133 protein-coding genes, 4 pseudogenes and 1 riboswitch are annotated in these 162,688 nt (G+C 71.9%); of the genes and pseudogenes, 66 read left to right on the top strand and 71 right to left on the bottom strand.

The features are described 5' to 3' along the window. Positions 1-200 precede the first annotated feature (200 nt). Positions 201-1,751, bottom strand: a complete 1,551-nt coding sequence (locus ACZ6BB_RS00300; protein ID WP_471613094.1) for an MFS transporter — start codon at positions 1,749-1,751, stop codon at positions 201-203. Between the two features lie 171 nt (positions 1,752-1,922). Here ACZ6BB_RS00300 and ACZ6BB_RS00305 point away from each other — a divergent pair, with 171 nt between their 5' ends. From ACZ6BB_RS00305 to ACZ6BB_RS00315, 3 genes are all read left to right on the top strand, one after another. Further along, positions 1,923-2,546: a TetR/AcrR family transcriptional regulator gene (locus ACZ6BB_RS00305; RefSeq protein WP_471613095.1), complete on the top strand. Its 624-nt coding sequence runs from the start codon at positions 1,923-1,925 to the stop codon at positions 2,544-2,546. Positions 2,547-2,628: 82 nt separating this feature from the next. Continuing rightward, the gene (locus tag ACZ6BB_RS00310) at positions 2,629-3,330 is read left to right on the top strand and encodes a ribonuclease HII (protein ID WP_275455752.1); all 702 of its coding nucleotides are present in this window, start codon (positions 2,629-2,631) and stop codon (positions 3,328-3,330) included. Positions 3,331-3,398: 68 nt separating this feature from the next. Next, complete coding sequence (locus ACZ6BB_RS00315; protein WP_471613096.1) at positions 3,399-4,004, top strand: hypothetical protein; 606 nt, start codon at positions 3,399-3,401, stop codon at positions 4,002-4,004. A 457-nt stretch (positions 4,005-4,461) separates the two neighbouring features. Here the strand turns inward: ACZ6BB_RS00315 and ACZ6BB_RS00320 are convergent, their stop codons facing one another. Next, positions 4,462-5,088 carry a hypothetical protein gene (locus ACZ6BB_RS00320; protein WP_471613097.1) on the bottom strand — a complete coding sequence of 209 codons (627 nt, stop codon included), beginning with the start codon at positions 5,086-5,088 and terminating at the stop codon, positions 4,462-4,464. Between the two features lie 256 nt (positions 5,089-5,344). Further along, complete coding sequence (locus ACZ6BB_RS00325) at positions 5,345-7,525, bottom strand: RecQ family ATP-dependent DNA helicase (protein WP_471613098.1); 2,181 nt, start codon at positions 7,523-7,525, stop codon at positions 5,345-5,347. 133 nt (positions 7,526-7,658) lie between these two features. On the opposite strand from ACZ6BB_RS00325, the gene ACZ6BB_RS00330 reads away from it, so the two are divergent. From ACZ6BB_RS00330 to ACZ6BB_RS00360, 7 genes are all read left to right on the top strand, one after another. After that, positions 7,659-9,203 (top strand): DUF4192 domain-containing protein, encoded by a 1,545-nt coding sequence (locus tag ACZ6BB_RS00330; RefSeq protein WP_471613099.1) that lies wholly within the window; start codon positions 7,659-7,661, stop codon positions 9,201-9,203. Between the two features lie 545 nt (positions 9,204-9,748). Next, positions 9,749-11,980: a glycogen debranching N-terminal domain-containing protein gene (locus ACZ6BB_RS00335; protein ID WP_471613100.1), complete on the top strand. Its 2,232-nt coding sequence runs from the start codon at positions 9,749-9,751 to the stop codon at positions 11,978-11,980. A 151-nt stretch (positions 11,981-12,131) separates the two neighbouring features. After that, a complete protein-coding gene (locus ACZ6BB_RS00340; protein ID WP_471613101.1) occupies positions 12,132-12,890 on the top strand; it encodes an NUDIX hydrolase in 759 nt (252 codons plus the stop codon). A gap of 195 nt (positions 12,891-13,085) precedes the next feature. Then, positions 13,086-15,200 carry an ABC transporter ATP-binding protein gene (locus ACZ6BB_RS00345; protein ID WP_471613102.1) on the top strand — a complete coding sequence of 705 codons (2,115 nt, stop codon included), beginning with the start codon at positions 13,086-13,088 and terminating at the stop codon, positions 15,198-15,200. A gap of 185 nt (positions 15,201-15,385) precedes the next feature. Beyond that, a complete protein-coding gene (locus ACZ6BB_RS00350) occupies positions 15,386-16,273 on the top strand; it encodes a FadR/GntR family transcriptional regulator (RefSeq protein WP_471613103.1) in 888 nt (295 codons plus the stop codon). 842 nt (positions 16,274-17,115) lie between these two features. Then, the gene (locus tag ACZ6BB_RS00355; protein ID WP_471613104.1) at positions 17,116-18,660 is read left to right on the top strand and encodes an RNA polymerase sigma factor; all 1,545 of its coding nucleotides are present in this window, start codon (positions 17,116-17,118) and stop codon (positions 18,658-18,660) included. Between the two features lie 145 nt (positions 18,661-18,805). Beyond that, on the top strand, positions 18,806-19,621 hold the full coding sequence (locus ACZ6BB_RS00360; protein ID WP_471613105.1) for a serine protease: 816 nt from the start codon (positions 18,806-18,808) through the stop codon (positions 19,619-19,621). A 126-nt stretch (positions 19,622-19,747) separates the two neighbouring features. On the opposite strand, the gene ACZ6BB_RS00365 is transcribed toward ACZ6BB_RS00360, so the two are convergent. After that, a complete protein-coding gene (locus tag ACZ6BB_RS00365) occupies positions 19,748-19,978 on the bottom strand; it encodes a DUF7455 domain-containing protein (RefSeq protein WP_013000244.1) in 231 nt (76 codons plus the stop codon). 469 nt (positions 19,979-20,447) lie between these two features. Between ACZ6BB_RS00365 and ACZ6BB_RS00370 the strand changes: the two genes are divergently transcribed. The 3 genes from ACZ6BB_RS00370 to ACZ6BB_RS00380 all read left to right on the top strand — a co-directional run bounded on the left by ACZ6BB_RS00370 (position 20,448) and on the right by ACZ6BB_RS00380 (position 24,914). After that, positions 20,448-22,568, top strand: a complete 2,121-nt coding sequence (locus tag ACZ6BB_RS00370; protein ID WP_471613106.1) for a DNA gyrase/topoisomerase IV subunit B — start codon at positions 20,448-20,450, stop codon at positions 22,566-22,568. A 217-nt stretch (positions 22,569-22,785) separates the two neighbouring features. Then, positions 22,786-23,325: a DUF485 domain-containing protein gene (locus ACZ6BB_RS00375; RefSeq protein ID WP_471613107.1), complete on the top strand. Its 540-nt coding sequence runs from the start codon at positions 22,786-22,788 to the stop codon at positions 23,323-23,325. Beyond that, positions 23,322-24,914, top strand: coding sequence for a solute symporter family protein (locus ACZ6BB_RS00380; protein ID WP_471613108.1), 1,593 nt, complete (start codon positions 23,322-23,324; stop codon positions 24,912-24,914). The genes ACZ6BB_RS00375 and ACZ6BB_RS00380 overlap by 4 nt, the downstream gene beginning before the upstream one ends. Before the next feature lie 34 nt (positions 24,915-24,948). Here ACZ6BB_RS00380 and ACZ6BB_RS00385 read toward each other — a convergent pair whose 3' ends face one another. The 5 genes from ACZ6BB_RS00385 to ACZ6BB_RS00405 all read right to left on the bottom strand — a co-directional run bounded on the left by ACZ6BB_RS00385 (position 24,949) and on the right by ACZ6BB_RS00405 (position 29,714). Then, positions 24,949-25,629 carry a response regulator gene (locus tag ACZ6BB_RS00385; RefSeq protein ID WP_471613109.1) on the bottom strand — a complete coding sequence of 227 codons (681 nt, stop codon included), beginning with the start codon at positions 25,627-25,629 and terminating at the stop codon, positions 24,949-24,951. Next, positions 25,626-27,392, bottom strand: coding sequence for an ATP-binding protein (locus ACZ6BB_RS00390; protein ID WP_471613110.1), 1,767 nt, complete (start codon positions 27,390-27,392; stop codon positions 25,626-25,628). Before ACZ6BB_RS00390 ends, ACZ6BB_RS00385 begins: the two co-directional genes overlap by 4 nt. A gap of 110 nt (positions 27,393-27,502) precedes the next feature. After that, positions 27,503-28,441, bottom strand: a complete 939-nt coding sequence (locus ACZ6BB_RS00395) for a sucrase ferredoxin (protein WP_471613111.1) — start codon at positions 28,439-28,441, stop codon at positions 27,503-27,505. Between the two features lie 188 nt (positions 28,442-28,629). After that, positions 28,630-28,866, bottom strand: coding sequence for a hypothetical protein (locus ACZ6BB_RS00400; protein ID WP_037724008.1), 237 nt, complete (start codon positions 28,864-28,866; stop codon positions 28,630-28,632). 290 nt (positions 28,867-29,156) lie between these two features. After that, on the bottom strand, positions 29,157-29,714 hold the full coding sequence (locus ACZ6BB_RS00405) for a DUF6082 family protein (protein WP_471613112.1): 558 nt from the start codon (positions 29,712-29,714) through the stop codon (positions 29,157-29,159). A 598-nt stretch (positions 29,715-30,312) separates the two neighbouring features. On the opposite strand from ACZ6BB_RS00405, the gene ACZ6BB_RS00410 reads away from it, so the two are divergent. After that, entirely contained in the window at positions 30,313-31,515 is a 1,203-nt protein-coding gene (locus ACZ6BB_RS00410; protein WP_471614084.1) for a CobW family GTP-binding protein, read from the top strand. A gap of 10 nt (positions 31,516-31,525) precedes the next feature. On the opposite strand, the gene ACZ6BB_RS00415 is transcribed toward ACZ6BB_RS00410, so the two are convergent. Further along, the gene (locus ACZ6BB_RS00415) at positions 31,526-33,982 is read right to left on the bottom strand and encodes a DNA gyrase/topoisomerase IV subunit A (protein WP_471613113.1); all 2,457 of its coding nucleotides are present in this window, start codon (positions 33,980-33,982) and stop codon (positions 31,526-31,528) included. Between the two features lie 441 nt (positions 33,983-34,423). Here ACZ6BB_RS00415 and ACZ6BB_RS00420 point away from each other — a divergent pair, with 441 nt between their 5' ends. The 4 genes from ACZ6BB_RS00420 to ACZ6BB_RS00435 all read left to right on the top strand — a co-directional run bounded on the left by ACZ6BB_RS00420 (position 34,424) and on the right by ACZ6BB_RS00435 (position 39,221). Continuing rightward, a complete protein-coding gene (locus ACZ6BB_RS00420; RefSeq protein ID WP_471613114.1) occupies positions 34,424-35,755 on the top strand; it encodes a M16 family metallopeptidase in 1,332 nt (443 codons plus the stop codon). Further along, positions 35,752-37,140 carry a M16 family metallopeptidase gene (locus ACZ6BB_RS00425; RefSeq protein ID WP_471613115.1) on the top strand — a complete coding sequence of 463 codons (1,389 nt, stop codon included), beginning with the start codon at positions 35,752-35,754 and terminating at the stop codon, positions 37,138-37,140. The genes ACZ6BB_RS00420 and ACZ6BB_RS00425 overlap by 4 nt, the downstream gene beginning before the upstream one ends. Positions 37,141-37,342: 202 nt before the next feature. Then, a riboswitch (cyclic di-AMP (ydaO/yuaA leader) is annotated at positions 37,343-37,513 on the top strand. Between the two features lie 13 nt (positions 37,514-37,526). Then, positions 37,527-38,315: a M23 family metallopeptidase gene (locus ACZ6BB_RS00430; protein WP_471613116.1), complete on the top strand. Its 789-nt coding sequence runs from the start codon at positions 37,527-37,529 to the stop codon at positions 38,313-38,315. A gap of 201 nt (positions 38,316-38,516) precedes the next feature. Next, positions 38,517-39,221, top strand: a complete 705-nt coding sequence (locus tag ACZ6BB_RS00435) for a GntR family transcriptional regulator (protein ID WP_471613117.1) — start codon at positions 38,517-38,519, stop codon at positions 39,219-39,221. Between the two features lie 174 nt (positions 39,222-39,395). On the opposite strand, the gene ACZ6BB_RS00440 is transcribed toward ACZ6BB_RS00435, so the two are convergent. Next, entirely contained in the window at positions 39,396-39,677 is a 282-nt protein-coding gene (locus ACZ6BB_RS00440; RefSeq protein WP_019061039.1) for an HPr family phosphocarrier protein, read from the bottom strand. 190 nt (positions 39,678-39,867) lie between these two features. Here ACZ6BB_RS00440 and ACZ6BB_RS00445 point away from each other — a divergent pair, with 190 nt between their 5' ends. The 4 genes from ACZ6BB_RS00445 to ACZ6BB_RS00460 all read left to right on the top strand — a co-directional run bounded on the left by ACZ6BB_RS00445 (position 39,868) and on the right by ACZ6BB_RS00460 (position 45,431). Beyond that, positions 39,868-42,729: a bifunctional acetate--CoA ligase family protein/GNAT family N-acetyltransferase gene (locus ACZ6BB_RS00445; RefSeq protein ID WP_471613118.1), complete on the top strand. Its 2,862-nt coding sequence runs from the start codon at positions 39,868-39,870 to the stop codon at positions 42,727-42,729. 218 nt (positions 42,730-42,947) lie between these two features. Beyond that, positions 42,948-43,535 (top strand): DUF5998 family protein, encoded by a 588-nt coding sequence (locus ACZ6BB_RS00450; protein ID WP_086798746.1) that lies wholly within the window; start codon positions 42,948-42,950, stop codon positions 43,533-43,535. Next, complete coding sequence (locus ACZ6BB_RS00455) at positions 43,535-44,722, top strand: alkaline phosphatase family protein (protein ID WP_471613119.1); 1,188 nt, start codon at positions 43,535-43,537, stop codon at positions 44,720-44,722. The genes ACZ6BB_RS00450 and ACZ6BB_RS00455 overlap by 1 nt, the downstream gene beginning before the upstream one ends. A gap of 61 nt (positions 44,723-44,783) precedes the next feature. Next, positions 44,784-45,431: a thymidine kinase gene (locus ACZ6BB_RS00460; RefSeq protein ID WP_020114136.1), complete on the top strand. Its 648-nt coding sequence runs from the start codon at positions 44,784-44,786 to the stop codon at positions 45,429-45,431. Positions 45,432-45,489: 58 nt separating this feature from the next. Here ACZ6BB_RS00460 and ACZ6BB_RS00465 read toward each other — a convergent pair whose 3' ends face one another. Continuing rightward, positions 45,490-46,284 (bottom strand): VOC family protein, encoded by a 795-nt coding sequence (locus ACZ6BB_RS00465; protein WP_471613120.1) that lies wholly within the window; start codon positions 46,282-46,284, stop codon positions 45,490-45,492. Between the two features lie 322 nt (positions 46,285-46,606). Here ACZ6BB_RS00465 and ACZ6BB_RS00470 point away from each other — a divergent pair, with 322 nt between their 5' ends. Beyond that, on the top strand, positions 46,607-47,434 hold the full coding sequence (locus tag ACZ6BB_RS00470; protein ID WP_471613121.1) for a sulfurtransferase: 828 nt from the start codon (positions 46,607-46,609) through the stop codon (positions 47,432-47,434). 197 nt (positions 47,435-47,631) lie between these two features. Here ACZ6BB_RS00470 and sepH read toward each other — a convergent pair whose 3' ends face one another. The 3 genes from sepH to ACZ6BB_RS00485 form a co-directional block, all read right to left on the bottom strand. After that, positions 47,632-48,666, bottom strand: a complete 1,035-nt coding sequence (sepH, locus tag ACZ6BB_RS00475) for a septation protein SepH (RefSeq protein ID WP_471613122.1) — start codon at positions 48,664-48,666, stop codon at positions 47,632-47,634. A gap of 399 nt (positions 48,667-49,065) precedes the next feature. Then, positions 49,066-50,385, bottom strand: coding sequence for a D-arabinono-1,4-lactone oxidase (locus tag ACZ6BB_RS00480; RefSeq protein WP_471613123.1), 1,320 nt, complete (start codon positions 50,383-50,385; stop codon positions 49,066-49,068). Beyond that, positions 50,345-51,586, bottom strand: a complete 1,242-nt coding sequence (locus ACZ6BB_RS00485; protein ID WP_471613124.1) for an MFS transporter — start codon at positions 51,584-51,586, stop codon at positions 50,345-50,347. Before ACZ6BB_RS00485 ends, ACZ6BB_RS00480 begins: the two co-directional genes overlap by 41 nt. Positions 51,587-51,735: 149 nt before the next feature. Here ACZ6BB_RS00485 and ACZ6BB_RS00490 point away from each other — a divergent pair, with 149 nt between their 5' ends. Both ACZ6BB_RS00490 and ACZ6BB_RS00495 read left to right on the top strand, forming a co-directional pair. Then, positions 51,736-52,866 carry a ferrochelatase gene (locus ACZ6BB_RS00490; protein WP_471613125.1) on the top strand — a complete coding sequence of 377 codons (1,131 nt, stop codon included), beginning with the start codon at positions 51,736-51,738 and terminating at the stop codon, positions 52,864-52,866. 8 nt (positions 52,867-52,874) lie between these two features. Continuing rightward, the gene (locus tag ACZ6BB_RS00495; RefSeq protein WP_471613126.1) at positions 52,875-53,693 is read left to right on the top strand and encodes an inositol monophosphatase family protein; all 819 of its coding nucleotides are present in this window, start codon (positions 52,875-52,877) and stop codon (positions 53,691-53,693) included. 96 nt (positions 53,694-53,789) lie between these two features. Here ACZ6BB_RS00495 and ACZ6BB_RS00500 read toward each other — a convergent pair whose 3' ends face one another. Next, a complete protein-coding gene (locus ACZ6BB_RS00500) occupies positions 53,790-53,954 on the bottom strand; it encodes a hypothetical protein (protein WP_471613127.1) in 165 nt (54 codons plus the stop codon). Positions 53,955-54,370: 416 nt separating this feature from the next. On the opposite strand from ACZ6BB_RS00500, the gene ACZ6BB_RS00505 reads away from it, so the two are divergent. From ACZ6BB_RS00505 to ACZ6BB_RS00520, 4 genes are all read left to right on the top strand, one after another. After that, entirely contained in the window at positions 54,371-55,024 is a 654-nt protein-coding gene (locus tag ACZ6BB_RS00505; protein ID WP_327318353.1) for a response regulator transcription factor, read from the top strand. Positions 55,025-55,030: 6 nt separating this feature from the next. Then, positions 55,031-56,293, top strand: a complete 1,263-nt coding sequence (locus tag ACZ6BB_RS00510) for a sensor histidine kinase (protein ID WP_471613128.1) — start codon at positions 55,031-55,033, stop codon at positions 56,291-56,293. A 406-nt stretch (positions 56,294-56,699) separates the two neighbouring features. After that, a complete protein-coding gene (locus tag ACZ6BB_RS00515) occupies positions 56,700-56,996 on the top strand; it encodes a DUF4193 domain-containing protein (protein WP_005481602.1) in 297 nt (98 codons plus the stop codon). A gap of 13 nt (positions 56,997-57,009) precedes the next feature. Beyond that, a complete protein-coding gene (locus tag ACZ6BB_RS00520) occupies positions 57,010-57,960 on the top strand; it encodes a hypothetical protein (protein ID WP_471613129.1) in 951 nt (316 codons plus the stop codon). 125 nt (positions 57,961-58,085) lie between these two features. Here the strand turns inward: ACZ6BB_RS00520 and ACZ6BB_RS00525 are convergent, their stop codons facing one another. Then, a complete protein-coding gene (locus ACZ6BB_RS00525) occupies positions 58,086-58,547 on the bottom strand; it encodes a DUF3093 domain-containing protein (protein ID WP_471613130.1) in 462 nt (153 codons plus the stop codon). Between the two features lie 112 nt (positions 58,548-58,659). Between ACZ6BB_RS00525 and ACZ6BB_RS00530 the strand changes: the two genes are divergently transcribed. The 7 genes from ACZ6BB_RS00530 to ACZ6BB_RS00560 all read left to right on the top strand — a co-directional run bounded on the left by ACZ6BB_RS00530 (position 58,660) and on the right by ACZ6BB_RS00560 (position 65,680). Continuing rightward, positions 58,660-59,244 carry a PaaI family thioesterase gene (locus tag ACZ6BB_RS00530; RefSeq protein WP_471613131.1) on the top strand — a complete coding sequence of 195 codons (585 nt, stop codon included), beginning with the start codon at positions 58,660-58,662 and terminating at the stop codon, positions 59,242-59,244. Then, positions 59,241-59,774 (top strand): dUTP diphosphatase, encoded by a 534-nt coding sequence (dut, locus tag ACZ6BB_RS00535; protein WP_471613132.1) that lies wholly within the window; start codon positions 59,241-59,243, stop codon positions 59,772-59,774. Before ACZ6BB_RS00530 ends, dut begins: the two co-directional genes overlap by 4 nt. 1 nt (position 59,775) lies before the next feature. After that, a complete protein-coding gene (locus ACZ6BB_RS00540; RefSeq protein WP_471613133.1) occupies positions 59,776-60,555 on the top strand; it encodes a DUF3710 domain-containing protein in 780 nt (259 codons plus the stop codon). A gap of 211 nt (positions 60,556-60,766) precedes the next feature. After that, positions 60,767-63,796: a sensor histidine kinase gene (locus ACZ6BB_RS00545; protein ID WP_471613134.1), complete on the top strand. Its 3,030-nt coding sequence runs from the start codon at positions 60,767-60,769 to the stop codon at positions 63,794-63,796. Continuing rightward, positions 63,793-64,476 carry a response regulator gene (locus tag ACZ6BB_RS00550; protein WP_471613135.1) on the top strand — a complete coding sequence of 228 codons (684 nt, stop codon included), beginning with the start codon at positions 63,793-63,795 and terminating at the stop codon, positions 64,474-64,476. Before ACZ6BB_RS00545 ends, ACZ6BB_RS00550 begins: the two co-directional genes overlap by 4 nt. A 43-nt stretch (positions 64,477-64,519) precedes the next feature. Then, positions 64,520-64,918 carry an OB-fold nucleic acid binding domain-containing protein gene (locus tag ACZ6BB_RS00555; RefSeq protein WP_005481623.1) on the top strand — a complete coding sequence of 133 codons (399 nt, stop codon included), beginning with the start codon at positions 64,520-64,522 and terminating at the stop codon, positions 64,916-64,918. Positions 64,919-64,921: 3 nt separating this feature from the next. Further along, on the top strand, positions 64,922-65,680 hold the full coding sequence (locus ACZ6BB_RS00560; protein WP_471613136.1) for a DUF3159 domain-containing protein: 759 nt from the start codon (positions 64,922-64,924) through the stop codon (positions 65,678-65,680). A gap of 167 nt (positions 65,681-65,847) precedes the next feature. On the opposite strand, the gene ACZ6BB_RS00565 is transcribed toward ACZ6BB_RS00560, so the two are convergent. The 3 genes from ACZ6BB_RS00565 to ACZ6BB_RS00575 form a co-directional block, all read right to left on the bottom strand. After that, positions 65,848-66,525 (bottom strand): potassium channel family protein, encoded by a 678-nt coding sequence (locus tag ACZ6BB_RS00565; protein ID WP_275455716.1) that lies wholly within the window; start codon positions 66,523-66,525, stop codon positions 65,848-65,850. Continuing rightward, positions 66,525-67,196 (bottom strand): potassium channel family protein, encoded by a 672-nt coding sequence (locus ACZ6BB_RS00570; RefSeq protein WP_013000206.1) that lies wholly within the window; start codon positions 67,194-67,196, stop codon positions 66,525-66,527. The genes ACZ6BB_RS00565 and ACZ6BB_RS00570 overlap by 1 nt, the downstream gene beginning before the upstream one ends. Before the next feature lie 118 nt (positions 67,197-67,314). Further along, positions 67,315-67,530, bottom strand: a complete 216-nt coding sequence (locus tag ACZ6BB_RS00575) for a hypothetical protein (RefSeq protein WP_471613137.1) — start codon at positions 67,528-67,530, stop codon at positions 67,315-67,317. A 193-nt stretch (positions 67,531-67,723) separates the two neighbouring features. On the opposite strand from ACZ6BB_RS00575, the gene ACZ6BB_RS00580 reads away from it, so the two are divergent. Both ACZ6BB_RS00580 and ACZ6BB_RS00585 read left to right on the top strand, forming a co-directional pair. After that, a complete protein-coding gene (locus ACZ6BB_RS00580; protein WP_471613138.1) occupies positions 67,724-69,817 on the top strand; it encodes an APC family permease in 2,094 nt (697 codons plus the stop codon). A 109-nt stretch (positions 69,818-69,926) separates the two neighbouring features. Beyond that, positions 69,927-71,255: a class I SAM-dependent RNA methyltransferase gene (locus ACZ6BB_RS00585; RefSeq protein ID WP_471613139.1), complete on the top strand. Its 1,329-nt coding sequence runs from the start codon at positions 69,927-69,929 to the stop codon at positions 71,253-71,255. Positions 71,256-71,673: 418 nt separating this feature from the next. On the opposite strand, the gene ACZ6BB_RS00590 is transcribed toward ACZ6BB_RS00585, so the two are convergent. Both ACZ6BB_RS00590 and ACZ6BB_RS00595 read right to left on the bottom strand, forming a co-directional pair. Next, positions 71,674-73,347 (bottom strand): SpoIIE family protein phosphatase, encoded by a 1,674-nt coding sequence (locus ACZ6BB_RS00590; protein WP_471613140.1) that lies wholly within the window; start codon positions 73,345-73,347, stop codon positions 71,674-71,676. Next, entirely contained in the window at positions 73,344-73,874 is a 531-nt protein-coding gene (locus ACZ6BB_RS00595; RefSeq protein ID WP_471613141.1) for a methanogen output domain 1-containing protein, read from the bottom strand. Before ACZ6BB_RS00595 ends, ACZ6BB_RS00590 begins: the two co-directional genes overlap by 4 nt. Before the next feature lie 267 nt (positions 73,875-74,141). On the opposite strand from ACZ6BB_RS00595, the gene ACZ6BB_RS00600 reads away from it, so the two are divergent. The 4 genes from ACZ6BB_RS00600 to ACZ6BB_RS00615 all read left to right on the top strand — a co-directional run bounded on the left by ACZ6BB_RS00600 (position 74,142) and on the right by ACZ6BB_RS00615 (position 77,037). Further along, entirely contained in the window at positions 74,142-74,546 is a 405-nt protein-coding gene (locus ACZ6BB_RS00600) for an ATP-binding protein (protein ID WP_471613142.1), read from the top strand. Between the two features lie 227 nt (positions 74,547-74,773). Then, the gene (locus ACZ6BB_RS00605; protein WP_471613143.1) at positions 74,774-75,130 is read left to right on the top strand and encodes an STAS domain-containing protein; all 357 of its coding nucleotides are present in this window, start codon (positions 74,774-74,776) and stop codon (positions 75,128-75,130) included. Next, on the top strand, positions 75,127-76,062 hold the full coding sequence (locus ACZ6BB_RS00610) for an anti-sigma factor RsbA family regulatory protein (protein WP_471613144.1): 936 nt from the start codon (positions 75,127-75,129) through the stop codon (positions 76,060-76,062). Before ACZ6BB_RS00605 ends, ACZ6BB_RS00610 begins: the two co-directional genes overlap by 4 nt. A gap of 135 nt (positions 76,063-76,197) precedes the next feature. Continuing rightward, the gene (locus ACZ6BB_RS00615; protein WP_471613145.1) at positions 76,198-77,037 is read left to right on the top strand and encodes an RNA polymerase sigma factor SigF; all 840 of its coding nucleotides are present in this window, start codon (positions 76,198-76,200) and stop codon (positions 77,035-77,037) included. A gap of 315 nt (positions 77,038-77,352) precedes the next feature. On the opposite strand, the gene ACZ6BB_RS00620 is transcribed toward ACZ6BB_RS00615, so the two are convergent. The 3 genes from ACZ6BB_RS00620 to ACZ6BB_RS00630 all read right to left on the bottom strand — a co-directional run bounded on the left by ACZ6BB_RS00620 (position 77,353) and on the right by ACZ6BB_RS00630 (position 80,517). After that, positions 77,353-77,886 carry a TerD family protein gene (locus ACZ6BB_RS00620; RefSeq protein WP_471613146.1) on the bottom strand — a complete coding sequence of 178 codons (534 nt, stop codon included), beginning with the start codon at positions 77,884-77,886 and terminating at the stop codon, positions 77,353-77,355. Positions 77,887-77,937: 51 nt separating this feature from the next. Further along, positions 77,938-78,729, bottom strand: coding sequence for a spermidine synthase (locus ACZ6BB_RS00625; protein WP_471613147.1), 792 nt, complete (start codon positions 78,727-78,729; stop codon positions 77,938-77,940). 102 nt (positions 78,730-78,831) lie between these two features. Beyond that, a complete protein-coding gene (locus ACZ6BB_RS00630) occupies positions 78,832-80,517 on the bottom strand; it encodes a ribonuclease J (protein ID WP_471613148.1) in 1,686 nt (561 codons plus the stop codon). A gap of 477 nt (positions 80,518-80,994) precedes the next feature. On the opposite strand from ACZ6BB_RS00630, the gene ACZ6BB_RS00635 reads away from it, so the two are divergent. After that, positions 80,995-81,699 (top strand): phosphatase PAP2 family protein, encoded by a 705-nt coding sequence (locus tag ACZ6BB_RS00635; protein WP_471613149.1) that lies wholly within the window; start codon positions 80,995-80,997, stop codon positions 81,697-81,699. 37 nt (positions 81,700-81,736) lie between these two features. Here ACZ6BB_RS00635 and ACZ6BB_RS00640 read toward each other — a convergent pair whose 3' ends face one another. From ACZ6BB_RS00640 to ACZ6BB_RS00765, 26 genes are all read right to left on the bottom strand, one after another. Then, on the bottom strand, positions 81,737-83,062 hold the full coding sequence (locus ACZ6BB_RS00640) for a glutamate-1-semialdehyde 2,1-aminomutase (RefSeq protein ID WP_471613150.1): 1,326 nt from the start codon (positions 83,060-83,062) through the stop codon (positions 81,737-81,739). Positions 83,063-83,069: 7 nt separating this feature from the next. Next, a complete protein-coding gene (locus tag ACZ6BB_RS00645; protein ID WP_471613151.1) occupies positions 83,070-83,621 on the bottom strand; it encodes a dTDP-4-dehydrorhamnose 3,5-epimerase family protein in 552 nt (183 codons plus the stop codon). Next, the gene (locus tag ACZ6BB_RS00650) at positions 83,618-84,874 is read right to left on the bottom strand and encodes a polysaccharide pyruvyl transferase family protein (RefSeq protein WP_471613152.1); all 1,257 of its coding nucleotides are present in this window, start codon (positions 84,872-84,874) and stop codon (positions 83,618-83,620) included. The genes ACZ6BB_RS00645 and ACZ6BB_RS00650 overlap by 4 nt, the downstream gene beginning before the upstream one ends. Further along, positions 84,871-85,818 carry a glycosyltransferase family 2 protein gene (locus tag ACZ6BB_RS00655; protein WP_471613153.1) on the bottom strand — a complete coding sequence of 316 codons (948 nt, stop codon included), beginning with the start codon at positions 85,816-85,818 and terminating at the stop codon, positions 84,871-84,873. Before ACZ6BB_RS00655 ends, ACZ6BB_RS00650 begins: the two co-directional genes overlap by 4 nt. Next, the gene (locus tag ACZ6BB_RS00660) at positions 85,815-87,113 is read right to left on the bottom strand and encodes a hypothetical protein (RefSeq protein WP_471613154.1); all 1,299 of its coding nucleotides are present in this window, start codon (positions 87,111-87,113) and stop codon (positions 85,815-85,817) included. Before ACZ6BB_RS00660 ends, ACZ6BB_RS00655 begins: the two co-directional genes overlap by 4 nt. Further along, on the bottom strand, positions 87,110-88,381 hold the full coding sequence (locus tag ACZ6BB_RS00665; protein WP_471613155.1) for a DUF4910 domain-containing protein: 1,272 nt from the start codon (positions 88,379-88,381) through the stop codon (positions 87,110-87,112). Before ACZ6BB_RS00665 ends, ACZ6BB_RS00660 begins: the two co-directional genes overlap by 4 nt. Beyond that, complete coding sequence (locus ACZ6BB_RS00670; RefSeq protein ID WP_471613156.1) at positions 88,378-89,403, bottom strand: NAD-dependent epimerase/dehydratase family protein; 1,026 nt, start codon at positions 89,401-89,403, stop codon at positions 88,378-88,380. Before ACZ6BB_RS00670 ends, ACZ6BB_RS00665 begins: the two co-directional genes overlap by 4 nt. Positions 89,404-89,406: 3 nt before the next feature. Further along, positions 89,407-90,054: a PIG-L deacetylase family protein gene (locus ACZ6BB_RS00675; protein WP_471613157.1), complete on the bottom strand. Its 648-nt coding sequence runs from the start codon at positions 90,052-90,054 to the stop codon at positions 89,407-89,409. Beyond that, a complete protein-coding gene (locus tag ACZ6BB_RS00680) occupies positions 90,051-90,845 on the bottom strand; it encodes a sugar phosphate nucleotidyltransferase (RefSeq protein WP_471613158.1) in 795 nt (264 codons plus the stop codon). The genes ACZ6BB_RS00675 and ACZ6BB_RS00680 overlap by 4 nt, the downstream gene beginning before the upstream one ends. Further along, positions 90,842-92,077 (bottom strand): class I SAM-dependent methyltransferase, encoded by a 1,236-nt coding sequence (locus ACZ6BB_RS00685; protein WP_471613159.1) that lies wholly within the window; start codon positions 92,075-92,077, stop codon positions 90,842-90,844. Before ACZ6BB_RS00685 ends, ACZ6BB_RS00680 begins: the two co-directional genes overlap by 4 nt. After that, on the bottom strand, positions 92,074-93,348 hold the full coding sequence (locus ACZ6BB_RS00690) for a glycosyltransferase (protein ID WP_471613160.1): 1,275 nt from the start codon (positions 93,346-93,348) through the stop codon (positions 92,074-92,076). The genes ACZ6BB_RS00685 and ACZ6BB_RS00690 overlap by 4 nt, the downstream gene beginning before the upstream one ends. Positions 93,349-93,350: 2 nt before the next feature. Then, a complete protein-coding gene (locus tag ACZ6BB_RS00695) occupies positions 93,351-94,583 on the bottom strand; it encodes an O-antigen ligase domain-containing protein (RefSeq protein ID WP_471613161.1) in 1,233 nt (410 codons plus the stop codon). Position 94,584: 1 nt separating this feature from the next. Continuing rightward, positions 94,585-96,105, bottom strand: coding sequence for a right-handed parallel beta-helix repeat-containing protein (locus ACZ6BB_RS00700; protein ID WP_471613162.1), 1,521 nt, complete (start codon positions 96,103-96,105; stop codon positions 94,585-94,587). A 9-nt stretch (positions 96,106-96,114) separates the two neighbouring features. Further along, complete coding sequence (locus tag ACZ6BB_RS00705; RefSeq protein ID WP_471613163.1) at positions 96,115-98,028, bottom strand: heparinase II/III family protein; 1,914 nt, start codon at positions 98,026-98,028, stop codon at positions 96,115-96,117. 47 nt (positions 98,029-98,075) lie between these two features. After that, positions 98,076-100,274 (bottom strand): bi-domain-containing oxidoreductase, encoded by a 2,199-nt coding sequence (locus ACZ6BB_RS00710; RefSeq protein ID WP_471613164.1) that lies wholly within the window; start codon positions 100,272-100,274, stop codon positions 98,076-98,078. Between the two features lie 25 nt (positions 100,275-100,299). Beyond that, on the bottom strand, positions 100,300-102,225 hold the full coding sequence (gene asnB / locus ACZ6BB_RS00715; protein ID WP_471613165.1) for an asparagine synthase (glutamine-hydrolyzing): 1,926 nt from the start codon (positions 102,223-102,225) through the stop codon (positions 100,300-100,302). Positions 102,226-102,228: 3 nt separating this feature from the next. Continuing rightward, positions 102,229-103,749 carry a Wzz/FepE/Etk N-terminal domain-containing protein gene (locus tag ACZ6BB_RS00720; protein ID WP_471613166.1) on the bottom strand — a complete coding sequence of 507 codons (1,521 nt, stop codon included), beginning with the start codon at positions 103,747-103,749 and terminating at the stop codon, positions 102,229-102,231. Then, on the bottom strand, positions 103,746-105,113 hold the full coding sequence (locus ACZ6BB_RS00725; protein WP_471613167.1) for a Wzz/FepE/Etk N-terminal domain-containing protein: 1,368 nt from the start codon (positions 105,111-105,113) through the stop codon (positions 103,746-103,748). Before ACZ6BB_RS00725 ends, ACZ6BB_RS00720 begins: the two co-directional genes overlap by 4 nt. Next, the gene (locus ACZ6BB_RS00730; protein WP_471613168.1) at positions 105,110-106,417 is read right to left on the bottom strand and encodes a glycosyltransferase family 4 protein; all 1,308 of its coding nucleotides are present in this window, start codon (positions 106,415-106,417) and stop codon (positions 105,110-105,112) included. Before ACZ6BB_RS00730 ends, ACZ6BB_RS00725 begins: the two co-directional genes overlap by 4 nt. After that, positions 106,407-107,723, bottom strand: coding sequence for a nucleotide sugar dehydrogenase (locus ACZ6BB_RS00735; protein WP_471613169.1), 1,317 nt, complete (start codon positions 107,721-107,723; stop codon positions 106,407-106,409). Before ACZ6BB_RS00735 ends, ACZ6BB_RS00730 begins: the two co-directional genes overlap by 11 nt. Before the next feature lie 82 nt (positions 107,724-107,805). Next, positions 107,806-109,284: a sugar transferase gene (locus ACZ6BB_RS00740; RefSeq protein WP_471613170.1), complete on the bottom strand. Its 1,479-nt coding sequence runs from the start codon at positions 109,282-109,284 to the stop codon at positions 107,806-107,808. Between the two features lie 819 nt (positions 109,285-110,103). After that, positions 110,104-110,625: a hypothetical protein gene (locus ACZ6BB_RS00745; protein ID WP_471613171.1), complete on the bottom strand. Its 522-nt coding sequence runs from the start codon at positions 110,623-110,625 to the stop codon at positions 110,104-110,106. After that, entirely contained in the window at positions 110,609-111,109 is a 501-nt protein-coding gene (locus ACZ6BB_RS00750; protein ID WP_383885909.1) for an RNA polymerase sigma factor, read from the bottom strand. Before ACZ6BB_RS00750 ends, ACZ6BB_RS00745 begins: the two co-directional genes overlap by 17 nt. Positions 111,110-111,186: 77 nt before the next feature. Continuing rightward, on the bottom strand, positions 111,187-111,816 hold the full coding sequence (locus tag ACZ6BB_RS00755; protein WP_471613172.1) for a class F sortase: 630 nt from the start codon (positions 111,814-111,816) through the stop codon (positions 111,187-111,189). Then, positions 111,813-112,205 carry a sortase-dependent protein gene (locus tag ACZ6BB_RS00760; protein ID WP_471613173.1) on the bottom strand — a complete coding sequence of 131 codons (393 nt, stop codon included), beginning with the start codon at positions 112,203-112,205 and terminating at the stop codon, positions 111,813-111,815. The genes ACZ6BB_RS00755 and ACZ6BB_RS00760 overlap by 4 nt, the downstream gene beginning before the upstream one ends. A gap of 232 nt (positions 112,206-112,437) precedes the next feature. Beyond that, positions 112,438-116,625 carry a molybdopterin-dependent oxidoreductase gene (locus ACZ6BB_RS00765; RefSeq protein ID WP_471613174.1) on the bottom strand — a complete coding sequence of 1,396 codons (4,188 nt, stop codon included), beginning with the start codon at positions 116,623-116,625 and terminating at the stop codon, positions 112,438-112,440. A gap of 370 nt (positions 116,626-116,995) precedes the next feature. Between ACZ6BB_RS00765 and ACZ6BB_RS00770 the strand changes: the two genes are divergently transcribed. The 4 genes from ACZ6BB_RS00770 (at position 116,996) to ACZ6BB_RS00785 (ending at position 120,218) form a co-directional block, all read left to right on the top strand. After that, complete coding sequence (locus tag ACZ6BB_RS00770; RefSeq protein WP_037701140.1) at positions 116,996-117,385, top strand: cell division protein SepF; 390 nt, start codon at positions 116,996-116,998, stop codon at positions 117,383-117,385. Positions 117,386-118,005: 620 nt separating this feature from the next. After that, on the top strand, positions 118,006-119,181 hold the full coding sequence (locus ACZ6BB_RS00775) for an AAA family ATPase (protein ID WP_471613175.1): 1,176 nt from the start codon (positions 118,006-118,008) through the stop codon (positions 119,179-119,181). Then, positions 119,168-119,530 (top strand): nucleotide pyrophosphohydrolase, encoded by a 363-nt coding sequence (locus tag ACZ6BB_RS00780; protein ID WP_471613176.1) that lies wholly within the window; start codon positions 119,168-119,170, stop codon positions 119,528-119,530. The genes ACZ6BB_RS00775 and ACZ6BB_RS00780 overlap by 14 nt, the downstream gene beginning before the upstream one ends. 211 nt (positions 119,531-119,741) lie before the next feature. Then, positions 119,742-120,218 (top strand): DUF6099 family protein, encoded by a 477-nt coding sequence (locus ACZ6BB_RS00785; protein ID WP_471613177.1) that lies wholly within the window; start codon positions 119,742-119,744, stop codon positions 120,216-120,218. A 55-nt stretch (positions 120,219-120,273) separates the two neighbouring features. Here the strand turns inward: ACZ6BB_RS00785 and ACZ6BB_RS00790 are convergent, their stop codons facing one another. Beyond that, positions 120,274-120,441: a hypothetical protein gene (locus ACZ6BB_RS00790; protein ID WP_471613178.1), complete on the bottom strand. Its 168-nt coding sequence runs from the start codon at positions 120,439-120,441 to the stop codon at positions 120,274-120,276. 238 nt (positions 120,442-120,679) lie between these two features. On the opposite strand from ACZ6BB_RS00790, the gene ACZ6BB_RS00795 reads away from it, so the two are divergent. From ACZ6BB_RS00795 to uppS, 4 genes are all read left to right on the top strand, one after another. After that, positions 120,680-121,603: an LLM class F420-dependent oxidoreductase gene (locus ACZ6BB_RS00795; protein WP_471613179.1), complete on the top strand. Its 924-nt coding sequence runs from the start codon at positions 120,680-120,682 to the stop codon at positions 121,601-121,603. Positions 121,604-121,884: 281 nt separating this feature from the next. Beyond that, a complete protein-coding gene (locus tag ACZ6BB_RS00800; RefSeq protein WP_471613180.1) occupies positions 121,885-123,375 on the top strand; it encodes a 3' terminal RNA ribose 2'-O-methyltransferase Hen1 in 1,491 nt (496 codons plus the stop codon). Continuing rightward, positions 123,372-125,927: a polynucleotide kinase-phosphatase gene (locus tag ACZ6BB_RS00805; RefSeq protein ID WP_471613181.1), complete on the top strand. Its 2,556-nt coding sequence runs from the start codon at positions 123,372-123,374 to the stop codon at positions 125,925-125,927. The genes ACZ6BB_RS00800 and ACZ6BB_RS00805 overlap by 4 nt, the downstream gene beginning before the upstream one ends. A 273-nt stretch (positions 125,928-126,200) precedes the next feature. Then, positions 126,201-128,054, top strand: coding sequence for a polyprenyl diphosphate synthase (gene uppS / locus ACZ6BB_RS00810; RefSeq protein ID WP_471613182.1), 1,854 nt, complete (start codon positions 126,201-126,203; stop codon positions 128,052-128,054). Between the two features lie 48 nt (positions 128,055-128,102). On the opposite strand, the gene ACZ6BB_RS00815 is transcribed toward uppS, so the two are convergent. Both ACZ6BB_RS00815 and ACZ6BB_RS00820 read right to left on the bottom strand, forming a co-directional pair. Further along, positions 128,103-128,999 (bottom strand): hypothetical protein, encoded by an 897-nt coding sequence (locus ACZ6BB_RS00815; RefSeq protein WP_471613183.1) that lies wholly within the window; start codon positions 128,997-128,999, stop codon positions 128,103-128,105. Further along, positions 128,996-130,102 carry an SPFH domain-containing protein gene (locus ACZ6BB_RS00820; protein WP_471613184.1) on the bottom strand — a complete coding sequence of 369 codons (1,107 nt, stop codon included), beginning with the start codon at positions 130,100-130,102 and terminating at the stop codon, positions 128,996-128,998. Before ACZ6BB_RS00820 ends, ACZ6BB_RS00815 begins: the two co-directional genes overlap by 4 nt. A 154-nt stretch (positions 130,103-130,256) precedes the next feature. Here ACZ6BB_RS00820 and ACZ6BB_RS00825 point away from each other — a divergent pair, with 154 nt between their 5' ends. Beyond that, the gene (locus ACZ6BB_RS00825; protein ID WP_471613185.1) at positions 130,257-131,480 is read left to right on the top strand and encodes an arginine deiminase; all 1,224 of its coding nucleotides are present in this window, start codon (positions 130,257-130,259) and stop codon (positions 131,478-131,480) included. Between the two features lie 60 nt (positions 131,481-131,540). Next, the gene (gene argF / locus ACZ6BB_RS00830) at positions 131,541-132,548 is read left to right on the top strand and encodes an ornithine carbamoyltransferase (protein ID WP_471613186.1); all 1,008 of its coding nucleotides are present in this window, start codon (positions 131,541-131,543) and stop codon (positions 132,546-132,548) included. A 24-nt stretch (positions 132,549-132,572) separates the two neighbouring features. On the opposite strand, the gene ACZ6BB_RS00835 is transcribed toward argF, so the two are convergent. The 3 genes from ACZ6BB_RS00835 to ACZ6BB_RS00845 all read right to left on the bottom strand — a co-directional run bounded on the left by ACZ6BB_RS00835 (position 132,573) and on the right by ACZ6BB_RS00845 (position 134,639). Then, the gene (locus ACZ6BB_RS00835) at positions 132,573-133,037 is read right to left on the bottom strand and encodes an ATP-binding protein (protein WP_471613187.1); all 465 of its coding nucleotides are present in this window, start codon (positions 133,035-133,037) and stop codon (positions 132,573-132,575) included. A 462-nt stretch (positions 133,038-133,499) separates the two neighbouring features. Next, complete coding sequence (locus ACZ6BB_RS00840) at positions 133,500-134,369, bottom strand: PaaX family transcriptional regulator (RefSeq protein ID WP_471613188.1); 870 nt, start codon at positions 134,367-134,369, stop codon at positions 133,500-133,502. 66 nt (positions 134,370-134,435) lie between these two features. Continuing rightward, positions 134,436-134,639 carry a DUF5999 family protein gene (locus ACZ6BB_RS00845; protein WP_059079662.1) on the bottom strand — a complete coding sequence of 68 codons (204 nt, stop codon included), beginning with the start codon at positions 134,637-134,639 and terminating at the stop codon, positions 134,436-134,438. Positions 134,640-134,909: 270 nt separating this feature from the next. Between ACZ6BB_RS00845 and ACZ6BB_RS00850 the strand changes: the two genes are divergently transcribed. Then, positions 134,910-135,359, top strand: a complete 450-nt coding sequence (locus ACZ6BB_RS00850; protein ID WP_471613189.1) for a DUF6299 family protein — start codon at positions 134,910-134,912, stop codon at positions 135,357-135,359. An 83-nt stretch (positions 135,360-135,442) separates the two neighbouring features. On the opposite strand, the gene ACZ6BB_RS00855 is transcribed toward ACZ6BB_RS00850, so the two are convergent. The 6 genes from ACZ6BB_RS00855 to ACZ6BB_RS00880 all read right to left on the bottom strand — a co-directional run bounded on the left by ACZ6BB_RS00855 (position 135,443) and on the right by ACZ6BB_RS00880 (position 142,935). Then, on the bottom strand, positions 135,443-136,258 hold the full coding sequence (locus tag ACZ6BB_RS00855) for a carbonic anhydrase (RefSeq protein WP_471613190.1): 816 nt from the start codon (positions 136,256-136,258) through the stop codon (positions 135,443-135,445). A 192-nt stretch (positions 136,259-136,450) separates the two neighbouring features. After that, on the bottom strand, positions 136,451-137,131 hold the full coding sequence (locus ACZ6BB_RS00860) for a class F sortase (protein WP_471613191.1): 681 nt from the start codon (positions 137,129-137,131) through the stop codon (positions 136,451-136,453). 149 nt (positions 137,132-137,280) lie between these two features. Beyond that, entirely contained in the window at positions 137,281-137,811 is a 531-nt protein-coding gene (locus tag ACZ6BB_RS00865) for a hypothetical protein (RefSeq protein ID WP_471613192.1), read from the bottom strand. A gap of 146 nt (positions 137,812-137,957) precedes the next feature. Then, positions 137,958-138,947 carry a methylmalonyl Co-A mutase-associated GTPase MeaB gene (meaB, locus tag ACZ6BB_RS00870; RefSeq protein ID WP_471613193.1) on the bottom strand — a complete coding sequence of 330 codons (990 nt, stop codon included), beginning with the start codon at positions 138,945-138,947 and terminating at the stop codon, positions 137,958-137,960. After that, complete coding sequence (gene scpA, locus ACZ6BB_RS00875) at positions 138,944-141,127, bottom strand: methylmalonyl-CoA mutase (protein WP_471613194.1); 2,184 nt, start codon at positions 141,125-141,127, stop codon at positions 138,944-138,946. Before scpA ends, meaB begins: the two co-directional genes overlap by 4 nt. Then, positions 141,127-142,935, bottom strand: a complete 1,809-nt coding sequence (locus ACZ6BB_RS00880; RefSeq protein ID WP_471613195.1) for a methylmalonyl-CoA mutase family protein — start codon at positions 142,933-142,935, stop codon at positions 141,127-141,129. The genes scpA and ACZ6BB_RS00880 overlap by 1 nt, the downstream gene beginning before the upstream one ends. A gap of 201 nt (positions 142,936-143,136) precedes the next feature. Here ACZ6BB_RS00880 and ACZ6BB_RS00885 point away from each other — a divergent pair, with 201 nt between their 5' ends. The 3 genes and pseudogenes from ACZ6BB_RS00885 (at position 143,137) to ACZ6BB_RS00895 (ending at position 145,882) form a co-directional block, all read left to right on the top strand. Then, entirely contained in the window at positions 143,137-143,361 is a 225-nt protein-coding gene (locus ACZ6BB_RS00885; RefSeq protein WP_471613196.1) for a heavy-metal-associated domain-containing protein, read from the top strand. 18 nt (positions 143,362-143,379) lie between these two features. Then, positions 143,380-143,890, top strand: a pseudogene (locus ACZ6BB_RS00890) (hypothetical protein); the annotation flags it as partial. A gap of 555 nt (positions 143,891-144,445) precedes the next feature. Next, complete coding sequence (locus ACZ6BB_RS00895) at positions 144,446-145,882, top strand: non-reducing end alpha-L-arabinofuranosidase family hydrolase (RefSeq protein ID WP_471613197.1); 1,437 nt, start codon at positions 144,446-144,448, stop codon at positions 145,880-145,882. Positions 145,883-146,027: 145 nt separating this feature from the next. Here ACZ6BB_RS00895 and ACZ6BB_RS00900 read toward each other — a convergent pair. Beyond that, positions 146,028-146,216 (bottom strand): annotated as a pseudogene (locus ACZ6BB_RS00900) (IS5 family transposase); the annotation flags it as partial. Positions 146,217-146,378: 162 nt separating this feature from the next. After that, on the bottom strand, positions 146,379-147,608 hold the full coding sequence (locus tag ACZ6BB_RS00905) for a flavin-containing monooxygenase (protein WP_471613198.1): 1,230 nt from the start codon (positions 147,606-147,608) through the stop codon (positions 146,379-146,381). A 324-nt stretch (positions 147,609-147,932) separates the two neighbouring features. Here ACZ6BB_RS00905 and ACZ6BB_RS00910 point away from each other — a divergent pair, with 324 nt between their 5' ends. Beyond that, positions 147,933-148,571, top strand: a complete 639-nt coding sequence (locus ACZ6BB_RS00910) for an ABC transporter ATP-binding protein (protein ID WP_471613199.1) — start codon at positions 147,933-147,935, stop codon at positions 148,569-148,571. After that, positions 148,568-149,359 (top strand): hypothetical protein, encoded by a 792-nt coding sequence (locus ACZ6BB_RS00915; protein WP_471613200.1) that lies wholly within the window; start codon positions 148,568-148,570, stop codon positions 149,357-149,359. Before ACZ6BB_RS00910 ends, ACZ6BB_RS00915 begins: the two co-directional genes overlap by 4 nt. A gap of 369 nt (positions 149,360-149,728) precedes the next feature. Here the strand turns inward: ACZ6BB_RS00915 and ACZ6BB_RS00920 are convergent, their stop codons facing one another. Further along, entirely contained in the window at positions 149,729-152,224 is a 2,496-nt protein-coding gene (locus ACZ6BB_RS00920) for an AMP-binding protein (protein WP_471613201.1), read from the bottom strand. Positions 152,225-152,499: 275 nt separating this feature from the next. Between ACZ6BB_RS00920 and ACZ6BB_RS00925 the strand changes: the two genes are divergently transcribed. From ACZ6BB_RS00925 to ACZ6BB_RS00935, 3 genes are all read left to right on the top strand, one after another. Then, positions 152,500-153,546 carry an iron ABC transporter substrate-binding protein gene (locus tag ACZ6BB_RS00925; protein ID WP_471613202.1) on the top strand — a complete coding sequence of 349 codons (1,047 nt, stop codon included), beginning with the start codon at positions 152,500-152,502 and terminating at the stop codon, positions 153,544-153,546. A gap of 86 nt (positions 153,547-153,632) precedes the next feature. Beyond that, positions 153,633-155,174 (top strand): ABC transporter permease, encoded by a 1,542-nt coding sequence (locus ACZ6BB_RS00930; protein WP_471614085.1) that lies wholly within the window; start codon positions 153,633-153,635, stop codon positions 155,172-155,174. After that, entirely contained in the window at positions 155,171-156,214 is a 1,044-nt protein-coding gene (locus ACZ6BB_RS00935) for an ABC transporter ATP-binding protein (protein ID WP_471613203.1), read from the top strand. The genes ACZ6BB_RS00930 and ACZ6BB_RS00935 overlap by 4 nt, the downstream gene beginning before the upstream one ends. 180 nt (positions 156,215-156,394) lie before the next feature. On the opposite strand, the pseudogene ACZ6BB_RS00940 reads toward ACZ6BB_RS00935, so the two are convergent. Further along, a pseudogene (locus ACZ6BB_RS00940) lies at positions 156,395-156,661 on the bottom strand (transposase family protein); the annotation flags it as partial. 18 nt (positions 156,662-156,679) lie between these two features. Between ACZ6BB_RS00940 and ACZ6BB_RS00945 the strand changes: the two are divergent. The 4 genes and pseudogenes from ACZ6BB_RS00945 to ACZ6BB_RS00960 form a co-directional block, all read left to right on the top strand. Then, positions 156,680-157,021 (top strand): annotated as a pseudogene (locus ACZ6BB_RS00945) (transposase); the annotation flags it as partial. Positions 157,022-157,093: 72 nt separating this feature from the next. After that, a complete protein-coding gene (locus tag ACZ6BB_RS00950) occupies positions 157,094-157,711 on the top strand; it encodes an SMI1/KNR4 family protein (RefSeq protein ID WP_471613204.1) in 618 nt (205 codons plus the stop codon). 151 nt (positions 157,712-157,862) lie between these two features. Further along, entirely contained in the window at positions 157,863-158,501 is a 639-nt protein-coding gene (locus tag ACZ6BB_RS00955; RefSeq protein WP_471613205.1) for a hypothetical protein, read from the top strand. A gap of 59 nt (positions 158,502-158,560) precedes the next feature. Then, positions 158,561-159,538 (top strand): Vps62-related protein, encoded by a 978-nt coding sequence (locus ACZ6BB_RS00960; RefSeq protein ID WP_471613206.1) that lies wholly within the window; start codon positions 158,561-158,563, stop codon positions 159,536-159,538. 482 nt (positions 159,539-160,020) lie between these two features. On the opposite strand, the gene ACZ6BB_RS00965 is transcribed toward ACZ6BB_RS00960, so the two are convergent. From ACZ6BB_RS00965 to ACZ6BB_RS00980, 4 genes are all read right to left on the bottom strand, one after another. Then, positions 160,021-160,329, bottom strand: coding sequence for a hypothetical protein (locus ACZ6BB_RS00965; protein ID WP_471613207.1), 309 nt, complete (start codon positions 160,327-160,329; stop codon positions 160,021-160,023). Next, positions 160,326-160,997 carry a hypothetical protein gene (locus ACZ6BB_RS00970; protein ID WP_471613208.1) on the bottom strand — a complete coding sequence of 224 codons (672 nt, stop codon included), beginning with the start codon at positions 160,995-160,997 and terminating at the stop codon, positions 160,326-160,328. The genes ACZ6BB_RS00965 and ACZ6BB_RS00970 overlap by 4 nt, the downstream gene beginning before the upstream one ends. A 115-nt stretch (positions 160,998-161,112) precedes the next feature. After that, positions 161,113-161,355 carry a hypothetical protein gene (locus ACZ6BB_RS00975; RefSeq protein WP_471613209.1) on the bottom strand — a complete coding sequence of 81 codons (243 nt, stop codon included), beginning with the start codon at positions 161,353-161,355 and terminating at the stop codon, positions 161,113-161,115. A gap of 301 nt (positions 161,356-161,656) precedes the next feature. Next, positions 161,657-162,286, bottom strand: coding sequence for a DUF4360 domain-containing protein (locus tag ACZ6BB_RS00980; RefSeq protein WP_471613210.1), 630 nt, complete (start codon positions 162,284-162,286; stop codon positions 161,657-161,659). Positions 162,287-162,688 lie beyond the last annotated feature (402 nt).

A 162,688-nucleotide genomic window follows, 5' to 3' on the forward strand; every position in this document is an offset into this window, starting at 1 on the left:
TGGTGCACTCGCGCCCTTCGGTGCACTCGCGCCCTTCGGTGCACTCGCGCCCTTCGGTGCACTCGCGCCCTTCGGTGCACTCGCGCCCTTCGGTGCACTCGCGCCCTTCGGTGCGCTCGCGCCCGGCCGGGCCGGGCTGCCTGCCATCGGTCTGCCGGAGTGTGGTCCGGCGGACCGATGGCCGATCGTGCACCGCCCGGTCAGCCTCCGGCGGCGGGGCCGGCCGTGCCGGAGAGAGCCTCCAGGTCGCTCTTGCGGACCCTGATCACGAAGGTGGCGGTGACCAGGGCCAGTACGGCCATCGCGACAGCCGGGACGAACGCCGTCGAGATGCCCTGCGCGAGCACTTCGTGACTCCAGGGCGCGGGGAGCTGCTGGGTCCTGGCGAACTCGGCCTTCTGCTCGGCGGTGGCCTGCGCCATGAAGAGCTGCACCTGCTTCTCCGCCTCGTCGCGGCTGGCCGTACCGAAGACCGTGGTGAGGATGGAGAGGCCGAGTGAGCCGCCCACCTGCTGGGTGACGTTGAGCAGGCCGGAGGCGGCACCCGCCTCGTGCGGGGCGACCCCGGAGACCGCGGTCAGGGTGAGCGTCACGAAGTTCAGGCCCATGCCGAAGCCGAACACGACCATCGGGCCGAGCACCCCGCCGAGGTACGAGCTGTCGGGACTGATCAAGGTCTGCCAGCCCAGGCCGAGAACGACCATCGTCGAACCGGCCATCATGAACGGCTTGGGTCCGAGCACGGGGAGGAACCGCTGGGACAGTCCGGCGCCCGTGACGATCGCGACGGTCACCGGGAGGAAGGCCAGGCCGGCCTCGATCGGCGTGTACCGCAGTACGTTCTGCACGAACAGCACGATGAAGAAGAACATCCCGAACATCGCGGCCGCGAGGCTCAGCATGATCACGTAGGTGCCCGAGCGATTGCGGTCGGTGAACATCTTCAGCGGGGTGATCGGTTCCTTGGCCCGCCGCTCGATGAGGCCGAACACCAGCAGCAGGACCGCGGCCGCCGTGAAGGACCCGATGGACAGGCTGTCGCGCCAGCCTTCCTCCGCCGCGCGGATGAACCCGTAGACCAGCGAGGCCATACCGGCCGTCGAGGTGAGCGCGCCCGCGATGTCGAACCGTCCCGGGTGCCGCTCGGACTCGCTGATGTACATCGGGGCGAGGACGGCGATCAGCACGCCGATGGGCACGTTGACGAACAGCACCCATCGCCAGTCGAGCCACTCGGTGAGCATGCCGCCCGCGAGCAGACCGATGGCCCCGCCGCCTGCGGAGACCGCGGCGAAGACGCCGAACGCCCGGTTCCGCTCGGGGCCTTCGGGGAACGTCGTGGTGATGAGCGCCAGCGAGGTCGGTGACGCGATCGCCCCGCCGACGCCCTGGAGGGCGCGTGCCGCCAGCAGCTGCCAGGGCTCCTGGGCGAGTCCGCCGAGCAGTGAGGCGAGCGTGAAGACGAGGATTCCGGTCATGAACACACGGCGACGGCCGAGGATGTCACCGGCCCGGCCGCCGAGGAGCAGCAGACCACCGAAGGTCAGTGTGTAGGCGCTGACCACCCATGTCAGGTCGGTGGTGCTGAACTTGAGCGCTTCTTGAATGTGCGGGAGTGCGATGTTCACAATCGTCGCGTCGAGTACCACCATGAGTTGGCAGGCCGCGATGACGGTGAGCGCGATGCCGGGACGCCCCTCCCGGCGGGCGGCTCCCGGCTTCTGATCCTGAATCAACGGAGAGGTTGTCACTATGGGTCCCCCACAAGTGCCTTAGTGAACGCTTGCGTTCACTGACGCGTCCACGGTAGTGAGTCCCCCTTAGTGAACGCAAGCGTTCATTGAAGCCGCCGTCGTGGAATGCGCCGCCCCACTGTTTCCGCTCATCGCACCCCACCCCCTCGGCTCAACGGAGAAACACAGATGGTCACTTCGCGCTGGACGGCCGCTCCCGCTCAGACGGCCTCCCCGCGTCGGCGCGGCGCCGTACTGGAGCGCGCGATCCTCGATGCCGCGCTCGAACAGCTCAGCACCGTCGGCTGGAGCGGCCTCACCATGGAGGGGGTTGCCGCGGGTGCCCAGACGGGCAAGGCGGCGGTCTACCGGCGCTGGCCCTCCAAGGAGGACCTCGTGGCCGACGCGCTCCAGGCCGGGCTGCCCCGCTTCGAGCAGTCGCCGGACCTCGGGAGCGTGCGCGAGGACCTGCTGGAGCTGTGCCGTCAGGCGCGCGCGGCCATGTTCTCCCGGCCCGGGTTCGCCTTGCGTTCGGTGATTCACGAATGCGACACCATCCAGGCCGAGCGCTTCCATGGCGTCATCATCGGAGGCGTCGTGGAGCCGACGGTCAGGCTGTTGAGGGAGGTCGTCGAGCGGGGAATCCGGCGAGGTGAAGTGCGTTCCGACGCAGCGAACAGCTACGTCTTCGACGCGATTCCCGCCATGATGATGTATCGCTCGAAGATGTGCGGGAGCGAATGGAGCGAGCGGGACATCGAGGAGCTGATCGACCAGTTGATGGTGCCGCTGCTGCGGCGACGGGGCGCTTGAGCCGGGTCGCCGGCAGGGCTGAGGCGGCCCCGGGAAACCTGGGTGTCGGGGAGGGGCGCGGGCGGCGTAGGCTAAGGGCGCCATGCCGTACGAACCACCTACCCACACCGTCGAGCGCTCTCTGCGCGCCACGACCGGAGCGAAGATCGTTGCCGGTGTCGACGAGGTGGGGCGCGGAGCGTGGGCCGGCCCCGTCACCGTCTGCGCGGCGGTCACCGGACTGCGCCGACCGCCCGAGGGCCTCACCGACTCCAAGCTCCTGACGATCAAGCGGCGCGAGTCGCTCTCCGAGGAACTGCTGAAGTGGGTGACGTCGCACGCCCTCGGTCACGCCTCTCCGGAGGAGATCGACGACCTGGGCATGACGGCGGCTCTGCGGCTGGCGGCAGTGCGGGCCCTGGAGGCCCTTCCCGTACGGCCCGACGCGGTCATCCTCGACGGCAAGCACGACTACCTGGGCTCGCCCTGGCGGGTCCGCACGGTGATCAAGGGTGACCAGTCCTGCGTCGCCGTGGCGGCTGCCTCGGTGATCGCCAAGGTTCAGCGCGACAAAATGATGGCCGAACTGGGTGTCGACCATGCAGACTTCGGTTTCGCGGCCAACGCAGGGTATCCGTCGCCTGTCCACAAGGCCGCGCTGGCGGAGCGGGGGCCCACCCCGTACCACCGGTTGTCGTGGGCGTATCTTGATGCGCTGCCCCAGTGGCGGCACCTCAAGAAGGCCCGCAACTGGGCGGACGGAAACGTTCCGGAGATCGAGGGCCAGCTCGGCTTCGATTTCTGACGGATCCGTTCGTACTCATGTGCCACCCGCCGACGCGAATCGCATCGGCGTTTGATAAAAATCAGCTCATGCCTCTCCTTCCCGAGGAGCCTCAGATTCACGAGAGTGCCCAGGGCCCGCGTGCCACTCCGGCCAGCGGCCGGGTCGCACCGACCCCCCGTCCCGTACCCGGTCCCCGTCCCGCGGCTCCGCCGCGTCCCGGTCGTCCGGGTCCTGCCCGGCCGGTGCCGGCCCAGCGTGCGGCGCATGCCGCGCCCAGGCCCGGGCCGTCCGCTCCCGCCGCCACCCCGCAGATCCAGCTGATCCCGGCCTCGGCCGAGGGGGCGCTGGACGCCGCCGAGGAAGCCGTCGACCTGCTGTTGGAGTCGGGCCGTGCCCCCGGCGACGTGCTGGTGATCACCACCGGCGAGCCGCACCCGTGGGCCGCCCACGAACTCTCCTTCGGCGAGGCCGCCTACTGGGCGCAGCACGACGCGGGCGACGACGTCTTCTACGCCGATGCCTCGGCCACCGAGCGGGCCGCGTCGCGTCCCGTGGTCGTGGTCGCCGTCAACGGCGGGACCGATGCCGTCGCCGCGCACGCGCTGCCCAAGGCCCTCGGCCGGGCCCGGGCCCTGTTGATCGTGTGCGGCGACCCGCAGATGATCAACTCGGTCCTGGGCGCCGGAGTCTGAGCGACTGCGGAACCCGCCCCGGTCGGCCCTCAGGGGTCACCGGGGAGCCGTTTCGCGCCCGGACCACGGTTCGGGTGCCACGACGGTCACACCCCGCGACGGGGCGCTTCGGCGCGCCTGCGGGGTGTTTCGGCATGTCCGGGGACGCCTCGCGGGGTCCCGTCGGGCAGAGGGTAGGGGCGTCGGTGCGGTGTGGTGCCGCGCGAGTGCCACGTGGTGCCGCACGGTGGGCAGCGGTGGACACGGTGCGCAGCGGTGGCGCCGTCCGGGTCCGGGGCCGGCCGGCCTGGGCTGACCGGCGCGCGGTGCCGTCCGGCCCGGGGTGGGGTGGACGGCACGGGGGGTGAGGGTGCGCGGGCGATGATCGAGGTCGGGGTCGTTGCCGCACCGCCCCAGGCTCGGGCCTGGGTACCGGTCGGCCCACCCCCGTCACACCGGCGGCGGAACCCTCAGCGGCTCACCGTGCCGCGGCGCGGCGGAGCACCTCCGAGGCGACGCCGCCGGTGCGCGGTATGGGCGGCGGCGCCACGGCCGTGGCGAAAGGCTCGGCCGGCGAGTCCGCGTGGGGACGGCGACCGCCCCGGCCCTCACCGAGAACCTGCCAGCCGTCACGTGTCAGCGTGATGTACGAGCCGCAGCGCAGCCCGTGCAGCGTGCAGGCGTCCCGCAGGCCCCACATCCACGCCCCGTCCTCCTCCGTCCAACGCGCGTCACCGTCACGGCAGTAGAGCAGCACGGCCGTCCGGACCGGGGTCCGTCGACGCAGGTCGTGCGGAATCACCCGTCTCAGCTGGGCGAGGAGCGCGTTGCGGAACATCCAGCCGTCGGCCGGTGCCGGACGCCGGATGAACGAGGCACTCGCCCGCAACCGCTCGTCCGGATCCAGGACGGCGATGACCGCCGTCGCGGGCCGGGGCTGATGCCGTGCGTGCAGCCCATTGACGACCTCCCGGGGATTGCGCAACAGCGGAATCCCGGCGGCGGCCCATTCCGCGGGCTCGAGCATCCGGTTGGCGGAAGCGGCGGACAGGTCGGCAGACGTCGACACGGAGGCCGCCGAGGACGGAGCGAATCCGAAGGTCACGATCCTCCCTTCGGCTACGCGCCCACTCTGAGGGCGAGGGTCGGACTTGGGGGAGCGCACGCCGCAGCAGAAGCCCTGCCGATTCACGGTGAGGCCGTGCGGGGAGCGGACTCCAATTCTTCCTGGCGAACTTGGTTGCGGCAACGAGCAATTGGGGCCACTGGCAGTTTTGTGGTGATTCACAGCTTATATCCCTGCACAGAGGACTCGACCGCAACGCCCGGGCAGCACGACCCCCCGCCGGGAGACCCGTCGGTCACGCCCGGACGGCCAGAACGAGGGGCAACACCCCCTGTGCGCCCGCGCGCCGGAGCACGCGCGCGGCGACCGCGAGTGTCCAGCCGGTCTCCATGGCGTCGTCGACCAGGAGCACCGGCCCGCCCGCCTCCTGAAGGGCGGAGGCCAGCTCGGGCGGTACGGTCAGCGCCCCGTCGAGCGCCTTGAGCCGTTGTGCGCTGTTGCTACGGGTGACCTGGGAGACCGCGCCGGTGTACGCCACCGACCCCAGCAATGGCAGACGGCCGATCTCGGCGATCCGGGCGCCCAGGGAGCCGATCAACTGTGGCCGAGAACGGGAGGCCATGGTCACGACACCGACCGGACGGGGCGGCGCGTCGGCCTGCCCGGAGGCCCAACCGCCGGGACCTTTCGCCCAGTCGGCCAGCACGGCGACCACAGCCTTCGCCACATCGTCCGGAACCGGCCCGTCCGGGGACTGGGGAGCGAGCAGCGGCCGCAGGCGGTTGCCCCAACCGATGTCCGACAGCCGCCCCAGGGCCCGTCCAGGAGCGGCCTGCTCACCGGCCGGAATGCGCCCCTTCAGATTGACCCCCACGGCAGGCAGCCCCGTCGGCCACATCTTGCGGGGCTCGACCTCGACGCCCGCGCGCCCCAGCTCGCCGCGCGCCGCGTCCAGAGCCGCCGGGGAGACGGAGTCCGCGAATCTGGGCTTCGTGCAGGTGTCGCACCGCCCGCACGCGGCGGCTTCCTCGTCGTCCAACTGCCGCCGCAGGAACTCCATGCGGCAATCCTGTGTCGCCACGTAGTCACGCATGGCCTGCTGCTCGGCGGCGCGCTGCTTGGCTACCCAGGCATAGCGCTCGGTGTCGTACACCCAGGGGGCGCCGGTGGAGATCCAGCCACCCTGGACGCGTCGGACCGCGCCGTCCACGTCGAGGACCTTCAGCATGGTCTCCAGACGGGAGCGGCGCAGTTCCACCAGGGGTTCGAGGGCGGGGAGGGAGAGCGGTCGCTCCGCGTGCGCGAGGACGTCCAGGGTGCGGCGCACCTGCTCCTCCGGAGGAAAGGCGACCGAGGCGAAGTACTCCCAGATCGCCTGGTCCTCCTTGCCGGGCAGCAGCAGCACCTCCGCGTGCTCCACGCCACGGCCGGCGCGGCCCACCTGCTGGTAGTACGCGATGGGGGAGGACGGCGAGCCCAGGTGGACCACGAAGCCCAGGTCGGGTTTGTCGAAGCCCATGCCCAGCGCGGAGGTGGCGACCAGGGCCTTGACCCTGTTGGCGAGCAGGTCCTCCTCGGCCTGTTGCCGGTCCGCGTTCTCCGTCTTGCCCGTGTACGACGCCACCGTGTGCCCGCACTGGCGGAGGAAGGCGGTGACTTCCTCGGCCGCGGCCACGGTGAGTGTGTAGATGATCCCGGAGCCCGGCAACTCGTCCAGATGGTCGGCGAGCCAGGCCATGCGATGGGCGGCGTCGGGCAGTTCGAGCACCGCGAGGCTCAGGCTCTCGCGGTCCAGCGGCCCTCGCAGCACCAGCGCGTCGGTGCCGCCGCCGGTGCCCAGCTGCTCGGCCACATCGGCGGTCACGCGCGCGTTGGCCGTGGCGGTGGTGGCGAGCACCGGGACGCCGGGCGGGAGGTCGGCCAGCATGGTGCGCAGTCGGCGGTAGTCGGGGCGGAAGTCGTGGCCCCAGTCCGAGATGCAGTGTGCCTCGTCCACCACGAGGAGTCCGGTCGCGGCCGCCAGCTCGGGCAGGACCTGGTCACGGAAGTCCGGGTTGTTGAGCCGCTCGGGGCTGACCAGGAGCACGTCGACCGTGCCCGCGGTGACCTCCTGTCGGACCGTGTCCCACTCCTCCGTGTTCGAGGAGTTGATGGTCCGTGCCTTGATTCCGGCGCGGGCGGCCGCCTCCACCTGGTTGCGCATCAGCGCGAGGAGCGGCGAGACGATGACGGTGGGGCCCGCGCCCCGCTCGCGCAGCAGCGCGGTCGCGACGAAGTACACCGCGGACTTGCCCCAGCCCGTGCGCTGCACCACCAGGGCTCTGCGCTTGTCCGCGACCAGTGCCTCGATGGCGTGCCACTGGTCCTCGCGCAGTCTCGCGGCGCCGGCCGGGGCGCCGACGAGACGGGCGAGCACGGTATCGGCGGTCGTGCGCAGATCTTGGCGGTCCGTCGTGGGCCGGTCTTCGTCGCTCATGGCCCCATGCAACCCGATGCCTCGGACATCGCGCGAACGAGCGGGTCGAACTGTGGACAGCTTCTGACGTGATCATGTTCGGACTTATCCACAGGGCGAAGCGGAATTTCAAGATCCGCGAGATGGTCGCCGCATGACGAATCACAGCGAAGCAGCCGGGACCTCCGGCAACAGTGACATCAGCGGGCAGAACGGATGCGGTGGGAGCCGCGAGTCCTCCGTCCGCCCGGGACACGGCGCGGCCGCCGAAGGCTGCGGGGAACCGCAGGTGACGCTCCGCACACCCGCCGAACTAGCCGATGCCCTGCCCTACCTGCTGGGCTACCGCCCCGAGGACAGCATCGTCCTCGTCGCACTGCACGACCGGGACACCCGTGGCCGGTTCGGCGGCCGGGCACGGCTGGGCATCCCGGCGCAGACGGACGACTGGCCGTCCGTCGCCCAACAGCTGGCCCATGGCCTGGTCACCGGTAGCGAGCGCCGGGGAGCCAAACCGGAGAGCATGGTCGCCTTCCTCTGCCAGGACCCGGCGAGCGGTGAGTCACCACGTGACGTCATGGAACGCCTGCGGCCACTCGCCCAGCTGCTGCGCAGGGCCTGCGGCAGCATGGATGTGCCGGTGGTCGAGGCCCTGTGCATCTCCGACGGCCGTTTCTGGTCCTACTGCTGCCCCGGCAACGGATGCTGCGCGGCCGGCGGGGAGCCGATGGGACTCCCGGGCACCTCGGTCCTGGCTGCCGCCGCGACCTACGCCGGCCTTCAGGTCCGCGGCTCGCTGAGGGAACTGCGGGCCAGGCTCCTGCCGTGGGAGACCGCCGCCGCGCTCCAGCAGGAAGCCGCTCTCGACGCCGCGCAGTCCGCCCTCATCCCCAGGATCCTGGACGTGGACGGCCGGACGGAAGTGGCCGAGGAGACCCTCGCGGTGGCACGGCGCCTCATCGGGCGCATGGCGGACGTCCCACCCGGCACCGCCACGCTGGACGCGGACCTCCGCGACGACGAACTCGTCGGGCACGACGACGCGGCCACCATGATCCTCGGACTCCAGGACCGGGCCACCCGCGATCGAGCCGCCGAATGGATGGAAGGCGAGGAAGCGGGTCCTGCGCTCCGTCTCTGGCGCGCCCTCGCCCGCCGCTGCGTCGGCCCCTACGGCGAGCACGCCGCCGCCCCGCTCACGCTCGTCGGCTGGGTCGCCTGGTCCTCCGGAGACGAACTGGAGGCCCGTGAAGCCCTGGCCATGGCCTTGGCCGCCGACCCCGACTACCTCTTCGCCCGCCTCCTCCACCAGGCATGCAACGAAGGGCTCGACCCCGAGTCCATTCGCCGCTGTCTGCGCGCGGAACGCCGGGGACGCGACCTCGCGGCTGCCACCGAGGGCGCGGGCACCGGCAGCCCGACGAGCTCCCCCGCCCCGTCGCCCGACACGCTCCCGGCCTCGGACCGGCCCTGCGTCGTCACCGGCGCCCGCCGGCGACGCAGGCCCCGGGCGGAAGGAGGCATCGAGGACCGTGCCGTCCGGCGATCGCCCGGTGCCGCGCCCTCCGCCCGCCGCGTGCGCTCCGCCGACGGCAGCCCGGCGGTCGGCCGGAAGCCGGGGCGTACGGCGAACGGGCCGAGCGGTCGGGCACGGGTACGTCGCGGCTCCGGAGGTCAGTCCAAGGAGAGCGAGTCGTGAGCGCGCGGATCCGGTCGAGGCTTCCCACCCCTGTGCCGTGCTGGATCTGGACGTGCCTGAGCGTGACGCTCGCCTACCGGGATCGTGCGGGCCGAGCCCGTGGAGCCGGCGCGAGTGCCTCGCCCTCGCTCCCGCGGCACGTGGTCGCACTGTTCCGTGTCGCAATCCGCAGGGCTGTGCCGTTCCGGCCGCGGGGCCACACCGGGCCACCGTCCCAGCGCCGTACGCGCCCTCTGTCCCGCAGGGACGCGGCGGCGTGCCCAGGGCCCGCGTGCCGCCCTCGTGTCGCCCCACGGCTGCGCGCCGCCCCGAGGCCGCCCCGGTCCGGCGCTCGTTGCTTCCCGGCCCCCGTGGGCACGGCGGAACGAGGTGCTGGTTCGGAAGGCTTCCCCGGACGCGGGCGTGACCCGGAGCGCAGCCGCTCCGTTCACCTGTGTGGCGGTACCCATGGCCTGGTCCCGTCGCTCCGTCACCCCGTCCCTCTCCGGCTCCCCACCTGGTGCCGAGCGCACCCCGAGCGCGCCGAAGACAGAAGAAGCCGCCCCATGCCCCTCCCCTCGCTGCCCGACGCCCCAGACGACGTCCCGACCTTTCGCACGCCCGTCCAGCCCTCGCCCCGCACCCGTGGGGACGGCATCGACGCTCCCCGTCCGGACGTCCGCATCCCGGCCGCTCGCGCCCTGGCGGCCCACGGCCCAGCGGCTCGCGCCGCGGGCTCACGGCCAGGAAGCCCGGGCGGGCCCGGGTCCTCCGCGCCCGGCACCGAGGACCCTTCGGGACCCGCGCGTCCAGGTAGGGCGAGGGCTTCGGCCCCTGGCTCACGCGGTCCCAGGGAACTGCCCCCGGCCCACACCACGCTGATCTGTGTCGCCCTGCCGGGTCTCGCGATCTCGACGGACCAGGGCCAGCTGAACGGCAGCGGGCTGGAGGGTTTCTACCGCGCGGGGCGGCGCATGCTCTCCCGCTGCCAGGTGCGGGTGGCCGGACGCGAACCGCTCGCAGTGCAGGCCCGGATGGTGACCGCCGACCGAGCCCGGTTCGTGGCGACGCTGCGTCTGTCCGCGGATGCCGGACCGGATCCGGACGTCATGGTCGAGCGCATCCGGTACGCGGACGGCACCGAGCGGATCACCCTGCACAACACGGTCCTTCGGCCGCTGTGCCTGCCCGTAGAGGTGTCCCTGGGCACGGATCTCGCGGAGCTGGGGGCCGTCGCCGCCGGCGGCGCCGGCCCGGAACTGCCCGCGACCGTCCACGGCTCCGGCCTCCGCTGGTCCTGCGCGCAAGGACACTCCACGGTGTCCGCCCACCCTCCGCCCGCCGACGCCCTGGCCTCCGCGGGACTGCTGCGCTGGGAGCTGCACCTGCCGCCCGGCGGCAGCCGGAGCGTGGAACTGCGCGTGCGACCTGACGGCACAGGACCCATCAGACCGGTGGGGCGAGGCGCCACCAGCCCACTCGCCCAGGCCCGTGTCGCGGGAGACGACCCGGTGGCGCAGTCGCTGCTGCGCACCTGTCTGGAGGATCTGGAGGCGCTGCTGCTGCGCGACCCGAGAAACCCGGCCGACACCCATCTCGCGGCGGGCGCGCCCTGGCGCTGCGGACTGTCTCCGGCCGACGCGCTCGTCGCGGCCCGGATGACGCTGCCGCTCGGCACGCGCCTCGCTGCAGGCACCCTGCGCACCCTGGCCCGCACCCAACTCGCGGGAAGGGACGCCCGGTCCGGCATGATCCCGGGACCCCGGCGGGACGCGGGCCCGCATCTGCCACCGGGATGCACGGGTACCGAGGCGACCCTGCTCTTCCCCGTACTTCTTGCGGAGGCCCGGAGATGGGGACTCCCCGAGCAGGAGACGGAAGCATTGCTGCCCGCCGCCGAGCGCTGCCTGCGCTGGCTGCTGGACGCGGTCGGCAGCGGTGTCTATCTGCCCGATCCCTACCCCGGTGGACCGTTGCGCTGCGAGACCCAGGCCCAGGCCCACCGGGCCGCGCTGCTGGGCGCCGACCTTCTCGACGCGTACGGCCGGCCGGTCGGCACCGAGCTGCGGGACTGGGCCGGAGAGCTGCGGAACCGGTTCGGGGCGGACTTCTGGGTGGAGGACCGGGGCGGCGGCAGACCCGCGGCCGCCCGCACCCCGGACGGGCGTCCTGTGCCGCACCTGGGTGCCGGCGCCGCCCATCTTCTCGACACCGGGCTGCTCGGCGGGGGAGAGCAGGCCCCGGGACTCCTCGACAAGGTGCGGACCGAGCAGCTCGCCCGACTGCTCGCAGGGCCTGCGATGGACTCGGGGTGGGGGCTGCGGAGCCTGGGTGCGAAAGAGGCTGCGTACAACCCCTTCGGTCATCGCGGCGGTGCCGTGCGTGTCCGGGAGACGGCGGTCGCGGTCGCGGGGCTGGCGGCCGCCGGATACGAGAAGGAAGCGAGCGCCCTGCTGAGGGGTGTGCTGGCGGCGTCGGAGAGCTTCGGCCATCGACTGCCGGAGATGTACGCGGGGGAGCAGCGGACCGCCGGTGGCGCCCCGCTGCCGCACCCGGCCGCCTGCAGACCGGCCGCGACGGCGGCTGCCGCCGGGGTGCTGCTGCTCACCACCCTGGTCGGGGTCCGCCCCGACGCCCCCGCCCGGACGGTGACCCTGCGGCCGGTGCGCAGTGCGCCGCTGGGCGAGATCGGTATGACGGGCCTGCGCGTCGCGGGCGCCCCCTTCGCCGTACGCGTCAGCAGGCTGGGGCTCGCGATGGTGGAGGAGGCGGCCGACGGACTGCAGCTGGGAGTGTGACCTCGCGCGACACGGGACGGGACCACGGGCGGGGTCGGCTCTCCGAGCCCTGAGGGTGGCCTGCGGGAAAGGTGGCGGACCGAAGTGGATCAAGTGGGGAAGCGACCGCGAAGGGAGTGTTTATCGTCAGGCAGACGACTATGATCGCGGCATGCCCTACGACCCGTCGGACTATCCGCCCTTCGCCGTCACCGTGGACCTGGTCGTGCTGACCGTCCGTCGCCACGCGCTCTGCGCACTGACGGTACGGCGGGGCGAACAGCCTTTCCAGGGGCGATGGGCGTTGCCCGGTGGCTTCGTGCGGCCGGACGAGGACCTGTCGCAGGCCGCTGCCCGGGAGCTGGCCGAGGAGACGGGCCTGACCGCCCATGAACCGTCCGAGCCCGCTCAGGACAACGGCGCGCACCTGGAGCAGTTGGCGACCTACGGTGACCCGAAGCGCGACCCCCGGATGAGGGTCGTCAGCGTCGCCCATCTCGCCCTCGCCCCCGACCTGCCCGCGCCCCGGCCGGGAGGGGACGCCAACAGCGCACGCTGGGCGCCCGTGGAGGAGTTGCTGGAGCAGGGCGGCTTCGGGCGCGACAGTGAGCCGGTGGCGCCGTTGGCGTTCGACCACGCGCAGATCCTCGCGGACGGCGTCGAGCGTGCCCGCTCCAAGATCGAGTACTCGTCGCTGGCCACCGCCTTCTGCCCGCCGGAGTTCACGGTCGGCGAGTTGCGGCGTGTGTACGAGGCGGTGTGGGGTGTGGCGCTGGACCCGCGCAACTTCCATCGCAAGGTGACGGGAACGCCGGGATTCCTGGTGCCCACCGGCGGTACCACCACGCGTCAGGGGGGCCGCCCCGCCCAGCTCTTCCGCGCCGGCGGTGCCACCCTTCTCAACCCGCCGATGCTGCGCCCCGAGGTCTGACCCGGCGGAGAGTGAGCGTCCGCCGCCGGGTGCGGCGGACTCGCCCGTGGGCGGCCGTCGAGGGGTCCGACGGGAGGGAGGGCCGAGTTCGGGGCTCGTGAACCGTGCGTGGCTCGCCCGGTGCCTGCGAGGCCGTCCGCGAAGCACGTCGCAAGATACCCGGAAAAACGGACATATCGCGCTATCTTGCCTAGGGTGATCCAGGCCATCGGATTGACCAGCAATCCCCGCAAGGAGTCCCCGCCCGCCGTCGACGATGTGTCCTTCGAGGCGCACTCCGGCCGTGTCACCGCACTCCTCGGGGCTCCCGGTGCGGGCAAGTCGACGGTGCTGAGACTCGTCCTCGAACTGCAACACGGCCGTGGGGTGGCCTACTTCAGAGGCCGCCCCCTCCACCGCATCGCCCACCCCACACGCGAAGTGGGCGTCCTCCTCGGCGACGTGCCCGGCCACCCCGCCCGCACGGTCCGGGGCCATCTGCGCATGCTGTGCGCGGCCGCGGGGCTGCCCGGACGGCGTGCCGACGAAGTCCTGGAGGTCGTGGGGCTGGTCAGCCTCCGCGAGGCACGGCTGAACACGCTCTCGCGAGGCATGGACCGTCGGCTCGGCCTGGCCTGCGCCCTGCTGACCGACCCGCACACGCTCGTGCTGGACGGCCCCGCCGACGGGCTGGCGGTCCGCGAGGGCCGATGGCTGCACGGGATCATGCGGGCGCACGCCGACCAGGGCGGCACGGTCCTGTTCACCACCGGTGATCCGAAGGAGGCGGCGCGAACCGCCGATCGGGTACTCACCCTCGAACGGGGCAGGCTCGTCGCCGACCAGGAGGTCGCGGACTTCTCCCGCACCCGGCTCCGTCCCAGGGTTGCCGTTCGCACCCCGTACGCCGCCCGGCTCGAAGTGCTTCTCACGAAGGAGGCCCGGACCGCGCGACGTTCCGTGGAGGTCGTGCGGGAGGGCGGCAACCGGCTGTCGGTGTACGGCAGTACATGTGCCGAGATCGGCGAGACCGTTTTCCGGCACGGCATCCTCGTCCATCAACTCGCCGACGAGCTCGGGGACATGGGGCCCACGCCGTCGCCGTCGCCGTTGGCGTTGTCATCCGCATCATCCGCATCATCCGCGTCGTCCACGCCTTCGTCGGTCGTCGGTGAAAGCGTGGGGACGACCGAGACCACGCGAGGCCCTGGCCGGGAGGCCCAAGGGTCGGCAGGGGGGTGCCAGGGGCCCGCCGACGAACTCTGCGCACCCGAGGTCGGCGGCGCCTCCGCCGCGCCTGCCGACGCTCCTCGGGCGACCCCGGTCGAGCCGTGGGCCTGCGGTGACGGGGCGTCGGAGGTCAACCCGGCGCCTCTCGTCGACCTTGGATCCGCTACGCCCTCCGCACCGCACACGGATCCCGAATCGAGTGATCATTTCGGTCCACATCGTGATCCCGGACCTCACGACCACCTCGGGTTCCGCCCGGACCAAGGACCACGCGACGCGTCCGCCGCCGGACCGTTGCCGCCGCTGCCGCCACCCATCACCGTGCGTCCGGCGCCGAGCCCGCTGCGGCCCCTGCGCTACGAGCTGCGGCGGGCGGGCGGGGTCGGCACCGCATACATCACCACCGCGGCCGTACTCGTCACCTCCGCCCTCGTGGCGGTGCTCCTGGCCGGGATCGGGCACACCCCGCAGCCACGGCTGCTGGCGGCGTGGCCGCGGGAGCTGCCGCTGCCGCCCGCAGCCATCGGGGCGGGGCTGCTCGGGGCCATCGCCTTCGGCGACGAGTTCCGCCACCCCGCTCTTGCCGCGGACCGCGGCACCGTCCCTCGTCGGCTGGGGCTGCTCCTCGCGAAACTTTTCGTCGCGGCGGCCACCGCACTGCTGCTGGCCGTCCTCACCGTGGGCTGTGACCTCGAAGTGCTCTACCTCGTCTATGGACCGGAACTCGTCTCGGTTCCCGCCGGCTGGTTCCCGCTCGGCGCGAGCTGGTTCGGCCTCGTCGTGGGGTGCGCCTGGGCCGGGGTGCTCGCGGCGGGCGTCTTCCGGTCCACGTCCGCCGGGCTCGCGGCCGTGGTCGCCGTGCCCCTCGTCGTCGTACCCCTGGTGCAGAGGGCGCTGGAGGGGGCGACCGTGCGGAGCGCGGTCGGGTTTCCGGTGCGGCTGCGTGAACTTCTCCTGGTGCAGTGGCCGTTCGGGGGGGAGCGGTACCTGGAGGCCGTGGCCCGGGCGGCCTCCCAACCCGTGGGCGGGGCGCTGCTGTTGTCACTGACGGCGCTGCTGGGGGCCTACGTGTTCACCAACCTCCGCAGCCGGGTCAGGTGATGATCGTCCTCATCCTTTCGTGCTCACTGTCCGTGCCCTTCCGTTGGCGCAATGCGCACAACTCCTCGTAGAACGCCCATTTCTTTCCGATAAGGCGTCAATTGCGACGGGGTGAGCGATCACCCTTTCGTGTGCTTTTCACCAAAGACCTCAAGGGAGTTGGAAACGCAGCCGACAAAGGATGCGTGAGTACCCTTGCGCACACCATGATGACCGCCGCCCGCTCCGCCGACTCCGGCCTCGCAGGACCGGGCGAACTCGACCGCTACCCGTACGCCGAGCCCGCGAGCGTCGACCGCGTGGGCCTCCCCGCCTGGGACGGCGCGGACCCTGAGCTGGGCCGCGTGGGCCGCCGCGCCGCCGGGAGCCGCGGACGCGGACTGCACGGCCAACTCGTCCAGCAGCTCGGCCAGATGATCGTCTCCGGCGACCTGGGCGCGGACCGCCCCCTCGTGCCCGAGGAGATCGGCCAGCGCTTCGAGGTCTCCCGCACCGTCGTCCGTGAATCCCTGCGTGTCCTGGAGGCCAAGGGCCTGGTCAGCGCACGCCCGAACGTCGGCACGCGCGTCCGGCCGGTCAGCGACTGGAACCTGCTCGACCCCGACATCATCGAATGGCGGGCCTTCGGTCCGCAGCGCGACAACCAGCGGCGCGAGCTCAACGAGCTGAGGTGGACGATCGAACCGCTGGCCGCCCGCCTCGCCGCCGGCCACGGGCGCGACGACGTGCAGCAGCGCCTCGCCGACATGGTCGAGCTCATGGGCCACGCCATGGCCCAGGGCGACCCGCTGACCTTCTCGCGCGCGGACGCCGAGTTCCACTCGCTGCTCATCCAGCTCGCGGGCAACCGGATGCTGGAGCACCTCTCCGGGATCGTCTCCTCGGCCCTCCAGGTCTCCGGCGGCCCGGTCACCGGATGTGACCGACCGACCGAGTCGGCGCTCACGCATCACGCCCGGATCGTCGACGCCCTCGCGGCGGGCGACGGAGGGGCCGCCGAGGCGGCCATGCGGCAGCTGCTCACCGTCCACCCCGAGGTGGAGCGTGTGGTGCCGGCACCGCGCGAGCACTGAGGGCGCCGCGAGCGGAACGAGGCCGGCGCGGCCGCGGGGCCGACCCCCCGACGGCGTCACTCGCCCGGCGGACCCGTGCCGCCGGGCCCCAGCGAATCCTCCCAGGGATTCGGCGGGGCCCGGCGGCGCGACGGACGCAGGACGATTCAAGGCTCGCGCGGCACGGGGCTGTCCCGACCAGGCTGCGCGAAGCCCCCGACGGATCCCCCGACGAAGCGCCGGACCGGCCGCCGTGTGAATCGCCGGACCGGTCACCCCAACGGGGTCGACAGGGGCCAGGGGATCGACGAGAGTGGCGGGGGTCAACCGGAACGGCCGGGCCGACCGGAACCGCCGGGCCAACCGGAACGGCGGGATCGGCGGGTGTGCCGGGCCCGGCGAGAGCGCAGGGCCGGGTGAGGCGCCGGCACCGGCGAGCCGGAGAAGCGACGAGCTCACCGAGGCGACGGACCCGCCCGGCGGCGCCCGGCGGCTGCCCCGGACGGGCCGCCGCATCGTGGCGGGGACGGTGATCCGGACTAGGGAGTTCGTTCGGGAATCGTTCGGGTACCAGTCCTAACAGAACCGGTTGTGGCCTCGATCGATCGCCTCTGGCAGTGTCTGACCGCTTTTGCGCGCTTACGGGGTGTGACTCGGGCCACGCAGATTGGGCGTAACGCTCGTGGGAACAACGCGATGACCTAAGAGGCGACAGTCGCGGAGGGAATACGGACGCCGTTCATGGCGCTGTGCATCTCCCCGGCCCCCGCCCGCACCGTCGGCCCACTCCCAAGCCGGTGGTCGGCTCCGGTCCGCAGTGGACGGGGCCGGAAGCCGTTTTCCAACGTTCCGAGAGGTTGTTCGTGTCGGCCAGCACATCCCGTACGCTCCCGCCGGAGATCGCCGAGTCCGTCTCTGTCATGGCGCTCATTGAGCGGGGAAAGGCTGAGGGGCAGATCGCCGGCGACGATGTGCGTCGGGCCTTCGAAGCTGACCAGATTCCGGCCACTCAGTGGAAGAACGTACTGCGCAGCCTCAACCAGATCCTCGAGGAAGAGGGTGTGACGCTGATGGTCAGTGCCGCGGAGCCCAAGCGCACCCGAAAGAGCGTCGCAGCGAAGAGTCCGGCCAAGCGCACCGCCACCAAGACGGTCGCGGCGAAGACGGTGACCACCAAGAAGGCCACTGCCACAGCCGCGCCCGCGGAGCCCGCGGCCGACCCTGCCGGCGAGGACGTCGCACCCGCCAAGAAGGCCGCCGCCAAGAAGGCGGTCGCCAAGAAGGCGGCCCCCGCCAAGAAGACCGTCGCCGCCAAGAAGACGGCGGCGAAGAAGACCACCGCCAAGAAGGACGACGCCGAGCTCGCCGAGGAAGAGGTCCTCGAGGAGGCACCCGGCGGCAAGCCCGGGGACGAGCCCGAGGGCACCGAGAACGCCGGCTTCGTGCTGTCCGACGAGGACGAGGACGACGCGCCCGCCCAGCAGGTCGCCGCCGCCGGTGCCACCGCCGACCCGGTCAAGGACTACCTCAAGCAGATCGGCAAGGTCCCCCTGCTCAACGCCGAGCAGGAGGTCGAGCTCGCCAAGCGCATCGAGGCCGGTCTGTTCGCCGAGGACAAGCTGGCCAACGCCGACAAGCTCGCCCCCAAGCTCAAGCGCGAGCTGGAGATCATCGCCGAGGACGGCCGCCGCGCCAAGAACCACCTCCTGGAGGCCAACCTCCGTCTGGTGGTCTCCCTGGCCAAGCGCTACACCGGCCGCGGCATGCTCTTCCTGGACCTCATCCAGGAAGGCAACCTCGGTCTGATCCGCGCGGTCGAGAAGTTCGACTACACCAAGGGCTACAAGTTCTCCACGTACGCCACCTGGTGGATCCGTCAGGCGATCACCCGCGCCATGGCCGACCAGGCCCGCACCATCCGTATCCCGGTGCACATGGTCGAGGTCATCAACAAGCTCGCGCGCGTCCAGCGCCAGATGCTCCAGGACCTGGGCCGCGAGCCCACCCCGGAGGAGCTGGCCAAGGAACTCGACATGACCCCCGAGAAGGTCATCGAGGTCCAGAAGTACGGCCGCGAGCCCATCTCCCTGCACACCCCGCTGGGCGAGGACGGCGACAGCGAGTTCGGCGACCTCATCGAGGACTCCGAGGCCGTCGTCCCGGCCGACGCGGTCAGCTTCACGCTCCTGCAGGAGCAGCTGCACTCCGTCCTCGACACGCTCTCCGAGCGTGAGGCGGGCGTCGTCTCCATGCGGTTCGGTCTCACCGACGGTCAGCCGAAGACCCTCGACGAGATCGGCAAGGTGTACGGCGTCACGCGCGAGCGCATCCGCCAGATCGAGTCCAAGACGATGTCGAAGCTGCGGCACCCGTCCCGCTCGCAGGTGCTGCGCGACTACCTCGACTAGAGACGGCACGGCACCCGCCGACCCGTCGCCCCCGTAGGCCCGGTTCCCTCGAAGGAGCCGGGCCTACGGCGTGTGTGCGGCTGCGGAAGCCGATCCCGTGGATCACTCTGGGTGTGCCATCCCTGTCCCGGAGTGAGGAGCGCGCATGCCTCGATCGTTCGCCCGACTGCTGGCCGTCGCGGCCACCGCGGCCGTCATACCGCTGGCGTCTCCGCCGTCGGCGACGGCCGAGGTCGTCATCGGTGGCCATCCGGTCGAGATCTCCCAGGCGCCCTGGACGGTGGCACTGGCCAGCCGTGACCGGTTCGGAGGTACGCGGGCAGGGCAGTTCTGCGGCGGTGTCGTGATCGGCCGCTCGACCGTCCTGACGGCCGCCCACTGCCTCAGCGAGAGCGTGCTGGGAGGCCCTCCGGAGAGTGTCGGCGACCTGAAGGTCATCGCGGGTCGCGCCGAACTGCAGTCCGCCGAGGGCCAGGAGATCGCGGTGAGCGGCGCCTGGGTCGATCCGGCGTACGACCCCTATACGAACGCCGGGGACTTCGCGGTGGTGACGCTCGCCTCACCGCTGCCCGAGACCTCGGTCATCGGGCTGGCGGAGGCCGGTGACCCCGCGTACGGGCCCGGCACGCCGGCCGCGGTCTACGGCTGGGGGGACACCACCGGTGCCGGGGACTACGGCCGGAGCCTGCGGGCCGCGCCGGTGCAGGTGCTGGCCGACGAGGTCTGTGAGAGGGCCTACCCGGGCAGTGCGGACGGGCGATACCTGTCCGGCTCCATGGTGTGCGCCGGGGAGCCGGACGGCGGCCGGGACGCCTGCCAGGGGGACAGCGGAGGGCCGCTGGTCGCCCAGGGGAAGCTGATCGGCCTCGTGTCCTGGGGGAGCGGCTGTGGGCTCGCCGAGAGCCCGGGCGTCTACACCAGGGGCTCGTACATCGCCCGGGTGCTCACGGGAAGCCGCTGAGGCGCGGCTCACGGCCCTGCGGCGGGCAGGTACGGAACGAGAGCGGGCGGCCACCCCGTGGGTACGGGAGTGACCGCCCGGTCACCGGCCTCGAGCCGGTGGCGGCTCGTCGTCAGGTGCGAAGCGTCAGCGCTCGTCCTCTTCTGCGGTCGCGGGAGCGGCCGTGAGTCGCTCCGTCTCGTCCTGTATCTCCGCGGCGATCTTCTTGAGCTCCGGCTCGAACTTGCGACCGTGGTGGGCGCAGAACAGCAGCTCTCCACCGCTCAGCAGGACGACGCGCAGGTAGGCCTGGGCGCCGCAGCGGTCGCATCGGTCAGCGGCCGTCAGCGGGGTCGCGGGGGTCAGAACAGTAGTCACGTCGCCTCTTCTCTAGCTCGACGAGCTGTCGTACCAGGGTCAACATCCAACCAGGCCGAAAACGTTCCCGCTCGCGGCTTTAACTCGAAAAAATCTTTCCGGGCCGGCTGTCTGCTGCCGGTTGGCGGCGAATGAGCCGTAGTGCGTGTCTTCGTGTCGTACGGGCTTCGCGCTGTCTGTCGGTGGTTCTGGTGGTCGTTCTATCGGTTGTACGGTCCTCCCGGCTGGGTTGCCGGTTGTTCAAGAGGACGTGCCCGGAGCCTAAATGGTTCATGCCCCGAAGGGAACGTGATATGTACTTCACCCCATCGAGGGATCGAACGTGTATACGAGTCTGGACTACTCTGAGTTTCGCCACGAGGGTGGCGTTACAGCGGCTCTACCAGGGCTCGGTACCCTCGAACCGGCAACAGAGCCCGGCCCCTTACCCAAATGGGCCTCACCTGAAATTCAGCGAGGAGCGAACCGCGTGACCGCCGATACGTCCGTGCCGTCCACAGCGCTGCTGACCGGAGCAGACCGGGACGGTTCCAACTACACCGCGCGGCACCTGCTCGTCCTCGAGGGGCTCGAGGCCGTGCGGAAGCGCCCGGGCATGTACATCGGCTCGACCGACAGTCGAGGCCTGATGCACTGCCTGTGGGAGATCATCGACAACTCCGTGGACGAGGCCCTCGGGGGCTACTGCGACCACATCGAGGTGATCCTCCACGACGACGCCTCGGTCGAGGTGCGGGACAACGGCCGGGGCATCCCGGTCGACGTCGAGCCCAAGACCGGCCTGTCCGGTGTCGAGGTCGTGATGACCAAGCTGCACGCCGGCGGCAAGTTCGGCGGCGGCTCGTACGCCGCCTCCGGCGGTCTGCACGGTGTGGGCGCCTCCGTGGTGAACGCGCTCTCCGCACGCCTGGACGTCGAGGTGGACCGCAACGGCAGCACCCACGCCATCAGCTTCCGGCGCGGCGTGCCCGGCGGTTTCGCGGGCAACGGGCCGGACGCCAAGTTCGAGACCGGCGGCCTGCGCAAGGGCAAGCGGATCCCCAAGACGCGCACCGGCACGCGCGTGCGCTACTGGGCCGACCGCCAGATCTTCCTCAAGGACGCCAAGCTCTCGCTGGAGCACCTCCACCAGCGCGCCCGGCAGACCGCCTTCCTCGTTCCCGGGCTGACGATCGTCGTCCGGGACGAATTCGGCCTCGGTGAGGGCGGCAGCAAGGGCGAGGAGTCGTTCCGCTTCGACGGCGGCATCAGCGAGTTCTGCGAGTACCTGGCGTCCGACAAGCCTGTCTGCGATGTCCTCCGTTTCTCCGGACAGGGCACCTTCAAGGAGACCGTGCCGGTCCTCGACGAACACGGTCAGATGACCCCCACCCAGGTCACCCGAGAACTGGGCGTCGACGTCGCCATGCGCTGGGGCACCGGCTACGACACGACCCTCAAGTCGTTCGTGAACATCATCGCCACCCCCAAGGGCGGCACCCATGTCGCGGGCTTCGAGCAGGCCGTGGCCTCCACCATGAACGAGGTGCTGCGCGCCAAGAAGCTGCTGCGCGTCGCCGAGGACGACATCGTCAAGGACGACGCCCTCGAAGGTCTCACGGCCGTCGTCACCGTGCGTCTCGCCGAACCTCAGTTCGAGGGTCAGACCAAGGAGGTCCTCGGCACCTCCGCGGCCCGCCGTATCGTCGCGCAGGTGATCGCCAAGGAACTCAAGGCGTTCCTGACCTCCGCCAAGCGCGACGCCGCCGCTCAGGCGCGGGTCGTCATGGAGAAGGCGGTCGCCGCCGCGCGGACGCGGATCGCCGCACGTCAGCACAAGGACGCGCAGCGGCGGAAGACGGCGCTGGAGTCGTCGTCGCTGCCCGCCAAGCTCGCCGACTGCCGCAGCGACGACGTGGAGCGCAGCGAGCTGTTCATCGTCGAGGGCGACTCGGCGCTCGGTACGGCCAAGCTCGCGCGGAACTCCGAGTTCCAGGCGCTGCTGCCGATCCGCGGCAAGATCCTCAACGTCCAGAAGTCGTCCGTGACCGACATGCTTAAGAACGCCGAGTGCGGCGCGATCATCCAGGTCATAGGGGCAGGGTCCGGACGTACGTTCGATATCGACGCGGCGCGCTATGGCAAGATCATCATGATGACCGACGCCGATGTGGACGGCTCGCACATCCGGTGCCTGCTGCTGACCCTCTTCCAGCGGTACATGCGGCCGATGGTCGAGGCGGGACGGGTCTTCGCGGCCGTGCCGCCGCTGCACCGGATCGAGCTGGTCCAGCCGAAGAAGGGGCAGGACAAGTACGTCTACACGTACTCGGACCGTGAGCTGCGCGACCGGCTGCTGGAGTTCCAGAGCAAGGGCGTCCGGTACAAGGACTCCATCCAGCGCTACAAGGGCCTCGGCGAGATGGACGCGGACCAGCTGGCGGAGACGACGATGGATCCGCGTCACCGGACGCTGCGGCGGATCAACCTGTCGGACCTGGAGGCCGCGGAGCAGGTGTTCGACCTGCTGATGGGCAACGACGTCGCCCCGCGCAAGGAGTTCATCTCCAGCTCGGCGGCCACGTTGGACCGGTCGCGCATCGACGCGTAGCCGCCACGCCGGGCTTCGGCGGAGGGGCGTCCGGGCCGGTCCCGGGCGCCCTGCGCCGCTCGTGGGCCGGGTGCTCCGGAGGTGCTTCGTCCCTCCCGGATGCCACGGGTGGGGAAGCCCGTCCCGGGTGGGGGAGGCTGGCCGGTGTTTCACCTGATGGGGTGAAGAATCGCGCAGAGGCGCGCCGGGGGTCTTTCCGCTCTGTCCATGCTTGGGCATGCAGTCAAGCACCGGCCGTCCCCGCCGACGCGAGGGTGGTTCTGAGAGCCCGGTTGAGCAGCACGAGGGGCACGGCCTCGCCGACGAGGACGTGCGGTTCGACGATCCCTGGTACGACGCGCTGGCCTCCGGCTGGGGGGAGCTGGACGGCACGGGCGGGCCTGCCCCGGCCGTGGCCGAGGCGCCCGAGAGCCGGGCCGGGGGTGCGGCGGAGGTCTACCTCGAGGTCCAGCGGAGCGCCGCCTTCCAGGAGGTGCGCAGCCGATACCGCAGGTTCGTGGTCCCGGGCGTCGCCCTCTTCTTCAGCTGGTACGTGGCGTACGTGGTGACGGCGACCACGGCCCCGGGCCTGATGTCCCGGCCGGTGGCGGGCTCGGTGAACGTGGCGATGCTGGCGGGGCTCGGACAGTTCCTCACGACGTTCCTGTTCACCTGGGCGTACGCGCGGCACGCGAGGCTGCGCCGGGACCGGGCGGCGCTCGATCTGCGCTGGGACACCCAGGAGTTGACGCGTGGCCTCCGAGGGGACGTGCGATGACCGTCGACCATCAGATGCTGGCGCTGCTGCTGTTCAGCCTGTTCGTGGCGGTCACGTTGGGCATCACCACGTGGGTCAGCCGTCATCGGCACGGCTCGGCGGAGGAGTTCTACGCCGGGGGGCGGTTGTTCTCGCCCATGGAGAATGGTTTTGCCATCGCGGGCGACTACATGTCCGCCGCGTCCTTCCTCGGTATCTCGGGGCTCATCGCGCTCTTCGGGTACGACGGGCTGCTCTACTCGGTGGGCTTCCTGGTCGCCTGGCTCGTGGTGCTGTTCCTGGTGGCCGAACTGGTGCGCAACTGCGGGCGGTTCACGCTCGCCGACGTGGTCGCGGCACGGATGAGCGAGCGGCCGGTGCGGATCGCCGCGGGAACCTCCTCGGTGACCGTGTCCGTTCTGTATCTGGTGGCACAGATGGTGGGAGCGGGCACCCTCGTCGCGCTGTTGCTGGGGGGAGAGAGCGAGGCGGCGCAGGCATGGACGGTCATCGGGGTCGGCGCGCTGATGGTCGTGTACGTGTCGCTGGGAGGGATGCGGGCCACCACCTGGATCCAGATCGTGAAGGCGGTCCTGCTCATGGGCGGGGCGGTCGCGCTGACCGTGCTCGTCATGGTGCGGTTCCACGGCGACTTCGACCAGTTGCTGCGCACGGCCGCCGACCGCAGCGGACATGGCGACGCGTTCCTCGCGCCCGGACTGAAGTACGGCGGTGACTGGGTCGCGCGCTTCGACTTCATCAGCCTCGGACTCGCGCTGGTGCTGGGCACGGCCGGCCTGCCGCACATCCTGTCGCGCTTCTACACGGTGCCCACCGCACGGGCCGCGCGCCGCTCGGTGGTCTGGTCGATCGGCCTCATCGGCGGCTTCTATCTGATGACGATCGTGCTCGGCTTCGGCGCGGCAGCCGTGGTCGGCCCGGAGGCCGTGCGAAGTTCCAACGCGGCCGGCAACACGGCGGTGCCGTTGCTGGCCCTCGATCTGGGCGGTGGCACGGACTCCACCGGTGGAACGGTTCTGTTCGCGATCGTCGCCGCCATCGCCTTCGCCACGATCCTCGCGGTCGTCGCCGGCATCACCCTCGCGTCGTCGGCGTCCGTCGCCCACGACCTGTACGCCTCGCTGCGGCGCAGACGCTCGAAGCCGCGCAGCGAGGTCGCCGTGGCACGGACGGCCGCCGTCGGTATCGGCATCGTCGCCATCGGACTCGGGCTGCTCGCCAAGGATCTCAATGTGGCCTTCCTCGTGGGCCTCGCCTTCGCGGTCGCCGCCTCCGCCAACCTGCCCGTGCTGCTCTACTCGCTGTTCTGGCGCGGCTTCACCACACGCGGCGCGGTGTGGTCCGTGTACGGCGGACTGGTCCCCTCCCTGGTCCTCGTGCTGCTGTCGCCCGTCGTGTCGGGCAGCGCGGACTCGCTGTTCCCCGGCCTCGACTTCCAGGTCTTCCCCCTGCAGAACCCCGGCCTCGTCTCCATCCCGCTGGGCTTCCTCGCGGGCTGGCTCGGCACGGTCATGTCGGCCGAGCCGCCGGACGAGGCCAAGCACGCGGAGACGGAGGTGCGTTCGCTGACGGGCGCCGGGGCGGTGTGAGCGGTGGGCACGTCGTCCGGCGGTTGGCGGGTTCTCAGGGGCGGGTCGCCCACTCGTAACGGTGCTCCGGCCGGCCGGCGTCGCCGTACTTGAGGGTCAGCCGGGCCCGTCCCGTGCGTTCCAGGAGCTTGAGATAGCGCTGGGCGGTCTGCCGGCTCAGTCCGGTCCGCTCGGCGATCTCCTGGGCCGACAGCGGCCCCTCGGCGGTCATCAGGGCGCGGCGCACCAGCTCGGTGGTGGTGGCCGAGTGGCCCTTGGGCAGGTCCGGCTCGCCTCCCGCCGAGAGCGCGCCGAAGATCCGGTCCACCTCCGCCTGTTCGGCCTCTCCGCCGCCGTCCAGGGTGCGCCGCAGCTGCGCGTACGCCTCCAGCTTGGCCCGCAGCCCGGCGAACGCGAACGGCTTGACCAGGTACTGGAGCGCGCCCTGGCGCATCGCGGCCTGGACGGTCGAGACGTCGCGGGCCGCCGTCACCATGATCACGTCGCACTGGTGGCCCCGGCGCCGCATCTCCTGGACCACCACGAGCCCCGTGTCGTCCGGCAGATAGTGGTCCAGCAGGACCAGGTCGACGTGCGGCAGCGCCTCCAGGCGATGCAGCGCCTCGGCCGCGCTGTGGGCCACACCGGCGACGTGGAAACCTGCGACCTTCTCCACGTAGGCGGCGTTGACGCGGGCGACCCTGGTGTCGTCGTCCACGATCAGGACCTCGATCATCGCGGCTCCTTGTCGGCTGTACCGGCGGCTTCGGGCTCCCGCGCGGGGCCCGGCCGCCCGTCGTGGCCGGCGCTCGGCTCGTCCTGCCGCGCCGGTCCGTCCTCGGGTGCCGCAGGGGCGGGTGCCGCGGAGGGCACCGATGTCACCAGGCCGTGCTCCGCGAGCGCGTCGGGCAGGACGACGGTGAACTCCGCGCCGCCGCCCGCCGCCTCCGTGACCCGGGCGCTGCCCCCCTGCCGCTCGGCGAGCCGGCGCACCAGGGAGAGCCCGATGCCCCGTTCGCGATGGGCGGGCGGAGTCTTGGTGGACCAGCCCTCGGTGAAGATCAACTCCCTTTTGTCGGGAGGGACTCCGGGGCCCGTGTCGCGGACCCGGAGGACCGCCGTGCGCCCCTCGGTACGCAGATCGACCTCCACGCGCGCGTGCGGCGTGCCCGCGACGGCGTCCAGGGCGTTGTCGACCAGGTTGCCGACGACGGTGACGAGCCCTCGCGGGTCGATCAGCCGGTCCGGCAGCATCGTGCCGTCCGCGATCGACAGGGCCACCCCGCGCTCGGCGGCGACGGTGGCCTTGCCCACCAGCACCGCGGCGAGCAGCGGGTCGTGGATCTTCTCGGTGACCTGTTCGGCGGTGGCCCGGTGCTCGCCGACGACCTCGCCGACGAACTCGACCGCCTCGTCGTACATCTCCAGTTCGAGCAGGCCGAGGAGGGTGTGCATCCGGTTGGCGTGCTCGTGGTCCTGGGCGCGCAGGGCGTCCGTGAGGCCGCGCGTGGAGTCCAGTTCACGCCCCAGCTGCTCCAGCTCGGTGCGGTCGCGCAGGGTGGCGACGGCGCCCCCGTCGTCGGTGGGCATACGGTTGGCGACCAGCACGCGCTGGCCGCGCACGGTCAGCAGATCGGTGCCCGTGACCCGCCCCGCCAGCACGTCCGTCGTACGGCCTGGGCCGAGCGCGTCGTCGAGGGAGCTGCCGACCGCCTCGTCGCCTATCCCTAGCAGCCGACGCGCCTCGTCGTTCAAGAGGCGTACGCGCCCGGCGCGGTCCAGCGCGACCACGCCCTCCCGGATGCCGTGCAGCATCGCCTCGCGCTCCGCCAGCAGCCCCGCGATATCGGAGAAGGCCAGGTCACGGGTCTGACGGTGGACCCGCCGGGAGATCAGATACGCGGCCAGCGCCCCGACCGCCATGGCCCCGCCGGCGTACGCCAGGAGGCCGGGGATCGCGTGGATCAGCCGGGCGCGCACGCTGTCGTACTCGATGCCGACCGAGACGGCGCCCACGATCCTTCCGTCGGCGTCCCGCAGCGGCACCTTGCCCCGGGCGGAGCGGCCCAGGGTTCCCGAGTCGATCTCCATGACCTCTTTGCCGGCCAGGGCGCGGCGCGGGTCGGTCGAGACGAGCCCGCCGATCTCCGTCGGGTCGGGGTGCGACCAGCGCACGCCGCGCCCGTCCAGCACGACCACGTACTCGGCTCCGCTGGCCTTCCTGATCCGCTCGGCCTCGACCTGCACGGGGCCGGTCACGGACGGCCGCGTCGACACCAGGTCCCGCGCTATCTGCGGCTGGGCCGCCGTGGTCTGCGCGATCGCTAGGGCACGGCGCATCGCCTGGTCGTCCAGCTGCTGGCTGAGCGGCGCGAGGAACAGCCCGGTCGCGAGGACGGCGACACCGGCGGCGATCGCCACCTGCATCAGCAGGACCTGCGAGAACACCCGCCGCGGCATACCGAGCCGCAGGCGGCGCGCGAGGGGAGCGGGACTCATACCCATGACCGTACGTGGACGGACTGGGCCGGTCGTAGTGGGGTGTGGCGCGGATCTCAGTACGGGGGCGTTCGTACGGCGGCCACGGCGGGCACCGGGGGCGGACCCGCTTAGTGCCCGACCGCCGCGGGTGACAGTTCTCGTACGGCCAGGACGTCCATCCTGGCCGGGGAGCCCAGGGGGGAGCCGCAGCTCTCCGGGCGGGGCGGCTGGGCGGGGCCCTGGGAGACGGCGACGGTCCAGCGGCGGCCGTCGGTGTGGGAGACGGTCACGTCCCACTGGGGTGCCGTGCCGTCCGTGCGGAGGACGGTGAGCGCGTCGGCCGCGTCCTCGCCGGTCTCGGTGCGCACCGCCAGTTCGGCCGCCTGCCCGGGGCGCTCCCAGGCGGAGCTGCCACGGCATCCCTCGGTGACGACACGACCGTCCCGTACGCCCTGGAGGACCTCCTTGACGTGGTGGGCCTCCGCGCGGCCGTACACGTATCCGAACGGGAGCACGAGCACGGTGGGGGAGAAGCGGTGACCACCCAGATGGGTGACCTCCCAGGTGCCCTCGACCCCCGAGGCGGCCAGTTCGGCGGCGAGCGGTCGGCCGAGGAGGGCGCAGCAGCGGTCGCGCTTGCCGTTGGTGCAGACGAGCGCGAGCGGGTCGCCGGTGTGCGGCCGGCCCCGCAGGACCGTCCCGAAGGTCCGGTGGTCACCTCGGCCGAGGGCGGCGAGATCGAGGCCGAGCAGCTCACGGGGGTCGGACGTCGTGGCGGTGTGCAGCCAGACGTTGCCGGGGACGGTGTGGGCCACGTACACACGGCGCTCGCGGACCTCACGGCGGTCGGCGTGGCGGCCGGGGCGCCGGATGAGCGCCACGCGTACGCCGGTGCCCTTCGCCGCGGCTTCGAGGGCGCGGCCGAGCACGGGGTCCAGGTGGCTGGAGGTGAGCGCATCGACGCCCCAGGGGCCGGGCTGTTCCAGCAGCAGCCATGTCCTCGCCGTGGCGGCGGTCCCGGCGAGAGGCTCGCCGAGGAGTCGGGACGCGGATGTGCACGTACTCACAGAGGTGAGCCTAACCTGACTTGCGGCCGCGTGACGTCCGGACGGGCCGAAGGAGTGCCGACGGGGGTGCCGCGGGCGTGCTGCGGGAGGTGTCGCGGGCGGGCCGCGGACGTGCTGCAAGGGCTGTGCGACAGGAACGGCGGCGCGAGGGGCCCGCGCTGTAGTGCAGGCGAGCCCCCGTTTCAGGATCAGGCGTCGGGGATGTCCGACTTTGCCCGGATGAGAGTGTCGCGGCTGATGACCACGATCCTCTCGTAGTCAGCGCGCGAGGCGTCGGCAGGAAGCTCGGGGTCGAGTTTCTCTGTCCGGTCGGTCCCGATCACTGCGAAGTTGCCATCCTGCAGTTCGAAGATGTCTGGGCATGTCTGCCCCGCGGCACTGCCCCTCTCCCGAGGGGACGCACCGATGCGGCGCACGATTTTCAACGGGTTCGATCCTTGGGTCATGAGTAGTGACAGCGATGTTGAGCGGGCCAAACTTAGCTCTATGAGGCCGGTTGATGCGCCCGCGTCCCAGGGGGCGGGAGTGAAGGCTGAGGTGGGGGTCGCGCTGTGTGGAGCGAGCGCCGTGGGGGTGACCGACACGGGCGCGAGCGTCGCGGGGGATGCGGGGATGCGGGGATGCGGGGATGCGGGGATGCGGGGATGCGGGGACGCGGGGATGGGGAGTGCGGGGGATGCGGGCCTTGGAGGTGAGCGTCCAGGGCACGAGAGGCTTATTCCGCGGGCGGCTCGCCCACGACCCACCACTCGTCCGTGTTCGCCTCCTCCAGGTCGCTGATCAGGGCGTCGACCATCCGGCCGATCTCCGACTCCTCCGAACCCTCCTTCAGGCTCGACCGGTGATGACGCGTGGCGGCCCAGTAGTCGCGCATCAGGGCGCTCTGAAAGATGCCGCGCAGATGGCCGTACAGCTCCGCCCGGCTGAAGACACCCACCCGGTAGCCCTGGAGGACGTGGGTGTAGAGGAGGTTGGCGAAGAGGTACTGCCGTTGTCTGTCGGTGGACAGTTCCTCCTCGTAGGCGTTCAGGACGGGCAGCAGCGTCGGGTCCGCCGCCGCCTTCATGACCAGGTCGACGTTGTGCCGCTGGTAGGCGATCAGGGCGGCGTGCCGCTGGGCCTCCTGTTCCAGCCGTTCCAGCCGGTCCAGGCGTCGAAGCACGGCGCGGACGCGCCGCTCCACGGCGACCGCGCCGAGTGCTCCCACCGCGAAGGCGAGGCCCGCTGCTGCGGCGGGGCCGAGTCCCCGCGCCCCAAGGTTCTGTGTGGTCATGTCAACCCCCGGTTCAGGCGGCCGTCCGCCGGTCGTCGGTGCGGGGCGACGGGATGGGACCGGCGAGCGACGGGCGGCGCTTGCCGTCTCCCAGTGTCGCCGAGCGGCAGTGGTCGACTGGGAGGCGGAGAGGAGGCGCACGGAGGGATGTGCGGGTCGCGCGGGCCGGCGCCATGCCCAACGTGTGCCCCTCGGGCGCCGCTGACAAGCGCGCACTCCACGGGGCGTTCGGCCCCCCACTCGTATCCTGGGGCGGTCTGCAAGGAGGCACGGGAGCTGGGCCGTTCCGGTGGGAGCCGGTCCATGAGCCGGCCGCGTACGGTGGTCGGCCGCGAGCCGCCGCACGCAACGACGGGAGAGAGGGCGCGCGTTGAGTCAGTCGTCGAGCCAGGGGTCGCACACGCGACCGGAGCCGGATCCCGGAACGCGTCCTGAGCTGGCATTCCAGGCTGAACCGGGACTCGGGCCTGAGCCGGCCATCGAGCCCGAGCCGGTGCCAGCACTCGGGCCCGACCCGGCCATCGGGCCGGTGCCGGTGCCGGTGCCGGTGCCGAACCCGAGCCCGGAGCAGGGAGCGAGTCCGCAGGACTCGCGGGGCCTGGATCGCTGGGAGGGCTCGGACGGCTCGGACACCTCGCAGAGTCCGCCGCAGATCCCCGTCGTCGTCCTCGCCGGGTTCCTCGGCTCCGGGAAGACCACGCTGCTCAACCACCTCCTCCACCGCAGCGGCGGCAGCCGTATCGGCGCCGTCGTCAACGACTTCGGGGCGATCGAGATCGATGCCATGGCGGTGGCCGGCGCGCTCGGGGACTCCACCGTGTCGCTGGGCAACGGATGTCTGTGCTGTGCCGTCGACGTCGGTGAACTGGATGAGTACCTGGAACGGCTGGCCGCACCCGCCGCCGGGATCGATGTCATCGTCATCGAGGCGAGCGGGCTCGCCGAGCCGCAGGAACTGGTGCGGATGGTGCTCGCCAGCGAGAACCGCCGGGTGGTGTACGGCGGGCTCGTCGAAGTCGTGGACGCGGCCGAGTTCTTGGAGACCCGGCAGCGGCATCCCGAGATCGACCGGCACCTCGCCCTCGCCGACCTGGTCGTCGTGAACAAGCTCGACCGGGCCGAGGACGGGGAGCGGATCCTCTCGCTCGTCCGCTCCCTCGCCGACCGCGCCGCCGTGGTGCCCGCCACCTACGGGCGCGTCGACCCCGAGTTCCTCTTCGACTGCCGGCCCTCCGAGGAGCGCCTCGGCCAGCTCTCCTTCGACGACCTGTACCGGCACGACCACGACGACCACGACGACCACGACGGGTACGACGGGTACGACGGGCACGACGACCAGGGCGGGCACGCCGGGCATCTGCACACCGGCTACGACAGCCTCTCCTTCGTCTCCGACGTGCCGCTCGACCCCCGCCGGCTCATGGAGTTCCTGGACGGGCGTGCCGAAGGGCTCTACCGGATCAAGGGGTACGTCGACTTCGGCCCGTACGACCCGCGCAATCGCTACGGCGTGCATGCCGTCGGGCGGTTCCTGCGGTTCTACCCCGAGCCCTGGGCCGCCGGCGACAGCGGACTCGGCGACGGCCGACTCGGCGACGGCGGACCCGGTGAAAGCCACCGGCTCACGCAACTCGTGCTCATCGGCGCCGGCATCGACGCCCCCGCCCTGCGCAAGGAGTTGGAGGCGTGCAGGAGGGACGACGCCGCCCCGCACGCCGACGAGCACGGCATGTGGGGCGTCCTGCGCTACGTCCAGGAGCCCGAGGCCGAAGACCCCGAGACCCCCTACGACAATCTGTGAGGCACTGCGCTCACACCGGCCCCGCCACCGACGCCACCGTCTTGCCCAGGGACACGCCCGAGCCGTCGCGGCGCGGGTCCATCTCCGGGAGGTCGGCCGGGGTGCCGTTCTTCTGCGCGGCGCGGGCCGGGGCCGGTCCCGCCCAGGCGACCGAGAGGCAGTCCTCGCCCTTGAGGAACCGCTGGCAGCGGACGCCGCCCGTGGCGCGGCCCTTACGGGGGTACTGGTCGAACGGGGTGAGCTTGGCGGTGGTCTGGACGGAGTCGTCGAGGGTGCCGCGGGAGCCCGCCACCGTGAAGACGACCGCGTCGACGGCCGGGTCGACGGCGGTGAAGGAGATGACCTTCGCCCCCTCGGTGAGCTTGATGCCGGCCATACCGCCGGCCGGGCGGCCCTGCGGGCGGACCTGTGCGGCCTGGTAGCGCAGCAGTTGGGCGTCGTCCGTGATGAAGATCAGGTCCTCCTCGCCCGTGCGCAGCTCGACGGCACCGACGATCCGGTCGCCCTCCCTGAGCGTGATGACCTCCAGTTCCTCCTTGTTGGACGGGTAGTCGGGGACCACGCGCTTGACGACACCCTGCTCGGTGCCGATGGCCAGCCCGGGCGAGGACTCGTCGAGCGTCATCAGACAGATGACCGTCTCGCCGTCCTGGAGGGTGAGGAACTCCGCGAGCGGGGCGCCGCCCGACAGGTTGGGGGCCGCCGAGGTGTCCGGCAGCTGCGGCAGATCGACCACGTTCAGGCGCAGCAGGCGGCCGGTGGAGGTCACCGCGCCCACCTCGCCCCGGGCCGTCGCCGGGACCGCCGAGACGATGACGTCGTGCTTGGTCCGCTTGCCGTCCTCGTCCGCCGCGAAGGGCTCGGCGCTCGCCGTCCGGGCCAGCAGACCCGTCGACGACAGCAGCACCCGGCACGGGTCGTCCGCCACCTGCAGCGGGACCGCGGCCACCTGGGTGCCCGAGGACTCCAGCAGCACCGTACGGCGCTCGGTGCCGAACTTCTTCGCCACGGCGGCGAGTTCGCCGGAGACCAGCTTGCGCAGCTCCGCGTCCGACTCCAGGATGCGGGTCAGCTCGGCGATCTCGGTGTTGAGCTTCTCCTTCTCGGACTCCAGCTCGATGCGGTCGAACCGGGTGAGGCGGCGCAGCGGGGTGTCCAGGATGTACTGCGTCTGGATGTCCGACAGGGCGAAGCGCTCGATCAGGCGCTCCTTGGCCTGGGCGGAGTTGTCGCTGGAGCGGATCAGCCGGATGACCTCGTCGATGTCCACCAGCGCGGTGAGCAGGCCCTCGACCAGGTGCAGACGGTCGCGCCTCTTGCCGCGGCGGAACTCCGAGCGGCGCCGGACGACCTCGAAGCGGTGGTCGAGGTAGACCTCCAGCAGCTCCTTCAGGCCCAGGGTGAGGGGCTGGCCGTCGACCAGGGCCACGTTGTTGATGCCGAAGGACTCCTCCATCGGCGTCAGCTTGTAGAGCTGCTCCAGGACGGCCTCCGGCACGAAGCCGTTCTTGATCTCGATGACCAGGCGCAGGCCGTGGGCGCGGTCGGTGAGGTCCTTGACGTCGGCGATGCCCTGCAGCTTCTTCGCCCCGACCAGGTCCTTGATCTTGGCGATCACCTTCTCCGGGCCGACGGTGAACGGCAGTTCGGTGACGATCAGGCCCTTGCGGCGGGCCGTGACGTTGTCCACCGCCACCGTGGCGCGGATCTTGAAGGTGCCGCGGCCCGTCGCGTACGCGTCCCTGATGCCGGTGAGACCGACGATCCGGCCGCCGGTGGGCAGGTCGGGGCCGGGGACGTGCTTCATCAGCGTGTCGAGGTCGGCGTTCGGGTACCGGATGAGGTGGCGGGCGGCCGCGATGACCTCGCCCAGGTTGTGCGGCGGCATGTTGGTGGCCATACCGACGGCGATGCCGGACGCGCCGTTGACCAGCAGGTTGGGGAAGGCGGCGGGCAGGGCCACCGGCTCCTGCTCCTGGCCGTCGTAGTTCGGGGAGAAGTCGACCGTGTTCTCCTCGATCGACTCCGTCATCAGGCTGGTCGCGTCGGCCATACGGCACTCGGTGTACCGCATGGCGGCCGGCGGGTCGTCGTTGCCCAGCGAGCCGAAGTTGCCGTGGCCGTCGACCAGGGGGAGCCGCATGGAGAAGGGCTGGGCGAGGCGCACCAGGGCGTCGTAGATCGAGGAGTCGCCGTGCGGGTGCAACTTACCCATGACCTCGCCGACGACGCGGGCGCACTTCACATAGCCGCGGTCGGGGCGCAGGCCCATCTCGTTCATCTGGTAGACGATCCGGCGGTGCACCGGCTTCAGGCCGTCGCGGGCGTCGGGCAGGGCTCGGGAGTAGATGACCGAGTACGCGTACTCCAGGAAGGAGCCCTGCATCTCGTCGACGACGTCGATGTCGAGGATCCGCTCCTCGAACGCGTCGTCGGGCGGCGGGGTCTTCGTGCTGCGGCGGGCCATCGCTGCCGGCTCCTCTTTTTCTGGTCGCTCACCTACGGGGCGCTCACGTCTCCGGCTCACTCTCGGCGAGACGTGAACGGGATCTGACGCGCACCATTGTGGACTGCCGCACTGACAACCCCGACACGACCCGGCGCCGACCGCCGGGCACGGCCTCGGGGGACGGCCTCGGGGGACCGCCACGTCAACAGCGTGCGCCGACCTTAACCACAGACCGCGGGCCGCAACCCCGGTCTCGCTCTCGGCGTACGGCGCCCGGGAACTTCTCCGGGCGTCCGCGCGCTTGCATACAGTGGCGGGACCGGCAGGAAACAGCGGTTTCCGCGACGATTTCCACGACGGACACGACCGCGGATCCCGCGCACACAGCACAGCGATCGAAGGGACGTATCGCCCATGGGTCACACGGCCACAGCCGAGGCCGGCTCCGAAGGCCTGACAGTGAGGGAGCACCGCCTGGACAACGGCCTGCGCGTGGTGCTCTCCGAGGACCACCTGACCCCGGTCGCCGCGGTGTGCCTCTGGTACGACGTCGGTTCGCGCCACGAGGTCGCGGGCCGTACAGGCCTCGCCCACCTCTTCGAGCACCTGATGTTCCAGGGCTCGGGCCAGGTGAAGGACAACGGCCACTTCGAGCTGGTCCAGGGCGCGGGCGGTTCGCTGAACGGCACCACCAGCTGGGAGCGCACCAACTACTTCGAGACCATGCCCACCCACCAGCTGGAGCTGGCGCTGTGGCTGGAGGCGGACCGCATGGGCAGCCTGCTGCTCGCGCTCGACCAGAAGAACCTGGACAACCAGCGGGCGGTCGTCAAGAACGAGCGCCGCCAGCGGTACGACAACGTGCCCTACGGCACCGCCTTCGAGAAGATCTTCCGCCTGGCCTACCCCGAGGGACACCCCTACCGGCACACGCCGATCGGCTCGATGGACGACCTGGAGGCCGCGAGCCTGGAGGACGCCCAGCAGTTCTTCCGGACCTACTACGCGCCCAACAACGCCGTCCTGTCGATCGTCGGCGACATCGACCCGGAGCAGACCCTCGCCTGGGTGGAGAAGTACTTCGGCTCGATCCCCGCGTACGACGGCAAGCCCGCGCCCCGCGACGGCGCGCTGCCCGACGTCATGGGTGAGCAGCTGCGCGAGGTGGTCGAGGAGAACGTGCCCGCGCGCGCGTTGATGGCCGCCTACCGGCTGCCGGAGGACGGCACGCGCGCGTGCGACGCGGCCGACCTGGCCCTCACCATTCTCGGCGGCGGCGAGTCCTCCCGCCTCTACAACCGGCTCGTGCGCCGTGACCGTACGGCCGTGACGGCCGGGTTCGGCCTGCTGCGGCTGGCCGGCGCGCCCTCCATGGCGTGGATGGACGTCAAGACCTCCGGCGACGTCGAGGTGCCGGTCATCGAGGCGGCCGTCGACGAGGAGCTCGCCCGGTTCGCCGCGGAGGGCCCCACGGCGGAGGAGATGGAGCGCGCCCAGGCCCAGTTGGAGCGCGAGTGGCTGGACCGGCTCGGCACGGTCGCGGGCCGCGCCGACGAACTGTGCCGCTACGCGGTCCTGTTCGGCGACCCGAAGCTCGCCCTCACCGCCGTCGACCGGGTCCTGGAGGTGACGGCCGACGAGGTCCAGGAGGTCGCCAAGGCCCGCCTGAGGCCCGACAACCGCGCGGTGCTCGTGTACGAGCCCGTGGCCGGTGACGAGGCCGCCGAAGAGGAGGCCGCCGCGACGGAGGCCGCCGAGACCACCGACGAGAACGAGGAGTCGGCGAAGTGACCGAGCTCGCGAGCATGGACTTCCACCCGCAGCCCCAGGCCGGCGACGCCCGCCCCTGGGCGTTCCCGGCGCCCGAGCGCGGCACCCTGGCCAACGGCCTGACCGTGCTGCACTGCCACCGCCCCGGCCAGCAGGTCGTCGCCGTCGAGGTCGTCCTCGACGCGCCCCTGGACGCCGAGCCGGCCGGTCTCGACGGTGTCGCCACCATCATGACCAGGGCGTTCTCCGAGGGCACCGACAAGCACACGGCCGAGGAGTTCGCGGCCGAGCTGGAGCGCTGCGGCGCCACCCTCGACTCGCACGCCGACCACCCCGGCGTACGCCTGTCCCTGGAAGTGCCCGTGTCGCGGCTGGAGAAGGCCCTGGGGCTGCTCGCGGACGCCCTGCGGGCCCCCGCGTTCGACGACGGCGAGATCGAGCGTCTGGTGGCCAACCGGCTCGACGAGATCCCGCACGAGACGGCCAACCCGGGCCGGCGGGCCGCCAAGGAGCTCTCCCGGCAGCTGTTCCCGGCCACGTCACGCATGTCGCGGCCCCGCCAGGGCACCGAGGAGACCGTGGAGGGCATCGACTCCGCGGCCGTGCGGGCCTTCTACGAGCGGCACGTGCGCCCCGCGACGGCCACCGCCGTGGTCGTCGGCGACCTCACCGGGGTCGACCTCGGCACGCTGCTCGGGGAGACCCTGGGCGCCTGGACCGGCTCCCCGGCCAAGCCCAGCGTCGTACCGGCGGTGAGCGCCGACGACACCGGGCGCGTGATCATCGTGGACCGTCCCGGCTCCGTGCAGACCCAGTTGCTCATCGGCCGGGTGGGCGCCGACCGGCACGACCGGGTGTGGCCGGCCCAGGTGCTCGGCACCTACTGCCTCGGTGGCACCCTCACCTCCCGCCTGGACCGCGTCCTGCGGGAGGAGAAGGGCTACACCTACGGCGTGCGCGCGTTCGGCCAGGTGCTGCGCTCCGGCCCGGACGGCTCGGGCACGGCGATGCTGGCCATCAGCGGCTCCGTCGACACGCCCAACACCGGTCCGGCGCTCGACGACCTGTGGACGGTGCTGCGGACCCTCGCCGCCGAGGGGCTGACCGACGCCGAGCGCGATGTCGCCGTGCAGAACCTCGTCGGGGTCGCCCCCCTCAAGTTCGAGACGGCCGCCGCCGTGGCGGGCACGCTGGCCGACCAGGTCGAGCAGTACCTGCCGGACGACTACCAGTCGACGCTGTACCGCCAACTCGCCGCCACGGGCACGGTGGAGGCCACCGCGGCCGTCGTGAACGCCTTCCCGGTGGACCGCCTCGTGACCGTCCTCGTCGGGGACGCCGCGCAGATCGAGGCGCCGGTCAGGGCCCTCGGAATCGGCGAAGTCACCGTCGTACCGGCCGAGTAGGAAACGGGCAGAAGGACACGCACGAGTGAGGCCCTGGTGACGGAAGAGTCACCAGGGCCCACGTTTGTCCGTTTGATGGCGGAGGTTGCGTGTCTGACCTGTGGCGTAGCTAACAAATCCTGTGATCCGTTTGTTATTTCGAAGACGGCCCACTTAGCGTCAGTCCGGCTGTTCGTCAGATGTTCGCCGCAGCCGCGGCACCGGACAGTCATCGCCGAGTCCCCGAGGCGCGAGCCTGGGGAGCCGGGGACCCACCGAAGTCCCTGGGGTGAATCGGGTGCCCTTCGCGAGCGACGCGAAACGGGGGGCAGCCGTAGGAGACCTTCCTGCTCCGAACCCGTCAGCTAACCCGGTAGGCGAGAAGGAAGGAAAGGACCAGCCACTTCATGGCGTTCACCCGCGCCCCTGGGAAGCACCGCCGTCCCGGCCGTGTGCAGCGCACGACCACGAGGAACGTGGGCGTCGCCGCTCTCACCACCACCGGTGTCATCGGCACCCTGGCCGGCCCCGCGCTCGCCGCGGAGGAGCCCGCCGTCGAGCAGACCGGCCTGAACCAGGTCATCGTCCTCGGTGACACGGTCGCCGACCAGGTCGACGCACAGGCCGCCGCCCAGCAGCAGGCCGCCGAGGTGGCCGAGGTCAAGAAGAAGGCGCAGGAGGAGGCCCGCAAGGCCGCCGCCGAGAAGGCCGAGCAGGAACGTGCCGCCGCCAAGGAGCGCGAGGAGATCAAGGCCCGCGCCGCCCGCGCGGCCGAGCGCGAGCGCCTCAACACCTATGTCTCGCCCATCAGCGGCTCCTACATCTCCACCGGCTACAAAACCGGCGGCGCCGTCTGGTCCTCCGGCAGCCACACCGGCGTCGACTTCCACGCCGCCACCGGCACGGCCGTCCTGGCGGTCGGCTCCGGCACCGTCGTGGAGGCGGGCTGGGGCGGCGCGTACGGCAACAACATCGTCATCCGCATGACCGACGGCACGTACACCCAGTACGGCCACCTGTCGTCCATCGGCGTCTCCGTCGGCCAGACGGTCACCCCCGGCCAGCAGATCGGCCTCTCCGGGGCGACCGGCAACGTCACCGGCCCGCACCTGCACTTCGAGGCCCGCACGACGGCCGAGTACGGCTCGGACATCGACCCCGTCTCCTACCTGCGCTCGCACGGTGTGAACGTCTGACAGCTCGCTCCACGCTTCCGAAAGCCCCGGCTCATCGAGCCGGGGCTTTCCGCGTCGTGCGAACCTCTTGCGGCGCACCTCCTGTCCAAAAAATATCCCTGGATTCCGGCCCGCCATCGGAAATTCGGTCCCGCTGCAATAGAGTCACTGGAACACACGTCAATCATCGACGTTTCACGGGGATTAAGGCGGAGGTCGGTCATGCGTATTCCGGCGCATTCGGTATGCACGGCGATCCGAGACGACATCGTCGCGGGTGTCTACGAGCGCGGCGGCCGCCTCACCGAGGAACTGCTCGCCCGCCGGTACGGCGTCAGTCGGGTCCCCGTGCGCGAGGCGCTGCGCACGCTGGAGGCCGAGGGCTTCGTGGTGACCCGGCGCCACGCGGGCGCGTGCGTCGCCGAGCCGACCGAGCAGGAGGCCGCCGACCTGCTGGAGATGCGCATGCTGCTGGAGCCGCTGGGCGCCGCAAGGGCCGCCCAGCGACGCACGGAGGCGCACCTCAAGGTGTTGCGCGGCCTCGTCAGGCTGGGCCAGGAGCGGGCCAGGAGGGGCACCAGCGAGGATCTGCGCTCCCTGGGCGGCTGGTTCCACGAGACGCTCGCACAGGCGTCCGGCAGCCCCGCCCTGACCTCGACACTCGCCCAGCTGCGGCACAAGATCGCCTGGATGTACGCGGTCGAGGCGCCCGCCGACCCGGTGGAGTCCTGGGCGGAGCACGGCGGCATCGTGGACGCCGTCGCGCGCGGGGACAGCGACCGGGCTCGCACCATCACGTCACTGCACACCGAGCGGGCCACCGCCGCGCACCGGTTCCGATTTCCGGGCGGGGCCGGCGGGACCGATCGGCCGGACCGTGTGAGGACTTCGCAACACCCCGTAAACACGCCGAGCCTGCGGCATTAACACGGAAGCCGTATACAAAGGGACAGGAATTCTGCGGGGCATTATTTCTGCTGCCCGAGAACGGAAAAAGAACGAAAAGGCGAAGGGCCCGCCCGATAAATCGGACGAGCCCTCGACATGTGTACGGCCGGCCTTTCGGGCCTTTTCGTTCCCGTCGGCCGGTCACCCGGTGGTTCAGACCGTCTCGGGGAGTTCCTCCAGCCCCTCGGCCACGAGCTTCGCCAGACGGTCGAGCGCGGCGTCCGCGCCCTCGGCCTCGGAGGCGAGCACGATCTCCTCGCCGCCCTGGGCGCCGAGGCCCAGGACCGCCAGCATGGAGGCCGCGTTGACGGGGTTCCCGTCGGCCTTGGCGATCGTCACGGGGATACCGGAGGCCGTGGTGGCCCGGACGAAGATGGATGCGGGTCGGGCGTGGAGGCCCTCGGCCCAGCCGACGTTGACGCGGCGCTCAGCCATGTGATGCTGCCCTTCGGATGTCTCGGGTGGTGCAGAGTGGTCTAGACCGGGTTGTCTAGACCAGTTTCCCATATGGCGCGACGGAGCGGAACGGGCCCACGGCCTGGCCACGAACCGGCTCTCGCGCTTCTGTTGTGCTTCCCCAGACTGCCCCGCGCCGTAGCCGGACGCGAGCCGTACTCTGGGGCCCATGCAGACCTCGTCGGACCGGCACGAGTACCCCGCCCACTGGGAGGCCGACGTGGTGCTGCGCGACGGCGGCACCGCACGCATCAGGCCCATCACCGTCGATGACGCCGAGCGTCTGGTCAGCTTCTACGAGCAGGTCTCGGACGAGTCGAAGTACTACCGCTTCTTCGCGCCGTACCCTCGCCTGTCCGCCAAGGACGTCCACCGCTTCACTCACCACGACTTCGTGGACCGGGTGGGGCTCGCCGCCACGGTCGGCGGCGAGTTCATCGCCACCGTACGCTACGACCGCATCGGCGCCGACGGAATGCCCGCGTCCGCCCCCGCCGACGAGGCGGAGGTCGCCTTCCTCGTCCAGGACGCCCACCAGGGCCGCGGCGTCGCCTCCGCCCTCCTCGAACACATCGCCGCGGTCGCCCGCGAGCGCGGCATCAGACGTTTCGCCGCCGAGGTGCTTCCCGCCAACAGCAAGATGATCAAGGTGTTCACCGACGCCGGGTACCAGCAGAGGCGCAGCTTCGAGGACGGCGTCGTCCGCCTGGAGTTCGGTCTGGAGCCCACCGACCGCTCCCTCGCCGTGCAGCGCGCCCGGGAGCAGCGCGCCGAGGCCAGATCGGTCCAGCGCCTGCTCGCCCCCGGCTCGGTCGCCGTCATCGGCGCCGGGCGCACGCCGGGGGGAGTGGGCCGCAGCGTCCTCGCGAACCTCCGGGCCGCGGGTTTCACCGGGCGGCTGTACGCGGTGAACAGAGCCCTCGCCGAGGACGACAAGGACATCGACGGGGTGCCCGCCCACCGGTCCGTCACCGACATCGAGGGTCCCGTCGACCTCGCGGTCGTCGCCGTCCCCGCCGCACACGTCCCCGAGGTCGTCGCCGAGTGCGGTGAACACGGCGTGCAGGGGCTCGTCGTCCTCTCCGCCGGGTACGCCGAGAGCGGCCCCGACGGGCGCGAGCGCCAGCGCGAACTGGTGCGCCAGGCACGCACCTACGGCATGCGCATCATCGGACCCAACGCCTTCGGGATCATCAACACGGCCCCGGAAGTACGGCTCAACGCCTCGCTCGCCCCCGAGGCGCCGCGCTCCGGGCGCATCGGCCTCTTCGCCCAGTCCGGCGCCATCGGGATCGCGCTGCTGTCCCGGCTGCACCGGCGCGGGGGAGGGGTCACCGGTGTGACGGGCGTCTCCACGTTCGTGTCGTCCGGCAACCGCGCGGACGTCTCCGGGAACGACGTCCTGCAGTACTGGTACGAGGACCCGGACACCGATGTCGTCCTCATGTACCTGGAGTCCATCGGCAACCCGCGCAAGTTCACCCGTCTCGCCCGGCGCACGGCGGCGGTGAAGCCGCTCGTGGTGGTGCAGGGGGCACGCCACGGCTCCGCGCCCCAGGGACACGCCGTCCGCGCCACCGAACTGCCGCACACCACCGTGTCCGCGCTGCTGCGGCAGGCCGGGGTGATCCGGGTCGACACGATCACCGAACTGGTCGACGCGGGGCTGCTGCTGGCCCGGCAGCCGCTGCCGGCGGGGCCCCGGGTGGCGATCCTCGGGAACTCCGAGTCGCTGGCGATGCTCACGTACGACGCGTGCCTCTCCGAGGGCCTGCGGCCGCTCCCGCCGCTGGACCTGACGACCGGGGCCGGCGCACGGGACTTCCACGCGGCGCTGGCGCGGGCGCTCGCCGACGACGCGTGCGACGCGGTGGTGGTGACGGCGATACCGGCCCTGGGGGAGACGTCACCGGGGGACGCGGCCCTGGCCGAGGCGCTGCGCTCGGCCGCCGCCGGGAACCCCTCGAAGCCGGTGCTCGTCGTCCATGTCGAGCTGGGCGGGCTGGCCGAGGCATTGTCGGCCGCGGCCAGTACGGCACCGAAGGCCGGCGACCGGGTGCCCGGCACCGAGGGCCCCGCCCCCCTGCCGCGCGAGCTGCCGGCACCCGCCGAGCTCCGGGCGACGCCGGAGGTGGGTGGGACGACGGGCGCCGTGACCGAGCCTCCCTCCCGGCTCATCCCCGCCTACCCGGCCGCCGAGCGGGCCGTCCGCGCGCTCTCCGAGGCCGTCCACTACGCGCAGTGGCGGCGGGAGACGGCGGAGCCGGGACGGGTGCCCGCGTACGAGGACATCGACGAGAAGGGGGCGGCCGAGCGGATCGACGCGCTGCTGTCCACGGGCGAGGGGCTCACGCTCGGCGCCGAGGAGGCGGGCGCGCTGCTCGGGCGCTACGGCATCCGCCTGCGGCAGGCCCGGCCCGCCCCCACCCCCGACGAGGCGGCCCGGGCGGCGGCGGCCATCGGCTACCCCGTCGCGCTCAAGACGACCGCCCCGCACCTGCGGCACCGGGCCGACCTCGGCGGCGTCCGGCTCGACCTGGCGGACGAGGAGCAGCTGCGCCGGGCGTACACGGAGCTGACGGAGCTGTTCGGAAGCCCCGGGGAACTGCGTCCGGTCGTGCAGGGGATGGCCCCGCGCGGGGTCGACACGATCGTCCGGACGGTGGTGGACCCGGCGGCCGGCGCCGTGCTCTCGTTCGGGCTCGCGGGGCCCGCCTCGCAGCTGCTCGGCGACATGGCGCACCGCCTGATTCCGGCCACCGAGCGGGACGCGGCCTCACTGGTCCGGTCGATCAGGACGGCGCCGCTCCTCTTCGGCTGGCGGGGCTCCGCCCCCGTCGACACGGACGCGCTGGAGGAACTGCTGCTGCGCGTCTCGCGGCTGGTCGACGATCACCCCGAGGTCGTGGCGGTCTCCCTCGAACCCGTCGTCGTCGCCCCGCACGGCCTGAGCGTCCTCGGCGCCACCGTGCGCCTCGCCCGCCCGCCCCTGCGCGACGACCTCGGCCCGAGGACGCTGCCGGTCTACTGAGGGACGCGCGCCGCAGGCGCACCGGGGACGACCCACGCCCCGGCCCCTTGCACGACGCCCCGCGGCCCCATCCCGCGCGCGGGCACGCGGCTCACCGTTGCGACGGCGCGCGGACCGCGTACGGGCGGCGCGCGGCTGCCCGCATTGATCCGTCCACGACAGAACGGAGACGGCAGAGCGGTCCCTCGCAGTCAGTGCGCCACCGTAGGATGGACATCATGGCCAAGACCAGTACGACGACCCAGGGGCTGCGTGCGGCGATCGAGCGCAGCGGCTACTACCCGGCCCTCGTGGCCGAGGCGGTGGAGGCCGCTGTCGGCGGCGAGGCCATCAAGTCGTACCTGGTCCACCAGGAGACGACGTTCGACGCGAACGAGGTGCGGCGGCATGTCACCGTCCTCGTCCTCACGGCCAACCGCTTCATCGTGAGCCACACCGACGAGCAGGCCGCGGACACCACCTCACCGACCCCGTACGCCACGACCTCGACGGAGTCGGTGAAGATCGGCCGGATCTCGTCGGTCGTGCTCAGCCGCGTCGTCGCCAACCCCGAGTCGTACACGCCGGGCACCCTGCCCCGCGAGGTCGTCCTGACCATCGGCTGGGGTGCCGTCTCCCGCATCGACCTGGAGCCCGCCGCCTGCGGCGACCCCAACTGCGAGGCGGACCACGGCTACACGGGCAGCTCGACGGCGGACGACCTCAGCCTGCGGGTCAGCGAGGCCGGCGACGGCCCGGAGACCGTACGCCAGGCCCTCGCCTTCGCGCAGTCCCTCTCCGAGGCGACCGCGGACACCGCCCGCTGATGGCGCTGCCCACCTGGGACGACCCGGAACCCCTCGCCCTCGGCTCCGCCCCCGTCCCCGAGTACGGGGCCGGCTCGCTCGCCGATCTCCTGCCCACCCTGGCGGCGGGCATGGGGGTTCCCGGTACGACCGCGTCGATACCGGAGCTGACCGCGGCCGACCGGGTCTGTGTGTTCCTCGTCGACGGCCTGGGCTGGGAGCAGCTGAGGGCGCACCCCGACGAGGCGCCCTACATGACCGCGCTGCTGGCGTCCTCGCGCGGTGGCACCGGCCGCCCCCTCACCGCGGGATACCCCGCCACCACCGCGACCTCCCTCGCCTCCGTGGGCACCGGCCTGCCGCCGGGCGCGCACGGGCTGCCCGGCTACACGGTCCGCGACCCGCAGACCGACGGGCTGATGAACCAGCTCCGCTGGCAGCCGTGGACGGCGCCGAAGGTGTGGCAGCCGTACCCCACGGTCTTCCAGCTCGCCGACCGGGCGGGTGTGCACACCGCCCAGGTCACCTCCCCCGCCTTCCAGAACACCCCCCTCACCCAGATCGCGCTGAGCGGCGGAACCTTCCACGGCCGGCTCTCCGGCGACGACCGCATGGACGTGGCCGCGGAACAACTGGCCGCCGGGGACCGCGCGCTGATCTACACGTACTACTCCGAACTGGACGGCGCGGGACACCGCTTCGGCGTGGACTCGGACGCCTGGCGCGGCCAGCTCATGCACGTCGACCGGCTGGTCCAGCGCCTGGCCGAGCAGCTCCCGCCGCGCACCGCGCTGTACGTCACCGCCGACCACGGCATGCTCGACATCCCGTTCGACGAGCAGCACCGCATCGACTTCGACGAGGACTGGGAGCTGCGGGCCGGGGTCGCCCTGCTGGGCGGCGAGGGCCGGGCCCGCCATGTGTACGCCGTACCGGGGGCGGAGGCCGACGTCCTGACCTGCTGGCGCGAGGTGCTGGGCGAGCAGTTCTGGATCGCCTCGCGCGACGAGGCGATCGCGGCGGGCTGGTTCGGACCGCGGATCGACGACCGTGTGTACGCCCGCATCGGCGACGTGGTCGCGGCGGCACACGACGACGTCCTGATCACCGCCTCCGAACGGGAGCCCAAGGAGTCGGCGATGGTCGGCAACCACGGCTCGATGACCCCCGCGGAACAGCTGGTCCCGCTCCTCGAAGTACGCTCCTGACGCCCTGCCCGCCACCCGGCCCCGCCCGTCGCCGTCCATGCCGAAAGGTGCTCAACTCACCATGCCCGAGCTGGTGTTCTTCTCCGGAACCATGGACTGCGGGAAGTCGACGCTGGCCCTCCAGATAGAGCACAACCGTTCGGCGCGCGGCCTCCAGGGCATGATCTTCACGCGGGACGACCGTGCGGGCGAGGGCAAACTGTCGTCGCGGCTCGGCCTGGTCACCGACGCCGTGGAGGTCGAGGACGGGCAGGACCTCTACGCGTACCTCGTCGACCACCTCTCCCAGGGCCGTCGCGCGGACTACGTGATCGCGGACGAGGCCCAGTTCCTCGCCCCCGAGCAGATCGACCAACTCGCCCGCGTCGTGGACGACCTGAGCCTCGACGTGTACGCCTTCGGTATCACGACCGACTTCCGCTCCAAGCTCTTCCCCGGCTCCCAGCGCCTGGTGGAGCTGGCCGACCGCGTCGAGGTCCTCCAGGTGGAGGCCCTGTGCTGGTGCGGAGCCCGCGCGACCCACAACGCCCGCACCATAGGCGGTCAGATGGTCGTCGAGGGCGCCCAGGTGGTCGTCGGCGACGTCAACCAGCCCGACGACATCGGCTACGAGGTGCTCTGCCGCCGGCACCACCGCCGCCGGATGACGGCGGCCTCCGCGCACGCGAGCGCCCTCGCCCCGGACGTCCTCCCCGTCGAGACGGTCTGACGGGACCGGTGGGGGCCACCGCGGATCACCCGATCGGGCGACGGACGGAGCGGGCGGTTCAGCGCTGCGTGTGCACCACGGCGAACTTCGCGCCCTCCGGATCGGCCAGCGTGGCCACCGGACCGTGCGGGGTGTCGTGGGTGGGTTCGAGGACGCGCCCGCCGAGTTCGATGACACGGTTGGCGGCCTCGTCGGGGTCCGTCACCTCGAAGTAGGTCAGCCAGTGGGGACCCCGGTCCCGGGGGAGCGCGTCGCCGACACCGTGGATCCCGGCGACGGAGCGGCCCGCGACGCGCAGGGTGAGGTAGTCGTCGTCGGCCGAGACCACGGGCTCCTCCTCGTAACCGAACGTCGTCTCGTAGAACTTGGCGACCAGCGAGCTCTCGACGGTCAGCAGTTCGTCCCACGCCGGGGTGCCGGGGACTCCGCCGATGTCCGCGCCGAGGTGCTCCGCCGCCTGCCAGACGCCGAAGACGGCCCCCGCGGGATCGGAGGCGATCACCAGGCGGCCCGCCTCGCCGGCGTCCAGCGGACCCACGCCGACGGTGCCGCCGCAGTGCCGTACGGTCTCCGCGGTCCGGTCCGCGTCGTCCGAGGCGAAGTACGGCGTCCAGGCGACGGGGAGATGGCGGTCGGGCGGAAGCTGCCCGATGCCCGCCACCTGGCGCCCGTCGAGCAGGGCCCGCACGTACGGGCCGAGCTGCTGGGGACCGGGCTGGAACTCCCAGCCGAACAGCGCCCCGTAGAAGTCCTGGGTCGTGGCCATGCCGTGCACCATCAGGCTCACCCAGCAGGGCGTGCCCGGTGGATACGCGGCGCCGCTCAGGCCGGCCGACCCCCGTGCCTCGGTCATCGTCACTCTCTCCTCGGCCCCTCGCGGTGGCCGTGTCCGTCCGCCCTCGGTACGCGTGTACCGCGTCCGCGCGCGATCACGCCCCGTGCCGATGCTCGCACCACCCGTGGCGCCCCGGACCCGCGCCGCACCGCCGTGCGACGCGTACGTGCGCGAGGATGCCGGACGATCCGGTACCGGTCGCTGTCCGCGGCACGGCCGTGCGAGGTCCATCGGCTGTACGGCATGTGTCCGATCCCGTACACCCGGTGATCGGCATCGCCCGGCGGGCAGAGTAGCCGGACCCGGGCGACGCGGCCACCCCGTACGCGAGGATGGAGCCATGAACGCCATCATCTCCGCCGCCGACCTCGCCGGCGAACTGGCGGGCCCCCGTCCGCCGGTCCTCCTGGACGTCCGCTGGCAGTTGGGCGGCCCGAACCTGCGCCCCGAGTACGACAGGGCCCATATCCCGGGAGCCGTCTTCGTCGACCTGGACGCCGAGCTGGCCGGCCCGGCGGGCTCCGGCGGCCGGCACCCGCTCCCCGACACCGGCGCCTTCGGCGCGGCGATGCGGGCGGCCGGGGTCAGCGCCGACCGCCCCGTCGTCGTGTACGACGGCGGGCTCAACTGGGCCGCCGCGCGCGGGTGGTGGCTGCTCGGCTGGGCGGGGCACCCCTCGGTGCGGGTCCTGGACGGCGGTCTGGCGGCCTGGGAGGGCCCGCTGACGGCCGAGGTCCCGCGGCCCGCGCCCGGCACCTTCGAGCCCGTCCCCGGCGCGCTGCCGCTGCTCGACGCGGACGGTGCCGCCGAGCTGGCCCGCACCGGACTCCTCCTGGACGCCCGGGCCGCGGAGCGCTACCGCGGTGACGTGGAGCCCATCGACCCGGTCGGCGGCCACATCCCGGGTGCGGTGTCCGCCCCCACCTCGGAGAACGTGGCCGAGTCCGGCCGCTTCCGGTCCGCCGCCGAACTCGCCGACCGCTTCAAGGGACTCGGTGCGAGGCCCGACTCCGAGGTCGGCGTGTACTGCGGGTCCGGCGTCTCCGGGGCCCACGAGGTGCTGGCCCTGGCCGTCGCCGGCATCCCGGCGGCCCTGTACGTGGGCTCGTGGTCCGAGTGGTCCCGGGACGGGAGCCGGCCGGTCGCCACCGGCCCCGATCCCCGGTGAGCGGGCGCTGACGGAATGCCGAGGGGCCCGCGTCTGAACGACGCGGGCCCCTCACACGTATGAATAACCGATCCTGCATCAACAAAAAACACCATCGGACAGCGTCGGCGACGACGCGGACAGGACACCGCCGGAGACACAGACGAGGACACCGATCCGTGTGGACGACCGGGCTGCCCCCCACTGCCGTAGGCCCGCTACTCCTGCTTCTTGCGCCGCGTACCGAACACGATCTCGTCCCAGCTCGGCACCGCCGCGCGCCGGCCCGGGCGAACGCCGTCCGCCTCGGCCTGCCGGTCGGTGGCGCCGATGAGCCGGTCGCGGTGGCCGTTGACCGACCGCGGCATGAGGACGTCCGCGTACGCGGAACCGGCCGAGGCCGCGGGGGCCGCGGACTCCTCCTCCGCCACCTCCTCGACGGAAGAGACCTCCTCCTGCGGTTCGACGGAAGGCAGTTCGGGCACCACCAGGTCGCCCCGGTAGCTGGGGACGGCCTCCAGGATGCTGGTCAGCGAGTCGCGTTCGCTCACCAGCTCCTCGTCGGACTCGGGCGGCCCCGGCAGGGCGGGACGTTCCGCCTGGCGGTCCAGGGGGCGGTCACGGGGCAGCCGGGCGATCCTCGGCACGAACGGGAAGCTCGGCTCGGGCGTCCCGAGGTCGTCGGACTCGCCGATCAGCGAGCGCGCCTCGTCGTCGACGGCCTGGACGAGCCGTCTGGGCGGGTCGTACGTCCAGCTCGCCGAGTGCGGTTCGCCGGCGACGCAGTACACGAGCAGCACTTCCCAGGTGCCGTCGTCCCGGCGCCAGGAGTCCCACTGGACGGTGTCCTTCTCGGCGCCGCGCAGCAGCAGCCGCTCCTGGACGGCCTCGCCGAGCTGGGGTCCGGCCGCGTTCTCGCCGGGACGGCGGACCGGGGTCTTGCGGGCCCGCTCGGCCATGAAGGCGCGCTCGGCGAGGACCGGGCCCTCGAACCGACGCACCCGGTCGACGGGGATGCCGGCGAGCTGGGCGACCTCCTCGGCCGTGGCACCCGCGCGTATCCGCGCCTGGATGTCACGGGGGCGGAGATGGCTCTCCACCTCGATCTCGATCTGACCGAGGCGTGGACGGTCGCCGCGCACGGCGGCACGCAGCCGCTCGTCGATCGGCAGCGTGTACTCCGTGGAATCGGCAGCCTTCAGCACCAGCCGTGTGCCGTCATTGGAGACGGCCACGACACGCAGTTCGGGCATGGGGACCTCCCGGGTGGTGCCTGCCGACGTCACGTGCGTCGCTGCTTCCGCTAGTCGAGTGTGGCCTGCCCGGGTGCAGCCTGCCACAACCTTGCCGAGTTGCCCGGCGTGTCGGGCGTGGGCCCGGGACCGCCGTTATGGCACGGTTATCAATTCGCAACGCTAAGTGACGAACCTCATCACCCTGTGCAACGATCCCCCTCCCGGCGGTCCTTGGAGGCCCCGGACACCCTGGCGGGAGTCCGGACCCAGGGCTCGCAACAGTACTCCATTCGGGCCACTTGCGTGGATCGGCACGCCGCCCAACTTCTCATGGGTGACGTCAATCGGTCGTGGGAACAGACCTTTTCGTGACCTCGGGAGGGACGCGCTTCACACGATCACCGAAACCCCGACCGGCTAGGCGCCCAGCACCCGGCGCAAGTAGTCGTTCTGGAAGCGCCGTTCGGGGTCGAGCCGGTCACGCAGCGCGGTGAACTCGCCGAACCGGGGATAGACCTTGGCGAAGTAGTCCGTGTCGCGGGTGTGCACCTTGCCCCAGTGCGGGCGCCCCTCGTGCGCGGTGAAGATCCGCTCGGCGGCGGTGAAGTACGCCTGATAGGGCGTGCCCTTGAACATGTGGACGGCGACGTAGGCACTCTCCCGGCCGGAGGCGGTGGAGAGCGTGATGTCGTCGGCCGGGGCGGTACGCACCTCGACGGGGAAGCTGACGCGCAGCTTCGAACGGTCGACCATCGCCTTGAGTTCACGCAGCGTGTCCACCAGGGCCTCGCGCGGCACGGCGAACTCCATCTCCACGAACCGCACCCGGCGCGGGGAGGTGAAGACCTTGTAGGGGATGTCGGTGTAGGTCCGTGCGGACAGGGCGCGGCTGGAGATCTGCGCGATCGTCGGGATGGTGGCGGGGACCGCCTGGCCCACCCAGTTGGCCACCTGGAAGACGCCGTTGGAGAGGAACTCGTCCTCGAACCAGCTGTTCAACTGTGGTACGGGCTTCTCGGGGCCCGCGCTGCGGTTGTTGCGCTTGGTGTTGGTGTTGCCGGTGTGCGGGAACCAGTAGAACTCGAAGTGCTCGTTCTCGGCGTGCAGTTCGTCGAACTCGGCCAGCACCTTCTCGAACGGCATCGGCTCCTCGCGCGCCGTGAGCAGGAAGATCGGCTCCACGGCGAAGGTGATCGCGGTGACGATGCCGAGTGCGCCGATGCCGACACGGGCGGCGGCGAACACGTCGGGGTTCTCGGTCGGGGAGCAGGTGAGGACCGAGCCGTCCGCGGTGACCAGTTCGAGTCCCCGGATCTGGGCGGCGATCGAGGCCGAGTCCCGGCCCGTGCCGTGCGTTCCGGTGCTGGTCGCGCCGGAGACCGTCTGCTCCATGATGTCGCCCATGTTCGTGAGCGACAGCCCCTCGCGCGCGAGGGCCATGTTGAGCCGCTTGAGCGGGGTGCCGGCGGCGACCGTGACGGTCATGGCCTCACGGTCGATCTTCCGTATGCCCGTCAGCAGTTGGGGGCGGATCAGCACACCGTCGGTCGCGGCGGCGGCCGTGAACGAGTGGCCCGTGCCGACGGCCTTCACCCGCAGGTCGTCCTCGGCGGCCCGCCGTACGGCCGCGGAGAGTTCCTCGACCGTGGCGGGAGTGACCTCCCGCACGGGCCGGGCGGTGACGTTCCCCGCCCAGTTACGCCACGTGCCGCTCTTGCCGATCACTGTGGTGCTCATGGGGCCCTCCCCGCCTAGGAGCCGGCCTGCGCAGCCGGCGGTACCCGAGGAAACCCACCGCGACCGCGACGGCCCCGGACGCCGCCGGAACCACGTACCCCGCCTTCGCCCCGGCTGCGTCGATCACCCAGCCGGAGACCGAGGAGCCGAGCGCGACCCCGACCGCGAGCCCGGTGCCCACCCAGGTCATGCCCTCGGTCAGTTGCGTGCGTGGTACGTGCTCCTCGATCAGGGACATCGTCGTGATCATCGTGGGTGCGATGGACAGTCCGGCGACGAAGAGCGCCACGGCCAGGAACGGCAAGTTTCCGACCAGTAGGAGGGGGATCATACTCACGGCCATGGCGCACACGCCCAGCAGCCACCGTCGTTCCGCCGCCCCGCCGAAGCGCAACAGCCCGAAGACGATGCCCGCGGCGCAGGAACCGGCCGCGTACAGGGCCAGGACGACGCTCGCGGCGGCCTTGTGGCCCCGCTCCTCGGCGAAGGCCACGGTGACCACGTCGACCGCCCCGAAGATCGCTCCGGTGGCCACGAAGGTGGCCACCAGGACCTGCAGTCCGGGCGAGCGCAGCGCCGAACGGCCCTTGTCGTGCCGCTCGCGCGGATGCGGCGCCGGCTCGGTCGCCCGCTGGGCGGTGAGCCAGAAGACGCCGGTCGCGAGGAAGCAGGCGGCGAGCAGCGGTCCCGCCTCCGGGAACCACGCGGTGGACAGCCCGATGGAGATGATCGGCCCGAAGATGAAGCACACCTCGTCCACGACCGACTCGAAGGAGTAGGCGGTGTGCAGCTGCGGGGTGTCCCGGTACAGGGCCGCCCACCGCGCCCGGGTCATGGCGCCGAGGCTCGGCACACAGCCGATGCCGGCCGAGCAGACGTAGAGCACCCAGTCCGGCCAGGAGTAGTGCGCGGCGAACAGCAGCGCGGCCGACGCGGTCAGCGCGACGAGGGTCGCCGGGCGCAGCACCCGCCGCTGTCCGTACTGGTCCACCAGCCGCGAGATCTGCGGGCCGAGCACGGCGGCGGACAGCGCGATGGTCGCCGACAGTGCGCCGGCCAGGCCGTACCGTCCGGTGAGCTGGGAGATCATCGTGACCACGCCGATGCCCATCATGGACAGCGGCATCCGCCCGAGAAGACCCGCGGCGGTGAAGCCCTTGGTGCCGGGGGCGGCGAAAAGGGCGGTGTAGGGGCTGGGCACGGGGTCTCCGGTCGGTCCGGTAGGCGGAGGAGAGGCGTCCTCGTAAGGCGTGACTGCGGTTTATACAGCTTACGGGTGAGGTCCCCTAAGTCACTCCCGGGTGTGGGCCGGGATCCCGGCCGTCGGCGCCGGGTGGCAGGATCGAAGACATGCCACACGCGCACGACGCCACCCCCTACGACGCCCTGCTCCTGCTCTCGTTCGGCGGCCCGGAGGGCCCGGACGACGTGGTCCCGTTCCTGGAGAACGTGACACGGGGGCGCGGCATCCCCAAGGAACGCCTCAAGGAAGTCGGGCAGCACTACTTCCTGTTCGGCGGGGTCAGCCCCATCAACGACCAGAACCGCGCCCTGCTCGACGCCCTCCGCAAGGACTTCGCCGAGCACGGGCTTGACCTGCCGGTCTACTGGGGCAACCGCAACTGGGCGCCCTACCTGACCGACACGCTGCGTGAGATGGTCGCCGACGGCCGCCGCCGCGTCCTGGTCCTCACCACCAGCGCGTACGCCTCGTACTCGGGCTGCCGCCAGTACCGCGAGAACCTCGCCGACTCGCTCGCCGCCCTGGAGGCCGAGGGCCTTCAGCCGCCGAGGATCGACAAGATCCGGCACTACTTCAACCACCCGGGCTTCCTGGAGCCCATGATCGACGGCGTCCTGCGGTCGCTCGAAGACCTCCCCGAGGACGTGCGCGACGGCGCGCACCTCGCCTTCTGCACGCACTCCATCCCGAACGCCTCGGCGGACACCTCCGGCCCGGCCGAGGACCACGGGGACGGCGGTGCCTACGTCGCCGAGCACCTGGACGTCTCGCGGCTCGTCGTCGACGCCGTGCGCGAGCGGACCGGCGTGGAGCACCCCTGGCAGCTCGTCTACCAGTCCCGCTCCGGCGCCCCGCACATCCCGTGGCTGGAGCCCGACATCTGCGACCACCTGGAGGAGCGGCACGCGTCCGGGGCCCCGGCCGTCGTGATGGCACCCATCGGGTTCGTCTCGGACCACATGGAGGTCCTGTACGACCTCGACACCGAGGCCATGGCCAAGGGCGGGGAACTGGGGCTGCCGGTCCGCCGCTCCGCCACGGTGGGCGCCGATCCGCGGTTCGCCGCCGCGATCCGGGACCTCGTCCTGGAGCGGGCGGCGGTCGAGCGCGGCGAGGACGCGGTCACCCCCTGCGCCCTCGGCGCGCTCGGCGCGAGCCACAACCTGTGCCCGGTCGGCTGCTGCCCGGCCCGCGCCCCCAGGCCCGCAGCCGCGGGCGCCGACAGCCCGTACGCGTGAGGAGCACCGTGACCGACCAGTCAGAGCACCCCGACGGCCTGCGGGCCGAACTGCTGGAGACCGCCCTGGAGGCGGCCCGCCGCGCGGGAACCTTCCTGCGCGACGGCCGCCCCGCCGACCTGGGCGTCGCCGCCACCAAGTCCAGCGCGGTCGACGTCGTCACCGAGATGGACATCGCCTCCGAGAAGCTGATCACCGCCCTGCTGGCCGAGCGCAGGCCGCACGACGGCGTGCTCGGCGAGGAGGGCGCCAGCGTCGAGGGCACCAGCGGTGTCCAGTGGGTGATCGACCCCATCGACGGCACCGTCAACTACCTCTACGGGCTGCCCAGTTGGGCGGTGTCCATCGCGGCCCGGGTGGACGGCGAGACGGTCGTGGGCGTGGTCCACGCCCCGGAGCGCGGCGAGACCTTCCGGGCCGTCCTCGGTGCGGGCGCGTACCTGAACGACCGTCCCGTGCGCGTGCGCCCCGCCCCGGAACTGGGACTGGCCCTCCTCGGCACCGGCTTCGGCTACCGCGCCGAACGGCGGGCCCGGCAGGCCGACGTGCTGCGTGAGCTGATCCCGTACGTGCGGGACATCCGGCGCGGCGGGTCGGCCGCGATCGACCTGTGCGACGTGGCCGCGGGCCGCCTGGACGCCTACTACGAGCGCGGCCTCAACCCCTGGGACTACGCGGCGGGCGACCTCATCGCCCGGGAGGCGGGCGCCCTGACCGGTGGCCGCCCCTCAGAGCCCCTCTCACCCGAGCTGACCGTCGCCGCCCCACCCGGCCTCTTCGAGGTCCTCCAGACCCGCCTGGAGGACCTCGGCGCCTGGCACGACTGAGCGGACGCGCGAAAAAGCGGCGGGCCCCCGGCCTGGATCTGGCGGGGGCCCGCCGTGGTGCGTGTGGGCTGGGCAGTGGGCCGGGAGAACGGACGCCTAGGCGCCGACCTCCACGCCGTGATCGGCGGCGAGGCGGCGCAGGTCGTCGAGCTCGCCCTGCTCCACCTCGGCGAGGAAGTCGTCGCCCTCGTCGCGAGCCCTGGTCAGGTCGGACTCGGCCGTCCTTATGCGCTGCAGAAGTCCTGCGGTGAATGCGTCCATGCTGCGCCCCCTCGTCCTGGGTCGTGGGTCGGTGGCACGGGGGTGTGCCGTTCGGAAGGGGCGATCACATCTCCTGTGGGTGCCCGGCGCTGCCCTGGCCGGGCGGCGACGGTGCCGGACACACACGCCCGCTCTGCGGAGAAGCGGATTGCCGCGTACCGCATGGTGGTGCGGCACAAGCGGAGCGTGATCGCGGGGTGTAAAGCCGTCCTCCCCCCGGTCCCTCCGACGGAAACCTCAACCGAACGAAAAAATCCCGTCCTCCCGGCCGTCGGCCCGCGGCCTTCCTGCCCGGTGGGCGCCTTACCGCCGACTTACGGCTGAAAAAGGCAGGATGGAGTTCACACACCCGAGCACACCCCGCCCGTGGGCGCCTTCGGCGCGCTACGCGGGTGGACACAGGAAGGACAAGCGACGTGCGCGTACTCGTCGTCGAGGACGAGCAGCTGCTCGCCGATGCGGTGGCCACCGGACTGCGCCGGGAGGCCATGGCCGTCGACGTCGTGTACGACGGTGCGGCCGCCCTGGAACGCATCGGCGTCAACGACTACGACGTGGTCGTCCTCGACCGCGACCTCCCCCTCGTCCACGGCGACGACGTCTGCCGCAAGATCGTCGAGCTGGGCCTGCCCACGCGCGTGCTGATGCTGACCGCGTCCGGCGACGTCAGCGACCGCGTCGAGGGCCTGGAGATCGGCGCCGACGACTATCTGCCCAAGCCGTTCGCCTTCAGCGAGCTCATCGCACGCGTACGGGCCCTCGGCCGGCGGACGAGCGTGCCGCTGCCGCCGGTCCTGGAGCGGGCCGGGATCAAGCTGGACCCCAACCGCCGCGAGGTCTTCCGCGACGGCAAGGAGGTCCAGCTCGCACCGAAGGAGTTCGCGGTGCTGGAGGTGCTGATGCGCAGCGAGGGCGCCGTCGTCTCGGCCGAGCAGCTCCTGGAGAAGGCCTGGGACGAGAACACCGACCCGTTCACCAACGTCGTGCGCGTGACGGTCATGACGCTGCGCCGCAAGCTGGGCGAACCCCCGGTCATCGTCACCGTGCCCGGCTCCGGCTACCGGATCTGATCCGCCGTGGCCCCCACCCCCGCGCCGCCCCACGCGCCCCCGAAGCCCACCTGGGACCCCCGGCGGGCGCAGAATCCGCTGCCCTGGCTGCGCCCGACCATCCGGATACGGCTCACGCTGCTGTACGGCGGCATGTTCCTGATCGCCGGGATCCTGCTGCTGTCGATCATCTACCTGCTGGCCGCCCAGGCCGTGAGCACCGGCAACACCCCGGTGTTCAAGATCGAGGGCGGTACGAACATCAGCGTCTCCAGCGCCCTGTGTCCCACGGTCGACGCCAACACGGCCCCGACCAATCTCAAGCTCGACGACTTCAACGCGGCGATCTCCGCCTGCATCGACGACCAGCGCCAGAAGGCCCTGGACACCCTGCTCAGCCGTTCCCTGCTGGCCCTGCTCGGGCTCGCCGTGATCGCGTTCGCGTTCGGGTACGCGATGGCGGGCCGGGTGCTCGCGCCGCTCGGCCGGATCACCCGCACGGCGCGCGCGGTGGCCGGCTCGGACCTGTCCCGCCGTATCGAACTGGACGGTCCGGACGACGAGCTGAAGGAGCTGGCGGACACCTTCGACGAGATGCTGGACCGGCTCCAGCGGGCCTTCACCGCACAGCAGCGGTTCGTCGGGAACGCCTCGCACGAGCTGCGGACACCGCTCGCGATCAACCGCACCCTGCTGGAGGTGCACCTCTCCGATCCGGGCGCGCCGACCGAGCTGCAGCAACTGGGCAAGACGCTGCTGGCCACCAACGAGCGCAGCGAGCAGCTCGTCGAGGGTCTGCTGCTGCTCGCCCGCAGCGACAACCAGATCGTCGAGCGCAAGCCCGTGGACCTGGCCGAGGTCGCCTCCCGGGCCATCGACCAGGTGCGCTCCGAGGCGGACGCCAAGAAGGTCGAGATCCGCGGCGAGTGGGCACCCGCGGTCGTCCAGGGCAACGGCGTCCTGCTGGAGCGGATCGCCCTGAACCTCGTACAGAACGCCGTCCGGTACAACGTGCCGGGGCCGGGCGGCTGGGTCGAGGTCACCACGGAGCTGCAGCACGGGCAGGCGGTCCTGGTGGTCACGAACACCGGGCCCGTGGTCCCGGCGTACGAGATCGACAATCTTTTCGAGCCGTTCCGGCGGCTGCGTACGGAGCGCACGGGCAGTGACAAGGGCGTGGGCCTCGGCCTGTCGATCGTCCGGTCCGTGGCCCGCGCGCACGGCGGCCACATCGCCGCCCGGCCACGTGAGGGAGGCGGACTCGTGATGCGCGTGACCCTGCCCATCTGAGAAAATGACCCCGGTTTCCAGGACGTGTTCGCTTTACGCGGAATTTTCGGGGTACCTGATCGATTCGGTCGTGCACGACCGATGTGTGATCGATCACATGGGCGAATTTCCAGCCATCTACCGAGCGTGATCATGTGGCCTTCGGAAAGCCGGGATAATCCGGGTTTTCGGGGGTTGAGATCACGGGAAGTACATGCTGAAGCGCCTTTGATATGCAGCCTCAGGACCGTGTACGGTCCCGTTCGCCATCCAAGCCGATCACTCTTGAGGAGTTCGGTTGGGTGTCGATTGAGTAACAGACCTTGATGTGAGGCAAAATCTCCGCCTCAGGTCGGGCACAAGTCCGGCCTCTCACGCGTTACGTGCGCTGGAGACACCGCAGACACCCAGAGGGGGAGAGCGCGACATGGCAACGGATTACGACACCCCACGCAAGACCGACGACGACGTCGACTCGGACAGCCTGGAAGAACTCAAGGCTCGCCGGAACGACAAGTCGACGTCCGCCGTGGATGTAGATGAGTTCGAGGCGGCAGAAGGCCTGGAACTGCCCGGGGCCGACCTCTCGAACGAGGAGCTGGCCGTCCGGGTGCTGCCCAAGCAGCAGGACGAGTTCACCTGCATGAGCTGCTTCCTGGTGCACCACCGCAGCCAGCTGGCCCGCGAGAAGAACGGTCAGCCGATCTGCCGCGACTGCGACTGAGGCAGGGTCGGCCGTGACTGGCTCGACCCCTCCTTGGAAGCGCCGCTCCCGCAAGGGGGCGGACCCGGGGCCGTACGACGGCTCCGACGGCGTGCGTGACGACGAGCGGGGCTCCTCCGACCAGGGAGCGGCCTCGCTCGAACGTGCGTCCGACATGGCGTCGGGGGGCGCCACGGATGAGCAGGGACACCTGCCCGTGCCGGTGGACGCTCCGGCGCCGGTCGCCACCCGGCGCGCGGCCGTCGTCCGCCAAGGGCTGAAACAGGGCCTCAAGGTCGGGGCCCGCAAGAGCGGTGACCGGGCCAGAGCGGGGCTCGCGTACATCACCGACCGCATCATCGAGATCGCCCCGCGCATTCCGGTACGCGATCTCGCGACTCTGCGTGCCCAGTTCCCGGGGCTGGGGCCCGAGCAGATCGCCGACAAGCTCGTCGCGTGGGCCGCCGGCGCGACCTCCACCGTGGGCGCGGGCGTCGGGGCCGCCGCGATGCTGCCGGCGCCGCCCGCCATGCCCGCGGAGCTGGCCGCCGAGATCACCGGGGTCGCCGCGATCGAGCTGAAGCTCATCGCCGAACTGCACGAGGTGTACGGGGCGCGGCCGCCGGGGAATCTGCGGCAGCGCAGCACCGCCTATCTGAACTCCTGGTCCGGAGAGCGCGGCATCGACGTGACCAGACCCTCCACGATCAACTCCGCGCTCGGCGGACAGATGAAGCGGCAGCTGCGGCAGCAGATCATGAAGCGGATGGTGCGGGACCTGCCGAACCTGATGCCGTTCCTGGTCGGCGCGGCGGTCGGGGCGGTCATGAACCACCGGGACACCAGACGCCTCGCGGAGCGGATCCGCCAGGACCTGCGGCGCACACAGGTGCCGTGGGAGGCGCTGCCGGAACTTCCGCCGCTGGAGGAGCCCGCCGACCCCCTGACGGTGGGGGAGCTGCCGAAGGAACTGGGCGGCGGCTGAGCGGGTGCGGTCCGGCACCGCCGGGAACGTGCCGTCGTGGCCCGCGTCGCCACGGCGGCCGGATTCCGGGCGGCGGCCCCTTCCCGGCGGTAGGAGTTCGGCGAGAAAGCGCGCCGCCCGTCCCGCTACGCCGTCGTCCTCGCCGCCTCCAGGGCGGCCACCAGGCGCTCCGGTTCCCGCGTCGACAGGTACACGTACGGGGTCGGGTCGGCCGGGTCGGTGACCGGGACGCGCAGGGCGGTGGGAATGTAGGCGCGCAGGAGCATGAACGCGTAGGGGTTGGCCTTGTACGTGCGCCAGGCCTGGGCCTCCTCGCGGTCCAGGATCTCCGGCTCGCCCAGGGCGCTCACCGGGATCTTCGCCTCGCCCGCGATCAGGGAACCGCCGACGACGCGGATGCGGACCGAGCCGTAGGAACTGGCGACGACCGCCGCGACCGCCGTGCCCCCGGCGAGCCCGCCCAGGAGGGGGAGGGTGCCGAAGGGCAGCAGGATGAGGGCCATCGAGACGCCGACCAGGAAGCACACGAGCCACCAGGTGCGGGGCGCGGTGAGGCGTTCTTCGTACGGCGGGGCGGGGGGCTGCATGGCGTCTAGCTTGGCACGGGCGCCCTCGGGCCCGGGAAGAGGGGCTTGCGAGGGAAAACCCTGCCCGTAGGGACGATGGCCGGAGGCTGACGGGCGGGTAAGGTCTGCGCCTGTGAGAGGTACTTCCGCGGCCCTGCGACCCCCGGCGGACGCCAAGGCGCCCGTACGGCATCCCGAGGCGCCCGCCCCCGGTGAGTCGCTCGGCGCGCACTACGGGCAGTGTTTCGGCTGTGGCGGCGAGCAGCCCCACGGGCTGCATCTGGAGGCGACGGCCGGTGAGGGCGTCACCCTCACCGCCGAGTTCACGGTGCGGCCCGCGCACCAGGGGGCGCCCGGCCTCGCGCACGGCGGGGTCCTGGCCACCGCCCTGGACGAGACCCTCGGCTCCCTCACCTGGCTGCTGCGCACCATCGCGGTGACCGGGCGGCTGGAGACGGACTTCCTGCGGCCCGTCCCCGTCGGCACCGTGCTGCATCTGCGGGCCGAGGCGACGGCGGTGGCGGGACGGAAGATCTTCGCGACGGCGGAAGGGCGCATCGGCGGCCCCGACGGTCCCCTGGCCGTCCGCGCCGACGCGCTGTTCGTCGAGGTCAAGGTCGACCATTTCATCGACCACGGGCGGAACGAGGAGATCCAGGCGGCCATGAACGACCCGGACCAGGTCCGGCGGGCCCGCGCCTTCGAGGTGAACCCGTGAGTGACGGCCGTACCCCTCTGGACGTCCTGATCCGGCGCATCGACCCCGATGTGCCGTTGCCGGACTACGCGCGGCCCGGTGACGCGGGAGCCGACCTGCGCACCACGCAGAGCCGGGAGTTGAAGCCCGGCGAACGAGCCGTACTGCCCACGGGAGTTTCCATCGCACTCCCGGAGGGGTACGCGGCCTTCGTGCACCCACGGTCCGGCCTCGCGGCCCGCTGCGGCGTCGCCCTGGTGAATGCCCCGGGGACGGTTGATGCCGGGTACCGTGGGGAGATCAAGGTGATCGTGGTGAATCTCGACCCGCACGAAGCAGTGCGGTTCGAGCGCTTCGACCGGATTGCCCAACTGGTCGTCCAGCAGGTCGAGAAGGTGCGCTTCCGGGAGGTGGCGGAGCTTCCCGACTCGGCGCGGGCCGAGGGGGGCTTCGGGTCCACCGGCGGTCATGCCGCCGTGGACGGCACGACAAGCGGCACAACGGGTGGGAATCGATACGCTTCGGTCGTATCCGACCGGGAAGGACAGTGACGTGTTCGGACGTCGCAAGAAGAAGGGTTCCGCCGAGGACGCGGCGGACGCGGCGAGCGAGGCCGAGCAGGTCGACGGCGTCGCTGGGGACGTCGACACCGAGGCGGACGAGGTCGAGCGGGAGCGCGTGCGGCTCGAACCGGAGCCCCGCCCCGACGGGCCGTGGGACAGCACCGAGGTGCGCGAGCCCGGCGAGGGCCGGGTGGACCTCGGCGGCATCTTCGTGCCCGGAGTCGACGGCATGGAGCTGCGGGTCGAGGTCGCGGGCGACGCGATCGTCGCGGCGACCGTCGTGCTGCGCGACAGCGCGGTCCAGCTGCAGGCCTTCGCCGCGCCCAAGCGCGAGGGCATCTGGGGCGAGGTCCGCGAGGAGATCGCCTCCGGCATCACCCAGCAGGGCGGTGTCATCGACGAGGTCGAGGGGCCGCTCGGCTGGGAGCTGCGCGCCCAGGTGCCGGTCCAGCTGCCGGACGGCACCGGCGGCTTCCAGGTCGTCCGGTTCGTCGGTGTGGACGGGCCCCGCTGGTTCCTGCGCGGGGTCATCTCCGGCCGGGGTGCGGTGGAGCCGCAGACCGCCGGACTGCTGGAGCAGATCTTCCGGGACACGGTCGTCGTCCGCGGTGAGGGCCCCATGGCCCCGCGCGACCCGATCGTCCTGAAGCTCCCGAACGACGCGCAGATGGTCCCCGAGGGCGTCCAGCAGGACGAGCAGGCGGGTTCCCGCTTCGCCGGGGGCATGGGGCAGCTGCAGCGCGGACCGGAGATCACCGAGGTGCGCTGAGCGTTCGCCGCTGGGCGAGGCCGCTACGGGCTGTGGAGGGGCCGTACTCCCTGGTGGAGTGCGGCCCCTTCGTCGTGCGCGTCCCCCCGCCCGGGGCGCGTCAGGGTTGCGTCAAAGAGAGGCTCCGGCACGTCTCCCGTCCCCTTTGCCGTGATTATTGGCCGTAGGGTCGACGCTGCGTAGGCGGCGGTCACGGGAAGACAATGGGGACATGGGACGCGGAAAGCTCCGGATCTACCTGGGCGCGGCACCGGGCGTCGGCAAGACGTACGCGATGCTGTCCGAGGCGCACCGCCGGATCGAACGCGGCACCGACTGCGTGGTGGCCGTCGTGGAGCACCACGGCCGCCCCCGCACCGAGGTGATGCTGCACGGTCTCGAACAGATCCCGCGGCGGGAGCTGGCACACCGGGACGCGGTCTTCACCGAGATGGACGTGGACGCCGTCCTCGCCCGGCGGCCGCACGTCGCCCTCGTGGACGAGCTGGCCCACACCAACGTGCCCGGCTCCCGCAACGACCGGCGCTGGCAGGACGTCCAGGAACTGCTCGCGGCCGGCATCGACGTCGTGTCGACCGTCAACATCCAGCACCTGGAATCCCTCGGTGACGTCGTCGAGTCGATAACGGGCGTACGGCAGCGCGAGACCGTGCCCGACGAGGTGGTCCGGCGGGCCGACCAGATAGAGCTGGTCGACATGTCCCCGCAGGCGCTGCGGCGGCGGATGGCGCACGGCAACGTCTACCAGCCCGACAAGGTCGACGCGGCCCTGTCGAACTACTTCCGCCCGGGGAACCTGACCGCGCTGCGCGAGCTGGCGCTGCTGTGGGTGGCGGACCGGGTCGACGAGTACCTGAACGCCTACCGCAGCGAGCACCAGGTGTCGCGGATCTGGGGATCGCGCGAGCGGATCGTGGTCGGTCTGACGGGGGGCCGCGAGGGGCGGACCCTGATCCGGCGGGCCGCCCGGCTCGCCGAGAAGGGCGCGGGCGGCGAGGTCATGGCCGTCTACATCGCCCGCAGCGACGGGCTGACCTCCGCCTCGCCGAAGGAACTCGCCGCCCAGCGCACCCTCGTCGAGGACCTCGGCGGCACCTTCCACCACGTCGTCGGCGACGACATCCCCGCGGCGCTGCTGGCCTTCGCGCGCGGGGTCAACGCCACCCAGATCGTGCTCGGCGTCTCACGGCGCAAGAGCTGGCAGTACGTGTTCGGGCCGGGCGTCGGCGCGACCGTCGCCCGGAACTCCGGACCCGACCTGGACGTCCACCTCATCACCCATGACGAGGCGGGCAAGGGGCGCGGACTGCCCGTCGCCCGGGGCGCCCGGCTCGGCCGGGCCCGGATGATCTGGGGCTGGCTGGCCGGGACGGCCGGACCGCTGCTGCTCGCGCTGCTGCTCGTCGGTTCCTCGACCGACCTGGGGCTCGCCAACGGCATACTGCTCTTCCTGTCGCTGACGGTCGCCGCCGCCCTGCTGGGCGGTCTGCTGCCCGCCCTGGCCGCCGCCGTGCTGGGGTCGCTGCTGCTCAACTGGTTCTTCACGCCTCCCGTCCACACCCTGACGGTCGACGACCCCACGAACATCGTCGCCATCGTGGTCTTCATAGGGGTCGCGGTGGCGGTGGCGTCCGTGGTGGACCTCGCGGCCCGGCGTACCCATCAGGCGGCCCGGCTGCGCGCCGAGTCGGAGATCCTTTCCTTCCTGGCGGGCAGCGTGCTGCGCGGGGAGACCAGTCTGGAGGCGCTGCTCGAAAGGGTCCGGGAGACCTTCGGGATGGAGTCGGTGGCCCTGCTGGAGCGCGGGGGCGACGTGGAGCCGTGGACCTGTGCGGGCAGCGTGGGGCCCCGGCGGGTGGACCGCCCGGAGGCCGCGGACGTGGACATGCCGGTCGGCGACCACATGGCGCTCGCCCTCTCCGGGCGCGTCCTGCCCGCCGAGGACCGCCGGGTGCTGGCCGCGTTCGCCGCCCAGGCCGCCGTCGTACTGGACCGGCGCCGCCTGCAGCAGGAGGCCGGCCAGGCCAGAGAACTCGCCGAGGGCAACCGCATCCGCACCGCGCTGCTCGCCGCCGTCAGCCATGATCTGCGCACCCCGCTGGCCGGGATCAAGGCCGCCGTCTCGTCCCTGCGCTCCGACGACGTGGCCTGGTCGCAGGAGGACGAGGCCGAACTGCTCGCGGGGATCGAGGAGGGCGCCGACCGGCTCGACCATCTCGTGGGCAACCTCCTCGACATGTCCCGTCTGCAGACCGGCACGGTCAGCACGCTGATCCGCGAGATCGACCTCGACGAGGTGGTGCCGATGGCCCTGGGCGGGGTTCCCGAAGGCAGCGTCGCACTGGAGATCCCCGAGAGCCTGCCCATGGTCGCCGTCGACCCCGGCCTGCTGGAGCGGGCGGTCGCCAACATCGTCGAGAACGCCGTCAAGTACAGCCCGGCCGGCACGCCCGCCCAGGTCTCCGCCAGCGCCCTCGGCGGCCGCGTCGAGGTCCGGGTCACCGACCGGGGCCCCGGCGTCCCCGACGAGGCCAAGGAGCGCATCTTCGCCCCCTTCCAGCGCCACGGGGACGCTCCGCGCGGGACCGGCGTGGGACTGGGCCTGGCGGTCGCCCGCGGGTTCGCCGAGGCGATGGGCGGCACGCTGGACGCCGAGGACACGCCGGGCGGGGGACTGACCATGGTCCTCACGGTGCGGGCTGCGGAGCCCGTCGCGGGGGCTGCGCCGGGCGAGTCCGGGATGCCGGGCGGGGTGCCTGCGGCTTCGTCGGCAGGGGCAGGCCCCCGGCCGGTGGACGCGGTCCCGTCGGCGGGCACCGGCCGGAGCCCGGCGGGCACGCCTCCCTCGGCGGGGGAGCCCCGGTCGCCGGCCGGGGCGCCTGTGCCGGGTGCGGCTGGGAGGGGCGACGCGGCCTCCTCGGCGCGGCCAGGGCCGCAGACGGGCGCCAGGGGTGCGGCAGGGGGCGCCACGGGTGCGGTGGGGGGTGTGGACCTGTCCCACGGCTCCGGCAGGCCCCCGGCGTCCGGTGGGGCTGCTCCGGGGGAGACGGCCGGGCGGGCGGGGGCGCCCTCGTCGGGGGGCGCGGGACCGTCGTGGGACGGGGACTTTGCGGCACGTACGGCCGGCCGGGCGGACACCGGTGCGTCGGCCGGGTCGGGTTCGGCCTGGCCGGGAGCCGAGGGCTCGTCGGCGGGTGGGGTCGGCCGTGAGGACGGATCGGTGGAGAGGCGGGGCATATGATCCGGGTGCTCGTGGTCGACGACGAGCCGCAGATCGTGCGGGCGCTCGTGATCAACCTCAAGGCACGTGCGTACGAGGTGGACGCGGCCCACGACGGGGCGACCGCCCTCGAACTCGCCGCCGCGCGCCACCCCGACGTCGTGATCCTCGACCTGGGGCTGCCCGACATGGACGGCGTCGAGGTGATCAACGGACTGCGCGGCTGGACCCGGGTGCCGATCATCGTGCTCTCCGCCCGCCACACCTCCGACGAGAAGGTCGAGGCCCTGGACGCCGGAGCCGACGACTACGTCACCAAACCCTTCGGCATGGACGAACTGCTCGCCCGGCTGCGTGCCGCCGTCCGGCGTGCCGAGCCCGTCGGGGGCGAGGAGGGCGACGTGATCGTGGAGACCGACGACTTCACCGTGGACCTGGCCGCGAAGAAGGTGAACCGGGACGGCAGGGACGTCCGGCTCACCCCCACCGAGTGGCACCTCCTGGAGGTACTGGTCCGCAACACCGGGCGCCTGGTCAGCCAGAAGCAGCTGCTCCAGGAGGTCTGGGGGCCGTCGTACGGGACGGAGACCAACTACCTCCGGGTCTACATGGCCCAGCTGAGGCGCAAGCTGGAGGGCGATCCGTCGCGTCCGAGGCACTTCATCACCGAGGCGGGTATGGGGTACCGCTTCGAGAAGTAGCCGGGGGTACGGCTTCGTCGGCGGGCCCCGGTACGCTTTTGTCATGAGTGCTGTTCCTCGTTCCGAGAAGCCGGCGGGCCGTTTCCGGCGCATGCTCGACCGGCTCTCCTCGTCCCAGACTGACCTGGAGTCGGAGGAGCTGCGCGAGGACGCGGACACCGCGGGCTGCACCCGCATCTGTGACTGCCACGACCGACAGATCGTGACGGTTACTGGTACCTTGCGCACGGTCACGCTGCGCCCCCGGGCCGGTGTCCCCGCCCTGGAGGCCGAGCTGTTCGACGGATCCGCCGCGCTGGACGTGGTGTGGCTGGGCAGGCGCTCCATCGTCGGGATAGAGCCCGGGCGCAAGCTGATCGCATCCGGCCGGGTCTCGATGAGCCGGGGCCGCAGGGTGCTGTTCAACCCGAAGTACGAACTCAGACCCCTCGGACGGGAGTAGCCGGTGACGTCGCTCGACAAGCCGACGGAAGACGCCCAACGCGGCGTCCAGGACGCACAGGGCGGACAGGACGGCTCGCAGGACTCCAGGGCGGTGACGGAGGCCGCGCTGTTCGAGGCGTTCGGTGGCGTGCGCGGCATGGTCGAGACCGTGCTCCCGGGCCTGCTCTTCGTCTCCATCTTCACGATCAACAAGGACCTGCACTCCGCGGCCCTCGCGGCCCTCGGTGTCTCCGTCCTGCTGGTCGTGGTGCGGCTCGTCATGAAGGACACCGTCAAGCACGCCTTCAGCGGTGTCTTCGGGGTCGCCTTCGGCGTGGTCTTCGCGATGATGACCGGCAACGCCAAGGACTTCTATCTGCCGGGCATGCTCTACACGCTGGGCCTCGGGCTCGCGTACATCATCACCACGCTGGCCGGAGTGCCGCTGATCGGCCTGATGCTCGGCCCGGTCTTCAAGGAGAACCTGTCCTGGCGGACACGGAACCCCGGCCGCAAGAAGGCGTACGCCAAGGCGAGTTACGCGTGGGGGGCGATCCTGCTCGCCAAGTGCGCGATCCTCTTCCCGCTCTACTGGTGGGCCGACACCACCCAGCTGGGCTGGGTGCTCATCGCCCTGAAGATCCCACCGTTCCTGCTCGCGGTATGGCTGACCTGGATCTTCCTCGCGAAGGCGCCGGCGCCCATCGACGTGTTCGCGGAGATGGAGGCGGAGGAGCGGGCGGCGGAGGAGCGGAAGTCCGCGGCCCGGTCGGCCGAGTAGGCACCCCGAGCAGGCGCCCCGAGCGGGCACCACCTGCTCCGCCTGCACAACCCGCATCACCCGCATCACCCGCGCACCTCGGCCCGAGCCCGGGCACGAGCCTCGGCACCGACGACGAAGGGGCGTCCGGAAACCTCCGGGCGCCCCTTCGTCGTCGTCGACCCGCGTCAGCTCGTCGCGTCCTCGCGGCGTACCGACAACAGGTCCTCCAACTGCTCCTCACGGGCCTGGGCGGCCACGAACAGCAGTTCGTCACCTGCCTCCAGGGAGTCGTCCGCGGTGGGGGTGAGGACCCGGGTGCCCCGGATGATGGTGACCAGGGAGGTGTCCTCCGGCCACTCGACCTCGCCCACCTGCGTGCCGGCCAGGGCCGACTCGGGCGGCAGGGTCAGCTCGACCAGGTTGGCGTCGCCGTGGCTGAACCGCAGGAGCCGGACCAGGTCACCGACGCTGACCGCCTCCTCGACCAGGGCCGACATCAGACGCGGGGTCGACACGGCCACGTCCACGCCCCAGGACTCGTTGAACAGCCACTCGTTCTTGGGGTTGTTGACGCGGGCGACGACGCGGGGGACGCCGTACTCCGTCTTCGCCAGCAGCGAGACGACCAGGTTGACCTTGTCGTCGCCGGTCGCGGCGATGACGACGTTGCAGCGCTGGAGCGCCGCCTCGTCCAGGGACGTGATCTCGCAGGCGTCGGCCAGCAGCCACTCCGCCTGGGGGACGCGCTCGACCGAGATCGCGGTCGGCGCCTTGTCGACGAGAAGGACCTCGTGGCCGTTCTCCAGCAGTTCGCCCGCGATCGAGCGGCCGACCGCTCCGGCTCCGGCAATGGCGACCCTCATCAGTGACCGCCCTCCTCGTCGGGGCCCTCGGCGAAGGACGCCTCGACCTTCTCCACGTCGTCCGTCCGCATCATCACGTGCACGAGGTCGCCCTCCTGCAGCACCGTCTGGGAGGTCGGCAGAACCGCCTCGCCCAGGCGGGTGAGGAAGGCGACGCGGACGCCGGTCTCCTCCTGCATCTTGCTGATCTTGTGGCCCACCCAGGCCGACGAGGCGTGCACCTCGGCGAGCTGGACACCGCCGGTGGGGTCGCGCCACAGGGGCTCGGCCCCGGACGGCAGCAGCCGGCGGAGCATCTGGTCGGCGGTCCAGCGGACCGTGGCGACCGTCGGGATGCCCAGGCGCTGGTAGACCTCGGCGCGGCGCGGGTCGTAGATCCGCGCCGCCACGTTCTCGATGCCGAACATCTCGCGGGCGACGCGGGCGGCGATGATGTTCGAGTTGTCGCCGCTGGAGACGGCGGCGAACGCGCCCGCCTCCTCGATGCCCGCCTCGCGCAGGGTGTCGCGGTCGAAGCCGACCCCGGTGACGCGCCGGCCGCCGAAACCGGAGCCCAGACGACGGAAGGCCGTGGGGTCCTGGTCGATCACGGCGACCGTGTGCCCCTGTTGCTCCAGGGTCTGGGCGAGGGTGGAACCCACTCGCCCGCAGCCCATGATGACGATGTGCACGACCGTCCTTCCGGTGTCAATAGCTACTGTTCAGCCGAAACGTCGAAAACAGGGTCTCAGACCGTCGCCCAAGCTACACACGTGCGGTCCATCGGGGGCACCCCCGTGCAGACTCCGGTCACATCGTGGGACCACGCCGGCCGATCCGGCGGACGCTGATCCCCGTCAGGACGCCGAGCCCGAGTAGGGAGGCGAGAGCGCCGATCAGCTCCGCGGTCGCGGCCTGCATGGGATCTCCAGAGGGTGAGAGGGCGAGTACGTCACTGTGTTCGGCGGGGACGCGGACGCGGAACCGTCCGTACGGGATGCCCGTCTGCACGGGAACCGTCTCCATGGAACCCGTCTCCACGGCACGGCATTCGTCTCCACGACATTCGTCATATAGACGTGAGGACGTCGTCCATGAGACCGGAGGATGCGTGACGTGACGCACTTCGCAGTCGTCCCGGGACGGATTTCACCCCGGGGCCCGCCGGGATTTCACCCGGATGTGCCCAGAACCAGCCGGGGCGCTTACGATCCTCTGCGTGTCCAAACTGACCGACGTGCCCAAACGGATCCTGATCGGGCGGGCCCTGCGCAGCGACCGGCTGGGCGAAACGCTCCTGCCGAAGCGCATCGCACTCCCCGTCTTCGCCTCCGACCCGCTCTCGTCCGTGGCGTACGCACCCGGAGAGGTGCTGCTGGTCCTGTCCATCGCGGGCGTGTCGGCCTACCACTTCAGCCCCTGGATCGCCGTCGCGGTCGTCGTGCTGATGTTCACCGTCGTGGCGTCCTACCGGCAGAACGTGCACGCGTATCCGAGCGGCGGCGGCGACTACGAGGTGGCGAACACCAACCTCGGCCCCAGGGCCGGCCTCACCGTCGCCAGCGCGCTGCTCGTCGACTACGTCCTCACCGTCGCCGTGTCGATCTCCTCGGGCGTGGAGAACCTCGGTTCGGCCATCCCCTTCTTCGTCGAGCACAAGGTGCTGTGCGCGATCGGCATCATCGTGCTGCTCACGCTGATGAACCTGCGCGGGGTGAAGGAGTCCGGGAAGCTCTTCGCGATCCCGACCTACGTCTTCGTCGTCGGCGTCTTCCTGATGATCGCGTGGGGCGCGTACCGCGGGCTGGTCCTGGACGAGAACATGCGGGCGCCGACCGCCGACCTGGCGATCAAGCCCGAGCACCAGGGCCTCGCCGGGTTCGCGCTCGTCTTCCTGCTGCTGCGCGCGTTCTCCTCCGGCTGCGCCGCCCTCACCGGTGTCGAGGCCATCTCCAACGGCGTCCCCGCCTTCCGCAAGCCCAAGTCGAAGAACGCGGCCAGCACGCTCGCCGCGATGGGCCTGCTCGCGGTCACCATGTTCTGCGGCATCATCGGTCTCGCCATGGCCACCAAGGTGCGGATGGCGGAGAACCCGGCGCACGACCTGTTCCGCGACGGCGCCCCGGTCGGCGACTCCTACGTCCAGAACCCGGTGATCTCCCAGGTCGCCGCCGCCGTCTTCGGTGACGGCACGTTTCTGTTCGTCGTGCTGGCCGCCGCCACCGCCCTCGTGCTGTTCCTGGCCGCCAACACCGCCTACAACGGCTTCCCGCTGCTCGGCTCGATCCTCGCCCAGGACCGCTACCTCCCGCGTCAGCTGCACACCCGCGGCGACCGCCTCGCCTTCTCCAACGGCATCGTGCTCCTGGCGGGCGCCGCCGTGCTCCTGGTGTGGATCTACGGCGCCGACTCCACGCGCCTGATCCAGCTGTACATCGTCGGTGTGTTCGTCTCCTTCACGCTCAGCCAGACCGGCATGGTCCGGCACTGGAACCGCCATCTGCGCACCGAGAAGGACCCGGCCAAGCGGCGCCACATGATCCGCTCCCGCGCGATCAACACCTTCGGCGCCTTCTTCACCGGACTGGTCCTGATCGTCGTCCTCGGCACCAAGTTCACGCACGGCGCCTGGGTCGCCCTGCTCGGCATGGTGATCTTCTACGCGACGATGTCGGCCATCCGTAAGCACTACGACCGGGTGGCCGCGGAGATCGCCGCACCGGACGGCCCGAGCGACGACGTCGTACGGCCGTCGCGGGTCCACTCCGTGGTGCTGATCTCCCGGATCCACCGCCCCACCCTGCGCGCCCTCGCCTACGCCAAGCTGATGCGCTCGCACACCCTGGAGGCGCTCAGCGTCAACGTCGACCCGGCGGAGACCAAGGCGCTCCAGGAGGAGTGGACGCGGCGCGGCATCGACGTACCGCTGAAGGTCCTCGACTCGCCGTACCGCGAGGTCACCCGGCCGGTCATCGAGTACGTCAAGGGGCTGCGCAAGGAGTCCCCGCGGGACGCGGTGTCGGTGATCATCCCCGAATACGTGGTCGGTCACTGGTACGAGCACCTGCTGCACAACCAGAGCGCGCTCCGGCTCAAGGGCCGGCTGCTGTTCACGCCCGGTGTCATGGTCACCTCCGTGCCCTACCAGCTGGAGTCCTCCGAGGTCGCCAAGCGGCGGGCGCGCAAGCGGCAGGAGTGGAGCGCGCCGGGTTCGGTACGGCGTGGACCGGCGCACGAGCGGCCGAAGGAGTCCTCGGGCAAGGCGTCGAACAAGTCCTCGTCCTCGGGCAAGGGGTCGGCGAACAGCGGCTGACACGCGCCCGGGCCGCCGTTCGTGGTCAGCGGCCGGACGGCACCCACGTAGACTGGTGGGCTGTTGTCCGGCCGTTGTCGCGTTCCCCATCTTCTGGAGTCACCCCACCATGCAGGCAGAACCGAAGAAATCGCTGGTGGGAGAGGAGTACGAGGTCGAGGTCGGCCCCGTCGCCCACGGCGGCCACTGCATCGCGCGTACGTCCGAGGGCCAGGTCCTCTTCGTACGGCACACACTGCCCGGCGAGCGGGTCGTGGCGCGGGTGACCGACGGCGAGGAGGGCGCGCGTTTCCTGCGGGCGGACGCGGTCTCGGTCCTCACGGCCTCCAAGGACCGCGTCGAGGCCCCCTGCCCCTACGCCGGCCCCGGCCGCTGCGGCGGCTGCGACTGGCAGCACGCCAAGCCGGGCGCCCAGCGGCGCTTCAAGGGCGAGGTCATCGCCGAGCAGCTGCAGCGACTCGCGGGCCTCACGCCCGAGGAGGCGGGCTGGGACGGCACGGTCATGCCGGCCGAGGGTGACAAGGTCCCGGCGGGCGAGGTACCGGCGTGGCGCACGCGCGTGCAGTACGCCGTGGACGAGTCGGGACGCGCCGGTCTGCGCCGCCACCGTTCGCACGAGGTCGAGCCGATCGACCACTGCATGATCGCCGCGCCGGGCGTCTCCGAGCTGGGCATCGAGAAGCGCGACTGGGCGGGCATGGCCTCCATCGACGCGATCGCCGCCACCGGGTCGCAGGACCGCCAGGTGATCCTCGAACCCCGGCCGGGCGCGCGGCTGCCTCTGGTGGAACTCGACAGGCCGGTGTCGGTGATGCGGGTCGAGGAGAAGGACGGGGGCGTGCACCGCGTGCACGGCCGCCCCTTCGTGCGCGAGCGCGCCGACGACCGTACGTACCGGGTCGGCAGCGGCGGCTTCTGGCAGGTCCACCCCAAGGCCGCCGACACCCTCGTCAAGGCCGTCATGCAGGGCCTGCTGCCGCGCAAGGGCGACATGGCGCTGGACCTCTACTGCGGGGTGGGCCTGTTCGCCGGCGCCCTTGCCGACCGCGTCGGCGACAAGGGCGCCGTGCTCGGCATCGAGTCCGGCAAGCGCGCGGTCGAGGACGCGCGGCACAACCTCGCCGGCTTCGACCGGGTCCGCATCGAACAGGGCAAGGTCGAGGCGGTGCTGCCGCGCACGGGCATCGACGAGGTCGACCTCATCGTCCTGGACCCGCCGCGCGCCGGTGCCGGCCGGAAGACGGTCCAGCACATGGCGTCACTGGGCGCCCGCCGCATCGCGTACGTGGCCTGCGACCCGGCGGCGCTGGCCCGGGATCTCGGGTACTTCAAGGAGGGCGGGTACCGGGTGCGGATGCTGCGGGCGTTCGATCTGTTCCCGATGACGCATCATGTGGAGTGCGTGGCGATTCTGGAGCCTGCGAGCAAGGCCACCTGACCTGCGGTTATGTCCCGCGTGGTTCGTTCGGCCTGTTTCCCCAGCGAAGCGGGTCAAGCAGACAGCCTGACCAGTCCAAGTCGCTGACCTGCGGTTTCAGAGTACGGCGGCGGTCTGCCGACCACCGGTGCCGGACGCTATGCGTACCTCTTGACGCTCGAGTGACGCTCAGTTGGGAAGCCCGGCGCAGAGGCACGATTCTGTTGGCAGGTGGGATCGCCGGAGATCGAGCGATGGCTGCCGAGAGGACCGAGCCGACAGACGGTGGGTGCGTCGGGGCGCACCCAGTCGCTCACGTCGCCTTGAAGCAGGTCGACGTCGCGCACTGTGCCCGCCGCGCGCGGTGCGAGAAGGCGCAGGGGAGGGTGCCGCGTCATGACAGCACGTTGCTGCTGCTCGGCTGTCTCGTGCTTCCGCATCAAGACCCGCCTCGAACGGATGCAGAATCCGCACCACCTCCTTGGCGGCCTCGCCGCCAAGACCGGACTCGCCCCGAAGCCTCCGCCACCCCAGCCGCTGAAGACGGGAAGCGGGCGGCGAGCAGGGCGCGGTCGTCGGGGAACGCCGCTTCGGGCTGGTGGTGCAGGAACCGGTCGCACAGCTCGGTGATGCTCAGGCCGCTGGTGGTGTGGGCGAACTCGGTCAGCCGTTCCATTCCTATGGCGAGGTCCTCGCGACGGCGCTCGATCAGGCCGTCGGTGTACAGCAGCAGGGTGTCGGTCTCGGTCACGGTGGTGCCGGCCTGCCGGTAGCGGACGTTCCGGACGGGGCCGAGAGGCGGGGAGGTGGCGTGGCCGAGGTAGGCACTGGTGCCGTCGGAGTGGATGAGCAGTGGCGGCGGATGGCCTGCCCTGGCGTAGGTCAGGGTGCGTGTCCGGCGATCGAAGACCAGGTAGCAGGCGGTGGCCATGCGGTTCGGATGGTAGCGGCCCAGGAAGGTATTGAGCTCGTCCAGGACGGCGGCGGGGTCGGTGCCGCAGCGCGGCACGATGTTGCGCAGGGCGGCGGTGATCTGTGCCATGACGGTCGCTTCGTGCAGTCCGTGACCGGCGACGTCGCCGATGCTCAGGCCGATGTGATCGGAGTCCACGTCGTAGACGTCGTACCAGTCGCCGCCGACCGAGAGCAGGTCACTGCCCGGGGCGTAGCAGGTGGCCGACTCCAGGCCGGGCAGCTGTGGCAGCTGGGGCAGCAGACTGAGCTGCAGGCGTTCGGCGACCCGGTGCTCGTGCTCGTGCAGCCCGGCCCGGCGCAGAGCCTGGGCGATCTGCTGGGCGACCGCTGTCACATGCTCGGGAGCGGTGGCGCTGAGCGAGCCGTAGACGATCAGCATGCCCAGGTGGACGCCGTCCGCCTCCAGGGACAGGGCCAGGGGAACCGCGTCCGCGGCTTCACGAGTGAGCGGGCCGTCCGAGGATGAGGGCCGGTCCAGGTCGGTCCAGCCGCCTGCGCCGACCGCAAGGCCGTTGTCCTCCGGCTGTAGGGGCGGTACCAGCCGTGACGAGTGCAGATAGAGCTCCGCCGCGGTGGCCCCCAGGGCTGTCGGCGCCACCTCGCTGACAGCGCGGGAGACCTCCGCGAGAGTGATCGCTCCGGCCAGGGCTGCGGTCAGGTCGTACAGGTGCTGCAACCGGGCACGGGCGGCCTGTTCGGCGGCCAGCAGCCGCGCCCGGTCCACTTCGGTGGCCCTGCGGAAGGCCACCTCCCGGTTCAGTGCCTCCACCTGCTGGCTGAGCACGACGAACTGGTCCGACGCCCCGGCCCCGACGAGGTGCAGCTGCACGGCCGGCTGCGGGCCGTCCCACCACGTGGCCCGCGCCCCGTGACAGCGGAAGCGCCGCGTGCGGCCGTCGGCGTCCTTGAGGACCAGCGCGCCGGGCACGGGACTGCCGCTGCGCAGCCACACAGCCAACTGCTGACGCAGCTGCGGGGTGTCGTCCGGCCGTAGATCGAACACGCTGGCGCCCGGCTGCAGCCGTTCGTCACAGCGGCGGGCAGCCGGGTTGGCGGCCAGCACACGGCCGTCGGCCCCGCACAACAGCACCGGATGGGGCAGCGGTCTGGTGATGGCCCGGAAGAGGCCAAGGGTCATGGAGCCAGAGCCCGGTCGCCGAAGTACTCACGGCCACTCACCGTCTCGACATCCACGTCGGGCACCAGGTGCACCACCACCCGGCAGCCCGCGTCGCCGCGCGCGATGGTCTCCTCCAACTCCACCCGTGCGTAGCCCAGATTGCGGGCGGCGACAGTGCCGAAGACGTTGGACGTCATCATGCACATCGACTCCCGGCCCACCACCTTCTCCGCGAACGGGCACACCCGGTTGCCCAGCACGATCTTCGTCTCGTCGTGCTCGATGACGTAGAAGTCACCGTTGATACGGCGCTTGAGGTCCACCAGCGCCTCGGCGACCTGTTCACCCGTGAGCCGGTCGGTTCCCAGTGCCTTGAGGTACATCTCGTCGATCTGCGTGCCGACGGCCTGCCCCACCAGGCTGACGTAGCCGGACGCCTCCTCCAGGCCGATCACCGACTCCAGCGACGTCGCCAACTCACGCACCAGAGTGCGCAGGAACACATCACGGTCCAGCGGAATCTCCACATCCGAAATCTGTTCCACGCCGGCTCCCTCGTCCTCAGGCCCCGGTGGCAGCGCGACCGGCGTGGCCTCATGTCGTGTGCGGAATGATTCTGCCAGCGCACTCCGGCCCGCCACCACCAGTCCCGTCGACAGCGGCGACCAACCCTTCACAGGATCAGCCCGTCACCCGACGGACACAGATGGTTCACCAGGCAGGCAGGGGTAACCCGACAGACGACTGCGACCGGCTGCACGAAGCGCCGGCCGGCGGCAGAGCAGGGCCGTCACCCAGGCTGGAGGAACCTCGTGATCGGCGAACAGACCATCCCATCCCGCGAGTCGCGCTTCCCCGCCGTTACGGCGAGCATCGCGGCCGCCCGGCACTGGGTCCGCGACTGCGTGGAAGGTTTCGGCGGTCCGCTGCACCAGCACCGGATGATCCAGACCGCCGAACTGCTCGTCTCGGAACTGATCACCAATGCTATCCGCCACGGCGTCGGCCCACCCTTGATCCGGCTCACCTGGAACGGCCGGCTGCTGCGCATCGCGGTCAGCGATGACAGCGACCGCCGGCCGCGCATGCGTGCCACCGAGAACACCGAGCCCGGCGGCTTCGGCATGCAACTCCTCGAGCGGCTCGCGCACCGCTGGGGCGTCACCCCTCGCCACCCCGGCAAAACGGTCTGGGCGGAACTCAGTCCCGCTCCCTGAGCTCGCCCTCCCGCCAAGCCTGAGTTGGCATGGGCGCCACTACAGGAGGACACGTACTCGGTCGCATGAGGTCCACCAGCTCACCTCATCGGGACCCGCGCAGGTCAGGCCCGGCCCGATTCTCTCGCGTGGCCGGACTGGGCGTCCGCCGTGCCTGACCGGGTATCGTGCAAGGTGATCGATATGAGCCGCCGTGCGGCCGAGCCCGGGGAACTGGGGGCAGAAGCGTGGATGTCGCACCTGGCGTGGGCGGGCCTTCCGCCGCGCCGCCACGTGAGGCGGTACTGCAGATCGATCCGTTGCCCGACAGTTCGGGGCTGGGGGCGATCGGGGAGATCAGCATGAACACACGGACAGTCTGGCAGCAGGCGCTGCAGCAACTGGTCGAGCGTGGCACGGACGTGCATCACGTGGATCTGTCCCGGGTGCGATTCGTGGATGTGGCCGGCGTGACGGACCTTGCGGTCACCGCCCAGAGTCTCCCCGAGGGACAGCGGATCGTACTTCACCGGCCTCCGGCGCAGCTGCCGCGCATCCTCGAACTCTTCTGGCCCGGGCTTACCGTGATCGAGGTGGCTGCGTGACGACCACAGTGCCCTCGCACGAGCCGTTCGTGCACCCGGCGCTCTTCTACGAGGGGACCGACCAGTACGTCGCGGGAACGGTTCCCTTCCTGCGCGAAGGGCTGGACGCCGGTGAGCCCGCAGCCGTCGCAGCTCCGCCGGATCGTCTGAAGCTGATCCGCGAGGGGCTCGGTGAGCGAGCGGCACAGGTCCGTTTCATCGACATGACCCAGGCCGGCCGCAACCCGGGCCGCATCATCGCCAGCGTGCTGCGCAAGTTCGCCGACGCCCAACCCGGCGCCCGTCGGGTCCGCATCATCGGCGAGCCGATCTGGCGGGGCCGTTCCGCCGACGAGTACCCGGCGTGCGTCCAGCACGAAGCGCTGATCAATGCCGCTTTCACCGGGCGCGCGGTGACCATCCTCTGTCCCTACGACGCCGGGCAACTGGAGCAGCAGGCGCTCTGTGACGCCCTGGCGACCCACCCGGTCGTCATCGACGCCGACGGTGAGAGGAAATCCACCGCCTACAGCCCCGAAGAGATCATTGCTCGCTACAACGAGCCCCTGCTCGCTCCACTCGATGCCGCGGCCTGTACTTTCGCCGCACCGACACTGCCCGAGACTCGCGACTTCGCCGTGTCCCGGGCGCGGGCCCTGGGCGTGTCCGGCGTGGGCCTGGGCGACCTGGAACTCGCGGTGGCGGAGCTGACCACCAACAGCGTCGTCCACGGCGCCGGCTCGGGGACGCTGCGGATCTGGGCGGAGAGCGACCGCATCGTCTGCGAGGTCCACGACGGCGGACAGCTGACCGATCCGCTGGCCGGCCGCCGCCCGCCGAATCCCACGCAGCCCGGCGGCCGCGGACTCCTGCTGGTCCACCAACTCGCCGACCTCGTCCGTGTCCACACCGGCCCCGACGGCACCACCATTCGCTGCTACCTCCCCAGCTGACCACGACCACGTAATGAGCCTGCTCAACACAGCACCGGAATAGGTGCGGGACGCCGGGGTAGGCGCTGCACCGTCGGCCGTTCTGCAGGCGATAGCGGTCGGCTCGAACTTTGGGAGGGGCACAGCATGGCGCTCATGAGCATTCCGTCGGCAGTGGACGCACGAACGAGCGAGCTGCCGGAGGTCGCCGACCCCTCCCGGGTTGCGCCCAAGGACGCTCGCCAGCTCTCCAAGCTGTTCTTCGAACAGCTGACGGTCCTGGAAGAGGGCACGCCCGAGTACAGCTACGCCCGCAGCACACTGATAGAGATGAACATGTCCCTGGTCCGGTACGCGGCCGGCCGTTTCCGCAGCCGCGGCGCGGAGGAGATGGAGGACATCGTCCAGGTCGGCATGATCGGCCTGATCAAGGCCATCGACCGGTTCGAGCTGACGCGCGAAGTGGAGTTCACCTCCTTCGCGATCCCGTACATCGTGGGCGAGATCAAGCGGTTCTTCCGCGACACCACCTGGGCCGTACACGTGCCGCGCCGGCTGCAGGAAGCCCGCGTCCAGCTCGCCCGCGCCACCGAGGAATTGCGCAGCCGGCTCGGCCGCACCCCCACGGTCAAGGAACTGTCGGAGCTGATGAGCCTGCCCGAGGACGAGGTGAGGGAGGCCCGTCTGGCCGCCAACGGCTACAACTCCTCCTCCCTGGACGCCGCGATCGGCGGCAGCGAAGACGGCGAGAGCGCTCTGCAGGACTTCATCGGCGCCGAAGACCAGGCGCTGGAACTGGTGGAGGACTTCCGCACCCTCGCCCCGCTCCTCGCCGAACTCGACGAGCGAGACCGGCAGATCATCCACATGCGGTTCGTGGAGGAACTCACCCAGGCCCAGATCGGCGAACACCTGGGCGTGTCCCAGATGCACGTCTCCCGACTCCTGTCACGGACCCTGGCCCGCCTGCGTGAAGGCATGCTCATCCAGCTCTGAGGCCACCGGCAAGAGCGACGCCGGGTCCGCAAAGGCCGCCGATGGACGTCTGCCAGAACCGGGCGACTGCGCTGCCGTCGAGGTGGGCGGCTGCCGAAGTCGGCCGATAAAGACGCCGGACGAAACGTGGATGATCCTGGGTGCAACAGGACTACCCGACTGTGCCTGAGGACCACATGACGTACGTCCACCGGTGCTCAGGCGCTCCGGCGGTGTCCCCGCTCAGGGCGGTCGACGCTCCGAAGGGGACCCATCGCCTGACTGATCTCGGGGCCACCGGGGTCCGGCCGTACGTTTTCGCGGCTGTTCCGTCACTCAGCGCTGTGGGGCGCTGCCCATCTCCGCGGTGAAGATCTCGGGGTCGCTGTCGAACCCTCGGACCATCTCATGGAACTCCCAGGCTCCGGAAGCATCCCGGGTGAACTCCGCGACCGTCGCCGCCGTGGATCCGGAGACCTGTGCGAGGTCGTCCTTCAGCAGTTCCCTGTACCCCTCGACAACCAGCACTCCGGCGTTGGACAGGTCGCCGAAGGTCTTGGGGCCGCTGGCCTGGTGGATCGCCACGCCTACGACCACCCGGGCGAAGGAGGGAGCGAGGCGACCGAGCTCCAGGGTCATCACCTCGACGTAGCCGAAGCCCTGACCGGTCTGGCTGTGCCGGCTCATGTTGATGGTGCCGTCCGGTGAGCGGCTGTCGAAATGGACGACGTACACAGGCCGCCCGTAGGGGGCATCCGTCGAGTAGGTCGTGGCGATGATGTCGAGATGGTGGTGCGGCTGCTCCCAGTGACTCGGGTCCCACTTGAGCCGTACTTCGGCCTTCTCCACTGCCTGGCTGCCGCCGCTCACCGGTTTGCCGCCTTTCCCCAGTCAAGTCGCTGCGGGACGGTCCCCACACGGTCAAGTATGCTTCCCCGCCCCTCCGTCGACGCCTTCCACGGCCGGCTCCATCGACGTGCGGCAGCGCGAGCGAGTCGGTGCCTTGGCGGCCAGGTAGACGGTGTTGGTCGAGGTGCCGCCCTGCACGGGGTTGTCGAAGTCGACGACACGAGCCTCTGACCATGCGAAGACGTCGGTGAGTGCGGAGGTGAACTGCTCGTCGGGCGGGTCGTTGGACCACAGGGCGAACACTCCGCCCGGGTGGAGGTGAGCGGCGAGAGCGCGCAGCCCGGCGGGCCGGTAGAGCGCCGCGTGGCGCGGGTGGAGCACATGGCGCGGTGAATGGTCGACGTCCAGCAGGACGGCGTGGAAGCGACGGCCCGGTTCCTCGGGGTCCAGGCCGCGGGGGTCGGCGGCCAGCGCGAAGAAGTCGCCGTGGACCAGTCGGCAGCGGTCGTCCGACGTGAGCCGGGCTCCGAGTGGCACCAGGTGCCGTCGATGCCAGCCGATGACTTCGGCGAGCGCGTCGATCACGGTCAGCGAGCGCACCCGGGGATCGTCCAGGGCTGCCTGGGCGGTGTAGCCGAGTCCGAGTCCGCCGACGACCACGTCCATTTCGGTGTCCGGCAGCCGAGCCAGGGCGAGTTCGGCGAGCGCGATCTCGCCGGTGGTGAAGAGGCTGGACATCAGGAACTCGTCGCCGAGTTTCACCTCGTACACGTCCTCCGCCGAGACCGGGTGGCGGCGTCGGCGCAGACTGATCTCGCCCATCGGCGTCGGTTGCCAGTCGATCTCCTCCAGGCGCAGGCTCATCCGTTCACCTTTCTGACGTTCGTGGACGCACGGGGCCGTTGCCGCCGCGGCGGAGGCATGTTCCGCCGCGGTCGGGAGCGGGCAGTCGGGGTGGTGGCCCGGTCAGGCGTCGATGATGACCGGGATGATCAGCGGCCTGCGGCGGTGCGTGCGGAAGGCCCAGTTGGCCACGGCGCGGGCGATGAGCTGTTCGAGCTGATGGGCGTCGCCGACGCCTTCCTCGGCGGCGGTGGCCAGCGTCTTCTCGATGACGGGGATGACGGGCTCGAAGGTGGTGTCGTCGTGGACGAAGCCGCGAGCCAGGAAGTCGGGGGCCTCGGCCAGTCCGCCGGTGTCGGCGTCGACGATGGCCACGACCGTGATGACGCCCTCCTGCGCGAGGGTGACCCGGTCCTTGAGGGACGCCTCGGTGGCGCCGCCGACCTCCATGCCGTCCACGTAGACGTTGCCCGCGGGCACCTTGCCGGTGATGGAGGCGCGGCCGTCGACGAGGTCGACGACGACCCCGTCCTCGGCGATGACGACCCGGTCGGGGTCGACGCCGGTGCGGATGGCGAGGTCGGCGTTGGCCCGCAGGTGACGGAACTCGCCGTGCACGGGCATGACGTTGCGGGGGCGGACGATGTTGTAGCAGTAGACGAGTTCGCCGGCGCTGGCGTGGCCGGAGACGTGCACCTTCGCGTTGCCCTTGTGGACGACGTTGGCGCCCCACCGGGTCAGGCCGTTGATGACCCGGTAGATGGCGTTCTCGTTGCCGGGGATGAGGGAACTGGCGAGCAGGACGGTGTCGCCCTTGCCGATGCGGATCTGGTGGTCGCGGTTGGCCATCCGGGACAGGGCGGCCATCGGTTCGCCCTGGGACCCGGTGCACACCAGGGTGACCTGGTGGGCGGGGAGCTTCTCCAGCTCCTTGCTGTTCACGATCAGGTTGGGCGGAACCTTGAGGTAGCCCAGGTCGCGGGCGATGCCCATGTTGCGGACCATGGAGCGGCCCACGAAGGCCACCTTGCGGCCGTGCTGGTGGGCGGCGTCCAGGACTTGCTGGATGCGGTGCACGTGGCTGGCGAAGCTGGAGACGATGACCCGCCGCGGTGCGGTGCGCATCACCTGTTCGATCGCGGGGTTCAGTTCGCGTTCGGAGGTGGTGAAGCCGGGGACCTCGGCATTGGTGGAGTCGGTGAGGAACAGGTCCACACCCTCCTCGCCGAGGCGGGCGAAGGCGCGCAGGTCGGTGATGCGGTCGTCGAGGGGGAACTGGTCCATCTTGAAGTCACCGGTGTGCAGCACCATCCCGGCTCCGGTGCGCAGGGCCACCGCGAGGCTGTCCGGGATGGAGTGGTTGACCGCTACGAACTCGCAGTCGAAGGGGCCGAAGCCGCGCCGGTCGCCCTCGCGCACGCGCACCGTGCGGGGCCTGATCCCGTGCTCCTTGAGCTTGGCCTCGATGAAGGCGAGGGTGAGCTTCGAGCCGACGAGGGGGATGTCCGCCCGCTCCCGCAGCAGATAGGGCACGCCGCCGATGTGGTCCTCGTGGCCGTGGGTGAGTACGACGGCGACGATGTCGTCGAGGCGGTCCCGGATGGAGGTGAAGTCGGGCAGGATCACGTCCACGCCGGGCTGGTTCTCCTCCGGGAACAGCACACCGCAGTCCACGATCAGCAGTTTGCCTGCATGCTCGAAGACGGTCATGTTCCGGCCGATTTCGCCCAAGCCGCCCAGAGCGGTGACCCTGAGTCCTCCGTCCGGCAGCGGCGGGGCGGCTTTGAGTTCTGGGTGCGGATGGCTCATGCGCTCACGTTATCGAAGAGTGCGCCGTGCTGATCGCACGCACGGTGGACGCGAGGTGCGTTGCACTGCCGGGCTCAGTCATGACCGGGAGAGGCAGGGAGCCGTGCTCCGGGACCCGCAGCCCCGCGATTCCAGGGCGGCGCGGCGAGCTCGGGTGCTCACGGCGAGCTCAGATGTCGCACGCCGGATCCCGGCCACATGTCACTGGACCCACGAGCACGAGAAGGCACGGAACCCGTTCCTTGTCGGGAGGCGAGAGCCCCCGGCACAGCTGCCGGGCGGCCCCGGCCCGCCGCGATGCCCACGCCGTCGGGCTCCGTCGACCACGGGGCCCGGAGGCCCGTCGCGGCCGGGGCGAGGCGCGAGCGGCCCTCCTGCGTCGTCCCTGCTCGGTTTCCGGACGGGGCCGCCGAGTGCCCCGTGCCGGGTGGCTCGTGTTGGTTAGGGTGGCGGCCAGGGACACGACGGGGGGCGTTGGTGACGGAAGTCGAGGACCGCGTCGGTGTCGGGCCCGACGGACGCGGTGGGCGGTCCGCGCCGCCCGTGCTGCCGTTGGCCCTGCGTGGGTGGCTGGGGGCGGTGGCGCTTCTCGCCGCGCTGGGCGTCGTCGTGGGTGCGGTCCTCTTCGCCGGTGACGGTGAGCCCGGTGCGGTGGACGCGCGGATCTCGGCGTGGGTGGACGGGGTGGGGCCGCCGTGGCGGCACATCGCGCTGGCCATCGATTTCCTGGGGGAGCCCGTGGGGGCCGCGGCGCTGGTCGTGGCCGTCGTGGCGGGCTGTCTCCTGCTGCTGCGGAGCCCCCGGGCCGCGCTGTTCGCCGTCGCCTCGGCCGGCGTCACCGTGGGGGCGACCACATTGCTCAAGTCCCTGGTCGGACGCACCATCCACGGTGACGGCAACCTCTCGTACCCGAGCGGGCACACCGCCTTCCTCACCGCGCTCGCCCTCGCGGTGGCGCTGCTCGCGGCCGGCCGGCTCCGCCTCGGCAGGACGGCCGGCCTGTCACTCGTGCTCACCGCCGCACTGGTCGCCGGTGCCGCCATGGGCTGGGCCCAGGTCGCCCTGGGCGCGCACTACCCGACCGACGTCCTCGGCGGCTGGTGCACCGCGTCGGCGGTGACATCGGCGACCGCGTGGCTGGTCGACCGGACGACCGAGGTCGTCCGGCTGCGGCGTCGCTGACGTCGGCTCACCCTCACACCGGACGGCGGCCTCGTCCTCACACCAGGCGGCGGAACACCGGCTTCACCGGGCGGCCGGCCGGCCAGGGCGTGGGGTCGCCGGCGTCCAGTGCCTTGCGGTACACCGCGCACGCCTCGGCCACCACGTCGACCGTGTGCTCGATGTCCGAGTCGTCGAGCGCGGCGCTCACCACGAACGACGGGGCCAGCACCCCGCCCGCGAGGAGCCGGCGCAGGAACAGGGTGCGGTACTCCTGTGACGGGCGGCCGTTCTCGTCGAGGGTGGCGAAGACCAGGTTGCTGGCCCGGCCCCGGACGACGACGTGGTCGCCGACGCCCATGGCGGCGGCGGCGTCGCGGACACCGGCCGCCAGCCGTTCGCCGAGGGCGTGCAGCCGTGCGGTGACGCCCTCCTCGACGTAGGTGCCCTGCACGGCCATCGCGGCCGCCAGGGAGTGTGTCTCCGCGCCGTGCGTGGTGGACAGCAGGAACACCCGCTCGCCGGAGTGCCGCAGCCCGCCCAGCTCCATCAGGTCGCGGCGCCCGGCCAGCGCGGAGACGGCGAAGCCGTTGCCCAGCGCCTTGCCGAAGGTGGAGAGGTCGGGGACGACGCCGTACAGGCCCTGGGCGCCCGCCTCGGACCAGCGGAAGCCGGTGATCATCTCGTCGAAGACCAGGACGCAGCCGTGCCGGTCGGCCAGCTCGCGCAGGCCCGCGAGGTATCCGGGCGGCGGCTCGGTGTGGGTGGCGGGTTCGAGGATCAGGCAGGCGATGTCGTCCGGGTACCGGGTGAGCAGGTCCTCGGTGGCGGTCAGGTCTCCGTACGGGAACGTCACGGTCAGATCGCTGGTGGCCGACGGGATGCCGGCGGACATCGGTGTGGTGCCGATGAACCAGTCGTCCGTGGAGAAGAACGGATGGTCGGCGCAGAGGGCCACCCGCGGGCGCCCGGTGGCGGCGCGGGCCAGGCGCACCGCGGCGGTGGTGGCGTCGGAGCCGTTCTTGGCGAACTTCACCATCTCGGCGGTCGGCACGGTCGCCAGGAAGCGTTCGGCGGCCTCGACCTCCACGACGGACGGCCGGACGAAGTTGCTGCCGCGGTCGAGTTCGCGTCGCACCGCCTCGGTCACTCGCGGGTGGGCGTGCCCGAGGCTGACCGACCGCAGGCCGGAGCCGTACTCGATGTAGCGGTTGCCGTCGACGTCCCACACATGGGCGCCGTTGCCGTGGCTGATGACCGGGGCCAGGTGCTCGGGGTACTGGTCGTCGCCCTTGGCGTAGGTGTGCGCGCCGCCGGGGACGAGGGCGTGCAGCCGCTCGTTGGCCGCCCGGGACCGGGGCAGTTCGAACTCTTCGGTGTCCATGGCGGCCTCAGCTCTCCCCGTGCTTCAGGACCTCTGCCAGGCTGGGCGCATTGCGGTCCCGCTCGGACATCGACGTGACCGGAAGCGGCCAGGGAATGGCGAGTTCCGGGTCGTCGAAGGCGATGGTCACGTCCTCGGACGGGTCGTGCGGACGGTCGATGCGGTACGAGGTGTCGGCGGTCGGGGTCAGGGCCTGGAAGCCGTGCGCGCAGCCCGCCGGGATGTAGAGGGTCGTCTGTGTCTCGCCGGACAGCTCGAAGAACGCCCGGCCCAGATAGGTCGGCGAGCCCGGCCGCAGGTCCACGACGACGTCGAAGATCCTCCCGTACGAGCACCGCACCAGCTTGGCCTCACCGGCGCCGGAGCGCAGATGCAGCCCGCGCACCACACCGCCCACCGAGCGGGACAGGCTGTCCTGGAGGAAGGCGTCCGGGTCCAGGCCCACCGAGCGGACCACGTCGGCGTCGAAGGTGCGGCAGAAGAAGCCGCGTTCGTCGGCGTACGGGGTCGGCTCGAAGAGGTACGCGCCGGAGATCTCCGGGACTTCCGTCGCTTTCATGGCGTCTCCTGCCGGGGGTGCTCGGGCGTGGGCGTGGGGGTGCGGGTGTGGTCGGTCGCCGGGAACAGGGCGGCCGCCAGGGCCGTGAACTGCTGGTCGAGCCGGCGGGCGACGGCCAGGTTCCGCTCGGCGAGGGTCCGCCGTGCGTCCGCCGCGTTCTTCTCCAGCTCCCGGAACTGTTCGAGCAGACGGTCGGCGTCGACCTCGCGAGCCGGGTGGCAGTACGCGTCCAGGCCCATCAGCGCCATCAGCGCCTCGCTCTTCGCCGCGTAGGCGAGGGCGAGCGTCGGGGTGCCGGCCCGCAGCGCGCAGACCAGGTTGTGGTAGCGGGTCGCCACCACGGTGTCGGCGGCCGCCGTCTCCTTCATCAGGTCGGCCAGCGAGCCGGCCTCCGCGGCGGTGACCAGCGGCGAGTCCACCGCGTCGAGGATCGCGGCGACCACCGGCGCGTCGCACGCGTCGCCCGTGAGCAGCCGGACGGGCCTGCCCTCCTCGGCCAGCGCGCGGACGAAGCGGGTCGTCCCGTCGAGGTAGCGCCGGTGGATCTCCTCTGCCCGGTCGCGGTCGTCGTCGCCGCCGTGGAAGTCCATGACACCGACGCACACACGGCCCGGCGGTCCGCCGGGCGCGCTCGGCCCCGGCGCCGGCAGGGCGAAGGCGAGGTCCGGGTGCACCGCGTCGCGCGCGGTGTCCACGCCCATCGCCCGCATCGCGTCGCGGGACAGCTCGTCCCGGTACGACCGGTGGGCGGCCAGCCGCGCCGACCAGCGCACCAGGGTCCGGGTCGCCCGGTTGCCGATCGGGCCGGCCCCGACGCCGACCAGCGCGACCCGGGTGCCGGACAGCCGGCCGCTCGCGCAGAGCAGGAACAGCGCGTACGGGAAACCCCACGGCCGCAGCGGCAGCGTGGCCTCCAGGACGCCCATGCCCGGAACGATCACCACGTCGTGCCGGCGCACCCAGGCGGCGGTGCGGAAGACGTCGACGATCTTGCCCAGACCCTTCCCCGCGATCGCGCCGGCGCGGGAGGCGGTCCGGTACTCCCCGCGGTACCAGTGCAGCCGTGTCGCGGGGATGCCGTACCGGGCCGTGACGACCTCGGGCCCGCCGCACAGCGCGTCCACGACCGCCTCCGGGTGCTCGGCGCGGAGCCGGCCGAGCACCGCCTCCAGCGACCCGTCGTTGCCGAGGTTGCCGGAGCCGAGGAGGCCGAACACCCCGACGCGCACCCGCCTCCCGGGCGCGGACGTCATGCCTGCCTGCCTTCGCGGCCGGCGACCAGGGCGTCGACGCAGACGTCGAACCGGTCCGGGTCCACCGGGGCGCGGTCCTCGACCCGCTCGCCCGCGCCCGGCCGGACCCGGCTGGTCATCCACGCGGCCAGATGGCGGTGGCACGCGCGCCGGTCGGCGGGGGACAGCGGCGCCCGCCGGATCGCCGAGACGAAACCCCACACGTACTCGGCGAGCAGCCGGGGCGTCGGGTGCAGCGGGCCCGCCCGGCGCGGGTCCAGGTTGACGCACCGGGAGCGCTTGGAGGGGTTCGCCCGCTCGGCGCGGGTGGGGTGGTCGCGGCGGAAGTACAGCAGCTCGGGCACCTGGTGGAAGGGCCCGTGCAGGGTGATCTCGGCGACGAACGTGCGGTCCGCGTGGTGGTAGCTGTCGTGCGGCTTCACCCGGCGCAGCATGTCGGCCCGCATCACCCCGTAGAAGTCGTCGCCGCCGGGCTCGAACAGGAGGCTGCGGAAGCGCTCCGGGGCGTGCGGCGAGTCGGTGGCGAGCCCGTACTCGTAGGGGACCTTCACCTTGCCGTCCTCGTCGATGACCGCCTGGTCGCTGTGCGCGAGGACCACGTCCGGCCGTTCGTCGAGTGCCTCGACACAGCGCAGCAGCAGGTCCCGGGCGTACAGGTCGTCGTGCGAGGCCCACTTGAACAGCTCGCCGCGGCACTCGGTGAACACGTAGTTGTGGTTGGGCGCGGCACCGATGTTGCGGGGCAGCCGGATGTACCGGATGCGGGAGTCCTTCGCCGCGTACCGGCGGCAGAGGTCCTCGGTCCCGTCGGTCGAGGCGTTGTCGGAGACGACCAGTTCGAAGTCCTCGTAGGTCTGGCCGAGCAGGGCGTCGAACGACTCGGCGAGGTACTCCTCGCCGTTGTAGACGGGCAGGCCGATGCTCAGCCGGGGTCGGGCGGTCATGGCGTCCTCACTTCGCGGATGGAGTCCTGGTGGTGCTCGCGCAGGGCGGAGCGCAACTGCAGCCACCACACGGCGGAACCGGAGAGGGTCGCGGCGGCGACGCCCCAGGCAGAGCCGACCGTGCCGGCCACGACCGCCCCGCCGAGGCCGCCGCCGACATAGCAGGCGGAGGCGAACAGCTGGCAGCGCAGACTGCGCCGGGCCGCGCCGAGCGCGCGCAGCCCGGCCGCCGCGCCGGTGCCGAGGCCGGCGCCCGCGACACCGAGCGTGGCGGGCACGATCAGCTGCGAGGCGGACGTCCAGACGGTGCCGAGCACGAGTTCGCCGTACCGGTCCGGCACCAGCAGCAGCGCCGCGCCCCACAGCAGTGCGGCGACGGCCTGCGCGCCGCCGAGCAGGAGGCAGAACCGGCCGAGCCGGTGCGGGGCCCGCCGCAGCACCCGGGCCGCCTCCGCGACGGTGACCAGCGACAGCCCCATCAGCACGGCGAGGAACGGGCCGAGCAGCAGCTCGGCGCCCCGGACCACACCCACCGCACCGACCCCGACGATCGCGCCGAGCCCGTACGCCCGCAGCTGGGCCGCGCCGCTGAGGCAGGTGTTCTCGACCAGGTAGCGGTAGCCGAGGTCGCGCTGGTCGCGGAGCCAGCCGCGTGCTCCGGCCAGGCGGGGACGGATGCCGGACTGGAAGCAGCCGTACACCGCGGCGACCGCGGCGGACGCGCCCCAGGCGAGTACGAACGCGGCGACCGTGCCCACGCGGGCCGCCACCACCAGGGCCGGGACGAGCGCGGCACCCCACACCAGGTCGTTGACGAACGCCTTGCGCCCGGTGCCGGCGGCGAAGAACGAGTACCGCCACGCGTCCTGCAGCAACAGCCCCGGCAGCATGACGCCGAGGCAGGCGAAGGCGGGTCCCACATGGCCGCCGGCGGCCAGTCCGACCACCAGACAGGCCGCGCCGACGATGCCGCCGACGCCGAGCGCGGTGCCCGACGAGCGCGTCACCGCCCCCCGCCAGGACGCCTCCGGCACACCGCTGAAGCGCACCACGAGCGGGTCGGTGGCCAGCCCCCGGGAGACGCTGAGCACCACGCCGTAGGTCACCCAGGCCAGGCTGAACGCGCCGAACGCGGTGAGCCCGAGCGAGCGGGCGACATGGATCCCCACCGCGAAGTTGGTCATGCTGGAGGCCGCCTGGTCGGCCAGTCCCCAGGACAGCCGGCCGAGCACGGCCCGCCGGGCGGGCCGCCCCCGGGCCGTCGCCTTCCCCTCCTCGGTGGTCATCGGCGTCATGCCTTGATCAGCCCGGCACCGTGCAGGGCGCCGGCCGCGGCGGCGACGGTGTCGAAGGGCAGCCCGGACCGCTCGGCGACGTCCAGCAGGCTGTGCTCGCCGTCGGAGAGGCTGAGCACCCACAGCATGGCCATCTGGGCCTCCTTGGCGTCGCTGCGGCCGCCGAGCGAGTCGTAGAGGCCACGCCGGCCCAGCTGCGGCTCGCCGTACGGGCTGAGGTTGACGTACCGCCGGTTGCCGTCGAGCACGGCGAACGCCTCGCGGCACAGGTCCAGCGTGTCCGTCATCGCCTCCGGGGTGACGAAGTCCGGGTTGTCCGCCGAGGTGTGGTACTCCGGGTAGCCCGCGTACGGGGTCCGGCTGAGCGAGCCGACACCGAGATCGAAGCCGGGTGAGCAGTACTGGCGCTCGTCGTAGCCGTACGGAGTGAACTCGGTGATGCGGTGCGGGCGTCCGGTGGCGTTCAGCACGTGCCGCATCACCCGGTCGATCTCCGCGTCGCCGCGTCTGCTCTGTTTGTACGTCAGGTCGCCCCGGTCGCCGGCGCAGGCCAGCACCAGGCCGTGCTTGACCCGTTCGATCCGTTCCGCGTTGCGGGCCAGCCAGGTGATCGCCCCGATGGTGCCGGGCGCGAAGACGAACCGGTAGGTGAAGTGAGGCGTCCGCTCCGCCAGCGCCCGGGCCAGGAACGTCGCCACCGCCACGCCCGCCAGATTGTCGTTGGCCAGCGACGGGTGGCAGACGTGACAGGAGACGATCACCTCGTCGGCGACCTGACCGGGGACCACGTGTTCGGCGTAGGTGAGGTGGCCGTCGGCGAGCGTGGAGTCGACGCACACCTCGTACGCGCCGTCCGGCATGGCGTCCAGGGTGTCCTGGGCGAGACAGAACCCCCACTGCGGCTTGTAGTAGCTGGTGCGGTACGGCACCCGACTCGGCTGCTCCGGCAGCGTGTACAGGTGCTCGCGCAGCTCGGCCAGCGGCATGGTCGCCGACACCGGCACGCTGTAGCCGAGCACGTGCAGGCTGGACGCGGCGAAGTCCACGACCCGGTTGCCCTCGGCGTCGGCGATGTAGGCGTCCCGGATGTTCCACTCCTGCGGCACCGTCCAGTCGAGCACCTGGGTCCCGGTCGGCACCTCGTGCACCTGGAGCGGGACGTACTCGCCGACGATGTCCAGGGTGGCGCGCACCCCGTCGCCGGTGATGCTCCGGCACAGCGGGTACAACCGCTCCACCAGCGCGTGCATCTCCTCGCCGACGGTCATCCGCGCCACCGCAGCGTGTCGTCGACGGTGCCGGCCTCGGACGCGGCCCGCAGCACGGCGAGACGGGTGAAGCGGCGCTCGAAGTCCTTTTTGGTCAGCCCGAACTTCCGGTAGGCGTCGGCGAGTTCGAGCGCGCCCCGCTTCACCGACCACTCGCAGTCGAAGCCGGGAATCGCGGCCCGGAACCGGGAGAAGTCCACCCGGTACGACCGTGGATCGGCACCGTTCTCGCCGGTGATCACCACCTTCGCGCCGGCCACCGCCTCGGCGACCTGCTCGGCGATCTCGGCGACCGTGACGTTGTTGGTCTCGGTGCCGATGTTGAACGCCCGGTCGTGCACCGCCTCGCGCGGCGCGCCCAGCGCGGCCGTGAAGGCCCGCGCGATGTCGACGGCGTGCACCAGCGGGCGCCAGGGGGTGCCGTCGGAGAGCACCAGCACCTCGCCGGACAGCAGCGCGTGGCCCACCAGGTTGTTCAGCACGATGTCGGCGCGCAGCCGGGGGGAGTGGCCGAAGGCGGTGGCGTTGCGCATGTACACCGGGCTGAAGTCGCCGTCGGCCAGCACGTGCAGGTCGTCCTCCACCCGCACCTTGGACTCGGCGTACGGCGTGACCGGGCGCAGCGGGGCGTCCTCGGCCACCAGCTCGTCACCGCCGGCGGCGCCGTACACCGAGCAGGTCGACGCGTACAGGAAGCGCCGCACCCCGGCGTCGCGGGCCAGCCGGGCCAGCCGCACGGACGCGTGGTGGTTGATGTCGTAGGTGAGCTGTGGCGCCAGCGAGCCCAACGGGTCGTTGGACAGGGCGGCCAGGTGGATCACGGCGTCCACGCCCGCCACGTGCTCGGCCGTGAGGTCGCGCAGGTCCACCCGCGCTCCCGGCGGGTCCGCCGGCCTCGGCCCCAGCACGCAGTCGGCGAACAGGCCGGCGTCGAGGCCGACGACCTCGTGCCCGGCCTCGGCGAGGACCGGGGCCATCACGGTGCCCAGGTAACCCTGGTGTCCGGTCAGGAGTACGCGCATGGTTCAACCCCCCAGGTTGAGCGTGAGTTTGGAGACGGCGAACGCCTCGGCGTAGCGCTCGTGGCATTCGATACCGCGGATCCGGGCGAGGCCGAGGAAGGCCTCCCGGTCGTACCAGGGCCGGTGGCGCTGCGAGGGGTAGTGCTCCTGCAGCAGCCGCACCTTCTGTTCGGCGGTCTCCGGCGAGAGCGGCTGGTAGGCCGCCGGACGGCCGAGGTCGCCGTCCCACTTGACGATCTCGTAGCCGAGCACGAGGTGGTCGCGGAACGCGGTGGGGATCAGCTTCGCCAGGCCCCGGTGGTCCTGGTGGGCGTCGTCGGTGCGCGGGGCCAGCACGAGGTCCGGGTCCGTCGCCGCGCGCAGCTCCTCGACCGCGGCCTTGGCCTCCTCCCAGTGCGCGGGCAGCCGGCCGTCCGGCAGCTTGTGCACGGTCAGCCGCAGGTCGGCGCCCGGGCAGAAGGCGGCGAGCGCGGCCCGCTCCTCCTGCTCCCGGTCGGTTCCGCCGCCGGTGAGCACCAGCGCGTCGACGCGCAGGCCCGGCCGCGCCAGGCACAGCGTCAGCAGGGTGCCGCCGGCGCCGATGGCGATGTCGTCGCAGTGCGCGCCCACCGCCACGACCCGGCCGGGGCGTCCGGCGCCGAGCCGGATCACGCGCCCACCCCGGTGGCGTCCCGTTCCCACACGGCCCACGGGCGCTCGCCGCGGGCGTAGGCATCGTCGAGCGCGGCCCGCTCCTTGACGGTGTCGGTCGGCTTCCAGAAGCCGCGGTGCTGGTGTGCCACCAGCCGGCCCTCCTTGGCCAGCCGCGCGCATCCGTCGGCGACCAGGTCCCCGCCCTCCGGGATGTGGTCGAAGACCTCCTGGCGGAGCACGAAATAGCCGCCGTTCTCCCACAGCGGCATGTCGCTCACCGCGGTGATGCCCCCCACCAGCCCGTCCTCGCCCAGGTCCACGCAGTGGAACGAGGACTGCGGCGGCACCACCATCATCGACGCGCCGGCGTCCCGCCGGGCGAAGGAGTCGATCATCTCCGGCAGCGGGGCGTCGGTGAGCACGTCCGCGTAGTTGGCGAGGAACATCTCGTCGCCGTCCAGGTGGTGCCGCACCCGGCGCAGCCGCTCTCCGATCGGCGACTCGACGCCGGTCTGCGCGAACGTGATCGTCCAGTCGGCTATGTCGGTGGACAGCAGCTCGGTCCGACCGCCCCGCAGCACGAAGTCGTTGGACGTCGTCTCCTCGTAGGTGAGGAAGAAGTTCTTGATGTGGTGGGCGCCGTACCCGAGGCAGAGGATGAACTCCTTGTGCCCGAAGTGCGCGTAGTAGCGCATGACGTGCCAGATCAGCGGGCGTGGGCCGACCATCGCCATCGGCTTGGGCACGTCGTCGGAGGTTCCGTTGCGCATGCGCATGCCGTAACCGCCGCAGAACAGGACGACCTTCATGCCTTGACCTCGACAATGCTCAGTTCCGGTATCGGGAAGACCAGCCGGCCGCCCCACTCGTGCACGTACGACAGCTGCTCGACCAGCTCGGCCCGCAGGTTCCACGGCAGGACCAGGACGTAGTCCGGCCTGTCGGCGGCGATCCGCTCGGGCGGCAGGATCGGGACGCGGGTGCCCGGCGTGAACCTGCCGTGCTTGTAGGGGTTGCGGTCGACGGTGTACGCCAGCAGGTCGGGCCGGATGCCGCAGTGGTTGAGCAGGGTGTTGCCCTTGCCCGGGGCGCCGTAGCCGACGACGGTCTCGCCGCGCTCGGCCGCGTCGATCAGGAACCGCAGCAGGTCCCGGCGGACCTTGGCCACCCGGGCGGAGAACTCGGTGTACCCGGACAGTTCCTGGAGCCCGGCGGCCTTCTCCCGGGCCAGCACGTCGGCGACCCGCGCGGTCGGCTCGCCGGCCGCCTCGGCCGGCCGCGCCCACAGCCGGATCGACCCGCCGTGCGTGGGCAGCAGCTCGACGTCCACGAGCGTGAGTCCGCCGCTCGCCAGCGCCCGGATCGCGGAGGCGACCGTGTAGTACTGGAAGTGCTCGTGGTAGATCGTGTCGTACTGGTTCTCCTCGATCAGGGTCAGCAGGTGCTGCACCTCGATCGAGACCCAGCCGTCGTCGGCGACCAGCGCGCGCAGCCCCCGGGTGAAGCCGACCACGTCGGGGATGTGCGCGTACACGTTGTTGGCCACGACCAGGTCCGCCGGCCCGTGCTCGGCGCGGACGGCCGAGCCGGTCTCCGGGGACAGGAACGCCGTGAGCGTGGGCACCCCCGCCTCCCGCGCCGCCGCCCCGACGTTCACCGACGGCTCGACGCCCAGGCAGCGGATCCCCCGGTCCACCACATGCCTCAGCAGGTACCCGTCGTTGCTGGCGACCTCGACCACGAAGGCGTCGGGGCCGAGGCCCACCCGCTCCACGGCGCCCGCGACGAAGGCGCGCGCGTGCTCCACCCAGGAGGTCGAGAAGGAGGAGAAGTACGCGTACTCCTCGAACGTCTCCTCCGGTGTGATCAGCGGAGGGATCTGCGCCAGCCAGCAGTCCGTGCAGACCCGCAGGTGCAGCGGGTACGCCGGCTCCGGCAGGTCCAGTCGGTCCGCGGCGAGGAAGCTCTCGCACGGCGGCGTCGCTCCCAGGTCGACGACGCTCTCCAGCGCCGTCGAGCCGCAGAGTCGGCATCCTGTCATCTACTGCCCCCATCCCGCTCGCGCGGGCGCCCCCGCCGCGAGCCAGTGCGTACGTCCCCTACCGGCGGCGGGCCGTCCCCGCCGCCGGACCGCCCCGCGATCGCGGCGCGGTACCCCTCCACCAGGTGCTCCAGCCCGACCTGCGGGCTGAAGTCCCGCTCGTACCGGCCCCGGGCCGCCCGGCCCATCGCCCGGCCCAGGGCCGGATCGGCCGTGATCCTGCGCAGACACGACGCGAGCGAGGCGGACTCGCCCGGCCGGTGCAGCAGTCCGGTCACCCCGTCCTCGACGAGTTCGACGAAGGCGCCGTGACCGGCGGCGACGGCCGGGACCCCCGCCGCCATCGCCTCCACGACCACCAGGCCGAACGCCTCCAGCCACGTCGAGGGAGCCACCACGGCGACCGAGCGCGCGACGGCCTCGCGGACCTGCGCGGTGTCGTACAGACCGACGTACCGCACGTCGTCGCGGCCCGCCGCCCAGGCGGTCACCTCCGGCTCCAGCGGCCCCGCCCCGGCGATCACCAGGGGCACCCCCACCCCGCCGCCGGCGGTCAGCTCGTCCCAGGCGGCCATCAGCAGCCGTACGCCCTTGGCCTCCGCGAGCCGGCCCAGGTACAGCAGATGCTCGCCGTCACCCTCCCGGCGCCGGCCCGGGTCGGGGACGAAGTTGTGCTTCACCGCCAGCCGCTCGGCCGGCATGCCGGAGCGCACCAGGACGTCGCGCTGCGCCGCCGAGATGCAGAAGAACCGCTCGACACCGGACCACCACCGCCGCCGGTTCACCACCAGGCTGACCGCGAGCGGCACGGTCGCCGGCCGGGAGTTCCGGTAGCAGCCGTGCCGCACGGCGGGCAGCGGCGTGGACCCGACGCACTCGGTGCACGGCCGGCCGTCGCGCTGCAGCGTGCCCGGCGGACACACCTGGGTGTAGTTGTGCAGCGTCGCGACGGCGGGCACCCCGGCGTCCGCGCAGGCGGCCAGGACCGCCGGCGACAGCAGCGGGAAGACGTTGTGGACGTGCACCACGTCCGGGCGCCCGGCGCGCAGCCGCGCGGCGAGTTCCCTGCGGACCGCCGGGTTCCACGGCACCAGCAGCGGTATCGCGGCCTTGCCCGGCAGGGACCGGGCGGCGATGTCGTCGCTGCGCCGCTCGAACACCTCGACCCGGTGGCCGGCCGTGCGCAGCAGCTCCACCTCCTGGTCGACGACCTTGTTCTCGCCGCTCGGCTGCGCCGAGGCGTAGCGGTTGTGCACCACGAGCACATGCATGGTCAGGCCGCCTCCGATCTTCGGACCCAGCGCGTGACACGCCGCCGGGGGACAGTGGGGGGCGGCAGGGCGCCGGCCTCGGCGGGCACCGCCAACAGCGAGGCGGCCACCGCCAGATGCAGCAGATACGGCGAGGCGTCGCCCAGTCCGGCCTCGGTGTACGACGCGATGCCGCAGTAGCTGATCAGGAAGATCGCGCAGGCCCTCGACAGCGACGGCGGCCGCAGCAGCGCGACCCCGCCCAGCACGACGACGATCGCCGCCACCAGCGTCACGCCGGTCATGCCCTGTTCGTGGAAGACGGCCAGCCAGCTGTTGTCGATCGGCAGCCCGCCGAAGGACTTGTCACCCAGGCCCATGCCGAACAGGTACTCCGAGGTCGTGCGGGGCGCCGCCAGCAGCGCCTCCCAGACCTTGGCCCGGCCGGTGAGGCTGGTGAAGTTCTCCTGGCTCTGCCCGCGCAGGAACCACGACCGCAGCGCGGGCCCGAACCCCACCGCGGCCACGGCGGCGCACAGCACCACCCAGGCGAAGAACCGGCGGGCGGCGGTGCTGGTCAGGAAGAGCGAGCCGATCGCCAGCACCAGCCCGATGAGCATCCCGAGCGTGGCCGTGCGGGTGTGGGTCAGCGCGAGCAGGACGAGGGACGGCACGATGACCAGTGCCGCGCTGCGCCGGTCGGTGCGGCGGCCCAGCAGGAGCAGCACGGACAGCCCGATGATCACCGCCGCGTACTGTCCGATCTGTGGCGGGGTCAGCGGCCACAGCGCCCCGACCAGCCGTCCGCCGTACAGCTCGGGCAGGGCGGCGCCCGGGGAGACGAGAGCGCCCAGGGCCACCGATCCGAGGACCACGAAGTACATCCGGATGTGCAGCCGGACGAACCTCAGCTCACCGTCCCACCAGCGGGTGAGCAGCCACAGCGTGCTGACGAAGAGCGCCAGCCGGGCGCAGCGGAACACCGCGCCGAACCCGGACTCCAGGTCCGCGCTGGAGATCACGCTCGGCACCAGCAGCAGGGTCAGCAGGAACAGGTAGGCGTTGGGGCGTACGCGCAGCCGGGGATTGACCACGAGCGCCAGCGCGAACGCGGCGACCAGCGCGCCCATCGTGACCATCTGGATGAGGGAGCGGGGCAGCGGGACGATCGTCTTCGCCCCGGCGGAGCCGAGCGTGTTGAGGACCAGCAGCCCCCAGACCGTCCCGACGATCTTCGACGTGTGGTCGGTGGCCATGTCAACCGCCCTTCCCGGCACGGTACTTGCTGCCCGTGTCCTGCCGGTACGGCGTGTCCTGCCACTGGGCGAAGTCGAGGACCCGGCTCGGGTCGTGGGCGACGAACCTCCACGGCCCCCGGTAGACGTTGTCGTGCCAGCGGTTGTGCTGCTTGCGCGTGATCGCCTCGGCCACCCGTTCGCCCCGGTAGGGCGACCAGTCCGGATAGGTGCCGTAGTTGGCCAGCACCGCCATGCGGTCGCACTTCGCCGCGCAGTCGAGGACGGACTTGTCCAGCACGAAGCGGTTGTCGTGGACGTCCACCCGCTGGGTCTTCCACCGGCAGTCGTCGTAGAGCGGCGCGGTGGCGATCGCCGGCCGCTTGCAGCGCTCGACGTCCTTCACCAGGAGCGTGCACTCGCCCGAGGAGGTGTTCGCCGGGCTGTTGCAGAACCGGTCCGCGTTCTCCCACAGGGTGATCCCGGACCAGTTGTTCTCCAGCACGTTCCGGTAGATCTCGATCTTGTCCGTGCGGGCCGGGACCCGTGGTTCGCCGCCGGACTCCGAGATGTAGACGGTCGCGAACGGGAAACTGTCGCCGCGTTCGGCGTAGTCGCGGCCCTCGGCCCAGTTGTTCCGCCGGATCCTGTTCTGCCGGACGACCGCGTTGTAGCTGGTCTCGTAGATCAGCGCGGCTCCGTCGTTGGCCTCCAGCAGGTTGCCCTCGATGCGGAAGTCGTTGTTGTTGGTGTCCGCCCACAGCCCGGCTCCGCGGTTGTCGTGCACCCAGTTGCCGCGTACGTCGGCGCCGTCGACGGCCCAGAACTTCACGCCCCCGGTGCAGCCGCAGCCCGGCCGCCGCCGCTCCCAGTCGTCCGTGTTGTTGCCCACGATCTCGTTGCCCTCGACCACCAGGCCGGTGATACGGCCGTCGGCCTTGTAGGCGTTCATGCCGTACTGGCCGTTGTCGCGCAGGCAGTTGCCGCGCACCCGCTGGCGGGCCCCGGCCATCAGCCCGGCGCCGGAGTTGTTCTGGACCGTCGAGTGCTCGATGACCCAGCCGTCGGCCGAGTCGTGGTTGACCACGCCCTCGTCGTGCGGGGCGACGAACCGCTGCACGGTCAGGTGGCGGATCGTGACCTCCCGGGCGCTGCCGCCGAACGCGTACTGGTTGGTCTTCCGCCCGTCGAGCACCGCGCCCGGCGCCCCGAGGTAGGTGTCCCCCTCCTTGGGCAGGACCTGGGCATAGCGGTCCGGCCCGAGCCGGTGCTTGCCCGGGAGCAGCCAGAACGTGGTGCCCGGCGGGTTCTCCTCGGTCTTCACCGCCAGGTCGCCGGGCACGGCGGGGTCGACCGTCACCGCGCCCGCCGGCGCCTTCGACGGCCCGTCCGCGCGCTCGGCGCACACCCCGGCCACGGCCGTGGGCGGTGCGGTGGGCGGCTTCGGCCGCGCGTCCGGCGTGCTCTCACAGCCGGTCGCCGCCAGCAGGGCCAGCACCACGGGTGCCACGGCCCGTGCCCGGTGCCGCCACGTGATCACCAAGCGTCCTCCCTAGCCCCGGAACCCGAGTACGGTGGTGAACCCCTCCACGCCGTCGGCGAAGCCCGTGCCGATCAGCGTGGTGGCGGGTTCCTTGCGGCCGAAGCCGGCCGAGTACCAGCCCAGCGGCGGGTCGCTCTCACCGCGATGCGCGCGCCAGGACAGCTGCCCGGGCAGGTCGAGCACCGCCGAGCGGTCCTCGCCGTCCCGCGTCCAGGTGAGCAGCGCGCGGTGGCCCGCCAGGTCCGCGTCGATCGCCGGGCCGAGGTGGAACGCCAGCCGCACGGCCCGGCGCGGGCCGCGCACCTCGTCGACGACCCGCAGTTCCCGGCTCGCGGCCGTCAGCTCCACCCGGCGGCGGTGCACCGAGGGCGCGTACCCGTCGTGCTCGGCGCACCAGCGGGCCACACCCTCCCCGGACGGGTCGGAGACCAGGACACGGCTGCGGGCCTGCCGCGTCCACAGGAACGGGCCGCCGGGGACGGACTGGTCACCGCCGTCCAGCTCCAGCGTGTTGTGGCCGAGGGTCGACCGGAAGTACCGCCGCCACTCCGGCTGCCCGTGGTAGCAGTACGTGCCCGGGTCGGCGAGCACGTCGACCCCGTCGTGCCGGACCTCCAGGGACAACGCGTCGGCGTGTGCGTGCGCGGCGATGGACAGGAACCCGTGCGGGCCGCCGTCGCAGCGGCACCAGATCCCCTCCGGCCCCCGCAGGACGGTCAGCCCCGCGTCGGCGAACCGGTGCGGCCGGCTCGCCGGGCGGGCCGGCGCCGGCGCCCCCTTCGCCGGGTACGGCCGGACCAGCGCGGCCAGCAGCGGGGTGCGCACGTCGGTGCCGGTCACCGCCGGCCACCAGTCCAGCCGGCCGAACACGGCCTCCCCGGTGGCCAGCAGTGAGCCCCAGCGGTCGGTGCCCGCGCCGTCGACGACCAGACCGTGCCCGTCGTCCGCGTCCCCCTGGCGCGGCGGCCGCAGCCGGTCGTCCACGACGGCCGCGAGCGCGTCCGTCATCCGCAGCAGCACCAGCCGGACCGACGCGGGCACCGGCACGCCCGCGGCGTCCGCCTCGGCCACCGCCGCCAGACCCAGCTCCAGCACCAGCCCGTGATACTCGGTGGCCAGCTCCCGGTTGAGGCCGGAGGGGAAGGTGTTGGCACGCAGCTGCCGCTCCAGCGACCGCAGCGCCTCCGCCCGCCAGCGCCCCGACGCGGGGAACCAGTCGAAGGCGCAGGACGCGGCGAACTGCCCGGCCGCTTCGGCGATCACATGGTTGTTCGCCGACGACCCCCGGCTGGGGAAGGCGGCCAGCCAGCGCTGGTGGTGCCAGATCTGCCGGCGCGCCACCGGGTTGTCCTCGAACAGCCCGGCCGCGCCCGGCCAGCCGTCCAGCAGCCGGCGCACCCACACCCAGGACAGCAGCCGGATGCCCAGCTCGATGCCGCTGGTCCAGTGCACCCCGCGCAGCGGGGCGTTGGCCGACCACCACGACCGCAGATGCGAGGCCACCCGCTCGGCGTACCGCTCGTCCCCGGTGACCGCGAAGGCGGCGGCGAGCACGGTGAGGTACTGATGCCGGGACAGCTCCCAGATCTGCTTGATGTCCCCGACCGCGTCCTCGTCCCGGTACGGCACGTCGAAGGCGTAGCCCCAGGGAGCCCGGCGTCCGGTCTTCGGGTCGTGGCACCAGTCCGGGTCGGCCAGGTCGTCGCGGACCACCCCGAAGAACTCGGCGTGCCCGGCCAGCAGCCGGTCCGCCTCGGCGACCAGACGCTTCGCGGCGTCCGGCGGCACCGCGGCGACGGCCCGCGGGGGCAGTACGGCGGTGAACCGGGCCCCGGTCACGTCCGGGCTCACGGGCGGCACCGACCGCCACCGCCGCCTGCGCACCGTGTCGCCCACCCGGCCGGCGACCTCCTGGGGTCCCATCCGGGACAACCGCCGGAGGTACCAGCCCGGACTCCCCGAGCTGACCGTCACAGGGTCCTCGCCAACGTCACCGGCGCGCCGCCGGCCAGGCCGGCCCCCACGGCGAGGGTGGCCGCCGTGGTGGCGACCAGCGACTCCAGCGGCACCGGCATCGGCCCGCCCGTCCGCACGGCCTTGACGAACGCGGCCAGTTCGGCGTTCTGGCCCTTGTCCCGGGCCTTGGGCAGCCGTGAACTGACCCACCGCTTGCGGTCGTAGACCGAGGCACGGACGAAGTCGTCGAGCCGGAGCACCCTGCCGTCCGCGATCAGGTCCAGCGTCTCCTTGGGGAAGCCGGACGAGCCGCTGGTGACGTAGCTGATGGCCGCGGTGGAGCCGTCCGGGTAGCGCAGCACGACCTGCAGGTCCTCGTTGCCGGGCGTGGCCGTCGCGTACACCGAGACCGGGTCGGCGTCGAGCAGCCAGCTCGCCGTGTCGACGAAGTGCCCGCCCTCGCCGGCGAACCGCGAGCCCTCGGTGCCCTGCCGGAGGTACCAGCTGCCGTGGTCCAGGCGGCCCGCGTTGACCAGGTAGCGCAGGCTCGCCGGTCCGGTCCGGGCGCCGAACCGCTGCTTCGCCTCCCGCAGCAGCGGCGCGAACCGGCGGTTGAAGCCCACCTGCAGCCGGTCGTTGCCGGACTCCTCCACCGCCGCGAGCACCCCGGCCAGCTCCTCCTCGGTGAGCGCCAGCGGCTTCTCCACGAACACGGCCTTGCCGGCCAGCAGCGCCCTGCGGGTCAGTTCGGCGTGCGAGCTGTGCCGGGTGACCACGAACACCGCGTCCACCGACGGGTCGCCGAGCACGGTGTCGAGGTCGGTGGTCGCCCCGGCGAAGCCGAACTTGCGCTGCGCGTTCGCCGCGGACAGCGCCGTCGTGGTGACGACCGTGGACAGTTCGACGCCCTCGCGGCCCGCCAGATGCGGCAGCAGCATCGACGTCGCGTAGTTCCCCGCGCCGACGAACGCCAGCCGCACCGGCGCCCCGGCCGCGCGGGCCGGGGCGGTCCCGGCGCCGCCGCGCCGCACCGCGGGCACGGCCACCGCCGGGGCCACCGCCTCCTCCGGTTTCTCCGGCTCCTCCTTCTGGCCGGGGTACCGGAACAGCACCGCCACGGCCTTCAGGTCACCGTCCTTCAGGCCGCGGTACGTCTCCACCGCGTCGTCGAAGGGGGCCGTGTGGGAGATCAGGGGCTCCACGTCGACCCGGCCGCGGGCGAGGAGACCGAGGAAACACGCCAGGTTGCGGCGCTCGGTCCAGCGCACGTAGCCGATCGGGTAGTCCCGCCCCTCCAGTTCGTACGCCGGGTCGTAGCGCCCGGGGCCGTACGACCGGGAGAACCGGACGTCCAGCTCCTTCTCGTAGTACGCGTTCCACGGCAGGTCCAGCCGGCACTTGCCGATGTCGACGACCCGGCCGCGGTCCCGGCACAGCCGGGCGGCCAGCTCGACGGGCTGGTTGCTCGCGCCGCCGGCCGCCAGGTACACCTGGTCCACGCCGTGGCCGTCGGTGAGTTCGGCGACGGCGTGCGCCACGGCCGCGGAGTCGGGGTCGCCGCAGGCGGCGGCCCCCAGGCGCTCGGCCAGCTCGCAGCGCGCCGGGTCGGGGTCGACCCCGACGACCCGGACGCCCGACGCGGTCAGCAGCTGCGCCACCAGCTGCCCGATCAGCCCGAGGCCGATGACCAGCGCCACCTCGCCGAGCTGCGGCTCGCCCTGGCGGACGCCCTGCATCGCGATCGACCCGACGGTGCCGAAGGCCGCGTACCGGGGCGCGAGGCCGTCCGGCACCGGGGCGTAGAGGTTCTTCGGCACCCAGTTCAGCTCGGCGTGCAGCGCGTGCTCGTTGCCGGCGCAGGCCACGAGGTCGCCGGCCTTCACGTCGTCGATGCCGGCGCCGACCTGCTCGACCACCCCGCACAGCGAGTAGCCCAGCGGTGTGTAGGAGTCCAGCTTGCCCATCACCTTGCGGTAGGTGGGGCCCACCCCGTTGGTGGCCACGCTCTGCACGACCTTGGCCACCTGGTCCGGGCGCGAGCGGGCCTTGCCCACCATCGACATGCCGGCCTCGGACACCTTCATCAGCTCGGTACCGGTGGAGATCAGCGAGTAGGCGGACCTCACCAGCACACCGCCCGGCTTGCGCCCCGGCACCGGCACGTCGAGCAGCGCCAACTCGCCGCTCTTGTAGTTCTGCACTACCTGTTTCACCCGAAGTCCTCTTGTCTCTACGCCGTCAGGGAGCGGTCCGGCCGGAGCCGGAGACCGCGCCGCGATACCAGTACTCGAGGGTCAGCACATGCCACAGATGCTTGGAGTTGTCCCGGTGCCCGGCGGCGTCCTCGGCGACGAGCCGTCGCAGCGCGTCGCGGCGCAGGAAACCGGACCGGACGAGTTCGCCGTCGTTCACCACCTCGCGCACCAGCGGCGCCAGGTCCCGGCTCATCCAGGCCCGCAGCGGGGCGCTGAACAGGCCCTTGGGCCGGTACACGATCTCCCGGGGCAGGATCGAGCAGGCGGCCTCCTTCAGGACGGCCTTGCCCTGCCGGCCGACGATCTTGCGGTCGCCGGGCACGGCGAACGCCGCCCTGACCACCTCGACGTCCACGTACGGGACCCGCACCTCCGTCGACGCGGCCATGCTGGAGCGGTCCGTGTAGGCGAGGTTCAGGCCCGGCAGGAACATCCGGGCGTCGCCCAGGCACATGCGGTTGACGAAGTCGTCGAGGTCGTTGTCCCGGTAGACGTCCGCGTGCTCGGTCAGCACGTCGTCGACCGTCCCGGCCAGGTCCGGATCGATCAGGGCCAGCAGCTCGTCCTGGTCGTACATGGTGTAGCTGCGCCGGAACGCGGTCTCCTCCGGCAGATCGGCGAAGGAGAGGAACCGTTTGGCGAAGCGCACCGACCGGTACCCCCGGCGGGCCGAGGCCACCGGCAGCCGGTCCACGGCCGCGGACAGCCCGCGCCGCAGGGGCCGGGGGACGCGCTGGTAGCGCAGCGCGAGCAGATTGGCCAGGTGCTTGCGGTACCCGGCGAACAGCTCGTCGGCGCCCATCCCCGACAGCATCACCTTGACCCCGGCCTCCCGGGCGGCCGAGCAGATCAGGAAGGTGTTGATCGCGGCGGGGTCGCCGATCGGCTCGTCCAGGTGGTACGTCATCCGGGGCAGCAGGTCGAGCACGTCCGGCGCGATCTCGATCTCGTGCAGGTCGACGCCGAACCGCTCGGCCACCTGCCGGGCGTACCGCAGATCGTCCGGCATCGCCTCGAACCTGGCGTCCTCGGCGCGGAACCCGATCGTGTAGGCGGAGATCCCGGGCCGGTCGCGGGCCGCCAGCGCGGTCAGATAGCTGGAGTCCAGCCCGCCGGAGAGGAACGTCGCCACGGGCACGTCGGACAGCAGATGGCGCCGGGTCGACTCCTCGACGACGGCCGCGAGGTCCGGCTGTTCCCCGGCGAGGGCGCGGTCCCTGCCCTCGGCGGCGACGTCCCGCAGATTCCAGAACCGGCCGCGCTCCACCCGGCCGTCGGCCCGGCACCGCAGCCAGCTCCCCGGCGGCAGCTTCTCCGCCTCACGGAACGCGCACCGTGAGTCCGGCACCCAGTAGTACAGCAGCGAGGCCACCAGCGCCGCGTGGTCCACCTCCAGCGACCTGCCCGTCACGGCGGCCAGCGCCTTCAGCTCGGAGGCGAACACCAGCCCCTCGCCGCGCCGCAGCAGGAACAGCGGCTTGATGCCGAGCTGGTCGCGGGCGAGCACCAGGTCACCGGTGCGCTCGTCGAAGATCCCGAACGCGAACATCCCGCGCAGCCGGGGCAGACAGTCCGTGCCCCACCGCCGCCAGGCCTCCAGCAGCACCTCGGAGTCGGAGGTGCCGCGGAAGCGCACCCCGGCGGCCGTCAGCTCGGCGCGCAGCTCGGGCGCGTTGTACAGCTCTCCGTTGTACGTCAGGGCGAGGCCGTCCGAGACCATCGGCTGGGCCCCGGTCTCGGAGAGGTCGATGATGGCCAGCCGACGGTGCCCGAGGTGCACCTCGCCGTCACCGACGGGGTGGCTGTACCGGCCGGCCCCGTCCGGACCACGATGGGCGAGGACGTCGGTGAGCCGGTCGGTCACGTCCTTGCCGTCGGGCCATCGGTACGTACCTGCGATGCCGCACATGTGCTACCGCGCCTCCTGGTCGCTGTCCGGGACCCGCTCCGCCCACATCGGCAGCCGTTCCGTCCGCCGTCGGCCTGTTCCGTTCGGGCGGCCCTGCCGTTCGTTGCGGCCGCGCGCCGCGCCGTGCGGGCCGTCCCACAGCGTGCCGTCGGTCCGGTCCCGCGGGTCGGGGTCGATCAGTACCACCCCGGCCACCGCGATGTGCTGGTCCGCGAGCTGCCGCGCCACGGTGTGCAGCCACGCGACGCTGCCGTGCCCGGCCCGCACGACGAGCACCGTCCGCGTGCCGAGGTACTGCAGGTCGGTCCACGCCGTGCCGGGCGCCACCGAGCCGACGCCGATCCTGAGGTCCTCGGGCGCCAGGTCCGCGGCTCGCGCGCCGTCGACCACGGCCGGGTCTCCCGGCTTCGGGCGGCGGCCCGCGAGCTGCCGGCCGGGCAGCCCGTCGACGACGGCCACCGGCCCCTCGGCCGCAAGTGCCCTCGCGAGGTCCAGGGCGATCTCGCTCGCGTTGCGGGCACAGCCCAGCTCCAGCAGCGACAGGGGGTCCGTCGAGCCGCGTACGGCGCGGGTCAGGGTGAGGGTGAGCCGTTCGCGTGCGCCCCGGGTCGATCGGCGCCGCCACAGCCAGGGCGACCGGCGGGGCAGCTCCGAGAGGACCGAGGCGCCCAGGTGCGCGGCGATGTCCCGGCGCAGGACCGGGCGGTCCGCCACCACCGTGCCGACCGCGGCCACCGCGAGCCCGAGGGCGAGCCCGAGGGCGAGCCCGATCGCCGCGTCGGTGGCGGCGGTCCCGGGCAGCGAGTGCCGCACCGCGCGCGGCGCGTCCACGATCTGGGTGCCGGCGACCAGTTGGGGTGTGCCGATGCGTGCCTCGGCCGCCCGCTGGTCGAAGTCGGAGATGCGGGAGGTGAGTTCGGCCCGGCGGGCGAAGAGGGACTCCATGTCCGCCGAGGCGGTCGGGTCGCTGTCCGGTGTGCCGTTCCCGATGGCCTTGTTGACCTTGGCGAGGTCGGCCCGTATCCGGTCACGCTGGTCGAGCAGGGCCTTGGCCTCCGCGTTCGCGGCCTCCTGTATCCGCCGCACGTGGTCGGCGACGAACGCGTCGGCCAGTGCCTTCGCACGGGCCACCGCCACCGCGTCGCTCTCCCCGGTCACCTCGATCTGCAGCAGGTTGTTGGTCAGGCCGACGCCGGCGTAGTCCTCCATGAAGTCCTCCGGCTTCTCCGGGGAACCGAGGGACTTCAGGGCCTTGCCGGCGATCCGGGTGGTCTGCAGCAGGGCGACGTCGGTGCGGATCAGCGTGCCGGGGTCGTTGGGCTGGTCCTCCTGGTGCGCGACCAGCACCTTGGTCACCGCGGTCGGCTGCGGCGGCAGCAGGACCGCCACCCCCGCGCCGCCGAGCAGCCCCAGCAGTGCCATGGAGCCCCAGAGCCGGCGCCGCCTGCGCACCGACACCACCAGCCCCTGCAGGTCCAGCAGTGGGGCGGCGGCCGACGACTCCGGAGTCGTACTCGTCGTCACCGTGCACCTCTTCTCGCGTCCTCGCCGACCGCGAACGCGGGCGTCACTGCCTCCGGCGCCGGTCCGGCGGACCGGGCCTTACGCGCCCGGACCGGGCCGGCGAGGACGATGCCGACGATCTCGTGCCTGGCGTCCGCGCACGCCTCGGTGATGCCCGCCAGCTCCCCGGCGGTCCAGCTGCCCGCGCTGAGCACGACCAGGACACCCGACTCGTGGGCGCGGTCCGGCACCATCGGCCGGGCCACCGCAACCCCCACCACCCGCAGCAGCGGATCGCTCCCGGCCTCGACGACGAGCCGTTCGGCGGCCCTGCGGGCGGTCTCGTCGCCGTCCGGGACGACGACCAGCAGCCGCCGGGGGGCCGGCAGCTGCTCCCGCAGGCGGCCGCACACCCGCCGGTAGCGGATCTGTCTGCTGGCCTCGTCACCGGACGTCCGCGGGGCCGGCAGGTCCCACCGGACGTCGACGCCCAGCAGCCGGCGGACGAGTGCCCCCGGGCCACGGCCTCCCGGCCGGTGCGCGGACCGTCCGACAGGTACGTCGACGGCGCCCAGCAGCGCCGAACCCAGCGCCGCCGCGATCTCCGTCCCGGTCCGCAGCCGGCGGCTCATCCGGGCGGCGACGAGATGGCCGGCGACCGTGAGCAGGAAGAACAGCAGGGCCCCGGCGGCGATGAGCTGGGTCCTGGTCGGCGGGGCCTCGCCGACCGGCCGGGCCGCGGATCCCATGACCACCAGGTTGGCGGCCTGCTCGTCGGCAGGGTCGGCCTGGTCCAGCTTGTCGATGGCCTCCTGCAGCGCGGTGCGCAGCTTCGCCAGCTCGGTGCGGGTCTGCACGCTCTCCACGGTCTCTCCCGAACCTGCCCGTTCGGCCAGCTCGGTGATGCGGCGGCTGGTCTTCTTCACGGTCTGCCGCAGTGCCTCGGGAGCCCCGGCCTCGGGGTCGGCGCTCTCGCCCGCGACCTGCTTGGCGAAGGCGACGAACTGCCGGGCCACCTGGTCGGAGAGGTGCTGGGCGCGCTCCGGGGTGTCGGCGGTGCCCGAGATCTTGATGATGTTCCCGTCGGTGGCCTTGGCGCTGACGTGCTCCCGCACCTCGCCGCCGTCGACCCCGGTCCAGCCGAGCGCGGTGGCCGCGCGGTCGACCACCACCGAACTGGTCGCGATCTCCGCCTGTGTCAGCAGCTCGCGCTCCTCCCACGCCCCCGGCAGCAGCACCGACGCCGACGTCGTGTACCGCGGCGGAAGCAGCAGGGAAGTGCCGTGGCCGACGAGCGCGCCCACCACGGTGAGGATGATGAGCAGCCGTCGGCGCCGGCGGATAATCCGCCCGATCGTGACCAGGCGTATCGTGTCATCGCTCAACGGCGCGGCCTCTTTCCCGGCCGGTCCGTGTCGCTCGCGCCCGCCGCGCCCGCCGCGCCCGCCGAGGCCGTGCCGCTCGCCGGGCTCGGGGGACGGTCGCCGCAGGCCGCGGCGTACGCGGCGAGCAGTGACCGCTGGGAGTTGCTCCAGGACAGCGCCCCGCCGATCCGCTCCTGGCCGATCTTGCCCATGCGGGCCCGCTGCTCCGGATCGTCCAGCAGCCCCGCGACGAGCCCGGCGAAGGCCGACTCGTCGTTGGCCGGAGCGTAGACGGCCGCCTCACCGGCGGAGACCCGCGCCTCCCGGAGGTCGAACGACACGATCGGCCGGCCCATGACCATGTACTCCAGCACCTTGTTCATGGTCGACACGTCGTTGAGCGGGTTGCGCGGGTCGGGGGAGAGGCACACGTCCGCGGTGGACAGGTAGCGCGCCAGGTCGGCGTCCGGGATGCGCCCGGTGAACTCCACCCGGTCCGCGAGCCCGAGCCGCCGGGACAGCTCCACCATCGCGTCGAAGGTGTCACCGGCGCCGACGAACACGGCGTGCCAGTCCGTCCGTCCGAGTTCGTCGCGCAGCTTGGCCAGCGCCCGCAGCGCGTAGTCGACGCCGTCCTGCGGACCCATGACGCCGAGGTAGCACAGCAGATGGGGCTTGCCGCGCTTCAACTCCGGCTCGGGCGGCACGGGGTGGAACCGGCCGGTGTCGGGGGCGCTGCGCACCACGAAGACGTCCCCCGGCCGCTTGCCGCCGCGGCGCACCGCGACGTCCCGGTAGCTCTCGTTCGTGGCGAGCACGACGTCCGCGGCCCGGTAGGTCCGCCGCTCCAGCGCGCACACGGCGCGGTAGAGCAGGTCCTCGCCGCGGTCGAACCGCGACAGGTACAGCTCGGGCACCAGGTCGTGCTGGTCGAAGACGAAGCGAGCGCCGCGCCGTTTCATCCACAGGGCCGGCAGGAACAGCAGGTCGGGCGGGTTGCAGGCGTGGACCACGTCCACCGGTCCGACCTTCCGGGCCAGCCGGACCGTGTGCCACAACGCCGAGCCGTACTCCCGCAGATAGCCGGACGGTCCCCCGGTGGCCGCGCGCAACGGGTAGCGGTGGATCCGCACCCCGTCGATCTCCGCCTCGGGTTCGGTGTCCCGCTTGGTCCCCTGCGGGCAGATGACGTGCACCGTCCAGCCCGCGTCGCGCAGTGTCGTGCACTCCTGCCACACCCGCCGGTCGAACGGCACCGACAGGTTCTCCACCAGAATCAGCGCGCGCCGGTCCGGCCGGCTCTCGCGCTTCGTGTCACCAGGCAAGGCCCACGTACCCCGGTTCGGCCCGGCGCGCGTCGGCGTCGGGAAGGTGGACGAGGTCGACGATCACTCGGTCGCCGCCGTGGGGCAGCGCCGACAGCACGGCCGGGTCCCTGGTCCCGACCAGGATCACCTCGGCGTGTTCGAGCACCTCCTCGACGGAGTCCGCGAGCAGCTGCGCGAGGTGCGGCAGCCGGGTCTCGATGTACTCGCGGTTGGCGCCGAGCAACCGGGAGAGGCTCACGTTGGCGTCGTAGATCTTCAGGTCGTACCCCTTGCCGAACAGCCTCTCCGCCAGTTCGACGAGCGGGCTCTCGCGCAGGTCGTCGGTGCCGGGTTTGAAGGACAGCCCGAACAGTCCCGCCCGGCGCCTGCCGGTGCGCTCGACCAGCTCCACCGCGCGCTGCAGATGGTCGGCGTTGGAGGGCAGCACATGGGACAGGATGGGCACGGACACGTCGGCCCGCTGGGCCGCGTGGACCAGGCTGCGCAGGTCCTTGGGCAGACAGGAGCCGCCGAAGGCGAACCCGGGCCGCAGGTAGGCGGGGCTGATGTTCAGCTTGCGGTCGGCCAGGAACACGTCCATCACCTGGTGCGAGTCCACGCCGAGGGCGTGGCACACCGCGCCCAGTTCGTTCGCGAAGCCGATCTTGAGGCCGTGGAACGCGTTGTCCGCGTACTTGATCGCCTCGGCCGTCGGGACCGGCACCCGGAAGACCTCGCCGGGCAGGCCGTCGTAGAGCGCGAGCACCGCGTCGCCGCTCGCCGCGTCGAGTTCACCGATGACGGTCTTCGGCGGGTCGAAGAAGTCCTTGACGCTCGTGCCCTCGCGCAGGAACTCGGGGTTGACCGCGACCCCGATGTCCACCCCGGCCGTGCCGCCGACGTACTTCTCCAGGATCGGCACCAGCAGGTTGAGGCAGGTGCCCGGGAGCATGGTGCTGCGGAACACGACGGTGTGCCGCCCGCCCCGTTCGGCGAGCGCGGCGCCGATCTCCTCGGTGACCCGCTCCAGATACGTGGTGCACAGGCTGCCGTTGGGCTCTGAGGGCGTGCCCACGCAGACCAGCGACACCTCGCTGTCCGTGATCGCCTCACGGACGTCGGCGGTGGCGCGCAGCGCACCGGTCCGCACGACCTCGGCGATCAGTTCACCGATCCGCTCCTCCACCACCGGGGCCTTGCCGTCGTTGACCAGGTCGACCTTCACCTGGTTCACGTCCACCCCGATGACCTCGTGCCCCATGCTGGCCAGGCACGCGGCCGACACGCAGCCCACGTAGCCGAGCCCGAAAACGCTGACTCTCATGACCCGTTCCTCCCCCCAGGCAGGCCCCCACGGCCTGCGTTCCGCTCTTCGGCGGCACGGTCGAGTTGCGGTCCCCGGCGCATCAGTAGGCCCCCTGCCCGTGGATCACCGCGCGCAGCGTCTTCCAGAGGATCACGCTGTCCAGGGCGAGCGACCAGTCCTCCACGTACCGCAGGTCCAGCCGCACCGCCTCCTCCCACGACAGGTCGCTGCGCCCGCTGATCTGCCACAGACCGGTGAGGCCGGGCTTGACCAGCAGCCGCCGCCGGATGTCCGGGCCGTACGCGGCGGACTCCTCCGGCAGCGGCGGCCGCGGACCGACGAGCGACATCGATCCGGTGAGCACGTTGAGGAGCTGGGGGAGTTCGTCGAGCGAGTAGCGGCGCAGCACCGCCCCCACCCGGGTCACCCGCGGATCCCGGCGGAGCTTGAACAGCGGCCCGGCGCCCTCGTTGCGGTCGGCCAGCGCGTCGCGTGCCTTGTGCGCGCCGGTGACCATGGTGCGGAACTTGAGGATGGTGAACTCGCGGCCGTCCTTGCCGACCCTGCGCTGGCGGTAGAACGCCCCACCCCGGCTGTCCATCAGCACGACCAGTGCGACGAGGAGCATCAGGGGCGCGAGCAGCATCAGCAGAATCGTTGCGCCTATGCGGTCGACGACCTCCTTGACCGCCCGGCGGCCCCCGGTGAAGGTCGGCATGCTGACCCGCAGCAGCGGGATCCCGAGCACCGCGTCGACGTGCAGCCGAGGGCCGGCCACCTCCATCAGCACGGGGGCCACGACCATCTCGGCGTCGCTGCCTTCGAGGTTCCAGGCCAGCCGCTGCAGCCGGTGCGGTGACCAGTGCGGGTCCGGGGTGACCGCGACGACGCGGTAGCCGTCGCGGCGGACATGGCCCGCGACGTCCGTCAGTCCGCCGACGACCGGCACCCCGTCCAGATACTCACCGCCGAAGCCGAGGCCGTCCGTGATGCACACCGCGTCCACCCGCCAGCCCAGGTGCGGGAGCTTGCGTGTCCGGGCGATCAGATCGCGCACGGTGGCCGGGCTCCCGGCGGCGAGCACCGGTCTCAGACAGCGCCCCTCTTTGCGCTGTCTGTGCAGCGAGAGGCGCAGCAGATATCGCACGGTCATGGTGACCAGTGCGATCGCGGGAATCGCGACGAAGATCCAGAGTTTGATGTTGCGCGAGGTGAGAGCGATTCCGCCGAGTGCCAGTACGACGGTCGCCGTGAAAAGCGAGCGTCCGAGCCGGCGGAATTCCTCGGCACCCTGGCCGAGTACGGCGGGAGCCCATGCCCGGCTCACCGCGAGCGCACCCAGCACCAGGAGTTCGGTGCCGAATGCAAGAATTCCCCATTTCTCGTGCCAGTCGGCCGCGTCCCGGGCCCCGAAGAAATTGCCGATCGCCGCCACCACGATGGCCGTGGCCACGGTGTCGCTCATGATCACGGTGCGGCGGTACCGCTGCTCCCACTCGATCGTGATCCGGCTGATGGCCCCGCCCGCCAGACGCCCCCGCGCCGACGGAAACGGGCTGACCAATTCCCCTTGCCGCACAGAACCCCCCAAGGTTCCCAGTGGTTCGACGTGTTCGCCGCACACTGTTTCCTCGCCCCGGGAGACCCCCGCCCCCCGTACCGTCCCTCCCCTCGGGAGGCCCCCGCCCCCGCGTCGCGCTGTCTTTCCTCCGGGAGGCCCCCGCCTCCCGCACCTGACATCCCGGCCGTGCCGGTGCTACTCGGACCACTCACCCCGGCGGTGGTGGACGCATACGGCCTGCGGGCTTTCGAGGCGCGCGAAAACTCTCGAAATCCCGGGTGCTCCCCACACCCAAGGCCCAGTCCCGGCTCCGGGAATGATCACCCCCACGGCCGGCGGTGGGGTCACGAAAACATGCCTTCCCTAGCGCCGGACCTATAGATCATTAACGGTCGCCTCGTGTCCGAACAGCTGAAGCACGGTCAATCTAGACCATCGGGACCAGTCTTGAAGAGGGGAAGTGTGTAATTTGTATTCAAGCTTTGGGGCTGAAACGACCAACGATGGCCGCCTATGGGTGCCTTTACGCCATCGGGTGTTTCGGATGCCTCACCCGGCCCCCCCGACTCGGCTTCCGCGGCGCCCGGTTCGGGCTCTCATTTCCGCTGGTCACGGCGGGCGGCCGAGCCGTCCGGGTGTCCGGGCGGAACGGCGTGATCGATCAGCCCCGTGAGGCGCGCGACTTGATCGCGCCGGTGCTCCGAAGGCACCTGCTTCGCGCCCGGGTCGGCCTCGCTCCCCGCGGCGCCGGACCGAAACGACCGCCGTGACCGTCTCGGGCGCCACTCTGTTCGACCGGCGCACCGCACCGCCGAGATGTGCCGGCGGCGCCGTCGCTCAGCCCGCGCCGGGCGTCGCGCGCAGGTCCGGGGCTTCGGAGGAGGGGCGGGTAGGGGTCGCCGACGGCTCGGTGGGCCGGTCCGACCGTCCGACGGCCTCGGACGGGCCCGCCGACGGGCTCGCCGACGGCACGGTGGTCTCGGCGCCGGTCCTGGTGGGCCGGGTCGAGGGGGCCGGGGTCGGGCGCTGCTCGTCGGGCGGGGGAGTGCCGGGGGCACCGGAGTCCGACGGGGCGGGGGAGGGGCTGCCGGTCGCGGGGGGCGGGGCCAGGGGGACCGAGGGGGAGGCGGGGGCGTCGCTCCCGGCGAGGCGCACCGGCAGGACGACGAGCACGACGGCCGCGCAGGCGGCGGCGGCGCCTGCCGCGGCCCGGACCAGCCGGCGCCGGGCGGCGGCGCGGCGGACGGTCTCGAACTGGCCGGGGGGCGGTCCGAGGTGGACGGCGGGGGGACGCAGGACGACGGTGAGCGGGTCGTCGTCGGGCTCGGACCCCGGGCCCTCGTCAGGGCGTGTGGTCAAGGCTTCTCCTCAGATGGGCGCGGAGCAGTTCGCGGGCCGCGTGGAGGTCGGCCTTGACCGTTCCCTCCTTGCGTCCGGTCAGCACGGACACCTCCCGGATCGGCATGTCAGCGTAGTAGTGCAACAGGATCGGCACGCGCAGCCGTTCGGGCAGCGACTGCACGAGCAGCCGCACCGAGGGGTCGGACGCCTCGGCGTGGTCGGGCAGCGGACGCACCGAGGCCTCGGCGGTGGCCCGGCGCATCGCCCTGCGTTCGCGTTCCGTCTTGCGCCAGTGGTCCCGCACCAGGTTGGCAGCGGTGACATAGAGGAAACCGTGCGGCTCCGCGACGGACGTCCAGCGGGCCCACAGCCGTGTGAACGCCTCCGACGCGATCTCGTGGGCCGTCCCGTCGTCGTCGACGAGCCGACGGCACCAGCCGGCGAGGCGCGGATAGAGGGCGGCGAACAGTTCGGACGCGGCCTTCTCACGGGACCGTTTCAACGCTCTCCATGGTCGTGATGGTGCGGCGAGCGGCAGCGGGGACGGGCCGGCCGCGAGATCCGGGGGCGGGCCGGGGGTCACCGGGCCGGGGGGCTCAGCGTGGCGAAGACGATCACGTTGTCGCGGTACTCGTTCCCCGTGCGCGGACCCCCGCAGGTGACCAGGCGCAGTGCGGGACGGTCCACGTTCCCGTAGACCTCGTCCGCCGGGAAGGCGGACTTGGCGACCGTCGTCACGGCGTCGACGGTGAACTCCGGTGCCGTGCCGTTCTCCAGGCGCGCCTCGATCCGCTCGCCCCGCCGCAGCATCGCGAGCCGGCGGAACACCCCGTCGCCGTGACGGCCGACCGTGACATGGCCCAGGATCACCGACGGGCCGGTCTGTCCCGGGGTCGGTGAGTGCTCGTACCAGCCCGCCCGGTCGTGCGCCGTGATCGGCGGCACCTCCACCGTGCCGTCCGGGGCCAGCCCCAGCCGGATGAGAGGGGTGTCCACCCCGATGCCCGGTATCAGCAGCCGGACCGGGACCGAACGGCCGAAGGGGCGTACGGCGCCGGTGGCGGTGGCGGACGGGGAGGCCGGGGGTGACGAGGCCGCGTCGCCCGCGGGGGGCGCGGTCGTGGTGCGGTCGGTCCGCCGGTCGTCGCAGCCCACGAGCAGCGAGGCCGCCGCGGCGGCGGCGAAGGCGCGCCTGGAGAACAAGGTCACGCCCCGTTCGCCCGCCGGCGGCGCAGCAGCACGACGGCCGCGCCGCCGCCGACGAGTACGGCGGTGGCGCCCGCACCGGCCAGCACGCCCGCGCTGCCGGATCCCTCCGAGCCGGTCGCCGCCCCCGTGTCGGGCGCGCCGCTGGGAACGACGGAGACCTGGCTCGGCACCGGGCTCGCGTCACGGCGGTCCGGGGCCTTGGTGGGTTCGGTCGCCCGCGAAGGCTCCTCGGCCGGGGCGGAGGGGACCACGCTCGGGGCCGCGCTCGGTGCGGTGGATGCCTCGCGCGGAACGACGGTCGGGCTCGTGTCGTCGGCGAACGCGGACGGCGCGGTCGCCAGCACGGCGGTGAACACGAGTGCCGTGGCACTGAGGACGGTTCGGCGCATGGGTCGCTCTCTCTCGTCGGGCTCAACGGGCCGTGCCCGCCGCCGGGTTCGGCGGGGGCGGCGGCTTCGTGTGCCGCCCGGCCGGTCACCGGCACGCGGCGGCATCACATGTCGAGCGGAGAGACGAGACAGGGAGGAGACGCGTTGTAAAGAGATGGCAAAGCCGTGGGGGGAGGGGAGGGGCGGAGGAGGGAAGGGGGCGGAGGGGCGGAGGCGGGGAGGGTGCCCGCGCTCAGTACACGTCCCGGACGTACCGCTTCTCCGTCGCGAGCTGCTTCACGTACGCGGCGGCCTCGTCCTCGGTCATCCCGCCGTGGGTGACCGCGACGTCCCGCAGGGCCCGGTCCACGTCCTTCGCCATGCGGGACGCGTCGCCGCAGACGTAGAAGCGGGCGCCGTCCTGGAGCCAGTGCCACAGCTCGGGCCCGTGCTCGCGCAAACGGTCCTGGACATAGACCTTGGCCCGCTGGTCACGGGAGAAGGCGGTGTCCAGCCGGCTGAGCACACCCGACTCCTGGAGGTCCGCCAGCTCCTCCCGGTAGTAGAAGTCCGTCGCCCGGTGCTGCTCCCCGAAGAACAGCCAGTTGGGCGCCCGGTGTCCGAGGGCCCGCCGTTCCTGGAGGAAGCCGATGAAGGGGGCGACGCCGGTCCCCGGCCCGACCATGATCATGGGGGTCACCGGGTCGGCGGGCGGCCGGAAGTGCGGCGAGCGCTGCACGAAGACCGGCACGTCCAGATCCGCCTCGCCGTCCGCGAGGAAGGGCGAGCAGACCCCGCCCCGCGGGCGTCCGCGCAGGTTCTCGTACCGCACGACCGACACCGTCAGCGAGACGTGGTGCGGGTCGACGAGCGGGCTCGACGAGATCGAGTACAGCCGGGGCTGAAGCCGCTTGAAGACGCCGGCCCACTCCTCGGCGGAGGCCCGCACGGCGAACTCGGCCACCACGTCCACGGCCTGCCGGCCCCATGACCACTGGGCCAGCCCGTCCTTGTTGTCCGGGCGCATCAGCTTCTTCAACTCCCGGTTGTCCCGCGTCCGTTCGGAGACGAAGCGGAGCAGGTCCGGGGTGATCCGGGTGATGTCGAGATGCCGGTGCAGGGCCTCGGCGAAGGACACCTCGCCCACCCCGGCGGCCTCCACCGGAGCCGAGCCGTCCAGGCCGGTCACCGCCAGCCATTCCGCCACCAGACCGGCCGAGTTGACCGGCCGCACCCCGAGCGCGTCGCCCGCCTCGTACGACAGGCCCGTCCCGCTGGTGTCGAAGGTGAAGCGGCGCACCTCCTTGCCCGCCCCGGGCAGGCTGAGCAGCCGGTTGCCGACCAGCCGGGCGGTGGCGGTGGCGGGCTTGGCGGAACGGACGGGCGCGGGCGCGGGGGCGGGGGCGGCGAGCTGCGGGGCGACAGGAACACCGGCGGCCCCTGGCGTCGCTGTCCGAGTCCCGGGCGCACCCGCGTCCGTCTCCGTGGCCAGCGCGGTGATGACCTGGCCGAGCCAGGCGTCCGCCGACGGTTCGTAGTCCGGCTCGCAGTCCGTGCGAGGGGCCAGCCGCACCGCGCCCAGCTCGTCGAGCCGGGCGTCGAGGCGGCGCCCGTGCCCGCAGAAGTCGTCGTAGGAGGAGTCGCCGAAGGCCAGTACGGCGTAGCGCACCCCGTCCAGGCGGGGGGCCTCCCGGTGGGAGAGCGCGTCCCAGAACCCGGAGCCGTTGTCGGGCGCGTCGCCGTCCCCGAAGGTGCTGGTGATCAGCAACAGGTCGGCCCCGACCGGCAGTCGCTCCGGCTCGGCCTCGTCCATCCCGACCAGGGTGGCCCGGTGCCCGGCGGCTCCCAGATGCTCGGCGGCCGCCACCGCGAACTCCTCTGCCGTCCCGGTCTGTGAGGCCCACAGCACCACGACCTCACGCCCGGCGGTGCCGGTGCCGGTGCCGGTGGCGGGTGTGGGGCCCGGGTCCGCCGACCGCGAGTACATCCCGGCGAGCACCCCGTTCACCCACAGCGCGTGCTCGGGGCTGAACGGCGCGTCCACCGGCAGCACGGGCACCCCCCGCACCCCGGAGCCGAGCCCGGCGAGGAAGCCGGTGAGGTACTGGCGTTCCTGGGCGGAGAGCACGGGCGGGGGCGAGGGTTCGAGACCGAAGACATCGGCACCGGGGGTGATCGCCGCAGCCGTCACCGACGGCGGTGCGGTCACGGTCGCCGGAACGGCCACGGCAGCCGGGGCCACGGCACCCGGCGCGGTCACCGCAGCCGGAGCCCGTACCGGCGCGGCCACCTTCGCCAGCGACACCGCGCACACCTTCAACTCCGGCTGGAACGACAGCGGATCCACCGCGTCGCTCGTCACCGCGTTGATGCTCAGGTACTCCCCGAACAGGTCGTTCCAGTGGAACGGCGCGAACACGCAGCCGGGCATCACGCGGTCCGACACCACCGCCGGGAGCACGGCACGCCCCCGCCGCGAGGCGACCTCCACGGAGTCCCCGTCCCGCAGGCCCAGTTCGTCCGCGTCCTGCGGATGCACCTCCACGAACGGCCCGGGGTTCAGCTTGTTGAGCTTGGCGACCCTGCCCGTCTTCGTCAGTGTGTGCCACTGGTGCTGCAGCCGCCCGGTGTTGAGCACGAACGGATAGTCGTCGTCCGGCATCTCGGCGGCCGGCAGGTGCGGCCGGGCATGGAACACGGCCCGTCCGCCGGCGGTGGGGAAGAGGAGCTCCCCGTCCGCCCCGGCCCCGGCGTACCGGATCGGATTGCGCGCCGGTCCGTCCGCCGCCGCCGCGGGCCACTGCACGGAACCCGACCGCAGCCGCTCGTAGCTCACACCCCGCAGATCCCACCCGGTCTTCGGGTTCCACGCCCGCTTGATCTCTTCGAAGACCTGCTCGGCGGTGTCGTACGAGAACCCCTTCTCGAACCCCATCTCCCGTGCGACGGAGGCGATGATGCGCCAGTCGGCCATCGCCTCGCCCGGCGGGTCGGCGGCCGCGGCGGCGAGCGTGAGGTTGCGTTCGCTGTTGACGAGGACGCCCTCGGACTCCGTCCACAGGGCGCCGGGCAGGACGACATCGGCGTACGCGTTGGTCTCGGTGTCGGCGAAGACGTCCTGCGTGACGACGAACTCGGCGGCCTCCAGGCCCTCGATCACGGTCCTGCGGTTGGAGACGGAGGCGACCGGGTTGGTGCAGATGATCCAGCAGGCCCTGATCTCCCCGTCGGCCATCTTCCGGAACATCTCGACCGTGCCCTTGCCGACCCCGTCGGAGCGCAGGCTGTCGGGGGCCAGCCCCCACAGCTCCTCGACGAACGCCCGCTCCTCGTCCACCAGCACGGACCGCTGCCCCGGCAGTCCCGGGCCCATGTAGCCCATCTCGCGGCCGCCCATGGCGTTCGGCTGCCCGGTGAGCGAGAAGGGGCCGCTGCCCGGCCGGCAGATCGCGCCGGTCGCCAGATGCAGGTTGACGAGCGCGTTGGTGTTCCAGGTGCCGTGCGTGGACTGGTTGAGCCCCATGGTCCAGCAGCTCGTCCACTCGGTGGCCTCGCCGATGAGCCGGGCCGCCTCGCGGATGTCGTCCTCCGGGATGCCGGTGATCGCGGCGACGGCGTCCGGGGCGTAGTCGGCGAGGAAGCCGGGCATCGCCTGCCAGCCCTCGGTGTGGGCGGCGATGAAGTCGGGGTCGGTGTGCCCGTTCGCGTGCAGCAGATGGAGAAGTCCGTTGAGCAGGGCCAGATCGGTTCCCGGACGTATCCGCAGGAAGAGATCGGCCTTCTCGGCCGTCGCCGTGCGGCGCGGGTCGACGACGATCAGTTTCGCGCCCGCCTTGACCCGGTCCATCATCCGCAGGAACAGGATCGGGTGGCAGTCCGCCATGTTCGAGCCGATGACGAGGAAGACGTCCGCCCTGTCGAGATCCTCGTACGAGCCGGGCGGCCCGTCGGCGCCCAGGGACAGCTTGTAACCCGTGCCCGCGCTCGCCATGCACAGCCGGGAGTTGGACTCGATCTGGTTGGTGCGGATGAAGCCCTTGGCCAGCTTGTTCGCCAGGTACTGGGCTTCGAGGCTCATCTGGCCGGAGACGTAGAACGCGAACGCGTCGGGCCCGTGCTCGTCGATGATCGCGCGCAGCCGCCGGGCGGTCTCGGCGATCGCGTCGGAGACGGGCGCGGGGACCGGCTCGTCGCCCCGGTCGTCCCGTACGAGGGCGGTGGTGAGGCGGCCGGGCGCGGCCAGCATGTCGGCCGTGGTGGCGCCCTTGGTGCACAGGCGGCCGAAGTTCGCCGGGTGCGACTTGTCGCCCGTCGCCCTCAGGACCGTCCGCCGGCCGTCGGGACCCATCCCGACGTCCAGGAGCATGCCGCAGCCGACACCGCAGTACGAGCACACGGTCCGCACCTGGGTCGTGGTGCTCTGCGGGCCCTGTGCGGCCACGGGCGGCCCCTCTCTGTCGGCGTCCGGGGTGTCCGGTCGGTCGTCCGAACCGGTCCGCCGGCGCTGTCCGGTACGGCGGACCGGTTGCTTCTCTGGTACGGCGGAGGGTCGGCTTCCGCTCAGCTCCGGGGTGTCGCCCGGCAGGTCCGATCGTACGAATTGCCCGTTACGCCTGTGTCACATGACCTGATCATGAGGCGTTACGCCTGCCACACAGGACCGCGCAAGGGGCTGTGAGGGCGGGTTCCGGCCGTTGTCCCGGAAGCAGGGGTCGCGGTCCGTGTCGTTGTTGGGCCGAACGGGTGACCATGCGTAAGAATTGGCTGATGCAGTCATTCAGTGCGAGCCAGGGGGAAGGCCGGTGAACAGGGTGAACAGCCACGATGTCACCGACGAGCAGTGGGAGGGGCTCGCCCAGGTCGTGCCGTTGCGAGGCCGGGACGCCTGGCCGTCCGCGGTCGGCCACCGGACCATACCGGAAGCCGAGACGGAGGCCCGCCGCCGCTTCGTGGTGCTGCGCGTCAACGTCTTCGCCGACGCCCGTGACGTGGCGGAAACGCTGATGGCGGGCATTCCGGTGCTGCTGGATCTCTCCGGCGCGGAGACCGACACCGCCAAGCGCGTACTGGATTTCAGTACGGGGGTGGTTTTCGGCCTCGCCAGCGGAATGCACCGCGTGGACAGAAACGTGTTCCTTCTCACCCCGCGCGGCACCGAGGTGCGCGGGCTGATGGAGGGGGCGGGGGTTCCGGGCGTCTGAGGCGGGGCGGTTGGGCTTGAGCGCGCCGGGGGTGGGCGGCGGGTCCGGCGCCTGTGGCCGGGGCGCGCGGCTCCTGGGGCGCAGGCGGGCGGGGCGCGCGACGGGGGACGTCACGGGCCGCGCCGGGCCGCTCCGGTGCGATGGGGGCGCGGACGAGAGCCCGGTGCGGTTTGAGACCTCGATTCCTGGGGCGAGACCCGGGCGCGGCGTTGAGGCACGCGTGCGGCGCCAGGCACCGGGGCGACCGATGTGACGCACCGCGCCGGGGCTGCGCAGCGGCGCCCGCCGTAGAGCGCGCTCGACCTGGGCCGGGGCCCTCGCTCTCCGGCGATCGCGGCCCCTTCGAGACTCTCGTCGTCGGTCTTCGGCACTCCCACGCCCCGGTCCGGGGCACGTGAGGCCGGTCTTCGAGATTCCGGCGCTCTCCGACGGTCGTTCGGCCGCCCGTTCTCCGGGTGCGGGGCGCGGCGCCCGGGGGCGGGGTCCGCCGCTCGCGATGTCGGCGGGGCGCTTGCGCCGGGGCGGGGCGCCCCTCGGCCCGTCGAGGGCGCTCCCTCGATCGTAGGAAGATCCACTCGGCGGAACGGTTCGCCTGGCGAACAGGCTCCTACTGTCCGCATATGACCGTGTCATCCCTGTCGTCGATGCCGCCCGGCGCGGACGCCGGACCACGTCCGGAACGGCCGAGGGTCATCGAGTTGCGGCTCTCCGCCTTCGCCGGACACCGGGGCGCCTTCCTGCCGCTGGGCCCCCTGACCCTGCTCGCGGGCCGCAGCGGCAGCGGCAAGACCACCGCGCTCCGGGCGTACGAGGCGCTGGCGAGACTCGGCGGTGGTGCCCACCTCGACGAGGCGTTCCCCGACCCGCGCGGCTGCGTCCCCGAACGGGCCCGCCCCGACGCCCAGCGGCGACGCGGCTTCCGCATCGGCTGCACGACCGACGGCCCCGAAGGCCCCGTACACCTCGACATCGCCGTACAGGCCGAGCCCGAACTCCGCATCGTGGGGGAGCGGTTGACGTCCGGCGGCCTCACTCTGCTGCAGACGGCACTCGTCGACCCGAGCCGCCCCGTCGTCCAGGCCTCCTGGCACACGGCCGGCACCTCCCCGGTCACCCGCGGCCCGCTCCCCGACGACCGCCTCGGCACCGCACTGCTCCCGCTGCGGGTCGCCGGGAAGACGGACGGCCAGCGCCAGGTCCTCGCCGCCGCCGAGCAGACGGTCGTCGCGCTCCGCTCCGTCTACGCCTGCGATCCGCGCCCCGGCCGGATGCGCGCCGCCGTACCGCTCGGCTCCGGCCGGCTGCTGCGGGGCTGCGACAACCTCGCCGACGTGCTGTGGCGTACGCGCACGGAGTGCGGCCGACGGCACGCGCTGCTCGTCGGGGCCGTGCGCGACGGCTGCGCGGGCCCCGTCCTCGACCTGCTGGCCGAGCCGCTGCGCGACGGCGCGGTACGGGCGGTGCTGGACCGGGGCGACGGCGTGCGGACGGCCCTGGGCCTGCTCGGCGACGGGGAGCTGAGGTATCTGGCGCTCGCCCTCGTGCTGTTCACCGGACCCGGTGTCCTGGAGGTCGACCCGGTCGCGGAGGTGCCCGCGGCGCTGCAGACGCTCACGGTCCTGGCCGACGGCCTCGACCGGTCCCTCGACCCGCGACAGGCCCTGGAGCTGGTGCGGCTGGCGGCCCGGATGTGCGAACGCGGCCACATCCGGCTGGCCGGCGCGGTGAGCGACGCCTCCTGGGCCGCCGGGCTGACGGGAGTGACGGTGGTAGACCTGAACCGTGAGAGATTCTGAACCCGCCCGGGAGTCCGCGCGAGAACTCGACGTGGCGACCCTGCAACGACGGCTCGCCGATTTCGCCGCCGCCCGCGACTGGCGGCGCCACCACACGCCCAAGAACCTGGTCTCCGCGCTGAGCGTGGAGGCGTCCGAACTCGTCGAGATCTTCCAGTGGCTGACACCGGAGGAGTCCGCGCGCGTGATGGCGGACCCCGGGACCGCCCACCGCGTCACGGACGAAGTGGCGGACGTGCTCGCCTACTTGCTCCAGCTCTGCGAGGTGCTGGGCATCGATCCGCTGGCGGCCCTGGACGCGAAGATCGACCGCAACGAGCGGAGATTCCCGGCACCGGGGCGGCCCTGACGACGCTCGGCCGCGCCCGACCGTGCCGGACGGCACCCCTCTCTCCCCATTGTCACTCTCCGGAGTCAAAAAGTTCTCCACAGCCGACTTGTTATCCACAGATTTCAGACTTCCTCTGGCTTTCCGTCTCAGCGTCACTCACTGTGGGTAATGAACAGGCAGGAGTTCAGGCGGACGTGCGAGAGCGCGTCGGGACAGTCGGGGGCAGCGCATGGATGCGGTGCGGCTCATCATGGCGAGCAGGCGTGCACTGGCGGGCAGCGCCGAGGGGCCGCAGCTCATGGCGGAGGCGTGGCAGTCCTATGCCCTCGCCCAGGCGATCGGCAGCCGGCTCGCGGTCTCGGGACCTCCCGAACTGCGCGGCGAGGCCCTCGGGTTGACCGAACTGGCCGGCAGCGGCTGCGGCATACTCGGCGCACCCGCGCTCGGTGTGGGCGACTTACGCGCCGCCCAGCTCACGGAGTTGGGCGACGCCCATGATTCGCTCGTGCGGCTCGGCGTCCTCCTCGGCGAGGTCGGCATCGCTCTCGTCGGCCTGGCCAGCGGCGCCGGCGACGAGGCGACGTACTGGCAGTGCATGGAGGCGATCGACGCGGCGGACGAGGCCCGGGACCGCGTCCTGGAGATGCTGCGACGCCTGGCGGTGCGGGACCAGGTCCTGTCGGAGCGGGACGCGGCCGCCGGATGACCGCGCGACGCGTCCCGACAGGGCGAACGCCCGGCCGCCCGGGGGCGGCGAGGGATCAGACGGCGCCGCTGTCCTCCGCGGCGGCGGCCCGCGGCGCCGACAGATCCGCGTCGAGCTGGGACAGGTCCGCGTTCAGGGCAGCCATCAGCTCCTCCATCTGCTGGAGCAGACCCTTCGGTTGCGCAGGCACGGCAGCCTGCTCCGGCACGGCTTCCTGGGACATGTGACGGCCTCCTCGGCCCTCGCCCCCGAGGGGGCACGTGTGCGTACGTCCCGGCAGCGGCCGCCGGCGACGGGTGCCGGGCGGTCCGGCTCCTCCCGAGCAACGACCACCGTTCCCGCCGGTCACTGGAGCGTGCCCGCCCCACGTGCCGGAGCGGCGCATTTTCACCCGACCGTGGCCCCACGGCACCGGCGGGACCGGTGCCGTCGACCGGGGCCCGAGCATGCAGGATGGAGGTATGGATCTTCGCATCTTCACCGAGCCCCAGCAGGGGGCCACCTACGACACCCTCCTCACCGTCGCCAAGGCCACCGAGGACCTGGGCTTCGACGCCTTCTTCCGCTCCGACCACTACCTCAGCATGGGCTCGTCGGACGGCCTGCCCGGCCCCACCGACGCCTGGGTCACGCTGGCCGGACTCGCCCGCGAGACCAAGCGCATCCGCCTCGGCACCCTGATGACCGCCGGTACCTTCCGGCTGCCCGGCGTGCTCGCCATCCAGGTCGCCCAGATCGACCAGATGTCCGGCGGCCGTGTCGAACTCGGCCTGGGCGCTGGCTGGTTCGAGGAGGAGCACAAGGCTTACGGCATCCCCTTCCCCAAGGAGAAGTTCGGCCGCCTGGAGGAGCAGCTGGCCATCGTCACCGGCCTGTGGGCCACGGAGATCGGCAAGACGTTCTCCTACGAGGGCACCCATTACCAGCTGACCGACTCGCCCGCGCTGCCCAAGCCCGCGCAGGCCAAGGTGCCGGTGCTCATCGGCGGCCACGGCGCGAGCCGTACCCCGCGGCTCGCCGCGCGCTACGCCGACGAGTTCAACATGCCGTTCGGCTCGATCGAGGACAGCGAGCGCCAGTTCGGCCGGGTCCGCGCGGCCGCCGAGGAGGCCGGCCGCAAGGGCGACGACCTCGTGTACTCCAACGCCCTGGTCGTCTGCGTGGGCAAGGACGACGCGGAGGTCGCCCGCCGCGCCGCCGCGATCGGCCGCGAGGTCGACGAGCTGAAGGCCAACGGCCTCGCCGGCTCCCCGGCCGAGGTCGTCGACAAGATCGCCCGGTACCAGGCCATCGGCTCCCAGCGCCTCTACCTCCAGATCCTCGACCTCGACGACCTGGACCACCTGGAGCTGATCTCCGGCCAGGTGCTCTCCCAGCTGTCGTAGCGCGAACGAAGGCCCGCCCTCCCGGGAACGGGCGCGCCCTCCCCGCAAACGCGCCCCGCCCCAGGACGCGCTCCCGTCCCCTCTCCGAGCGCGGGAGCGCGTCGGCACGCGGCCGGAAGGAGGCGGTGGAGGGGGCGGAAAATGCCTGAGTGCGGCCCGGACCGGCCTGTACGTTGGAGGCGCGCGCCGAAACGAGACGATGCGCAGGTATCCGCAGTTCAGACGCCTACTCCTCGACCAGGGCATCCGCCCCGGACAACTCATCACGAGGCCACCCCACCGTGTTCCTGACGATCAGTACCACCGGTACCCCAGAGCGCCCCGCGACCGATCTCGGCTTCCTGCTGCACAAGCATCCCGACCGGACGCAGGCGTTCTCCACCTCCTACGGCAAGGCACACGTCCTCTACCCCGAGGCGGACGCCGAGCGGTGCACGGCCGCGCTGCTGCTGGAGGTGGACGCGGTGGCGCTGGTCCGGCGCGGCAAGGGCAAGGGCCGCGGCGGGGCACCGGACGCGGCTCTCGCGCAGTACGTCAACGACCGCCCGTACGCGGCCTCCTCCCTCCTCGCCGTGGCGCTGAACGACGTCTTCTCCAGCGCCGTGCGCGGCCAGTGCAAGGCCCGGCCCGAACTTCCGGAGCAGACACGCCCGTTGCGCGTCGAGATACCCGCGCTGCCCGCGCGCGGCGGCCCGGACCTCGTCGTCGCCCTGTTCGCACCGCTCGGCTGGACCGTCACCGCCGAGCCGGTGGCGCTTGACTCCGCGTTCCCGGAGTGGGGCGCCTCCCGCTACGTTCGGCTGGTCCTGGAGTCGGAGTCGCTGACCCTGGCCGAGGCACTGCGCCACCTGTACGTCCTGCTGCCGGTCCTCGACGACACCAAGCACTACTGGGTCTCCTCGGACGAGGTCGACAAGCTGCTGCGCGCGGGCGAGGGCTGGCTCCCCGCCCACCCGGAGCACAAGCTGATCACCAGCCGCTATCTCTCCCGCCGCTGGTCGCTGACGCGGCAGGCCATGGAGCGCCTGGAGCTCGTACGGCTCGCGGAGGCCGACGACAGCGAGGTCGAGGCGATCGACAACGCCGTCGCCGAGACCGCGGACGGCGAGGCCGAGGGCGAGGAGAAGCCGACACCGCTCGCGGTGCAGCGGCGGGACGCGATCCTCGCCGCGCTCCAGGAGTCCGGCGCGGCGCGGGTCCTCGACCTGGGCTGCGGTCAGGGCCAGTTGCTGCAGGCGCTGCTCAAGGACGTCCGCTACACCGAGATCGTCGGTACGGACGTGTCCATGCGCGCGCTCACCATCGCCTCGCGCCGCCTGAAGCTCGACCGCATGGGCGAGCGCCAGGCCGCCCGCGTACAGCTCTTCCAGAGTTCCCTCGCCTACACCGACAAGCGGCTCAAGGGGTACGACGCGGCCGTGCTCAGTGAGGTCATCGAGCACCTCGACCTGCCCCGGCTGCCCGCCCTGGAGTACTCCGTCTTCGGTGCGGCCCGGCCGAGGACCGTCCTCGTGACCACCCCGAACGTCGAGTACAACGTCCGTTGGGAGAGCCTGCCCGCCGGCCATGTCCGGCACGGCGACCACCGCTTCGAGTGGACGCGGGAGGAGTTCCGGACCTGGGCGACGACCGTGGCCGAACGGCACGGCTACGAGGCCGCGTTCGTGCCCGTGGGACCGCACGACCCGGAGGTGGGACCGCCCACCCAGATGGCCGTGTTCACGCGGCGCGACCCGAAGGACAGCAACGAGAAGGAGGCGAAGGCGGCATGAGCGAGAACACCACCCAGCAGACCACCCGGGGGCGCGTCCTGCCCGTCACCGACCTCTCCCTCGTGGTGCTGGTCGGCGCGTCCGGCTCGGGCAAGTCGACCTTCGCCCGGCGGCACTTCAAGCCCACCGAGATCATCTCGTCCGACTTCTGCCGCGGCCTCGTCTCCGACGACGAGAACGACCAGAGCGCGACGAAGGACGCCTTCGACGTCCTGCACTACATCGCGGGCAAGCGCCTCGCGGCGGGCCGCCGCACGGTCGTCGACGCCACCAGCGTGCAGCAGGAGTCCCGCAAGCAGCTGATCGAGCTGGCGCGCAGGCACGACGTCCTGCCGATCGCCATCGTGCTCGACGTGCCGGAGGAGGTGTGCGCCGAGCGCAACGCGGCCCGCACCGACCGCGCCGACATGCCGCGCCGCGTGATCCAGCGCCACACCCGCGAACTCCGCCGCTCCCTGCGGCACCTGGAGCGCGAGGGCTTCCGCAAGGTGCACGTCCTGCGCGGGGTCGAGGACGTCGACAACGCCACCGTCGTCACCGAGAAGCGCTTCAACGACCTCACCCACCTCACCGGCCCGTTCGACATCGTCGGCGACATCCACGGCTGCGCGAGCGAACTGGAGGCGCTGCTCGGCAAACTGGGCTACGTCGACGGCGTGCACCCGGAAGGCCGTACGGCCGTCTTCGTCGGCGACCTCGTCGACCGGGGCCCGGACAGCCCGGGCGTGCTGCGCCGGGTGATGTCCATGGTCGGCTCGGGCAACGCCCTGTGCGTCCCCGGCAACCACGAGAACAAGTACGGCCGTTTCCTCAAGGGCCGCAACGTCCAGCACACCCACGGCCTCGCCGAGACCATCGAGCAGATGGAGGGCGAGAGCGAGGAGTTCAGGAAGCAGGTCCGGGAGTTCATCGACGGGCTCGTCAGCCACTACGTCCTCGACGGCGGCCGGCTGGTCGTCTGCCACGCCGGTCTGCCGGAGAAGTACCACGGCCGGACCTCCGGCCGGGTACGCAGCCACGCGCTGTACGGCGACACCACCGGCGAGACCGACGAGTTCGGACTGCCGGTGCGCTACCCGTGGGCGGAGGACTACCGGGGCCGCGCCGCGGTGGTCTACGGCCACACCCCGGTGCCCACCGCCACCTGGCTGAACAACACCATCTGCCTCGACACGGGCGCCGTCTTCGGCGGCAGACTCACCGCCCTGCGCTGGCCGGAGCGCGAACTCGTCGACGTACCCGCCGAGCGGGTCTGGTACGAGCCGGCGAGGCCGCTGGCCACCGAGGCCCCCGGCGGGCACGAGGGCCGGCCGCTGGACCTGGCGGACGTGCACGGCCGCCGGGTCGTCGAGACCCGGCACGCGGGCCGGGTGTCGGTCCGCGAGGAGAACGCCGCCGCCGCGCTGGAGGTCATGAGCCGCTTCGCGATCGACCCGCGCCTGCTGCCGTACCTGCCGCCCACCATGGCTCCCACGGCCACCTCGCACATCGACGGCTACCTGGAGCACCCGGCGGAGGCGTTCGCGCAGTACGGGGAGGACGGGGTCGCGCGGGTCGTGTGCGAGGAGAAGCACATGGGCTCGCGGGCCGTCGTCCTGGTCTGCCGCGACGCGGACGCGGCCCGCGAGCGCTTCGGCGTGGACGGCCCCACCGGGTCCCTCTACACCCGTACCGGACGCCCGTTCTTCGACGACGAGGCCCGCACCGAGCTGGTCCTCGGCCGGTTGCGCGAAGCGATGAGGGCGGCCGGGCTCTGGGAGGAGCTGGCCACCGACTGGGTGCTGCTGGACGCCGAGCTGATGCCCTGGTCGCTGAAGGCGTCCGGGCTGCTGCGCACCCAGTACGCGGCCGTCGGGGCCGCCTCCGGCGCGGTCTTCCCGGGCGCGCTGGCCGCCCTGGAGGGCGCGGCGGCCCGCGGGGTGGACGTGGGCGAGCTGCTGGACAAGCAGCGCGAGCGGGCCGCCGACGCGGCCGCGTTCACCGACGCCTACCGCCGTTACTGCTGGCCCACCGAGGGCCTCGACGGTGTCCGGCTCGCCCCCTTCCAGATCCTCGCCGTCCAGGGCCGCAGCCTCGCCGCCCTGCCGCACGACGAACAGCTGGCCCTCATCGACCGGCTCGTGGAGTTCGACGTCAGCGGTCTGCTGCAGACCACCCGGCGCCTCTTCGTCGACACCGGCGACGAGGCCTCGGTGCGGGCCGGGATCGACTGGTGGCTGGAGATGACCGGCCGCGGCGGCGAGGGCATGGTCGTCAAACCGGTCGAGGCCGTGGTGCGCGACGGCCGGGGAAGGCTGGTCCAGCCGGGCATCAAGTGCCGGGGCCGGGAGTATCTGCGGATCATCTACGGACCGGAGTACACCCGCCCCGAGAACCTCGCCCGGCTGCGCGGCCGGTTCCTCAACCACAAGCGGTCGCTCGCCCTGCGCGAGTACGCCCTCGGCCTGGAGGCCCTGGACCGACTCGCCGAGGGCGAGCCGCTGTGGCGGGTGCACGAGGCGGTGTTCGGGGTACTCGCCCTGGAGTCGGAGCCGGTCGACCCCCGTCTGTGATAACCCGCGTCCGAGGCCCACGGGCCTCGGACGCGGGTTCGCCAGGGCCCCGGTGCGTGCCGGACGGAACCCCCGTCCGGCACGGACGGACCCATGCCCGGGAGGCGACAATGCGGCTGATAATGTCGCAGTCAGGCGTGGCCGTGCACTGCGTTCGAATGGTTCCGGCGGTTCCGGCAGTGCTCGGGGGAAAGTGATCGCGGCCAGTCGCAGGCGATCGCTGTCACCCGAGTCGGTCCCATCGGTCCCATTCGAAGGTATGTGGGGTTTCCCATGCGTCGCAGCATCACGCGGTCCGTGTCGCGGTCCGGGCGAGAGCGATCGGCACTCGACGCCGCGTACGAGGAGTGCCGCAGGCTGGTCCGCTCGACCCGGCCCACCGAGTACGCCCTGATGCAGCTGATGCCCCCGGCCGTACGCCCTGCCTGCTGGGCCCTGTACGCCGCCCTCGCCGCCGCCGACGACCTGGTCGACTCCACCGAGGGCACCCCGCCCGAGCGCGCCCGGCGGCTCCAGGACTGGCGGGCCGCGCTGGAGGCCGACCTGTCCCGCGGCACCAGCGACGACCCGGTCCGGCGCGCGCTGACCGACGCGGTCTGGCACTGGGGGCTCGACCTCGGCGATCTGCTGGGCTCCCTGGACGCGGTCGGCCGGGACGAGAGCCGCGAGGGCGTCGCGACCTGGCAGGAGTGGCGGGAACGGGCGCACGCCCAGAACGTCAGCTGGCCCGAGCAGTTGATGCGAATGCTGGTCCGGTCCGGGCTGCCCGTGCCCGTGCGCCTGCGGGACCTCCCGGGCTTCACCCGCTTCGTGGACGGCCTGTTCCTCACCGACATGCTCCGCGACCTCCCCGAGGACCTCGACGCCGGGCAGGTGTGGTTCCCCGCCGAGGTGCTCGACCGTTTCCAGGTCACACCGGCCGAGCTGCTGTCCCGCGAGTGGACCCCGGGCGTCCGGCGCCTGGTCGCGCACCTCGCCGGCCAGGCCCGGGAGTGGCTGGAGAACTCCCGCCGGGCGTTGCGGAACACGCTGCCGCTGGGCCCCGCCATCGTGCTCGACAGCGCCGTCGAACTGTTCGGGGCGGAGCTGGACGCCATCGTCCGCGCCGGATCGGCGGTCCTGCACCGGCCGGTTCGTGTGCCCCGGCACATCGAATGGCGCATCCTCGGCCCGGCGCGGGCGCGGGCCGCCGTGGTGTGGCGGCTGACGCTGCCGCCCGGCGACTCCCCGGCGAGGCCGGCGGCCGGGGCCCGCGCGGGTGGGACGTCATCCGCCGACGGTGCCCCGGACGGGCCGTCGCCCGCCCTGGCCGACGGCCCCGAACGGCTCACCACGCGGATCGCCGAACCGCCCCTGCCGCCGCGCCCGCACCGCGACGGGGCCCGTCCCCCGGCCATAGCCGAGGCCCATCTTCCGCAGCACGTGGCGATCGTCATGGACGGCAACGGCCGCTGGGCGACCGGGCTCGGACTGCCCCGCGACGAGGGTCACCGCGCCGGAGCGGTCGCCCTGCGGGACGTCGTCCAGGGCGCACTGGAGATCGGCCTCGCCCATCTGACGGTCTACGCCTTCTCCACCGAGAACTGGAAGCGGTCGCCCGACGAGGTCTCCAAACTCTTCGCGATCATGCGCGCCGAGCTCCTCGACGGCGAACTGCTCGACCACGACGTACGCCTGCGCTGGGTGGGTTCCCCCGACGGCCTCCCGGAGGACGTGGTGGAGGTGCTGCGGGCCCAGGAGCACGCCACCCGCAACCGCACAGGCCTCACCTTCAACGTCTGCGTCAACTACGGCGGCCGGGCCGAACTGGCCCGCGCCGGCGCGGCGTTGGCCCGCGCAGCGGTGGCGGGCGAGGTCGACCCCGCCCGGGTCTCCGAGCAGCTCTTCGCCGCGCATCTGCCGCATCACGAGCTGCCCGACGTGGACCTCCTGTGGCGCACCAGCGGCGAGATCCGCACCTCCAACTTCCTTCCCTGGCACGCCCACTACGCCGAACTCCACTTCACCGACGAGCCCTGGCCCGAGGTGGACCGCCGCGACCTGTGGGATGCGGTGGTCGCCTACACCCACCGCAAGCGCCGCAAGGGCGCCGCGTCGGTGCAGGCGCCTGTGGAGGGGGCCGAGTAGCGGCTCGGGGGACGGGACGGGCAGGGCGGCGGGAGGCGACCGACCGCGTCAGCCCACCAACCGCAACCGCACCCCCGCCACCCCCACCCGCACCGTCTGCCCCCACGTCAGCTCCAGCGCATCCCCCTCCATCCCGTCCCCGAAGACGATGAGCCGGTCCGACTCGACGGTGAGACACAGCCGGGCGGCCGCCGCCAACTGCCCCGCCACCAGCGACGTCCCGGTGGCCGGCGAGGGCCACGCCTCGCGCACGAACCACAGCAGCCGGTCCTCGCCGGGCCCGGGCAACGCCAGCTCGCTCGCCCGTTCCTGCCACACGGACCGGATCCATCCGCTCGCCCCGGTCCCCGTCCCGACGAGCACGCCGGACGATGCCTGGGGTTCGACGGCACCCCTGTCGCCGTCGAACCCCAGGCGGTACCGGGCGGTCTGGTGGCCCGCCGCGCCGAGGTAGATCTCGTTGAGCGCCACCAGCCGCTGCGTGTCGTCGGCGACGGCCTCCACCATCGTCAACTCGTCCGAGCCCAGGCCGTGCTGGGAGGAGAGGAGCAGCTTCCCCGCCTGATCGGGCCGGTGGCGCACCAGCACCCCCGGATTGCGCCGGGGATCGGGGTTGATCCCCACCACCGGCTGGCCCGCGAGGTACTTGGCGACATTGGCCACCAGCCCGTCCTGCCCGACGACGACCACCACGTCCTCGGGGGCGAAAAGGAACCGGTCCAGATCACCCCGCTCGACCCGCGCCTGACGCCAGGTCAGCGGCACCGAGGCCGTGACCTCCGCCAGCGCCCCGCGCTCGCGCCGGTGCCGCTCGGCGACGTCCTCGATGTCCCGCCCCCGGGACCGCAGGAAGAAGGCGGCCTGCCCGTGCGTTCCGTGCCGGGCCACCAACTCCTCGTACTCGGTGGTGCGATGGACCAGCACCACCCGCGGGGCGAGACTCACGCGGTGTCCCCCGCGCCGCCCAGCCGGGAGAGGAGTCCGGTCAGGACGTCGGGCGACACCGTGACGCTGTCGATGCGCGGCAGGTTCTCCGCGAGGCGCGTCGCGGTCAGCGCGTTCAGGGTCGCCGCGTCCACCTCGGCGTGCACCCGCAGCCAGGCCGCCTGCGCCTCGGCCCGCGCCTCACCCACGGTCCGCGCGGCCCGTGCCTCCGCCTCGGACAGCCTGACCTGCCGCTCCGCCTCGGCCTCGGCCAGCTTCACGCTCCGTGTGGCCTCCGCCTCCGCGAGCTTCACCGTCCGCTCGGCCTCCGCCTCGGTCAGCCGTACCGTCCGGGCCGCCTCCGCGCCCGCCTTCACCGCGTCGGCCGAGGCCCTCTCCTCCGCCTCCCGCCGTGCGTTGGTGCCCCGCTGCTCGACCAACTGCTCCTCGCGCCGGGCGAGTTCGATCTGGCTGGCCAGCTCGTTCTCCGCGATGGCCCGCTCCCGCTCGACGGCCACCGCCCGCCGCTCGTACGTCGCCCGGTCCGCCTCCTGCTGGATCTGCTCCCGCGCGGGCGTGCGCAGGGCCCGCTCCACCTCGGGCTCGGGCCGCAGCGCCACGACGCGTACGGCCACGATCTCGATCCCGGTGGCCGGCAGCCGGGGCTCGGCCGCCAGGCCGCTCGCCACCCGCTCACGGACCGCCGCGACGCCGTCGACCAGGGCCGACGCCAGCGTCGTACGGGCCAGGACGTCCAGCGCGTGCTGCTGGGCCGTCTCCGTCAGCAGGGTCGACAGTTGTTCCAGGGGAGCGCCGCGCCAGACGCCCGTGTCGGGGTCGATGGAGAAGTCGAGGCGGACGGCGGCGGTCGCCGGGTCGCTCACCCGGTACGTCACCGTCGCCTGCACCGCCACGTCCTGGAAGTCGGACGTACGGGCGTGAAAGGTCATCGCCAGCTCCCGGTCGTCCACCGGTATCTCGGAGAGCGCGGCGCTCAGCGACCGGTACCAGAAGCTCAGCCCCGGGCCGTCGTGCACGAGCCGTCCGGAGCGGTGGTGACGGATGTGCGCGGTGGGCGCGCCGCGCAGATGCCGCCAGCCGAGCCGTCTGGTGATGTCGGCCATGGAAGATCCCCCTCGCCACGATGACTGATCGACACCGCTTAGTGTCACTCAGACGATAATGGGGCGGCCTCTTATCGTCAAGGGGACGAGATGGAAGGGTTCCGATTCGGCCGACCGGCGGGTGAACACGCGCCCGAATGGTCAGGATGAGGACATGGGATTCCATGTCGACTCCGAGGCCGGGCGGCTGCGCCGCGTCATCCTGCACCGGCCGGATCTTGAGCTCAAAAGGCTCACCCCCAGCAACAAGGACGCGCTGCTCTTCGACGACGTGCTCTGGGTGCGCCGGGCGCGCGCCGAGCACGACGGGTTCGCCGACGTGCTGCGTGACCGAGGTGTCGCCGTCCACCTCTTCGGTGACCTCCTCACCGACGTCATGCGCATCCCGCAGGCCCGGGAGCTGGTCCTCGACCGGGTCTTCGACGAGAAGGAGTACGGCCCGCTCGCCACGGACCACCTCAGGGCGGCCTTCGAGTCGCTGCCGCTGACGGAGCTGGTCGAGGCGCTGATCGGCGGCATGACCAAGCGCGAGTTCCTCGACGCGCACATGGAGCCGGCCTCCGTCCGCTTCCATGTCATGGAACTGGACGAGTTCCTCCTCGACCCCCTGCCCAACCACCTCTTCACCCGCGACACCTCCGCCTGGATCTACGACGGGGTCTCCATCAACGCCATGCGCTGGCCGGCCCGCCAGCGCGAGACCGTCCACTTCGAGGCGATCTACCGGCACCATCCCCTCTTCCGGGACGAGACGTTCCATGTCTGGTCGGAGGGCCAGGCCGACTATCCGTCCACCATCGAGGGCGGTGACGTCCTCGTCATCGGCAACGGGGCCGTTCTCATCGGCATGAGCGAGCGCACCACCCCTCAGGCCGTCGAGATGCTCGCGCACAAGCTGTTCGCCGCCGGTTCCGCGCAGACCATCGTGGCCCTCGACATGCCGAAACGCCGGGCCTTCATGCACCTCGACACCGTCATGACCATGGTCGACGGCGACACCTTCACCCAGTACGCCGGGCTCGGCATGCTCCGCTCCTACACCATCGAACCCGGCGTCGGCGAGAAGGAGCTCAAGGTCACCGACCATCCGCCGGAGCACATGCACCGCGCGATCGCCGCCGCCCTCGGCCTCGACGCCATCCGGGTCCTGACCGCCACGCAGGACGTCCACGCGGCCGAACGCGAGCAGTGGGACGACGGCTGCAACGTCCTCGCCGTCGAGCCCGGCGTCGTCGTCGCGTACGAACGCAACGCCACCACCAACACGCATCTGCGCAGGCAGGGCATCGAGGTGATCGAGATTCCGGGGAGCGAGCTGGGGCGGGGGAGGGGTGGGCCGCGCTGCATGAGCTGTCCGGTGGAGAGGTCCGCCGTATAGAAATGTGGAACATCGTATAGACTTCCAGTCTTCCTTGTCCCGTCGACCCAGGAGCGCCCCATGGCGACCGTTCCCCACGCCCTCGCCGGGCGCCACTTCCTCAAGGAGCTGGACTTCACCGCCGAGGAGTTCCGCGGGCTGATCGGGCTGGCCGTGGAGCTGAAGGCGGCCAAGAAGGCCGGGACGGAGACCCCGTACCTGCGGGGCCGGAACATCGCGCTCGTCTTCGAGAAGACCTCGACGCGCACCCGCTGCGCGTTCGAGGTCGCCGCGGCCGACCAGGGGGCCCGGACGGTCTACCTCGACCCCTCCGGCTCGCAGATGGGCCACAAGGAGTCCGTGAAGGACACCGCACGGGTTCTCGGCCGGATGTTCGACGCGATCGAGTACCGGGGGAACAGCCAGGCGAACGTCGAGGAGCTGGCCGCCCACGCAGGCGTCCCCGTCTACAACGGGCTCACCGACGACTGGCACCCCACCCAGATGCTGGCCGACGTGATGACCATGACCGAGCACTGCGACAAGCCGCTCGACGAGACGGCCTTCGCCTACCTCGGCGACGCCCGCTTCAACATGGGCAACTCGTACCTGGTCACCGGGGCCCTGCTCGGCATGGACGTGCGGATCGTCGCCCCGCAGACCTACTGGCCGGCCGAGGAGATCATCACCCACGCGCGCAAGCTCGCGGAGATCAGCGGTGCGCGCATCACGCTCACCGAGCACATCCACGAGGGGGTCGAGGGCGCCGACTTCGTCGCCACCGACGTCTGGGTCTCCATGGGCGAGCCCAAGGAGGTCTGGGACGAGCGCATCGAGGCGCTGTCCCCGTACGCCGTGACCATGGACGTCCTGCGGGCCACCGGCAACGAGAACGTCAAGTTCCTGCACTGCCTGCCGGCCTTCCACGACCTCGGCACGAAGGTGGGGCGCGAGATCCACGAGCTGCACGGGCTCGACTCGTTGGAGGTGACGGACGAGGTGTTCGAGTCGTCGCACTCGGTGGTCTTCGACGAGTCGGAGAACCGGCTGCACACGATCAAGGCGGTCCTGGTGGCGACGCTGGGCTGAGCGCGTGTGCGGCCCCCGCGCCCGCTACGGGTGGCGGCGCTGGGGCGGCACCGTCGGCAGCCTGAACCACACGGCCTTGCCGGAGTCCGTCGGGCGGTGACCGCAGGCGGAGCTGAGGGCGCGGATGAGGAGGAGGCCGCGACCGTGCTCCTGCCAGGGGTCGGGGTCGAGGTGCCCCGGAGCGGTGAGATCGCCCGGGGGCGCCGGGTCGGGGTCGTGGACCTCCACCTTGCAGCCCGTCGGCACCAGCTCGACGACCAGCTCTATGGGGCCCTCCCCGGCCGCGTGCTCGATCGCGTTCGCGACCAGCTCCGCCGTGAGCAGCTCCGCCGTGTCGCAGTCCGCCCCGTGCTCCAGCTCGGTCAGCGCCGTACGCACCAGCGCGCGGGCCACGGGCACGGCCGCGGCGGTGTGCGGCAGCGCGATGCGCCAGGAGGCGGGGGCGGAGGGTTCTTGCAAGGCGGCGGGTCCGTTCATGGAGCAGGTCATGGCTCGTCCTGCTTTCAACGTGATGAATGGTACGGCGCGTACCGGCAGAGCCGCTCGGCGGGCGCCGCGGGGGACCTTCGGCCCCGTTGCCGCCGGTCTACCCATGGCAACGCTCCGCCGCGCCCGGCGGAGCTCGTCGTTACGGGCTTGTCGAACGTCCGTGACCGAGTCACGGGGGCGATCCCGGACGCCGCCGCGGGTACCGACGACGGGCCGGCCCACCCGCCACCTGTCACGTGTCCATGACGACCGTCGGACGAACGCCCGACGGGTCGGACGAGGCCCCGGTCCGTCGGCGCGCGGACGAAGCGCCGGCGCACGTCCGGCCTGTGGGTGCCGAGGTTCATGTGCTCCCGCGCGACGCGGACCACACCACCGGTGGAGTGCTCGGCCGCCAGGAGGTTCAGCGCGGGGCGGGCGGTTCGCCCTCGAAACGGTCGGTTCCCTTGGTGAACGCGAGCGTCATCGGTCCTCGGTTGTCCCGGACCTCTCCGGGGCGCCACCGCGACCTCCCTGCGGTGCCACGTCCGCGAAGGCCGCCCCCGGGTCCCGCAACCGCGCGTGCAGGGCCCGGAACACGGCCGCCGAACGCACCCCCGGCCAGTCCGCCGGGAGCAGCGCTGCGGGCAGCCCGGGGTCGGCGTACGGAAGGTGCCGCCAGGAGTCCAGGGCCAGCAGATAGTCGCGGTACGCCTCCTGCGCAGGGGTGTCCTCGCGGCACTCCCAGTCACGCAGCACGGGCGCGTGCCGGTCGAGGAACGCCTCGTGCCGCTTGGCGAGCCCGGCCAGGTCCCACCACCGCGCCACGGCCTCGGCGGTCGCCGCGAACCCGAGGTGTTCGCCCCGGAACAGGTCCACGTACGGGTCGAGCCGCAGCCGGGTGAGGGTGTGCCGGGTCTCCTCGTGCAGCCGGGCCGGAGCTATCCACACGCCCGGGGCGGCCGTGCCGAAGCCGAGTCCGGCCAGCCGGGAGCGCAGCACGTGCCGTTTCTGCCGCTCCGACTCCGGCACCGAGAAGACGGCCAGGACCCAGCCCTCGTCCCGCTGGGCCGCCGGGGCGTGGATCCGCCGGTCGCTGTCGTCCAGGAGCCGCCGCGCGTCGCCCGACAGTTCGTATCCCGCCGCCCCCGTCGCCGTACGGGCCGGCACCAGCAGCCCGCGCCGTTTCAGCCGGGACACCGAGGAGCGGACGGAGGGGGCGTCGACCCCGATCGCCGCGAGCAGACGGATCAGTTCGGAGACGGGCACGGGACCCGGCACCGAACGGCCGTACGCGCCGTAGAAAGTGACGATGAGTGAACGTGGTGCGTGCTGTTCCGACACGTTGATCATTTTAGGTTGCCGGTATCGCCGCTGGTCACGCAGGGTGCGTCGCTTCCGTGGTGGTGCGGGAGCGGCTCAGGCGGCGGTCGCCAGCTCGCCGGGGGCCGGGCGGCGCGGGGCGATCACGCTGCCGTCGGGAAGGAGTTCACCGGTGTCGTCGAAGACGATCGCCCCGTTGCACAGCAGGTTCCAGCCCTGCTCGGGGTGGGCGGCGACGACGTGGGCGGCGTCGCGGTCCGTGCGGTCGATCGAGGGGCACAGGGGCTGGTGGGCACACATGGCGCACCTCCACGTCGTGGTGAGTGCCGGCGGCGAGTCACCGCCTCGCACCACAGACCATGCCCGCGCCGCGACCCCCTGACCACATGGTTCCGCGAGACGTGACAGCACCCGGACGTGCCGTGACAGGACGCGGACACTACGCCCCGGCGCGCGGGCCGCCGCCGGTAGTGAGGACGGCCGAACCGACGCGCCGACGCGGGGGTGACGATCACCGGCGCGCACCGGCCGGGCCGGTACCTCTGGAACCCCGTTCCGAGGAGGTATCCCATGCCCTTGCCCCCGGTCTTCTCGCAGGTCCCGCGCGTGCTCGGCGCCGCCGCCGGTGCCGCGGCGCTGCTGCTCGCCGCCGCCCCGTCCGCCGGCGCCGTCCATGATCCGACCGAGACGGTGACCATCGACCCCACCGGGTACGTCGCCCCGGACGGCACCCTCACCCTGTCCGGCACGTACCGCTGCCTCGGCGGCAGCGGCCCCGTGTTCGTCTCGTCCTCGCTCCGGCAGGGCGACAGCAGGGTCCGCAAGGGGGTCGGCGGGTCGTCGGCCGTCTGCGACGGCGCCGAGCACACCTGGACCAACACGGACCGGGCCGAGCCGGGCCGCTATCTGCCGGGCCCGGCAGAGGTGGAGGCCACCGTCACCGAGCTGTCGGGCGGCGGTCTGCCGCTGCCCCGGTTCCACGCGGTGCGGCAGCAGGACATCACCCTCGTCGAGGGCTGAGCCCGCGGCCGGGCGCGGCAGCACGAAGGCGGCTCCGGTGGCGGGTGGTCCACCGGAGCCGCCTTCCGCCTGCCGGGGGCCTGCTACTTGAGCAGGTGCACGCGCTGGGTCGTCAGGTCGTAACGGGCGCCGACGACGGCCACCTTGCCGGCCTTCAGCCGGGCGGCGATGTCGGGGTCGGCCACGACCTTGGAGCGGACGAGCCGGATGTTGGCGTCGATGGTCGCCGCGACCCGGGCGTCGCCGGTCACGCTGTGGTCGATGGCCGGAGCGATCTCGTCGGCGATGTACTGGATGCCGCTCGGCAGCTCCTCACCGCTCTCGTCCACCGCGACGGCGGCCTTCACGGCCCCGCAGGACTGGTGACCGAGCACCACGACCAGCGGGATGTTCAGTTCGAGCACGCCGTACTTGACGCTGCCGAGCACCGACTGGTCCAGCACCTCGCCCGCGCTGCGCACGGTCATCAGGTCGCCGAGGCCCTGGTCGAAGACCAGCTCCGGGGGGACACGGGAGTCGATGCAGCCGAGAACGAGGGCGAAGGGCTGCTGACCGTTCGTCAGGGCCTTGCGCAGGGCGTAACCCTCGTCCGGGTGCTGCTCGTGCAGGGTCCGCCAACGGCGGTTGCCCTGCGAGAGTTCCTTCAGCGCCTCGTCCGCCGTGCTCGGACGCTTGCGGGTGGGGGGCTCCACGTGCGCGGGGGCGGAGCGGGTGACGGGCTCGGCGTTCGCCGGGAAGGCGCCGACGGCGAGACCGCCGCCGACGACGGCGGTGCCGGCCAGTGCGGCGCGCAGGAGTGAGCGTCGGCCGCGAGGCTTCGCGTGGGATATCGGGGCGTCGGCGCCGGTGGCGGTCGCCTCGGCGGCATCGCCTCTGTGGGGTGCTGCGTCAGGATTCACGGGCAGGAACGTACGTCCGGCCTAAACGCTCAAATGTTCAAGATGCCGAATCATGGACGAGTGTTGATCAATCATGGCTGACCCTTGAATGATTCTTGGTCAGTTCAGTGCCGGTTTTTGGGCAGCTGGTCGCTTGCTGTTCAGTCCGCGCGACGGGAGCGCTCTCTCCTCCGGCCTCGGCCGGTGAGGCCCTCACGTCCGGTGCGCGAAGACCACCAGGTTCTCCGTGTAGTCCATGACCCTGCGGTCGTAGTCGCCCGCGCAGGTGATCAGCCGGACCTCCGGCCGGGAGGCGTCGGCGTACACCCGCTCGTCGGGGAAGTCGTCCTTCTCGAACGTCGCGACGTCGTCGACCACGAAGGACACCCGCTCGCGGTCGGCGCGTACGACGTGGAAGACGTCCCCCTTCCCCAGTTCGCCGAGCCCCGCGAAGACGGCCGGCGAGGTCTTCGTGTCGACGTGCCCGGCGATGATCGACGTGCCCGTCTCCCCGGGGGCGGCGCCCTCGGCGTGCCAGCCCACGAGGTTCACGTCGTCGGCGGGCGGAGCCTGCAACTGCCCGGAGCGGCCGACGTACAGGGGGACGAACGGGGCGCTCACCCGGATCTTCGGGATGAGCAGCCGGACCGGCCGGGACCCGCTCGCCCGCCCCGCCGGGGGCTCCGCGGGGCGGGCCTCCTCCTCGGCGGGGGCGGCCTGCGGGGCGTGCCGGGCGTTCGGTGGGCGGGAGGCATCGGCCGGGGAGTCCTCACCGCCGAACAGGCTCACCGCCAGGATCATCAGGCCCACGGCGCACACCGCGGTCAGGTTGACGCGGGCGCTGGGGCGGGTCGGCACCGGATCGGTGCCGGGAGGAGAAGGACGGGCTGCCATCGGACACCACCTCACCAGGTACGGCAGCGGAACGGACGGTCGGGCGGAGGGGGTCGGGGGACACGCCGGAACGCCGGCCGGGCCGCCACACGACACACGGTGTGGCGGCCGCGGCCGCTATCGCGCCAGGTATCGCGCCCGGCATGGGCTCAGGCCACGCTTCCGGCGGTCTTCCTGCGCCGCAGGGCGTACAGGCCCGTACCGGCCACCGCGAGGACGGCCATCCCGCCCGCGGTCACCGTGGGCGAGGCGAGCGCGCCGCCACCGGTGTGCATACCGCCGCGCGGCTTGTCGTGGTCGTCCTTCCAGGACCCCTCCTGCTCGTCCTTCCAGGAGCCCTTGTCCTGCTCGCCCTTCCACGACTCGTTGCCGTTCTCACCCTTCCAGGACTCCTTGTCCTGGCCCTCCTTCGTGGCCTCCTCCTTGTCCCAGCCCCCCGCGTGGGGCTTGGCGCCCCGCTCGGAGCCCCAGCCCTCCTCGGTGTTCAGCGAGGTCAGCGCACCGCCACCCGTGTGAACTCCGCCGCGCGGTCCGTCGTGGCTGCTGTCCTTGTCGTGCTCCTTGCTGTAGCCATGGTCCTCGTGGTCCCACGTGTCACCGTCGGCGTACGCGCCGGGTGCGGCGATGGCGAGGACGGCGCCGGCCGCCGCGGTGGCGAGAAGCATGCGAGCAGAACGCATCTGATGGTCCTTCCGTCACAGCCGGGCAGCTGGTGCTTCGTCAGCTGACTTGACCCGGCTCCGACGTGATCCACCGTCAGCCGGATCCCGTTCCGCCACCACTCGGGGCGCTCAGCCGGGTGAACCGCGGCGGCCGCCCGGCGCGGCTACTCCTCCCGTACGGAGTCCCCGAACGCCTCCAGGATCCGCTCGGCCGCCAGCGTGGCCGTCAGCTCACCGTCCCTGACCCGCTGTTCGAGGCCCGGGGTGAGGGAGCGGACGCCGGGGTGGGTGCGCAGCCGGCCGAGGAGTTCGTCGCGGACCATCGACCAGGTCCAGTCGACCTGCTGGTCCCGCCGCTTGGCGGCGAGGCGGCCGGTGGAGTCGAGGAGCGTGCGGTGCTGCTCCAGGCGCTCCCACACGGCGTCCAGACCGGTCGACTCACGGGCGCTGCAGCTCAGCACCGGCGGCGTCCAGGCCGCGTCCCTGCCGTGCATCAGCCGCAGGGCGCCCGCCAGCTCACGGGCCGCCGTACGGGCGTCGCGCTCGTGCGGGCCGTCCGCCTTGTTGACGGCGAGCACGTCGGCCAGCTCCAGGACGCCCTTCTTGATGCCCTGGAGCTGGTCGCCGGTGCGGGCGAGGGTGAGGAGGAGGAAGGAGTCGACCATGTTCGCGACGGCCGTCTCGGACTGGCCGACACCGACGGTCTCCACCAGCACCACGTCGTGGCCGGCCGCCTCCATCACCACGATCGACTCCCGGGTGGCCTTGGCGACCCCGCCGAGGGTCCCCGCGGTGGGGGAGGGCCGGACGAAGGCCGCCGGGTCGACGGCCAGGCGCTCCATCCGGGTCTTGTCGCCGAGGATCGAACCGCCGGTACGGCTCGACGACGGGTCCACCGCCAGCACCGCCACCCGGTGCCCGAGCGAGGTCAGCATCGTGCCGAACGCGTCGATGAACGTCGACTTGCCGACGCCCGGCACCCCGCTGACCCCGATCCGCCGCGCCCGGCCGCTGTGCGGGAGCAGCTCGGTCAGCAGTTTCTGTGCCAGAGCGCGGTGCTGGGGCCGGGTGGACTCGACGAGGGTGATGGCGCGTGCGACGACCGCCCGCTTCCCTCCGAGCACCCCCTCGACATAGGCGCCGACATCGATCACAGGTCGTGTCCGAGGTCGTGCGACAGCCTCTCCACCAGGTCGTACGCCGCGTCCGGGATCACCGTCCCGGGCGGGAACACGGCCGCCGCGCCCATCTCCAGGAGCGTGGGCACGTCCTGCGGCGGGATCACCCCGCCGACCACGATCATGATGTCCGCACGCCCCTCCTCGGCCAGCTGCTCCTTCAGCGCCGGTACGAGGGTGAGGTGGCCGGCCGCCAGCGAGGACACCCCGACGATGTGCACGTCCGCCTCGACGGCCTGCCGGGCCACCTCCGCCGGGGTCTGGAACAGCGGGCCGACGTCCACGTCGAAGCCCAGGTCGGCGAAGGCGGTCGCGATCACCTTCTGGCCCCGGTCGTGGCCGTCCTGGCCCATCTTGGCGACCAGGATGCGCGGCCGGCGGCCCTCGGCCTCGGCGAAGGAGTCCACCAGGCTCCGGGTGCGCTCCACGTTCGGGGACTCGCCTGCTTCGTTGCGGTACACGCCGGAAATCGTACGGATCTGGCTCGCGTGCCGGCCGTACACCTTCTCCAGGGCGTCGGAGATCTCGCCGACCGTGGCCTTGGCGCGGGCCGCCCGCACCGCCAGCTCCAGCAGGTTGCCCTCGCCGCCGGCGGCCCGGGTGAGCGCGTCCAGCGAGTCCTGGCACTCCCGCTCGTCGCGGTCCGCGCGCAGCCGGCGCAGCTTCTCGATCTGCTGGGCGCGGACGGAGGAGTTGTCGACCTTGAGGACGTCGATCTGCTCGTCGGTCTCGACGCGGTACTTGTTGACGCCGATGACCGGCTGCCGCCCCGAGTCGATCCGGGCCTGGGTGCGGGCCGCCGCCTCCTCCACGCGCATCTTGGGGATGCCCGCGTCGATGGCCTGGGCCATGCCGCCCGCCGCCTCGACCTCCTGGATGTGCTGCCAGGCCCTGCGGGCGAGGTCGTACGTCAGCTTCTCGACGTAGGCGCTGCCGCCCCAGGGGTCGATGACCCGGGTGGTGCCGGACTCCTGCTGGATGAGGAGCTGGGTGTTGCGGGCGATGCGCGCGGAGAAGTCGGTGGGCAGGGCCAGAGCCTCGTCGAGGGCGTTGGTGTGCAGCGACTGGGTGTGGCCCTGGGTGGCGGCCATCGCCTCCACGCACGTCCGCGTGACGTTGTTGAACACGTCCTGCGCGGTCAGCGACCAGCCCGAGGTCTGCGAATGGGTGCGCAGCGAGAGGGACTTGGCGTTCTGCGGGTCGAACTGCCTCACCAGCTTCGCCCACAGCAGGCGGGCCGCGCGCAGCTTGGCGATCTCCATGAAGAAGTTCATGCCGATCGCCCAGAAGAACGACAGCCGGGGCGCGAACGCGTCCACGTCCAGGCCGGCCTCCCGGCCCGCCCGGATGTACTCGACTCCGTCGGCGAGGGTGTACGCCAGCTCCAGGTCGGCCGTCGCACCCGCCTCCTGGATGTGGTAGCCGGAGATCGAGATGGAGTTGTAGCGCGGCATCCTCTGTGAGGTGAAGGCGAAGATGTCGGAGATGATCCGCATCGACGGCTTCGGCGGATAGATGTAGGTGTTGCGGACCATGAACTCCTTGAGGATGTCGTTCTGGATGGTCCCCGCCAGCTTCTCGGCCGGCACCCCCTGCTCCTCGGCCGCCACGATGTAGAGCGCGAGCACGGGCAGCACCGCGCCGTTCATCGTCATGGAGACGGTCATCCTGTCCAGCGGGATGCCGTCGAAGAGCTGCCGCATGTCGAGGATCGAGTCGATCGCCACGCCCGCCATGCCGACGTCACCCGTCACGCGCGGGTGGTCGCTGTCGTAGCCGCGGTGGGTCGGCAGGTCGAAGGCGACCGACAGGCCCTTCTGACCGGCCGCCAGGTTGCGCCGGTAGAAGGCGTTCGACTCCTCGGCGGTGGAGAAGCCCGCGTACTGGCGGATGGTCCACGGCTGGTTGACGTACATCGTCGGGTACGGGCCGCGCAGATACGGCGCCATGCCGGGGTAGGTGCCCAGGAAGTCCAGGCCCTCCAGGTCCTGCCCGGTGTACAGCGGCTTGACCGGGATGCCCTCCGGGGTCTCCCACAGCAGGTCGTCACCGCCCGCCGCGTTCTTCACCGCCGTACGCCACTCGTCGGCACCGCCGCCGACGGCCGGGGAACCCAGCTCGATCCCGGAGAAGTCGGGGACGGAGGGGACGGTCATCAGGACACTCCCATGCGGTCGAGGGCCGCGGACAGCACGGCCACGGCGTCGCAGCCCGCGAAGACGAAGGCGTCGACATCGGTGTACGGCCCGGGGCGGCCGGCGAGGAACACGTGCGCGGCACCGGCGGCCCTCAGCTCGGCCGCCACGGCCGAGGCGCGCTCCTCGTAGAGCGCGTCGCTGGAGCACAGGCAGACCTCGGTGGCGCCGCTCTCCTCGAACGTGCCCTCGGTGACGGGCTCGATGCCGCCCGCCTGGAAGAGGTTGGCGGCGAAGGTCGTCCGGGCGGTGTGCGCGGCGGCGGGGCCCAGGGACGCCAGGTGGATGCGGGGCCGGGATCCCGTCGCGGCGAGATGGGCGTCCGAGCGGGCGCGCAGCGCCTCGAACGCCTCGTCGCGGCTGACACGGGGGAGACCGCCGGACGGCGGCTCGGGCGCCGGTTCGCGGACGACCGGCTTCTCGGCCAGATGGGGGAACTCGCTGACTCCCGTGACGGGTTCACGCCGCTTGGCGAGCTTCGCGCTGCGGGCCGCCCAGGTCTCGGCGAGGCGCTCCCGTACGGCGCCGGAGCGCAGGGCCGCCGCCTGGCCGCCCGCGCGCTCGATCTCCTGGAAGAACTCCCAGCCCGCGTGGGCCAGTTCGTCCGTGAGCCGTTCCACGTACCAGGAGCCGCCCGCCGGGTCGATCACCCGGGCGAGGTGGGACTCCTCGACGAGGATGGTGGAGGTGTTGCGGGCGATCCGCCGGGCGAACGCGTCCGGCAGCCCGAGGGCGTGGTCGAAGGGCAGCACGGTGACGGAGTCGGCGCCGCCCGCCCCGGCGGCCAGCGTGGCGATGGTCGTGCGCAGCATGTTCACCCAGGGGTCGCGGCGCGTCATCATCACCGGCGAGGTCACCGCGTGCTGGACCTGCGCCCCGGCCGCCGGCGCCCCGCACACCTCGGCCACCCGGGCCCAGAGCCGCCGCGCCGCCCGCAGCTTGGCGATGGTCAGGAACTGGTCGGCCGTCGCCGCGTACCGGAACTCCAGCTGCGTACACGCCTGTTCGACGCGCAGCCCGGCCCCGGTCAGCTCCCGCAGATACGCGACACCGGTGGCCAGCGAGGCACCCAGCTCCTGGGCGGCCGAGCCACCGGCCTCGTGGTACGGCAGCGCGTCCACGGTCAGCGCCCGCAGCCCCGGGTACTCCTCGGCGCACCGGCGGGCGAGCCCGGCCACGGGCGCGAAGTCGTACGTCTGCCCGGTGCGGGCCTCGTGCCCCAGGGGGTCCGCGCCCAGGTTGCCGCGCGCCGCCTCCCCGGCGACGCCCCGCTCGGCGTACAGGCGCAGCAACTCCCGTGCCGCGGACTCCGTCTCGGCGCCCGCGTCCAGCACGACCGGCGCGAGGTCCAGATACACGCCGTCCAGGACCCGGCCGAGCGAGGACACCGGCAGACCGGTCTCGCCGAGCACCAGCCACAGGGAGGTGACGCCGTTCTCCAGGTCGGCGAGGACCGCGTCGCCGTCCGCCGCCGTGTGCCGCTGGCGTACGTCCCAGCCGCCGACGGTGTTGCCCGCGGCCCGGCCTCCTCGTACGAAGGGCGCGAAACCGGGGAGACCGGAAGGGGGCGCGATGTCGTGCGCTGTGTAGAGAGGACGGGTGCGCAGCCCGTCCTCCAGCGCGGTGGACAGGGCTTCCTCGGCCTGAGCGCCCTCGACGTCCTTGCCCGACTTGCGCAGCACGCCCGCAACGAGGCGCTGCCACTGCTCGTGGGTTGCGTCAGGGAACTCGGCGGCCAGCTCAAGCCCGTCGTCAGGCAGGACCGTCATGCTCGGATGCTAGGCCAGAGGCGCAAAGGAGCAGCAGGGGGCACGGCTGTGACCTTGCCCTCTCCGGAACGACCATGGACCGCCGCGCGGCCGTCGCCGGACCGGGGCTGAACGGGTCCCGGCCGTCCGCCGTACCTCGTGCCACGGCCCGTGCGCCCTCGACGGCACGGTCACCGGGCCGCCCGAGGACAGGAGCGACCCATGGCCGAGAAATACTTCACCGTGTCCGGAATGAGCTGCGACCACTGCGCCACGAGCGTCGCCGAGGAGGTCGCCGCGGTGCCCGGCGTCACCGAGGTCGACGTCGACGTGCGCGCCGGCCTGGTGACCGTACGCGGGGAGGCGGCCGACGACGCGGCCGTGCGCGCGGCGATCGTCGAGGCGGGCTACGAGGTGGCGGAGGTCGTACGGCGGGCCGCGGCCTGAGCCGGGAAGCAGTCCGTCAAAGGCCGCTGGCGGGAGGGCGGAACGACTGGTCGCCCGGGGCGAGTTCTCGATCGTCATCGCCGGCCTCGCCGTCGGCGTCGAGCCCCGCGTCGGTCCCCTCGCGACCGCGTACGTCCTCATCCTGGTCGTCCTCGGCCCCCTCACCGCCCGCTGGACGGAGCCCCTGGCCACCCGGCTCACGCGCCTCGCCCGTCGCGGACCGGCCGAGCCCGGCGGGCGCCGGCGACGCGGCCCGAATCCGACCCGGAGCCCACCGCCGAGGCGGTCCAGCGAACGCCTGACCCGCCGCGCGCCGAGGCGGTCCGGGCGAACGCCTGACCCCCCGGCCCGCCGCCCGCCGTGCCACGGGCGAGGGGAGCACATCGCCCTCGGCCTCGAACCGATCGGGGAGGACAGGAACCATGAACCTCAGTCGACCGGATGTGCCTGTCGGTTGCTGACCACTGATGCGATGGGGGACCGGATCGAGCCGATGATGCCGGCCGATCCGGTCCGCGGGCGGCGATGAGTGGATCTCCGCCGCACCCTGGAGGCCGGGACGCCCACGATCCCTCCGCGGCGCTGGTCGGTCGCGCGGTGCCGCTCGGCGAGGTGGGCAGCCACCGCCCGGTCCGGGGCGTCGCCGTCAACAGCCCCCGGCACACGCCCGATCGCCACGGCAGGCGACCGCCGCGGGCGCACGCCGACCGGACCGGCGTCAGTGAGTGCCACCGGCCCCGCCGTGAGCGCGGGTCGGGCATCGATCCGAGCCTGAGGCTCGGGTGGGCGACCTGGCCGGGGTCCGTAATGATCACCGAGCCCGCGCCCGCACCGCTACCTGCCCCTCACGCCGAAGACCCGTACGACCACGGGTCTTGAAGCCGCCCGGTTTCAGTCTGTGAATGTTCCTGCTTGCGAATTCTGCGCGAGCTATTGACGTTGATCACCGGATCCTTATCATCCAATTGCTCGACACTTCGACCCTTGTTCGGCATACCGGACATCGAGGGTCGCACCACACCGCCTTCGGACAGCCCCGGACGGGCCGAACCGGAGCCGCTTGCTCAAGGATGACGAGGTCCTTATGCACAGACGTAGTTTCAGCCGCAGACGCCCCTCCGCGGTGCTCGCCGCCGCGGTCGCGGCCCTGACCGCGCTGGCGGCGCTGCTCGTCGCCGGCCCGGCTCAGGCGGCCACCACCAGCGACGTGCGCGGTGTCGACTCCGGCAAGTGTCTCGATGTGTCGGGCTTCAGCCAGACCGACGGCGCGAACGTCCAGATCTGGGACTGCCACGGCGGAGTCAACCAGCAGTGGACACTGACGGACAGCAACCAGCTGACCGTGTACGGCAACAAGTGCCTGGATGTCCGGGGCGGCGCCACCACGTCCGGCACCCCGGTGCAGATCTGGAACTGCAACGGCAGTGACAACCAGCAGTGGCGGGTGAACACCGACGGCACGATCGTCGGCGTCCGGTCCGGGCTGTGCCTGGAGGTCGCCGGCTGGGGCAAGGCCAACGGCACGGCAGTGCAGATCTGGTCCTGCCACGGCGGCACCAACCAGAAGTGGACCGGCCTGTCCGGGACGAGCAACACGTGTGCCCTTCCGTCGACCTACCGGTGGACATCGACCGGCCCGCTGGCGCAGCCGGCGAACGGGCAGCTCGCGCTGAAGGACTTCACCACCGTGAAGTACAACGGCAAGAACCTGGTCTACGCAACCACCTCCGACGGAAAGAATTGGGGCTCGACGATGTTCAGTCCCTTCACGAACTGGTCGGACATGGGGGCGGCCACCCAGACCCCGATGAACGAGTCCGCGGTGGCGCCCGAACTGTTCTACTTCGCGCCCAAGAACATCTGGGTGATGGTGTCCCAGTGGAGCCAGTGGCCGCTCTACTACCGCACGTCCAGCGACCCCACCAACCCCAACGGCTGGTCCGCCAAGCAGCCGCTGTTCACCGGCACCCTTCCCCCGAACCCCGATCCGAACCGGAAGGATGCCCCGATCGACCCGACCATGATCGCCGACGGCCAGAACATGTACCTGTTCTTCGCCGCTGACAACGGCAGCATCTACCGGGCGAGCATGCCGATCGGGAACTTCCCCGGCAGCTTCGGCTCCTCGTTCACGACGGTCATGAGCGACACCGAGAAGAACCTGTTCGAGGCGCCGGAGGTCTACAAGGTCAAGGGCCAGAACCAGTACCTCATGATCGTCGAGGCTCGGGGCGCGAACGAGCAGCGCTTCTTCCGCTCGTTCACGGCCTCCAGCCTGAACGGTGCGTGGACCCCGCAGGCCGCCACGGAGAGCAACCCCTTCGCGGGCAAGGCCAACAGCGGTGCCACCTGGACCAACGACATCAGCCACGGTGACCTGGTCCGCGACAACCCCGACCAGACCATGACCATCGACCCCTGCAACCTGCAGTTCCTCTACCAGGGCAGAAACCCCACATCGAACGGCGCCCCCTACCTGGAACTGCCGTACCGGCCGGGCCTGCTCACCCTGCAGCGCTGACCCGCCTGATCCACGGTGATCGCGATGGGGTGCGGTCCGCCGACGCGTGGACGAGCGGTCTACGGCGTGGGTAACTCCACCTGCTGACCGACACTCACCGCCTTGAGGAACCCCAGCCGCGCGTCGGCTGGGGTTCCTCTCTTTCGTGGACTCTCATCCGACGCCCTCCTCGGCAGTCACCTGCCGATGCCCGACCTGGTACGCCGAGTGCGTGGTCCTCGGGCTCGGACCGGCCGGGCACCCCTTTCTCCTGGCTCCGGCCGAATGCGGGTGGGCCCGGCAGACGGGTGGAGTCCACCGAGACGGCCCAGCCCACGTCGTCTAGATCCGACGCCACCACTGGTGCAGGGCCCTTCACACCGGAGGGCCCTGCACCACGCCCGCAGCGGACAACGGACAGAACGAAACGCCATCCGTGCCCCTGTCTCCGGCCGTGACCGCGGAGTCCGGTCACCCTGCAGGGCACGCCGCTGAGGGCCGGGCTTTCGAAGCTCCGTCAGCTCGGAGTGTGCACTTGTCCAGGTGTGTCGGCCGTGCGGTCGCCGACCTGTGCGGTGAGGAGGGTTGCCCGCGCCGTCTCACGTCGAAGTGCGTGGGTGATGGCGCGCGCCTCGATGCCCGCCTGGCGAAGGACACCCGTGAGGGGATTGCTGTATCCGGCGAAGTACAGGCGCGGGGCCGCGGGATGGGTCCGTGCCCCCACGGCGAGGGGTTGCCCGGCTTCGTCGAGTACGCCCAGAGAGCCGACCAGGTCGTGCAGGCCGGGCCGGTAGCCGGTGGCTGCGATGACCGTGTCGGGTCGCAGTCGGGTGCCGTCGGCCAGTAACACGTCGGGGCCGTCGAACGCCTGGACGGCAGCGACCGGCTCGACGCGCCCGGACCGGACGGCGTCCACGAAGCCGTGGTCGAGCACGGGGTTGACACCTTCGCGGACATTGCGGGTGTACAGACCCGTGCGGGGCCGCGGCAGTCCCCGTGAGGTCAGGTCGGGCACCGCGAGACGCTGCGTGAGCAGGGAGGTGCGGTCGCGCCACGCGAGCGGGAGGGCCTCCGTCAGTCGGCCGACCGCATGCCATCGGGCGCTGGAGCGGGGCAGGATGTTGGGCGGGGTACGGACCGCGATCCGTACCCGTGCGCCTCCGGCCCCGGCCAGGACACTCGCGATCTCGGTTCCGCTGTTGCCGGCGCCGACCACCAGGACATGCTGCCCGCGGTAGGGGGCCGCAGAGCGGTAGTGGGCCGAGTGCAGCAGCGTGCCGGTGAAGGTCGAACGCCCGGGCCACTGGGGGAGGTCCGGGGTGTGGCAGCGGCCGGTGGCCACCACCACCGCACCCGTGGGCACCGGACCGTCGGGGGTGCGGACCAGCCACCGGGTGCCCGAAGCGGTCTCGGCCCGTTCGATGCGTTGCGCCGGGGTGCTCACCCGGACGTCGAGTCGGTGATGGGTGACGTAGTCCTTCAGGTATCGCACATAGTCGTCCCGGCTCACCCATGGGCCCGCCTGGCGCGGCACCGGCAGGCCGGGGAGTTTCGAGGTGCCGGGGGTGGTGTGCAGTCTCAGATGGTCATAGCGCTGCGCCCAGCTCGCTCCGACTCGGTCCGACCGTTCCAAAATCACGGCCGGTACTCCGGACCGGCGCAGTAGCGCGGCGGCCGCCAGGCCGTGGGGACCGGCTCCGATCACGATCGTGGGCGGGTGGAAGTCTGGCTGTGGTGTCGCGGGCATCGGCCTCTACAACGACAGACCGCGGCTCACGTCACGTTCGACCCGACGGCACGAGCCACGAACCACGAGCCGCTGAAGCGGCGTTGCCGACTGTTCGCCGGAACAGCGGGTGGCCGCCGTTACACCGGCGGCACGGACTCGTTGGACACCGGGCAGCAGCGCGCCTGCCTTGCACAGGGAGCCGCCCGGAGCCCGGATCCTCCGGTCGAGCGCAGCTGAGCAGCCATGATCCGGAGAGGCCAGGGCGTGAGCCTGCTCGGCCCGGCCTCTGCGGCGGGCTCCGGGCCGGCTCGTTACACCTGTCCGATCTTTCGAGGGGCTCATGTGCAGGCAGTAACGACGCGCCGCCACCTTCCGCGGCTGCGGATCAGTGGAGTCTGCAAGGCGTACGGCGGCAGGCAGATCCTGCGCGACGTCGACCTTGATGTCCCCGCCGGGACGCTGGTGGGAGTCGTCGGCGAGAACGGGGCAGGCAAGAGCACTCTGCTGCGGATCGCCGTGGGACACCTCGCACCCGACCGCGGAACGGTGACACGGACCGGGGCGGTGGGGTACTGCCCGCAACGAGCGGTACTGAACGATGCGTTCACCGTCGGACAGCACTTGCGGCTCTTCCAGATGGCGTACCGGCTGCCGACGCAGGATCGCGCCTCCGAGCTGATGGAGCTGATGGCGCTGACCGGCTGCCGACGACAGCAGGTCGGTGAGCTCAGCGGCGGAACGCGGCAGAAGCTGAACCTGCTGATCGCTCTCATGCACGATCCGCAGCTGCTGGTCCTGGACGAGCCCTACCAGGGCTTCGACTGGGACACCCATCAGCGGTTCTGGACCCTGGCCGCCTGCCTGCGTGATCAGGGCCGTTCGATCATCGTGGTGTCGCACCTGCTGCACGACCGGCACCACTTCGACGCGATCGCCCACCTGCGCCAGGGCCGTCTGCACTTCGAGGAGACCGACCGTTGAGGCTCACCTGGACGGCATTCATCGAATTGCTGCGCTGCACTCTGCTGGGCCACCTGCGCAACCGGCTGGCCTTGGCTCTGGCGGTCGCGTTCATCCCGCTCTGGATCGCCGTGGCACGCCTGTGCACCTCCGACGCGGTGGTGGGCATCCGGCTCGACGCCATCAGCGCCTCCGTCTCCGTCCCGGCGAGCCGGGTGGCTCAGGTGGCCAGCGCGCTGGGCGCCGTCACCATGGTCGCCGGCTTCGTCACCTTCACCGAGACCTTCCAGTCCCGGCGGATGGACCGCCGTCTGCTGCTGTCCGGCTACCCCCGACTTCCGATGCTGCTGGCCAAACTCGCCGCCGTCGCCCTCACCGCCGCCCTGCTGGCCCTCTACACCACGATTCTGCTGTGGATCTCCCTGCCCGTGGACCACGTGGTCCCCCTGGGACTGGCCCTCGCAGGCGCGGGCCTCGCCTACGGCGGCATCGGCCTTCTGCTCGGCTCACTGGTCCGCGGCGAGTTGGAGGGCTTCTTCCTCATCATCATGCTCAGCCTGGTCGACACCGGCCTGCAGAACCCCGTCTTCAACACACTCATGGAGGTGGCAGGCGTGGCCGCCTTTCCTCTGTACGGCGTGACCCAACTGGCGCTGAGCTCGGCCCTGACCCCACGGATCCCCTGGTCCCACGGCCTGCTCTCCCTCACCTGGTCCGCGGCGACCGGCGCCCTGGCCCTGCTCGTCCTCCACACACACCGCCCTTCCCGCTCCCCGGTGTCCCGAAGGACGGGGGCCCGGGCAGGGTGATCGCCGTCGTGCCGCGATGACCGCGTGCCGACGCGGGCTGAGAAGTCCCGGAGGCGCCGCCACACCCGCTCTCGCCTGGCATTTCGGCGGCGATGGCCGGCAGCGGTGCGCCCCGGCACGGGCCGCCACTCGGCTCGGGCCAGCGGCGGCGCGCGGTGCGCTTTCGTGCAGGTGGGCGCGAACGCGCTGGCGACGCGGACGGGTCCGCGGCCGGGGCGGCCTCGTGTTCAGGTTGTGGCGCCGCGGTCACCACGGGCCTCGCACTGGCCGTGTCCGCCGTCGTGAGGGGCGTCGAGGTTCTCCCGAGAAGGAGCGTCAGGGGGCGTCAAGGCTGCCCAGGAACTCCGGTTCGCCCTCACGGCCAGCCCGTCAGCACAGTCTGCGCGTCAGGCGTGCGGCTACGGTCCCGTACGCCACACCGACCACCATGGAGACCAACAGGGCCAGGACCGGGGGGTGGTCTCTCAGGTAGGGGTAGACCTGGAAGTGCGTCAGGTAGATGTACAGCGAGCTGCCCGCCAGGACGGCCGCGAGTCGGTTGAGTGGATCGAGGCTGGGCAGGGCCGGGATCCACAGCAGCAGGGTCAGTCCGCCCACGACGACGGAGGTCCGCAGGGTTTGTCCTTCGGGGAACAGCCCCTGCACAGTGACCAGCACAACGGCGGTCAGCAGCAGCCGCTGTGCCGTCGTACGGGCCCGCGCCGCCGCCCAGCCCAGTGCGAACAGGAAGAACACCACGGTGGGACTCAGGTGGTAGCGGATATGCGCCAGGTCCCAGGGGTCGTAGCGCCCGACCGTCCCCAGGCCCACCAGCGCCAGGGCGAAGCCGAACGGGCTGCGCCGCTCCACACGGTCGAGCAACGGGATCGCCAGCAGCGCCGCCAGCCCGGCCAGGAAGTAGACGAGAGCCTCGACGAACCAGTACCGCCACTCCGGGTCCGATCCGTCCTGTTCGAAGAGACTGTTGGCCAGCACGACGTTGGCCAGGTCGTATTCGCCTGTCAGCAACAGCGCGAGGGTGATCCACACCATGCTCGGCACGGCGATGCGCGCGATGCTGCGCCACAGCCGGCGCAGCCGCTCCGGGCGTTCGTGGGCGGTGAGGTGGAAGCGGGCGAAGTTGAAGCCCGCGACAGCGAGCAGTACATGGGCGCCGCCCTGGACGGCGAACACGGGGATGTGCGAGCCCACGATCAGTACGATGCCGATCGCGCGCAGGGCGATTCCGGTGTCCAGGGTGCGCCGCGGCCCACGCCTTGCGCCCGTGTTCCGCGCGGTGTCGGGGCCGTGCAGGTCCCGGATCGGTGTCGTGTGCCAGTCGGCGGGCAGCACGCCCACCGCCTGCTCCAGCCGGAGGGACATCTCGACGTAGGAGAGCGAGTCGCCGCCCAGGCTTACGAAACTGCTGTCCTCGGTGACATCGCTCCGGTCGAGTATCTCGGCGTAGAGGGAACAGAGGTCGTCGGTGGTGGCGCCCCGCACGGGCAGCGGCGCTTCCGACTCGCACGCCAGCCGTCGTACGGCCTCGTAGTCCGGCTTGCCCGTTGCGAGCCGCGGGAGCTCGGGCACCGTCCGCGCATGTATCGCGCGGGGCGGCAGGCCGGAACCGTCCGCCACCAGACGCCGGATGCGTGCCGCGTCGACACCGGCGGTGGGGATCGCGACCACGGCCAGTGCGTCGTCGTCTCCCGTGCAGAACGCCCGTATGCCGTGCCCTTCCAGGATGGCCTCGACGCGCTGCGCGTCTATGCGCAGACCCAGGATCTTGGTGAACCGGCTACGGCGTCCCACGATCTCGTACAGCCCGTCGGGGGCGCGCCGGGCGATGTCTCCGGTGTGCAGTTCCTCGACCGTGCGTCCCAGGGCGAGGTCCGTCGGGCTCTCGGCGTAGCCGAGCATGACGTTCGGGCCGGAATAGACCAGTTCGCCGGTGTCGGGCTCGTCGATGCCGTCCACCGGCCGGATGTGGAAGGAGCCACCGGGGATCGGCAGTCCCACGGCTTGCGGGCGCTCGGCCGCGCGGGCCGGAGGCAGATACGCCATGCGGGCCGTCGCCTCGGTCTGCCCGTACATCACGAACAGCTCCCAGCCCGCACGGCGACCGGACTCGGCGTAGCGGGCGACCCGTTCGGGCGCCAGGCGCCCACCGGCCTGGGTGACATACCGCAGGTGAGGCAGTCGCAGGCGCTCGAAGCCGACCCGGTCGAGCAGGTCGAAGGTGTACGGCACGCCGGCGAGTGAGGTGCCGCGAGCTGTGCGGAACTCCTCCCAGAAGTCGGCATCGGCGACGGACCGTTGGGTGAGGATCACCCCGGCGCCGCGCAGGAGGTGGCTGTGGATGACGGACAGGCCGTAGCAGTAGTGCATGGGCAGTGTCGTGGCCGCGCGGTCACTGTCGCGGATGTCCAGATACGTGGCGATGGACTCGGCGTTGGCCTGGAGGTTCTCGGCGGAGAGCCGGACCAGCTTCGGCGAGCCGGTCGAACCGGAGGTGCTGAGCAGCAGCGCCAGATCCCGGTGGAGGGTGTGTGCGCTCTCGGTCCGCCGCTCGTCGAGCGCCCAGGTGCCGTGGCCGTCCGGTCGCGCGATCACGTCCGGGTCGTATGCGGCGGTCAGGGCGTCGATGGTGCCGGTGCTGTCGCCGGGCACGAGCAGGACGGGGTGGCCGGCGGCCAGTGCCGCGAGGTGGAGGACGAGGGCGTCGACGCGGTTCGCCCCGGCCAGCAGGACCAGGCGGCGTGTGGTGCCGAGGCGTTCGGCGGTGGTGGCGACCTGTTCGGCGAGCGTCCGGTAGCTGACCTCGCCCGTTGGCGTGATCAGTGCGGTGCGGTCACCGTACGAGGCGAGGTTCCGTGCGAACGGCACACCGCGCAGCCGTAGAGGCGGCGGTGACGGAAAGCGCATCGAGGTGCGCGGCATTGGGCGGGTGAGCTGGTCCGACAGAGGTCCGAGAGGGTCTATCACGGGCGCGCGACCTTTCTGCGGCAGCGTCCGCAATTAGCACAGATCCCTTGACGGTTAGGCAAGCTTTACCTTATTCATAGCATGTTCACAGTTGGCTCGAAAGCATCGCTTCACCGCCCGCCGACCGACGACGCGACCCGCGGCGTCACGGCGAGCCACGCAGGAAGGCACACCACATGCGACGCCCCCTGGCCGGCCGGATCACCACGCTCCTCGCGGCCGGCCTGCTCCTCCCTGCCCTCGCCGCCTGCGGCTCCGACAACGACGGGGGCGGCTCGGCGGACGGCGGCGACGCCGGCCTCGTCATCTACTCCGGGCGCAACGAGAAGCTGGTCAAGCCGATCCTGGACAAGCTGGAGAAGGCCGTCGGCAGCGAGGTCGAGGTGCGCTACGGCGACAGCGCCGAACTGGCGGCGCAGATCCTGGAGGAGGGCGACCGCACCAAGGCCGGGCTGTTCTTCTCGCAGGACGCGGGCGCGCTCGGCGCCCTTTCCAAGGAGGGCATGCTGGCGAAGTTGCCGCAGTCCAGCCTCGACGAGGTGGATCCGGCCTACCGCGGCAACGCCGGCGACTGGGTGGGGCTGTCGGGCCGCGTGCGCGTCATCGCGTACAACCCGGACAAGGTCGATGAGTCCGACGTCCCGGACAGCGTCCACGACGTGGTGCAGCCCGAATGGAAGGGCAAGGTGGGCTTCGCCCCCACCAACGCCTCCTTCCAGGCGTTCGTCACCGGCATGCGCGTCCTGGAGGGCGACGACGCCACGCGCGAGTGGCTCGAGGGCCTGAAGGCCAACGGCAAGACGTACGCCCACAACCTCGCCACGCTCGACGCGGTCGAGGCCGGCGAGGTCGAAATCGGCCTGGTCAACCACTACTACTGGTACGAGCGGGTCGCGGAGAAGGGCGAGGAGAAGGTCAACGCCGAGCTCCACTTCCTGCCCGGCAAGGACCCCGGCGCGCTGATCAACGCGGCCGGCGTCGGCATCCTCAAGGACAGCGGCCAGACCGAGACCGCCCAGAAGGCCGTCGACTACCTGCTGTCCAAGGAGGCGCAGACCTACTTCGCCGACACGACGAAGGAGTACCCGCTGGCCGCGGGCGTCACCAGCACCGTCGAGGGCCTGCCGCCGTTCGACTCCCTCCAGTCCCCCGAGATCGACCTCGGCAAGCTGGAGTCGCTCCAGGAGACGTTGGCCATGCTCCAGGACGTCGGGCTGGTCTGACGATCGTGAGCCCCACGGAAACCGCGAGCACGGCGGAGTCCGCGGAGTGCCCGGCCGGGGCACCTGCTCCGGCCGGGCGCCGGCGCGTGCGTACGACCCCGCGCGGGGCCGGCGCCGGTTCCGGCCGCAGACCTCCGCTGATCCTGCTCGTCCCCGCCTGCATCGCCGCTCTGTTCGCCCTGCTGCCGCTCGGTTACCTCGCAGTCCGCGCCCTCGAACGGGGGCCGGGCTACGCGTGGGAGGTCGTCGCCGACGAACGCACCCTCCAACTCCTCGGCCGCAGCCTCACCTTGACGACGGTCGTGGTGGCGGCCTGCCTGGTGCTCGGCATCTCACTGGCCTGGCTCACCGTGCGCACCGCCCTGCCAGGAGCCCGCGCCTGGTCGGTGCTGGCCACCCTGCCGCTCGCCGTGCCCAGTTATGTCGCCGCCTTCGCCTGGCTGGCCGCCGTGCCCCGGACCACCGGATTCGCCGGGGCCGCGCTCGCGCTGACCCTGGTGAGCTTTCCGTACGTCCACCTGCCCGTCGCCGCAGCGCTGCGCGGCATCGACCCGGCACAGGAGGAGGCCGCCCGCTCCCTCGGCAACGGCCCCCTGCGCACCTTCCTCCGGGTCACCCTCCCCCAGCTCCGCCCGGCCGCCGCGGGCGGGGCGCTGCTCGTCGCGCTGTACGTACTCTCCGACTTCGGCGCCGTCTCCCTGATGCGGTACGACACCTTCACCCGCGCCATTCACACCTCCTACCGGGCCTCCTTCGACCGCACCCCGGCCGCCGCGCTCAGCGTCGTGCTGGTGGTGATGACGGTGGCGCTGGTCGCCGCCGAGGCCCGCACCCGGGGCCGCGCGGGACACGCGAGGACCGGCGGCGGGACGGCACGCCCCGCTGTCCCGGCGCCGCTCGGACGCTGGCGGATCCCCGCCCTCGCCTGGTGCGGCGCGGTGACGGCCGTCGCGGTCGCCTTTCCGCTGGGCACCCTCGGCTACTGGCTGGCCGTCGGCACCTCCGCGACCTGGGACCTCGGCGCCCTGGCCGAGACCGCGTGGGCCACGCTGGGGGTCGCCGCGGCCGGAGCCGCCCTCACCACCCTGCTGGCCCTGCCCGTCGGGGTGATCGCCGCACGGCACCGTGGGCGCGGCGCCTCGCTGCTGGAGCAGGCCGCCTACGCGGGGCACGCGCTGCCCGGCATCACGGTCGCGCTCTCCCTGGTCTTCTTCGCGGTCCGCTACGCCTACCCGCTCTACCAGCAACTCCCGCTGCTGGTCTGCGCGTACGCCGTCCTGTTCCTGCCGGTCGCGGTGGCCGCCACCCGGGCCGCCGTCCTCCAGGCGCCGCCCGTGCTGGAGGACGTGGCCCGCTCGCTCGGCCGTTCACCCCTGCGCGTACTGCGCGAGGTGACGGTGCCGCTGGCCGCACCGGGGGTGGCGGCCGGTGCCGCCCTGACCTTCGTGGTCTGCATGAAGGAACTGCCCGCCACGCTGCTGCTGCGCCCCACCGGCATGGACACCCTCGCCACCCGGCTGTGGACCGAGACCGGAGCCGGTTCCTTCGCGGCCGCCGCACCCTACGCCGCAGCCCTCATCCTGCTCGCCGCCGTCCCCTCCTACCTCCTGGGCAGGCACCGCACATGAACGACCTCCACATCGAGCGACTCACCAAGTCCTACGGCCCCCAGGCCCCCGTCCTCCAGGGGCTGGACCTCTCGGTGCCGGGCGGCTCGCTGGCCGCCGTGCTCGGGCCGTCCGGCTGCGGCAAGACCACCCTGCTGCGCATCGTCGCCGGGTTCCTGCGCGCCGACTCGGGCGCGGTCACCGTCGGCGGACGCACCCTGGCCGGCCCCGGTGTCCATCTACCGCCGGAGCGGCGCCGCATCGGCATCGTCCCGCAGGAAGGGGCACTCTTTCCCCATGTGAGTGTGGCGCGCAATGTGGCCTTCGGCCTGACCGGTCTCGACCGCGGTGAGCGGCGACGGCGTACGGAGGAGATGCTGGACCTGGTCGGGCTCGCCGGCTACGGCGACCGGATGCCGCACGAGCTGTCCGGGGGACAGCAACAGCGCATCGCCCTGGCCAGGGCGCTCGCTCCCCGCCCCGCGCTCGTCCTGCTCGACGAGCCGTTCAACGCCCTCGACAGCGCGCTGCGCACCGGGGTGCGGGCGGATGTGCGCGCCGCCCTGCGGGCGACCGGAGCCACCGCGCTGCTCGTCACCCACGACCAGCAGGAGGCCCTGTCCACCGCCGACCTCGTGGCCGTCGTACGGCAGGGCCGGGTCGTCCAGTGCGACACCCCGCAGGACCTCTACCGGCGCCCCGCCGATCCTTGGGTCGCCGGTTTCGTAGGCGACGCCGTACTCCTCCAGGGCACGGTCGCCGACAGAAGGTCCACGGCCCACACACCGCTGGGCCCCGTGGTGTTGGCCTCACCACCGGACGGGCTGCACACCGGCACGGTCGTACTGCGCCCCGAGCAACTGCGGCTGACCGACGCAGACACCGCAGCGGTGAGAGGCACAGTGACCGACGTGTGTTTCTACGGCCACGACGCCAAGGTGACCATCGCCGTCCACGGCATCGACGGCACGGTGGACATCCGTGTCGCGGGCCCACTGCCGGTCGGCCCCGGCCAGGAGACCGGCATCCGCGTGACGGGCGAGGCCACACTCCACCCGTAGGCCCGCCATTTGCCGACGCGCCGGAGAACCCCAGGGGCGACCCGTCGTCCTACTCGAACCCGCTGTTCGTCCAGGTTCGCCAACGCTCCGGCAGCGGATCGCCCTCAGCGACGGACCGTTGCCATCTGCCCCGCGTAGACGAGCGGTGGAGCCGGACCTCTGATCCAACTGCCCGGCCCGCCGTGATATCGGGTGAACCGGTCCCAGGGTGGCGTGCGGAGGATCGTGCCGCAGATGAATCAGCGTGCCAGTCAGCCGATCGACGAAGACCAGTTGGTGGCGGGCGCCGGCTCCTTCGGCCCGCTTCCTGACCCCGCCTCGCGCAGCATGGCGGCGGCCTTCGACTCCGGCCTGCCACGGCACGGCCAACTCCTCTGTCAGGCAGGCCAGATGACGCCGCGAGATCCCCGTGAACAGCCGATGCGCAAGAACCGCCCGATTGACCATGATCGCGCGACACGACCGACATCGCACGCCCCTCTTCTCCAGGCCGTGCCGCCGGTGCGGGGCAAGCGCGGCCGACCCCGGCGTGGCCCGGACGTGGTGCTGGGCGACCGCGGCTACGACCACGACAAGTACCGCCGCCTGGTCTGGGACCTCGGCGTGAAGCCGTTGATCGCCCGCCGCGGCACCGAGCACGGCTCCGGCCTGGGCACCCAACGCCGGGTCGTCGAGCGCGCGTTCGCCCATCTGCACTGGTTCCGTCGCCTGCGGATCCGCTGGGAGATACGCGACGACATCCACGAAACCTTCCTCACCCTCGGATGCGCACTCATCTGCTGGAGACGCCTGAAGTCATTGCGGTAGGCGTTCTTAGCCGCATTGGACCGAACTCCCGCACACGGCAGGCAAGTTGCGGCGGACGCCTACACTCGCCCCATGAGGAAGCAACCTCCCCCGCCACCCCTCACCGAGGCCGAGACAGCCGAGGCCGAGCAGGAACTGGGTGTGTCCCTTCCCCTGGAATACCGGGACTACCTGCGCGAGGTGAGCGCCGGCGGGGCACTGGCCCGGCTGGAGCGGACCGATCGCGGTTGGTGGTGGGCCGGGAACGACGAGGCGATGCGGGCTCGGCTGGCCGTGCCCTTTCCGCACCCCGACTCCTATGACGAGGCCGACGACGAGTTGGTCGCGCGGGAGCCGCGGGCCGAGGCGTTCGAGGACGAGGCGGCGTACGCCGACGCATGGCGTGCCTGGGACGACGAGGCCGGCGAGTTCGAGGACATGAAGACCGCCGGTGCCGTGGTCGTGCAGGAGCATGGGTGCGGCTTCTCCACACTGCTGGCGGTGACCGGGCCGCTGGCGGGCACGGTGTGGTGGGACGGGCGGGCGACCTGCGACCGGATCGTGCCGCTGTCCCTGGACCATCTCGGCGGTGCCCGCCCGGTCCGGTTCGCGGAGTGGCTGCGGCACGGCTCGTGGGCCCTGCTGCCACCGGACTGGCCGCCCCACCCATCGACCCCCGTCGTCCCTCGCCAGCGGCTCAATTGCGGGTGAGTGACGAAATGCACCCCCTGGACTCCCGCCAGCCACACTGCCCTGGCGGCTGCCCTCGTAGTTCTTCCGTACGTGGGCCGCTCCGGTAAGCCTGTCGGGCAGAAGTGACAGCGGCGACCGAGTACGAGTACGAGTGCGGAGGTGACAGGGCGTGAACCACCGGGAGCGGGTCGCCGCGCGGATCGAGGAACTGCGCGGCGTACCCGGCCTCGCGGTCCGGCAGAGCGAGATCAGGCCGCCGGCGTCCGCCGCGGAACTGGCCGAAGCGCGCACCCTCGCCCGAAACCGTCTGCCCGAGGGCGTCGAGGATTTCTACACCCGGCTCAACGGGTTCACCCTCGCCTGGGACTACGCGCCGCCGGGCCAGAGCGGTCGGCCGACGGACTCCGGCTCGATCGACATCCTTCCGCCGGCCGAGGTCTTCTCCGACCGGCGAGAGACCATCTGGTTCGACGACTTCCCCGGCGGAGACCGCTTCGAGCCGGTCGAGCCGTTCGACTTCTTCAGCCCCGAGGCGTGCGCCGCCTTCTGCCGGCAGCCCGACGCTCCGCCCGGTGACGAGGTCCACTACCACTACCTCGGGGAGGGGCTGCGCCCGCTCGTCCCGTCCTTTCCCGGCTGTCTCGAACTCGCCCTGCTCACCTGCGGATACGCCGGATGGCACAACGCGCTGACCCTCGACGACCCGGCCTTACCGGAAGCGGCGGGCATCCGCGCCCGGATGCGACGGGTCGTCCCGAGGTTCAGCGACGACAAGCTCACACACTTCTCACGAGGGGGACACTGTTGACCGCTTCACCGAGAGACAGAGACCGGTCGGCTTCCGTACGGCGTTGGGGGGCCGGTCTGTTGGCGACGGTCTCCGCCGCCGCCCTGCTGTCGGTGCTGTCGCCTCATCCCGCTCGGGCGGCAGAGGACACCACCCGCTCGGCTTCCACTTCCTCGGTCTCGTCGGCGGATGACGCGCTGGCACGCCGCTACGCGCCGCGAATCTGGCTTCATCAGGACGAGTCCTACTTCCCGGACGCTGTCGAGCCGTTCCTGGCCAACACCCACCTCGAGACCCGTGCGGACAACGGCAACCCCAACCAGCAGTTCCTCGTGACCAACCAGGCGCTGGGCTGCGACTCCTGCACGAATCCGCCGTTCCTGGCCGGACAGCGCCCCAGCCAGAGCGCGGTTCCGGCCTACGCGGAGGTCGTACACCGCACCGACAACGGCAACCCGACCAACATCACCGACATCAACTACTGGACGTTCTTCCCGTACAACAACGGCAAGCGGGTCTGCGTCGGATGGTTCTCCCGCTGGGGCTGTGTCGGGGGCTACTCCACGTTCGGCAACCACGTCGGCGACTGGGAGCACGTCACCGTCCGCTTCGTGGACGACGTGCCGTACAGGGTCTCCATGGGCCAGCACGACGGTGGACAGACCTTCTCGTACGGCGGCCCAGAGGTCGACCTGATCGGCGATCAGCCGGTGGTCTACTCGGCGCAGGGATCTCACGGCATGTACCCCGACGCGCGACGCCACACCTACCGGAATCTGCCCAACGGCGACACCCTCAACGACGACACCGGCGCAGGCACGCTCTGGGACACCCGGCAGGCACTCAAGGTGTTCGCCTGGCAGCCCGTGGGCAGCTACACCGGCGAATGGGCCTGGCTGAACTACACCGGCCGCTGGGGCAACCCGAAGTCCGGCTGCTTCTTCTCCGAGGCCCTCAGCGGGGAATGCGTACTGAACAACGGCCCGGAGGGCCCGCCCAGGAAGTCCCTGTTCGACCCGCACATGCAGCCCCTGGACGGCGAGCCCGGTCTCCAGTGACGCCGGCCGGAGAGCTGCTCGACATTGGTCGCCGGCCCGAAGTCGACCGAGAGCGCCGGTGCCGGTCTGCCCACCCGGGTCGGTGGACCCCAGTAGGCGGTACTGGTGAGCGGCAGCGGGCCCGGGGTGATGTGGAAGACGTAGCCGAAGCGCCGGGCCATCGCGGTGAGTTGGGCGAGGTCCGTGCCCCGCTGGACGAGCACCACGCGGTCGAACGGCTGCAGATACCGCTCGGTGAGCAGCGGCTGGTCGAGCGCACCCGCCGGACCCCCGCGTCCGGCGGCGATGACCAGCTGGAATCCGGATCTGGCACTGTCGGACATGGTGACCTGCACCTGCTGGAGGTTCTCCACCAGCCGCGGCGGCGCCGGTACGGGCACCGTGGGGCCGAGGAGCACGGTGAGGTAGGAGCTCAGCAGGGCCATGCTCTCTCTCCTTCCACAGGTTTCCTTCCACGGGCCGGTACGGCGGCAGGGGCGCGGTCACGCCAGGGGGAACGGGATGGGGATCCGGGTCCCGATCCGGTCGGCAGCGGTGAGCTCGTCCGGATGGATCACCGGATGGGCGTCGCAGATCCGCCAGAACTGGGTGGGGTCGCCCAGAGCGGCGGCGGCGATCGTGTCCGGTCGGTCCCCGGGGGCGACCGTGTGCTCGGCGAGCGTGTGCGCACTGCCCGGCATGGGGAGCAGCCTGCGGCTCAGGCAGCGGACCTCGCGGCTGCCGCCGGCGCCGTCCGGGACGGTGGCGGTGACCACGTCCAGCGAGGCGTACCGGCTGGTCGGATCGGTCAACTGAACACCCCTCCGATGCCGCCGGTCACGGCCCGGCCCGCCGCCGACCGGGCGGAGAGCGTGGCCATGGCCTCCTTGGCGATCTGGTGGGCCAGGAAGAGATGGTGTCCCGGACTGGTGACCGACAGGTCGCTGTAGGAGAGCACCCGCAGTTCCAGGTCCGCCCGGGCCCGGATCGGGTTGAGCTGGGTGTCGTACGCCTGCTCGGTGATCGAGAAGGAGGTCAGCCGCACCGGGAGGACCCGGCCGGCTCCCCAGACCAGGAGGGTGAGCGGTGCCTCCGTCGGTACCAGTTCGATGGTGCCGACCGCCGTCAGCGCCAGGTTCTCCAGGACCACCGAGCTCTTGGGGTAGAGCAGCATCTCGAGCGCTGCCAGCTGGGGGTGGATGCCGAGGACCGCGGCCTGCGGATCACCGTCCGCCAACTGGTCGGTGGCGTCCACCTCGACCGCCAGGCTGATCGTCTCGATCGGGGCCCCGGTGAGGCGCAGCGCATCGCTGCGGGTACCGCCGGTCCCGTCGTCGCCCTCCGGTGTCCGGGCAACCAGTCGCCGGGTCATCTCGTCGGGGTTGTACTGGAACACCACCAGGCCGGCCAGCGGATTGGCCGGGTCGACCCCGACCAGCGCGCCGCGGGGAGTCCGGACCGCGTCCGTACGCCCGGTCATCGGCGCATGCCGTTGTCTGTCCGCATTGCGCGATCGTGACCGACCCCGCGTCACTCCGGCGTCACTGCCGCGTCACCGGCCGACGGCGGGCGAGTCAGGGTGCTGCCCTGCGATTTCAAGCTCGTCGAGTCCGCCCATGTCCGCCGGCGAACGGTGAACGAACCCCACCAATCGTCGAGCAGGTCCAGCAGCGTCTCGCGCTCGTCGGCTTCCACTCCTCGCGCAGCTTGGCGAAGGGCCGGGCCTTCTGCTTCGGCGGGCGCGTCATCTTTGCGGCGATCCGGTTCAGTTTGGCGCTGGCCCGCCCAGAGATCACTGGCAGGAACTGCTGCTCGCCGTCGCCGCCGTCGGCGGTCACGTACTCGTGCTCGAGCTCTGCCCGGCAGGCGACGATCTGGTCGCTGAGTGACGCAGAGCAATACGCCGACCGCGACCTTTCTTGTGTTGTGCCGCATCCCGTCGATGCGTCTTCATGACGAGGCTCACGAGGCCGACCGCGCCCTCAGAGGCATGCCCGTGGGTCCCGTGCCTGGCAGGTACATCGCCACCCACAGGCCGAGCCGCCTCCAGGCGGTGCGCGGCGAGCCGCCGATCGGAGCGGCCGGCCGGTCACGGCCCTCCGGGCGGTCCAGGCGCCGAGCCTCACGTTGCCCCGGGCGTCAGCACCGCTTCCAAATGAGCCGGTAGGAGGCGCCCGGGACGTCCGTCGAACCCATGGTGACCACGCTGGCGCGGTTGCCCGAGCCGGCGCTCACCTGCAGGGATGTGTTGACGTTGAGGTACCGCTGCGAGCCACACGGTGCCCAGACCAGCCGGTTGTCCGGCACGCTGTCGGACACAGCCCAGTCATCCTGGTACGGCCCCGTCAGCGGGTGGGACTGGAAGACGTCGTCCGTCGTCCCCTGGAAGTAGTAGTCGGACTTGATGGTGGCGGTCGCGCGCGCGGGCAGCGAGGCGTGGCCGCGGTGGTCAAGCCCGAAGAGGGCGTAGGTGTAGGACGCCGGGGCTTTGACGTCCAGGACGAGCTGGCAGTTCTTCCGCGCGTCGGCCGGTCCGGCATTGCCACCGGCCTGGGCGGTGTAGGCGTCGTACGTCACTGTGAGCGTGGAGTTGTCGGGGGACACCGTGGCACCAGCCGTGCCCGCCGGGCACCCGGAGCCGTTGATCGTCTTGATCACGACCTGGGCCCCCTCGGCCGGCGCGTCGGCGGCCGCCGACCCGGGTTGGACCGACAGCAGCCCGAGGCATAACGCCGCCAGTGCTCCGCTGGTGGCGAGAAGACGAGACATGACTCTCCAATCGCAGTACGGCTGGTGACGGAGCCCCACAGGCATGACGCGGGGCGGCCGCCCTCACCCGCTTCGGTCGCCGGAGCAGGTTCGGTCATCGGTGCATGCACGGCGGCGGAACTGTCCGTACGGGTTCGGGGGACGGTCGTGCGGTCATCACCGCGGGCCGCAGCGGGCCCCCCGGGGTGGGAGCGCGCCCACTATAGGGGGAGCCTGCCACCTACGAAAGAGACGAGTGCGGCGCAACCTCCGGAACAGCAGGCGGGCGGCGGCGAATCCGTCGTACAGGTCGCGGGGCGTCATCAGAAGGAGGGGCACCTACCGACAGTCGCCCAGCGTGTGGAAACGTTCCGTGACGAGGCCCTTGACGGACATGTCCGCGCTGGTGTCCTTTATGGCCTT

The sequence above is a fragment of the Streptomyces sp. NPDC041108 genome (assembly GCF_055592645.1).

Excerpts from the sequence above, each read along its gene's own strand:
- ACZ6BB_RS00555 (WP_005481623.1), top strand. The coding sequence starts at position 64,520 with ATGAGTGCTGTTCCTCGTTCCGAGAAGCCGGCGGGCCGTTTCCGGCGC.
- ACZ6BB_RS00630 (WP_471613148.1), bottom strand. The coding sequence starts at position 80,517 with ATGAGCCATCCGCACCCAGAACTCAAAGCCGCCCCGCCGCTGCCGGAC.
- ACZ6BB_RS00460 (WP_020114136.1), top strand. The coding sequence starts at position 44,784 with ATGCCCGAGCTGGTGTTCTTCTCCGGAACCATGGACTGCGGGAAGTCG.
- ACZ6BB_RS00590 (WP_471613140.1), bottom strand. The coding sequence starts at position 73,347 with ATGACCCTTGGCCTCTTCCGGGCCATCACCAGACCGCTGCCCCATCCG.
- scpA (WP_471613194.1), bottom strand. The coding sequence starts at position 141,127 with ATGACCGTCCCCTCCGTCCCCGACTTCTCCGGGATCGAGCTGGGTTCC.
- ACZ6BB_RS00665 (WP_471613155.1), bottom strand. The coding sequence starts at position 88,381 with ATGACCGTCGGCGAGGAGATGCACGCGCTGGTGGAGCGGTTGTACCCG.
- uppS (WP_471613182.1), top strand. The coding sequence starts at position 126,201 with ATGCGTCGCAGCATCACGCGGTCCGTGTCGCGGTCCGGGCGAGAGCGA.
- ACZ6BB_RS00550 (WP_471613135.1), top strand. The coding sequence starts at position 63,793 with ATGATCCGGGTGCTCGTGGTCGACGACGAGCCGCAGATCGTGCGGGCG.
- ACZ6BB_RS00455 (WP_471613119.1), top strand. The coding sequence starts at position 43,535 with ATGGCGCTGCCCACCTGGGACGACCCGGAACCCCTCGCCCTCGGCTCC.
- ACZ6BB_RS00895 (WP_471613197.1), top strand. The coding sequence starts at position 144,446 with ATGCACAGACGTAGTTTCAGCCGCAGACGCCCCTCCGCGGTGCTCGCC.
- ACZ6BB_RS00440 (WP_019061039.1), bottom strand. The coding sequence starts at position 39,677 with ATGGCTGAGCGCCGCGTCAACGTCGGCTGGGCCGAGGGCCTCCACGCC.
- ACZ6BB_RS00545 (WP_471613134.1), top strand. The coding sequence starts at position 60,767 with ATGGGACGCGGAAAGCTCCGGATCTACCTGGGCGCGGCACCGGGCGTC.
- ACZ6BB_RS00655 (WP_471613153.1), bottom strand. The coding sequence starts at position 85,818 with ATGACCGCCCGACCCCGGCTGAGCATCGGCCTGCCCGTCTACAACGGC.
- ACZ6BB_RS00640 (WP_471613150.1), bottom strand. The coding sequence starts at position 83,062 with ATGGACACCGAAGAGTTCGAACTGCCCCGGTCCCGGGCGGCCAACGAG.
- ACZ6BB_RS00690 (WP_471613160.1), bottom strand. The coding sequence starts at position 93,348 with ATGCATGTGCTCGTGGTGCACAACCGCTACGCCTCGGCGCAGCCGAGC.
- ACZ6BB_RS00490 (WP_471613125.1), top strand. The coding sequence starts at position 51,736 with ATGCCACACGCGCACGACGCCACCCCCTACGACGCCCTGCTCCTGCTC.
- ACZ6BB_RS00775 (WP_471613175.1), top strand. The coding sequence starts at position 118,006 with ATGACCGTGTCATCCCTGTCGTCGATGCCGCCCGGCGCGGACGCCGGA.
- ACZ6BB_RS00435 (WP_471613117.1), top strand. The coding sequence starts at position 38,517 with ATGCGTATTCCGGCGCATTCGGTATGCACGGCGATCCGAGACGACATC.
- ACZ6BB_RS00925 (WP_471613202.1), top strand. The coding sequence starts at position 152,500 with ATGCGACGCCCCCTGGCCGGCCGGATCACCACGCTCCTCGCGGCCGGC.
- ACZ6BB_RS00980 (WP_471613210.1), bottom strand. The coding sequence starts at position 162,286 with ATGTCTCGTCTTCTCGCCACCAGCGGAGCACTGGCGGCGTTATGCCTC.
- ACZ6BB_RS00385 (WP_471613109.1), bottom strand. The coding sequence starts at position 25,629 with ATGATCGAGGTCCTGATCGTGGACGACGACACCAGGGTCGCCCGCGTC.
- ACZ6BB_RS00565 (WP_275455716.1), bottom strand. The coding sequence starts at position 66,525 with ATGAGGGTCGCCATTGCCGGAGCCGGAGCGGTCGGCCGCTCGATCGCG.
- ACZ6BB_RS00680 (WP_471613158.1), bottom strand. The coding sequence starts at position 90,845 with ATGAAGGTCGTCCTGTTCTGCGGCGGTTACGGCATGCGCATGCGCAAC.
- ACZ6BB_RS00480 (WP_471613123.1), bottom strand. The coding sequence starts at position 50,385 with ATGAGCACCACAGTGATCGGCAAGAGCGGCACGTGGCGTAACTGGGCG.
- ACZ6BB_RS00735 (WP_471613169.1), bottom strand. The coding sequence starts at position 107,723 with ATGAGAGTCAGCGTTTTCGGGCTCGGCTACGTGGGCTGCGTGTCGGCC.
- ACZ6BB_RS00515 (WP_005481602.1), top strand. The coding sequence starts at position 56,700 with ATGGCAACGGATTACGACACCCCACGCAAGACCGACGACGACGTCGAC.
- ACZ6BB_RS00650 (WP_471613152.1), bottom strand. The coding sequence starts at position 84,874 with ATGACGTCCGCGCCCGGGAGGCGGGTGCGCGTCGGGGTGTTCGGCCTC.
- ACZ6BB_RS00445 (WP_471613118.1), top strand. The coding sequence starts at position 39,868 with ATGCAGACCTCGTCGGACCGGCACGAGTACCCCGCCCACTGGGAGGCC.
- ACZ6BB_RS00450 (WP_086798746.1), top strand. The coding sequence starts at position 42,948 with ATGGCCAAGACCAGTACGACGACCCAGGGGCTGCGTGCGGCGATCGAG.
- ACZ6BB_RS00575 (WP_471613137.1), bottom strand. The coding sequence starts at position 67,530 with ATGGAGACGGTTCCCGTGCAGACGGGCATCCCGTACGGACGGTTCCGC.
- ACZ6BB_RS00380 (WP_471613108.1), top strand. The coding sequence starts at position 23,322 with ATGACCGTCGACCATCAGATGCTGGCGCTGCTGCTGTTCAGCCTGTTC.
- ACZ6BB_RS00585 (WP_471613139.1), top strand. The coding sequence starts at position 69,927 with ATGCAGGCAGAACCGAAGAAATCGCTGGTGGGAGAGGAGTACGAGGTC.
- ACZ6BB_RS00805 (WP_471613181.1), top strand. The coding sequence starts at position 123,372 with ATGAGCGAGAACACCACCCAGCAGACCACCCGGGGGCGCGTCCTGCCC.
- ACZ6BB_RS00790 (WP_471613178.1), bottom strand. The coding sequence starts at position 120,441 with ATGTCCCAGGAAGCCGTGCCGGAGCAGGCTGCCGTGCCTGCGCAACCG.
- ACZ6BB_RS00330 (WP_471613099.1), top strand. The coding sequence starts at position 7,659 with ATGACGAATCACAGCGAAGCAGCCGGGACCTCCGGCAACAGTGACATC.
- asnB (WP_471613165.1), bottom strand. The coding sequence starts at position 102,225 with ATGTGCGGCATCGCAGGTACGTACCGATGGCCCGACGGCAAGGACGTG.
- ACZ6BB_RS00470 (WP_471613121.1), top strand. The coding sequence starts at position 46,607 with ATGAACGCCATCATCTCCGCCGCCGACCTCGCCGGCGAACTGGCGGGC.
- ACZ6BB_RS00825 (WP_471613185.1), top strand. The coding sequence starts at position 130,257 with ATGGGATTCCATGTCGACTCCGAGGCCGGGCGGCTGCGCCGCGTCATC.
- ACZ6BB_RS00885 (WP_471613196.1), top strand. The coding sequence starts at position 143,137 with ATGGCCGAGAAATACTTCACCGTGTCCGGAATGAGCTGCGACCACTGC.
- ACZ6BB_RS00840 (WP_471613188.1), bottom strand. The coding sequence starts at position 134,369 with ATGATCAACGTGTCGGAACAGCACGCACCACGTTCACTCATCGTCACT.
- ACZ6BB_RS00950 (WP_471613204.1), top strand. The coding sequence starts at position 157,094 with ATGAGGAAGCAACCTCCCCCGCCACCCCTCACCGAGGCCGAGACAGCC.
- ACZ6BB_RS00500 (WP_471613127.1), bottom strand. The coding sequence starts at position 53,954 with ATGGACGCATTCACCGCAGGACTTCTGCAGCGCATAAGGACGGCCGAG.
- ACZ6BB_RS00785 (WP_471613177.1), top strand. The coding sequence starts at position 119,742 with ATGGATGCGGTGCGGCTCATCATGGCGAGCAGGCGTGCACTGGCGGGC.
- ACZ6BB_RS00340 (WP_471613101.1), top strand. The coding sequence starts at position 12,132 with ATGCCCTACGACCCGTCGGACTATCCGCCCTTCGCCGTCACCGTGGAC.
- ACZ6BB_RS00660 (WP_471613154.1), bottom strand. The coding sequence starts at position 87,113 with ATGACGCCGATGACCACCGAGGAGGGGAAGGCGACGGCCCGGGGGCGG.
- ACZ6BB_RS00305 (WP_471613095.1), top strand. The coding sequence starts at position 1,923 with ATGGTCACTTCGCGCTGGACGGCCGCTCCCGCTCAGACGGCCTCCCCG.
- ACZ6BB_RS00860 (WP_471613191.1), bottom strand. The coding sequence starts at position 137,131 with ATGGCAGCCCGTCCTTCTCCTCCCGGCACCGATCCGGTGCCGACCCGC.
- ACZ6BB_RS00360 (WP_471613105.1), top strand. The coding sequence starts at position 18,806 with ATGCCTCGATCGTTCGCCCGACTGCTGGCCGTCGCGGCCACCGCGGCC.
- sepH (WP_471613122.1), bottom strand. The coding sequence starts at position 48,666 with ATGCCCGAACTGCGTGTCGTGGCCGTCTCCAATGACGGCACACGGCTG.
- ACZ6BB_RS00670 (WP_471613156.1), bottom strand. The coding sequence starts at position 89,403 with ATGCGCGTACTCCTGACCGGACACCAGGGTTACCTGGGCACCGTGATG.
- ACZ6BB_RS00905 (WP_471613198.1), bottom strand. The coding sequence starts at position 147,608 with ATGCCCGCGACACCACAGCCAGACTTCCACCCGCCCACGATCGTGATC.
- argF (WP_471613186.1), top strand. The coding sequence starts at position 131,541 with ATGGCGACCGTTCCCCACGCCCTCGCCGGGCGCCACTTCCTCAAGGAG.
- ACZ6BB_RS00880 (WP_471613195.1), bottom strand. The coding sequence starts at position 142,935 with ATGACGGTCCTGCCTGACGACGGGCTTGAGCTGGCCGCCGAGTTCCCT.
- ACZ6BB_RS00705 (WP_471613163.1), bottom strand. The coding sequence starts at position 98,028 with ATGGGACCCCAGGAGGTCGCCGGCCGGGTGGGCGACACGGTGCGCAGG.
- ACZ6BB_RS00405 (WP_471613112.1), bottom strand. The coding sequence starts at position 29,714 with ATGACCACACAGAACCTTGGGGCGCGGGGACTCGGCCCCGCCGCAGCA.
- ACZ6BB_RS00685 (WP_471613159.1), bottom strand. The coding sequence starts at position 92,077 with ATGACAGGATGCCGACTCTGCGGCTCGACGGCGCTGGAGAGCGTCGTC.
- ACZ6BB_RS00325 (WP_471613098.1), bottom strand. The coding sequence starts at position 7,525 with ATGAGCGACGAAGACCGGCCCACGACGGACCGCCAAGATCTGCGCACG.
- ACZ6BB_RS00645 (WP_471613151.1), bottom strand. The coding sequence starts at position 83,621 with ATGAAAGCGACGGAAGTCCCGGAGATCTCCGGCGCGTACCTCTTCGAG.
- ACZ6BB_RS00525 (WP_471613130.1), bottom strand. The coding sequence starts at position 58,547 with ATGCAGCCCCCCGCCCCGCCGTACGAAGAACGCCTCACCGCGCCCCGC.
- ACZ6BB_RS00865 (WP_471613192.1), bottom strand. The coding sequence starts at position 137,811 with ATGCGTTCTGCTCGCATGCTTCTCGCCACCGCGGCGGCCGGCGCCGTC.
- ACZ6BB_RS00310 (WP_275455752.1), top strand. The coding sequence starts at position 2,629 with ATGCCGTACGAACCACCTACCCACACCGTCGAGCGCTCTCTGCGCGCC.
- ACZ6BB_RS00375 (WP_471613107.1), top strand. The coding sequence starts at position 22,786 with ATGCAGTCAAGCACCGGCCGTCCCCGCCGACGCGAGGGTGGTTCTGAG.
- ACZ6BB_RS00935 (WP_471613203.1), top strand. The coding sequence starts at position 155,171 with ATGAACGACCTCCACATCGAGCGACTCACCAAGTCCTACGGCCCCCAG.
- ACZ6BB_RS00795 (WP_471613179.1), top strand. The coding sequence starts at position 120,680 with ATGGATCTTCGCATCTTCACCGAGCCCCAGCAGGGGGCCACCTACGAC.
- ACZ6BB_RS00415 (WP_471613113.1), bottom strand. The coding sequence starts at position 33,982 with ATGGCCCGCCGCAGCACGAAGACCCCGCCGCCCGACGACGCGTTCGAG.
- ACZ6BB_RS00835 (WP_471613187.1), bottom strand. The coding sequence starts at position 133,037 with ATGACCTGCTCCATGAACGGACCCGCCGCCTTGCAAGAACCCTCCGCC.
- ACZ6BB_RS00760 (WP_471613173.1), bottom strand. The coding sequence starts at position 112,205 with ATGCGCCGAACCGTCCTCAGTGCCACGGCACTCGTGTTCACCGCCGTG.
- ACZ6BB_RS00625 (WP_471613147.1), bottom strand. The coding sequence starts at position 78,729 with ATGAGCCTGCGCCTGGAGGAGATCGACTGGCAACCGACGCCGATGGGC.
- ACZ6BB_RS00335 (WP_471613100.1), top strand. The coding sequence starts at position 9,749 with ATGCCCCTCCCCTCGCTGCCCGACGCCCCAGACGACGTCCCGACCTTT.
- ACZ6BB_RS00615 (WP_471613145.1), top strand. The coding sequence starts at position 76,198 with ATGAGCATTCCGTCGGCAGTGGACGCACGAACGAGCGAGCTGCCGGAG.
- ACZ6BB_RS00695 (WP_471613161.1), bottom strand. The coding sequence starts at position 94,583 with ATGGCCACCGACCACACGTCGAAGATCGTCGGGACGGTCTGGGGGCTG.
- ACZ6BB_RS00390 (WP_471613110.1), bottom strand. The coding sequence starts at position 27,392 with ATGAGTCCCGCTCCCCTCGCGCGCCGCCTGCGGCTCGGTATGCCGCGG.
- ACZ6BB_RS00845 (WP_059079662.1), bottom strand. The coding sequence starts at position 134,639 with ATGTGTGCCCACCAGCCCCTGTGCCCCTCGATCGACCGCACGGACCGC.
- ACZ6BB_RS00820 (WP_471613184.1), bottom strand. The coding sequence starts at position 130,102 with ATGGCCGACATCACCAGACGGCTCGGCTGGCGGCATCTGCGCGGCGCG.
- ACZ6BB_RS00465 (WP_471613120.1), bottom strand. The coding sequence starts at position 46,284 with ATGACCGAGGCACGGGGGTCGGCCGGCCTGAGCGGCGCCGCGTATCCA.
- ACZ6BB_RS00315 (WP_471613096.1), top strand. The coding sequence starts at position 3,399 with ATGCCTCTCCTTCCCGAGGAGCCTCAGATTCACGAGAGTGCCCAGGGC.
- ACZ6BB_RS00850 (WP_471613189.1), top strand. The coding sequence starts at position 134,910 with ATGCCCTTGCCCCCGGTCTTCTCGCAGGTCCCGCGCGTGCTCGGCGCC.
- ACZ6BB_RS00430 (WP_471613116.1), top strand. The coding sequence starts at position 37,527 with ATGGCGTTCACCCGCGCCCCTGGGAAGCACCGCCGTCCCGGCCGTGTG.
- ACZ6BB_RS00970 (WP_471613208.1), bottom strand. The coding sequence starts at position 160,997 with ATGACCGGGCGTACGGACGCGGTCCGGACTCCCCGCGGCGCGCTGGTC.